This is a genomic window from Okeania sp. SIO2C2 (assembly GCF_010692625.1).
Taxonomy (GTDB): domain Bacteria; phylum Cyanobacteriota; class Cyanobacteriia; order Cyanobacteriales; family Microcoleaceae; genus Okeania; species Okeania hirsuta.
Map to the genome: position 1 here is coordinate 115,344 of NZ_JAAHGM010000003.1, position 198,345 is coordinate 313,688.

The 198,345-nt window shown below is 36.4% G+C and carries 158 protein-coding genes and 12 pseudogenes (1 of these 170 cut by a window edge); 76 read left to right on the forward strand and 94 right to left on the reverse strand.

Annotated elements, in window-relative coordinates:
* On the reverse strand, positions 1–212 hold the beginning of the coding sequence (locus tag F6K18_RS02730; RefSeq protein WP_287518425.1) for a TIGR00297 family protein. Its footprint begins 643 nt before the window's first position; only the first 212 of its 855 coding nucleotides appear in the window; it begins with the start codon at positions 210–212; its stop codon lies beyond the left edge, outside the window.
* Between the two features lie 468 nt (positions 213–680).
* Between F6K18_RS02730 and F6K18_RS02735 the strand changes: the two genes are divergently transcribed.
* Positions 681–1,118: a VOC family protein gene (locus F6K18_RS02735; protein WP_287518428.1), complete on the forward strand. Its 438-nt coding sequence runs from the start codon at positions 681–683 to the stop codon at positions 1,116–1,118.
* Between the two features lie 195 nt (positions 1,119–1,313).
* Here F6K18_RS02735 and F6K18_RS02740 read toward each other — a convergent pair whose 3' ends face one another.
* Positions 1,314–1,658: an IS200/IS605 family accessory protein TnpB-related protein gene (locus tag F6K18_RS02740; protein WP_353735003.1), complete on the reverse strand. Its 345-nt coding sequence runs from the start codon at positions 1,656–1,658 to the stop codon at positions 1,314–1,316.
* A 6-nt stretch (positions 1,659–1,664) separates the two neighbouring features.
* Positions 1,665–1,862 carry a transposase gene (locus tag F6K18_RS36365; RefSeq protein WP_353734990.1) on the reverse strand — a complete coding sequence of 66 codons (198 nt, stop codon included), beginning with the start codon at positions 1,860–1,862 and terminating at the stop codon, positions 1,665–1,667.
* 391 nt (positions 1,863–2,253) lie between these two features.
* Here F6K18_RS36365 and F6K18_RS02745 point away from each other — a divergent pair, with 391 nt between their 5' ends.
* Entirely contained in the window at positions 2,254–2,673 is a 420-nt protein-coding gene (locus F6K18_RS02745) for a Uma2 family endonuclease (protein WP_353734991.1), read from the forward strand.
* Positions 2,674–2,775: 102 nt separating this feature from the next.
* On the opposite strand, the gene F6K18_RS02750 is transcribed toward F6K18_RS02745, so the two are convergent.
* Entirely contained in the window at positions 2,776–3,405 is a 630-nt protein-coding gene (locus tag F6K18_RS02750) for a triacylglycerol lipase (RefSeq protein WP_287518431.1), read from the reverse strand.
* A 533-nt stretch (positions 3,406–3,938) separates the two neighbouring features.
* On the opposite strand from F6K18_RS02750, the gene F6K18_RS02755 reads away from it, so the two are divergent.
* The gene (locus F6K18_RS02755; protein WP_287279000.1) at positions 3,939–4,370 is read left to right on the forward strand and encodes a hypothetical protein; all 432 of its coding nucleotides are present in this window, start codon (positions 3,939–3,941) and stop codon (positions 4,368–4,370) included.
* A gap of 71 nt (positions 4,371–4,441) precedes the next feature.
* Here the strand turns inward: F6K18_RS02755 and F6K18_RS02760 are convergent, their stop codons facing one another.
* Complete coding sequence (locus F6K18_RS02760; protein WP_287518434.1) at positions 4,442–5,551, reverse strand: tetratricopeptide repeat protein; 1,110 nt, start codon at positions 5,549–5,551, stop codon at positions 4,442–4,444.
* A 196-nt stretch (positions 5,552–5,747) separates the two neighbouring features.
* Between F6K18_RS02760 and F6K18_RS02765 the strand changes: the two genes are divergently transcribed.
* Positions 5,748–7,022: a transposase gene (locus tag F6K18_RS02765; protein WP_287518436.1), complete on the forward strand. Its 1,275-nt coding sequence runs from the start codon at positions 5,748–5,750 to the stop codon at positions 7,020–7,022.
* 801 nt (positions 7,023–7,823) lie between these two features.
* On the opposite strand, the gene F6K18_RS02770 is transcribed toward F6K18_RS02765, so the two are convergent.
* Together F6K18_RS02770 and sir are read right to left on the reverse strand one after the other, a co-directional pair.
* Entirely contained in the window at positions 7,824–8,582 is a 759-nt protein-coding gene (locus tag F6K18_RS02770; protein WP_287518748.1) for a 16S rRNA (uracil(1498)-N(3))-methyltransferase, read from the reverse strand.
* 1,852 nt (positions 8,583–10,434) lie between these two features.
* Positions 10,435–12,219, reverse strand: a pseudogene (gene sir, locus F6K18_RS02775) (sulfite reductase, ferredoxin dependent); the annotation flags it as partial.
* 341 nt (positions 12,220–12,560) lie between these two features.
* Between sir and F6K18_RS02780 the strand changes: the two are divergent.
* Complete coding sequence (locus F6K18_RS02780; RefSeq protein WP_287518438.1) at positions 12,561–12,818, forward strand: chlororespiratory reduction protein 7; 258 nt, start codon at positions 12,561–12,563, stop codon at positions 12,816–12,818.
* 1,371 nt (positions 12,819–14,189) lie between these two features.
* On the opposite strand, the gene F6K18_RS02785 is transcribed toward F6K18_RS02780, so the two are convergent.
* The 3 genes from F6K18_RS02785 to F6K18_RS02795 form a co-directional block, all read right to left on the reverse strand.
* Complete coding sequence (locus tag F6K18_RS02785; protein WP_287518453.1) at positions 14,190–14,357, reverse strand: hypothetical protein; 168 nt, start codon at positions 14,355–14,357, stop codon at positions 14,190–14,192.
* A 25-nt stretch (positions 14,358–14,382) separates the two neighbouring features.
* Complete coding sequence (locus F6K18_RS02790; RefSeq protein ID WP_287518455.1) at positions 14,383–14,934, reverse strand: DUF2854 domain-containing protein; 552 nt, start codon at positions 14,932–14,934, stop codon at positions 14,383–14,385.
* A gap of 390 nt (positions 14,935–15,324) precedes the next feature.
* Positions 15,325–15,588 carry a hypothetical protein gene (locus F6K18_RS02795; RefSeq protein WP_287518457.1) on the reverse strand — a complete coding sequence of 88 codons (264 nt, stop codon included), beginning with the start codon at positions 15,586–15,588 and terminating at the stop codon, positions 15,325–15,327.
* A gap of 121 nt (positions 15,589–15,709) precedes the next feature.
* Between F6K18_RS02795 and F6K18_RS02800 the strand changes: the two genes are divergently transcribed.
* Positions 15,710–15,880 carry a hypothetical protein gene (locus F6K18_RS02800; RefSeq protein WP_192901129.1) on the forward strand — a complete coding sequence of 57 codons (171 nt, stop codon included), beginning with the start codon at positions 15,710–15,712 and terminating at the stop codon, positions 15,878–15,880.
* A 783-nt stretch (positions 15,881–16,663) separates the two neighbouring features.
* Here the strand turns inward: F6K18_RS02800 and F6K18_RS02805 are convergent.
* Entirely contained in the window at positions 16,664–16,879 is a 216-nt protein-coding gene (locus tag F6K18_RS02805; protein ID WP_287278996.1) for a hypothetical protein, read from the reverse strand.
* 649 nt (positions 16,880–17,528) lie between these two features.
* Between F6K18_RS02805 and F6K18_RS02810 the strand changes: the two genes are divergently transcribed.
* The 4 genes and pseudogenes from F6K18_RS02810 to F6K18_RS02820 all read left to right on the forward strand — a co-directional run.
* Positions 17,529–19,730, forward strand: a complete 2,202-nt coding sequence (locus F6K18_RS02810) for a response regulator (protein WP_287518459.1) — start codon at positions 17,529–17,531, stop codon at positions 19,728–19,730.
* Positions 19,731–20,507: 777 nt separating this feature from the next.
* On the forward strand, positions 20,508–20,597 hold the full coding sequence (locus F6K18_RS36370; protein WP_353735004.1) for a helix-turn-helix domain-containing protein: 90 nt from the start codon (positions 20,508–20,510) through the stop codon (positions 20,595–20,597).
* 97 nt (positions 20,598–20,694) lie between these two features.
* The gene (locus F6K18_RS02815) at positions 20,695–21,165 is read left to right on the forward strand and encodes a transposase (protein ID WP_287518461.1); all 471 of its coding nucleotides are present in this window, start codon (positions 20,695–20,697) and stop codon (positions 21,163–21,165) included.
* A 620-nt stretch (positions 21,166–21,785) separates the two neighbouring features.
* Positions 21,786–21,926, forward strand: a pseudogene (locus F6K18_RS02820) (IS630 transposase-related protein); the annotation flags it as partial.
* Here F6K18_RS02820 and F6K18_RS02825 read toward each other — a convergent pair.
* A pseudogene (locus F6K18_RS02825) lies at positions 21,925–22,098 on the reverse strand (IS4 family transposase); the annotation flags it as partial. The pseudogenes F6K18_RS02820 and F6K18_RS02825 sit on opposite strands and share 2 nt — an antisense overlap.
* Positions 22,099–22,230: 132 nt before the next feature.
* Here F6K18_RS02825 and F6K18_RS02830 point away from each other — a divergent pair.
* Positions 22,231–22,827: a hypothetical protein gene (locus F6K18_RS02830; RefSeq protein ID WP_287518463.1), complete on the forward strand. Its 597-nt coding sequence runs from the start codon at positions 22,231–22,233 to the stop codon at positions 22,825–22,827.
* Positions 22,828–23,276: 449 nt separating this feature from the next.
* Entirely contained in the window at positions 23,277–23,882 is a 606-nt protein-coding gene (locus F6K18_RS02835; protein ID WP_287518465.1) for a Uma2 family endonuclease, read from the forward strand.
* A 211-nt stretch (positions 23,883–24,093) separates the two neighbouring features.
* Here F6K18_RS02835 and F6K18_RS02840 read toward each other — a convergent pair whose 3' ends face one another.
* The 5 genes and pseudogenes from F6K18_RS02840 to F6K18_RS02860 form a co-directional block, all read right to left on the reverse strand.
* Positions 24,094–25,323, reverse strand: coding sequence for a bifunctional sterol desaturase/short chain dehydrogenase (locus F6K18_RS02840; RefSeq protein WP_287518466.1), 1,230 nt, complete (start codon positions 25,321–25,323; stop codon positions 24,094–24,096).
* A gap of 897 nt (positions 25,324–26,220) precedes the next feature.
* The gene (mrdA, locus tag F6K18_RS02845; RefSeq protein WP_287518468.1) at positions 26,221–28,014 is read right to left on the reverse strand and encodes a penicillin-binding protein 2; all 1,794 of its coding nucleotides are present in this window, start codon (positions 28,012–28,014) and stop codon (positions 26,221–26,223) included.
* Between the two features lie 493 nt (positions 28,015–28,507).
* Positions 28,508–29,511, reverse strand: a pseudogene (locus F6K18_RS02850) (IS5 family transposase).
* Positions 29,512–30,256: 745 nt separating this feature from the next.
* Entirely contained in the window at positions 30,257–30,943 is a 687-nt protein-coding gene (locus F6K18_RS02855) for an N-acetylmannosamine-6-phosphate 2-epimerase (protein ID WP_287518470.1), read from the reverse strand.
* A 655-nt stretch (positions 30,944–31,598) separates the two neighbouring features.
* Positions 31,599–34,133 (reverse strand): GAF domain-containing hybrid sensor histidine kinase/response regulator, encoded by a 2,535-nt coding sequence (locus tag F6K18_RS02860; protein WP_287518472.1) that lies wholly within the window; start codon positions 34,131–34,133, stop codon positions 31,599–31,601.
* 152 nt (positions 34,134–34,285) lie between these two features.
* Between F6K18_RS02860 and F6K18_RS02865 the strand changes: the two genes are divergently transcribed.
* The 7 genes from F6K18_RS02865 (at position 34,286) to F6K18_RS02895 (ending at position 40,520) form a co-directional block, all read left to right on the forward strand.
* Complete coding sequence (locus F6K18_RS02865; protein WP_287518474.1) at positions 34,286–34,852, forward strand: hypothetical protein; 567 nt, start codon at positions 34,286–34,288, stop codon at positions 34,850–34,852.
* Between the two features lie 744 nt (positions 34,853–35,596).
* Complete coding sequence (locus F6K18_RS02870) at positions 35,597–36,496, forward strand: sulfotransferase (RefSeq protein WP_287518475.1); 900 nt, start codon at positions 35,597–35,599, stop codon at positions 36,494–36,496.
* An 849-nt stretch (positions 36,497–37,345) separates the two neighbouring features.
* A complete protein-coding gene (locus F6K18_RS02875; RefSeq protein WP_287518477.1) occupies positions 37,346–38,353 on the forward strand; it encodes a COR domain-containing protein in 1,008 nt (335 codons plus the stop codon).
* A 123-nt stretch (positions 38,354–38,476) separates the two neighbouring features.
* On the forward strand, positions 38,477–39,136 hold the full coding sequence (locus F6K18_RS02880; RefSeq protein ID WP_287518479.1) for a hypothetical protein: 660 nt from the start codon (positions 38,477–38,479) through the stop codon (positions 39,134–39,136).
* A 21-nt stretch (positions 39,137–39,157) separates the two neighbouring features.
* Positions 39,158–39,325 carry a hypothetical protein gene (locus F6K18_RS02885; RefSeq protein WP_287518480.1) on the forward strand — a complete coding sequence of 56 codons (168 nt, stop codon included), beginning with the start codon at positions 39,158–39,160 and terminating at the stop codon, positions 39,323–39,325.
* Positions 39,326–39,713: 388 nt separating this feature from the next.
* Positions 39,714–39,866: a hypothetical protein gene (locus F6K18_RS02890; protein WP_287518481.1), complete on the forward strand. Its 153-nt coding sequence runs from the start codon at positions 39,714–39,716 to the stop codon at positions 39,864–39,866.
* A 486-nt stretch (positions 39,867–40,352) separates the two neighbouring features.
* Positions 40,353–40,520, forward strand: coding sequence for a hypothetical protein (locus F6K18_RS02895; RefSeq protein WP_287518484.1), 168 nt, complete (start codon positions 40,353–40,355; stop codon positions 40,518–40,520).
* Between the two features lie 498 nt (positions 40,521–41,018).
* On the opposite strand, the gene F6K18_RS02900 is transcribed toward F6K18_RS02895, so the two are convergent.
* Positions 41,019–43,169, reverse strand: coding sequence for a heavy metal translocating P-type ATPase (locus F6K18_RS02900; protein ID WP_287518486.1), 2,151 nt, complete (start codon positions 43,167–43,169; stop codon positions 41,019–41,021).
* A gap of 1,092 nt (positions 43,170–44,261) precedes the next feature.
* Here F6K18_RS02900 and F6K18_RS02905 point away from each other — a divergent pair.
* Positions 44,262–44,441, forward strand: a complete 180-nt coding sequence (locus tag F6K18_RS02905) for a hypothetical protein (protein ID WP_287518487.1) — start codon at positions 44,262–44,264, stop codon at positions 44,439–44,441.
* A 167-nt stretch (positions 44,442–44,608) separates the two neighbouring features.
* On the opposite strand, the gene F6K18_RS02910 is transcribed toward F6K18_RS02905, so the two are convergent.
* Both F6K18_RS02910 and F6K18_RS02915 read right to left on the reverse strand, forming a co-directional pair.
* Positions 44,609–45,040 (reverse strand): NUDIX domain-containing protein, encoded by a 432-nt coding sequence (locus F6K18_RS02910; protein ID WP_287518488.1) that lies wholly within the window; start codon positions 45,038–45,040, stop codon positions 44,609–44,611.
* Positions 45,041–46,192: 1,152 nt separating this feature from the next.
* Positions 46,193–46,855: an ureidoglycolate lyase gene (locus F6K18_RS02915; protein WP_124145749.1), complete on the reverse strand. Its 663-nt coding sequence runs from the start codon at positions 46,853–46,855 to the stop codon at positions 46,193–46,195.
* 1,035 nt (positions 46,856–47,890) lie between these two features.
* Here F6K18_RS02915 and F6K18_RS02920 point away from each other — a divergent pair.
* The 5 genes from F6K18_RS02920 to F6K18_RS02940 all read left to right on the forward strand — a co-directional run bounded on the left by F6K18_RS02920 (position 47,891) and on the right by F6K18_RS02940 (position 56,739).
* The gene (locus F6K18_RS02920; RefSeq protein ID WP_287518489.1) at positions 47,891–51,685 is read left to right on the forward strand and encodes a tetratricopeptide repeat protein; all 3,795 of its coding nucleotides are present in this window, start codon (positions 47,891–47,893) and stop codon (positions 51,683–51,685) included.
* An 11-nt stretch (positions 51,686–51,696) separates the two neighbouring features.
* The gene (locus tag F6K18_RS02925; RefSeq protein ID WP_287518490.1) at positions 51,697–52,431 is read left to right on the forward strand and encodes a CatB-related O-acetyltransferase; all 735 of its coding nucleotides are present in this window, start codon (positions 51,697–51,699) and stop codon (positions 52,429–52,431) included.
* Positions 52,432–53,211, forward strand: coding sequence for a sulfotransferase family 2 domain-containing protein (locus F6K18_RS02930; RefSeq protein ID WP_287518492.1), 780 nt, complete (start codon positions 52,432–52,434; stop codon positions 53,209–53,211).
* Positions 53,212–53,576: 365 nt separating this feature from the next.
* Complete coding sequence (locus tag F6K18_RS02935) at positions 53,577–54,182, forward strand: acyltransferase (protein WP_287518494.1); 606 nt, start codon at positions 53,577–53,579, stop codon at positions 54,180–54,182.
* A gap of 79 nt (positions 54,183–54,261) precedes the next feature.
* The gene (locus F6K18_RS02940) at positions 54,262–56,739 is read left to right on the forward strand and encodes a glycosyltransferase (protein WP_287518496.1); all 2,478 of its coding nucleotides are present in this window, start codon (positions 54,262–54,264) and stop codon (positions 56,737–56,739) included.
* Positions 56,740–56,834: 95 nt separating this feature from the next.
* Here the strand turns inward: F6K18_RS02940 and F6K18_RS02945 are convergent, their stop codons facing one another.
* The 3 genes and pseudogenes from F6K18_RS02945 to F6K18_RS02955 form a co-directional block, all read right to left on the reverse strand.
* A complete protein-coding gene (locus tag F6K18_RS02945; protein WP_287518498.1) occupies positions 56,835–59,159 on the reverse strand; it encodes an Ig-like domain-containing protein in 2,325 nt (774 codons plus the stop codon).
* 564 nt (positions 59,160–59,723) lie between these two features.
* Positions 59,724–60,230, reverse strand: a pseudogene (locus tag F6K18_RS02950) (DUF4347 domain-containing protein).
* A 202-nt stretch (positions 60,231–60,432) separates the two neighbouring features.
* A complete protein-coding gene (locus F6K18_RS02955; RefSeq protein ID WP_287518500.1) occupies positions 60,433–60,642 on the reverse strand; it encodes a hypothetical protein in 210 nt (69 codons plus the stop codon).
* 138 nt (positions 60,643–60,780) lie between these two features.
* On the opposite strand from F6K18_RS02955, the gene F6K18_RS02960 reads away from it, so the two are divergent.
* The 3 genes from F6K18_RS02960 to F6K18_RS02970 all read left to right on the forward strand — a co-directional run bounded on the left by F6K18_RS02960 (position 60,781) and on the right by F6K18_RS02970 (position 62,562).
* Complete coding sequence (locus F6K18_RS02960; protein ID WP_287518750.1) at positions 60,781–61,743, forward strand: aldo/keto reductase; 963 nt, start codon at positions 60,781–60,783, stop codon at positions 61,741–61,743.
* The gene (locus F6K18_RS02965) at positions 61,740–61,868 is read left to right on the forward strand and encodes a hypothetical protein (protein WP_287518502.1); all 129 of its coding nucleotides are present in this window, start codon (positions 61,740–61,742) and stop codon (positions 61,866–61,868) included. The genes F6K18_RS02960 and F6K18_RS02965 overlap by 4 nt, the downstream gene beginning before the upstream one ends.
* A gap of 148 nt (positions 61,869–62,016) precedes the next feature.
* Positions 62,017–62,562, forward strand: a complete 546-nt coding sequence (locus tag F6K18_RS02970) for a C1 family peptidase (protein WP_287518504.1) — start codon at positions 62,017–62,019, stop codon at positions 62,560–62,562.
* A gap of 471 nt (positions 62,563–63,033) precedes the next feature.
* On the opposite strand, the gene sigC is transcribed toward F6K18_RS02970, so the two are convergent.
* The 3 genes from sigC to F6K18_RS02985 form a co-directional block, all read right to left on the reverse strand.
* On the reverse strand, positions 63,034–64,284 hold the full coding sequence (gene sigC, locus F6K18_RS02975; protein WP_287518753.1) for an RNA polymerase sigma factor SigC: 1,251 nt from the start codon (positions 64,282–64,284) through the stop codon (positions 63,034–63,036).
* A gap of 639 nt (positions 64,285–64,923) precedes the next feature.
* Positions 64,924–65,808 (reverse strand): lipoyl synthase, encoded by an 885-nt coding sequence (gene lipA / locus F6K18_RS02980; RefSeq protein ID WP_287518506.1) that lies wholly within the window; start codon positions 65,806–65,808, stop codon positions 64,924–64,926.
* Positions 65,809–66,987: 1,179 nt separating this feature from the next.
* Positions 66,988–68,355: an NCS2 family permease gene (locus tag F6K18_RS02985; protein ID WP_287518507.1), complete on the reverse strand. Its 1,368-nt coding sequence runs from the start codon at positions 68,353–68,355 to the stop codon at positions 66,988–66,990.
* Positions 68,356–69,214: 859 nt separating this feature from the next.
* Between F6K18_RS02985 and F6K18_RS02990 the strand changes: the two genes are divergently transcribed.
* Positions 69,215–70,171, forward strand: a complete 957-nt coding sequence (locus F6K18_RS02990; protein ID WP_287518509.1) for a DMT family transporter — start codon at positions 69,215–69,217, stop codon at positions 70,169–70,171.
* A 545-nt stretch (positions 70,172–70,716) separates the two neighbouring features.
* Here the strand turns inward: F6K18_RS02990 and F6K18_RS02995 are convergent.
* From F6K18_RS02995 to dapF, 7 genes are all read right to left on the reverse strand, one after another.
* Complete coding sequence (locus F6K18_RS02995; RefSeq protein WP_287518511.1) at positions 70,717–70,968, reverse strand: hypothetical protein; 252 nt, start codon at positions 70,966–70,968, stop codon at positions 70,717–70,719.
* Entirely contained in the window at positions 70,949–71,377 is a 429-nt protein-coding gene (locus tag F6K18_RS03000) for a hypothetical protein (protein ID WP_287518513.1), read from the reverse strand. Before F6K18_RS03000 ends, F6K18_RS02995 begins: the two co-directional genes overlap by 20 nt.
* Complete coding sequence (locus tag F6K18_RS03005) at positions 71,378–71,923, reverse strand: hypothetical protein (RefSeq protein ID WP_287518516.1); 546 nt, start codon at positions 71,921–71,923, stop codon at positions 71,378–71,380.
* A 432-nt stretch (positions 71,924–72,355) separates the two neighbouring features.
* Positions 72,356–73,492, reverse strand: a complete 1,137-nt coding sequence (locus tag F6K18_RS03010) for a cupin domain-containing protein (protein WP_287518518.1) — start codon at positions 73,490–73,492, stop codon at positions 72,356–72,358.
* Positions 73,493–73,682: 190 nt separating this feature from the next.
* Positions 73,683–73,853: a hypothetical protein gene (locus tag F6K18_RS03015; RefSeq protein ID WP_287518520.1), complete on the reverse strand. Its 171-nt coding sequence runs from the start codon at positions 73,851–73,853 to the stop codon at positions 73,683–73,685.
* Between the two features lie 328 nt (positions 73,854–74,181).
* Positions 74,182–75,327: a hypothetical protein gene (locus tag F6K18_RS03020; protein WP_287518522.1), complete on the reverse strand. Its 1,146-nt coding sequence runs from the start codon at positions 75,325–75,327 to the stop codon at positions 74,182–74,184.
* Between the two features lie 437 nt (positions 75,328–75,764).
* On the reverse strand, positions 75,765–76,619 hold the full coding sequence (gene dapF, locus F6K18_RS03025; RefSeq protein WP_287518524.1) for a diaminopimelate epimerase: 855 nt from the start codon (positions 76,617–76,619) through the stop codon (positions 75,765–75,767).
* 76 nt (positions 76,620–76,695) lie between these two features.
* Between dapF and F6K18_RS03030 the strand changes: the two genes are divergently transcribed.
* Positions 76,696–76,908 (forward strand): RNA-binding protein hfq, encoded by a 213-nt coding sequence (locus F6K18_RS03030; protein ID WP_287518525.1) that lies wholly within the window; start codon positions 76,696–76,698, stop codon positions 76,906–76,908.
* Positions 76,909–77,284: 376 nt separating this feature from the next.
* Here F6K18_RS03030 and F6K18_RS36375 read toward each other — a convergent pair whose 3' ends face one another.
* The 7 genes and pseudogenes from F6K18_RS36375 to F6K18_RS36405 form a co-directional block, all read right to left on the reverse strand.
* Complete coding sequence (locus F6K18_RS36375) at positions 77,285–77,419, reverse strand: hypothetical protein (RefSeq protein ID WP_353734993.1); 135 nt, start codon at positions 77,417–77,419, stop codon at positions 77,285–77,287.
* 24 nt (positions 77,420–77,443) lie between these two features.
* Positions 77,444–77,533: a hypothetical protein gene (locus tag F6K18_RS36380; RefSeq protein ID WP_353735005.1), complete on the reverse strand. Its 90-nt coding sequence runs from the start codon at positions 77,531–77,533 to the stop codon at positions 77,444–77,446.
* Between the two features lie 226 nt (positions 77,534–77,759).
* Positions 77,760–78,457 (reverse strand): annotated as a pseudogene (locus tag F6K18_RS36385) (NAD-binding protein).
* A gap of 227 nt (positions 78,458–78,684) precedes the next feature.
* Positions 78,685–78,855, reverse strand: a complete 171-nt coding sequence (locus tag F6K18_RS37225; protein WP_375341290.1) for a cation:proton antiporter — start codon at positions 78,853–78,855, stop codon at positions 78,685–78,687.
* Between the two features lie 24 nt (positions 78,856–78,879).
* On the reverse strand, positions 78,880–79,077 hold the full coding sequence (locus tag F6K18_RS36395; protein WP_353734994.1) for a hypothetical protein: 198 nt from the start codon (positions 79,075–79,077) through the stop codon (positions 78,880–78,882).
* 36 nt (positions 79,078–79,113) lie between these two features.
* Complete coding sequence (locus F6K18_RS36400) at positions 79,114–79,308, reverse strand: cation:proton antiporter (RefSeq protein ID WP_353734995.1); 195 nt, start codon at positions 79,306–79,308, stop codon at positions 79,114–79,116.
* Positions 79,309–79,381: 73 nt separating this feature from the next.
* Positions 79,382–79,453, reverse strand: a pseudogene (locus F6K18_RS36405) (hypothetical protein); the annotation flags it as partial.
* Between F6K18_RS36405 and F6K18_RS36410 the strand changes: the two are divergent.
* From F6K18_RS36410 to F6K18_RS03045, 3 genes are all read left to right on the forward strand, one after another.
* Positions 79,422–79,586, forward strand: coding sequence for a hypothetical protein (locus F6K18_RS36410; RefSeq protein ID WP_353734996.1), 165 nt, complete (start codon positions 79,422–79,424; stop codon positions 79,584–79,586). The pseudogene F6K18_RS36405 and the gene F6K18_RS36410 overlap by 32 nt on opposite strands.
* Positions 79,587–80,364: 778 nt before the next feature.
* A complete protein-coding gene (locus F6K18_RS03040; protein ID WP_287518527.1) occupies positions 80,365–81,240 on the forward strand; it encodes a M23 family metallopeptidase in 876 nt (291 codons plus the stop codon).
* A gap of 190 nt (positions 81,241–81,430) precedes the next feature.
* On the forward strand, positions 81,431–81,952 hold the full coding sequence (locus F6K18_RS03045; RefSeq protein ID WP_287518528.1) for a late competence development ComFB family protein: 522 nt from the start codon (positions 81,431–81,433) through the stop codon (positions 81,950–81,952).
* Positions 81,953–82,345: 393 nt separating this feature from the next.
* Here the strand turns inward: F6K18_RS03045 and psb29 are convergent, their stop codons facing one another.
* Positions 82,346–83,068 (reverse strand): photosystem II biogenesis protein Psp29, encoded by a 723-nt coding sequence (psb29, locus tag F6K18_RS03050; RefSeq protein ID WP_287518530.1) that lies wholly within the window; start codon positions 83,066–83,068, stop codon positions 82,346–82,348.
* 1,156 nt (positions 83,069–84,224) lie between these two features.
* Here psb29 and F6K18_RS03055 point away from each other — a divergent pair.
* Positions 84,225–84,899, forward strand: a complete 675-nt coding sequence (locus tag F6K18_RS03055; protein ID WP_287518533.1) for a chromophore lyase CpcT/CpeT — start codon at positions 84,225–84,227, stop codon at positions 84,897–84,899.
* Positions 84,900–85,532: 633 nt separating this feature from the next.
* Here F6K18_RS03055 and F6K18_RS03060 read toward each other — a convergent pair.
* Both F6K18_RS03060 and hemF read right to left on the reverse strand, forming a co-directional pair.
* The gene (locus F6K18_RS03060; RefSeq protein ID WP_124145730.1) at positions 85,533–85,907 is read right to left on the reverse strand and encodes an STAS domain-containing protein; all 375 of its coding nucleotides are present in this window, start codon (positions 85,905–85,907) and stop codon (positions 85,533–85,535) included.
* Positions 85,908–85,975: 68 nt separating this feature from the next.
* Complete coding sequence (gene hemF / locus F6K18_RS03065) at positions 85,976–87,010, reverse strand: oxygen-dependent coproporphyrinogen oxidase (protein ID WP_287518537.1); 1,035 nt, start codon at positions 87,008–87,010, stop codon at positions 85,976–85,978.
* A 503-nt stretch (positions 87,011–87,513) separates the two neighbouring features.
* Between hemF and F6K18_RS03070 the strand changes: the two genes are divergently transcribed.
* From F6K18_RS03070 to F6K18_RS03115, 10 genes are all read left to right on the forward strand, one after another.
* Positions 87,514–88,584 carry an Mrp/NBP35 family ATP-binding protein gene (locus tag F6K18_RS03070; protein ID WP_287518540.1) on the forward strand — a complete coding sequence of 357 codons (1,071 nt, stop codon included), beginning with the start codon at positions 87,514–87,516 and terminating at the stop codon, positions 88,582–88,584.
* 88 nt (positions 88,585–88,672) lie between these two features.
* Positions 88,673–88,867, forward strand: coding sequence for an NAD(P)H dehydrogenase subunit NdhS (locus tag F6K18_RS03075; RefSeq protein ID WP_124145727.1), 195 nt, complete (start codon positions 88,673–88,675; stop codon positions 88,865–88,867).
* An 867-nt stretch (positions 88,868–89,734) separates the two neighbouring features.
* Positions 89,735–90,400 carry an HAS-barrel domain-containing protein gene (locus F6K18_RS03080; protein ID WP_287518542.1) on the forward strand — a complete coding sequence of 222 codons (666 nt, stop codon included), beginning with the start codon at positions 89,735–89,737 and terminating at the stop codon, positions 90,398–90,400.
* Positions 90,401–90,752: 352 nt separating this feature from the next.
* Complete coding sequence (locus tag F6K18_RS03085; RefSeq protein WP_287518545.1) at positions 90,753–92,150, forward strand: glycosyltransferase family 39 protein; 1,398 nt, start codon at positions 90,753–90,755, stop codon at positions 92,148–92,150.
* A 331-nt stretch (positions 92,151–92,481) separates the two neighbouring features.
* Positions 92,482–93,303, forward strand: coding sequence for a 30S ribosomal protein S2 (rpsB, locus tag F6K18_RS03090; RefSeq protein ID WP_124145725.1), 822 nt, complete (start codon positions 92,482–92,484; stop codon positions 93,301–93,303).
* A gap of 344 nt (positions 93,304–93,647) precedes the next feature.
* Positions 93,648–94,307, forward strand: coding sequence for a translation elongation factor Ts (tsf, locus tag F6K18_RS03095; protein ID WP_287518547.1), 660 nt, complete (start codon positions 93,648–93,650; stop codon positions 94,305–94,307).
* A gap of 92 nt (positions 94,308–94,399) precedes the next feature.
* Complete coding sequence (locus F6K18_RS03100; RefSeq protein WP_287518549.1) at positions 94,400–95,392, forward strand: hypothetical protein; 993 nt, start codon at positions 94,400–94,402, stop codon at positions 95,390–95,392.
* A gap of 1,331 nt (positions 95,393–96,723) precedes the next feature.
* Positions 96,724–96,846, forward strand: coding sequence for a hypothetical protein (locus tag F6K18_RS03105; protein ID WP_287518552.1), 123 nt, complete (start codon positions 96,724–96,726; stop codon positions 96,844–96,846).
* A gap of 375 nt (positions 96,847–97,221) precedes the next feature.
* Complete coding sequence (recG, locus tag F6K18_RS03110) at positions 97,222–99,714, forward strand: ATP-dependent DNA helicase RecG (protein ID WP_287518554.1); 2,493 nt, start codon at positions 97,222–97,224, stop codon at positions 99,712–99,714.
* Positions 99,715–99,769: 55 nt separating this feature from the next.
* Positions 99,770–100,024, forward strand: coding sequence for a hypothetical protein (locus F6K18_RS03115; protein ID WP_287518555.1), 255 nt, complete (start codon positions 99,770–99,772; stop codon positions 100,022–100,024).
* A 1,813-nt stretch (positions 100,025–101,837) separates the two neighbouring features.
* Here the strand turns inward: F6K18_RS03115 and F6K18_RS03120 are convergent.
* From F6K18_RS03120 to F6K18_RS03130, 3 genes are all read right to left on the reverse strand, one after another.
* Positions 101,838–102,404, reverse strand: coding sequence for a Uma2 family endonuclease (locus tag F6K18_RS03120; protein ID WP_192901147.1), 567 nt, complete (start codon positions 102,402–102,404; stop codon positions 101,838–101,840).
* 519 nt (positions 102,405–102,923) lie between these two features.
* Positions 102,924–103,205, reverse strand: a complete 282-nt coding sequence (locus tag F6K18_RS03125) for a DUF2470 domain-containing protein (RefSeq protein WP_287518557.1) — start codon at positions 103,203–103,205, stop codon at positions 102,924–102,926.
* A 335-nt stretch (positions 103,206–103,540) separates the two neighbouring features.
* Positions 103,541–104,560 (reverse strand): aldo/keto reductase, encoded by a 1,020-nt coding sequence (locus F6K18_RS03130; protein WP_287518559.1) that lies wholly within the window; start codon positions 104,558–104,560, stop codon positions 103,541–103,543.
* Positions 104,561–105,013: 453 nt separating this feature from the next.
* Here F6K18_RS03130 and F6K18_RS03135 point away from each other — a divergent pair, with 453 nt between their 5' ends.
* On the forward strand, positions 105,014–105,223 hold the full coding sequence (locus F6K18_RS03135) for an EAL domain-containing protein (protein WP_353734997.1): 210 nt from the start codon (positions 105,014–105,016) through the stop codon (positions 105,221–105,223).
* A gap of 360 nt (positions 105,224–105,583) precedes the next feature.
* On the opposite strand, the gene F6K18_RS03140 is transcribed toward F6K18_RS03135, so the two are convergent.
* A complete protein-coding gene (locus tag F6K18_RS03140; RefSeq protein ID WP_287518561.1) occupies positions 105,584–106,732 on the reverse strand; it encodes a J domain-containing protein in 1,149 nt (382 codons plus the stop codon).
* Between the two features lie 406 nt (positions 106,733–107,138).
* Here F6K18_RS03140 and F6K18_RS36415 point away from each other — a divergent pair, with 406 nt between their 5' ends.
* The 6 genes and pseudogenes from F6K18_RS36415 to F6K18_RS03165 all read left to right on the forward strand — a co-directional run.
* Entirely contained in the window at positions 107,139–107,243 is a 105-nt protein-coding gene (locus F6K18_RS36415) for a helix-turn-helix domain-containing protein (RefSeq protein ID WP_161564595.1), read from the forward strand.
* 772 nt (positions 107,244–108,015) lie between these two features.
* On the forward strand, positions 108,016–111,156 hold the full coding sequence (locus tag F6K18_RS03145) for a DNA polymerase I (protein WP_287518563.1): 3,141 nt from the start codon (positions 108,016–108,018) through the stop codon (positions 111,154–111,156).
* A gap of 515 nt (positions 111,157–111,671) precedes the next feature.
* Positions 111,672–112,193 (forward strand): hypothetical protein, encoded by a 522-nt coding sequence (locus tag F6K18_RS03150; protein ID WP_124145714.1) that lies wholly within the window; start codon positions 111,672–111,674, stop codon positions 112,191–112,193.
* A gap of 1,037 nt (positions 112,194–113,230) precedes the next feature.
* Positions 113,231–114,775 carry an ATP-binding protein gene (locus F6K18_RS03155; protein WP_287518566.1) on the forward strand — a complete coding sequence of 515 codons (1,545 nt, stop codon included), beginning with the start codon at positions 113,231–113,233 and terminating at the stop codon, positions 114,773–114,775.
* A gap of 562 nt (positions 114,776–115,337) precedes the next feature.
* Positions 115,338–117,950 carry an ATP-dependent chaperone ClpB gene (gene clpB, locus F6K18_RS03160; RefSeq protein ID WP_287518567.1) on the forward strand — a complete coding sequence of 871 codons (2,613 nt, stop codon included), beginning with the start codon at positions 115,338–115,340 and terminating at the stop codon, positions 117,948–117,950.
* Positions 117,951–117,985: 35 nt separating this feature from the next.
* Positions 117,986–118,297: pseudogene (locus tag F6K18_RS03165) on the forward strand (RNA-guided endonuclease InsQ/TnpB family protein); the annotation flags it as partial.
* A 411-nt stretch (positions 118,298–118,708) separates the two neighbouring features.
* Here the strand turns inward: F6K18_RS03165 and F6K18_RS03170 are convergent.
* Complete coding sequence (locus F6K18_RS03170; protein ID WP_287518763.1) at positions 118,709–118,867, reverse strand: hypothetical protein; 159 nt, start codon at positions 118,865–118,867, stop codon at positions 118,709–118,711.
* A 200-nt stretch (positions 118,868–119,067) separates the two neighbouring features.
* Here F6K18_RS03170 and F6K18_RS03180 point away from each other — a divergent pair, with 200 nt between their 5' ends.
* Positions 119,068–119,361: a zinc ribbon domain-containing protein gene (locus F6K18_RS03180; RefSeq protein WP_375341291.1), complete on the forward strand. Its 294-nt coding sequence runs from the start codon at positions 119,068–119,070 to the stop codon at positions 119,359–119,361.
* 83 nt (positions 119,362–119,444) lie between these two features.
* Here the strand turns inward: F6K18_RS03180 and F6K18_RS03185 are convergent, their stop codons facing one another.
* A complete protein-coding gene (locus F6K18_RS03185) occupies positions 119,445–120,749 on the reverse strand; it encodes a serine hydrolase (protein WP_287518570.1) in 1,305 nt (434 codons plus the stop codon).
* A gap of 329 nt (positions 120,750–121,078) precedes the next feature.
* Between F6K18_RS03185 and F6K18_RS03190 the strand changes: the two genes are divergently transcribed.
* The 3 genes and pseudogenes from F6K18_RS03190 (at position 121,079) to rlmN (ending at position 123,110) form a co-directional block, all read left to right on the forward strand.
* Positions 121,079–121,429, forward strand: a complete 351-nt coding sequence (locus F6K18_RS03190; RefSeq protein ID WP_287518573.1) for a hypothetical protein — start codon at positions 121,079–121,081, stop codon at positions 121,427–121,429.
* A gap of 318 nt (positions 121,430–121,747) precedes the next feature.
* Positions 121,748–121,843, forward strand: a pseudogene (locus tag F6K18_RS36420) (helix-turn-helix domain-containing protein); the annotation flags it as partial.
* Positions 121,844–122,069: 226 nt separating this feature from the next.
* On the forward strand, positions 122,070–123,110 hold the full coding sequence (gene rlmN, locus F6K18_RS03195) for a 23S rRNA (adenine(2503)-C(2))-methyltransferase RlmN (protein WP_287518575.1): 1,041 nt from the start codon (positions 122,070–122,072) through the stop codon (positions 123,108–123,110).
* Positions 123,111–123,953: 843 nt separating this feature from the next.
* On the opposite strand, the gene F6K18_RS03200 is transcribed toward rlmN, so the two are convergent.
* Together F6K18_RS03200 and F6K18_RS03205 are read right to left on the reverse strand one after the other, a co-directional pair.
* The gene (locus F6K18_RS03200) at positions 123,954–124,526 is read right to left on the reverse strand and encodes a HEAT repeat domain-containing protein (RefSeq protein ID WP_287518578.1); all 573 of its coding nucleotides are present in this window, start codon (positions 124,524–124,526) and stop codon (positions 123,954–123,956) included.
* Positions 124,448–125,077: a hypothetical protein gene (locus F6K18_RS03205; RefSeq protein WP_287518581.1), complete on the reverse strand. Its 630-nt coding sequence runs from the start codon at positions 125,075–125,077 to the stop codon at positions 124,448–124,450. The genes F6K18_RS03200 and F6K18_RS03205 overlap by 79 nt, the downstream gene beginning before the upstream one ends.
* A 63-nt stretch (positions 125,078–125,140) precedes the next feature.
* On the opposite strand from F6K18_RS03205, the pseudogene F6K18_RS37230 reads away from it, so the two are divergent.
* Positions 125,141–125,245, forward strand: a pseudogene (locus F6K18_RS37230) (transposase); the annotation flags it as partial.
* Positions 125,246–125,413: 168 nt separating this feature from the next.
* Here F6K18_RS37230 and F6K18_RS03215 read toward each other — a convergent pair.
* From F6K18_RS03215 to F6K18_RS03235, 5 genes and pseudogenes are all read right to left on the reverse strand, one after another.
* On the reverse strand, positions 125,414–126,670 hold the full coding sequence (locus F6K18_RS03215) for a response regulator (protein WP_353734998.1): 1,257 nt from the start codon (positions 126,668–126,670) through the stop codon (positions 125,414–125,416).
* Positions 126,660–127,271: pseudogene (locus F6K18_RS03220) on the reverse strand (adenosine deaminase); the annotation flags it as partial. The gene F6K18_RS03215 and the pseudogene F6K18_RS03220, both read right to left, overlap by 11 nt.
* Before the next feature lie 841 nt (positions 127,272–128,112).
* The gene (locus F6K18_RS03225) at positions 128,113–129,141 is read right to left on the reverse strand and encodes an alpha/beta hydrolase (RefSeq protein ID WP_287518583.1); all 1,029 of its coding nucleotides are present in this window, start codon (positions 129,139–129,141) and stop codon (positions 128,113–128,115) included.
* Between the two features lie 218 nt (positions 129,142–129,359).
* Positions 129,360–129,902: a hypothetical protein gene (locus F6K18_RS03230; RefSeq protein ID WP_287518585.1), complete on the reverse strand. Its 543-nt coding sequence runs from the start codon at positions 129,900–129,902 to the stop codon at positions 129,360–129,362.
* Positions 129,903–130,144: 242 nt separating this feature from the next.
* Positions 130,145–130,279 (reverse strand): hypothetical protein, encoded by a 135-nt coding sequence (locus tag F6K18_RS03235; RefSeq protein WP_287518586.1) that lies wholly within the window; start codon positions 130,277–130,279, stop codon positions 130,145–130,147.
* A 454-nt stretch (positions 130,280–130,733) separates the two neighbouring features.
* Between F6K18_RS03235 and F6K18_RS03240 the strand changes: the two genes are divergently transcribed.
* The 3 genes from F6K18_RS03240 (at position 130,734) to F6K18_RS03250 (ending at position 134,310) form a co-directional block, all read left to right on the forward strand.
* Positions 130,734–132,068: an adenylosuccinate synthase gene (locus F6K18_RS03240; RefSeq protein ID WP_287518589.1), complete on the forward strand. Its 1,335-nt coding sequence runs from the start codon at positions 130,734–130,736 to the stop codon at positions 132,066–132,068.
* 1,361 nt (positions 132,069–133,429) lie between these two features.
* Positions 133,430–134,026, forward strand: a complete 597-nt coding sequence (locus F6K18_RS03245; RefSeq protein WP_287518592.1) for a 50S ribosomal protein L25/general stress protein Ctc — start codon at positions 133,430–133,432, stop codon at positions 134,024–134,026.
* A 158-nt stretch (positions 134,027–134,184) separates the two neighbouring features.
* Positions 134,185–134,310 carry a hypothetical protein gene (locus F6K18_RS03250; RefSeq protein WP_287518594.1) on the forward strand — a complete coding sequence of 42 codons (126 nt, stop codon included), beginning with the start codon at positions 134,185–134,187 and terminating at the stop codon, positions 134,308–134,310.
* A 226-nt stretch (positions 134,311–134,536) separates the two neighbouring features.
* Here the strand turns inward: F6K18_RS03250 and gyrB are convergent, their stop codons facing one another.
* Positions 134,537–137,785 carry a DNA topoisomerase (ATP-hydrolyzing) subunit B gene (gyrB, locus tag F6K18_RS03255; RefSeq protein WP_287518596.1) on the reverse strand — a complete coding sequence of 1,083 codons (3,249 nt, stop codon included), beginning with the start codon at positions 137,783–137,785 and terminating at the stop codon, positions 134,537–134,539.
* A 347-nt stretch (positions 137,786–138,132) separates the two neighbouring features.
* On the opposite strand from gyrB, the gene miaA reads away from it, so the two are divergent.
* Positions 138,133–139,074 carry a tRNA (adenosine(37)-N6)-dimethylallyltransferase MiaA gene (gene miaA / locus F6K18_RS03260; RefSeq protein ID WP_287518599.1) on the forward strand — a complete coding sequence of 314 codons (942 nt, stop codon included), beginning with the start codon at positions 138,133–138,135 and terminating at the stop codon, positions 139,072–139,074.
* A 140-nt stretch (positions 139,075–139,214) separates the two neighbouring features.
* On the opposite strand, the gene F6K18_RS03265 is transcribed toward miaA, so the two are convergent.
* On the reverse strand, positions 139,215–139,349 hold the full coding sequence (locus F6K18_RS03265; RefSeq protein WP_287518600.1) for a hypothetical protein: 135 nt from the start codon (positions 139,347–139,349) through the stop codon (positions 139,215–139,217).
* A gap of 15 nt (positions 139,350–139,364) precedes the next feature.
* On the opposite strand from F6K18_RS03265, the gene F6K18_RS03270 reads away from it, so the two are divergent.
* Both F6K18_RS03270 and F6K18_RS03275 read left to right on the forward strand, forming a co-directional pair.
* Entirely contained in the window at positions 139,365–140,783 is a 1,419-nt protein-coding gene (locus tag F6K18_RS03270) for an aldehyde dehydrogenase family protein (RefSeq protein ID WP_287518601.1), read from the forward strand.
* Positions 140,783–141,163, forward strand: a complete 381-nt coding sequence (locus tag F6K18_RS03275; RefSeq protein WP_287518602.1) for a DUF2784 family protein — start codon at positions 140,783–140,785, stop codon at positions 141,161–141,163. The genes F6K18_RS03270 and F6K18_RS03275 overlap by 1 nt, the downstream gene beginning before the upstream one ends.
* Before the next feature lie 877 nt (positions 141,164–142,040).
* Here the strand turns inward: F6K18_RS03275 and F6K18_RS03280 are convergent.
* Together F6K18_RS03280 and F6K18_RS03285 are read right to left on the reverse strand one after the other, a co-directional pair.
* Positions 142,041–143,084 (reverse strand): nitrilase-related carbon-nitrogen hydrolase, encoded by a 1,044-nt coding sequence (locus F6K18_RS03280; RefSeq protein WP_287518603.1) that lies wholly within the window; start codon positions 143,082–143,084, stop codon positions 142,041–142,043.
* A 584-nt stretch (positions 143,085–143,668) separates the two neighbouring features.
* A complete protein-coding gene (locus F6K18_RS03285; protein WP_124145392.1) occupies positions 143,669–143,857 on the reverse strand; it encodes a hypothetical protein in 189 nt (62 codons plus the stop codon).
* An 826-nt stretch (positions 143,858–144,683) separates the two neighbouring features.
* Between F6K18_RS03285 and F6K18_RS03290 the strand changes: the two genes are divergently transcribed.
* The 3 genes from F6K18_RS03290 (at position 144,684) to F6K18_RS03300 (ending at position 149,197) form a co-directional block, all read left to right on the forward strand.
* The gene (locus F6K18_RS03290; protein ID WP_287518606.1) at positions 144,684–147,065 is read left to right on the forward strand and encodes a CBS domain-containing protein; all 2,382 of its coding nucleotides are present in this window, start codon (positions 144,684–144,686) and stop codon (positions 147,063–147,065) included.
* 108 nt (positions 147,066–147,173) lie between these two features.
* The gene (locus F6K18_RS03295) at positions 147,174–148,361 is read left to right on the forward strand and encodes a DUF4336 domain-containing protein (protein ID WP_287518608.1); all 1,188 of its coding nucleotides are present in this window, start codon (positions 147,174–147,176) and stop codon (positions 148,359–148,361) included.
* Positions 148,362–148,453: 92 nt separating this feature from the next.
* A complete protein-coding gene (locus tag F6K18_RS03300; protein ID WP_287518610.1) occupies positions 148,454–149,197 on the forward strand; it encodes a response regulator transcription factor in 744 nt (247 codons plus the stop codon).
* A gap of 353 nt (positions 149,198–149,550) precedes the next feature.
* On the opposite strand, the gene F6K18_RS03305 is transcribed toward F6K18_RS03300, so the two are convergent.
* From F6K18_RS03305 to psb35, 3 genes are all read right to left on the reverse strand, one after another.
* A complete protein-coding gene (locus tag F6K18_RS03305; RefSeq protein ID WP_287518612.1) occupies positions 149,551–149,742 on the reverse strand; it encodes a CsbD family protein in 192 nt (63 codons plus the stop codon).
* 393 nt (positions 149,743–150,135) lie between these two features.
* Positions 150,136–150,480: a hypothetical protein gene (locus F6K18_RS03310; RefSeq protein WP_287518614.1), complete on the reverse strand. Its 345-nt coding sequence runs from the start codon at positions 150,478–150,480 to the stop codon at positions 150,136–150,138.
* A gap of 90 nt (positions 150,481–150,570) precedes the next feature.
* Positions 150,571–150,762, reverse strand: coding sequence for a photosystem II assembly protein Psb35 (psb35, locus tag F6K18_RS03315; protein WP_287518616.1), 192 nt, complete (start codon positions 150,760–150,762; stop codon positions 150,571–150,573).
* A 479-nt stretch (positions 150,763–151,241) separates the two neighbouring features.
* Here psb35 and F6K18_RS03320 point away from each other — a divergent pair, with 479 nt between their 5' ends.
* Entirely contained in the window at positions 151,242–151,577 is a 336-nt protein-coding gene (locus F6K18_RS03320; RefSeq protein ID WP_287518618.1) for a mechanosensitive ion channel family protein, read from the forward strand.
* Positions 151,578–151,701: 124 nt separating this feature from the next.
* Here F6K18_RS03320 and F6K18_RS03325 read toward each other — a convergent pair whose 3' ends face one another.
* The 7 genes from F6K18_RS03325 to F6K18_RS03355 form a co-directional block, all read right to left on the reverse strand.
* Positions 151,702–153,099, reverse strand: a complete 1,398-nt coding sequence (locus tag F6K18_RS03325) for an alpha-amylase family glycosyl hydrolase (RefSeq protein WP_287518621.1) — start codon at positions 153,097–153,099, stop codon at positions 151,702–151,704.
* Between the two features lie 300 nt (positions 153,100–153,399).
* The gene (locus F6K18_RS03330) at positions 153,400–153,843 is read right to left on the reverse strand and encodes a phosphatidylserine decarboxylase (RefSeq protein ID WP_287518623.1); all 444 of its coding nucleotides are present in this window, start codon (positions 153,841–153,843) and stop codon (positions 153,400–153,402) included.
* Complete coding sequence (locus F6K18_RS03335; RefSeq protein ID WP_287518625.1) at positions 153,844–154,986, reverse strand: hypothetical protein; 1,143 nt, start codon at positions 154,984–154,986, stop codon at positions 153,844–153,846.
* Between the two features lie 214 nt (positions 154,987–155,200).
* Positions 155,201–155,773, reverse strand: a complete 573-nt coding sequence (locus F6K18_RS03340; RefSeq protein WP_287518758.1) for a phosphatidylserine decarboxylase — start codon at positions 155,771–155,773, stop codon at positions 155,201–155,203.
* Positions 155,774–155,934: 161 nt separating this feature from the next.
* Complete coding sequence (locus F6K18_RS03345) at positions 155,935–157,527, reverse strand: AGE family epimerase/isomerase (protein ID WP_287518627.1); 1,593 nt, start codon at positions 157,525–157,527, stop codon at positions 155,935–155,937.
* A 524-nt stretch (positions 157,528–158,051) separates the two neighbouring features.
* Positions 158,052–159,557 (reverse strand): amidohydrolase, encoded by a 1,506-nt coding sequence (locus tag F6K18_RS03350; RefSeq protein WP_287518629.1) that lies wholly within the window; start codon positions 159,555–159,557, stop codon positions 158,052–158,054.
* A 112-nt stretch (positions 159,558–159,669) separates the two neighbouring features.
* Entirely contained in the window at positions 159,670–160,980 is a 1,311-nt protein-coding gene (locus F6K18_RS03355) for a bifunctional metallophosphatase/5'-nucleotidase (RefSeq protein ID WP_287518760.1), read from the reverse strand.
* Positions 160,981–161,128: 148 nt separating this feature from the next.
* On the opposite strand from F6K18_RS03355, the gene F6K18_RS03360 reads away from it, so the two are divergent.
* The 3 genes from F6K18_RS03360 (at position 161,129) to F6K18_RS03370 (ending at position 161,848) form a co-directional block, all read left to right on the forward strand.
* On the forward strand, positions 161,129–161,287 hold the full coding sequence (locus F6K18_RS03360) for a hypothetical protein (protein WP_287518631.1): 159 nt from the start codon (positions 161,129–161,131) through the stop codon (positions 161,285–161,287).
* Between the two features lie 32 nt (positions 161,288–161,319).
* The gene (locus F6K18_RS03365; RefSeq protein WP_287518633.1) at positions 161,320–161,565 is read left to right on the forward strand and encodes a hypothetical protein; all 246 of its coding nucleotides are present in this window, start codon (positions 161,320–161,322) and stop codon (positions 161,563–161,565) included.
* Between the two features lie 76 nt (positions 161,566–161,641).
* The gene (locus F6K18_RS03370) at positions 161,642–161,848 is read left to right on the forward strand and encodes a hypothetical protein (RefSeq protein ID WP_287518636.1); all 207 of its coding nucleotides are present in this window, start codon (positions 161,642–161,644) and stop codon (positions 161,846–161,848) included.
* A gap of 684 nt (positions 161,849–162,532) precedes the next feature.
* Here the strand turns inward: F6K18_RS03370 and F6K18_RS03375 are convergent.
* From F6K18_RS03375 to F6K18_RS03390, 4 genes are all read right to left on the reverse strand, one after another.
* Positions 162,533–162,874: a XisI protein gene (locus tag F6K18_RS03375; protein WP_287518638.1), complete on the reverse strand. Its 342-nt coding sequence runs from the start codon at positions 162,872–162,874 to the stop codon at positions 162,533–162,535.
* The gene (locus tag F6K18_RS03380; RefSeq protein WP_287518639.1) at positions 162,862–163,278 is read right to left on the reverse strand and encodes a XisH family protein; all 417 of its coding nucleotides are present in this window, start codon (positions 163,276–163,278) and stop codon (positions 162,862–162,864) included. Before F6K18_RS03380 ends, F6K18_RS03375 begins: the two co-directional genes overlap by 13 nt.
* Before the next feature lie 145 nt (positions 163,279–163,423).
* On the reverse strand, positions 163,424–163,591 hold the full coding sequence (locus tag F6K18_RS03385) for a hypothetical protein (RefSeq protein WP_287518642.1): 168 nt from the start codon (positions 163,589–163,591) through the stop codon (positions 163,424–163,426).
* Between the two features lie 117 nt (positions 163,592–163,708).
* Positions 163,709–165,940, reverse strand: coding sequence for a DUF3604 domain-containing protein (locus F6K18_RS03390; protein WP_287518644.1), 2,232 nt, complete (start codon positions 165,938–165,940; stop codon positions 163,709–163,711).
* A 61-nt stretch (positions 165,941–166,001) separates the two neighbouring features.
* Here F6K18_RS03390 and F6K18_RS03395 point away from each other — a divergent pair, with 61 nt between their 5' ends.
* Complete coding sequence (locus tag F6K18_RS03395; protein WP_287518647.1) at positions 166,002–166,130, forward strand: hypothetical protein; 129 nt, start codon at positions 166,002–166,004, stop codon at positions 166,128–166,130.
* A 14-nt stretch (positions 166,131–166,144) separates the two neighbouring features.
* Here the strand turns inward: F6K18_RS03395 and F6K18_RS03400 are convergent, their stop codons facing one another.
* The 8 genes from F6K18_RS03400 to F6K18_RS03430 form a co-directional block, all read right to left on the reverse strand.
* The gene (locus tag F6K18_RS03400; RefSeq protein WP_287518650.1) at positions 166,145–168,685 is read right to left on the reverse strand and encodes a DUF3604 domain-containing protein; all 2,541 of its coding nucleotides are present in this window, start codon (positions 168,683–168,685) and stop codon (positions 166,145–166,147) included.
* A 22-nt stretch (positions 168,686–168,707) separates the two neighbouring features.
* Entirely contained in the window at positions 168,708–168,917 is a 210-nt protein-coding gene (locus F6K18_RS03405) for a hypothetical protein (protein ID WP_287518653.1), read from the reverse strand.
* Positions 168,918–168,973: 56 nt separating this feature from the next.
* Complete coding sequence (locus F6K18_RS03410; RefSeq protein WP_287518655.1) at positions 168,974–171,415, reverse strand: DUF3604 domain-containing protein; 2,442 nt, start codon at positions 171,413–171,415, stop codon at positions 168,974–168,976.
* Between the two features lie 402 nt (positions 171,416–171,817).
* Positions 171,818–172,084, reverse strand: coding sequence for a DUF3604 domain-containing protein (locus F6K18_RS36425; protein WP_353735006.1), 267 nt, complete (start codon positions 172,082–172,084; stop codon positions 171,818–171,820).
* Entirely contained in the window at positions 171,993–172,691 is a 699-nt protein-coding gene (locus F6K18_RS03415) for a DUF3604 domain-containing protein (protein WP_287518657.1), read from the reverse strand. Before F6K18_RS03415 ends, F6K18_RS36425 begins: the two co-directional genes overlap by 92 nt.
* Before the next feature lie 234 nt (positions 172,692–172,925).
* Positions 172,926–173,954: a HupE/UreJ family protein gene (locus F6K18_RS03420; protein WP_287518659.1), complete on the reverse strand. Its 1,029-nt coding sequence runs from the start codon at positions 173,952–173,954 to the stop codon at positions 172,926–172,928.
* Complete coding sequence (locus F6K18_RS03425; protein WP_287518661.1) at positions 173,951–174,901, reverse strand: peptidylprolyl isomerase; 951 nt, start codon at positions 174,899–174,901, stop codon at positions 173,951–173,953. The genes F6K18_RS03420 and F6K18_RS03425 overlap by 4 nt, the downstream gene beginning before the upstream one ends.
* A 176-nt stretch (positions 174,902–175,077) precedes the next feature.
* Positions 175,078–176,088: a cation diffusion facilitator family transporter gene (locus F6K18_RS03430; RefSeq protein ID WP_287518663.1), complete on the reverse strand. Its 1,011-nt coding sequence runs from the start codon at positions 176,086–176,088 to the stop codon at positions 175,078–175,080.
* Between F6K18_RS03430 and F6K18_RS03435 the strand changes: the two genes are divergently transcribed.
* Positions 175,993–176,184, forward strand: a complete 192-nt coding sequence (locus F6K18_RS03435; protein ID WP_287518766.1) for a hypothetical protein — start codon at positions 175,993–175,995, stop codon at positions 176,182–176,184. The genes F6K18_RS03430 and F6K18_RS03435 overlap by 96 nt on opposite strands.
* Positions 176,185–177,690: 1,506 nt before the next feature.
* On the opposite strand, the gene F6K18_RS03440 is transcribed toward F6K18_RS03435, so the two are convergent.
* The 4 genes from F6K18_RS03440 to F6K18_RS03455 all read right to left on the reverse strand — a co-directional run bounded on the left by F6K18_RS03440 (position 177,691) and on the right by F6K18_RS03455 (position 184,355).
* Positions 177,691–179,664: a pyridoxal-dependent decarboxylase gene (locus F6K18_RS03440; protein WP_287518666.1), complete on the reverse strand. Its 1,974-nt coding sequence runs from the start codon at positions 179,662–179,664 to the stop codon at positions 177,691–177,693.
* Between the two features lie 553 nt (positions 179,665–180,217).
* Positions 180,218–181,537, reverse strand: coding sequence for an McrB family protein (locus F6K18_RS03445; RefSeq protein WP_287518668.1), 1,320 nt, complete (start codon positions 181,535–181,537; stop codon positions 180,218–180,220).
* A 252-nt stretch (positions 181,538–181,789) separates the two neighbouring features.
* Positions 181,790–182,230, reverse strand: a complete 441-nt coding sequence (locus F6K18_RS03450) for an ASCH domain-containing protein (protein ID WP_287518669.1) — start codon at positions 182,228–182,230, stop codon at positions 181,790–181,792.
* Between the two features lie 22 nt (positions 182,231–182,252).
* Positions 182,253–184,355, reverse strand: a complete 2,103-nt coding sequence (locus F6K18_RS03455; RefSeq protein ID WP_287518670.1) for a GNAT family N-acetyltransferase — start codon at positions 184,353–184,355, stop codon at positions 182,253–182,255.
* Between the two features lie 141 nt (positions 184,356–184,496).
* On the opposite strand from F6K18_RS03455, the gene F6K18_RS03460 reads away from it, so the two are divergent.
* Positions 184,497–184,889 (forward strand): DNA adenine methylase, encoded by a 393-nt coding sequence (locus F6K18_RS03460; protein WP_287518672.1) that lies wholly within the window; start codon positions 184,497–184,499, stop codon positions 184,887–184,889.
* Between the two features lie 14 nt (positions 184,890–184,903).
* Positions 184,904–185,269: a DNA adenine methylase gene (locus F6K18_RS03465; RefSeq protein ID WP_287518674.1), complete on the forward strand. Its 366-nt coding sequence runs from the start codon at positions 184,904–184,906 to the stop codon at positions 185,267–185,269.
* Positions 185,270–185,372: 103 nt separating this feature from the next.
* On the opposite strand, the gene F6K18_RS03470 is transcribed toward F6K18_RS03465, so the two are convergent.
* Positions 185,373–186,923, reverse strand: a complete 1,551-nt coding sequence (locus tag F6K18_RS03470; RefSeq protein WP_287518675.1) for a class I SAM-dependent methyltransferase — start codon at positions 186,921–186,923, stop codon at positions 185,373–185,375.
* Entirely contained in the window at positions 186,924–187,886 is a 963-nt protein-coding gene (locus F6K18_RS03475; protein WP_287518676.1) for a XamI family restriction endonuclease, read from the reverse strand. It lies immediately after the preceding gene.
* 205 nt (positions 187,887–188,091) lie between these two features.
* On the opposite strand from F6K18_RS03475, the gene F6K18_RS03480 reads away from it, so the two are divergent.
* On the forward strand, positions 188,092–189,003 hold the full coding sequence (locus F6K18_RS03480) for a DNA adenine methylase (protein ID WP_287518678.1): 912 nt from the start codon (positions 188,092–188,094) through the stop codon (positions 189,001–189,003).
* Positions 188,931–189,989 (forward strand): restriction endonuclease, SacI family, encoded by a 1,059-nt coding sequence (locus F6K18_RS03485; RefSeq protein WP_287518680.1) that lies wholly within the window; start codon positions 188,931–188,933, stop codon positions 189,987–189,989. The genes F6K18_RS03480 and F6K18_RS03485 overlap by 73 nt, the downstream gene beginning before the upstream one ends.
* Positions 189,990–190,127: 138 nt before the next feature.
* Here the strand turns inward: F6K18_RS03485 and F6K18_RS03490 are convergent, their stop codons facing one another.
* Positions 190,128–190,355, reverse strand: coding sequence for a DUF4926 domain-containing protein (locus F6K18_RS03490; protein ID WP_287518683.1), 228 nt, complete (start codon positions 190,353–190,355; stop codon positions 190,128–190,130).
* Between the two features lie 23 nt (positions 190,356–190,378).
* Entirely contained in the window at positions 190,379–191,230 is an 852-nt protein-coding gene (locus F6K18_RS03495) for an NYN domain-containing protein (protein WP_287518686.1), read from the reverse strand.
* Between the two features lie 237 nt (positions 191,231–191,467).
* Here F6K18_RS03495 and ileS point away from each other — a divergent pair, with 237 nt between their 5' ends.
* Entirely contained in the window at positions 191,468–194,923 is a 3,456-nt protein-coding gene (ileS, locus tag F6K18_RS03500) for an isoleucine--tRNA ligase (protein ID WP_287518689.1), read from the forward strand.
* Between the two features lie 90 nt (positions 194,924–195,013).
* Here the strand turns inward: ileS and F6K18_RS03505 are convergent, their stop codons facing one another.
* The 4 genes and pseudogenes from F6K18_RS03505 to F6K18_RS03520 all read right to left on the reverse strand — a co-directional run.
* A complete protein-coding gene (locus tag F6K18_RS03505) occupies positions 195,014–195,355 on the reverse strand; it encodes a XisI protein (protein WP_287518691.1) in 342 nt (113 codons plus the stop codon).
* 77 nt (positions 195,356–195,432) lie between these two features.
* Positions 195,433–195,774 carry a XisI protein gene (locus F6K18_RS03510; protein WP_287518693.1) on the reverse strand — a complete coding sequence of 114 codons (342 nt, stop codon included), beginning with the start codon at positions 195,772–195,774 and terminating at the stop codon, positions 195,433–195,435.
* Positions 195,762–196,175: pseudogene (locus F6K18_RS03515) on the reverse strand (element excision factor XisH family protein). Before F6K18_RS03515 ends, F6K18_RS03510 begins: the two are co-directional and overlap by 13 nt.
* Positions 196,176–196,191: 16 nt before the next feature.
* The coding region (locus F6K18_RS03520; protein ID WP_287518696.1) for a CHAT domain-containing protein at positions 196,192–198,345 on the reverse strand (2,154 nt) is incomplete at its 5' end.

Consider the following 198,345-nt stretch of genomic DNA (forward strand, 5'->3'; position numbering starts at 1 on the left):
GTAACACCGGAGCCTACTAAAAAATAAAAGGCCACCACTAGATATCCAGGCCAACCCAAACTACCCCAAATTATTACTCCTAATATCCAAGCATGAAGTATTCCTGCTGGGGTTAACAATTTTTTAGGGGCAAAATAAACGAGACTGAGTAAGATAGTATTTAAGCTGATAGCTATTAGCCAAGGATTTATAGAATTAATTGCAGAAAACATATAGCAATATGATTTAAGTTATGGGATTATTGGAAACTTTTAGGGAACACTTAACTGGGAACAGAGAATAAGAAAAAAACGTATCAGATAAATATGATAACTACTATATTCTATCCTTTTAAGGAACATCTCTATTCTCATAACTGAATTCCTGATTTCTGTAGTATCTACTCATTAGAAACATCTGTTGCAATTTTAACTTGAAGAAAGAAGAGTATGGAAAAAGGGCAAGGGTCATTTCAGTTATCACTTATCAGTACCTGTCCAATAAGGAGGCTTTAAATCTGGAATATTCTCTTTTTTTATACACTTAAAAAGGGATGTTTTAGACAACAATTTATCGGTAAAACATCCGGAAGTCCTTGAATAAACTCAAATCCACAACGGAATGTTTCTTATTCTTTTTTGTTGAAATTTTATCAGATGTTTTTGGTCAAAAATATATTTGTCTATTATTAGGAATTAAACATGAACCAAGTTCTTTTTCACTTAGCTTTTCCCGTTAATAATATTGCTCAAACAAAAGATTTCTATGCTGATGGTTTGGGTTGTGAAGTTGGTCGAGAATCTCCAAATTCTGTGATTTTAAATCTTTACGGTAATCAAATAGTTGCTCATGTTGCTAAAGAAACTTTAGAACCGCAAAAAGGAATTTATCCAAGACATTTTGGTTTAGTTTTTACTCTAGAAAGTGACTGGGAAGCTTTATTGGAACGTGCCGAAAAAAATAATTTGAAATTTTATCAGCAACCTAAGCGAAGGTTTACAAATTCTCCTTTGGAGCATCGTACTTTTTTCTTGGAAGACCCGTTTCATAATTTGCTAGAGTTCAAATATTATTGTCATTCAGAAGCAATTTTTGGCTGCAATGAACATCAAAAAGTTGGCGATGCTGTAGCAGTTTAAATTAGTCTAGTTGTTAGATGTGGGAAAGTTATCAAAAATAGACTTATCTAACTTATCTAATAGTTCATAAAAATATAGTCAAATATGACATATCTTTATTTTGCAGGTGTTACCCTAACTGGGTGAACTACAACACCACGCCAGTTGCTTCAAGTCGGGGAACCCGCCCAACGCACTGGCTTCTCTATCCCATAGTCAAAGACAAAAGGGAGCTGCTTTTTTCATGATTTTCAAAGAACCATTAAAATCAGCATTAATTAATCCTTTGCTGGCGGTGCAATACAAACCTCTTTTTACTCTTTTTCCTGAGAAGGTGACATGATTTTTCTGACCTTTGTTGTAAACTGGAATCAAATCATTATCTATAAAACTTGCTTTTGACGTATAAGATTCTTCTGTAATAATTATATTGATCCCTACAATCTTGGCTTTATAAGATAACATTTCGATTAACCTGTTATAGGGAACAGATACAAAATTTTGATTATTTCTTTTACCTAAATTTATCTTCTGTTTCCAGTATTCATTGTGCCCTATTATTAATGTTCATATTTTCTGATTAATCAGGGTATTAATAATCAAACGAAATGATTTATGAAGATAATCATTAATTGTGAATTCTCTTTTATTGCAAAGCTTTTTCAGCCTCTTACTTGATTTATTTTCCTGTAGTTGAGATTGTAGGAATCTTTGAACTTTATTATAGTATTGATTTATAGATTTTAACGGTCTGCCATTTATCACTCTTGGGTTTGATTCCGACTTTATTAAAAGTTAATTTAGCTAAATTGTTTAATCCTATATCAATACTGGCACAACGTTTTTTTCTAGCTCGTATTGTTTTTCAGTCGCTTCATAAATCACCTCTATTACATAATGGTTAAGTTTAGGGACTAAAGGAACCTGTTTAATTTGTGAAGTAGGTACTAAAGTTTTTAGATAAATTCCAGTTTTACTTGGATTAATAATTTCTTGCTAATGAATAATTACTTCTAAGTGGAGAAGGAGACTTTAAGAAAGCGGTTAGCACTCAGCAGTCAGCAAGATTATTTTCTAAAGTGAACGAAGGGGATTTTAATCCCTCCTAATTCTTCATGTTCCACCCTTACTGAATGGAGAAGTACGACGGTATTATGTGCTTTGGCAAGAATATATTTGCCCTCTCATTGTATTAGAATTTGTTTCTGGAGATGGTACTGAAGAAAGAGACAAAACTCCACCAGTAATATCGGATTTTCAAGAGCATAAAAAAACAGGTAAGTTTTGGGTTTATGAACAAAGGATTAGAATTCCATTTTACGGCATTTATGAAGTTAAAAAATATGCTGTAGAATTATATAGTTTGACTTCTAATGATTATGAATTTGTAGAGGCTAATGAACGGAGTCATTTTTCTATTCCACAGTTAGGTATTGAGTTAGGAATTTGCCATGGGAGGTATAATCAAGGTAATTTATTATTGACTGGTGAAGAACTTGCTCAACAAGAATATCAACGTGCTGAGAGATTAGCAGAAAAATTATGTCAAATAGGAATAAATCTAGACCAAGAATAAAAATAAGAAATATACAAATTATTTGGAGCGATCGCTTGCTTTTTATCTCGAAATATAGTGAATCAGCAAATATATCTTTTCAGCAATTCCTTGGGACTAAAATTAACGGATAAAATTGAGATTTAGTTTTGACTTTGGATCTACTTTTAATTCCTCAACAATTAGTTTCAAAACTTTTTCATCTGATACCATCCAAGCATGAAGTAAAACATTTATTTTGATGTCTTTACCCACTGGTATTTGAGAACTTCTAGCAGGCAAAATCATCGCATCATAAGGAGTCCAAATAGAGGTAAAATTTATCTGCTCTAATAAAGCAATATCCTGGTTTAAATCTTCCAGAAAATCACTTTTCGGACGCATCTGAGTCGGTGCTGCTAAATTTAAAGCATAGCCTGTTAATGTGCCGTTGTGTGGAGAAGAAATAGTAATAAAACGTTCTACTCTCTCTATACCACCTAATCTTTGAACATAATAACGACTGACTATTCCTCCCATACTAAAACCTATTAAATCAAAGGGTTGGTTAGGAGGAAATATTTTATCTACATAATTCGCTACTTGTTCAGCTAATTTATCTAAACCTAAAATACCGTAATTAGGAACTAAGTTCAGAGAATATACTTCCCATCCTAATTTTTTTAGGTATCGAGACATTTTATCGAATATTCTCATGGTGTCAAAAATTCCATGGACTAATAATACCGGATTAGGTTTATTTAAACTTTTCATATTCCTGATTTATCGTGCTGATCTTATTCTAAATTCTAGAGTGGAGCGATCGCTATTCTTTTGTTGAGTAGGACAATCTTTTTACTGGTATAGCAGAAGGAAGAAGGAAGAAGGAAAAATATTGTGTTGTCTGAGTTTTAAGCTTTTGATATGTCCGCACCCTTTCTTTCGACTGCTATAGCACTACAAGAATTGGTTAAGACATTTTTGAATCCTGTTCGGGACGTTTCCGCAGGAAAAAACCTTTTACAGCTTGCTATTTCCTGTTCCCTATTCCCAATTCAAGTAGCGCTATATATAAACTTTTTTGGTAATTTTTCGCCAGAATTCCAGAATTATGAGATATATATAAACAATTACAAATTTTTTTGCTTCTGATTTTCTCCAATTGCCAATTTTACGATGCACCTCTTCTGGTTAATGTAAAGTTTTATAAATAAATATAGACAAAACTTACGCTTGCTTTTAATTTAAACATATCAAGAATTTAACTGTAAAATTGTTTACAGAAAATTATTTAGGAGATAAAGATAATGTTAGCTTTTATCGGAGGATTGTTCGCCGGGGTATTTGGTATCCTGGGGAATCTGCTGGGAAAGAAGTCTGATTATTTATTAGAATTTAAGGACGATCAAGGCACTAATGAATCCAAGGAAGAATCAACTCAAGGGAGTGTAGCAGCACCAGAACCTACTACAAAAAAAGAAACTAAACCTGCTAGTCCTGAAATTCCAAAACCTGAAACTCCAAAAATTGCTAAAAAAGCTGAAGCTGAAAATGGCACTCCTGCAGTGGCAACACCACAACCTCCTGTAACCAATGTTAAAGTTTCCCAGGAACCAGAAGAGTTACTATTATTTGCTCCTAACTTTTTAATGCCAAAACCTACAGCAAAACGTCGTCGTCCTGGTCCTAGTATGGATATGTTTCGTGGTATGGCTAAGGACTTGAATCTGCCAAGATAGTATTCAGTAAGGAAGTAAAAAATAAAGGGGTAAAAAATTAGCTTTTAACTTTTATTTGCTATGTTAAGCCCCTAATTTTTTAAGAATACTAAGGTACTATATAAATGAAAAGCTGGGTCCCACATTGTTTCTATTTTACGCGATATATCAATGTGATACTTGAGACGACTTAATAGTTGAGTGTAATCTCGACTTGTGACTTCTCCAAAAGGAGTAAAATCAGACCAAGTTTTGATATTACCTAGTTTTTGGTTGATCATATTTACTAACTCATTCCATTTAGTTCTATTAGTAGTTTGTAATTTTGATGGGGATTTTTTCGGATTGTTAGTAAAATGAGTAGTTCCTTTTTGATATTGATAGTTTTGGTCACAAAATCTAATAATACTACGGCGATTAGGAAGATGTAAATCTAATATATTGGCATAATCTTGAGTCATTTGTTTATGACGGATTTTTTCGGAACGTCGCCTAGGATCGTAATCCATAGCATTCATAAAAATAGGTAATAATCCCTCAACTTTATCTACTACTTCCGACCACTTAAAATTTAAACTTCCCATTTTATCTTGTTCATTTAGACAAACAATACTTGCCTCAGAAGAAGAAATAGATTGAAAATATTGAACTCTAAATATATTTATTTTCTCAATATCTGATATTTTTGCCCAAAATACAGGAATGCCTGCTTTGATCATTTCTTCACCATAAATTTTTAGTTCCCCAATAGCTCCAAGACGATAAATTCGCCAACCTCTACTTTGTAATTGCATTCTAGCTGTATAAGGATCAATTTTCATAATTCTAGCTAGATTTTTAGCAGCTTCCTGTTGATTTTCTTTACTAATAGCTTCAATAATAAGTAATCCTGGTTCAGTATTTTTAGGGTCAGATTTAGCAGTGGCGATCGCTTGTTGTTGACGTTTTTTCTCTATAGTTTCTATTCTTTGTAAACCTTGACGTGCTTGCGCAACTACTTGTGGATTTGTTGCATCTTTCAGCAGTTTTCTATAGAATTTTTCTGCTGATTCTAATTTATTTATTTTTTCATACCACCGCCCAATATAAAGTTGCACCCAAAGATTTTGAGGATGTTCTTTTTGTAATTTTTTTAGTAATTTGCCTGCCTGTTGATAGTTTTTTTGTTCTAGTAAAGTAGCAACTTCTTTTATTTCTTTCATATATAATATTCCTATTTAAGCTGCCAGAAAATATCTCGGAAAAAGCCAAGAACAGGTCATCATAAACTTTCGGTAAGTGGGAAACCACCGTCTTTTAAGCGGTGGATGGAAACGACTCAAAGGGTTTTAACCTGTAGTCACGTTGACATCTCTAGGAGTTTTCGCGATCATATCTATGATACAGCGAAAAATAATTATGTATCTTACCCAAAAGAACAAAATTAGAAACCTGTCTAGCCAGGAGTTTAAAGCCTTAAAGCAATTGTGCAGATTATCTAAAAATATGTACAACGTAGGGCTTTATTCTGTACGACAGTTCTATTTTTCTGAAGGCAGATACCTGAGATATGAATCAAACTACCATTACTGCAAAGATAACGAAAACTACCAACTACTTCAAACTGATATTGCACAGCAAACTTTAAAAGTGGTAGATAGGTCTTTTAAGTCATTTTTCAACTTTTACCAGAAAGCTCAGGAAAGTCTATATCCTTGGGAACAAATACCAATACCTAGATACCTCAAAAAATCAGGATATTTTCCTTTAATCATACCTCGAATTAAGGTAATAAATGGGTATTTTAATATCCCAATGTCAAGAAAATTTAAAGCTGAATATGGTGCTGTTAAAATTCCATTTCCTCAAAGATTAGTAGGTAAAAACTTGAAGGAAGTTAGAATAATTCCTAGATATGATGCTAGATTTTTTGAAGTGGAATTTATTACTGAAGTTGAACCACAGAAAGTAGTAAAATCTGACAATGCACTAGCAATAGACCTGGGGTTAAATAATCTAGCAACTTGTGTATCAAATATTGGGTCATCGTTTATTTTAGACGGTAGAAAACTGAAATCAATGAACCAGTGGTACAACAAGGAAAATTCTAGATTGCAGTCATTAAAGGATAAACAAGGCATCAAAGGTTTAACCAAAAAGCAAATTAGCATTACAGTAAATCGGAACAATAAAATTAGAGATTACCTGAATAAAGCAGCTAGATATCTAATCAACTGGTGTAGAGAAAACAAGATATTTACTATTGTTGTAGGTGTAAATCACCGAATAAAACAAAGTATCAATCTAGGTAAAAAAAACAACCAAAAGTTTGTGCAAATACCACACAACATTTTTAGATTTAAACTAAAAGCTATGTGTGATAGGTATGGGTTAATTTACACTGAACTTGAGGAGTCTTATACTTCCAAGGCTAGTTTTTTAGACAGAGATAAAATACCTGTTTACAATGCCGATAATCCTAATGAATATAGTTTTAGTGGCCAACGAATTCAACGTGGTTTGTATAAAACTAAGCAAGGAAAATTGATAAATGCTGACTGTAATGGTGCTGCAAATATTGGAGTCAAAAGTAACCTGAATGGGTTTACCCCAGACAGACTAGAGGCATCTTTGGCTATGCCATTAAGGGTAAAATTTGACGGACTTTCCTCACGTCAAATTTATTCGCCTTAAGAATCCACGCGACTTTAGTCCGTGGAGTGTCAAAATTAAACATCTATAGAAAATATACTTCCTGTTTTTTCTTCTGAAAAGCTTTATCTGTAAAGCTTTTTAAGGTTTAATAATTGCAGTCCTTACGCATTAACGCTATTAGTAGGGTGTGTCAGACTTAGCCTAACAGACCAACACACTATATATACTGCCTTTGCATAAGTCCTGAATTGGTAAAAAAAATAACTCATAAATTAAAATTATAGAATATTACTCAATACATTTGGAATTTAAACTCAATTTTCCCAAAAAAGTTCAAATGAGCTATTTAGGGCGAAAAATGGGGGTAATTTGAGTGCGATCAGGGTTTTCTTGGCCATTTATTCAAAGTCTTGATACATAAGAATTACAGAGTGGTTGCTTGTGAAGAAATTTTCGTGTATTTTTGAGGTAAGTTGCTCGCTCTGCGTTGGTGCTTATTAAAATGAAAAAAAGTTCGTTAGTCAGTATAAGTGCGTTCGCGTAGCGGAACGGAGTTCTATCGCGCTAGCGTAACGTAGTTTTATCGCGTAGCGGAACCATCTTGCTCCCATGGCAGGCATCCCTTGTTTTCGTATACCATGGGAGGAGAACTACCCATTTTTCTACCTGCTGGTGCGCGTTCCCTCTCCTGGTCAGCGTTCCACAAGCGAACTGTCGTCGTCGCAGGGTCCCATTCGCTTTTTCCTCTATTGTCAGTCCTAAATTTCGTGACTTCTGAGTCAGTCTTCCTGACTTAAGTAGCTAAAAGTACATACCGCTGACTCATATTCCATCAGGCTTCTATACTTTTCTTTTCTCCAATACAGCAGCAACTAGAGACAATGCAACTAAAGGAGCTGTAACTGCTCTGAGAATACGTTTACCCAAAGAAACTGCTTGAAAACCTGTGGCGATCGCTGCTTCTATTTCCACATTAGTCCAACCTCCTTCCGGACCTGTAATTATTACTATTGATTTTGGCAGTTGATTATCTAATAAATTCTCAAGTAAAGAAGAGTAGTTATTACGAGCGACACATATATATTTGTAATAATTAGATAAAGTTTGACCATCGAATAATGATAAAGCTGCCGAATATTCCATAGTTTCTCTGATTATTGGAACTATTTGACGCTCTGATTGTTCAGCAGCTTCACGGGCAATTTTTTGCCACCTTTGCAACTTTTGCGGACTAGGTTTTAGTAAAGTTCTAGAACTTATAACTGGCAAAATATGAGTAACTCCTAATTCTGTACTTTGCCTAACAATTTCATCAAAATTATTTCCTTTGGGTAAGGCAGAAATTAGAATCAGGTCTATTGGTAGTTCATTTTGAATAAAAATTTCTTTCTCTAAAATTGCATTGATTGTACTTTTTTTAGAGGTTTCTGTTTCAAGTTTCGCTAACCAGGAATTACCTTGACCATTCATTACAATAAATTGGTCTCCTTCCCCTAGTCGCAACACTCGACTTAAGTAATGCTGTTGTTCAGGATTTAGATATACTTTCTGTCGCTCAATTTGGTGGGGGGCGATCGCTAATCTTTGCAAATTAGCCATATCTAGAAAAAAATTTAATTGTTCAAACTTGGTTATTCTTACATTAGACATCTCTATAAAAGAGGGAGTAGGCGGAAATAATTAATGATTTATGTACAATAATTAATTTGATTTTTGATTATTGGAGATGTCTATTAGACTTCTGCTATTGAAGAAGGCAGAAGGCAGAAGGCAGAAGGGAAAATTGTTTGGGGTTAGAATCCCAAACAATTTTAAGCACCGTGTAGACGGTGGGGTATTAAACCCATAAGGGAAAAGATAATTAATCTCAAACCTTTGTCATATCATGTCCGGTTGAATACTTATAAATAAGGGAGTAGGGAGTAGGGATAATTAGGAGATTTGCTCTGTGTAAGAAGATAGGTTTTTTTATTGCTTATTATCCGGACTTGACATAATACTTGAGCAAAAACTTAGTTTCAACCAGATGTCTATTATTAAATCTAAGCTGATTTATCAACAGGACTTAAGCACGAGGTACGAAAAACTAGGATTTGAGATTGCTATCCGTTCCGGACTGCTGCGCAAACCCTGTCGGTTGTATTGCGTAATTCCTAATCAAGTAAATTTTCAGAAGCTGAGTTAGTTACCAGACAATGCCAATAAACATCTCCAGAAAAAGTTCTGAAACCCTCATGCTACTGTGCCAAAATCGGTATTTTTGAATAGTTCTAACTATCGAGTTATGTGACTGGGTAGTAAATTTATTACAGCTAATTGAAATTGATATTTCAGATTCACTACCACATCATATTTTTAACCTACTATCAAGTTATATGACTGGGTAGTAAATTCATTACAGCTAATTGAAATTGATATTTCAGATTCACTACCACATCATAATTTTCAGCCTAGAAATACTGAAAAACTGTTTAGGTGGGAGGGGTTTTTCATCTACCTCGAATTTTGAATTAGAGGACAATTACTACCCCTTATCTCCCACAACTTTTCAATTTCTTGGAGTGAAATAATCTATTAACTATTCTTGCTTAAAATTAGTTTCATCAGCAGCAGATAAGCTTTCGTTATTCCTAATTTTCTCCAGGTATTCTGCAATTGCTTCAGTTGCTAATTGAACTACTGGTTTACCCTGACGCTTTGACTCTTCTTTTAGTTTGGTATAGATTTCATCTCTAACGCTAACCCGATGTCGCATTTTACTGGTATCTTTTGGCTTCTCTGGAAGAGCTGTTTGACCAGCTTCTGGAGAAAAATTAGAAGGAGTGGATTGACTAACCTCTTGACCAAAACTAGAAGGGGTTGGTTGAACAGCTTCTGGAGAAAAATTAGAAGAGGGTGGTTGACCAGCTTCTGGAGAAAAATTAGAAGAGGGTGGTTGACCAGCTTCTGGAGAAAAATTAGAAGAGGGTGGTTGACCAGCTTCTGGAGAAAAATTAGAAGAGGGTGGTTGACCAGCTTCTGGAGAAAAATTAGAAGGAGTGGATTGACTAACCTCTTGACCAAAACTAGAAGCGGTTGGTTGACCAGTTTCTGGAGAAAAATTAGAAGGGGTGGGTTGACTAACCTCTTGACCAAAACTAGAAGGGGTGGATTGACTAGCTTCTTCACCCACAGCAGGAAATGGTGTTGTAGTAGTATTTGCCACTTCGCCAGATACAGAAGTATTTACTGACTGGGTTTCACTTACTGTTGATGTAGTTACTGGCGGAGTACTATCAAAATTAACGGGTGAATTTACTGGATTATTAATCAGATTCGTTTCCTGATTATTTTCTTGATTTGTAGTTACCCCTTCTTCTTGAGGTTTAGTTTCTGGAGTTGCTTCAGTAACATTAGTAACTACTGGAGTATTATTTTCAGAGTTGGTTGAGGTCAACATTGAATTGTTAATATCTGTATTCATTGAGAAACTAGATTGATAGTTGGTTACGAACTGACGGATGGCTTCAATACCAACACGATTGCAGAAATCGCCGAAACTCTCATCTGGTTGGCGTTGTTGTTTGAAATAGATAAATATCAATTCCAACTCAGCTTCCAGATTATTGATATGTAATTTGTCAACATAAGTTTTTGCCAGTCGTGTTTGATTGGGTGAACCCCCTAACCAAATCTGATAAGCATCAGGAGCACTACCGACAAATCCTAATTCGGCCATATAGGGTCTAGCACAACCATTGGGACATCCTGTCATTCTAATCACAGGATGCTCCTGTTCTAGTCCCACCTTGTCCAACAATAACCGAATTTGTCCCAGTATACCAGGTAAGGCCCTTTCTGATTCGACAATTGCTAGTCCACAAGTTGGCAAAGCTGGACAGGCCATGCTGTAGCGTACTAAGGGGTCAATATCTTTTTCTTTCCTGACACCATGTTGAGCCAGAATTTGTTCTATTGCTTGTTGCTGCTGTGGTTGAATTTCATAGAGAATTATGTTGTGATTCGGTGTTAACAACATAGGTAGTTGAAACAACTCAACAATTTTCCGCAGTGCTGTTTTTAGCTGAAATGATTCTTCATCTTTAACACGACCATTTTCTACAGAAATTCCTAAAAATAGCTTGCCATCTCCTTGTTGATGCCATCCCAGAAAGTCCAAATATTTCCATTCTGGTAAAGGTTTAAAGGGGGCAATGGATTTACCAAAGTATTCTTCTAACTTGGCCTTAAATTTTTCTAATCCCCAGTCATGGAGTAAGTATTTCATTCTGGCATGGCGACGGTTGCTGCGATCGCCATAATCTCTCTGAGTTGCGACTATAGCCTTGATTAATTCATAAATATCTTCCTTGGCCACATATCCGATTTCTTTGGCCAAGCAAGGGAAGGTTTCTTCTTTTCGATGAGTTCTACCTAAACCCCCTCCTGCTAAAACATTAAACCCTTCTAGTTCTCCTGCTTCATTGGTAATTACAACGAGGCTAACATCTTGAGTGTATAGGTCTACGGAGTTATCTCCTGGTACTGTTACAGCACACTTAAATTTTCTTGGCATATAGTGAGTACCGTAAATAGGTTCTTCACTATTAGTAAATGTTGTACCATTACTATTAAGTTGTCTAGCAGCTTTTACTTCAGGATGTTCTTCTGCGCTAATTACTTTTTCCCCGTCTAGCCAAATTTCATAATATGCACCTGTCTGTGGTGTTAATAAATCTGCTATTTTATTCGCATATTCTTTTGCATATTCATATTCGCGACGGTTTTTATATGGAGCTGGAGGAGACATTACATTTCTATTAAGATCCCCACAAGCTCCTAAAGTCGATCCCATACTATTTATAATAGATGATATAACCGTTTTCAGATTTTTCTTTAAGATGCCATGCAACTGAAAACCTTGTCTGGTTGTTACACGAAGTGTACCATTACCATATTCATTAGATAAACGATTTAAGGTGAGAAAAAGTTGTGGCGGAATAAAGCCACCTGGATTTCTAGTGCGAAGCATCATTTGATAATCTTTTTCTTGCCCTTTCACTCTATTATCCCGGTTATCTTGTTGGTAAGAACCGTGAAATTTGAGTATTTGAATAGCTTCTTCAGTAAAGTGTGTTGTATCTTCCAGCAGTTGAGTTGCTAGGGGTTCCCGTAAAAAGTTACTATTTTCTTTTATACCTTCTACCTTAGAAGGTTTTTGCTCTTTGTGTGCTAAATTTTGAGATGGAGTTATCATTTTAAAGTTGCTAATAGCTACTATTTGAATAGAGTTACTGTATTAAATATTCCTTTAATCTCATAATTAGGAATGTTGTTTGCTTAATTTTATTTATTGATAATTCACTATATGTTTATTTTTACTAATCTTTTTATTTTTAGCATTTATAATAATTTACCATTAATTTACAAGTAACTCATTAGTCTTTTATTATACTCTCATATAACCGTATTTTGTCAACCTTATAATGATTCCTTGTGTCACTTATATTTTTTTCGCCTTGAAAACATACGGTATTTGATTTTTCTTGATTATAGAATTTTCAGTATTAGTCACACTCAACTATTTTCGTTCTAAAAATGCCTAATTCACTTATGTACCAAGAAGAAAACTACGTCGTCTTAGAACCAAATAAACCTGAGCAGTTGATGACAGGTTTAGAAATACTAGAAAAATTGCGGCTTATTCTAGCTCAACAACAACATGATTTACCTAGAGATTTACAAAAGTTATCTTCTCTAGATGCTCAAGCTCAACAACTAAGAGATACCTATTGTGAATATGAATTAAGCAATGGTAATTTTATACAATGGTATGTGGTGCGTTTGGAAAAGTAAGTTCCTACCATAAGATGTTTATTCATTTCTAATATATCCACCCCCCAGCTAAGAGCTGATTTATCAAGTAAATATTAAGAGGCTAAATTCCTTGCTATATTTAGGCTTGGCGAGTTTTTATCCAGTAAATCCCAAATTATTAAAAGCTAGGTAGTATAAGACTTTTCCAACGGAGATGCTGCGCAAACAGCTAAGTTGACAAATCAGCTCTAAGGGAATTTTTTCAATAACATTTTCTCTTTCGTGTAGCGGAACAAAGTTTTATCAGTTATCAGTTAATGTTTTTAACCGGTTTGTAATTGACTCCCACTATTTATTTAAAAGTTAATAGTTATAAGTTTCCAACTCCAATAGACAATTTTTTTGCTAATTAAACAGATTTAATCTTAAGTGTTTGAGGTGGATTAGGATAGGGAGTATCGGGTATGCGGAACAAAGTTTTATCAGTTATCAGTTAATGTTTTTAACCGGTTTGTAATTGACTCCCACTATTTATTTAAAAGTTAACAGTTATAAGTTTCCAACTCCAATAGACAATTTTTTTGCTAATTAAACAGATTTAATCTTAAGTGTTTGAGGTGGATTAGGATAGGGAGTATCGGGTATAAGGATATGACTTCTTTTAGCTAAAATTTGAGAGATACAGTTTCAATGCTGAACTACTTGCTAATAACTGAAAACTTTTGCCTAATAACTATTTAACTAACCCATTATCAACCCGTTCACTGTTAATTGATTCAAAAGCAGGTCTTTATTTGTGAGTTTTATGCAAGCTGATTAATTTTGCTACTTTTGACGACTTTTAAAAGAATATTTTCTTCATCAACTTGCCGATGCAACTATCTAAAAGATTACTTTTTGAAAATACTTCTACACCAGAAAATAAAGTTAATATTTTCTACAAAATATCAATTGATTTTTGATTAAATATTAAAGATTATATATTTATAGCGGTTTTCATTAACATAGAATATAGCTGTTAGGTCTGTAACTTATTCAACTTAAAACATACTTATATTTTGTCTGTAGTCTACCTTTGTGAAAACCGCTATAATAATTGGCAGTGCTGCAACCGTAATAGTGGGACTTACACAAAATAGAGCTATAAAATAGTCTCAAATATATACAGGTAGAGAGTTTTACGTCAAAAAGGTATAATTCTTTCACAAGCACGGGTTCCAGGCATTTTTCGGCCATTGACGTAGTTCCCTTATGCAGACGACTCTTAGGCATTTTTTTGCCAGAAAATGTGTAAGTACCAATAGTATTGATTGAACTGGGGACAAATTACCTAATTATATTAGCTAGCTGTGATTACCTCAGATCCAATTAAAAGAAAGCGGTTGATGGATGGCGTTTTGCTCCGCAACATCATATAAAGCGGAGCAACTCTGTAACTCTTCGGGTCTCCTCGCCATATCCCATTGACCAAGAGAAAGGATATATTTCGGTTTCTTTCCTACTCACAGTTTTTTCCACTCCCCATCGACTCATCGACCCATCGACCCATCGACCCATCTCCCTATCTCCTTCTACCATTACTATGTACAACTACCTGATAATTTTATACTTCTGGAGTAGTTATCAGAACTAAGTCAATCTTTCCTTCTGTAGGTTGATTTACCTCTGCTTTGATATTTGGTCCAAAAAAACTGGATAGTTTATCTTGTTTCTGAAGCCAAGTATCTAACGGAATTGACGGAGAAGAAAATTCCAGCACTAAGGCATAATTATCATTAATATCTATTTCCCTTAATCCCTTAAGTATTGGTGTTTCTTCATCTGTGGGACTTAAACCTAAGAGATTAAGAGATTCTTCCAAATGTACTTTTTGGCCATATCTATACCGAGTCACATCTTTGCGTAATTGATTTTGGATGGGAGTAGCTTGTTTTTCTCTGAGAGTTACAATTTCTTTGGTAGTTGGTTGTGTAAAAGTTACTGGTTCAAGTTCAGCAGCTTTGAGAGCAAGTCCTCCTAGAAGCAGCGGGATTCCGTAGAAGAATCCTGCTAAATTAAGTGTGGGATGATTGGTAAAGTAAGCTGCTGTTCCAATCACAGAAATAATTCCACCTACAATTAATCCTACTGTTGCTAATGAAGTTTTACCTAGCATATCTTTAAAAAGAGAAAATATTATAATATATAGATAGTCAGTTTCTTGCTTTTATAAATTCTGTAACTAGAATTTTAGTATTGCTAAGTGTATCTTACCCTCATTATGACTTCGAGGTCAACTATTATTTTAGTTATTTTATACTTCTTTTAAAGTCGGGAACACCAAACAAGGAATAGAGGTATAAAAAATATTTAAGATTAACTTCTGTAATGAGGTATATTCTAGTAATTTTCAATATTGAATAAATGATTTAAGTTTCAATCTATATTTACTTATTGATTGATGTCTCCAAAAATCTACTTGAAAGAGTGAAAAATTCAGGGGTATGGAGATATATTAAATACTAAGTCAATTATCTAACTTTGCCTAGATACTCTTCAGTATATATTAATGAAGAAAAGGTGGACTACGATCATTTTTTTGTTTATTTTTAACTGTATCAGCCATAAATTTTTTCAAAGCTTTATCTCTATTTTTCATAAAAGCTGCCCAAAATCCAGGCTGAAATTCATCCATTGTTTTTGCTAGTGCCCAAACATCTATTGCTAAAATATTGTACAATCTTTCATCCTCTTTTTTGAGGGAATCAATTTGCTTTAACATTGCTTTATCAACTGTCTTAGCTTCCTTTTCTGGATCTAAATTAGACATTTTTAGTATCTAGTATCTATGATAATTCCTTTTCAATAACCAGAGATTGTTGAGATTTATAGATCTAACTATTGAGTTAAACTAAAATATCGTATTAACAAGAGTATATCAGGAATTTCAAATGGACTCACAGATAATCAAAGCAAGAGTGGCTAATATTGAGAGCAAGCGAGAATCTCTAGTTAAACTGCTAGAAAAACCAGATTTGGGTACACTCAGAATTGATATTAATCAAGCTCTAGAAGAGATTGATGACTTGATTGATGAATTAAAGCGAACTTTTCCAGATTGAGAGAAAAATTAGTATTCTTCAATTCATTGGTGAAAGATAGATTGACAAACAATGAAGTTAAGAAAAATAGTTTAAATTTGCCTGATTTTTATGCTTAGAAAATACAGCAGCAGATTTATAGTTCACTTTGAAAGTTAGTATGTAATACAAAATCCGGTTTACTAAATTAGAGTTATAACTTTTTCCAGATTGGCTGTTGCTTATCTCCATGAATAATCTATTTCATTAATGGATAATGGATAATTGATAATTGATAATTACCTCTGGTTAAAACCGCTCTTGATTGAATATAAGGAAATATTATTTCTTTTCTTGGTCGAGGGATGGCGAGGAGACCTCACCATCCCACCCTTCGGGAAGCTGCGCTAACGACCGTTTTTTTCCCCTTAAAAGGGGAGGCTTCAAGGCGCGAATTATTAATTATTAATTATTAATTATTAATTATTCGGTAAACCGGATATATAGCAATCCTAAATCATCTATAAAAAATCAAAAAAACATATCAAAAGTCGGAAACTCTTATCCTTTTCTTTTGGGTTTAATACCCCGCTGTCTACAAGGTTTTTACAATTGGTTGGAGTTTGAGTCTCCATCCACTTCTTTCTTCTTCAACCTTGTTTTCGGATATATTCTTTCCTTTTTGGCAGATATTTTCACACAATCTAATACCAATTTGGAAAAATAATATTACTAATTAATTTGGGAAGTAGGGACAAATAGCCATTGGTCCCTACTTGATCATTGAATATATGGTTTAAATGCAAAACAGCTGATAATTTTTCATTATTTTACACCAAAAACTTCATCTTCAATACCAACCCACCACTCTCCTAAATTCATTAAATCTTGATGAATATCAGCTAATTTTTTAGTATATTCTTCAGGAGAAAGTTCTACAGGACGCTCTTTCAATTTTTGAATCCGAAGTTGTATCAATAGCCAAGGCTTAGAAATGCTGTTAGTTGTTTCTATATATTTGGCAAGGTCTTGGCTATCCATAAGTACTATTTTGGTTTTGTAAATTTACTCAGTATTTGTATAGTATTTTAACAGTAAAGTTAAAGGTTGAAATTTGATGTTAGTGGTCATGGCAGCGACAAGTTAGTTTTGTATTTTATTTAATAGTTATAAGTAGGTATGTCTAATTAAAGTTAAAAAAATTGTAGGGGCGAGTTTAACCGAAAGCTTTGACTTAAGCACGATCGAGTTCTAAAAATCCGCCCTCTAATATTACGTTTATTTATGCTCACCTACTTATTTAAAATAATTTTTCAACAAAATACTAACAAGTTGATTAGCGTTAAGTAGGTCGGCATTAAAATTTATCATTATAATCAGACGAAGGGCAGGAGTCAGAATGTAGAAGGGGAAAAGTTTTTGAAAGACTTGACTTTTGATTACATACTGATGATTTTTCGTGTCTATCTACTTAGTACAAATGAGTATTTAATCAAACTTTCTCTACTTATATATTATTAATATTTATTTCAACAATAGATCGACAAAATTATTTGAGTGTGCTGAAGATCACACACACAATCTAATTGCTATCACTCTTCAATAGTAGAAGATTTTGTTTCTTTATGTAAAGAAACTTAAACTTGCCTGTTTGTCCAATTAAAAATGGAAAAAATAATAAGTCATAAAAATGGAGAATTTTGAAATAGATTTACAGAGGTTAAAGGAAGAGCAAGAACTTATCCTTAACCAAATAGATAATGCTATTGCCCTATTTAATAAATCCCATCACTTAATTTTATTTAATCAAAAACTAGCTGAAATTTGGGGACTATTGCCAGAGTGGCTTGCTCTAAAGCCTCATTGTGATACTATATTTGCCGAAATAGTTGCTCAAGGTTATTGGTCAACAAAACAATGTCAACAGCTCAAAGACTGTCTACTCAACACAGAAACAGAAAGTCTATTCCTAGATATAGAACAAGCTAACCATATTTTTCTTAATGTGGACTGCACTCTCACATCAGATGGGGGACATCTGTTCACTTTTCGAGATGTGACTGCCCATCAAAAGTCCCAAAATACCCTTAATGCTGAATTGAGGAGATTAAGATTTCTCTTGGGTCTCAACGAACGACTGCAATACTCAGACAGCTTAAGAGAAATTGCCCAATTTGCTCTGAATTATTTGGTAGAGGTAATGAATGCTGCTTTTGGAGATGTCAAAGTTATTAGCGGAGAAGGAGAAAATCGTCAAGCAGAGCCAATATCTAATCAAATTACTTCTCAATTTGTCGCTACTTATGGTGAACCTGCAGTAATAGAAATGGAAGGTTTGTTGAAACAGGGCATTCCTTATGGCCAAGGACTTTTGTGGCAAGTAGTTGAAAGTGGTAAACCTATGTATGTTGAAGATTATGCTTCTCACCCTCAAGCTATACCAGGATTTTGTAATCCCGCTATTGGTCAATTAGGAATTTTTCCCATTCCTGCCACAGATGGGACAATTATTGGTGTTTTAACTCTAGAATCTCGTAATCTACAAAAACTACAAGAAGCTCCTCAAAAAGATATGTTATTTGCAGCTTGTCGCACTCTAGGAGTGGCCATAGAAAGGGCACAGTCTCAAGAACATCTACGGCAAATTAATGAGGAATTAGAGCGTTCTTCTCAGTTAAAGTCAGAGTTTCTAGCTTCTATGTCCCATGAGTTGAGAACTCCACTTAATAGTATTTTAGGGTTTTCTGATTTACTACAGCGACAAACATCTGGGCAGTTAAGCGATCGCCAACTTCATCAAGTTCGACTAATACAAAAAAGTGGTCAGCATTTACTACAGTTAATTAATGATATTCTTGATTTATCCAAAATTGAAGCTGGAAAAACAGAGCTAAATTTAGAGTCAGTAAATATTCACGAACTTTGTACTGACTGTTTGAAAATGATTCAGCCACGAGCTGATAAAAAAAGGTTAGCTTTATCTCTAGAATTAGATTATCGTTTATCTAAAGTTTTTCTAGACCAACGTCGTGTAAGACAAATAATTATTAATTTATTGTCTAATGCTGTTAAGTTTACACCAGAGGTAGGGCAAGTTAAACTTAGCGGACGTTTAGCTTATGGTAGTCAAATTCAAGGTGATTATCGACCTGATTATTCTCCGATTAATCCTAGCACTCCTTATTTATGTTTAGAGGTAAAAGATTCTGGAATTGGTATTCCTGAAGATAGATGGAAATTTTTATTTAGTCCTTTCCAGCAGGTTGATTCTTCTTTATCTAGGAGACATGAAGGTACGGGTTTGGGTTTGGTTTTGACTAAAAAATTGGCTGAATTACATGGGGGTACTGTTTCTTTAAGTTCTCAGGTTAGTAGAGGTAGTGTTTTTCGTGTTTGGTTGCCATTAACAGAGATGCAACAGGAGTTAATTGTTAATTTTGAAGCTGAAGAAAGTTCTCAAGTCTTTTCTGGAAAAATTGCTGAAAAAAGACGAGAATCTGAAAAAAATTATCGAATTTTGATTGTTGAAGATCAACCTTATAACCAACTTTTAATTTCTGAAGTATTGGAGTTGGAGGGCTATACTGTTGAGTTGATTAGTGATGGTAAAACTATGTTGAATACAATTAATTCTTCTCTAGTTACTCCTCCAAATTTACCTAATTTAATTTTGATGGATATTCAGTTGCCAGAAGTTGATGGGTTAGAATTAATTAGAAGAATAAAAGCTCATCCGACATGGCAGTCTGTACCAGTAATTGCTGTAACTGCTATGGCAATGAGTGGCGATCGAGAAGTATGCATTAATGCTGGTGCATCAGCTTATCTTAGTAAGCCTTTGAATATTGAAAAGATGATTACTACTGTTAAATCTTTACTAAGTAGTCATTAAAGATTCAATAAAGATAAGGGAATTTTTATCAAAATAATTGGGTCTAAAACCCCGCCTTTTAAGGCCAAATATTTTTGGATATTTGCTCAAAATTCCTGTTATAACAATAACTTCTGACTTTGTTCAATAGTAGTTCAATTTAATTTGTGAAAAAAATATCTGGGAATTTAGGGATATGGAAACATGGTTCAACAATTAATAATTAATAATTAATAATTAACAATTACTTCTCCTTGAAAAGAAGAGGATTAATGCGGAGGGTGAAAATTTTTTCTTCTCTTGGTCTATTGGATATTGCTAGGAGACCCGCTGTTGACAGATCCACTACCTCTTACAGAGGAGCTTTCCTATGGTCATGCTGCACAAACGCTAACGCTAATGCCATCCCACCCTACGGGAAACTCCGAAGATCGACCACTTTTTTCTCCTTTAAAGGAGAGGCTTTAAACCTTAATTATTCGGTAAGAGTTTGAAGTTTTTTATTTATTCTTACAGTGTTTTTTATTTAAGTAGACTACAAAATTATTTTTGGTTAGGGAGTAAGGAGTAGGAGAATGCTTTGGTTTATGTGAAAACCCCTACAATTTGGTCTTAAAATATTTATCTATCAAGTTGGTAGAAAACCCGCAGGATAATTTTCAATTTGACTCCTGGATAAATGCCAACTACAACTAACAAATCAATCATGGTATAATAATAGTATAAAATACTGCTACGCAGTTAAGTTTTAGGGTTAGCAATAGGTAGAAAAAATTGAAATAAAGATAGAAATATAGGATATATCCTAATCATATTCAAATAACTAAATTAAATCAACTATTTTGCTGTTGCCGATATGTTTGGAAACAGTCATTAGCTATATTGTAATCAACTTTATGCTAATCATCAAAAGAAACCTAATTATGTTGACTGAACCAAACAATTCATAACTCAAGCTTAACAAGAATTAGTTTGCTTAAAAGATGTGGCTTTTACTTCATTGCAGCAGTCTCTCAAAGATTTAGACCAAGCATATAAGAACTTTTTTGATAGTTGTACTGGTAAACGCAAAGGTATTAAAGTTAAACCTGCTAAATTCAAAAGTAGAAAGTATAGACAATCTGCTAGGTTTGTAGGAGCTAATTACAAAGTTGGTCAAGATAAAATCTATCTACCAAAAGTAGGTAAAATTCAAATAGTTTGGTTAAGACCATTGCCTGTAACTCCTAAATCAGTAACTATAATCAAAGATAGTGCCGACCGTTATTTGACTAGTTTTGTTGTAGAAATTAATCCTGAATCATTGCCTAAAACTAATAATTTTATTGGCGTTGACTTAGGTGTTAGTAAATTTGCAACTTTGAGCAATGGAGAAAAGATTAATGCCTCAAAACAACTCAAGAAAAATCTCAAAAAGTTATCTAATACCAAATTAATAAATATTTGCTACAAATAGCTAGGATATTTCTTAGGAGTCAACCCACCCCTAACCCCTCCTGGGAGGGTAACTCAGTCGGACCGAGTCACAAGTCACACGGGAATAGCTTCAATACCATTTTTCAGGTCGGGAATCATTCTTTTCTCTTGGTGCGCTACCAGGTGCGACTGTCGTCGTCGCGGGGTCGCACCGCTCTCTTGGTCGATTGGATATGGCGAGGAGACCCGAAGAGTGCAGACCCGCTCCGCTGTTAGCGTTTGCGGTAGCATTCCGGAACGGAAAGCTTTGCGGTAGCGAACGCCATCCCACCCTTCGGGAAGCTGCGCTAACGACCGCTTTGTCAAAGGAGATATCCTGCATTTATCTTTTTATTCCTCTTACTATTCGTAACATTCTTTTTTCACGCTTGGTATAATCTCATGTCCGGATAATTAGTAATAAAAAAACTTTCTCCTTTTTCTCATTTTTCTCCTGTTCTTCCTCTTCCTTCTTCTTTCTTCCCTCCTGACTCGGTCCTCCTGACTCCTCCGTCCTGATTTATTTTATAACTGTTCAACCGGACATGATATATAGTCATTCTGAATAAGAGTGGTACAGTATAAAGAGTCAAATATAAACCAGAATAAATAATTTCAAGAATGTCTTACAGTGTAGATTTACGAACAAGAGTCATTGAGTATATTGAAAACGGAGGAAGTATTTTATCGGCCACCAGAATCTATAAAGTGGGACGTTCTACAATATATCGGTGGCTAGCAAGAGTGGATTTAAAACCGACTTGTAATGGGACTGAGTTTCTACCTCTCCTCCACACACGATCGCTAATTCAGCCAGGTTTACTGTTTTGGCTCGAAACAGGGCTATGAAGAACATGGCAACGAAGGACAGTCTTGCCCCATGCCATCCCAGATGGGGTCGCAATTTGGCTCGAAGTTGGTTAATCTGTTCCATGAGGGTTTGTTGAAGTTGTGGTAATTTCCATCAAATCCTCTCTCTCACCCTTTTGACAACTTTTGTCCTGTACTGAGCTAATACGGATGCTACCGGACATTATATTAAATATAAGAAAATATTAAAATTATTATGGTTATAAAAAAATCAGATTACGAAGCATTACTAGCAGAATATAGTAATTCACAAGCAACAATTGCACTACTTAAACAACATAGACCATACTTAGAAATGCTTCCCAGTATGCGTCGTCCAGAAGATAGTTTAATAGTTATTCCTCTACCTATTATTCGTTTACGAAAACATGGTAATGAGTCAGGAAAAACTGTTAATTTGCCTTGCGATCTAGGAATTTTTATGTGCGACCCTGAGTGGAAGGTTAAGACAGGAGCAGAAATTTTTATTTTTATTTATAGACCCCAGGAAGACTTTTCCGATCTACTTAGTCGTTGGCGACAAACTCAGATTTTATTAGATAAGGAATATGAATGGGTAATGCCTCAAGGTTATAAACACATTTATTCTCAAGAAGCTGAGGAAATTTATCCTTTATTTGTTTTATTTTCAGAGACTCCAGAAAGGATTAAAAGAGGATTGATAGGAGCAGCTTTACCTTTCGTTGTACAGCCAACTTTTGATTCGATAGAAATGGAAGTTGAGGAGTCGAATATTGAAATACAGACAATGTTATCTCAGATGGATGATGGGATTAATGATGGTTTATTATAATTGATAAAGAAGTCAATATTATCAGGAAAGGCAGAAGGCAGGAGGCAGAAGGCAGAAGGGAATTCTGACTCCAATGAAATTGGCTATAAGTAGTGGACTGACACACCTTAAATGGTGCATTAGATTCAATTCAAAAGTCAAAAGTCATGCATTCAAAAGTCAGAATTTTCAAGTTAAAAGCTAATGCACAGTTTTAGCTGTGTCAGTCTAGTAGGTAAGTATAGAAAATCCTAGCTATATTAAGATTTGTATACTAACTCCAAGCTCCTCCAAACAGTTGAATTCAGAGGTTCTTTACATTTTGTTACATAGCGACAAATTTTAACGCCTATTTACTTAACCTAACCTCAGTTATTACTTGCATAAGTTCAAAAGCTGATTGCTGTTTGCGCAGCATTCCGTAGGAAATGCTAATAGCTGAATGCTTACTTAAACGCAAATAGTCAACTATGGACACAATAACAAAACAAAGATTAACTTTTGACCAATTTATAGAGAATTATCCTGATAATGGTAAGTCTTATGAATTGGTGAATGGAGAAATTGTGGAAATGAGGGCGACAAGGAACCATGATGATGTGGCAGACTTGATCGCTGATTTTTTTAAAGAAGAAATTAAACGTCTGAATCTAAATTATGTGGTGAAAAATACGGCAGTAATTAAAACTTTAACTGTAGATAAAATTGAACAAGGAAGAAAACCTGATGTAAGTGTAATTAATCGGGATGTTTGGCGTGCTAACCGTGCTACTTATGCTGCTTTAGACGAACCAATTCAATTAGCTGTAGAAGTAGTTTCTACTAATTGGGAAGATGATTATGTTGATAAATTTGAGGAATATCAAAGTTTGGGAATTTTAGAGTATTGGATTGTTTATTATTTAGCTATTGGTGGGAGAAAATATTTGGGAAAGCCGAAATTTCCGAGTGTATTTGTTTATATTTTAAATCAAGAAAGTCAATATAACATGACTCAGTTTAGAAGTAATGAAAAAATTGTGTCTTTGACTTTTCCAGAATTGTCTTTAACAGCAGAAGAAATTTTAAATGCTTAGTAAGCATTCAGCCGTCAGCTATCAGCTATCAGCTATTGCTTCTTTTTAGTTCTAGATAAAGGCTTTACTAATTGAGTGAGAATTAAATTTTACTATAAAAGCTGGCTTTAAAGTCTATATATTAAAATCTCCTCATAAGAATGGAAGGCTTTGGAGACCAAAACCCTACATTTTACAGAATAGTTTGAAGACTAAACCCCCCCTACTAAATTTATTTACAAGTAAATAATTTAAAGTAAGTAGAAACTAAAAATTCTTTGATAGGAATTGCTACAAAAGTTAAAGGATTAATTGTGACAATAATTGTTCTAACATCTGCTTTTGCTAATTTTACTATCTGTTTTGCCACCCAATCCGCAGACATAATTCCAATGGGATTAAGATTACTTTTAAACGGACCTAATATTAATTTCCGAATGACACAGGGAGCATCTAATCTTCGTAAGGTAACTAAATCTCCAAGGGTTCTTTTTGTGAGTTCATATAGAGGACTAAAAGCTGGAGAAACTTCTGCTTCTGATGTGTTAACCCAGACTTCTTTACAGGCAATATCAGAATTTGTTCTCACAGTTTTGAGGAAGATTTCTAACATTCGCCAACTAGAAAAAGCATTAATTTCATAAGATTTAGCGATCGCTTCTGCTGTCTTTTCCCCATGTACATTAATACCGTGATTTAAGACTAAAATATCTACTTTTTCAAATAAATCTGCTAAATTATTTTCTTGACTTACCTGCCAATTTATGGTATTAATTTCTAAGTCTTTACCATCTATATTCAAGGTAATAGTTTGATTCCCAGAAGTAAGGGCAATGACTTTTGCACCTGCTTTGTGAAGATGTTGGAGGAGCGATCGCCCCAAACTGCCAGAAGCACCTGTAACAGCAATAGTTTTACCTTTGAGAGAAAGTGCTGTACCCATAAGTTTATCTACCAGACTCAGAGTGCCACAAAAATAAGCATTTTGATTATCGAAGTGGTGTCGCCAATGATAAGGACGGTTGACAAACCAATTAGTAGGAGGCTCTGAGAATGCACCGGGAAGATGATTTAGGTCTGTAAGTTGGTCAGCATGAGGAATACCAGTAGCACGAGCGATCGCCGGAAAAAAGAAGCTTAAAGTATAAACAACACCTGCTAAATTAGCCCAATGATAAGAAGGTATCCAAACAAAAGTTAGTGCCCAGAGTAACAGACTAAAAGTCAACATTACTAGAGATTCTGGCACATCGTGATACCAGGTAGCTTTTTGATAAATTTCCGTACTGACAGGAGTCAAGTCTGGACGGAAAACACGATGATGCCAACCGTGCCATTTATACAAAGGTGACCAAACATGAGAAACCACATGATAAGTATCTCGCACCAGCTCCACAAACAATATAGAACAGAGAACCCAACAAATGTTAGCTATCCAAGGGTTAACCAGATAAAACTCCATAAACCTCACTACCAAATATTTTATACGAATATACTTTAAACTAACATTAGAAGTATTGATTTTTTGACAAGAAGTCTAAATTTATATCATGTCCGGTTGAATACTCATAAATAAACGACGGAGGAGTCAGCACTCAGGTAGGGAAACCGTCGGATTAGTGATGTACAGAACTCAGGAGGGAAGAAAGAAGAAGGAAGAATGAGGAAGTTTTTTTCATCACTATAGCACTACGTCTTTTGGTTAAGACAATAATTTAGTTGTAAGGGAACAGGAAATAGGGAACAGGGAATAGGGAATATAGGAATGTCCTAACATATTTGCGTAGTACTATAATTATCCGGACATGAAATTATACCAAATTCAAAACTGATATATAGTATGATTTTTGAGAAATAGTATAGCAGTCGAAGCAAAGGGCGCGGACAGTTCAACAGTTTAAAACTCAGACAAGGTAACACTTTTCCTTATTCTTACTTTCTTGTGCTATATCAGTTATCATAAAAATTCGTTCCCTAGCACTACCAGAGAACGAAAAATTATTATTAAGTAATTCAGTAGAGATATAGCAATAGACAGATAGGTGAGGACTTATGCTGATGACGATCTAAATCAGGAGAAATGTTTTTCCCGCTGTTCCCAGATCCGGTGTTCCCTGCTATATATTTATATCATGTCCGGATAATAGTGGCATAGAACTATGTTCCGCTTACGCTAGCGAAAAACCTTCTTCCTTCTAGCCTTTTGTTCCCTTCTGCCTTCAGCATAACTGCCTTCCTTCGTACAAAGTGTAAGCATTCAACCAGACATGATATTATAGCAGTCGAAGGAAAGAGCGCGGACAGTTCAAAAGCTGAAAACTCAGACAAGGTAACACTTTTCCTTCTTCCTTCTGCTATACTATTTTCCTTTATTGGCAAAATAAGTATTGAAAATTGCTTTTGCAATTGGAGCCGCACCCACCGAACCGTAACCACCCTCCTCAACTGCAATTGCTACAGCGATTTCAGGATGATAAGCAGGTGCAAACCCAATATACATCGCGTTATCTGCCTGTCCTGGAAGTTCCACAGTGCCAGTCTTACCCCCAGATAGTGGGATAGTACCATCATTCAAACTCCAGCCAGTACCCTTCCTCACAACATCAATTAATCCTTCGCGCACTGTATTAATAGTTGAAGGTTTCAGACCAATTTTGACTGATTTAGTAGCTGCAGTACCAGTTTGAGATGCCAATAAATGAGGCTTTACTCGATACCCACCATTAGCGATCGTGCTGACCATCACTGATGATTCTAAGGGGGTTACCAATACCAAACCTTGACCTATACCCATAGTCACAATATCAGCAGTATGCCAAGGTTCTCCATAAATCTCTTCTTTTTGTTTAGGAGTGGGGATTTGGCCATGATTACCATCTATACCCAATAGTTTTAAGTCAATACTGCCACCAATACCTAACTCTCGCCCCCATTTAGAAATTAATTCCGGGCCAATATTCACAGCCATTTGATAGAAAAATGTATTGCTACTGTAAGCTAAAGCATCCCTAAAACCAATTAACCCATAACCTCCACTGTGTTCGTTAAAAGTAATGCCACCAATAGTGACAGCATTATAAGTTCTCACTCTAGAGTTAGGAGAATACTTACCAGACTGGAGTGCTGCAACAGAAGCAACTGTTTTGAAAGTACTTCCTGGCGGATAACCCTGGAGCGCACGATTGAAAAAGGGCTTACTTGCACCTTGCAGACGTTGCCATTCTGAGGTTGTCATCTTACCAGTAAATAGACTAGGGTCAAATGTAGGTCCGCTTGCCATTGCTAAGATTTCCCCTGTTTTGGGATTGATGGCAACTGCCGCACCCCGACGGTTTCCTAGTGCTTTTTCTGCTGCTTTTTGAATATCGATATCTAAGGTTAATTTGACTGATTTGCCTGATGTCGGATTTTTGGCTCCCAGTTCCTGGATTTTGTTACCTTTAGCGTCAACTTCAATCAAACGATTACCCCAAACTCCCTCCAACGTAGAGTTTGCGGAACTTTCTATCCCCATTTTACCAACAATCATTCCCATTGGGTATTTGGGGTTAGATATCAATTCTTCTTTGGTTGCTTCGCCAGTATATCCAATCAAATGAGCTGCTAAACTGCCATTAGGATAGTAGCGAATATTTTCAGTACGCACTTCTAGTCCTCGTGTTTCACCAGTTTTTTCTGCTAATGCTATGAAGGTAGTGGGATCGAGATTAGAAAATATTCTAACTCCTAGGGGTGAATCATAGCCAAATTCTTCTAATTTGTTGATAATATCGCTAGCGGAAATGTCTAAAATTGAACTTAATTCGGTTGCAACTTCTGACCACTCTGCAGCTGAGTATTCTTGAGGCCACAAATATAGGGAGCGAGACAGCTGGTTACCCGCTAATATTTTACCTTTGCGGTCATAAATTGTACCACGACTCGCTGCCACTGGAACTAGACGAATGCGGTTGTTTTCTGCACGTTCGCGGTTATACTCTCCCTGAACTAATTGTAGTTGTACTACACGATAAGCATTGATACCAATTAAGCTAGTGATCAGTAGCATCATTGTGAATGCTTGCACCAAGCGACTACGTTTCGAGACAATTTGTTGCCCAGCACTTCTGACAAGGTGAGGAGATTTAGAATATAAACCAATATCTTGAGTCATTATAATTGCATAAGTGTTTCATCTTGTTGATTTTTCTTTACACCCTGCTTTTTGTCCGGAATATTAACCACTTTTAGTAGTAGATGTAGTAGTAGATGTACCTTTAAAAAATTGTGGTTAATTATTTGTTCAATTATATCTTTTCGGGTTATAGTTCGTTGTATATTTCACTACATTTTACCATGAGTTAAAAATGAATAGTTATAGCAGTAGCCATTACTAAATTTGACATATCAAAAGCTTAAAACTCAAACAACGCAACATTTTCCTTACTTATTTCTTCCTTCTGCTATACAAAAAAGTTAGAGGAAACACAGCAGAAGGAATCAAAGATATTTTTACTCTGCTAAAGAGTTGAGAGTAACTATGGCTCTTGGAGGAGAAAGCAATATTAGATTTGGATAGCATCAGTATTAGGCTTTGTTGCATGAAAGTTGCGATTCGCTCCGCGATCCGTTCCGGAATCACAAATTACTCCCACAAGAGGGGGAGACTAGATGTCTACTTGATAACTTTCGAGTTTACCATTATGTATCATGGGGTTAAGTATAGTGCATTGAATGAATAACTCCACCGCTTGGTTGTTAAATAATCCTCTTCTCAACTTTCCTCCAAATAAAGCTTTGAGTCTAAACATTGTAGTTTCTGAAGCGAGAACGCCTGTGGTAGCCACTTTCACCTTTCCACTTCTTTCGCCCACAGATACCAATGCGTCTAAGGTTTTCATCTCTAGGATGGGGAGTACCTCTACAGTTGCCATGCTGCCAAATCACCGCATTTTTTCGTGGCGGAATTGTGATTTTAGCTCCTTTGTGACTAGCTTTTTCATAGCACTTGCACTTGTCGTATGCTCCATCACCCGAAACTTGTACTATTTCATCTTCAACTCCATCAAGCAAGTCAGAGAATACTTGGTCATCACTAACATCGTTGGTTGTTACTACAGTAGCAATTATTTCTCCTGTCGCTTTCCTTCGGAATGCTGCGCAAACATTTACCCCTAGATGTAGTTTACGCAATTTTACAGGTTTACCTACACCGTCAATCCTGGTCTTCCATTCCCCTTCACCATATACTTTGACTCTCGTAGAATCTACTACGCTCGTGAGTCCCTTCTGCCTTTGGTATCACTGGTATAGTAATGTTTAACTTCCTGATCAGACGAGATACAGTGCTATGGTCTGGTACAGGTAAGTCTAGTTCCATCAAACTAAATATAGATTCGACAAATCCTTCTGTTTGTCGTCCTGCTAATCCAAACAAGCTACTCACAGAGACCATTAATTCAATAGCTACATTACTATAACTATTCGATGCTCCCCTAGGTCTTGTTTTCTGTTGGTTTACCCACTGCTCTATTACTTCAGGACTGAGCCAAAATGTCAGACTCCCTCTGTGCTTTAGGGAAGGATCATATTCAGACCAGTTGCTTACCCGGTACTTGGAATTAGACTTGGAGTTACTCAGATCTACTTCGGTGTAGGTTTTTCGTGTCATGCACTGCTATTTTTACTGAAAAATTGTGGGTATGCGCCTCCCCTTTTAAGGGGATAATAAAGAAAAATTTTCATTATTAGTCAATCCTCTTCTTTTCAAGGAGAGGTAATTATTAATTATTCATTATTCATTATTAATTGTTGAACCTATTTCCTTCCTTTGTGCAACAAAGCCTCAGTATTATTAAATATTGAGGAAGAAGAGTCAATATTTTCAGGGCTTTCGGAACGGAAAGTCCTTACTAATAATAATAAAAGAAACTATATCATTCCGATTAAACAGAATTTGATATAAGACTCTACAAAAAAGTCATTCTCTTCTCCAGTTTGATTCTTTTTTCCCGTTCTTTGCTATATCTTTCACCCCTTGCTATTATCAATTTTTTTCCTCTTCTAGAAACCCTTGTAACTTACTATACACGGAGTAATATCAAATCCGGTTGAATACTTATTATATAGTTAGGGGAGATGATCCGATTTAATATTGGGGTTTGCACATTATGGAATGATATTGCCAAAAATTAGTTTAGATTTTGAGTAAAAAACCTAATATTAATCATTTTAGCAATTCTCAAATCCAAAATATTGTTCATCAAAAATATAAAATAATTTGTCACTGTGCAACGCCCTTTCTTCTTCTTTATTCTTTCTTTCCTCCTGAATTATGACTCATCCGTTATTTATTTATAAATATTCAACCGGACATGATATAAAAGCGCATTAAATAATTAGCGTATTTAGCTAATTTAAGAAATCATCTCCATTTTGTAAGCTTTGACTTTACTATCAATTCCTGTAATATCTGTCCCGACAACTACAGCATTAGCTCCTAAATTCATAGCTTTTTTTGCCATTGTGGGAGAAGCAATACCTCCTTCACAAATTGCTGGCACTTCTAAGTTTTTTACTATCTGTTTTAACAGCTCAAAACCAGGAGGAGATTTTGTGATTGTTTGCTCAGTATAACCATACAGAGTAGTGGCAACAAAATCCGCACCTTCTTCTACAGCTAGTTGTGCTGCTTCTATAGTATCTACATCGGCCATTACTGGTTTTCCTAATTCATTATGAATACGAGTAATTAATGTTGCTAAAGTTTCTCCTCCCGGACGTTTTCTGGCAGTAGCATCAACAGCAATAATATCTGCTCCTGCTTTGGCGATCGCTTCTGCATCTGAAAATTGGGGCGTAATATAAACTTCAAATCCTGGTATTTGTTGCTTCCACAAACCAATAATTGGTTGAGTAATTCTCTGTCGCACTGCTCGAATATGGGATGGTGTATCTATTCTCACTGCTGAAGCTCCCTGATTTATAGATGCTTGTGCCATAGCTGCAATAACTTCTGGATGATTTAAAGGGGAATCAGTGGGAGCTTGACAAGAAATGATTAAACCTTGTGGTAATGATAGATCGGAGTATTTATTAGTCATGGTTAAATAATTATTTTGTATAGATGTTAGAGCTGATTTATAAATTATAAGTAGAGATAAATTCATGTAGCCAGTATCAGGAATTATACCAATTTTATATGAGGCTGTACAGAATTAGGTCTTAGGTGTTAGGTGTTAGACTTTATATCAAGTCCGGATAATTAGTAATAAAAAACTTTCTGATCCTCTTTCTTTTTATTCTCTCTTGACTCCTCCGTCGTTATTTATAATTATTCAACCGGATATAATATTAGGTTTTAGGTGTTATACCAATTTTATGTGAAGCTGCACAGAATTATAAAATTTATTAACTTGTATGTCCCGATCTACAATCAACTCTGATTAAAATATTATTCTATACAACTTCATATTAATTTGATATTATAGGGATTTTCACATATATAGACTATAGTGGCTAAAGCATTTTTCTGCTCCCCACTCCTTAAGCAAAAATAATTTCGTAGTCTACTTAAATGAAAAGTGCTGTAAGCTCCACAAATAAAATATGATTATACCATTTTAAAAGTAATAGTAATGAGATATTTGAAAGTTTCAAATAACTATGAAAACAACAAAAGTTACTAAATACTTGAAACTTACTTATAGAAATTACCATACTGGTCAGGTATATTACCAATTACCTATGACTGAATTCTTATTTGGTCAGCAAGTCTATCATTTTACTCAATAAATATTCGATATTAATTGGTTTAGTCAAACATTCATCTGCACCAACAGTATAACAATATTCCATATCTATTTGTTGATCAAAAGTAGTTAATGCCAGAATTTTTGGATTTTCACTACTATTTGTTGTGCGTAACTGCTGGATAATTTCTACACCATCCATTCCTGGTAATTGCATATCTACAATTACAGCAAGAGGTTGCAACAAAATAGTTTGCTCCACTGCTGTAGAACCTTCTATTATCCATATAACTTTTAATCCTGCTGCTGTCAAAATATCACAAATTACTGTGGCAACATCTTCTTCTTGCTCAATCAACACTACGCTACCTTGCAAGGATAAAATCTTAGGTGAATTTTCTTCTTTTTGTTTTAATTCTTCATTTTTTAATGTTAGGGGTTGTGCTGGTAATTTCACTGTAAAAGTAGAGCCAAAATCAATAGCAGATTCTACTTCAACAATTCCACCATGAAGTTCTACTAATTGTTTTGTTAAAGCCAGACCTAAACCCGTACCACTTTGCTGACGATTATAAGGAGAATCTAGTTGTTGAAATTTCTTAAATAATAATGGTTTTTGCTCTTCAGAAATTCCTATACCGGTATCTTCTACTTGAAAAATTGCTGTATTTTTGTCTCTGATAACTTTAAGTATGACACTCCCCCCACTAGGAGTAAATTTAATTCCATTACTGAGAAGATTAAAGAGAATTTGTTTAACTCGCCTTTGGTCGGCAGTAAATAGATCTAGTTGTGGATTTATTGTTTGCTCTAAAGTTAATTTTACTTCGTTTTTTTCTGCTTTTTCTCTAAAAGTTTGCCAAAGTTCATAACTTAATTTAGAGAGAGAAAAATCACCAATATTTAAAACTGCTTTGCCAGCTTCTACTTGAGATAAATCAAGAATATCATTGATTAATTCTAGGAGATGTTCGCCACTATCATGGATTATTTGTAAATAATCTCTTTGCTTTTGTATTGGGATTGTTTTAGCTCCTCTATTTCCATAAGACCAGCGTAAAAGAGTTGAAGAAATACCAATAACACAAGTGAGAGGAGTGCGTAATTCATGGCTCATTGTGGCCAAAAATTCACTCTTAGTACGATTAGCTGATTCTGCTGCTTGTAGAGCATCATAAAGGTCTTGAGTCCGCCTAGCTACTTGCTTTTCTAAAGTTTGTTTTTGCTTTTGCAATTCTTCATATAATTGAGCTTGGTAAATAGCGATCGCTAAGTGTTCTGCTATTTCTTTGAGAAATCTTTTTTCATTATCTTGCCACTCTCGAATCGAACAGTGATGGGCAATTAATAATCCCCATAATTGTCGATTGACTATAATTGATACTACTAATTTAGCTTTGACTTGATGTTGTTGCATCAATTCTACTAAACAAGGAAATTTACCATAAACTACTTCTGTATCAGCTATAGCACGAACAAATGTTTTACTATATTTCACAATCGAGTTATGAGGAGGAAAAAAGCAGTTTTCTCCTTCACTTAAACCTAATACTGAAGATTTTTTTTCGGATGCTAATGCTTCATATTTAACAGTACCTTTTCTTTGATTGTCTGTTGTAATATTATTTGTTTTATTTGTTAAAGATAAGGAATAATTAAATTGATAAATTAATAATCTATCAACTTTCATCAATTTTTGAACCTGCTCTACAGTCGTTGATAAAATTTCTGGTAGTTCTAAACTTTGACGAATTTGAGTTGTGACTTGATTCAGAAGTATCTCTTGTTCTAGCTGTTGGTTTAGAGCTTGCTCAATAGGTTTACATACTAATGGATATTGTTGATTATTCAGTATTGAATCCGGTCCTGATAATCCATAAATACCAACTATTGAATCATTTATTGATAGTAAATTTGATGTCTGAGAATAAGATTTTTTTTTCTTGATTGTTTGACTACTTTTTTGCTCTAAAATAGAATCTATATTTTCATTAGAAGTCAATAATTTTAGTAATTTCAAGGTAAATTCATCCTGGAGATTTGGATTATTGACTTTCAGGTTATTTATTTGAGATTTAATTTGAGAGATGAGCGCTGAGTTACTATTATCTTCTTCTATAATATTAAAAATCTGGTATACAAAAAGTGTGATTGTCTCTGGGTCAAAAGTTAAACCTACATTAAATTTGAAATTTCCCACATTTTCCCTTGAAAAAGGAAAGGTAAAAGAGTTAGATTGTAAATTATGATCTTTTTGTCGGTCTTCTGTCTTCTGACTTTGATTATCTGATGACTCCTTGACTTTTGTGCCCCACAAAAGTCCATTAAACTCCTCTGAAATAACTACTGTAAATTTTAGGTCTGGGAATTTATGAGATTGAGTGGTGGCAAGTATATCTTCCGTAATTAATATAGTCTTCAAACCTTGAGTTGTTTGTTGCAATAGCTGACTTAAAAGCTCAAGGGTATTTAAAGGTAAAATTAAGTTTGGTTTTGCAGGTGGAAACTGGGCATCCCCGGTGATTTTGGATAAAATGGCCATAAGAATATTCCGGACCAGGACAAAGAGTATTGCTTATGTAATTATTAAGCTTTTTTTTATATTTTAGATTATTTAATCTAACTGTAAATTTATCCAAGTTAACATATTCTCATAGCATATTTTTTCATACTGCTTATTCTTCATTATTTTCAATGACCAACCTAGTTCAGCTTACACTCTATTCCACTGTTGGAAACTTACCCTTCCACGATTTTCAAGTTAATACTACTACTTTAGTAAAAAAAGTAGCAGAAAAATTTCGACAACAACCAGAATTACCAGGAGTTATCATTACTAAAAGTACAAAAATGTTGGGTATGATTTCACAAGTCAGATTCTTAGAGTATATGAAATCACCAGGAAATAAAGACTTTTCTTCTAGGCAACCTGTTAGCGAATTGTTGGATTTTCTTAGCACTCCTCCTTTAGTTCTTTCTGAAAATTTTCAAATTAATGCTGCAGTACTAACTGCCCTAAATAGACCAAAAAATTATATTTACGAACCAATAATTATAGTGTTGTCGAATGGCAATTTAAGATTGATAGATTTACATGATTTACTATTAGCACAATCGGAAATTTTAGTAAAAGCGTATAAAATGATTCAAGATAAAACGGAGAAATCTCAATCAGAAATTTCCGAATTATTTCCTCAATACGAGGATAATAATGATGAACCTACTGGTTTGCTGTTAGATTCAAAATCTCTGATCGAATAAATTAAAAACAAACTCAAACAGTGAGATAATAAGTCAAACTAACTGATAAAAAAAAAGCTGATTTTTGATCTATTATTTCAATATTGTCTAATTGTTTCCAACAAATTTCTTAGGCGGTAGATGGTAGGTGTAAATTCAAGTGAAAACACTGGAAAGGGAGCAGAAATTTGGGATATTCCTTCAATATCGCTTCAATAGAACATTTTTATGATACTTAATCATCCGGATATGGTATATAAAACAAATTTAATCTGTGTTCAACATTTAGTATTGTAATCCTTAAAGCGGTTGTGTATATAATATCTGGAAATTAGGAAAAAGGGAAGATTTAACTAGAAACAGCGGTGAGTTTTTTATAAATTATGCACGGATTGATATAATATTCAGATTATTTACAATAGTCTATCAATGCAGTAAACTAAACCAAGATATCAGCTATTTTGCATTTAAACCATATATCTAAAATTTGTGCCAAAAGGAACTCTTAACAGTGGTACGACCCCGCATCTGTAGCAGACGCAAGGGAATGGGTGCTCCTGTGAAGGATATAGAATTTAAATTATTCTTACCTTAATCAGGAATGAAGAGTTACTAATTCATCAGAATGTGTGGAAGATAGCTCTGAATAAATTATAATTTAAGCATCATAGTAAACTATACTCTAAACTCCGAATTAGTAGTCTGATACCTTTAATAATAAATGTCTATATCTATATCTATAAGTTTAAATTTAGGAGAAATACAATGAAGTTACCAACTTTTCTAATAATAGGAGTACAGAAGGCAGGAACTACATCCGTCTATGGATATTTAAAGGAACATCCCCAGGTGTATATGAGTCCCATTAAGGAAACAAATTTTTTCGCTACAGATTGGGAAAACAATACAGAAAAAAAACCAGATACAGGAACAAGAAAAAGAATTAATAGCTGGGAAAGATACTGTGAACTATTTATGAATGTAAAAGATGAGATTGCTATAGGAGAAGCTTCTCCTAACTATCTTGTTAACTATAAAACTTCATCGGAAATGATTCAACGTTATGTTCCTGACGTGAAAATGATTGCTATATTGAGAAATCCTGTAGACAGAGCTTATTCTGATTATTTAATGCACCTTCGCGATGGGATAAATGTGGGAAAAGTTCGTTCTCTAAGCGAACAAGTTAAATTTCGTGCAGATAGTTCTTCAACAATCAAGAAAGGATTATATTATTCTCCTATCAAACATTATTTTGATAGTTTCGACCGGGAAAAATTAAAAATTATTCTCCATGATGATTTAACTAAAGATTCTTTAAAGGTTATGCAAGAGATTTATAGATTTATTGGAGTAGATGATACATTTAACCCTGATACTTCAAAGCGTAGTCAAAGTGCAGCTGTACCTAAGAATCAAACGTTGAATAATTTATTGCAAACAAAAAATCCAATTAGGACAGCTATTTCATCAACGCTCAAAATATTAATGCCTTTAGAAACGCGGCAGAAATTACGCTCTGGTATAATTAAGTTAAATTCAGCAGGAAAAGAACTCAAACCTCTTTCTTCAGAAGAGCGTCAACTATTAACTGAATTCTACCGTGAAGATATTCTCAAGTTACAAGATTTGATTGACAGGGATCTTTCATCTTGGTTGGAATAGCGCTGCGCGCAGGTAACAGGCAACAGGGAGAATAAAAAGCTGATAACATAAGACTTTTAGCTATTGGACAATTCTTGCAATTTGTAAATATGCCAGCGCACATTGCTATATAGCAGGGAATAGGGAATAGGATGAAAACTATAACGTCTTAGTTTTTCTGCTGTTGTAGATTCTGTGGCGGTGAAAAATCAGGTACTAAAAACTATAACGTCTTAGTTTTGCCATCTATCTATTAGATGTTGTAGATGTTGTTGCCTCTAGAAATCAGGCGCTAAAAACTATAACGTCTTAGTTTTTCCATCTAGTCAGTAGGTTGTTGCCCCGAGAAATCAGGCGCTAAAAACTACAACGTCTTAGTTTTGCCATCTCGTCGGCTTTGTTGCCCCTAGAAATCAGACACTCAGAACTACAACGTTTTAGTTTTTCCATCTATCTATTAGATTTTGCTGCCTCTAGAAATCAGGCACTCAAAACTATAACGTCTTAGTTTTTCGATCTAGTCGGCTTTGTTGCCTCTAGAAATCAGACACTCAAAACTACAACGTCTTAGTTTTTCCATCTATCTATTAAGATGTAGATGTTGTTGCCTCTAGAAACCAGGTACTCAAAACTACAACGTCTTAGTTTTTCGATCTAGTCAGTAGGTTGTTGCCTCTAGAAATCAGACACTCAAAACTACAACGTCTTAGTTTTTCGATCTAGTCAGTAGGTTGTTGCCCCTAGAAATCAGGCACTAAAACTATAACGTCTTAGTTTTTTAATCTACTTATTATTATATGATTTTTACTAAAATTGTATTCTAGCACGTTACTGAAGTACTGAAAAAAAATCTAGCTAAAAGACATAGGAGTGGAAATTACACATATAGATCTAGATAATTTTTTGTGTCTTTTTTCAGAAATCTTCTTCCCTGTTGCCTGTTGCCCTATATGGAATTTTCCCACAACAAATCAACATGACTTTCAGATGAATATTTGGGATTTTGGCGGACAAGAAATTTATCATGCTACTCACCAATTTTTTCTGACTAAACGCTCCCTATATATTCTTGTGGCAGATACTCGTAAAGAAGATACAGATTTTTATTATTGGCTGAATATAGCAGAATTGTTGAGCGATAATAGTCCTTTATTAATTATCAAAAATGAGAAACAAGAATGTAAACGGGAAATTAATCAGAGAGCATTGCAAGGTCAATTTTCTAATATCAAAGAAATCTTAGCTACTAATCTGGCAACTAACCGAGGTTTAGAAGAAATTCAAACAGATATCCAACATTACATTAGTAATTTACCTCATATTGGCAGTGCCCTTCCTAAGACTTGGAAAAAAGTTCGTGAAGTATTAGAAACAGATAGTCGCAACTATATTAGTTTGACAGAATATTTATCCATTTGTGAAGAGAATGGCTTTAAGAAACGAGAGGATAAATTACAATTAAGTGGCTACTTACATGACTTAGGAGTTTGTCTTCATTTTCAAGATGACCCACTGTTAAATAAAACAGTTATTCTCAAACCAGAATGGGGAACAGCAGCAGTTTATAAAGCACTAGATAATCGGCAAGTTTATGATAATTTTGGCAAATTTACCAAGGATGATTTAACCAAGATTTGGCATGAATATAAATATGTAGATATGCACGATGAACTACTGCAATTAATGATTAAATTTAAACTCTGCTATAAAATTCCTGGTACTTCTCAAACCTATATTGCACCTCAACTTTTAACAGAAGCTCAACCAGAATATAACTGGGATGAAAGTAATAATCTGATATTACGTTACACTTACGAATTTATGCCTAAAGGAATAATTACTCAGTTTATTGTGGCGATGCACAAGGATATTGAGTAGCAAAAATATGTTTGGAAAAGTAGAGTTATTCTCAAGAAAAATCAAACCAGAGCAGAAGTAATTGAATATTATGGCAAGAGAGAAATAAAAATTAGGATTTATGGGCAACAAAAACGGGATTTGATGACTATTGTGACTCACGAATTAGATAAAATTCATAGTTCTTATAATAATCGACTCAAATATAATAAATTAATTCCATGTAATTGTGCAGCTTGTAATAATAGTCAGAATCCTCACTTCTACAAATTTGATAAATTAAATGAATGGAAAAGTAATGGCAGACAAAAAACTAACTGCGATAATTATCCCTATTATGAAGTTGATATCCGAAGTTTGATTGATGATGTAATAGATAGTGGTATGAGTAGGGAATTTTTCCAAGTTAGCTATCCTAGAAACTATACAATAAATAATAGCAGTGGTTCAGTAATACATATTAATGATAATCAGATTATTGGCAGTCAAACTATGACTCAAAAATTTGTCAATGACCAAAGTAGGAAAATTGAAAATCAAGGTGGAAATGTTTCGGGGAATGTGTTGGGTGATGAGAGTAATATCGCAGCTAAAGTCACAGGAAATTCTCCTCAACCAGAAAAACAGGAACCCAAAAAAATTTTATTTTTAGAAGCTGAAAAAATTCTCAACGACCAAAGCAGGAAAATTGAAAATCAAGGTGGAAATATTACGGGTAATGTATTGGGCGATCGGAGTAATATCACAGTTAAAGTCACAGGAAATTCTCCTCAACCAGAAAAACAGGAACCCAAAAAATTTTGATTTTTAGATTTCTTGACTTGGATGCAGAATGGGCAAATTCTTTACTACTTAGGTTCTGCTATTCTTGGAATTATTTTGCTGATTATTTATCCCAGATTATTTCCATCCGGGTTTCCTAAATTGGTAGAGAAAATTCAAGATATATTTCCAGCTCCACAAGTAGAAAAAGAATTCGATAAAAATCGGTAATATTATGTCTAATACCAATTTGATAAGTATTTGCTACAAATAACTAGGTGATTTCTTAGGAGTCAACCCACCCTTAATCCCTCCCAGGAGGGGAAGTCAGGAGGAGTGATTCACAATGAATGGCCTTGATACTATTTATTAGGTCATAATTTATCTTTTTAGTCCAAGGGGTATCTTGTACACTTGTCTTTTAACTACCCTGATTATTCGTAACATTCTTTTTCCAAATTGGTATAATTACAGCGTTTTTCAGATTAATAAATCACATAGTTCAGTAGTAGACTATTTCATCTAAAATAGTGCATTAGAGGAGTAGGGGAGTAGGGGAGTAGGAGAGTAGGGGAGAAAGATTTTTGTTGGGTTTTGTCCCTCAACCCAACCTACATCTATGACTCAAAAAATTGTTAATGACCAAAGTAGGAAAATTGAAAATCAAGGTGGAAATGTTTCGGGGAATGTGTTGGGTGATGAGAGTAATATCGCGGCTAAAGTCACAGGAAATTCTCCTCAACTAGAAAAAGATAAACTCAAGAAATTTTGATTTTTAGAGGCTGAAAAAATTCTCAACGACCAGAGTCGGAAAATTGAAAGTCAAGATGGAAATCTGATGGGTAATGTATTGGGTGATAAGAGTAATATCACAGCTAAAGTCACAGGAAATTCTCCTCAACCAGAAAAAGATAAACTCAAGAAATTTTGATTTTTAGAGGCTGAAAAAATTCTCAATGACCAAAGTCAGAAAATTGAAAATCTGATGGGGAATATATTGGGTTATCAGAGTCATATCGCGGCTAAAGTCACAGGAAATTCTCCTCAACCAGAAAAAGATAAACTCAAGAAATTTTGATTTTTAGAGGCTGAAAAAATTCTCAACGACCAAAGTCGGAAAATTGAAAGTCAAGATGGAAATATGATGGGAAATGTATTGGGTGATCGGAGTAATATCGCAGCTAAAGTCACAGGAAATTCTCCTCAACCAGAAAAAGATAAACTCAAGAAATTTTGATTTTTAGATTTCTTGACTTGGATGCAGAATGGGCAAATTCTTTACTACTTAGGTTCTGCTATTCTTGGAGTTATTTTGCTGATTATTTATCCTAAGTTATTTCCATCTGGGTTTCCTAAATTGGTAGAAAAAATTCAAGATATATTTCCAGTTCCGCAAGTAGAAAAAGAATTCGATAAAAAGCAGTAATATTATGTCTGATTACCGAATAATTAATAATTCAATAATTCAATAATTCAGGTTTAAAGCTTCCCCTTGAAAGGGGAAAAAAATAAATTTTTTCCTTTTATTCAATCCTATCCTTTTTAGGGAGAGGTAATTATCAATTATCCATTATCAATTATCAAAAGCGTTTTTCAGGTTCATCAATTTGAAAAGTACTGTAAGGGTAGGTTAAGTTGAGGAACGTAGCGCCAGCTTATATCAAATCCGGTAGCATTAGTATAATTAAATAGGGCTTGCTGAATAAATATGAAAGTATTGACTGATATTGGTTTTAGCATTTTAGAGTTGAAAAAAAGTACCAGCTTTTCGGTGGAAAAATTTCAAAAAGCTATTATTTTGGGATGATTATGGCAGAAAAAATGAGGATTATTTTTGGCAAGATAATCACAAATTTCATTAATGTCTTTAATTGCATCCTCAGAAAATTGATACTTTGCCAATCGAAAGTTAGATTTTTAACTTTTAACTTTTAACTTTTGAATTTTGACTTTTGACTTTTGCATTTATAACTTCTCTTACTTTTGACTTTTGACTTTTGACTTTTGCATTTATAACTTCTCTTACTTTTGACTTTTGACTTTTGACTTTTGCATTTATAACTTCTCTTACTTTTGACTTTTGACTTTTGACTTTTGCATTTATAACTTCTCTTACTTTTGACTTTTGACTTTTGACTTTTGCATTCATAGATGCTCGACTAGAATTAAAAATAGCAATTAACGCCACACCAACATCTGCAAATACCGCTTCCCAAATATTTGCCAACCCTGCTATTCCCAACAAAATAAACAACCCCTTTACTCCTATGGCAAAACCAATATTTTGCCAAACAATGCGACGCGTTTTCCTGCCAATTTGTATTGCTTCAGCAACCTTAGAAGGAGCATCGGTCATAATTACAACATCCGCAGTTTCAATTGCAGCATCCGAACCAATGCTACCCATTGCCATACCAACATCAGCACGAGCAATAACCGGAGCATCATTAATTCCATCACCAACAAAAGCAACTTTCCTATTATTCCGATATAGTAATTTTTCAATGGCATTAACTTTATCTTCTGGTAATAATTCAGCTTCATAACTATCTAAACCTAAATTTTCTGCCACCCGTTGAGCAACTGTTTGATTATCTCCCGTTAACATTACAGTTTTTTCCACACCCAAATTTTTCAAAGATTTAATTGCCCGAGCAGCATCTAATTTAATCTGGTCAGATATTACGATATAACCAACATATTTACTATCAACTGCTAAATGAACTGCAGTATCTCCAATATCACAAATATCGTGCTGAATATCTTCTAAATGTAACAGGCGATCGCCTCCCGCAATAACTGTTTTATTACCAACTTTTGCCTTAATTCCACACCCGGCAATTTCTTGATATTCTGAAACATCAGAATTATCAATTTTCCTAGAATTATATTTATAAACTGCTTGAGCAATAGGATGGTTTGATAAAGATTCAACCTTAGCTGCTACTTCGATTAAATATGGTTTAGTCAAGCCATTTTTTGTCACAATATCTGTCACTTGAAGTTTACCTTCTGTCAAAGTTCCAGTTTTATCAAAAACCACAGTTTTAATCCTAGCTAAATCATCTAAAAATGTAGAACCTTTAACTAATATTCCTCGTTTTGCCGCTCCACCAACTCCCCCAAAATAACCCAAAGGAATGCTAATTACTAATCCACAAGGACAGGAAACTACTAATACAATTAAAGCTCTATTTATCCAATCTGCATAAGTAGCATCAGAGATAAATAGAGGAGGCAGAAGAGCGATCGCTAAAGAAATAAAGACAACTATTGGGGTATAGTACCTGGCAAAAGTTGTCATAAATCTTTCAGTTTTAGATTTTTTAGTTTTGGCAGTTTCAACTAACTCTAGAATTCTGGAAATTGAAGATTCAGAAAATGGTTTAGTAACGTAAATAGTTAATACTCCCGTTTGGCTAACCATGCCTGCTAATATTGTTTGCCCAACTGTAAAATTTCTAGGTATTGATTCTCCAGTTAAAGCAGAAGTATCAACTTGGGAATTTCCAGAAATAATTTCACCATCTAAGGGGATTTTTTCTCCTGGTTTAACAACTATCTCACTACCAACTGCTACTGTTTCAGGAGAGACTTTTTGTAGAGAATCGTCAATTTTTAAATTTGCATAATCTGGACGAATTTCTAATAATGATTTGATAGAACTACGGGAACATTTTACAGAATATTCCTGGAATGTTTCGCCAATTTGATAAAACAACATAACTGCCACTGCTTCCGGCAATTTATGAATAGCGATCGCTGCTAATGTAGCTACAGTCATTAAAAGATTTTCATCAAATATTCTACCTTTCAAAATATTTTTTCCAGCGCTGGTCAGTACAGTCCAACCACTATATATATAGATAGGAATAAACACTATATATTGTCCTATTCCATAGGCACTATTTTGTAATTGTTTATAGAAAATTAAACCTAAAATATAGATGATAATAACTGGAAGTAGAGGTAAAATTTCCTGTTTTAAACTTGACTCTTGAATAGGTTGATTAGTATCAGTATGGTTTTCTTCATGGTGACAGCTACAACAATGAGAATGATTATGATTACTCATTTTTATTCTGCTCCTCAAGCAACACAATTTTTATTGTCAACATTATAATCAATTAAATTCAAAATTAACGTATATATTATTTCTATTTAATATCTTAGATCGTGTTTCTTTAAATAACCACTTCGGAAAAATTTAGGGAGTAGGGAGTAGGGAGCAAGAGGAAATTTGTTTACTCACTATGACAAACAGAAAAAATATTCTCTCTCCAGAGAAGAACATTTTTATTATGGCTAATTAATGATGCTTGATATTATAAATAAGGACCGAGTAGTTAGGTAGGAGAACCGTCGGATTGGCGACCTACAGTCAGGAGGGAAGAAGAAGGAAGTTTTTTATTGCCAATTAAACAAATATAATATTCAACTAAAATTAATAGAAAAAAATTATAGAAAACAGGAAGGAAGAGTGAAAAATCCAAAAATGCTCGAAAAGATTGTTATATCATGTCCGGATGATTAAGTATAATAAAAATATTTTCCTCTCAATGTTTAAGAAATATCCCAAATTTCCACTCCGTTTCAAGTCTTCCCTCTTGAATTTACACCTAACACCTACAACCTATAACCTACAACCTACAAACTGTATAATCACTAATTAAGCGGACATGATATTAGTAGTTTACAAGTAGTGATTTCCCCCAAAATAAACATAGTTTATAAGCAACTAAAAAAAATATTGACCTACTCCAATTCTATATAATGTTTACAATATAAGTAACTTAGTATTAAAAAATGTGTAATTAATTTTGTGTACCTGCTTAAATACTATTCCAATATAATTCCAATATATAGCAATTCTCAAAAAGCGTAAGGTAAAAAATTCGTTTGTTTTAGGGAACAGGGAATAGGGAATAGGATAGAAAAAAGATAGGTGTACCTCATTAGTCTGAGAAACGCTATATGATAATATCATGTCCGTACTATATCGTTTGTGTAAACCCAAGAGTAAATATTTACAGGAAATTTAAGTTTTTTTCTTGCTCAATAGTCTTCCTTCCTCTTCCCTCTTCCGTTTACCGAATAATTAAGGTAAAAATCCTCTCATAAACAAGGAGAAACAAGCGGTCGTTAGCGCAGCTTCCCGTAGGGTGGGATGGCGATCTTCGGAGCGGGTCTGCAAGAACGGGTCTCCTCGCCATATCCAATCGACCAAGAGAGAAAAAATTTTCCGGCGTTGCTGAAGCACGTGTATGGTATTAATTTTAATTCTTTAGGAGTCAGGAGTCAGTCCTCAGGAGTCAGGAAGGAAGAAAGAATAAGAAACCCCGAGTAAAAGGAGAAAGTTTTTTGCTCGCCCTCTTATCCGGACAAGATATCATACCTCAAATCAGCAACGCCAATTTTCCTTTTATTCAATCCTCTTCCTTTTAGGGAGAGGTAATTATCAATTATCAATTATCCATTATCCATTATTGAACCTCTTCCCTCTTCCTTTCAAATTTACACCAAACCTGCTGCTTGTAATGCTGCCCAAACTCTATTTGAACACATCTGCGGTGTCAGAGTCGCGATCGCCAACCACTGAATACCCAAAGGTCCTACTTCTGGATCGTCACTACTAAGATTAGTTGGTTTCGGTTCCACCCTACACTGATAGATAATATTTAAACTATGAAGTACCTTCCCCTCCCCTTGAGGAAAAAAATTCTCTGCTATTGTTAGCAGTCGCTCTACTTGAAAATCAGTAATTCCTGTTTCTTCTCTAATTTCCCGCGCTAGTCCCTCCATCAGGGTCTCTTGTGGTTGCAGTCCCCCTCCTGGTAAGTCCCAACAATTAGGTTCTGGGTCTGTCATTTGATGCAACAACAAAACTTGATTGTCTGCGACGAATAACCCCAATACTGCTACTCTCAATCTTACTTCTGTTTGCATTTATTTTAATTAAAATTAACTCAACCTCTTTCAGATATTAAGTTGAAGTCTAGTTATTTAGCAATTGTATTTGAGCTGATAAAAATGCGATCGCTCTAGTCACATAGAACTCATTTGAGATTTATTTAAAAAGAGATGGAGAGTTAGGGAGATGGGGAGTATTTTTCCACCTTTTTCCTTTATGCTTTCCCCTGATCTCCTGACTCGGTCCTCAGTCCTCCTGACTCCTAGTCAAAAAACGCCGGTCCCAGACATTGATACCATTTGAGATGTATATTCATTTTTAGTTGGACAATATGTAATCTTAAAGACTTTCACAAAAAAGTTTTCAGATATTTTAAATATTAATAAACTTATTACTAAGTAGTTATACTTGGATTTATCTCATTTATCTATATTAAAAACAATAATTATACTCTTTTCTCTGAGATTAAAAGTTCATCAGAACTGCTCAACAACTTTTAGGCCAGATACAACCTCTGAAAAAACATCATCAAGAATCCTCATAGCTGAATATATAAGATCGAATTCTCTACATCAACATTCAAATATATAACTTTTTTTTATGATTTATATTTTTATAGTCTTTATTTGGTTATATTTTAGATATTTGTAGAAAAACTTTAGCGGTCTGTTTCTCAAAAAAATGATTTATGTTAGGATTAGTATATGGTATTAATTACCAATAAAAATTGGAAATGTATACTAGGGCGCATTTTGTTAAGAGACAGGCAATAAATGGTTGATGGCATCGGATTAACCCAACTGGTAGTTCCAGGTTTCACCCTATTGAGGTACTAAATTAGGAGATGTCATGATCTTGAAAACAATAATAAGAGTATTAGAGAGAAAAAAATTACAGCTAGGGGGTATCCATAATGATAGACTTTGATGGGTTTTACATTTTACTAACAGCTACAGTTTATTTGGGATTAATTTACTTAGCATTGAGCTGGATTCCAAATAGAATTAAGAAACTTGGCTAGAGATTAGAGGGTTATCAGATAGGGGATCGAGGTAAAAACTTTATTCTAATAAATATGATTATTGGAGCGATCGCCTATTAACCCCACCTTTTTCAAGCAAAATATTTTCATTAGTCTGACCGATAATATTAAGAAAAGTAACTAAGTCAAAATACTTATTATAAAATTAATTATCTAATTTTTTTAAGGGTACAGAAAGAAACAAACCAAACTCTTGAGCAATATTACAACTAACTCTGGCATGAACCTTGCCTTGGCAATCATAAAAACTAGCTTCTGAAGTTAGTGGAAAAATTCCTTCGTGCCAAATATTAGGATGTATATATAGTCCCCGAGTGCCATCAAAATAAAAAGCTTTAAAATCTTCTGGTTTCACATCATCACCAGGTAAAGCTAAAGGTACAACAAATGGCGAACTATTCAGAGGGAAAAATAATTGCCCACTGTCTGGATGATAATTTGTATGCCATAACAAAACACAAGAACGATCTAATTTTTCCTGGGGAATTTTTTGAGCTTCCCCAGGATTTTTTGACCAACCAAATAAATATTGATCGTTCACCGCTTGATTTCTACCATACAAAAAATCTCCTTCCCACCACACATCAAAATTACCTGCAGTAGTACCACCTTGATTACCTGTATCTACATCTATCGAACGCCAACCTTGAGCAGGCCAAGTAACAATTTCAATGGGAAAATTTCGATAATCATCTACCAGTTGTCCATAACCTTTGAGTGACTCAGGTGTAGCGATGACAATTGGCAGTTTGTACCAAGGCAGTTCCAGGGGTACATCAGGAGAAAGATAATCAATTGGTTGTATCATTGGTTAAAAATATTACAGCGCTTTTATATGAGACTAAAATGCCTCTATCATTGACTTAGCAGAGTTCTGTCAACTAGATAATTGTGTTTCAACAAACAGCCATTTCTACATTTGCTTCCCGTTGTCTTTTGCAAATCTCTTAACAGTTTTGTTCTGATTCTAGTATAACTATCTTTTTTGAATTTGGTATAATTAATCCTATCTAACTACTGTTCGATCATCCTACCTATGGCAAAATACAGCATTTTGCAGAACTATTAGGTTAAATAGTAAGAATATTAAATGAATGGAGAAAGTTTTTAACAATTTATCCAAGAAGAATTAGGTCTCAAATGATCGCCTGGAGCGGTAGTAGATTAGTTCTCTCTCGCATATTTACAGTTCAAACCCTCTAAAATAAGCCTGAATCAACCACCCATATAAAAATTGGGCGTTGCTGAATAAATGTATGATTTTACAGGAAGACCGAGGACTGAGTCAGGAGGACCGAGTCACCACAGTAGGTAGAAACAAGTTTTTCGGTGATTAAATTAGGAAGAAATAGGTATAATTTGCAGTATTGTTTTGGCTGAAAATTTACCACTAGTTGAATTTCATACCTCAAATCAGCAACGCCAAAAATTGTAAATAAGTGTATCTATCTCCCTATTGACCAGAATTTAATCCCATCAAGCATCTACGTTAGGAACTAAAAGCATTTATCCGCAGATTTGTTCCCATAAACTTTGAAGCAGTAACCAAGTTGTCAGAATTATACCATGTCCGGATGATTAAGTATAATAAAAATGTTCTATTGAAGTTATCTGGAAGGAAGATCCCAAATTTGTGCTCGGTTTCCAGTGTTAGAGCTTGAATTTACACCTACGACCTACCACCTAAGAACTTTAGTATAACTAATTAAACGAAGATGATATTAGGTATTCAGTTGTGTTCCTTTGAGCAAATAAAATTTTTTTTACTCACTTTTGTTACTGTACTGATTATCTCTGCAAATAGCTGTATTACTGATGTATATATATCAGACAGGAGTAGGTAATGGAGGAAACTTCAAAAAAAATTGTCTCGCCCACTAAACAGCAAAAAATGAATGTTAAACAGGCAAAAATTTATTTCAGCTTAGGTAAAGCTTTAGCAAAAAAGAGAGAATGGAAAGAGGCGATCACTGCTTATCGTCAAGCAATTGAAAGAGAACAAAATTTTGCAGATGCTTACCACTTTTTAGGTGATGCTTTGGTAGAAACAGGAGATCAAACAGAAGCAATAAATGTTTATAAAAAAGCAGTTGAAATCAACCCAGAATTGTGGGAAGTATATCATAAACTAGGGAATTTGTTGCCAGAAATAGGAGAGTTAGAAGAGGCGATTATTAATTATCATAAATCTATAGAATTAAAGTCAGATTTTTGTTGGTCTTATAATAACTTGGGAGATGTTTTAGTTAAGTTAGAAAAGTGGGAAGAGGCGGTTAGTGCTTATCGTCGAGCAATAGAATTAAATCCTGACTTTGCTTGGACTTATGATAATTTAGGGGATGTATTGGTAAAGTTGGGGAATTGGGAAGAGGCGATCGCTACTTATCGTCAATTCATGGAAATTCAACCTAATTTTTCCTCGACTTTAGGGGAAAAATTAAATCAAGCATTGCATCAGCAAGTTAAAGGAAGATTAGAGCAAGCATTAAGTTGTTATCGACAAGCGATTGAGAAAGACCCGACAGATGTAGAAAGTTATCAAAAGGCATTAGAAATTAAGCCTGATGATGCTGAATTGTATATAGGTTTAGGAAATGCTTGGTATGATAAGAGGGAGTATCAAAAAGCTTTTGATGCTTATCAAAAGGCACTTCAAATTCAACCTAATTTAGTTAAAATAGAGGAAAATGCAATTGTATTTGCAGCTTGCCAACAAGCACTAAAAATACATTCAGGTGTTTTGAAGATAGAGGTAGAGAATTCAAAATTAAGTCATACTGAAAAAACTACAGAAAACTGGCAAAAATACAGAAATTTAGCTCAAGAAAAAATCGCAACTGAGAACCAAGAAGAAACAGTGGCTATTGATGAAAAACTTATTAGTTTAATTTATGAAGAATGTATAGGAAATTGTATTAAAGGTTGGATATTTAAACAGCAAGGTTCAACCAAAATATTAACAATAAATCTATACATTGATCGTCGAAAAATCAGCAAAATTATTTGTAATGATTATAATAAATCGAAAATCAATGATCTAGAAAAAAGTAAATATGGTTTTGAATTTACTATACCTGATGAATATTTGGATGGAAAAGAGCATAAGTTAGAAATAAAAAGTTTAGATAATCAACAAATAATATCCCAGAGAAATTTTAGTTTGCACATCAAGGGAAATATTGATTTTGCCGATCATACACGAATAGAAGGTTGGATAGTTGATATTAACTCACCTCAGAATAGTTTAGAACTAGATATTTATCTTAATGGCTTAAAGTATCAGTCAATTGTAGCCAATTTACAAAGAGATGATGTAGGAGAAATTTTTGATTTTTCTAAATTGGGCTTTTTTGTGAATTTATCTGAGGAAAGGTTGCAAGGCAGTGAAATAGTATTGACTTTAAAAGATTCTTATTTGCCAATCCTTAATACTCCCATTATGGTAATTTCACAAGAAGCAAAAACTCACACCATTTCACTATTGAACCAAAAAGTATCGGGATTTGATTTCTTAACAGATGGTGAAAAACAATGGCTCACTAAAGTCGTATTTCCGAATTTAAAGAATTTCACACGACATCAACAAGAAAATGAACAACAATTATTTAATGCCAAAACATATCACCAATTATCATTGTGGCGATCGGTAAAACAAGAGGCTCCATTAAATGTTATTGTCCCAGTATATAGAAATTTAAAAGTAACGCAACAATGTTTAGAAAGGGTAATTAAATCTCAGCGAAACCGTCCATATAAAATCACAGTAATTAATGACTGTAGTCCTGAACCAGAAATTCATACTTATTTAGATGAATTAGCTAATTCAGGTCAAATAAAATTGATTAAAAACGCTGAAAATGAAGGTTTTGTCAGGTCTGTTAATAATGGCATGATGTCCGATACAAACTCAGATGTTGTTTTGCTCAACTCAGATGCTTATGTAACAGATTATTGGCTAGACTATTTACGAGAAGCAGTCTATAAAGAGGATAGAATTGCTACATGTACACCTTTTAGCAATAATGCAACAATTTTTAGCTATCCTATTAATTGTCAAGAAACTGAAGATATACCTAAAGATTTGACTTTAGAAGAATTAGCTCAAATATGTCGGCAAGTTAATCAAAATGTGACGATTGAAGTTCCTTCAGGTCATGGTTTTTGTTTGTACATTCGCCGTGATGCTTTGAGAGAAGTTGGTTATTTTGATGCTGAAACATGGGGAAAAGGTTATGGAGAAGAAGTAGACTGGTGTCAACGCGCTCTAGATTTAGGTTGGCGACATATTGCAGCAACAGGAGTATTTATTCAGCACGTTGGCAGTCAATCTTTTGTTGGTGATAAGATTAATTTAATCAATCGTAGTATGAAATTAATTGCTGAAAAATATCCTGAATATGATTTAGTTATTCAAGAATTTATTAAATCAGATCCTTTTGCTACTGCACGGAGAAATATTGATTTAGAAAGGTTAAAACGTTGTGGCAATAGCTTGATTTTAATGATTAATCATAACTTAGGAGGTGGAACTGAAACACATTTGCAAGATTTAGTTTTTCTTTTAGAATCAGAAAATATAATTAGTCTAATTCTTAAGCCTGATTCTGAATCAAAAGATTGGGTGGAATTAACTTATCCAAAGTTAGATTTATTAGCAAGATATAATCTGAATAATGAGGCGAAAACTTTAATTCAAGATTTACAAAATTTAGGAGTATTTCATGTTCATATTCACCATACAATAGGTTTTTCTAAAAATTTTCTTGATAAATTATTGAAAGGGTTAGCTCTTAGCTATGACATTACTCTCCATGATTATGCCTCAATTTGTCCTAGAGTGACTCTGAGTCAGAAGGAAGGTAAATATTGTCAAGAACCACCTGTTAAAGTATGTGAATTATGTATTGAGGAACATGGTGCCCATAACAATCTACAAAAATTATATGAAGAAATAGACAGTATGGAAATCTGGCGTTCCAACTCAGAAAATTTATTAAAAACAGCCAGAAAAATCTTTGTTCCCAGCCAATATCTGGCTACAAGAATGAGCAAATATTTTCCTGAATTAGAGTTCACATTAAGATATCATCCTGAAGTAAGGCAAAGTGTTACTTTACGCTCTCAAAATGATGATAAATCAATTGTTAGAATAGGTTTGATCGGTGGTATATCAGAAATCAAAGGTCTAAATACTCTTTATAATTGTGCCAGTTATGCTGATAAAATTAAGCAGAACATTGAATTTATTGTCATTGGTACAACGGCAAAGAATAGTTTATTTGAAAAATTGTCAAATGTTATTATTTATGGATCTTATAAACCAGAAGAACTAAATGAGTTAATTAGTAAAAGTAAATTAGATTTTGCTGCCTTCTTTAGTACATGGCCAGAAACTTATTGCTATACTCTTAGTGAAGCATTAGAAAATGGTTTATATCCTTTTGCTTTTGATATAGGAGCAGTAGGTGAAAGGGTTCGCAAGCTAGGAGTAGGTTATTTAATTGAGCCAAATGTTAATGTTGCTTCTTTGGTTGAGGCATTATATAGTTTTGCTAGTCAATGTCGTGAGCAAGAAGATACTGTTAATATTGGCAACTATTATTCACAGTCATTCTTGAATAGTTATTATTTGTTCTAAAATAGATATTTATGAAAATTGAAATTACCAAAAAGTTAAAAACTAAACTTAGAGAATATGGAGTAGAAATATTACGTCCAAATACTTTTTTGTTGCCAAATTCCTGTTGGTTTGAACCTCCTTGTAGTGTGAAGTTTGCCAGTATTGAATACTCATTAGATTTAGGTGCTTTTAGTTATCAAGTTAGTGGTTTTTCCTTTGCTACTAGAATAGGTAGATATACATCCATAGGTGAAGATGTACAAATAGGAAGACAGGATCATCCCACTACATGGTTAAGCACAAGTCCCTTCCAATATCTACCAGAAAAATTGTTTGATGTAGGTCATTCTTTTGACGAGTCAACATCATATCATCAATATATTTCTCATTTTGTTGGAAAAGTTCCTGGAACTAAAGTTAAAATAACTAACATAGGTAATGATGTTTGGATAGGTCATGGAGCCTATGTTCGTGCTGGTGTTACTATAGGTAATGGTGCAATTGTTGCCGCTAGAGCTGTTGTTGTTAAAGATGTTCCAGCTTATGCTGTAGTTGCTGGTAACCCTGCTGTTGTGAAAAAATATAGGGTAGATGAAGAATTAATTCCTCGTTTGGAAGCTTTGCAGTGGTGGAATTTTTCTCCTTGGCAATTGGGAAAAATAGATTTTCAAGATATTAATAAAGCAGTTGAGCAAGTTGAAGAGTTAAAAAAGTATCAGGAAGCATACCAAACCAATAAAGTTTTTTTAGGGACTTTTAGATAGATGAAAATAATTTTTTTGCATATACCAAAAACTGCTGGTCAATCAGTCCATCAATTATTAATTAATTTTTTGGGAAAAGATAAAGTTTGTCCTGCTAGGGTAAACAATCAATTATTATCTTACTCAAAGCAAGAAATGGATAAATACCAAGCATTTTCAGGACATTTTGATTGGTGTATTTTTGATAACTTACCAGGTCCTAAGTTTACTTTTACTGTTTTAAGAGAACCTCGTGAGCGTATTTTGTCTTTTTATTTCTATCTGAGAAAAGAGGCGAATAAACTTAGTCAAGAAGAGTTAGAAGTAAGTGAAAAACAAGGTCTAAAGGCGGCTTTTACCCTTTCCCCTTATGATTATTTTGTAAATCCAAAAACATCTATTAGAAATTTTATAGATGATCATTATGATAACTTTTATACTTATTATTTTGCAGGTAGAAGTTATAATGGGCGTTCTAAATTAAAAAATCTTATCTTTGCTAAGACATTGAAAGATACAGAAGATGTTCTTAAATTAGCGTTAGAAAATATTTCCACTTTAGATAAAGTATATCATATTAATGATTGGCAAGATAGACTTGAAAAAGATTTATCAGAAATTACGTCTACAAAAAGTTTGAATTATCAAAATTACTTAGTTAATCAAAATAAAACTATAGAAGGTAAAGATAGACTAGAAAAATTGAAAGAGCTAGGAGCAGATAAAAATGTTATTCAACAAATAGAACAATTTTGTAAATTGGATAATTTACTTTATAAAAATTTTTTTCCTCTACATTAATGACGTCAAAAGGTATAGCAATCCTATTTTATTCGTGGCAAAAATTTGACTGCTTTTTAGGCAACAGGCAACAGGCCACAGGCCACAGGCCACAGGCAAGAGTTTCAACTTTTTTATTTACTTTCTCAACCCCAACCTCCCAGGAATACATCAAAAAATTGGGGATGCTCTACAACAACAAGCAAAATATGAAATCTAAATTTGTCAAAGATAAAATGCTCTTTAATTAGGAGTTAAGAAATCACCAAAGCCAGAAAAGTTATAATTGTAGCATAACTTTGGAGAAATGATATGAGATGTTGATGATGACTACTTAATATGTTGTTTGAAGCGTGAATTTGTAAGTTTTAGGAAAAGGCAACAAAATGATAGAGGTCTTAAACAAAGGACTTAGTAATAAAATATTGATTGATAGCGAAGTGGAATTAAATTCAAATGCTCAAATTATAATTTGTGGAAATAACAATTATTTAGAGATATGTAAAAATGTGAAAATCAATAAATCTATAGTTGAAATTAATGGTAATAAGTCTTCTATCATAATCAGAAAAAATTGTATTCTTGGAGGGGAATTCAGATGTTTAAATGATTCTACATCTATTAGCATAGGGGAAAATACAACTATGATGAGAGTTAGAATATTCTTACATGAATCTGGAAAAATAAGTATAGGAGATGATTGTATGTTTTCAGGTGATATTTATATGAATGTAAGTGATGTACATAGTATTCTAGATTTAGAATCTGGCAAAAGAATTAATCCACCTGAAAATATAGAAATAGGTAGTCATGTATGTATTTGTCAAGGCTGTACAATTTTAAAAGGAGTAACAATTGGTAGTAACTCTGTAATCGGAGCTAAATCCTTAGTTTCAAACAATGTTCCCCAAAACACTATAGTAGCAGGAGTTCCAGCAAAGATAGTGAAGGAAAATATAACTTGGGATAGAAAGCGATTACCATTCAATTAGTCTTGATTATTAGTTAAGTAAACCCTTGCAGTTCAAGAAATAACAAAAATTTTTTGCCATTATAATACCTAGCTATGCTATGAAATTTGAACCTACTTCTGCTGAATCTTATGATCAACTGGGAGAAACTCTCGCGAAAAAAGAACAATGGTCAGAAGCGATCGCCTCTTACCAAAACGCTCTCGAACTCAACCCCAACCTTCCAGGAATACATCAAAAAATCGGGGATGCTCTACAACAACAAGCAAAAGTAGAAAAAGCTAATCTGCTTAACTATTACAAACAGAAAATTCAACAAAACCCAGACGATCTACAAAGGTATTATCAAGCGTTAGAAATTTCTCCCAATGATGCCGAAATTTACCTGGGTTTAGGAAAAGCTTTTGCCAGAAAAGGATTCTTTGACCACTCTCAACTCGCCTATCAAAAAGTTCTCCAACTGCAACCAAACCATCCCTTAGCAGAAAGTTTTCAATCTGTTCCCTCCACCTTAATATCCCTATCCCCATCTCTCCCCCAAACTCCCAAACTAGACCAAGCAAAACAAACTCTTGATACTCTTAATCAAATCACTCTTGATAGTTTCCTCAATACCAACTCTCAACTAAATTTTCCCCTGGTTGAAAATCCAGAAATCAGCATCATTATTATTCTCTATAACCGAGCAGAAGTTACCTTAAGTTGCTTATACTCCCTTTTGAGAAACCCCTTTCAATCTTTTGAACTGATATTAGTTGATAACAACTCCACTGATACCACCCGTCAACTGCTACAACAGATAAACGGGGCAAAGATTATCCTCAATCATCAAAATCTGCACTATCTCCTGGGATGTAACCAAGGTAGCAAAATTGCCCAAGGAAACTATCTGCTATTTTTGAATAATGATGCTCAAATTCTCGGCAATAGCATCCCCTCCGCTCTCGACACAATTAAATCCTCAAATGATATTGGTGCAGTAGGTGGAAAACTCATCCTTCCCGATGGCACCCTCCAAGAAGCAGGAAGTATTATTTGGCAAGATGGAACTTGCTTAGGATATGGACGCGGAAACTCACCCAATTTACCAGAATATCAATTTAAACGTACTGTTGATTATTGTTCCGCAGCTTTTTTCTTAACTCGACGGGATTTATTTGTACAGTTAGGAGGGTTTGATGAAGATTATCAACCAGCTTATTTTGAGGAAACTGACTATTCTGTGCGACTGCAAAAATTAGGGAAAAAAATTATTTATGACCCGAATGTAAATATTCTCCATTATGAGTTTGCTAGTTCCAGTAATACAGGTTCCAGCAAACAGGCGATCGCTCTGATGGAAAAAAATCAAAAGATATTTCAACAAAAACACAAAGACTGGTTTTCGTCTCAATATTCTACTGAACTGAAGAATTTAATATTTGCTCGAACTCAAGCTAGAGAAAAACCAAAACGCATATTATTTATTGATGATAGAATTCCTCATCCTTGGTTAGGTTCGGGTTATACCCGCAGTCATTCTATTCTCTGTAGTCTTGTTAAATTAGGCTATTTTGTCACCCTTTATCCAGGAGACCTCAGTCATCTCGAAGATTGGTCAACTATTTATTGTAATATTCCCCAAACTGTTGAAGTTATGCGGGGATATGGGTTAATTATGTTAGAAGATTTTTTAAAAGAACGCAAAGGATATTATGATTTAGTTTTGATTAGTCGTCCCCATAATATTAAACATTTAAACTCTATTTTAGCTAAAGAAAATATTCTCAAATCAGCCAAAATTATTTATGATGCTGAAGCAATATTTAGTATTCGAGACTATGAATATAAACGTTTAAATCAAATTACTTTTACGGAAATAGAACGTCAAACAGCCATTAAAGAAGAAATTAAGCTAGCAAAAAATAGCCATCATATTATTACTGTTTCCTCCCAAGAACAACAACAGTTTATTGCACAAGGTTATACTAATGTCAGTTTATTAGGTCATTCTCTATCAATTAATCCTACTCCTAAAACTTTTGCAGAAAGAAAAAATTTACTGTTTGTTGGTTCAATATATGAAAAAGAATCTCCTAATGCTGACTCTATTTTATGGCTAACTTCGGAAATATTTCCGATGATTCAAGAGCAACTTGGTTTAACAGTGGAATTGATAATTATTGGGAATAATACTGTAGAAGAAATTGAACAAAAAGTAAATAATTTAAACAATCAATCAATCAAAATTTTAGGAAAAGTAGATGATTTAACACCATTTTATAATCAGGCGAGATTATTTGTAGCTCCCACTCGATATGCAGCAGGAATTCCTCATAAAGTACATGAAGCAGCAGCTTATGGTTTACCTATTGTGACTACATCTTTAATTGCTCAACAGTTAGGATGGAAAAATGAAACAGAATTATTAGTTGGTGATAATAATGTAGATTTTGCTCAACAATGTATCAAACTTTATCAAGATTCAGCTTTGTGGAATAAACTTAGAAAAAATGCCATGGCGCGAGTTGAAACTGAATGTTCTCCCGAATTTTTTTCAGAAACTTTAAAGTCTATCTTAAAATCTTTGGAAAATTAGATACGGGTAACTATTGGTCAATAGTTTTCAGCTAAAAAGGGATATCCATGAGCTTAATTAAAGTCAAAAGATATCCCTTTTTATATCAAATTAGACTACACTACAGTGTCTGAAAAAACTCCTATCAAGTATTCATCTTCTGCATTTCCTAACCCATAAACTAAATATCGATCTGGTGTGCCATCAGTATCATAATTCATCAAGAATTTATCGTCACGTCGCAAGGCAATTTCATCTATACCATCGCCATCCCAGTCACCTGAGAGATATTGGTCTTCTCCTGCACCAGTGCCATAAGGTAGATAGCGGTCTGTTGTACCATCACTGTCATCATCTAAGAACATTACGTTTCCACGCCGCAAAGCAATTTCATCTATGCCATCGCCATCCCAGTCACCTGAGAGATATTGGTCTTCTCCTGCACCAGTGCCATAAGGTAGATAGCGGTCTGTTGTACCATCACTGTCATCATCTAAGAACATTACGTTTCCACGCCGCAAAGCAATTTCATCTATGCCATCGCCATCCCAGTCACCTGAGAGATATTGGTCTTCTCCTGCACCAGTGCCATACAATAAGGTATCGTCTATCGTACCATCACTGTCGTTATCGAAGTGAATCGCATTTCCACGACGTACAGCAATTTCATCAGTACCATCACCATCCCAATCACCCACTAAATATTGGTCTTCTTCTGCACCGCTTCCATATATTAGGGTGCGGTCTGTTGTACCATCACTGTCATCATCAATAAGGATTTGATTTCCTCGTCGTATAGCTATAGTTTCTCCTGCGGTGGTAAAGTTCCAAGTATTTGTGTCAGAAATTCCTTGGTAATCATTTTCTGATGTATCTTGAAATGCACCTGAACTAATTTCTACATAATATTCAGTTAATGGATCGAGATTAGAGCTAGGATCAATAGTTACAGTATTAGCATTAATCTCAACTTGTGCTGAAGTAACATTAATGGTTTCAAAAACTTGGTCATTGAAAGCTTGTTTGATAACAATATCGCCATTAGTGCCTTTAACAATATCCTCATCAAATTGAATCTCTAAATTTGCCCCGACAGCAATGCTTGTCGCATCATCAGCAGGAGTGAAGGTAGTAACACTAGGAGCAGTAGTATCACTAGGAGCAGTAATATTTCCCCGATAAACCCCCAATCCATCAAAAGTATCTGTAGCAAGACCATACCACTCAGTTGATGGATCGAAAGCATCTGTTTCGTTAGTATCTCCACTGTTAATACTAGGTTTGCGACGCAAAGTGTTATTCTGAGTTGATACATTTCCACTACCCCACTCAGTACCAGGATCGGTTCCAACTTGTCCAATAACATCAAGAACAGTACCAGACTTTTTCAATACAATGGCATCATCACCATTAAAAAAGGTAGACGCGCTTGTTTGGTCTGCTTGTGCTAAAATGGTTGCATCAGCATCAACGTCAGCTAACACAAATACATCACCGCTAGCTACTGTTCCTGATAAATCAATACTCGTGCCAGGAGTTGTATTGCCATTACTGTAAAACTCTAGAGTATAGTCAGTTAAATCTATCGCGCTTCCCGTACCGTTATATAGCTCGATCGCTTTATTGTTGCTGCTACCTTCTACATATTCTGAGATAAATAAATCTGTGGGAGTTGCACTGGGATTTGTAACACTAATTTCAGATAATTCAACTATTGAGCGAGCATCGTCTGTTCGATCGCTTAAACTAATCTGGCTAGAATTGTCATAAGGCTGTAAACCAGAAGCATTAACCGCAGAATAATCTCGTAAATCGCCATCTAGTATTAGTTCGCCATCAGCAAATAGATAATATTTATTATCCTGACCTGATACTTCTAGATCGTAGTTGACTTGAGTAGTAGTAACAAAATCAACGACCTCAGCTTGGATGAGGGAATTAAAGCTAGCTGCATCTGCATTGGGGTCTATACCTTGTGCCCAAATCTGGTCTTCTTCAAAGCTAATTTCGATCGCTTCTGATGTATCTTCGCTAACCACACTGACACTGAAACCTGCCCGATCGTTTTTACCATCCCCATCTATATCTTCATTAGTATTTTGTTCATCTATTACTTGAAGAGTGAAGCTCAGGGTGTAGCCATTATCAGCATTGAGTTTAGGAAAATCATTTCTAACTTCAGAGAAACCAAACCCTACTAATGAGTAATTACTGTAACCTGCTGTATTATCGTTATTACTACCATCGGTCTGATTTGCTCCGCCGCCTGTAGTATTCAGAATTGTACCTGTATTTGTACCATTGACAAATTGTTCTGCATCACCAGACGAAAAAGGATTAGAAGCTAACCTCTTATCAAAATCAAACCAAGCACCATTAGTAGTTGCTTGACTATCATCTGGGGTAACAGTAGTGTTGTCGTACAGAATTGTTTTAGACATAAGTTTTTGTGAAGTTGTTTCAATAGTTAACTGGTAATTGCCACCCTCAACATAATTATAACTGTTTGTACCACTACCTTCAATAGTAGGATCGTAACTACTATTTCCAGAATCACTAATACCTAGATAGAATGTACCAGCATTTTCGGCAGTAAACTGACCGTATTCAGAGCCATCTGGTTCCCAGTTAAGTTGAGTACCATCAGCATCAAAAAGTTGTACTTGAGTGTCAGCAATGAAAGTATCAGATTCATCTCGCCTTTCTGGTAAGTTAAACCTGACTGTATCTCCAGGTTATAGTTCAAATTTGAACAAATCTACATCTAACTTTTGGAGAATGTTTGTATGATCATCTAATACCAAATTGATAAATGTTTGCTACAAATAGCTCGGGTATTTCTTAGAAGTCAACCCACCCCTAAACCAACCCACCCCTGCCCTTCCCAGGAAGGAAACTCAGTCGGACCGAGTCACACGGGAATGGTTTCAATACCAGTTTTTAGGTCATAAATTCTCTTTTCTGTCAAAGGGACATCTCCTGCACCTGCCTTTTAATCACACTTATTATTCGTAACATTCTTTTTTCATGCATGGTATAACTTCCAACTCCCAGTCACCACCCAAAGCAACATTACCAGTTGGCCTTGCCGAAGCAGCAATATTTGCACCTGTGAGTTGATGCAACTTTTCTAAAAATTCTGCACCAGCATCTCCTGCAGCTACATTACAACCATAAAGCAATATATTAGTAACTGACCAATTTTCTAACTCTTGAGCATAATCATTGTTTATAGTATTAATACTTAATTGACTATTGCCCAAATATAAACATCCCGGCACACCATGAGAAACTATATGAACAGTTTTTACTCCCTGGTTGCGAATTAAAGTTTATGTGATTTGTTTGATACTGTCGCGATATGTATCCAGGGTCACAATTTTAATCTTGGGATTTGTTCCACGAACAAGAATCTGATAGTCTTCTACAGTGGGATCTATAAATACAATAGATTTAGTGGCGATCGCGACAGTGGACTGAAAGTCTATCGCTCCTAATAATTTTGAAACCATATAATTTCTTACCTTTAAATATTTGTCTAACTGAAAATTTAATACTTATATATTAATCCTAACTTTTTTTAGCTTTTTATTGTTATAGTTACAAGTTGTTTGGGGTACTTTTTATTTTTTCAGTCAAATTGCTTTCGTGAATTTACTGAGGCTTATTTTAAAGAAATTGTAAAGTTTCAGTAATTACTTGAAAATTGTCTTTCTATATCAATAAATATACTGCAATCGGCAAAAATATATCTATACAAAAATATTTAGTCAAACCAAGTTTCTCAACAAGTAAAATTATGTAGTTAATTTTCTCTATAAAATATATAACCCATAGTATCCCAAATTCAATTTTAGTTCTTGACTTATTTAGTTCTTGACTTACAGCGGTTTTCATTTCGGCACAGTATGGGCGAATGGCCATATAGCCTGACGGCATGGGCTTCGCCTAACGCCCCTACAGGGTGTTAGTTATGACGATGTGGTTCATCAATCAGCAAAAGCGCTGTAATGCACAATCTGTTATAGCTATAATTAGACTCGGAATAATTAGGAGACAATGATGGAGAAGCGAACATTAGGTAACTCTGAAATTGAAATTACCCCAATCATTATGGGTACATGGCAAGCTGGAAAACGAGGATGGGCAGATATTGAAGATTCTGAAACTATCAAAGGAATAAGAGCGGCTGTTGATGCAGGTATCACCACAATTGATACTGCTGAAATTTATGGAGATGGTTACTCAGAAAGAATAGTTGCTCAAGCATTGGCAGATGTACGAGAACAAGTAATTTTAGCGACCAAAGTTTTTCCAAATCATCTCAAATATAACCAAGTAATAGAAGCTTGCGATCGCTCCCTCAAAAACCTGAAAACTGATTATATTGACCTCTATCAAATTCACTGGCCGTCTGGTGCATTTAATAGTGAAATTGTACCAATTGAAGAAACAATGAATGCTCTTAATAAACTTAAAAAAGAGGGTAAAATTCGAGCAATTGGTGTGTCTAATTTTTCTCGCGAACAAATAGCAGAAGCAGCTCAATATGGTCAGATTGATAGTACCCAACCACCCTATTCTTTATTCTGGCGAAAAATAGAAAAAGAAGAAATGCCTTACTGTGTTGAAAATAATATTTCTATTATTGCTTATTCTTCATTAGCACAGGGATTATTAACAGGTAAATTCGGACCAGACCACAAATTTGCTGAAGGGGATATTCGTGCTAAAAATAGACTATTTTATATCAAAGAAAACTACGAACGAGTGCAAACCGCTTTAGAAAAACTGCGTCCTATTGCAGAAAGTAAGCAGTGCAGTCTCGCTCAACTAGCGATCGCCTGGTTAATTGCTCAACCTCAGACAAACGCTATAGTTGGAGCAAGGAATGCCGAACAAGCTACTGCTAATGCGAAAGCTGGAGATGTTAAATTATCTGAGGATGAGCTAGCAGAAATTGATGCGATCGGACGAATAGTCACAGATACTTTAGACGATCGCCCTGTCATGTGGGATTTTTGAAGCAGGTTGTAGGCGATAGGAGATGGGGAGGGTGGGGAGTGTGGGAACCCACCCCTACTGCTACCAGGAGGGGAATATCGAGAAAGATTTGGCAATGGCGTATCGGTTGGAATATTTGTTTATAGTGAACCCGAGCTGATTTGATATCGCCCCTACACCAAACAGAAAATTGCCTCTAAGAGCTGAAAAAATTATATTAGGTTACGCAGTACAACCCAATACAGTTCAGTTAAGGATTTTTTGTCCAGTTCTGTAATCTGAAGAACTACTCTGATGGTTCTATACTTGATGAATTATGGTTCACAACAGCACGTTCTCAGTTGTAGTGGTGGGGGAACCTGCAAAGGTGGTTGGTACGGACCTGTGTTTAATTTTATGGTTGAACAAGGTAATTTACCAGAAAGAATTTTTCGCTATCAAGCAACAGATGCTGTCTGTCGTTTCCAGCGTAATACTCCCTTGAAAGCGGCAACTTGGGAATATGTGCGTAACGACGGCGGTATTCCTTCTGTGTCTCAGATGAAACAAGCTTTATGTAAACATGGTCCGGTTGTTTCTGCTGTATATATGACTGATGTTTTTCATGCCTACAAGGGTGGAGTATATAACGAGAACGCCTATGGAACTCCTAATCATGCTGTGACTATTATTGGTTGGGATGATGAAAAACTTGCTTGGTTAGTGAAAAATTCTTGGGGTACTGACTGGGGTGAAGATGGTTATATGTGGATCGCTGATCATACTAATCGTATTGGTTATGGTGCAGCTTGGGTTGATGCGAGAAAATACCCTTTGCCAAGAAGGGCATTGCTGAATTAAGGTATGAAAGTAGGTTTATAGGGAACAGGGAACACTTAACTGGGAACAGGGAAAAGTTAATATTAACAAGTAGTTCAAACCATCCAAAATAAAAAATCCCAAATACAAAATTATCAAATCATACCCATAATCAGCAACGCCCCAAGAAGAAATGCGAGAAATTAGTGATAGCAAAGAATATTGTGAAATTCAATGAAATACAAACCATCATGCTACAGTTATTTGACAAAAGCTGAAAGTTGAGCCTGAGAGTAATATAGCAATTTTATCTGAAATACAAGTAATTATGGGTGTTGCTGAAGCGCGTGTATGATATTAACCTTAATTATTTAGGAGTCAGGAGTCAGGAGTCAGGAGGGAAGAAAGAAGAAGAAAGAGTAGTAGAAGGAGAAAGTTTTTTGTTGACGCTCTTATCCGTTAGCGTAGCTCCCCCAGAGGGGGAACAGGACATCATATTTATTTCTTCTTTACTTAAGTCAAAGACTCTAAGTAATCCTGCACCTGACTACGACGCTTGGGTTGGCGCAGTTTCTGTAGAGCTTTTGCTTCAATTTGACGGACTCGTTCCCGAGATAGTTTCAAAGAACGACCAATTTCTGATAAAGAGTAAGGATTACCATCTCCTAAACCATAACGCATTGAAATGACCGACTTTTCTCTTTGAGTTAAATCTTCTAGTAGTCCTTTTAATGCTTGTACTAAAGATTCTCGCATCAACATTTCTTCTGGAGAAGCATCTTCAGTTTCTAGGAGTTCTCCTAACTCAGTATCCTTATCACTACCTACTTTAGTTTCCAGAGAAATTGAACGTGGAACTTTCAGTAACACTTCTCTTACTTGAGCTGGTGTCATTTTTAGTTCTTGGGCAATGTCCTCAAGTTTTGCTATACGTCCTTTTTCTTGAGAAATTTTTCGTTGTGCTTTTTTAATTTTGTTTAACTTTTCGGTAATATGGACAGGTAAGCGAATTGTACGACTTTGAGTAGCGATCGCTCTTGTAATTCCTTGACGAATCCACCAGTAAGCATAAGTGCTGAATCGATACCCCCGTCTTGGGTCAAATTTTTCAACTGCCCTTTCTAAACCCAAAGTTCCTTCTTGGATTAAATCTAAAAGCTCTAGACCACGATTCTGGTACTTTTTCGCTACTGACACTACTAAACGCAAGTTAGCATTAATCATGTGGTCTTTTGCTTTAATACCATCACTTTGAGCTTGCTCCAGTTCTTTGACAGTTAAACCTGCTAATTCTGCCCAACGAAGTTTTCCGGCAGTCAGAGCAGGTTTTAGTTCTACTACAGGTATATCTGCTGCTTTTGCCCACCGTTCTAAAGATGGCCTATGTCCTAACTGAGCTGTCAGACGATTACGAATCTCAATCAACTGAACATAAAACTGAATTACGCCTTCTTCTTCTTTAGCTGATTCATTGAGTAACTCCCATAACTCTACATAGCGCTTGACTTTTTGAGCTTCAGAGACTTCTTGATCTCTTTCTAGTAAGTCAACTCGACCAATTTCTTGGAGATACAAACGTACTAAATCAGTTGTGCTACGATTAGTGCTTTTTTGAGCATTCTCTGTTTCTCCATCTTCCATTTCTAATTCATTGGTTTCTGGTTTATCAATGATTTGCTCTATATCTTCAGAAATATTAGTCTGTAAATTATTGTCTTGCAGTTTTTCTTCAGATTCTTCAGTGTAACGATAAGTAGCTGACATAGCGATCATCTCAGTTGCTCCAAGTGACAAAAGGCTGTACTTAGTGGACAGTCTATGGATAAAATGCCTTATTCTGAGGAATATTGGCATTTGCTCTAGATTTTGTTTCCTGATGAGTATTGACAATTATAGACTGAATGAACTTAGGCAATCGCTTATATTAAATATTACGTTAAATATATTAGCGATGACCTTAAGAGTACATTTGCCTGTGTGTTTTTGCTCCAGGTAACTTTTCTAGGCTTGATTTTTAGTATACGGAGACTTCTGCTATAGAAAGGTGACTATAGTCAGAAGTTATATTAATGTTCATCACTATTACTGGTTGTTTCCGATCACTTCGGGAAGTTTCTGACTTTGGAAGTTAAATTCTTATAGATCGTTATTTTGATTTTTTGCTGGTTACACTTTACTCTTGACTCAGCTTAATTTTTATAAAGCTTGTAACTTAATTTATGTGTAGTGTACTCAATATAGTTACTAATCAATTTCTAGCTATTAAGTTAGTTCAGACACAATAATAGGTGATCGGTATCACATTTTAGCAGTGATCATTTTTGCTATCAGGGGTGATGGGTGATGTACTTTAGAAGTGATTATAGCTTTCCTGAATAGCAAAAATGAGGCAAAATCTAAAGTCTACTCCTTACTTTTAGCCTTTGGATGATTTTTCATTAATTCTTTTACCTGTTCAGCATGATATGAGCTACGAGTCAAGGGGGAAGCAACAACTTGTAAAAAACCCAATGAATAGCCTATTTCTCTCCATCGATCAAACTGTTCTGGCTTGACAAAACTAGATACTGGTAGGTGTTTGGGACTTGGTTGCAAGTATTGTCCAATAGTTAAAATGTCGCAGTCAACACTCCGTAAGTCCTCCATTACTGTTTGGACTTCTGCTTCAGTTTCTCCCAGACCCACCATAATACCAGATTTTGTGTATACTTCTGGGGCAAATTCTCGCGATCGCCTGAAGAGTTCTAATGTACGATGATAGTCACCTTGAGGGCGAACTCTACGATACAGTCGCTTAACAGTTTCAGTATTATGATTAAGTACTTCTGGCTTTGTTTGAAGAATTATTTCCAGACCTTGCCAATTACCACACAAGTCTGGTATTAGGACTTCTATACTTGTTTGAGGTGAAGTTTCTCTAACTTGGGAAATACATTTGGCAAATTGAGTAGCGCCCCCATCTTTCAAGTCATCTCTATTAACAGAGGTAATAACTACATGATTGAGCTTTAATCTTTTTACTGCTTCTGCAAGTCGCTCTGGTTCAGTGGGGTCTAAAGGCTGAGGCTTTTTCTCAAAATCTATATCGCAGTAGGGACAAGCACGGGTACAAGCAGGTCCCATAATTAGGAAAGTTGCTGTACCAGCATTAAAACACTCACCTATATTTGGACAGGAAGCCTCTTCGCAGACCGTATTGAGATTCAAGTCTCGCAAAATTTCCTTGACATTACCAACTCTTTGCCATTGAGGGGCTTTTACTCGTAACCAGTTCGGCTTAACTACCACTTCTTTAATCTACTGTAATTTTTACCTTAAGTTTAGTTTAACAAATGTAGCATAATAGCCACAAGAGGTTTAAGTAAATTTTTCGGTAAATTCCTGAGTTTAGGAAGTCGCAAAATATTTACAATTAGGGAATAGGGAATAGGGAATAGGGAAGAAACGAATACATAAGAATTGAGATAACTGCTATATTCTATGCTTTAAAGGAACACCTCAATTCTCACATCTGATTCCTGATTGCTATATAATCTCCTCTATATCTTAAATCATAATTTATAGACTAACAAAAATATTTATTAAAAATTACAACAGTTTCCGAAGTTATAATGTTAATTATTCTTGCTTTTTACTTCTCCCCTACTCCCCCACTCCCCTACTCCCCTGCTCAACAAAATGTAGAAAAGTTTTTGAGAAATGGTATAATTACTTCTAAGGTTTAGTCTGGGGACTTTGCCAGTAACTTTTATTCAAACTCAATTTCAAAGGTTGCTTTTATCTTCCTCAAAATTAATAGCTGATAGCTAATAGCTGACTGCTGAATGCTTACATAATTAGGGCTTGCTGATTAAATCTAAAAGCATTGACATATAAAGACAAGTGCCTTTTTGGGGCCTTTAAAAAGTGCAAAATCTTCAGCTCTTTATGCTCATGCACAGAGCGTATTTTAGGCTCATAGTTGGGCAGAAAAATCATTCTGACAATTGTTACCGAATAATTAAGGTAAAAATCCTCTCCTTTCCAGGAGAAACAAGAAAAATTTTTCCTTTGAGTCAATCAATTCCGTTTTCAAGGAGAGGTAATTATTAATAATTAATTAGGGCTTGCTGATTAAATCTAAAAGCATTGACAGATATTAGTTTTAGGCAATTTATGTCTGGAAAAAGTATGAGCTTTTCAGCAAGCGATTGTTACAAAAGTGAGCATTGTTGGGTAGCTATAACAGAAAAATCACTCTTACTATTGTTTTGGCCACTGACTCTGTAATTCCCATTTATTCTACGTCCTAACTACTGCCTACTGCCTACAAAGAGCAAAAAGACTTTCCATACGCAAACCCTAATAATTAATAATTAATTATTAATTATTAATTATTAATTATTAATTGTTGAATCCTACCTCCTCGCTCATTCCCATTTATCCTATCTCCTACCCCTACTAAAAGACTTTTTCGGCAAACCCTAATTATTTTCCGACGAGTACAAACTTTAAGATAAATATGATTGCTAATAGCCACATAGTAAAAGTGGTTTCATGTACTTTTCCTTGGAATGTTTTGAGGAGAGGATAAATAATTAAACCTATAGCTAATCCATGAGCAATTGAGTAACTTAAAGGCATGATTATAATTGTTAGAAATGCTGAAATAGATTCGGCTGGATCTTCCCAATTAATATTACGAACACTACTCATCATTAATACTCCTACAATTAATAATGCTGGTGCAGTTGCAAAGGAAGGGATTGCTGATAATAGGGGAATAAAAAATATAGATAAAATGAATAAAATTGCCGTAATAACTGCTGTGAATCCACTGCGTCCTCCTTCGGAAATGCCTGAAGCAGATTCAATATAAGTTGTGACTGTGGAAGTACCCATTACTGCTCCAAATGTTGTGCCGACGGCATCTGCCATAAATGCTTTGTTTAAGTTAAATGATTTTCCTGTTTGATTAAAATAACCTGTTTTTATTCCTAATCCTGTTAAAGTTCCTACTGTGTCAAATAAATCTACAAATATTAAAACAAAAATCATGGTGATTAGCTCCCAGATGTTAGTTTTTATTATGCTTTCTAAACCAATAAATGCTTGACCAAATAAGTGTTTTGGCAACTGAGGAAAGCTAGCAATTCCTTGAGGTAAAGGTGAAATTCCTAATATCCAACTTAGTAATGCAGTTGCTAAAATTCCCCATAATAATGCTCCAGTAATCCTGCGAGCTATGAATCCAGAAGTAATAATAATTCCAGCGATGGCTACTAATGTTTCTGGTTGATTTAGATTCCCTAAAGTTGTAGTTGTAGTTTCATCATAGACAATAATTTTGGTGTTTATTAGAGCTATATAAGCAATAAATAAGCCAATACCAACTGTTGTAGCTTGTTTAATACATTCAGGAATAGCATTAACTATTTGATTGCGAATTTTACTAATAGTTAAACAAATAAAAATTAAGCCTTCTATCAACACAGCCGCCAAGGCAATTTGCCAAGAAATTCCTAACTTCAACACTACTGAAAAAGCAAAATAAGCGTTTAACCCCATGCCTGGTGCTAAGGCAAATGGATAATTACCGTATATTCCCATAATTAGAGTAGCTAATGCTGCTGATATTGCTGTAGCAATTACTAATTCTCCAAATAAATCGCCGGAGCTCTGCAAAAAAATTGCTTTAGATAATATGTCAGGATTTACTACTAAAATATATGCCATTGTCACAAAGGTAGTTATTCCTGCTACTGTCTCTGTGCGAAAGTTAGTTTTGAGCTGGTTAAATTGAAAAAATTTAGCAATAATTACTAATTTATTTAACTGGCCATTTTCTGGAGTCATGTTGCTACCTAACAATTGAGAATTTGGCTAGAGAACATATCTTTATTTGTATCTTTTGTCAAGTAAAAAAAGTTTTTTTCTACAATTCTAAATACCGTTTCTATTAACTGAGAATACTTTAATAGATAACTGTTTCAGTCTTTTGCAAAAAGTATTATACATACACTATATTTAGCAATATTTAGCAATTTTTGATTGATTTTTGCAAAAATACATAAATATTCGCTTCATGATCATTACTTTTTCAAATTTTATCCTTCATCATCAAAAAAATTGATTTTGTTAAAACCATGCTGTATAATTATTTATATATTTCTAATTTATTTAGAATTGTTGCAGCAATTTTTTGTCGATAGATTCTAGGCATTAGTAAGCCTTCGTTAACGAAGTCAGAAGTCAGATATGGGAGCTATCAGATTGGTAAAGTCCAGAAGTTATTTTTGTAAGGGGGATTGTGATCAACCTTCTAAAAAAAATTTCGCCTTAAAAGGCAGGGTTTTAGACCAAATTATTTTGATAAATCAGTAATTTTTTTTGATTTTTTTCACATTCCTTGCTATGGGAATTGTTTTTGAAAATTCATATATCAAAAAAAATCTTGAATTATAGGTTGTTTTAAGAAGGCTTATGCAAAATAAGATTTTTCTGTAATTTCTATCTAACACATCAGCGTTGCAGAGCAAAGGAATTTTAAACTTATAGTTATAGGGTGCATCACAGATTCTTAAGTCCTATTTGATTTTCATAGCTAAACATTTAAAATGACTAAAGAACTAAAACCTTTTTAGTGTCTCTACAAAATAGGACTAATATGTAAGTTTTTTTTCTGGCTTATACAAAATTTAAAGGTAAATTTAACATGACAAGTCAACTGGAATTACTACCCCAAAATTCAGCAAAAAAATCTACAACTTTCTCTTTAATAGCATTATTAATAGGATTATTAGCTGTATCCTTAGCCGCAATTTTTATTCGATTAAGCGAACGAGAATTAGGACCTGCTAGCACAGTATTAGATCGTTTTATTATCTCTGGTTTTGTCTTGTGTTTTTGGAGTAATTTCCAAGCTCAAAAAAATCAATCATCAACTAATAAAAATGAACAATATTCAACTTATACATTTAGTGAGTGGATTTTGTTATTAGCTGGTGGTTTTACTTTTGCTCCTAGTTTACTTCTTTGGGCATGGTCTTTAACCCAAACTAATGTGGCGAATTCAACAATACTTCATAATATGATTCCCATCTTTACTGCTCTGGGAGGATGGATATTTTTAAGTCTTCGTTTTGACCGTAGATTTTTAATAGGAATGGGAATAGCTATAGTAGGAGCAATTACCATTGGAGCAAATGATATACAAGTAGATTTAGAACATTTTACTGGCGACTTAGCAGCATTTGCATCTGCAATTTTATTTGGTGCTTACTACTTATTAATTGAAAAACTTCGCTCCAAATTTTCTGCAACAACTATCTTATTATGGACTTGTATAAGTGGTAGTTTATTTACTCTTCCTATTGCTTTATTCACGGAAGATCATATTTTACCTTTTTCTTGGGAAGGATGGTTATCAATTATTGGTTTAGCAGTAATTGCCCAAGTTTTAGGTCATGGGTTTGTTACTTATAGTCTCAAAACTTTTTCCTCTGGTTTTGTTGCTTTATGCTTTTTATTGGAACCTGTAATTACTGCTTTAATTGCTTGGGGATTATTCTCGGAACAACTTACTATAATTAGTTGGATAGGATTTTCTATCGTATTATTAGGATTATATTTAGCTCAATCAAGTCCTTCAATTCAGAAAGCTAGTAATTGAAATAGCGGTCAGCGTTCAGCTATTAGCTATCAGCTTCTCAAGGTTTATAATAAAGGATTAAAACTCCTATTAACACGCACCACTATATTTGAAAAATTAGTGGGGTGAGAGACCTAAACTCCTGGATTTTTAGCTGATAGCTAAATGCTGTTTGCGGACTATTCCATAAGGAAAAGCTAATAGATAGTTAACAGATATCTGGTGAAAAATAACGTAGGGATGTTCCATTGAACATCCCTACAAAGGTTGAAGAAAAAGTTGATTTATTTGGTATTTGTGGAGATTTATAGTACATACATACTAATCCGTGCAAGATTTGTGAGAAAAACTGTAGGGGTTTGATCTCCAAACCCAAGCTAAAATCGGATTTGGTAACCAAACCCCTAGGACAAAATGTTACAACCTATTTAAGATTGCTACAGCATATTCCAAGTATATGAAGTACAAATATTAATTATAAAACCTTTGTAGCACAGACATCTTGCCTATGATAGCTGTACCAAACCCTATCTGGAAATCCGCTGTAAATCAATAAATTTGTGATTTTAACTAATTAAATTAATCCCACTGTTAAATAAATCTTCAATAGTTTGTTTATCTCTAATAATGACTCCTAGTTCATCTCTATATGTTAAATTGGGGTCTGCTCTAAATGATAAAAAGTTAAACCTGGTTACGATGGCAAATTTATCATCACAAATAATTTGTTTACGATGACTATTTTCAGTTTTGTCAAAGAGGAGATTTTTGTAATTTGCCTTTAAATTCTCTAATTGTTTAATAGACTTTATCATCATTTTGAGAATTTGAGCCTTTAATTCCATAGATTATATAAACTTTTACTTTTCGTCTGAGGGTAGCTTCTAAATTTGATAAAAATTCTTCGTCTACTAGATTTACTTTAATCCAAGGTGAAACTATCATTAATCTATTTTTTGCTTCTGTTAAAGCTTTAAGTAAATATTCACGAATTTGATAAGTATGAACTACCTCTGAAATTCTAGTTTTATTTTGAACTTGCTTGAGTTCTTTCTGAAGCTTTTGTTTTTCTTGTTTGACTGAATTATTTTTAGTTTCTACAAAATTATCAGGGTAATCAATAGAGTCAATTTTTGTAGTTAACTTTTCTACAGTTTGAATATCATCATCTTGAATATTAGGAATAACTTTGTTGACCGAATCTTGAGGTGGTTTCTCTTCTTCCATTTATTGAAAAATTGGCTCAAGTATTTTTTTTCCTTCAGCATACAATTTTTCTATAGTCTTCCGATATTCTGGTTGAATAAAACCTCTAGAAAAAATCTCATATTCAATTTCGCGATCGCTAGGATTACTTTTATACAAAACCAGCAAAACTTCATGCCATTCAGGATATACTTTTTCTATGTTATTAACTTGTACTAATTCTATGGGATTAGGATTATTGGGATCGGAATTTTGTAAAAGTTTTTCAATATCTTGGTAGTAATCAACTAAATCCTCTATATGACCTTTCCTTGGTTTTTTGATAATTTTATTTATCGCACTATTTTTATGAATTTTACTGTCAAAAATTTTCAGAGAAAAGGAGTTGGTTAATTTTCCATTTAGAGCGTCTAGATAAAAAGTCTGAGTTTCAGAAATAGGAGCTAAAATTGTTTGTTGTGCTAAAACATTCAAACCTGCTGCTGTTAACTTTAAGTTTTCTTCTTTTTTGACTAAATCTCGGGAAATTAATTCTGATAATACCTTTTCTATTTGAGAACTTTCCATACCAAGAAAACTCGAAAAACAAATAGGTAGATAAAATCAAACATAAATTTACTGTAGGGGTTTGCTAACTAAATCCCTTAACATTTATTTTTCCTACAATAACCTTATTTATGACTAAAGAAATACAGCGCTGTTCAGATTGATCAACCATATATTCACAACCAAAAGACTTTAGGGACGTTCCATGGAATGTCCCTACATTAGTCAAGAGAGACTGCAAAAAAAGTTAATTCTGACCCTAATCTTCAATTAATATAGTGTTTCTCAAACTTGTGAGGTATACCAAAAACATCCCATGTTCAGCGCGATCGCTTAAATTTAATAGCTGCTACTCCCTCGTAGGTCTGAGAAACGCTATATACTCAATTCTCTCCTTGTTAAATCAACGATACCAGTAATAGTTGCTTGCTTATCTGCCTAAGCTTTTTTCTTCTAGGGTTTTAGTGTAGAGTAAACTGAGAAACGGGAACCTATTTTCTTCTTAATCTCAGACATAGGGGGACAACCAGGATTTGATACATCAGGAGCTTCTCCACTACAAGCTTCAACAACCTGGACAATCTCAGGACCTTGATCTACTGAACTATAGGTTTGCTCAGGAGCTTCTGAAACTCTTTGCGCTGTATAATATACAGGCTCACTTTCTTTATCATCAGTAACAAGAATAGGACCAAGAACCCCTAGCGGTGTCCCACCAACAACATTTTGTAACGTAATAGTTAGCAATTTATCTTCTGTGAGAGCTTGTCCTTCTCCAAAGAAAAGGACACATTCAAAAGGTTCAGTTCCTACATTACGCAAATAATGTTGACTCGCTTCAGGGAAATGGAAAATTTCTCCTGGTTTGACGAAAAATTCTTCTACTCTTGGTTCGCTAAAAAATCCCCTTTTTTTTCCACCTTTAGGTAGAGTATTACCAGGAACAATAATTCCAACTTGTCCTAGACCTCCATAACAGTAACCAGTTTCAGTATATTTTAAGTGCCAGTGAGGGGCACGAATAGAATTAGGTTTAATGATAAGTTGACCAATAGCTGAACCTCGCAAAACAGGAAACTCTGTTCCTCCTATCGCTGTTAAACTGCCTAATTTTTTATATTCTTCTCTTTTTTGATCATAAGCATAGTAATCTTTAGCCACAACAAAATGTGCATTGTTTTTTAAATTGTCTGCTTGATCCTTCTTCTTGTATCCAGATAGTAATTCTAGTGGAGCAGGTTCAGGTTCAAGATCACATTCTGTCAAGTCTTTGAAAAGAAGTCCTGCACTAATATTAGTATCAGGGGTGCTAAAGAATAAGTCCCAATTATCCTGTATTGGGTAAGTTTCCTCAAACAAATCTTTTTCAAACTCAGAGTCTTTGAAACTAAACTTTACTTGAGCAGTTTTCCCATAGCACAGATCATTTACATCTACCTGTTCAGGTGTCCGATCCACTTTGTAAGTAGTATTTGGATCTAAAATGATAGAATTCTCTGTAGTTAAAGGGGTATCAGTAAGTGTTGATGCTGTAGCTAATTGAGTTTGAGAATAGTTTGGGTTTCCCAAAATCAATAGCATTCCAAACATAGCTAAAAAGATAATCTTAAGCAACGAACTCATTAGTCTTTTGAAACTTGACATTAGGAGTATATTAGTTGTTAAGTTCTAGGATTGTTAGGATATTTCTCTTGAAATAGAAAGTATCGAAGCTAATAGTATCTCCAAGTTTCAGATAAGTCAATCATATTCAAGAGAATAGAGGTATCATTGAGTAAAGTTACCCATAAATTACCCTACCCAATTTTTCATTCCACTCTTTATTTAACTTCTGTAGATTGATGAAATTATGATAATTTTCTTGATTATCGCCCAGAAGACTTTCTAATAATTTTGACTCTCTATCTATCCAAATTGAAATTATTGACTTTTCTTTAACACCTAATAACAAAACAAATTTCTAGGTGGTGCTGCATTTTAATGATAGGGAATTTTTATTATTTTAGTTATGTTTCCTGATAGAAACATCTTGCTCCCTTGCTAGAAATTATTCATCCCTATTTACCATTATTTCTAAATATCTTTGAAGCGATCGCCACCCTATCATCCTAATCTAAATAACCTTTAAATTACCGTTAAATCAAGGTTTAAAGCCTCTCCTTAGCTGGACTACTACCTGTCGTCCTACAGGTATAAAAAAATCAAAAAATTTCCTTTTAAACAATCCTTATATTAAAGAAGAAGTAATTATTAATTATTAATTATTAATTGTTAACAATTCAACCTTGATTAACTTCTTCAATAATCCAATGAAAAGTTTCTATTACTTGTTGTAATGCTGCATCATCTTGTAATGTGGATAAACGTAGACTAGGCGCTCTAAATTCTTCTAAATTTTCTGGTAGAGCTAGACCGATCGAACTAAGTTTAGCTCTTAATTCCAACCATTTAGTGTTGTTATTAAATGGAGGTTGACCACTATATTTATTCGAGTAAATTTCTAGATGACCTGAAATATCAATACTAAATAACTCTAGACTCTTTTTTCCAGGTTGATTAACTATTGTAGTAAAACCACCATAAACATCTCCTGTCCCCCATTGAATTGAGGCTATGGGTTCTTGTTTTTTTGCCCATTCATGAATTTTTCTGAGTATTGCTGCCTCATCAGCACCCCATCTAGTTTGAAATTCTTGAAAGAAAGATACTTCGTCCCACCTTCTTCTTTCACGGGTTGTGCTTGATTTTTTCAGTTGTGCTTCAGTTGTTTGACCAATTACTCTTGGAACTAAAGTTCTTAAACCCTCTTGACTAACATACTGTTTAATTTCTAAAGCCAAAACTTCTACTGGGTCTATCTGCTCGTTCAGAAACTCTACTACTCTCCGTAGTTCTGCCGGAATATTATCTGCCACAAATACTAAACGAATTTTATTTGCTTGTAAATTGGTTTTAACTTTTTGCCAAAACTTTTCTTCGTCAGCATCTAAACCCAGAAATTTTTCAAATACTTGTTCTGGATCGCGACCATGTTCCCGACAGTTGACTTCAAACTGAGCAATAATTGACTCTAGAGGCCAATAAACCCCTACATTAGCAGCATAATCAATCATTTGACCTACTACTTTTTGACGAATTTCTGCTTTGTCAGTACCTTTAACTATTACTAATGTCGGAATGGCTTCTTGGTCAAGAAATAAATGAGATAACGCCCATTGTTGTGTGATATCTTCCTCTGTTGATATTGCTATTTCCCGTGATATTAATAACCATCTTCTGGGAGTAGCTCTGTCTATATCATCTCCTGCAAGTAAATTAGGATAAGTTTCTATAAATTCTTGTAGTTGATCTTCAGACTCATAAGCTTGTTCTGTCATTTCCACAAGTTGATCGTTGTCACGAATTAAGTAAATACCTCCGCCCATGAATATACCTCTATTTTTAAGTCAAAATTCCCAGTCAAAATTAAAATAACTTTTCAATAAACATTAAAAGTTATTTTAAGTATTGAAAATAGCACAGTTGATTTTTTTATACTATCTAATTTTTCTTTATAACTGTCTTGAAAATGTAAATTTTGATATTTATACCAGAAGGAAAAAAGAGGAAAAAAGAAGAAAAAAGAAGGAAGAAGTAAAAATTACCCTGCCTGAGTTTTGAGCTGTCGATCTGTCCTCACCTTTCCTTCTAGTGCTATAATAGGAAACACGTAACAGCTCATCTGTCAAGAGTGGGAAAAGTATTTCTCTGTCTTACGGTTCATCATCAACATAAGTCAAACACCAACTCCTTCCTTGCTATATAAAACTAATTTTTAAATTGTCAAAAAATTAATTTTCAACAATTGCCAATATCTACATTTTTATGAATTCATTATTGATTCATTAATGACTCCTGTAAATACTTTTTCTGCTAGTCCAGTCATATAAACTTTTTGGTCTGTGGTTGACCATTCAATCTCCAAGCAACCTCCAGGTAGTTCAACTGTAACTTTGTTATCGCTTCTTTGAGTTAAAACCCCTGCCACTACTGACGCACAGGCACCCGTACCACAAGCTAATGTTGCACCAGCACCTCTTTCCCATACTCGCATTTTCACATAATTTTGCCGAATAACTTGAATAAATTCCGTATTCGTGCGTTCTGGAAATACTGAGTGATGCTCAAATTGAGGACCGACTATTTCTAGAGCTATATCAGCAACATTCTCTACAAAAGTTATACAGTGTGGGTTCCCCATATTGACACAGGTAACAGACCAAGATTTTCCTGTCACTTCTAAAGTTTGATTGACAATTTTCTCATCAGCATTACCTAGAGTTGTAGGTATTTCCGATGCCAATAGTTTTGGCTGTCCCATATCAACTGTAATTTGACCATCTGCTCGTAATTCGGGAACTATCAGACCTGCCCCAGTATGGATATTATATTTAGTCTTGTTATTATTTTCTAATTCTGCTATAAACTTGGCCAAACATCTAATTCCATTACCACACATTTCTGGCTCAGAACCATCAGAATTGAAAATCCGCATGGTATAATCTACTTGCCCCTCTCCAGGCAGGGCAAAAATTACACCATCTGCACCAATACCAAAATTGCGATCGCACAATTTTATCGCCTGTTCTGGTGTTACTATAGGTTGCGGGAGGTGGCGATTATCAATCAAAATAAAATCGTTGCCTAGACCATGATACTTGGTGAATGATACTGTCATTATAATGCTCCAGCAATTAAGTTGAAATTTACTTTTAAATAAAAATTTGACGCGGGAAATATATTGAATAATTATTATGTCTGACTTTGATACCAGTTTACCCAGTGTTCGCCAGATTCAAACTTATATCACAGATAAGAAAGAAGTAGAGCTAAAACTAATTACCAACGACCTCCATGTGGGAAAAGTTTTCTGGCAAGACCCAAATTGTATTTGTCTCTTAGACCAGTATGATTTACCAATTCTAATTTGGCGACAAGCTATTGTTTATCTCAAACCAAAAAACTAATCCTAATTTTTTCATCAAAGTTCTTCTACCTTTTTATTTTAAGTTACAGCACTTTTTAAGATGGTGAGGTAAAGTTCAACATTAATCTCTCTTTCCTACTCCCTACTCCCTACTCCCTGAACTACTAATCCTAATTTTTTCATCAAATTTCTTCTACCTTTTTATTTTAAGTTACAGCACTTTTTAAGATGGTGAGGTAAAGTTCAACATTAATCCCTCTTTCCTACTTCCTACTTCCTACTCCCTGAACCACTACTTTCCAGAATAAATTTTTTACCTCCGGAAAGTTTGAAACTGCTGTAATCAAAAATAGAAAATTCCAAAATGATGTAATTACAAAATTTGTGGCAAAGTCAAATATGGCAAATAACTATTGCTAAATTTCTGTAGTTTCACTAACTGCTGTAGTTAACTTCTGTTTTTTAGGATATTTCTGAGTCTGGGGAATTTTCAGTTGCCTTACTTGACTTAGTTCATGGAAACCACCACATATCAACAACCGATCGCCCACTTGTAACTTAGTATTTCCTTGAGGTCATCGGATAAATTTCCCTTCTCGTCGAATTGCTTGAACTTCTACCCCATATTGACGACGTAAATTTACCTGAGATATTTTTTTACCCAGATAAGGACTAGACTAACCTAAAATTAACCATTGACAAGAGGTACTTTCTTTTGGCACAGCAATTTTCCCTTTAGCCAACTTATCGAAACTCTCTAATTCTGTAGGTTCTCCTACTAACAAAAGTCGATCGCCAATATCTAATATTGCCTGACCTTGTGGATAATCAATTTCCTCTCCCTCTTATCTACGGATAGCTATTAAGCTGACCCCTGTCAACTGTCTTAAATTAGTTTCCTCTAAACTCATCCCAGTCAGAGTAGAATTTTCTGGTAGGGAGTACCATCTGCTGTTCATATCCTGAATTGCTGCTTTTAACTCGCGGAATTGAAGGCCGTAATGCTTGATAATGACTTTGACGAATTTCTTTAATTTCCTTTTGAATATCTTTTGCTGGTATCCCCATCCCCACTAGCAAATGGTGAGAAAGTTCCAAACTAGCTTCAAAATTTGGTTCGACTACCTCCCTAGCTCCAAGTTGATAAAGTAATTCAATATCTTTATATCTATTAGCTTTGACCACAACATCCAAGTCTGGGGCAAATTCTAGAGACCGCTTCAGGCAAATTCTCGTACTCATAGCATCTGGTATAGCGATCGCCATTGCCATTTCTCTGTCTACACCTGCTGCTTCTAAAACCTGTAAGTAATTCCTTTTTCTCGTAACTTTTGAGCTACTCTTTCAGATTGGTCAATTACCAGATAAGGGACATTATATTTTTCTAGTTGTTGTGCCAAGTTACGGCCTACCTGTCCATAACCACAGATAATAACATGATTCTGTAGAGGTAAATCTACTGCTATAGCTGTAGAAGGTTCCGCAGTTTGGTAAAGATATTTTTGTAACCAGGGAAAAGTCTCAGCCCAATTTAACAATTGTGGGACGATTTTCAGGACAAAAGGTGTAATTACTAAAGTTACAGCCATTGTACCTAATATTAATAAGTATACCCGACGTAATAAGTATACCCGACGAGAAACTAATCCTAATGTTTGTCCCGCACTAGCAAGCACAAAGGAAAATTATCCTATTTGAGCTAAACCCAAACCAGTCAGAATTGCTGTTTTCAGAGAATAACCAAAAATTCTGACAATGGGAGTGACAATCAAAAATTTTCCCACTAGAACTAAAAATACCAAACCCAGAATTATTTCTAAATGACTCCATAAAAAAATGGGTCGATTAACATCCCGATCGCTACAAAAAAGAGAGCTGCAAAAATATCTCGGATTGGCTCAACATAAGTTAAGGTTTGGTCAGCATACTCTACTTCAGATATCATCAGACCCGCCACAAAAGCACCCATCTCAATCGAAAAACCCAAGTGTTCAGTGAGGAGAGCTATTCCTCAACATAGGGCCACTACTCCCAATAAAAATAATTCTCGACTCTCAGTTTTTGCTAGAAATCTGAGTAAATATGGTATAATTCCTGTTCCTGCTGCTATTGCACCCAGGGCAAATAGACCTATTTCCAGAAGCGATCGCCCCACTGTAATACCAATAATTTCTGGTGGCTGATTTAAAGCAGGTAAAACCGCTAACATTAGTCCCAAGGCTAAGTCTTGGACTACTAAAATTCCCTACATTACTTGGCCGTGTGATGTAGAAGCTTCGTTGCGCTCCATCAAGCATTTCAATACAACCGCCGTTGATGATAGGGATAAAATTGCTCCTAAAAATATTCCTTGGGGAGGAGAAGATACCCATCCCACACCTAAAGATACTAATGTTGTGATGAAAATAGTCAGGGCAATTTGTAGTCCACCTCCACCCAAACTTATAGCTTGAACTTTTTTTCAATTCTCCTAAAGAGAATTCCACTCCCAGAGCGAATAGTAAAAAAGCCACCCCTAGTTGAGCTAATGTTTCTACTTGAATAAGTTCTTTAATGAGACCAAATCCTGCTTGTCTCGCAATCATCCCACCTAGTAGATACCCTAATAACACTGGTTGTCGTAGCAGTTATGCCAGTAGTCCTCCTGTGGCTGCGGCTGTCAGAACTAATACTAAGTCTATGATTAATCGGAAGTCTTCTTGCACAGATTTTTATTAAGTATGACAATATTGTAAAGATATATTAACTTCAAGATATAATATTTAATGTTTGATTGGTTATGTCTTAAAATCCTGATTAAAAAATAATAAATTTTTGAAATCTTATCATTTTAGTGTTAAAATTACTAGCTTTATTAATTAATAATCAAATAATTTGATAATTTAGCTTTAAAAATTAGACGTTGATAAATGAGTCTATAATTTTTATATTTTTTATATCTTATATTGAATTAGGTTTATAGCTTTCAGCCATCTATTCATACCAAAAATCAGCAAAACTAAAAATTAATTATCAAATCTAGGCTTCCTTTGATGGTAAGTTTTAGGTGTAGAAAACACTCCCTGTGCAATTGGGTAGAAAACTCTTCCGTCACTCATTGTTTCTGCGGTTGCTTGGGTTTAAGTACCCTAAAAATTTAATCTAATACCAAGGGTGATAAATTTTTGCTACAAATAGCTAGGCTATTTCTTAGGAGTCAGCAGGACCGATTCAGGCAGGGGAGACGTCGGATTGGGGACTTACAGAATGAATGACTTCCATACCATTTTTTAGGTTAAAACTTATCTTTTTAATCAAAGGGCTCTTGTAACATCTTTTTATCACCCCCAATTATTCGTAACATTCTTTTTTAAAATGGGTATAATACCTAAAACCTACGACCTAAAACCTTCTTTAAATAGATTTCTCCTGAGATGATAGGATATTTTTAATTTGAACCTGCAAATATAATAATTTAGTGTTTAATTAATCGCAAAAATTTTAACTACAAAAACTCATGTTTTGGTCTATCAAAATTAAACAGTTTATCCCTAGCTTAATTTTAGCTATAGTGACAACAATACTGGTAATAGCTAGCCCTGGATTCAGCCAAACTGTACAAATAACTCCTACTAACCCACAACTTGGAGATACTTTATCAGTTGTAATTCAAAAATCTATTGGCGGAGCAACTCCTACAGTTAATATGGATGGAAAAACTTATCCATTTTTTTCAATTGGACAAAATAAGTTGAGGGCATTATTACCAACTACTCCTTTAGACCGACCAGGTACACGACAACTTCAAATTACCACTGAAGCAGGTGTGCAGAATGTAAATGTAAATCTGCAAAGTCGCTCCTTTCCCACTCAATCTATTTGGTTGCCTCCTGGCAAAGATTCTCTCAAAGGAACAGACTTAGAATTTGACAGAGTGGGAGCATTTAAAAAACTTGTCACTCCAGAGAAATTTTGGAATGGTCCATTTATTCGACCTAACCAAGGTCCTGTAAGTACAATTTATGGGGTGCGACGGTATTATAATGGAGAGTTTGCTGAGAACTATTATCATCGTGGGGTAGATTATGCAGATTATAATGGCTCTCCCGTAGTAGCTCCTGCTGCTGGTCGTGTCGCTCTAGTGGGATTAGAATCTCAGGGTTTTGAAATTCATGGTAATACTGTGGGTATCGATCATGGTCAAGGGGTAACGAGCATTTTTATCCATTTGAGTCGTATCAATGTTCAAGAAGGCGATTTTGTCAAAGCTGGCCAGTTAATCGGTGCTGTCGGATCTACGGGGGCATCTACAGGTCCTCATCTACATTGGGGACTATATGTATCTGGTCAATCGGTCGATCCTGTTCCTTGGCGATACGAAGGTATTGAATAAGACTTTTCTAATTAACACATCAAGACTCAGAAATTTTTTTCCACCGACTTACTTATATGTGATTTTTAAGTTATTCTCTGAAAAGTAAGATGATAGTTGATCTTGACTTTGATTAACTTATAATTTTAATCTGATAAATATGTAGAAACCTTATTTTAAAATAATTTTCAGTAAACTTAGAATAAAACTTATGAGTATAGAAAAAATTGTTGAACAAGCTTTACAAGATGGTTATTTAACACCTTCTATGGAAGCAGAGGTAGGATTAATTTGTAACACGGCTTCTGAATTATCAATTGAGGAATATATGGCTCTTGACCGTTTAATGGGAGCTTTATTAACAGGAGAAGTTGTTGTTTTACCTCGTAAACAATTTATTAATGTTATGGAAGAACTAGTGCTGTCTGAGGCGATCGCACGAGTGACAGAGATTGAGGCCACTAGCGACAAAACCCTTGATGTGGGCGATATTTCAGCTTATGCTTTAAATAGACTTCCTCCTTTATATGCTACTACAGAGGAGGGCGCTCAGTTTCAAAGGTCTAAAGCTAAAGATGAACTTCAAAATCTAATTTCTCAGCAGATAAATGAAGCTATTGGTCAAAATATAGATAGACAACCAATTAATCCTACACCTTTTGGTAGTTATCCTGATGTTGGTTCACAACTTAGTGAATTACTTAAATCTTATGCTCCACATTATGAACAATAATCTGATTTATAATTAAATTATCCTGACTAGATAGGTACATTAAACTTGTTTGTTCTAAGAACAAAAAAATTATATAAACAAAAAAAATTATTTATATTAGTAATTATGTATTCTAAATTATTATTTGCTAGGTAAATATGTAGTTTTTTTACATCAAAAATTGACAATTCTATATCATTATTTGTTTTGTTTATGAACAAAGTGGACTAAATTTTAGAAATACCACCTATGAAATAATTGGAGTAGAGATGTTTTCAAGCATCTTCTACTCAACAAATAAAATTAAAATAATAGCAAGGAGAATATTTTGTATATCAGTACATAGTATCTTAGAAAATGAAAATACAGTCAAAATACTAAATATTCAATAATTCAATCTTTAGGTATTTATTATTAATTACTATTTTTTGAAGTATTACTAGGAGAAGTAGGTATATTTCCTTCTTCTAAGCTACGACGTTTATCTCTTTTTTTTCTCGCTGCCATCAGAGAATCTTCCATAGCATTACGAGCTTGAATTATTCTCTCTAAATTGCTACGATACATTTCGATATCTTTTAATGATTTTTCTTCTGGCAAGTTTAAAGCCTGGGAAATTTTCTTGAGAGCTTCTGTACGCTGCGGTTGTTCCTTAACTAACTCTGTATCTGCTATTTCTAGTAAAGTGAATAAACCTATAGCAAATAAGCGATTATACTTAAATTTATAACCATCTGAAATAGCTCTTAAATTATCTTGCAAATGTTGAGCATCATCTCTATCTGCTGATAAGCAAATCCACGATATCATATCCTGTCCAGACATTTGGCTCGCTAAATCTTCTAATCCTTTAGCATCTGCACGGTATTTATCTGAGTCCTCTTCTTGTGCTTGAATCAGAGCATTAAAAATAGAAATTTTGTCCTGTTCAGGAGAGTATCCCTCCATAAAACGGTCAAAAGCTGTAACTATACCCAAAGCATAAAATGGATTATAGCTATAATCAGCATTGACGGAAATCAGGTGCATTTCCACTAACAGCTCTTCAACAACTCGATTGTATATGGAGTTAATTGGACGGGTGTGAGAATTATAAAAAGCTTTCTTAGTATCTGAGACAGTACGAATATTATTCACCTAGTGTTCTAATTCTATAATCCCATCCCTGTCAGATGTTGATTTCCTACTAGGCCAGCTTGAAAGCACATAGTACTGGAAAAGCAGGGTGGGTTTGACTTTATGAAATACCTACAGTAATAACTAAAATTTGACATATTCTCCGGCGGTCAGGCGCGGAGATTCTCCTGAAACCGCGATTCTTGGTTTGCTGACGCAAGGCTACGCCAACAATGAGTCCACTTAAATCAGATACCTTGCGATACCTAATCCAGAGATAGTTCTCTCCCCAAGCGTTTGCTCTATTTCAAGACCCTGTGGACTTATGCCCTACGGTACAGTTCAAACCTTAAAAAACTTTGGTTATTTGGTACTTGTTGCTTAGAGCTTTTCCATGTACAAGCATTACTGTACAAAACTCCATAACTCTAGTTTTCAAGGTTAAATCAGCTACTGATTTAAGTAGCTAGGCTTTTAGAGTGGTTAGATACCTTTCCACTTTTTATAGAATAACACAAATTCGCCCTGAAAGTAGGAGGCTTTAAACCAAATTTTTCGGTAAAAAATAAAATTAAAATAGTTAACTTAGTTATTACTGGTTTAATTGATCGTGACTGTATGGCACAGTTGAATATTCTATCAATTTAAAGGCCAAGTACGAATTATTTTAATCTTCTCGAAAACTACTACACAAATATTAGGCCAACTACCTTGTCTTTCCTATTAGTCCTATTAGTAATTGTGGTGACACAACCTGGTATAAACAAGGTAATTGTTTTCCATCACAAATTTGGTTGTAGCATATTGTGTATATATAGACTATATATATTTTATAACTTTGCTACAGTCAATGCTTTAAAAGTTGTCGCTTCCAACCTTTAAATTATGATCATTTAGTTAAAAATAGCACAAGTAAGGATTAAACATAAAACTATAATTAATTTTCTTTGATTTTAAAGTTGAAAATAGCCTTCAGCCTTCAAGATTACGGAATACTCTAAAACAATTGCAACTTAGAGTATATTTTACCAAGCCTCCATAGCAATTTCAGTAGATAGTTTTTACTTACTGTTCATTTTATGTTTCACAAAATGCTAACCACTACATAGCTAGAAGCTATTTAAATTAATACTTGAGGTAATCTGTATAATTATTTTAATCAAAATCAAAAATCAATATGAACTTTTCTCCAGAGTTAATATCTTTAGCTAGATATCTTGCTGGCGAATTTGATAATTCTACCCAGGCGATCGCAGATCCCGCATGGTATGTTCAGCTTCGACTATGGCACAGACCTGTCCCTATTACTCTGTTTCCAGAACCTAGGATTGCTTTATTTGCTGAGCAAGCAAATATTCTCAAATTAAACCAACCATATCGGCCTAGAATTATGCAACTTCGACAATTATCAGATAGTCCCACATCCTCAGATAGTTCCACATTCTCAGATAGTTCCACATCCTCAGATAGTCCTACATCCTTACAAATTCAGTACTATTTACCAAAAGATGTGCCTTCTATTCTCGGGTCGGGGAAAAACCCAGACATTCTTAAACAGCTTAAACCTCGCCAACTGGAGTTTTTAACTGGTTGTACTCTAGAAGTGATCAATCACAACCATGGCCAAGATCATGAATATTTTCAAGCTATTCTACCTCCTGATGCAGTTTGTGGCTTTACCTATCAAAGTCAATATTACCAAGTTGAACTAGGTTTTGAAGTTAACGCTCAAGAGTTTCTTAGTTATGACAAAGGTATAGATCCGCAAACAGGTAAAGGTACCTGGGGGGCTTTATTGGGGCCATATAAATTTATGAAAAGTCGTAGCTTTAGTTCAGAACTGATGTTATAAGTAGTGCAGTAATATTCTAATTTCTCAAAAAAGGCCACCAGTTTTTAATGATTGGCAGCCATTCAGATTATTAAGCTTAACTCTGAGTTCAACTTAAATATATATTTAACCAAATAACAAATTCATACCCACTGAATTTGCATTAATTGCAAGTAAGGTAGACCATAAGGCAAAAATAATACATTCTAAATAAGTGCAATTAAAATTCTGATTGGGGATTTTGAACTGATGCCAAGCTAGAACAAATTAATATCTGCATTTAGTCATCAACAAATAGTCAGTTTCTACAAAAACTATGATAACTTTTACTGACACCAATTCTAGAAGATTCAGTGGATTTACCATAAAACTTTTTGTTAAACAAAGTTGTCAGCCTTTAATCCAAGGAAAATTCACCAATAGTTCTACATAATAATGGTAAATAGGATTGAAAAACCCAATGTACCCTTACTAAAATAATGACAATTTATGATGACTAATTGACAATCATCTTGTCAGCTATATACTTTTACTGTATTGTGACTGGTCTTGGTAATCCCATTTCAATCGAATTTTAATTTATTAAAGAAGTACTCTGCTGGACAGTTTGTTTAGATATAAAGTTGATTAAGTTCTGCTTAAACTCAACACTGTTTAAGCTCTATTCCCTTCACGGACATCACGATAATCAAGAGCTTCTTGTTCTGTTTCAAAAATCTCAAACACAGAATCCATCATAGTTACTTCAAATACCAGTTTGGCTTCTGGATGAACACTACAAATTCGGAAACTACCCTTAACTTTGTCAGCATCTCGCATGCCTGCTACCAAAGATGTAAGTCCAGAACTATCAATAAAGTTAACCTGACCTAAATTGACCACTACATGACGACTTAGTTTGGAGATACATTCCTGCAACTTGAGGCGAAACTGCCAAGCTGTTGTGATATCCAAGCGTCCAGTTGGTGCTAGGACGATTACTGTTGTGCCGTCCTGAGTTGTGTGGGTTTTTTGCTCAATATGAATCACTGACCCTTCCCTCGGGATGATATTAGTTATGGTGGTTGCCCATCTGACTGTAGTTTAACTCAGAGTAATTAATGATTTGGTTTCCAGTTAGCCCAATCTTGAGGTTTTAAGAATACTTCATATAGTTTAGCTTCTGGTGTATTGGGTTCTGGACTGTAGCCATATTCCCAACGGACTAAAGGTGGTAAAGACATCAAGATTGACTCTGTACGGCCATTGGTTTGCAAACCAAAAATTGTACCTCTGTCATACACTAAATTAAATTCAACATAACGGCCACGTCGGTATAGCTGAAAGTTGCGTTCCCGATCACCATATTCCATGGGTTGCCGTCGCTCTACTATTGTTTTATATGCTGGTAAGAATGATCTACCACAATTTTGTACGAATGTAAATAAAGATTCCCAGCTACGAGATTCAGGCACTCCTAACTGCTGACTATAGATTGCTGCTGGTCCTTGACTATCTGGCCCTTTGTATAATTCTCCTTGACCATCTTGATAATCAAAGAAGATACCTCCTACACCTCGCATTTCTTGACGATGCTTTAAGTAAAAATACTCGTCACACCATCTTTTAAATACAGGATAATACTCTTTATGGCTTTTGTCACAGGCTGCTTTAATAGTTTGATGAAAGTGATGTGCGTCTTCAGCATAAGGATAGTAAGGTGTTAAATCTATACCTCCACCAAACCACCATACAGGTCCTGCTTCAAAATAGCGATAATTAAGATGCACTGTTGGCACATAAGGATTTTTAGGGTGCAGCACCATTGAAGTCCCTGTAGCATAAAAACCATGACCTTCGGCTTCTGGTCTTTGTGCTAGTATACTTGGTGGTAGTTTTTCTCCCCAGACTTCTGAAAAATTAACTCCTCCCTGTTCAAAAACCGCACCGTCTCTAATTACACGAGATCTTCCTCCACCACCACCTGGACGTTCCCAACGGTCTTCTTTGAATTTGCCTATTCCATCTAGTTGCTCCAGTCCTTGACAAATTTCATCTTGTATATCCTGCATAAATTTACTGACTCGACCTTGGGTACTACCCAGTGATAGAGATAGAGGTGTTGTTTTTTGAGTTTCAGTGGAAGCTGTCATAGGTACAATATGTGTTTCAAATTGGCTAAAAATTATATGTATCTTTCCAGACTTTTCATCCTACCATGCTATCGATCGTCTAGTAAAATTTTCCTGTTTTTTCCAGTTTTTTTTGAGTAAATCAACCTATCTTGTCATCAGAAGATGTCAAATACTCAACTATAATTCTTAATTATTTAATTACTCTTGCCTATTGATTTACATCTAAACTATATGATTATGATACGGCAGACGATAAATTATTGATGGCTTAAAAAAGATTTTGTAGCTAGTTATTATTGATTCTTTTACTAATTACTAAATTTAATTTTTTATCTCATTGGCAATCATTTCTCTAGACGACCTAAATTACATTAATTCTTAGGTTAAGATTCATTACTTTTATTAAAATATCAAATTAATAATTAATTTAATTATTAGTAATTAAGTGAAGAAAATATTTAACATTATCTTGCAAATAGCAGATATAATTTAAGAAAAATTTAATTTTTGAAGGATATTATATGTCAACCATACCTGATACTCAATCTATTTTAGATGTTTTACGGCCAGTGCAAGACCCAGAACTGCAAAAGAGTTTGGTAGAACTAAATATGATTCGCAATATTAAAGTTATAGATGGACAAGTTAAGTTCACCTTAGTATTGACAACTCCAGCTTGTCCATTACGAGAATTTATTGTAGAAGACTGTCAAAAGGCTGTTAAGAAACTTCCTGGAGTGGAGGAAGTGATAGTAGATGTTACAGCAGAGACTCCTCAGCAGAAAACTATACCCGATCGCCAAGGTATTGATGGAGTGAAAAATATTATTGCTGTTTCTAGTGGTAAAGGTGGAGTGGGTAAAAGCACAGTAGCAGTGAATGTAGCTGTGGCATTAGCTCAAATGGGCGCTAAAGTGGGTTTGATTGATGCTGATATTTATGGCCCTAACGACCCAACGATGTTAGGTCTAGCAGATGCTAAAGTTATGGTACAAGCAGGACAGTCTGGAGAAGTCCTGGAACCAGCTTTTAATCATGGAGTAAAGTTGGTTTCTATGGCTTTTTTAATTGATAAAGATCAACCTGTAATTTGGCGTGGTCCAATGTTGAATGGAATTATCCGACAATTTTTGTACCAAGTGCAATGGGGTGATTTAGATTATTTATTGGTAGACTTGCCTCCTGGTACTGGGGATGCTCAATTAACATTAGCTCAAGCTGTCCCTATGTCTGGAGTGGTAATTGTGACAACACCTCAAACAGTGGCATTATTAGACTCTCGCAAAGGTCTAAAAATGTTTCAGCAGTTGGGGGTTTCTGTATTAGGAATAGTTGAAAATATGAGTTATTTTGTCCCTCCAGATATGCCAGAGAAAAAGTATGACATTTTTGGTTCTGGTGGTGGTAAAAGAACAGCAGAGGAACTAGGTGTACCACTACTTGGAGGTGTTCCTTTGGAAATGCCTGTTAGAGAAGGTGGAGATGCTGGAGTACCTATTGTAGTTGGCGCTCCCAACTCTAGTTCTGCTCAAGAACTCAAAGCGATCGCTCAAAAAATTGCTGGTAGAGTTTCTGTTGTAGCTTTGGCATAAAATAAGATTTATAGATGCCAAAAATATTACAATGGAAAAGCCTTCATTTTCCTAAAATTAAGAAAATTTTTGATAGGAGTAGAAAACAATGATTTTACCTGGTGTAGCAGTTAAAGTTAAAAATATTAGTGATACTTATTATGGATTTCAAGGACAAGTTCAACGAGTAAGTGACGGTAAAGCTGCTGTATTATTTGAAGGTGGAAATTGGGATAAGTTAGTAACATTTAGGCTCTCAGAATTAGAGTTAGTAGATGCAACGGCAGGTCGCAAGAAAAAATAATTTAGCTAGTAAATACTAGATTTTTTTCATTACTGAACAATTCAGGTTTAAAGTCTTTTATTTGCAAGAATAAATCAAGAGCAAAACAAATTATATAACTTGAAGGAGAGGTAATTATTAATTGTAGAAAAACATCAAGAATGGTATGATATTTTGGATGAAATCTTAATTATTTACCACCTACAACCTTCTTCAATACTTTGGGATAAGTTAGTAACATTTAGACTCTCATAATTAGAGTTACAGCACTTTTCATATTGATGAATTACATCGCCACAATCAAAATCCTGTAGGGAAGTTCCATGGAATGTCACTACAGTGACCGAAATGAAAACCGCTGTAGTAGATGCAACGGCAGGTGGCAAGAAAAAATAATTGGCGTTGCTTAAATGTAATGATAATTAGACATCTACTCCACCCATAGGCAGTAGGCAGCTTTGCTGTAGGTAGTAGGGAACCCACCCGCGGGCCCCGACCGTGGAGGGTAAAGAATTGATAATTTCTTTGGGATATAGATATTGATTTTTGATTCTTGGAGATGTCTATTAGCTGAAGGTAAAATTGAAAAACTGATGTTTTGCGCCCAAAGTTAATCTCAAAATCATTACCACTCAGCAACGCCAAATAATTTAGTTAGTAAATACTAAGTTGTTTTTCATTACTGAATAATTCAGGTTTAAAGTCTTTTATTTCCTGTGGAAATCAAGAAAAAAATCCTGTTTTCCAATTCTATAAATTTTAAGGAGAGGTAATTATTAATTGTAGAAAAACATCAAGAATGGTATGAGTTTTTGGGTGAAATATTAATCATCTACCACCTAAAACCTACAAGTTACCACCTACAACCTACCACCTTCTTATATACTTATGCGTCTTCCTTTACCCCAATTTGCTAATACAAATCGTCAGAACAATTACATAGCTGAAGTAATAGAAACAGCAACAACAGAATTTTTGGCTCAATGTTTAGAACCAGATGAGCTAGATTTTCCGATGATGCCTGCTTTTGGTACTTGGGTAAAATCGGAGGATGAACAATCAGGAAATCAGATTTATGGAGTGGTTTATTATGCAACTACCTTGCCTATTGATTCAGTACATAGAGCAAGAGCTTTAGGGATATCTTTAGCTCAGTTACGGGAACAACAACCACAAATTTTTGCTATGTTGAAGACAGAATTTAGGGTAGCAATAGTAGGTTTTAAGTCTCAAGAAGAATTAAATGGTTCTACAGCAGAAAATGGCAGAATTTACCAATATCTTCCACCCCGTCCACCTCAAATTCATCAAGCAGTTTATTTATGTGAATCAGAAGAAATAATTAGATTTAGTGAAAAGTTAGATTTTTTGCGGACTTTATTACAGTTAGTTAATGCTCCTGTTGATGCTTTAGTAGCTGCTACTATTAGAGAAATTTATCAACTGAGAAAAGCCGACCGTAATTGGTTAGTTCAGGCAGGTAGAAATATGAGTGTTTTATTGAGAGATGATTATGACCGCTTAAAAATAATATTAGGGCAAATACATCCTTAAAATCTGGTTTATCCAGTAAATAATTAAGGGGCTGGATTATTGGCAATACAAGGTTTTTTTCAGCAATTAAAAATTAACAATTCCCTGTTATTAAAAGGGAGAGGATTAACACAATTGGAAGAAAATATTTTTTCCCTATGATTGGAGGCTTGAAAAATGAATAATTAATAATTATTAATTATTATAGCAGTTATATTTAGGGGAATTCTAACTTAATTAAAGGCGAGGTTAAATAAGGGTTTGAGCTAAGTTTACGAATTAAATTTATAACTCAAAAATGATGATTAAATAAAAAGTATTTTACATATTTTTGTTTCTACTGTATCTAGTATTAGCAATTATAATAGTTCCTATGATTGTTCCCTTAAAGGAGGAATTTCAACTCAATTTTGATGAAGGACTTCAATTAATGAGGGCTTCACTTTATATGCAAGGCTACTCACCGCAGACAGAAATTTGGAGCGATCAGCCTTTCTTTTTCCCAGCCCTGCTTTCATTATGGTTTAGTATAGTTGGAAAATCTGTTTTTTCAGCACGCCTTTTGACTGTAACTTTTTCAGCATTACTAATATGGTTTTTCTTTGAAACTATTCGTATTTCTTTAGGAATTTTCCCCGCTCTTATTGGAGCAATATCATTGGCTGCTTCATCAGGGTTTATCAGATTTAGTAGTGCTGTTATGATCGGAATTCCTTCATTATCTTTAGCGGTAATTTCTATCTACTTTTTATTTATTTACAAAAAGAGTAAACAAAAATATTTATTGATTATTTCCGGTGTTCTTTTTGCATTGTCTTTAAAAATTAAATTTTTTACAGTTTTTTTAATCCCAATTATTTTACTTGTTCTATTTGATGTCAATAAAATTAATTTTGAATCAAATCAGAAGCCAAGAAGTAAATTGATGTACCCTTTACTACTTTGGATAATAAGTTTAGTTGTTATTTTCTTGATTGTTTCATTATTATTTAATGAGTTAAGCTATCAACAGCTTTTTGGTACTCATTTTGGAGAAGAAATTCAAGCTGCATTTACCATGAAAAATGGTTTTGAAAAGCTAAGTAAAGTCATCATCAATAAAGATTACTATCTATTTTCTTTAGCTATTTTCGGTATATTAGTAGTTTTTGTGAGGCATAGATGGGAAGGTATATTTCCAGTTGCATGGCTAGGAACAGGAACATTGCTTATTTTAAATCATAGACCAGTATGGCCACATCATTATTGTCTCATTGCTATTCCTATGGCTTGGTTGGCCGCTTATGCATCTGTTCCATTCTTTGACCTTTTTCAGCAACGAGAATTTAGATTAGGAAATTATTTTTGGGCAAGTATTTCATTGATTTTAATGATATTTGCATTATTAACATTAAAACCTAAAGTTTCAAAAGATATTCCTAGTCTTCAAAAAAACTATGAACCACAATTTGCAGTTATAAATCGTCTAATAGAGCATAAAAATTCAACAAAATGGCTATTTACAGATGTTCCAATTTATGGTTTTTATGCAGATTTACTTGTTCCTCCGGAAATTGCGGTGTTCTCTACTAAGCGCATAAAGACAGGCCAACTGACTCAAGATGAAGTATATGAATTACTTGTAAAATATCGCCCTGAACAAATTTTAATCGGTAGATTTAAGGGTTTTATATATACATCTAGTGATGTTGACTCATATATAAACAAATTCTATTCAAAAAGCAATGATATTTCTGCTGTCGATCACTATATTTTAAAGTCTTTAAAATAACCTATTTTTTGGACATTGCTGAATGGTAATGATTTTTAAATTAAGTATCAATGCAAAACATAAGTTTTTCAATTTTACCTTCAGTTGCTTACCATTACATTTCAGCAACGCCCTTTTTTGAAGGTTGTATGATCTTGGTCAATCAACAAATTTGCCAAGCAACCATTAAGTTTTTTCAGATTGGTATATTAGTAGTATTAGTAAGAATTTATATGATAAGCTAGAAAAGTTGTCTAAAATCGCACATCTGGGTAGTCGGGTGTTCTACAGATTAAGAATCTATGAGAATGCACCTGGATGGAGGATTAAACCCGAATAGGAGATTATAATTATGCCAGTTGTTAGTTTGGCTCAATTGTTAGAGTCAGGAGTCCACTTTGGGCATCAGACCCGTCGCTGGAATCCAAGAATGTCCCAGTATATTTTTACAGAGCGTAACGGCGTTCATATTATTGACCTTGTTCAAACAGCTCAATTAATGGAAGAAGCTTACGACTATATTAGAACTGCCTCTGAACAAGGAAAAAAATTCTTATTTGTTGGTACGAAGCGTCAAGCTGCTGGTATTATCGCTCAAGAGGCCAGTAGATGTGGAGCTTATTATATTAACCAACGTTGGTTAGGTGGGATGCTCACTAACTGGACTACTATTAAAACTCGGGTAGAAAGACTCAAAGACCTAGAGCGTCGTGAAGCAAATGGGGCACTAGATTTACTCCCGAAAAAAGAAGCTTCGGTTCTCCGTCGTGAAATGGCTAAATTACAAAAATATCTGGGGGGCATTAAAAATATGCGTCGCTTGCCAGATGGAGTTGTCATGGTAGACCAGCGACGAGAGTATAATGCTGTTCAAGAATGTCAGAAGTTGGATATTCCTATAGTTTCTTTGTTGGATACGAATTGTGACCCGACTCAAGTTGATATTCCAATTCCAGCTAATGATGATGCTATCCGCTCAATCAAACTTATAGTGGGTAAGTTGGCTGATGCTATCTATGAAGGTCGTCATGGTCAACTAGAAACTCTGGATCAAGAAGATTATGATAGCTATGAAGAATATGAAGAAGATTATGATTATGATGGAGCGGAAGAAGAATTTAATGTAAGTGATGATCAGGAAGAGTCATCAGCAGAAAATAATGAAGAAGAATAAAAAATTCTAGGTAAGCATTCAGCCGTCAGTTATTAGCTATCAGCTATTAATTTTGAGTATGCGTAAAAGCAACCTTTAAAATTGAAAAATAATAAAAAGTTACTGCCATGAGTCCCTGGACAAAACCTTAGAAGTAATGAATAATTACTAATTGCTGATAGCTGACTGCTGATAGCTGAATGCTTATAATTCTAGTAATATTGTTGAGTAGTAGAGGTGGGGTTTTTAGGGATAATAGACAGTGTAAATTATTTCTAAAAAGCCTACTTTAAATTAAGGCACTAAAGTAGGATTAATTCCTAAATATTAAAATTGTAGTCAAGTTAAATTGAGGAATAAAAAATATGGTGGAAATATCTGCAAAGTTAGTTCAAGAATTGCGTAAAGCAACAGGCGCAGGCATGATGGACTGCAAAAAAGCTCTCGCGCAAAATAATGGCGATATTACTAAAGCTACAGAATGGCTAAGACAAAAAGGTATTGCTTCTGCAGGAAAACTTGAGGGTAAAGTAGCAGCAGAAGGACTGGTTGAAAGTTATATTCATACAGGTAGCAGAATTGGCGTTTTAGTAGAAGTAAATTGTCAGACAGATTTTGTTGCCCGGAATGAAGCATTCAAACATTTAGTGAAAAGTATTGCTATGCAAATAGCAGCTTGTCCACAGGTAGAATATATTTCAGTTGATGAGATTCCTACGGAATTTGTGGAGAGTGAAAAATCTATAGAAATGGGTAGAGAAGACCTTAGTAAAAAGCCGGAAAATATTAGGGAAAAAATAGTTCAGGGAAGAATAGAAAAGCGAGTCAAAGAATTATCATTAATGGATCAACCTTATATTAAAGACCAAAATATCACAGTGGCAGAGTTGGTTAAGGAAACTAGCGCTCAGTTAGGTGAAAAAGTACAAGTACGTCGTTTTACACGATTTGTTTTGGGAGAGGGTATTGAGAAAAAAGAGGATAATTTTGCTGAAGAAGTAGCAGCACAAATGGCAAAGGAATAATTGATAAATAATCATGATTAAAAATTAGAAATAGCAGAGATAATCTGTTTATTTTTAATTTTTAATTGTTGATAGATAGAAAATAATTCACTATGGTGGGAGCAGCAAGGCAAGTAGAGGAAAAATTGAAAGAAATAGAAGTAGCGATCGCTGAAATTGCCAAAGAATTTTATGGTACTTATGAAGGTTATTTCAAAGTATTAGGTCAAGGGATACGCCAACAATTAATTTTTGCTAGTTATCATATATGTACTCAAGGATATCCAGAAGCTTTTCTTAATTTATCATTTTCTCAGCGACAAAAAATGCAGTCAGAGTTGCGAGAAATAGCAAAACTTCCAGTTAGAGAATTAGAAGAATTATTAGAACAAATTCCAGAAGAGCAGCAAAATTCAGATGAGACTTCAGCACCAGAATTAATGATGAGTATTTTGAGTGAAGGAGATGGAGAGCAGCAAGAAGTAATACCCCCATTAAAAGACCAAAAGACAAATATAGAGTTTGATTCTGCTGTATTATTTCCAACTCAAACATCCGATCTTGAAGAGCAAAAAATGGCAGATCGGATAGAGGAAAATTTGAATAAAATTGAAACAGAAGAAATAGAAAATTCTCCAGAAAGTATTATTGATAAATTAGAGAATTTAGATACATTAATATCTTGGCAAGAGAATATAGAAAAGCAAATACCTGAAATCCTCAAAAAGGTTTCTGACCTGGCAAACTCCATCCTGCAAAATGCAGAAATACTGCCAAATAAAATACCGAAAAAAGTTTTAGAAGCTGCGACAAAAATGGAATCAGGTGATACTCCTTTGGGTGGAAAACCTAATTTATTAAATTTATTAATTGAAGCAGAAGAACCAGAAGAGGGAAAAAAACCTAGAGTTACTAAAGTTATGGCAGTAAATCTTAGGTTATCTGAAATAGAATTTACTGATATTAATGTTAGTGCCTGGCGTAATAAAATTCGTAACCTTTTAGGAAGACTTAATCAACTGCAACGAGAATATCGTAAAAAACAACGCGAACGAGCTGTAATAGAAGCTGAGTCAGCATGGCGTTCTAGTTGGTATGAAGAATAATTGGTGTTGCTGAAGCACGTGTATGATATTCATCTTCATTACTTAGGAGTCAGGAGTCAGGAGTCGGGAGTCAGGAGTCGGGAGGGAAGAAAAAAGAAGTAAAAAGGAGTAGAAGAACGAAAGTTTTTTGGTCGCTTCAGTGGAAAGGAGTTCTATAAAGAATTTTTTTTTCCTTGATTTAATTAAGCTTTAAACCGTATTACTTAGGAGTCAGGAGTCAGGACGGAAGAAAGAAGAAGTAAAGAGGAGTAGAAGGACGAAGGTTTTTTGGTCGCTTCAGTGGAATGAAGTTCTATAAAGAACTTTTTTATCCTTGATTTCATTAAGCTTTAAACCTTAGTTATTCGATAAAATTTGTGGTAAATATAGTAGTCGCTATTACTGTATTTGATATATCAAAAGCTTAAAATTCAGACAATGCAATATTTTTCTTTTCTAGATAACTAATCGCCTAGATAAGTAATTTCTGCTATACATTAAGATTATATGGGCTAAAAATTTTCACACTAAAGTAATTCGAGGAGAGAATTTATGCTAATTATCATGAATTAATTCTACAAAAAGGTAATTGGAAAATCATGCCTAAAAGGAGTTTTTTTCTTAATTTTTTCTTGCTTATTCATTAATTTGGTAGATAACTAATTTTATGTGAGGTGGCACATAATTAGGTATTAGGTGTTATACCATTTTGAAAAAAGAATGTTACGAATAATAAGCATGATTAAAAGACTTTAAAGGAGATGTCCCTTGGAGAAAAAAGAGAATTTCCTAGGTCAAAAATGGTATTGAAGCCATTCATTCTGACTTCTGACTCCTGAGGACTGACTCCTAAGAAATATTCTAGCTATTTGTAGCAAAAATTTATCACCCTTGGTATTAGATATTAGACATCTCCAATAATAAAAAACCAAATTAATTATTGTAGATAAATCATCAATTCTTTTCCCCCTACTCTCTACTCCCTACTCCCTCTTTTCCGGAGAGGTCTATTGGTTGTTATACGAATTTTATGTGAAATGGCACAGAATTATGAAATTTATTAACTTGTCTATCTCAATCTACAGTCAACTCTGATTAAAATATTATTCTACAGCGTATTTCATATTAGTAAGGTACACCAGTCGCGGGCAAGATGCTCACACGATAAACACTTTACCATTCTTATGTGTACCTCATTTATCTGCAATCTGCTGTATATATTATAGGTAGATAAATGGATTTCCTCCAAAGAAAGCAAAATAAAAGAAGTCAAAAAACTGAATGCTGATATTTATTTAAGTGTGAATTTCTATAAATGAGCGACTAAGAAAATATTACAGAAACAATATGCTATGAATAACGAAAGAGAAAATATCGACTGGGAAAGACTACAAAAAGCTTTGTCAGTAGAAGTACAATATGGATTTCAAAATATCCAGAGAAAACAATATATATTTAATGAATTTATTAATTAATATAGATAAATGGATTTCCTCCAAAGAAAGCAAAATAAAAGAAGTCAAAAAACTGAATGCTGATATTTATTTAAGTGTGAATTTCTATAAATGAGCGACTAAGAAAATATTATAGAAACAATATGCTATGAATAACGAAAGAGAAAATATCGACTGGGAAAGACTACAAAAAGCTTTGTCAGTAGAAGTACAATATGGATTTCAAAATATCCAGGGAAAACAATATATATTTAATGAATAAATTCATTAAATATATAAATGGATTTCCTCAAAGAAAGCAAAATAAAAGAAGTCAAAAAACTGAATGCTGATATTTATTTAAGTGTGAATTTATATAAATGAGCGACTAAGAAAATATTACAGAAATAATATGTCATGAATAATGAAAGAGAAAATATCGACTGGGAAAGACTACAAAAAGCTTTGTCAGTAGAAGTACAATATGGATTTCAAAATATCCAGGGAAAACAATATATATTTAATGACTTTTTAAGTATCAGTTTGAGCAAGTCACCAATAATATTAAAAGGTTATCAAAATCAATTTCAGGAGATATCTAATCAATTTGTCAGCTATCCAGAAATGACCAGAGAAGAGCGACAAAAATTACTAGAAACAACTAAATTTTTTTTACAAAAAATGCAATATATTTCTGAAGGTGTAAAACCAGAAGAAACAATAAAAAAAGAGAGAGTTAAATCAGAAGAAAAAAGTCAAAAAACACTAAAAAGCAACTCCGTTACTTCTCAAAAATACAGCGATAAACTTGATGTAGAACAACCATTAACAGAAGTCAAAGATATTAGCAAAAGAAACAGCGATCGCCTAGGAATATTAGGATTATATACAGTTAGAGAATTACTTTATTATTACCCAAGAGACCATATAGATTATGCTCGTCAAGTAAATATTCGTGACTTAGAACCTGGAGAAACTGTCACAATAATTGGCAAAGTTAAACGATTCAATTGTTTTTCTAGCCCTAAAAATAAGAAATTAACTATTCTCGAACTTACTCTCACAGATGCTACAGGTCAAATTAAAATAAGTCGCTTTTTTGCCGGACCTAGATTTAGTAATAAAGGTTGGCAAATGCAGCAGAAAAAAATCTATCCAGTCGGTGCAACAGTAGCTGCTTCAGGTTTAGTTAAAGAAAACAAATATGGAAAAAATTTAGATAACCCAGAAATAGAAGTTCTTGATAGTGAAGGGGGTAAAATTGAATCAATGAAAGTTGGTCGTTTAGTACCAGTTTATCCCTTAACAGATGGAGTAGGAGCAGATGTTGTTAGAAGAGCAATATTTACAGTTTTACCAACAGCAGAACAATTATCAGATACATTGCCTGAAGCATTACTAAATCAATATCAATTAATAGATTTAAAAAACGCTATTAAAAATATTCACTTTCCTATAGATCGAGATTGTTTAGCAGCAGCACGTCGTCGCTTAGTTTTTGATGAATTTTTCTACCTACAATTAGGATTATTAAAACGTCGGCAACTGCAAAAAAAAATAGAAACAGGAATAGCTTTACCAACTACAGGAAAATTAATTGAGCAATTCTATAAATTACTTCCATTTGCGTTAACTAATGCTCAAAAAAGAGTAGTTAATGAAATACTAAATGACCTACAAAAACCTGAATCAATGAAAAGATTAGTACAAGGAGATGTAGGAGCAGGAAAAACTGTAGTAGCAGTTGTGGCGATGTTAGCAGCAATTCAAGCTGGTTATCAAGCAGCTTTAATGGCACCAACAGAAGTATTAGCAGAACAACATTATAAAAAATTAGTTGCTTGGTTTAATCTCTTACATTTACCAGTTGAACTATTAACTGGTTCGACAAAGGTAGCAAAACGCCGAGAAATTCACTCTCAACTTGAGACTGGAGAATTACCTGTATTAGTCGGTACTCATGCTCTAATTCAAGAAGCAGTAATTTTTCACAAATTAGGTTTAGTAGTAATAGATGAACAACATAGATTTGGCGTTCAACAAAGAGCAAAATTACAACAAAAAGGTGAATCTCCACACTTTTTGGCAATGACAGCTACTCCTATTCCTAGAACTTTAGCTTTGACATTACATGGAGATTTGGATGTTAGTCAAATAGACGAATTGCCTCCAGGAAGGCAACCAATTCAAACAACTACTTTGACTGGAAGACAACGCAAGAAAGCTTACGATTTAATCCGCAGAGAAATAGTTCAAGGTAGACAAGTTTATATTGTTTTACCTTTAGTTGAAGAGTCAGAAAAATTGGATGTAAAATCCGCAGTCGAAGAACATCAAAAGTTAGCAGAAAAAGTTTTCCCAGAATTTCAAATAGGTTTACTTCATGGCAGAATGACCAGTGTAGAAAAAGACCAAGCAATTAGTGCATTTCGGGATAATCAAACTCAGATTTTAGTATCTACAACTGTGGTGGAAGTGGGGGTAGATGTGCCGAATGCCACAGTAATGTTGATTGAAAATGCAGAAAGGTTTGGTTTATCTCAGTTACATCAGTTGCGGGGAAGAGTGGGTCGTGGCGTCCATAAGTCTTATTGTTTGTTGATGAGGGGTGCGGGTTCTACTGATGCTGTCGAAAGGTTGCAGGTTTTAGAGCAGTCTCAGGATGGATTTTTTATTGCGGAAATGGATATGCGTTTGCGCGGGCCCGGTCAGGTTTTGGGAACGAAGCAGTCTGGGTTGCCGGATTTTGCTTTGGCGAGTTTGGTTGAGGACCAGGAGGTTTTGGAATTGGCGCGGGGTGCTGCTTTTCGCGTGATGGAGAAGGATGAAAGTTTGAATAGTTGGCCTCTGTTGAGGAGGGAGTTGGAATGGCGGTATCAGAAAATGATGGGAGGGTCGATTTTAAATTGATTTTTAATATTTATAATAGATTAATCCTAGAATTTTCAGGAGGTATTATAGAGATATGCAAAGATGTCCAAAATGTAATTCTGAAAAGTTAATGCACAATGTCAGGATAATTGATAGGGGGCACAATGGCAGCATAACACCTTTAGAAGTTGAAGTATTCACAAAACCAGACGCTATATTTTTTAAAGGGTCACATAGAGAGGCTCTAGAGGCAACTATTTGTGGAAAATGTGGCCATACAGAATTGACAGTAACGAATCCAGATAAGCTATATCAAGCTTATCTTGAATCTCAAAGGAACTCAATCTAGATCATAATTTTGTGTTAGACAAACAAACAGGAGTGTGTCAGTCCAGTAGGGTGCGTTAATGAAATGTAACGCTCTATTTTAGCAGTATGGGAAGGTCCAGTAGAAGTAACGCGCCATTTGAGAAGATTATTATGTACTTAAATGAGTACAAAATCTTTCAGAAGTTGTCAGTTTTCCGAGTTCAGGTGGGTTTCGGTGCGTTACGCTTCGCTAACACACTTGAATCTCAAAGGAACTCAATCTAGATCATAATTTTGTGTTAGACAAACAAACAGGAGTGTGTCAGTCCAGTAGGGTGCGTTAATGAAATGTAACGCTCCATTTTAGCAGTATGGGAAGGTCCAGTAGAAGTAACGCGCCATTTGAGAAGATTATTATGTACTTAAATGAGTAGAAAATCTTTCAGAAGTTGTCAGTTTTCCGAGTTCAGGTGGGTTTCGGTGCGTTACGCTTCGCTAACACACCCTACCTTTCCTACCTTTCCTTCTCTAGATGTTGAGCGATCACTCCTGACAGACAAACAGAAACTAATTATTAATTCAAAATCAAAAATTTATTCATCACTATTTTTTCATACGCAATAGTAGAGTCTCAAAAGTCACCGAAAAACTCAGTTGAGACCAACTGACTTTTCCCTCTCTAGATATGGAGCGATCGCTCCTGACAAACAAACAGGAGTTAATTGATTAATTTAAAATCAAAAATTTATTTACTACTATTTTTCTATACGCAATAGTAGAATCTCCAGCGCTCCTGACAAACAAACAGAAGCTAATTATTAATTCAAAATCAAAAATTTATTCATCACTATTTTTCTATACGCAATAGTAGAGTCTCAAAAGTCACCGAAAAACTCAGTTGAGACCAACTGACTTTTCCCTCTCTAGATATGGAGCGATCGCTCCTGACAAACAAACAGGAGTTAATTGATTAATTTAAAATCAAAAATTTATTTACTACTATTTTTCTATACGCAATAGTAGAATCTCCAGCGCTCCTGACAAACAAACAGAAGCTAATTATTAATTCAAAATCAAAAATTTATTCATCACTATTTTTCTATACGCAATAGTAGAGTCTCAAAAGTATGGAAATAGTTAACTAGGAGCAACCTACCTTTCTTTCTTTAGATGTTGAGCGATCGCTCCTGACAGACAAACAGAAACTAATTATTAATTCAAAATCAAAAATTTATTCATCACTATTTTTTCATACGCAATAGTAGAGTCTCAAAAGTATGGAAATAGTTAACTAGGAGCAACCTACCTTTCTTTCTTTAGATGTTGAGCGATCGCTCCAGACAAACAAACAAGAACTAATTATCAATTCAAAATCAAAAATTTATTCATCACTATTACTACGCAATAGTAGACCTTCAAAAGTCTGGAAATACTTAACTAGGAGCAACCTACCTTTCCTTCTCCAGATGTTGAGCGATCGCTCCAGAAAAACAAACAGAAACTAATTATTAATTCAAAATCAAAAATTTATTCATCACTATTTTTCTATACGCAATAGTAGAATCTCAAAAGTCTGGAAATACTCAACTCAGACCAACCGACTTTCCCTTCTCTAGATGTTGAGTGATCGCTCTAGACAGACAAACAGAAACTAATTATTAATTCAAAATCAAAAATTTATTTACTACTATTTTTCCATAGGCAATAGTAGAATCTCAAAAGTCTGGAAATAGTTAACTAGGAGCAACCTACTTTTCCTTCTCTGGATGTTGAGCGATCGCTCCAGACAAATCAAAACAGAGAAATAGGCTGTAATTTAAAGATTTATAGATGATAGGAAATTTATTTTGCGACTACTTGTATAACCAACTAAATAAATCTGCAATAGATAATTGCCAATCTGTTAATAAATTGAGAACTGGTAAATTATCAGAATTATACCTAATTTCTGGTTGTTGGTTAGGTTGAAAAATCACTACAGATTCATCTTCAGAATCTATTAACCAACCTAACTGAGTACCATTATTGAGACAGAAAAGAATTTTATTAATTAATTGATTAGAACTTTGGTCTGGCGAGAGAATTTCTATTACCCAATCTGGTGCTATTTCAAATCTATTTTCAATTCTACCATTTGCTTTTGTGGGAATACGTTGCCATGCAAAAACTGAAATATCTGGAACTATGGAACGTCCGTTAAAAGTACATCTTAATTCTGGGAATGCCATTACTAACTTTTGTGGTTCACCTGCTTGATTAATAGCTGACGATAGACAAATTTGAATTCTACTATGTTCTCCTTGTGGCATTGGTTTTTGATAAATTTGATTGTTAAAATATTCACTTGCTGGTTTTGTTTCTGGCAATTGTAAAAACTCTTCGAGAGTAACTTGTTGGGGTGAATTAACAGTAGTTAACATAATTATTTTGCCTCAATTTAAGCTTAACTATTTAAGGAAGAGGGAAGAGGGAAGAAGTAATAAGGGGTAAATATTGAAAAAAAGGGGTAGACGATAGAAATAACTAGGGTTTGCTGAATAAAGTCTGTTGGTGGGGGTAGGAGACAGGAGACAGGAGACAGGAGACAGGAGAAATGGGGATGAGCGAGGAGGTAGTAGTAAAAATTGTCCCTTGATTTTTCTGCCATAATCATCCCAAAATACTAGCATGCATGAGCTTTTTAGACCGAAAAGCTTGCACTTTTTCAAGACAAAAAAAGGCAGCAAACCAATATCAGTCAATGCTTTGATATTTAATCAGCAAGCCCTAACTATCTAAAATGAACTATAGTCGCTATTTTTTAGCATATCCGATCGATATCTACCTTTTTGTAGTATTCTCTTGTTTAATTGGTATAATTCACTAGAAAATAAAAGACGAATACCTATAATAGCGAATCCAATTTTAGCGATAATTATTACTATATTTGCGCTCAAGTCTCATTCTTGAACACGAGGTTGTTTCAACATATCAATAAGAGTATGATGAGCATCTTCAGCATCCTTTAAAGTATGGTCAAATTCAATCCTTATCGGTAAACTTTCCCCACTAACTTCAGCAGTTAAGTTCATACCTTGAGCATCAATAGAAAGCATCTTTGCTGCTGTAGCATTGGCAGAACTACCAAATTTTTGAGCATATAAAAGTACCGCATCTTGATGGTCTTCATTCATATGGGAACAAATGCGAGCACTAATTTCTGAAGTAAATGAATTAGTCATATTTTCAAATCCTTTTATGAGTATTATTTTTAAATATAAAAAAAGCTCAAAAACTTAATCTTAAAAAACTAGGTAAGAGAACTATAGATTGAGCTATAAACATCTAGAAAAATCTTAAGATCAACCATATTCCCAGATGAAAGTAAAATGCATAAGGTACGAAAAATTAGGATTTGAGATTGCTTTCCGTTCCGGACTGCTACGCAAACCCTGTCGGTCGCAATGACGGAGATACATTGTACTGCATAAGTCCTAATAATTTTATTCTAACTTCTGAGTGCTTAGTTAATTTTCTGCCTCCTGTCTCATGTATTTTGACTTATGTTTCATGACTCCTATCTTCGATATTCATCACCACAGTCACCAATAATTTTAAACAAATTCCGTGACTCCCTACTTAAATTATCAATTTGCTGATAATCTTCTACATCTAAATTGAAATGAAACACCCGAGAATTATCTTGCAAATTTTCTGAAATACTCAGCGTTGCTCCGACAATAGCACCTGCCACAGAAGGCTGTTCTAAAATATAGCGAACTGCCACATTTGAAATACTAACTTTGTGTTGATCAGCAATTTTTTTTAGCAGATTTAATAATTTTTGAAATAAACTCCAACCACCCCAAGTATCAACCATCTTTTTATACTTTTTCAAACTAACAGTATTGAGGTCTTTTGGATGAGGTTCTGAAGAATCTAAATATTTTTCTGAGAGCAAACCACCGCATAATGTACCATAAGCCAAAAGCTGAATATTATGCTCTTGGCAAAACTGTACCATTTCTATCAAAGGACGACGATCTACTAGAGAAAATTGAACTTGATTAGAGACTATCTTAATTCCACTTTCAATAATAATTTTCAAATGTTCAGTATCAAAATTAGTTAAAGCCAAATGCTTAATTTTTCCCTCCGACTGAAGCTCCGACATATAATTAAGAGCATCCAAATAACTTTTATTTTGATATTCCCACCAGTGAAATTGAACTAAGTCTAAAGCTTCCACATTCATCCTTTTGCGAGAAATATCAATATTTTGCTCAACTAACTTTTTAGTCATTTTAGTTGGTCTTGGCACCCACTTAGTAAAAGCTTGTAAGTTAGATAAAGCCTCTTTTCCTCTAGTAGCTATTAGTTGTCGTCTAAATTCTCCAATAAAGTCCTCTGCTGGGCCATAATGGTCTGCTAAATCCCAAGTAGTGAAACCTGCATCCATATAGTCAAACATACTTTGGATAGCAGTTTTGGGGTCTATACGTCCGTGAATACCTGATACCTGCCACATTCCGTTCAAAATGCGACAGATATTTAAATTATCAGTCAATTTTAATCTGCTTGATTCAGGTAGTTTCATTGCCTATTTTTACTTATTGTTATAGCTTTGGATTTACCAGTTATTTTAGAATAATACAATTAGTCATAATCTTTACAGACTTTTTACAGTTTTGAACTTTGATGGGTTATACAGTTATTGATATTGTTTCTTCGGCAGAATAAGCAATTTTAATAGCAGTAGAAAAACGACCTAATTTAATATTAATGGATGTGATGTTATAGCAATGTGCGCTAGCATATTTACAAATTACAAGAACTGTCCAATAGCTAAAAGCCTTATATTATCGGTTTTTTATTCCCCCTTCCGGAGCTGTTGCCTTCCGGAGCTGTTGCCTGCGCACAGCGGTATACAAGAAAAAATGGATGGGATAACAGCAGCAGAACAAATTCATTTAAGCTCCCAAATACCAATAATCTTCTTAAGAGCTTATACCATAGCAAGACAGAAGCAATTACAATTGCCATTATTCAAATGGCTCATAATTTAAACTTAAAAGTAGTTGCTGAAGGAGTAGAAACTCAAGTAGTTGCTGAAGGAGTAGAAACTCAATCCGAATTAGACTTTATTCGTAAATATGACTGTGACGAAATTCAAGGCTATTTCTTCAGTGCTCCATTACCCACATCCAAGTTTGAAAATTTATTAAAAACTAATCAACTATCAAAATTCCCTAGCATTTAAAGACAAAGAAGAAAGAAGAAGGAAGAAGGAAGGAGGAAGGAGGAATAAGGAAGAAGAAATCATAGAAATATGTGGTTTTTAGGATGAGAGACCAGCTCATTATTAAAGAGTAATACCATGCATGAAAAAAGAGTTACGAATAATCAGCACCATAGCGCATAGTTTCATATAAAGTCTATTTGACGAAAAAGATAATTTACAACATTAAAAATGGCATTAAATCTATTCATTCAGAATTGCTGAATTCAGAATTGCTGAATTATTACGAAATACCCTAGATATTTGTAGCAAACATTTATCAATTTGGTATAAAATCACCAGAAAGTAGAAGGGAAAGAGCAAAGCTGAAGAAGTCATAAATCACACTATAATTGTGGAAAGCCACCAGCCAAAACCTAAGCCTAATCCAGAAATAATAGCTAAAATCAAAAAAGTAGAAAATCCATTAAACAACTCTATCAACTTTTCTCCCGCAACCATTTGAGCAACTACTCCTGCCACAATACCAATAGCTACCCATAACCCAACAATAATATTAGGCCCAGCACTAGCCAAAGCGATCGCCACAGGTTTAGACCGAGTAGAATTCCAAGCTGCAGACCAAGCTCCAACCCAAGCTCCCACAATAAACCCAAGCATACTGCCAACACCAGTACCAGTCTTCAAACCAATCACAGCATCTACTATTGTCCCAAAAATAAATCCAGCAGCAGCCCAAATAATAGAACCAACAATCACCAATAATACATTTTCAGCCCCATTACCAGCCAAAAATCCCCCCAAAGCAATTACTCCATCAATAGTCACCACAGCAGCAACTGTCCTGGCCTTAGGTTCAGTGCCAGCAATTAACCCTAGACTACATCCAACCATGGCCCATGCCAAAGCAGTGATTATACCTCCCACAGAATTTCCAGCTATCCAACCTGCTCCCCCTCCAGCACCCAATAAAGCGATCGCCCAACATCTTTGAGAACCCGTTCCTTCAATTGCCAAAACAGTCATTCCCATCCATGCCACGCCCTCAACCACGGCCCAACTCCAGACAGGAGCTTTGTAAATAACTAATACCCAGGCAGTCAAAGCATAAAATAGGAAAGTGGCAATTAAACTACCCCAAGGAATACTGGAAGTTGCTGAATGTGGTTGATGAGTGTGGACAGAGAACTGTTGAAAATGATTATTAGCGTTAGAATTTTCTGGCCTTTGAGGAGAGGGGGAAGGTTGAGGAGAAGGTGGACGACGAGGTGATGAGTATTGTGTTTGACTGGGAGTTTTTCGTTTCGGAATAGTTTGTGGTTGAGAATCATTCAAAAAATACCGTAATTTTCCGTAAGCTTCATTAATCTCTTTGAGACGAATAGTAGCTCTTGCTTGGAGACGAGTATTTTGGGCAAAGCGGTCTGGGTGCCAGACAAAGGCTAAATCTCGGTAAGCTTGTTTCACTTGATCTAGAGAGGCACCAGGCTCAAGTTCTAAAATTTTATAGTATTGATTTATCTCATCCACATTAGAAAAATAATCAGTAATTAGGACAATTAGGAATTTAGTGGTGTGACGTTATCGAAAGCCTTATTTTTTGAGGTTGGTATTATATGACAGGGAAAAGGCCGCCGAGAAGAGTGGGAAAAACATTTCCTCTTTGATTCATCATTACTCTATGTAGTAACCAACTCAATATTTGATACATGAAACAAAACTCATAGACAATTAGTTCCATTTTGACTTTAAAGTAAGAAAAATGCCATATTACTCTTATGAGTCTATCTGAAAATGTTGCAATTCATCTCCCATTATCATCTTCGATTTAGCGGGAGATGAATTGCAACCAGAAAATATATTCATTGCCACACGTGAAAGATTTGTCTTTGTGTTATAATTGCACCTTTAAATTCAGAAAAAAATAAACGGATACTTGATTACTCTAACTTACCAATACAAGCTTAAACCGACTAAACATCAAGAAGTAGAAATTAATCAGATTCTTGATGTTTGCAAAAGCGTGTATAATTCGCACTAAGAGAGCGGAAAAACTGGCTAAGTTCAAAAAAATCACCAATTAATAGTTGTTCAATTGTTGCTGAATATATTATTTCTGGTGATGCAGCTTATCCTAATTATAATCATCAAGCAAAAAACTTAACAATAGCGAAGAAAACTAAGACTAACTTTAATTTAGTAAATGCCCAAGTTTTACAACAAACTTTAAAGACTTTAGATCGAGCTTTTTCTGATATGAAATCTCAAGGAAAAAGTTATCCAAGGTTTAAGAAAAAACTGAGAAGTTTTATTTTTCCAGCAATGCTGAAAAATTGCTTAGGCAATATATAGAGTTAAACTGCCTCAGGTAGGTTGGATGTAAGATTAAACAAAGTAGGCCATATCCAGATTTTTTTCAAGCTAAACAAGCTAGGATAGTCAAAACAGTTAGTGGTTATTATTTGATGATTAGTTTTACTTCATCAGAGTTAGTATCAGAGAATCCAGTAGGCAAAAAGTGGTTAGGAATAGACGCAGATATACAGATTTTTGTAGCTACTTCAACTGGAAAGTTAATCAAATCTCCTAAGTTTTTATTAAGTAAACTGCGGTAGGGGCAAATGGGCATTCGCCCCGACAATTGCTGCAAAGAAGGCTTAAGAAAAAAAATAAGGGGTCAAATAATTGGTTAAAACTTCTAGAAATAAATTTTTAACAATAAAAGCATTAAAACAACGTAATTTAGATTTATCTTATTAGCTAGTATAAACTACCCGCTAAAATAAAGAGATATCTCAAAATATCAATATCAAATGTCTGCAAACTTTCCCACTGCCGTTTTGATTGACGGCCATTCTCTAGCCTTTCGTTCCTACTATGCTTTTGGCAAAAGTCGTAGTGGGGGCTTAAAAACTTCTACAGGCATTCCCACCAGTGTTTGTTTTGGTTTTCTGAAGTCTTTGTTGGAAGTTATGGAGACTCAAAAACCAGAATATTTAGCGATCGCTTTTGATTTAGGAAAACCTACGTTTCGCCACGAAGCTGACAAAAACTATAAAGCAGATCGAGCAGAAGCGCCTGAAGATTTAATTGTTGATGTGGAAAATTTGCAAGAGATTTTAGGTGCTTTTAATATACCTATAATTACTGCTGCTGGTTATGAAGCGGATGATGTATTAGGAGCTTTAGCGCAAAAAGCTAGTACTGCTGGTTTTCGGGTAAAAATTCTTTCGGGCGACCAAGATTTATTTCAATTAATAGATGTGGAAAAAGGTATTAGTGTTTTACATTTAGCAGCAGGTAAAGGTAGCACTCCTCTAGAGTTTGGTCCTGAAGAAGTTAAGGAAAAATTGGGTATTTTACCGACTCAAGTTGTTGATTATAAAGCTCTTTGTGGAGATGCTTCTGATAATATTTCTGGTGTTAGGGGTATTGGGAAAAAGACGGCTGTTAAGTTGTTGAATGAATATGGTTCTTTAGCAGAAATTTATAGTTCTCTGAATAAAATTAAAGGAGCAAATCAGAAAAAACTTGAAGAGGGAAAAGCTGAGGCAGAACATTCTCAGTTTATGGCAAGAATTGAAGTAAATGTTCCAATAGATATTGAGATGGAAGATTTGCAGCTCAAAAAAATCTCTCGCTCAGAAATTGAGCCTATTTTGCAAAAGTTTGAATTACAACATTTCTTAAATCAAATCCCTTATTTAGAACAACAGTTTAGTGGGTTGGCGGGAATTGAAGCTTTGGCAGAAGAGTCGGAAAATAAACAAGAAGAAAAATCAGACAATATTTTGGTTGAGGAAGAGAATGATGATTGGTTTTTTAGTGCAGAAGATACAAAGGCAGCTCAACAACAAATAACAATAAAATCAGAAATAAAACCTCAAATTATTGATACTCCAGAAAAGTTAAATCAGTTAGTAAATATTTTAAAAGAACAGAAAAATTATGAGACTCCCGTGGCATGGGATACGGAAACTACATCTTTAGAACCACGAGATGCAGAGTTGGTTGGTATTGGTTGTTGTTGGGGAAAAAATATAGAAGATATTGCCTATATTCCCACCGGACATAAAGTAGGAAAAAATCTAGATAAAGGAAAAGTATTGGAGGCTTTAAAGCCAATTTTAGAAAGTTATGATTATCCGAAAGTATTTCAAAATGCCAAATTTGATAGATTAGTTTTTCGCTGTCAAGGAATTAAATTAGCTGGAGTTGTTTTTGACACAATGTTGGCAAGTTATGTATTAAATCCTGGAGCAAAACATAGTCTGGAAGAAATATATATTAGACATCTGAGAACTGCTGGAATAAATTTAAAAAGTTATGATGACGTAGTCTCTAAAAATCAAACTATTGCTGACTTAGATATTCTCAAAGTTACTCACTATTGTGGAACTCAAGTTTTTGTAACATTTCAGTTAGTAGAAAAATTAAGAGCTGAATTAGAAAAAGCGGATAAAAATAAACCTTCAGAAAAATCTTTGCTCAAATTATTAGTAGATATAGAACAGCCATTAGAATCTGTTTTAGCAGAAATGGAATATCTGGGAATTAGCATTGATATTGAATATCTCAAGAAATTCTCAGTCCAACTGAAAAAAGATTTAGAAGTAATTGAAAAAAGAGCTTTTGACACTGTAGATAGTCGAATTTTACAGGAATATCTCATAACAGAAATTCAAAATATAGAAGCTGACTCATTCACTAATCAACAAGAATTAAAAAAAGCAATATCTAGCCCCATACTAAAAGCATATATTACCAAATTATCAAAAGAGCAAAGACAAAACTCAGAAGAAATTGAAAATCAAATCAATCTAGCAGAAACAAGTGACTTTTTAAACCTTAACTCACCATCTCAATTAAGCGAACTACTATTTAATATACTCAATCAAAATCAGAAAAAATCTCGGAAAATTAAGACTGGTTACTCTACAGATGTAGTTGTCTTAGAAAAATTACAAGAAGAAAGTCAACATCATCCCATCATTGATGAAATCTTAAATCACCGAACCTTATACAAACTATTTTCTACCTATGTCGAAGCCATACCAAAATTAGTTCGTACAGATACTCAGAGAGTTCATACAAATTTCAATCAAACTCAAACAGATACAGGACGTTTATCTTCTTCCGAACCAAACTTACAAAATATTCCCATTGGTACAGAATTTTCTCGGCAAATTCGTCAGGCATTTATCCCCAAAAAAGATTGGTTATTAGTCGCCGCAGATTATTCACAAATTGAATTAAGAATATTAGCTCACTTGAGTCAAGAACCAGTATTAATAGAAGCTTATCAAAATAATCAAGATGTACATACAGTCACAGCCAAACTATTATTTGAAAAAGCAGAAATTACATCAGATGAACGTCGTGTTGGTAAAACAATAAACTTTGGCGTAATCTATGGCATGGGGGCGCAAAAATTAGCAAGGTCTGTCGGAATAAGCGTCAAAGAAAGTAAACAATTTTTAGACAGATATAAACAAAAATATTCTCAAGTATTTGAGTATTTAGGGAAGTTAAAAAAAGAAGCGATCGCTCAAGGTTATGTAGAAACAATATTAGGTCGTCGGCGTTATTTTGAATTTGAATCTAAAACTATCCGAGATTTAAAAGGCAGGGAAGCAAAAGAAATTAACCTAGATGAATTTAAACGTTTAAGTCAAAATGATGCTCAACTTTTAAGAGCAGCAGCTAACTCGCCTATTCAAGGTTCAAGTGCAGATATTATTAAAATTGCCATGATAAAATTCCATGAAATATTGGCAAATTATCAGGCAAAATTATTATTACAAGTCCATGATGAATTAGTATTTGAAGTTCCATCATTAGAGTGGGAAGAATTGGAGCAGGTAATTAAATCCACAATGGAAAATGCCATAGATTTAAAAGTACCACTCATAGTAGATATTCATGCAGGAAAAAATTGGATGGAGACCAAATAATACCAGTAGGGGAGTGGAAGAGTAGGGGAGTAGGGGAGTAGGGGAGAAATAAACAATGGCTTTACATAATTTTCTTGGGCGATGCTGATTGATAATGATTTTTAGATTAACATTTCAGCAACGCCTTTTTTTTAGTAGGGGAGTAGGGAGTTGCATGCAATGTCCGTAAAGAGAAATAAACATAATCATAATTAATACGCTTCTAGGGTGCTAATTATCAAAAAGACGATCCTGTTTGTGTTAATTAATTAATAATTGAAGTGCTACCTAAGAGACTCTTTGTAAAAGGAATAGATATCTCCAAAAAAATCAAAAATAAAATCAATTATTATCGCTAAATTATCAATTATTTCTCTCTGTTCCCTACTCCCTACTCCCTACTCCCTACTCCCTAAATTATCAATTATTTCTCCCTGTTCCCTGTTCCCTGTTCCCTATAAAAAGTTTTTATTGTGCAAGAGATATGTTAAACTCCTGACTGTAGTTTACTAAGAATCTTTATTTGAGTAAATCTAATGGATACCAAAAAATTAGTTTTAGGTGGAGTTAGTTTGGTATTAGGCAGTGCAATTGTTGCAACTGCTGCCAGTGTTGAACTTAGTGTTGAACAAGAACAAGTAATATGTAAACTTAAAGAGACTGTAGAACAACAAGAAAGAGCTGGCAAAAAACTGGTTTTCTGGCCACTAATTGGAAAAGTGAAAGAAAGAGTAGAAGTTCCTTTTACAGCCAAATTATCTTCTAATACCTCCTACAGTATTTTAGGGGTATGTGATGATAATTGTAATGACTTAAATTTAACCCTTAAAAATCAAAAGGGTGAGAAAATAGCGAATGATAAAAAACAGGATGGAATACCAGTAATCTCTTTTACTCCCACGGAAAACAGTAATTATCGGATTACTGCACGACCAGACAAATGTTCAACTGAAAAATGTGAATTTGGTATGGTTTTATTTGTTCCTAAAAGTGTTGATTTAGATGTGGCCTCTGAGCTTCCAGATGAGTTATATCTATTTAAGTTGTGCCAAGAATAAGCAATAAATTAGTACAGGTAATTCAGTTAAGTTAGTATTCTCAGAAAAATTTTGAAAAATAATATAGTTATACGAACAATTAATATTTTTTGTTTGACCAATACTCAGACAGTGAAAAATGCAATAACATTTCTCAAAGTGAAATACAAGTTGTTAAACAAAATTAGAAACAAGCTTTATTTGTTAAATTGTATAGAAATATGTGAGAAATAAGCCTGGATAGTTAATCTAACTAAAATTTTACTGTCAAAAAAATTTTTATTGAATGGGGATTGGACTTAATCTCTATTGATCATCTAATTTAAACAAAAAAACTAGTATTAATACTACATCTGGTTTGGATAGGTTATATCATGTCCGGTTGAATACTTATAAATAAACAACGGAGTCCTCAGGTAGGGGAGCTGTCGGATTGGCGACTTACAGGAGTCAGGAGAGAAGAAAGAAGAAGAAAGAAGAAAGAGGAGAAAGTTTTTTTGATCACTAATTATCCGGACATGATATTACTCATCAGATTAGAAAACAGAGAAAAATTATAAATCTGTTTGATCGACTGGAATTAGTATAATATTGACTTAACGCTTAGGAACTGCTGAAAAAATAAAATTAAAAGAAAATAATATTTTAGATGTAGTTACCAATATTCTAATCCTATGCTCAGTAGTAATCTAAGGATAAAGAATTTATACTAATCCCGATCAATTAAAGTATTAGTAGTATTGCAAAAAAAAATATATTATGGTATCTAGGAAAAACTTCACTGTACATAACTAATCCTCGGAAGTAATGAAATAATTCTGACTAACAAGGCCGTTATGAATATTAGATTAAAATAAAATATACTATATGATTATGGCCAAGGAATACCAGTAGAGATGTCTTTAACTTCTACATCAAAAAAAAAGTCTATGATCCGAGAGAAAACCGGATCAAAAAATCTTTCTAGTAACATAGGAATCAGAAAAAAAATATGTTTTGGCTATATATTACCAATAAGCATTGCGACTTTAGGAATACTTACAGGGCGGATATTTGAGTTGAATAATCAACATCAAATTAGAGGACAAATAGAGGAAGCTCAAGAACAAGTAGATTTGCTTACAAAACTCACAACAAAAGCATTGAAGATCAACATAATTCAAAAAGAGCGGCCAAAATTCCTTAATGACCGGAAAGTTTTAGAAGCAAAAATATCCCAAGAATTATCAAGTATTTATGAGGTTAATACTATTTTTAAACAACTTCAATTAATACCAGAAACCGGAGATGAAAGTATAGAGAAAAAATATTATATTCCGCTTCAAGAATTTATTCAGAGTTATCTGAATCCTTTGACAGTATATCTTCAAGAATTGGAAAATTCAGTTCAAGAAATTAAACAGATTCCTCCTAAAACAACAATAGAAGTAGAGAGTTCGTCATCAGCATCACTTAGTAAAATTAATAATAGTGAATTAGCAATAAAACTAGAAAAATTATCGCAAGATTCAGAGAATTTAACTACACTATTTAATCAGAGAGTAGAACAAGGATTTAGAGATTATCAAAAAACAGAAGCATTAGGAATTAAAATATTAATAGGTAGCCTACTGCTATCGATAATTATTGCAGTAATGATGGCTATCTATACCAGCAGATCCATTGTAACTCCCCTCAAAGATATAATCAAAGTTGCCCAACAAGTGACAGAAGAAGCTAACTTTGAACTCCAACTTCCTGTCACTACAGAAGATGAAATAGGACAATTAACCTTATCTCTAAATGAATTAATTGATAAGGTGGCAAAATACACAGAACAACTCCAGGAAGCTAAACTGAAAGCAGAAGCAGCAAACCGTTCTAAAAGTGCTTTTTTAGCTACTATGAGCCATGAACTTCGTACACCTTTAAATGCTATTATTGGATATAGTGAAATTCTTTATGAGGAAGCTGAAGACGCAGGATATCAAGATTTTATGCAGGATCTAGATAGAATTAAGATTGCAGGTAAACACCTTCTAGAAATGATTAGTGATATCTTAGACATTTCCAAAATTGAAGCAGGTCAAGTAACACTTTATTTAGAAAGTATTGAAGTTGAAAAGTTAGTTCAAGATGTAGTTGGTACAGCGAAAAATCTCACAGAAAAAAACCGTAATACCTTCAAATTACTTTTAGGAGAAAATTTAGGTACAATGTATGCGGATATGCCAAAAGTGAGACAAGTACTGATAAATTTATTGGGTAATGCAGCTAAATTTACAGAAGATGGTTTGATTACTCTGAGTGTGGAAAGAGTAAATAATAAGAAGTTGAAAAATTATCAAAATCAAAATTTACAGTCCTTTAATAGTTCAAATGGTTACATAGTTTTTCGGGTGATAGATACTGGTATTGGTATGACAGAAGACCAGTTAAAGCATATATTTCAACCTTTTACTCAAGCAGATGCTTCTACAACTCGTCGGTATGGTGGTACTGGTTTAGGGTTGGCAATATGTCAACGTTTATGTGAAAGGATGGGGGCAAGAATTTACGTTAAAAGTAAATCAGAGGAAGGTTCTACATTTACTGTTTGGTTTCCAGAAAGAGTAATGATCTGATTGGTATTTGACTCTGGTAAATATTCTAGGATGAAATACAAACAGTTAAGTTTAATCAAAGTAATACTCAAGGTTGAATACCCTATAATAAAAAACGGTTTTTTCTACTAAAATTTTGGGGTTGCACATTATGGAATGATATTGCCAAAAATTAGTTTAGACTTTGACTAAAAAAAACCTAATATCAATCATTCTAGCAATTGATTAATCCAAAATTCTGTTCATCAAAAATCTAAAATCATTCGTCACTATGCAACGCGAGTTTTTCAATGCAAGAAATACCTTTCTCAATCTCAACTGAAATGACTATATATAAAATAATGAGAGCAAAGGTTGATATAGCAAAGTACCTCAGAAAAAGATTGTTAAGTCACTGTTTGTTTTCCAGAAAGAGTACGGTATTAAATTTCAATACTCTAGGATAAAAAAAATTAGTTAAATTTCATTAAAGTAACACCCAAGGGTGAATACCCTATAATAAAAAACGGTTTTTTCTACTAAAAATTCTGCAACAAAGCCAGTTAAAATTAAAGAAAAACAGACTAAAGAAAAACAAAAAAATATGCAACTAAATAATCCTAACCAATTTACAGAAAAAACTTGGGAAGCTATATCCCGTACCCCTGAAATCGCTAAAACCTCTCAACAACAACAAATCGAAACCGAACACTTAATGAAAGCCTTGTTAGAAGAAAATGGACTCGCAACCAGTCTATTTAACAAAGCAGGAATCTCAAGTTCTAAAGTACAAGAATACACAGACACATTTATTAGTCGTCAACCCAAAGTTAAAAATACACCCAACAATATCTACTTAGGTCGTAGTCTAGACTCCTTATCAGACAATGCCGAAAAATATCGTCAAGAATATGGAGACGAATATATTTCCGTCGAACATTTCATGCTTGCTTATCTCAAAGACAATCGCTTTGGTAAAAATCTCTATCAAGAATTTAAACTAGATGAAGCCAAACTTAAAGAAGCTATTTCCCAAGTTAGAGGCAACCAAAAAGTAACAGACAAAAACCCAGAAGGTAAATACGAAGCTCTGGAAAAATATGGTCGCGACCTGACAGAATTTGCTCGCGAAGGTAAACTCGACCCCGTTATTGGACGGGATGATGAAATTCGACGCACTATTCAAATACTCAGTCGTCGCACCAAAAACAACCCAGTATTAATAGGTGAACCTGGAGTCGGCAAAACAGCGATCGCCGAAGGTCTCGCCCAACGTATTATTGCCGGAGATGTTCCTCAGTCTCTGAAAGACCGTCAGTTAATTGCCCTAGACATGGGTGCTTTAATTGCTGGTGCTAAGTTTAGGGGCGAATTTGAAGAGCGTCTGAAAGCTGTTCTCAAAGAAGTCACAGACTCAGACGGTAAAGTTATCTTATTTATAGATGAGATTCACACAGTTGTTGGAGCAGGGGCAACCCAAGGTGCTATGGATGCAGGCAATCTCCTCAAACCAATGTTAGCTAGAGGAGAACTCCGCTGTATTGGAGCAACAACTCTCGATGAGTATCGTAAATACATTGAAAAAGATGCTGCCTTAGAACGTCGCTTCCAACAAGTTTATGTAGACCAACCCAGTGTAGGAGATACCATCTCAATTTTACGGGGTCTCAAGGAACGTTATGAAGTACATCACGGCGTGAAAATCTCCGATAGTTCCCTCGTCGCTGCTGCTACTCTGTCCACTCGCTATATTAGCGATCGCTTTCTACCAGACAAAGCGATAGATCTTGTAGACGAAGCTGCAGCTAAACTGAAAATGGAAATTACCTCCAAACCAGAAGAACTTGACGAAATTGACCGCAAGATCCTGCAACTAGAAATGGAGAAGTTATCACTGCAAAAAGAAAGTGATGCTGCTTCCAAAGAAAGGTTAGAGAGACTAGAAAAAGATTTAGCAAACTTGAAAGAAGGGCAACGCACCCTAAATGCTCAGTGGGAATCAGAAAAAGGCATCATTGGTAAAATTCAGACCCTCAAGGAAGAGATGGATAAAGTCAATATTGAGATTCAGCAAGCAGAGCGAAATTATGACCTCAACCGTGCTGCTGAGTTGAAATACGGTAATCTGATTAATCTACAAAAACAAGTAGAAGAAGCAGAAACTAAACTCGAAGCAACTCAAACCAGTGGTCAAACTTTGTTGCGGGAAGAGGTGACAGAAGCAGATATTGCTGAAATTATTTCTAAGTGGACTGGTATTCCCATCAGTAAGTTGGTGGAGTCAGAAAAAGAGAAGCTGCTACACCTCGAAGAAGAATTACATCAGCGAGTTATTGGTCAGGATGAGGCAGTAACTGCTGTTGCTGATGCTATTCAGCGATCGCGTGCAGGTTTAGCAGACCCCAACCGTCCAGTGGCGAGTTTTATTTTCCTCGGTCCTACTGGTGTTGGTAAAACAGAATTAGGAAAAGCATTGGCAGCATATTTATTTGACACTGCAGATGCGATGGTACGCATTGATATGTCTGAGTATATGGAAAAACATTCTGTGTCTCGTTTAATAGGGGCACCTCCTGGATATGTTGGCTATGATGAAGGGGGTCAATTAACTGAAGTTATTCGTCGTCGTCCATATACAGTTATTTTGTTTGATGAAATTGAAAAGGCACACCCAGATGTGTTTAATATTATGCTGCAAATATTAGATGATGGGCGAGTGACTGATTCTCAAGGTCACACAGTTGACTTTAAGAATAGCGTAATTATTATGACGAGTAATATTGGTTCTCAGTATATTTTAGATGTCACTGACGATCATGAGCAAGTACAGAGTCGAGTCATGGAAGCGTTGCGTGCTGCTTTCCGTCCAGAGTTTCTCAACCGTATTGATGAAACTATTATTTTTCAAGGGTTGCAGAAAGAGCAGCTGCGGAAAATTGTGCAATTACAAATTGTACGTCTAGAGAAACGGTTAGCTGAACGAAAAATTTCACTGAAGCTTGCTGATGCTGCTGTTGACTTTTTAGCAGAAGTTGGCTATGACCCTGTATATGGTGCTCGTCCATTAAAGCGGGCAATTCAGCGAGAGTTAGAAACGCAAATTGCTAAGGGTATTTTGCGTAGTGAATTTAATGATGGTGACACTATTTTTGTGGATGTTGAAAATGAGCGACTTTCATTTCAACGGTTGCCATTGGAGTTGGTGACAGCTAAATAGAAGACTGTGGGGAGAGGGGGAGAGCTTTGACTTATGTCATAGAAGATTTAAACGTTAGTGGAATGTTAGCTAACCGTAAACTAGCTAAATCCATAGCAGACCAGGGCTTTTATGAGTTCAGGCGTCAACTAGAATATAAAACACAGTGGTACGGTTCTGAGTTAGCAATAGTTGATAGGTTTTTTCCATCATCAAAGACTTGTTCTAACTGTGGTCATGTTCAAGATCTGCCCTTAAATTTAAGGACTTATGACTGCCCTGAATGTGGCTTGTCAATAGACAGAGATTTAAACGCCAGTATTAATTTGAGAGATGCGGTTGGTTCGACCGTGAATGCCTGTGGATGAGTAACCGCCGACGGCCTCAGTAGAAGCAGGAAGTAAACATCAGATTGTCACGTTATGTGACGGTTTGTATCAGTTTTATAGAGCAGGCTTACAGGGGTTGTTTTTAACATTCTGGTTGTGACAAGACAAGGAAGACAAGGAGATAAGATTGAGAATCTTTAGCAAAGATTTGTTAGCCCTGTTTTGTTTTACGGTTATCCCAGTATTCTTTGAGACAGGCATCATCGGGAGAATTTGTTCCTTGTATCTGATTATGCCCAACTTACCTGTTTTGGGTAGCTTGACTGAGCTAATCAGTTGTTCTAATCCATGTAAACCTATATTGGTGAGCAATGGACTAATTGCTCCTCCTTGGGGGGTTCCTTCATGTGTTGGGTTGTATATTCCTTTGTCAATGTATCCTGCCTTCAATCACTGCTTGATTGTTTTCCTAGCTGGATGTGTTCCAACTAAGTTGGGGATGGTTTCGTGGCTTACATTATCAAAGAATCCTTTGATGTCAGCATCTAGAACCCATGTGTCTGTACCTTGCTTGAGCTTTAGAAAGCATTGAGCTATGGATCGTGACAACTTCTACCAACTCTAAAACCGTAAGAGTTAGCTTCAAATTTGCTTTTCCACTCAGGTTCTAATGAGTTTTTAACTATTGTTTCAAGCACTCTGTTTCCTATGGTAGGGATTCCGAGTGGCTGCTTCTTACCGTTGGCTTTTGGAATGTACACTATAGGGTTTTCCCTGTTGTATCGGTTAAAGTTCACGAAGTAGTTAGGATGGCTACCTTTTCTGCATCTTGGCTTGGGTTTGTTGGAAACGAGGGGTATATTTCGGCAAGGTTGACTACAGAATATACAAGTCAAATTTGTCCGAATTGTGGAATATATACAGGTAAAAAAGACCTATCTGAACGTACTCATAAATGCCGTGAATGTCACTACGAAATCAACTGTGATGTGGCAGCAGCAAAAGTAATTTGTCATCAAGGTGTCACTGCGGTCGGGCAGACCGTGGTTCAACAAATTGACGCTCGTTGGCCTACTGTCGGGAGTTGGAAACAATCTAGATAAGTGCCACTTAAGCATTAAACCTAAATCGTGAGGTTTGGGAATCCCTCGTTATAATCGAGCGATTTAACGAGGGAGGATGTCAACTAGAGCAAACCATCATTATCCATTAGATATTTTGCCACCTTATTAATAGAGGTACGAATTTGGGGATCGCGTCCGCCACGACTATCAATTACAGTAATTACATACACTTCACCATTAATACTTAATCCTAAAGTAGTACCCAGAGCGCGAGAATTTTCTCCCGTCTTTTCACCAAGCCACTTAACTTCTGGCAATTCTTCTAGGGCAGCATATCCCAATAACCTATCCTTCTGACGGGCTAAGGCTTCTATCAATACATCAGAATTTGGATACTCATAATTATATATTGAAACCATCATGTCTGTCAGTTCGTTGCTAGTCAGGGTATTGCGACCTTTACCAGGATTTTTGGGCATGATCCGGTTACCCATCAGTTTGTAGTTGACACTCATCACTTTGTAGCCATCGTCTTTGAGGACTTTATTAATATAAGGTTGTCCTAAATAATCAATAAGTTGATTTGTGGCAATATTGCTACTGTGGTCAATCATTTGCCCAACTAAAGTTTTGAGGGGATAGGGTTTTCTTGCCCTAATTTCTGAGGCATCTTCGGTAAAGTTTCCCCTACTCACATATATAGGAGTATCTAAACTGATATTTTCTTTGGATACTTTCTGCATTGTTGCTACAGCAATTGGAACTTTAATTAAACTAGCAGGACTAGCGGGTGGTTTATTCCCGTTTAGGTCTAAACATTCTCGCCGGAGGTTACAAATAGCTATCGTTGCTCTGCTAGATAGACCACTGTCTTTACGAATTTTCTCTAAAAAGTTTGATTTGGTTAGATTTAATTGATAAGAAGAATCATCTAGACTACGCTTGTATTCCTCGATCTTTTTAGTAGTTTTTTTTGCTATAAATGAATCGGTGGGAATTGCTTCTAAATTATAAATAGCTTGTTGCCAGAGGTGTTTTTCTGTTTCTCTAGTTTTGACAGTTGCATTTGGCGATCCTCCTACTTCTGATGCTTGATTACCAAGGGCTAATGCTTGATTCCAGTTATCATTTGCTCGTTGTTCAATTAATATTTGAACTTCAATTTCTTGTAATTTTTGTAGTAAGTTTTGTTGCTTTTCTAATACACTGTTATTCTGATCAGAAAAGAATAATGGCTTTCTGGGAGTAGGTAGAGATTCTAATTTCGCAACTGTGCGATCGCGCAGCTCATAGAGTTCTTGTAAAGACTGAGTATAAGATTCTTCTGCCCAGGAAATCTCTATACTCCCAATTGAAATTATAGTAATACTAGCTATTGTTGTTAAAGTGCTAGTCAGAATATATCTGATTTTTAGTCTTCCGTGCATTGAATTTGCCCCACACAAATAAATAATTTTCTGCTGACCAATAAAAATACAATCTTTTAATCTTTACTGTATCAACTTGTCTAACTGAATACAAATATATAGTCTTTTTTATTATATTTTAGTGGTTTTGTCAACTCCTATTAATCTTTTAACAAAGTAAGCAGCAGAAAAGAGATAATAGAGTTGTTGGGAAATAACTTAGGTTAGGAAAAAATTAAAATGAAAATTTGATATATTTGCTTAGTAATTTAATTATTTATGCTGCTATTAGGTATAAGTTCCAGCCATCCAGTTGCTGTTAGCATTAATTTGTCATCAAAATCATAATTGTGATTACGGTAAATCTGACTGACAACTCAATAACGTTTGATACCCTTGATTCGCATTTTCACATACCACCCTTGATTGGCTCAATTTCCGATTTTCCGACACTATTAAAATCCGATATCTGGGTTGATTGGGTTCCAGGGCAATCATACGACGTTGGGAAATTTGGGTCTCAACAATCTCATCTTACTCCATTAAATTTATCCGATCAGGATAGAGGAGTTTCTGATGGTGCGGAAGATACTTTTTCTTGTGTTGATGATGTTGTTTTACAGCTAACAGCTAATACATTAAAAAAAATATCGCTAAAAGCATGGAGGAAATTTTTAAAATGGGCAACTTGCTACAGATGACAGAAACTCAGAAAAGATTATTCTGATTCATGATTATTCACCGAAAAATTGGGTTTGAAGCCTTGCCCTGATAGGACTACTTTTTAACTTGTTTTTATTTGATAAATATACTATCATAACTGTATATGGCATTTCCCAAGAAGTGTGAGGTACAAAATTCCTTTGTTTTAGGGTACACAGAATAGGGAATAGAATAGAAACCAAGATAGATGTACCTCATTAGTCTGAGAAACGCTATAGTTTAGATTAAAATTATCAAAGCTAGATTTAAGTATCGCATTTATCCAACACCAAAAAAAATACCAATGAGCAAGGCTATTTGTTTGTGTGCGTGTGGTTTGGAACTATGATCTAGCTTGTTGTCAAAACAAGTATAAATTAGGATTGAATCAACAGATTAATTCTGAACTATAAAAGCTGTTTATTACTCAACCAAAAAAGACAGAAAAGAGGGAATGGTTATCAAAACTTTCTATTGTCCTATGACAACAATCATTGAATGATTTAAACCGCCGTTCGTATTTTTAACCCTTAATTAGACCTACCTATTTAGGCGACTTTTATAGTTTATAGTATAGTTGAAGAAGCCTAAAAGTATTCAACCGCTTATTTATACAAATAAATTAATTACTAAACTGAAATGACTCAATCCTTAGTTACTCCTACCCAAACTCCTCTCTTAGGTTTATCCTTGCCTGAGTTAACAGAGTGGGTACAACAGCAAGGACAACCTGCTTATCGAGGCAAACAACTATATCAATGGATATATCAAAAAGGGGCTAAGTCTCTGGCAGATATCACTGTATTTTCCAAACAATGGCGCGAGGAGATTAAGCATTTTCCCATAGGTCGCTCTGCCATACATTACCGCTCTGTTGCTCCAGACAAAACAGTTAAATATCTGCTACAACTATCAGACGGTAATATTATTGAAACGGTAGGTATTCCTAGCCATAAACGTCTAACTGTATGTGTGTCTTCTCAGGTGGGTTGTCCAATGGCCTGTGATTTCTGTGCTACTGGTAAAGGAGGTTTTACCCGCAACCTAGAAGCACACGAAATTATCGACCAAGTGCTGACTGTGCAAGAAGATTTTGAGCGACGAGTTAGCCATATTGTGTTTATGGGAATGGGGGAACCGTTGCTGAATACTAAAAATGTTTTGGCTGCAGTTAGGTCTCTGAATCAAGATGTGGGTATTGGACAACGTTGTATAACTATCTCAACTGTGGGGATTCGCGATCGCATTCGTCAATTAGCCGAACATAAATTGCAAGTGACTCTCGCTGTTAGTCTTCATGCTTCTAATCAAAGATTGCGGGAACATCTGATTCCCAGTGCTAAATCTTATCCTTTAGGAGATTTGATAGCAGATTGTCGTGAATATGTCAACCTCACAAAGCGAAGAATTAGTTTTGAGTATGTGATGTTAACAGGTTTTAATGATTTACCAGACCATGCTAAAGAATTAGCTAAACATCTGCGGGGGTTTCAGTGTCATGTTAATTTAATTCCCTATAATCCTATTAGTGAAGTTGACTATCAAAGACCAACAGGAGAAGAGATCAACGCTTTTGTTAATGCTCTCGAAGAAAAACATATTGCAGTTAGCGTTCGTTATTCCCGTGGTTTAGAAGCTGATGCCGCTTGTGGGCAGTTACGGGCGTCGCGGGTTAGTTAGTGTTGTGGAGTTCACGAAGTCAGAAGTTAACCCACCCCTAACCCCTCCCAGGAGGGGAAGTAGAGGAGAGTAGGTAGGTTGGGTTAAGGGACAGCGCAAGCCAACAAAAGGGAAAAATCTGAGCAAAAAATATAGACAGAGGTACTGATAACTGATAACTGAGTAGGTAGGTTGGGTTAAGGGACAGCGCAAGCCAACAAAAGGGAAAAATCTGAGCAAAAAATGTAGACAGAGGTACTGATAACTGATAACTGATAACTGATAACTGATAACTGAGTAGGTAGGTTGGGTTAAGCGGCAGCGCAAGCCAACAAAAGGGAAAAATCTGAGCAAAAAATATAGACAGAGGTACTGATAACTGATAACTGATAACTGAGTAGGTAGGTTGGGTTAAGCGGCAGCGCAAGCCAACAAAAGGGAAAAATCTGAGCAAAAAATGTAGACAGAGGTACTGATAACTGATAACTGAGTAGGTAGGTTGGGTTAAGCGGCAGCGCAAGCCAACAAAAGGGAAAAATCTGAGCAAAAAATGTAGACAGAGGCACTGATAACTGATAACTGATAACTGAAATAGCGTGGACTAATTCTCTAATTGCTGCAATTTCTTTTTTGCCCACTCCCGCAGTACTGCCCAAGTCCATTAGGGTGCGTTAACGAAGCCTTACTAATGTTGGGCTTCGTCCCTCAACCCAACCTACACTTATTGCACCATTTTAACTGTGTCAGTCCAGTAGGGTGCGTTAACGTTTGCGCAGCATTCCGCACCGAAAGTGTAACGCACCGCCAAATCTACAATGTTTCGGTGGGTTACGCTGACGCTAACCCACCCTACTGTTGCTCTCACTAATTCTCTAATCGTCGCAATTTCTTTTTTGCCCACTCCCTCACTTGTTCGTCTGGGTCATTTTCTGCTCTGTCTTGTAATAGTGGGAGGGTTTGCGGATGGTTTGGGTAATGTTTGACTATTTCTTCTAGTGCAATTTGTCGAGGGTTGTCTTCCCAGTTTTTTTCACGTTGAAAGGGGTCATTGACAGCAGTGTGATAAAAAAATTCAAAAATTCCGGGTTCATGTTTCCAACCAGCAGCTATTTGTTCTACAGTTTCACATCGCACATAGGAACTATTATCAGACTCTACCCTTTGTTTGAGTAATTCTAAAATTCCGGGTTCATGTTTCCAACCAGTAGCAATTTGTCGTACCACTTCAAGTCGCACATTCCAATTTTTATCAGACTCTACCCTTTGTTTGAGTAATTCAAAAATTCCGGGTTCATGTTTCCAAACAGTAGCAATTTGTCGTACCGCTTCAAGTCGCACATTCCAATTTTTATCAGACTCTACCCTTTGTTTGAGTAATTCAAAAATTCCGGGTTCATGTTTCCAAACAGTAGCAATTTGTCGTACTCCCAAGCACAAAAATATTCCAAAAAAGTTCGATGCACAAAAGCATAATATTCAGCCCCAACAAAACACAAAACAAAATTCCGACTCCGTAACTGTTCCATCAACGCTCTAGCCACAGTTCTCACATCATTAATATCTATACTTTTGAGATATTCTCTAATAATCCTTTCTAAATCATTTTCCTGAATCAAATTACCAGCCAAACCTTCTTTATTTCCCTGCATAAAAAAAGCTATCCGACGCAATATTTCCTGCTTATCTTTATAGTCAATAGCAACTTGTTCAATTTTCGCATCCATTAATTTTCCTTCCACATCCCACTGCTGTAATAAAACCCGCGAAGCTTGATTATAAAGTTCGGCTCTATCTCTCGGCAATTCTTGATTTCGATTTAGAACAGCCATCATCGTTAACAACAGTGGATTTTCTGCCAACTCTTTAATAGCTGAATAATCCTTAATTGCTCGTTTTAACCTTTCCCTTTTTCTCTCTCTTTCCCCCTCATCGATATAAGTCAAATTATGCCAACGTTGAATAAAATCCTCAATTTGTTCCGCTGACAAATTCCAAAAAGTTGTCAAACAATCAGAAGATGGATTGATGAGATTTGAGGATATTTTGATCACCGGACAACCCAAGGAACAGTAGAAGGAATTAATCAAAAAATCAAGTTAATTAAAAGGAGAGGTTATCGGTTAACTAACTTTGACAACTTTAGAAGAAGAACTTGACAGTCGTTGGCATTTTTGCTAGTAATTTTTCATATTTAGTCTAGAAGAGCCATTATTAATTATTAATTGTTAATTATTAATTGTTGAACTATCTTATTCAAATTTCCTTATCTCTAAAAATTCTTTAAACTTTTCAACCGAACATAATATTACTCAGTCAATCACTTTTCAGATATGTTTTAATTTGTGGAAGTTTTCTAGAATTGCAGCGAGTTCATGTAGTTGTACAGGTTTACTTAGATAGTCATTCATACCTGCTTTGAGACAGTTTTCTCGGTCTTCTTTCATTGCATTTGCTGTCATAGCAATAATCCAAGGTTGGCAAGTAGATGCAGTATTTTTAAATTGTTGACGGATATGATGGGTCGCTTCTAGACCATCCATTTCAGGCATTTGTATATCCATAAGAATGATGTCGTAGAATTGGTTTTTGGCTGCTTCTACTGCTGCTAAACCGTTTTTTGCTATTTCTATAGTATATCCTAAGCGATGCAACATCTTCTTCGCAATAATTTGATTGACAGGATTATCTTCTGCTAAGAGAATGCGCACAATAGATTGTTTTATAGTCTGGGAATTATTAGATTTTTGAGAAGTAATTAATGATGAATTTGAGTTTACTGGTTGCGGTAATTCTTTAGCTAGAGGCAAGTCTAAATCTACCCAGAAAATACTACCAATTCCTGGTTTGCTGGTTACTTTTAATGAACCTCCCATTGTCTCTACTATTTTATTGCTAATTGCTAGTCCTAATCCTGTTCCTTCAACTTTATTTCGATTACTTCCTACTTGTTCAAATGGTAGGAAAATTTTTTCTAAATCATTAGGATGAATACCTTTACCTGTGTCTTCTATTTGAAAACGAATTTTTTGTTGTTTTTCTGATTTTGAATCATTTTCTCCCATAGAACCTACTTTAAAATTAACCCCTCCTCGAACGGTAAATTTAATGGCATTTCCTAATAAGTTAATTAGTACCTGTCTTAATCTTTTTTCATCTACTATAACTCTAGGAGGTAATTTTTTAGTAACTTCATAGTTCAAATAAATTTTCTTTTCTTGGGCACGAATCCTAAAGATTTCAACTATTCCATGCAGAAATTTGGGGAAATCTAATTCTTCTGGTAAAAATTCTAGTTTGCCAGCTTCTATTTTAGAGATGTCGAGAATGTCACTAATGAGTGTGAGTAAATGAGAACCAGATTGATAAATAATCTCAACTTCTTGTTGTTCTTGAGATGTAAAATTTGGTGAATTTTGCAGAAGTTGGGCTATACCTAATATTCCATTTAAAGGAGTCCGTAATTCATGGCTCATGTTTGCTAAAAATTCACTTTTTGCTTTATTAGCAGTATCAGCAGCTACTTTTGCTTCCATTAATTCAGCAGTACGTTCTTTGACTCTAATTTCTAATGGGAGTTTCATAAATATGTCCAGTAGTTTTTACCCCCTGGGAGCGCGCATATTTATATAGTTTAATAAACTCATCTATACGTTCGCCATAATGATTATCTCCACCAGCTAAATCTATAGCACATACATATTCTGGCATTTGCACTGCTAAATCTACAATTGCTTGATTCACTTCAGAGGGTAACCTAGTATGCATACATAGAATTTGGCTAGTAACAATAGGGTATTCATTTTGTTTACTTGCCTTACCTACAGTCGTAACTATTTCTGACATTAAATCTATACGTTCAGACTGAGATAAATGGTCTGGAGTTCTCAAGTAAGGTGTATAACGTAACTCTAAATAAGCTAAATTTTCAAATGTATAAGCACCTCGAATTAAGCGATAAATAAAGTAAGGCAATGTCTCAATAGTTTGAACCTGTTCTACTAATGTATGTAGTTCTAAATATTCATCTAATGTGTTTCTTGGTTTGGTATAAAATTCTTCAAATTGTTGATATTCGGGAAAACGGTTTGCTAGCTCCTCGTTTTGGCGTTGGAAATATCTCCATAAAACTCTAGGAACTACCGAACCTCCTAAATGTCGATGTAATTCTGCGTGTAAAGCCATAAAAATATAAATTTATCCTTAATATTTTAGTCTGAGAGAAATATGATGAAAATTTGAGAATGTTACCGAAATCAATCTTTCACCTTTTACTTGAGTTATTTCTAGATTATACCCTCCTTTCTGGTAAATATTTGAGATTATACTTTAGAGTGAATGGGGAACTAGAGCGATGGCTATACAGATAGGTATATATAAGTTAAATTATTTAAAAAAAACAAAATTTTGATGCTTCTAATATTGTTAGGATTACAGTTTACTATGGTGTTGACATTAGGCAAATTTTTTAGTGTTGATTAATAATATCATTTTAAGGCAAGAATAAGAAAAGTATAGCCCTACGCGCAAGTCAAAAGTTAAAAGTTAAAAGTAATCTCTGACTAAATTTCCTGGTTTAGCAATGTCCTAACCTAAATGCGTAGTGCTATAGTAAGGTTGGCAAACTTTATGTATTTATATTGATGGTAAATACAGTAGATTAGAGATTCATGTTTTACAATAGACATCTCCTGAAAATAAATTTGCTCTTTTTTTACTATAAACTAGACTTGTAAAATTTACTCAAAACATCATTTTCCCTACCTTTTCAGTCAAAATATCTTCCCTGTTCCCTGTTCCCTATTCCTTGTTCCCTACTTTTACAAAAAGTCTATATCTTTTTCGGAGATGTCTAATTGATGGAATGAATATTTAATAAATATTGTTTGTCTGTTCCCTATTCCCTATCTCCTCTACTACTTGCTCCCTCCTCCCACCATAAATATATGTATTTCCAAAAAATAGGAAACTGCTGTAAGTGTAATATTTGCCCATATTAACCATAAACTTTTTCACAGATATCTAACTATAATCTCGGAATACTTTCGAGGAAAAATTCTACACTATTTTGCCATAATTTTTTATCCACAGTGACAAGTAATTGATGTCCAGCGTTAGGAAAAATTACAAGTTGCTTATCACCCTTAAAGTTTTGAAATAATTCATTAATCTCTGCCATTTCTATCCATTTATCATCCTCTCCTTGGAGTAATAAAATTGCACATTTAACTTGTTTAGCATAAGTAACTGGATTATGAGTAAAACCATTAAACCCGTGCTGAACACTCCCCCAAAATACTAACATTTCTGCTAAAGGAAATGAGGGAATATTTACTGCTTTTATTCTGCTCTTCACTGCATCTAAAAATCGCACAAATGGCAATTCTAAAATAATTCCGTCAGGTGCAATTTTTTCTTCTGCTATAGCTTTAAGAATAGCGACACTTCCCATGGAAATTCCATAAAGTATAATTGGCTGTTTAATGTTCAAATTTTTGACATAATTAAAGGCGATCGCTACATCTTTTCCTTCCCGAAAACCCATAGTTGTTGTGTTGCCAGTTGAACCCCCCACTCCTCGAAAATCTACTAATAATGAGTCGTAATTTAAGGTATGAAAAACTTTTGCTGGCGCTAATAGTTGTTTTCCTTTGCTACCTGCTAAACCAGGAAATAATAAAACTGTTCCATTTGCTGGAGAATAGGAGGCAGGAATTAACCAAGTTTCTAATGATTCAGTTTGATTAATAGAAATACTGTGTCTTTTGTATTCAAGACCAATATCTGTAGGTAATTTAGAATTAGTAGGTCTGGGAATCCCTAAGCCAATTTTTCCTGGTTGGGTAAAGTGAGTTAGAGTATAAACACTAATATAAGTAATTATGTTGAGGCTAATTAAAACTATAGCAATGGCACGAATTATCTTTTTTTTTCGACCGATTTTTAATAGGAAATAAGCAATTATACCAGCACCTAGGAAAGCAATTATGGGAATTAAAGGAAGTTGCCAAATATTGATAAACCTAAGCGGTAAATATATTGTGAGTATTTCCATAATTTTTACTTCCTATTTTAGAGTCGAATTTTTCCACATTCTTGGTTTAGAGATACAGCGCTACGCACAAGTCAAAAAGCAAAATTAATCTATAACTGAGCTTTTTCCTGTGCAAATTATGTTTGCGGATAATTTGCCAATGTCCGCACCTTAAATGGGTAGTGCTATATCTAATATTTTTCAGCGCCTAAAAAATAACTTCAGTTTCAAGAACTTCATTAATTTTCAGCTTCTAGGTCTGGTAAATTTTCCAGAACCGCAAACTGACCGCCATCTCCAAAACCTGCTTGACTACCATTAGCGTTATAGAATAGCTCACCAGTTATACTATCGTAAACAATTATCGCGTCAGAAGTGGCAGCATTATCGGTGACAGAAGCAAATTCATTGTCAATACTAAACCCATCTCCAGGATTACTGAAAATTCCTGTAAATATCCTTTGAGCAAGAATAATTGTATCTTGATCGGGAACAAAATCTGTAATTGTATCCACACCAAGAGCATTAAAACCAATTTCTGCTCCAGTATCAAAGATAAAAAAGTCTTTACTTGCATTACCAGTAAGAGTATCATTCCCCCTACCACCATTAAAGCGATCGCGACCTTGACCAATTAATACATCATTACCATCTCCACCAAAGAGATGGTCAAAACCACGACGACCTTCTAGGGTATCATCACCACCCGATCCAAATATTTTTTCGCTACGCCTAGTACCAATGAGTCTTTCAGATTCTGTAGTACCAATTATTCGTTCCATGATAATTAACCTTCATTAGGGTTAAGTTAATTTTGTTTGATACTTCCATTTTCAACTATTTTTATCAAAATCAGGAACTATAGAAATGATTTTTTACTTGTTTGGAGAAGGCAGAAAGTTTATTTGCCATATCATTTTTCCTAAATTATTTTGATTAGTCCAAGTCATTAATTGATAGATTAAATTAGGATTAATTTTTCCTGTATTACTGTCAGTAAGTGATATAATTTAATTATCTATTATTAAAATATTATTAAATCCTTTGGACCGCCACATAGTTGCCAAAATTGTTCTTCTGTAAGATCGAGTTTTAATTCTAATACTGGTGGTAAATATATAGCATTTTTGGGGGTGCAAATTATAGAATGATGCTGCAAAAAATTGCCTTGGACTTTGACTAAAAAAAACTATTAACTAATCATTTTAGTAATTCCCCAATTCCAAATTCAGGCATCCAAAATCTAGAATCATTCGTCACTGTGCAACGCCATTAATTTGATTTTGGATTTTTGGAGAGTTCTAAAGGCTATTTTTAACTGGATAGATATTAATAATTAAGCGATCGCGACCTTTTACAGCATATTTAGGGCCAATGAGGTCCAAGGTAAATGGTGAAAATATTGCAGTGCGGGCATCTTGCCCGCTTCGGGGTGTACTTCATAACTTCGGTAACCGCTGCAATACCTCAAAATATAAAAAGCTTGCTTGCTCCGTATATACAAATTTTGCTTTTTCTGGATAATTGTAACAAAAATCAACAAAAATCAATTGACATAATTGTTAGTTGATGCAACAATAGCAAATTGTGTTAACTATCCGTAGAGGAGACCCTTGGCTAACGTAATAGTGATAGGTGCCCAGTGGGGCGATGAAGGAAAAGGAAAAATTACTGATTTGTTGAGCAAGTCAGCAGATGTGGTAGTACGTTACCAGGGGGGAGTAAATGCTGGCCATACTGTTGTTGTTGACGGTCAAACATTTAAACTACACTTAATTCCTTCCGGTATTCTTTATCCTGATACTGACTGTATAATTGGTTCTGGAACAGTGATCGATCCCAAGGTTCTGATTGAAGAATTAGACCAGGTTGAAGCTTTAGGAATTTCCACATCGAATTTGATGATTTCTCAAGCTGCTCATGTGACAATGCCTTACCACAGACTAATAGACCGGGCATCGGAGGAACGTAGAGGCAGTCAAAAAATAGGAACTACAGGAAGAGGTATTGGTCCAACTTATGCTGATAAGTCTGAGCGTACTGGGATTCGGATAATTGATTTGATGAGTCCAGATAGATTAAGAGAACAGATAAATTGGACAGTTAACTATAAGAATGTAATTTTAGAAAAGCTTTATAATCTATCTCCTTTAGACCCAGATGAGGTAGTAAAAGAATATCTAGAGTATGCAGAGCGTCTCAGACCTAATGTTATAGACGCGTCTTTAAAAATCTACAATGCAATTCAGCACAGACGCAATATTTTATTTGAAGGGGCACAAGGTACTCTCTTGGATTTAGACCATGGTACTTATCCTTATGTTACTTCCTCAAATCCAGTGGCAGGAGGTGCTTGTGTGGGTACGGGAGTAGGGCCAACAATGATTGACCGAGTAATTGGGGTGGCGAAGGCCTATACTACTAGGGTGGGAGAAGGACCATTTCCCACGGAAGCTAAAGATGATATAGGGACATTGCTACGCGATCGCGGTGCAGAATTTGGGACAACAACTGGTCGTGAACGTCGGTGTGGATGGTTTGATGGGGTAATTGGACGTTATGCAGTCCGAATTAATGGTATGGATTGTATGGCAATTACTAAATTGGATGTATTGGATGAGTTGCCAGAGATTAAAGTATGTGTAGCTTATGACATGGAGGGTGAGCGTTGTGAAGATTTTCCCAGTAGTTCTTTGCAGCTAGCTAAATGTGAACCTATTTATGAAACTTTACCTGGTTGGCAAAAGCCAACTATAGATTGTAGAAGTCTTGAAGATTTACCCAAGCAAGCTTTGGATTATTTACGGTTTTTGGCAGAGCTAATGAATGTACCTATTGCTATTGTGTCTTTAGGAGCTAGTCGTGAACAGACTATTGTAGTTGAAGACCCAATTCACGGGCCAAAGCGAGCACTCTTAGGTTCCCATGGTACTACGATTATTTCTTAATCGATCAAATTTGATTTTGATGTGATTTGGCTATAAATTATAAATGATAATTGTTTTTAATGTGGATGGTTATAAAGAAATCTCAAACTAATAATTTACAGTTTAAGGAAGGAGAAAAAAATTGTTTAACTCCCATTCTTTCTCAAAAATTATTTTTTATTTGACTTTACCGACCTACTCAAATAATAAACTGCTGGCAAAAGTAAAAGTTAAATATTAATTTATTGCGTTTTTTTGGGGTTGCATAGTTGCGGGATGATGATTAAATTTGCTGAAACTCAAACTTTTGATCAATAAGGGCAAATTTTTGGGCAAATATCAAAATCATCCCTTAATAATGCAACGCCGTTTTTTTAATACCTCTTCTATTTCTGTTATTCCTCTGGATACTAACTTCTGCCAAAAGCATAATTATCTTTTCTGTGGCGGGTTATACCCCACTGTCTAAACGGTGCTTAAAATGGCTTGGGGTTTGAATCAATCAGCAATTTTCCCTTCTGCCTTCTGCCTTCTTCAAAGATATTTTATCGCAGTTGAAGCAAAGGTTAGGACAGCTAAAGAATCTAAAACTTAGACCAGGTAAGATTTTTACTTCTGCCTTCTACAATAAAAGATTTGGTAATCCTGTCGCCGTAATGGTACCTTGAGGCAAGCAAAACTTAGAACGGGAGCAAGATCCTCCCACTGGTTATACCATTACAATGCACCACTACCGAAGTTTGGTAAAAAATCCAGAAATAGATAAAAAATTGAAAATCTGATTCCTCGATCCTAAGAGATTTTTTATTATGATAAGCTGTAAAACTAGAATGTCTAAAAGTTCTTTTACAGCGCTTTTCCTTATTGCCGTTTATTTCTTCTTCCTTGCCTCAAAAATGTAATTATAGTAGTTTAACTTAAAAATGAGACGTTTTTTCGTCTGAAACTCCCTCATAGCAAGAAAGCTTTGTTTCAATCTAAAGTTAAATGACTATAAATGTAATTATCTGTTCAGGTTTGAGATTGTCAGTCCGATTGAATACTGATAAATAAGGGAGTAGGGAAAATAGATAAATTTGTTGTTGAAGTGAGAAGAATGTTTTTTCCAAATAGCTATTAGACATCTGGTGAAAATAAACTTACCCTTTATTTAACATCAGCTAGAGTTGTAAAAGTCAGTTCCCTAAATCATTTTTCGTACCTTTTTCCTACAAATCTATTCCCTGTTGCTTTCCGGAGCTTTTGCCTGTTGCCTGCTATGTGCAAAAAGTCTATATCTTTTTCACGCCTATGTCTATTAAACAAACATTATATTAATTGTCAATGTCATGTATCCAAAACTTTGGTATAATTAGTAAGCAAACTAAGCGAAAAAAGTCAAGATGGAAGTTACAGTAGAATGTCAAAAAAGACCTGAAGGTAGCAAAACCAAAGCTCTAAGACGAGAAGGATTAATTCCTGCAGTATTATATGGTCATCAAGGTACAGAATCAGTTCCATTAACAATTGAAGTTAAAAAAGCACAAAAGTTGTTAAAAGATACCTCTATTAACAATACTATTATCGATCTTCAAGTTCCTGATATTTCTTGGAGTGGCAAAACTATTCTTCGGGAAGTTCAATCTCATCCCTATAAACCTTTAATTCTTCACCTAAGTTTTTTCTCCGTAGCTGCTCATGGAAGTTTAGATGTAGAAGTACCTATACATTTTGTTGGCGATCCAGTAGGAGTTAAGGTAGATGGTGGAATTTTAGACCAGGTTGTTACAGAATTAGCAATCAGATGTAAACCAGATAAAATTCCTGAAACATTGGATATAGATATCTCAGGTCTTAAGTTAGGAGAGTCTCTTCAGCTAAGTCAAATTACTTTACCAGAAGGAGTAGAAGCGGCAGGAGAAGCAGACCTAGTGTTAGCGCGTGTAATGGCTCCTGTGGGAGCGTCATCTACAGAGTCGGAGGGTGAAGCAGCAGAATAAAGTAGAGATTTCATAGTATCAGTTGATATTATTATCTCTTCTTTTGTGGGTTTAATACCCCACTGTCAACGGGGGTGTTGAAAATTGTATGGGATGATAAGACACTCAATGGCGTGTAGAAGACTATCCATGAGCAATTATACCAAATTGATAAATGTTTGCTACAAATAGCTAGGGTATTTCTGAGAAATCAACCCACCCCTAGCCCCTCCCCCTCTCAGGAGGGGAACTCAGGAGGAGCGAGTAACACGGGAATGGTTTCAATACCAGTTTTTAGGTTATAAATTCTCTTTTCTGTCAAAGGGACATCTCCTGCACTTGTCTTTTAATCACACTTATTATTCGTAACATTTTTTTTTCAAAATGGTATTAGACCTTCTGACCTCTGCCTTCTGCCTTCTGCCTTCTGCCTTCTTCAAGACATAGGTGTGAAAAAAAATGTAGAGACATTTCTATGAAACGTCTCTACGAGAATTGCTCAAAAAGAACCTTTGTCATCCCTATTTTTTACTAAATATCCAGGTCAGTAATATTCAATTTTGGTCCATAAGTTTCAATAAACTCACGCCTGGGAGCAACCCGATCGCCCATCAATACCGTAAATATCCGATCCGCTTCCGCAGCATCTTCAATTTCTACTTGCTTCAAAGTCCGAGTTTCTGGATTCATTGTCGTATCCCAAAGTTGTCCTGGCATCATTTCACCGAGACCTTTAAACCGTTGGATAGTATAGTTAGCATTAGCAGGAAACTCATTTTGAACGAGTTGGTTGAGTTCGCGATCGCTATAACAATAGTAATGATTCCTACCACGCTCCACCTTATACAAAGGAGGGCAAGCAATATATACATAACCCTGATCAACCAACGCCCGTTTATATCGGTAGAAAAATGTTAATAACAACGTGCGGATGTGGGCACCATCAACATCTGCGTCAGTCATAATAATGACCTTATGATAGCGTAGTTGAGCAACATCAAACTCATCACCTTTGATGCCCAAACCTAAAGCTGTAATCATTGATTGAATTTCATTATTTTTGTAGATTCTAGCATCGTCCGTTTTTTCAATGTTGATAATTTTACCCCGCAACGGTAATATCGCTTGGAAACGGCGATCGCGACCTTGTTTGGCACTATTATGCACAAAAACTCCACTAGCTAAGGCGAAATTATGAGTATTAGGAACTTCAATGTCGTAAACATCCCGTCGCTCTTCCAGAGGTTCGATAGAAACAACCCGATGATTATAGTTACGAATAGCATCCCGCGCCAAAAATTCGTCTCCTCCAAAATAGCGATCGCAGAAAGTCTCAAACTTCAACATCGACTTATCCTTCTCGCGACGACGATAAATATCATACAATTCCAAATCTATGAAACGAGAACTCTGATAAACCTTATGCAACGCCTCAAGAGTCTTGCGATAGTAAGTTTTATTTAACGCCTCGCGACGCTTGGCACGAAATTCAGGAGTCCACTGTTCCTTAGTTTTTTGCCGTCGCCACTCCAACAAATCTTCATCTTGCCATTGCTGTTTTGCTACTTCAGAAGCTGTCTCCCGTGCTTCTGGGTTATTAGCAAAATAATCCCGCACTTGTTCTGCTCGAGCTTCACAGTTGTCAGCTTTACTCCAATATTCCTGCTGTGCTTTCATTAACTGTTCGCGATTTTGTTCACGATACTCTTCATTGCTATCATAAAACTCGCGCCATTTCTGAACCATAAAAGCTTTATACTCATCAACTTCCCACTGTGCTTTAGCTTGTTGTGATAAAATTTCTCGCGTCTCAGGTTCCTGCATTCGTTCGCTCATCATTGCCCGAAATTCATCAGTTGTATGAGCTTGACGACTTTTTTCTTTGACATCAGGACGATGCAATGTGAATTCAAGATGTTCCCTGTGTAATGCTAAGTGTTCCTCTGCTGGAAGTCGCTGAATATTGGTAGGATTATTATTGAGTTTATTAAAATCAACATGATGACGATGGTTGCCATCTCCTGACTTATATACTCCTGCATTCAAATTATAAAAGTCTGCCAACAAATGGGTATAAATCCACTTTTCTTTTTTAGGGTTCCAAACCATTTCATAACCATCTAATCCCTGACCAGTTTTTGTCTTTTGAGATAACTTTCGATACAGAGGCATCAAAGCATCATTTGGTGTTAATAAAGCTGCTGGTTTATAACTACCATCTCTGAGCATAAAAGGATGGTCTGGAGTACAAATGATAGTTTCATCATTATCCAAAGTTATCTTAATAACTGTGGCATTTTTCTTGGTCATCCTAGCATTAATTATCCTTTCAATTGCCACATATCCACTCTCATTAATTGTGTAACAAAAATGTTCTTTACCCTCAGCTTGTTCGGCGACTATTTCTGCAAAACTAATATTACGTCCATCAGCCAAATAAATCTTTTGTTGACTAAAGAAACAACCCCCGGCACTGTCCCCTTCTACGAGGTATATCTCGGATTCTTCAGGGTTTTTCGTACTGCAATCGGCTAGTTTTCCTGGTAATGGAGAAGATTCTAAAACTGATTTTCTCCTAACTAAATCCCTCGCTCGACGAGCTGCTTCTGCTGCTTTAAAAGCTTGAATAGCCTTCTCCAAAACTGCATCAGCAATTTGAGGATTAAAGTCTAAATATTCAGTTAAAACTTCTCCTACCAAAGAGTCAACAATACCTCTAACTTCAGTATTGCCCAACTTAGTCTTTGTTTGACCTTCAAATTCTGGTTCAGGAACCTTTACAGAAATAACCGCCGTTAAACCTTCCCGGACATTTTCACCACCTAAATTAGAATCACTTTCTTTGAGTTTATTCCGCTTACGAGCAATACCATTCATAGTTCTGGTTAAAACAGTTTTTAACCCTTCCAAATGAGTACCGCCATCAATAGTCCGAATATTATTGGCAAAACCAAGAACATTATCACTAAAAGCATCCACACACCATTGCAAAGCAACTTCTACTTGTACATCATTCTTTTCCCCTTGTACAAAAATGACCTCTTCGTGCAAAGGTTGCTTTTCCCGGTTCATGTAGATAACATATTCCTTAATCCCACCCTCATAACAATAAGATTCAACTCGTGGTTCATCACTTTTGATTAATTCTAGGCGGTGGTCTGTTATCGTAATCTTGACACCTGCATTCAAATATGCTAGTTCTCGCAGACGACCAACAACAGTATTGTAGTCAAATTCTATACCTGTAGTAAAAATTTGTTCATCGGGGAGAAAGTGTACTGATGTACCCGTGCGCTTTTCTTTATTAGACTTAGACTTCAGGTTACCAGTAGGTTTGCCACGCTCATAACCTTGGATATGTGTCTTTTTATCCCGCCAAACCGTTACCTCTACCCACTCTGACAGAGCGTTGACCACAGAAACCCCTACTCCATGTAATCCTCCAGAAACTTTATAACCACCACCACCAAATTTACCTCCTGCATGGAGAACAGTCATAACTGTTTCTAAAGCTGACTTACCTGTTTTAGAATGGGTATCTACCGGAATTCCCCGGCCATCATCTGTAATTTTAACAGAACCATCTTCATTCAGATCGACTTCGATGTGGGTGCAATAACCAGCTAGCGCCTCATCGATAGAGTTATCAACAACTTCGTAGATTAGATGATGGAGTCCACGAGGCCCTGTGGTACCAATGTACATTCCTGGTCGCTTGCGTACTGCTTCGAGACCTTCGAGAACTTGTATTTGTTCAGCGCCATAATCGCTGCTGGCCATAGCAATATCCCTCCTAATAATGGCTTTAATCCCAACTTTTGTCAAAAAATGATAAAGTTCTACTAAATTATAACATAAAAGCCTTAAAAGCGACTCTAGGCTATTTTGAATAGAAATTTATTTAGGGGATATACCCAGCATATAAGTCAAAAGTCAATAATCAGGAGTCAGAAGTTATAGCAGAAGAAAGAAGGAAGAAGGAAGAAGGAAGAAGGAAGAAGGAAAAGTATTACGTTGTCTGAGTTTTAAGCTTTTGATCTGTCCTAACCTTTGCTTTGACTGCTATATATTATGCTTGGTTGAATACTTAAATAATGGGAAAGATGAGGAAGAAGTAGTGAAGTGCCATGAAACTTTCTATCAATGGAAATGTTATTTATCTGAAGATAATGTTAATTACTATTTGTGGGCCTACTGCTACGGGTAAATCTGGATTAGCTTTGGGTTTAGGCCAGAGATTAGGAGCGGCGATTATCAGCGCAGATTCTCGTCAAGTGTATAAATATTTTAACATTGGAACGGCAAAACCAACTACAACAGAACGGGAATTAGTACCTCATTACTTAGTAGATATTTGTGAACCCACGGAGATTTTGACTCTAGCAGAATATCAGGAACAGGCACAAGATTTAATTAGTAAAACTGATTTGGCATCTCCGAGTTTATTAGTGGGGGGTACGGGTCTATATATTAAGGCAATAGTTAAGGGTTTAAAGATTCCTAGAGTTGGGCCTAATGAAAAATTGCGATCGCAATTAGCAGATTTAGGCCAAAAGCAATGTTACGAGATGTTACAACAAGTTGATGGGATTGCTGCTGATAAAATCCATCCTAATGATGCAGTACGAACATTGCGAGCATTGGAAGTTTTTTATGTGAGTGGGAAACCCATTTCTCAACAGCAGGGAGAAAACCCACCAAATTATCCAATTTTGCAAATAGGGTTAGATTGTGATGTGGAAGTTTTGGAAAGTCGTATTCGTCATCGGACAAATAAAATGGTGGAAGTTGGGTTAGCGGAGGAAGTCAAATTTTTGTGTGAAAAATATGGTGCGGAGTTGTTATTGTTAGATACATTAGGTTATGCAGAAATGAAACAATATTTGGCAGGAGATATTAGTTTAACTGAAGCGATAGATGCAACAGTTTTACATACTCGTCAGTTTGCCAAGCGACAACGAACTTGGTTTCGAGCATACCCAGAAATTGAATGGTTTGATGCAGCAGCACCAGGTTTATTAGATAAAGTTTGGGAGCGAGTGGAGGAGTTTATATCATGTAGGGACTAGGGGGTGGAGGAGTAGGGGAGATTGAATATTGAAGTAGTTATAGAATTATAAACATATACTGTATAACCGAATTCTATATCAGAGATTCTGCTGTTCCTTGTCGATTAAATTGACGATTTAGGGTGCGGAATATGCACCTTTTATATATCCGACACTTTACCATTCATAATTTGTACCTCATTTACCTTAAATCTGCCGTCAATCTCCCCTACTCCCCCAACTATATAATAAGTATTCAACCAAATTTGATATAATCCCCAACTAAAATGTCCCAAACCCCCTGATTTAATATGGTCAATCAAATTAAAATTCGTAACCCGCGCACTGGTATAAATGATTATTTCATTACCCAACCAACTGTAGAACAAATTGCTACTAAATGTCTTAATTTACGATCTGCTCAAATTGAGTGGGAAAAGTGTGGAATAGAACAACGTATTCAGGCAATACAACAATGGAAAGAAACTATATTTTCTCATCGGGAAAAACTAATACAGGCATTAGTAAATGATACAGGTAGACTAATAGAATCAAGACTAGAAATTGACTCTGTGACTAATAGTATAGATAGATGGTGTAAGTTAGCACCGCAACTCTTATCAACTGAGTCAACCAAAACTACAACAATTCAATTTATTCAACTACAAAATCAATTTTCACCTTATCAGTTAGTTGGTATTATTAGTCCCTGGAATTTTCCTTTATTACTTTCTTTAATCGATGCAATTCCAGCTTTAATTGCTGGTTGTGCTGTGGCAATTAAACCAAGTGAAATTACTCCAAGATTTATCCAACCTCTGTTAGACACTATTGCTAAGATTCCCTTGTTGTGTGATGTTTTTACTTATATTGAAGGAGCTGGAGAAACTGGCGCAGCTTTAATAGAATATGTAGATTTTATTTGTTTTACTGGTAGTGTTGCCACAGGTAAAAAAGTTGCCGAAGCAGCAGCAAAAAGATTTATTCCAGCTTGTTTAGAATTGGGAGGTAAAGACCCGGCAATAGTGTTAGCTTCAGCAGATTTAGAGTTAGCAACATCGGCACTTTTATGGGCTTCAGTTGTTAATGCGGGGCAGTCATGTTTATCAATTGAACGTATTTATGCGGCCGAATCAATTTTGATAGAATTTATTACTAAACTTACCGAAAAAGCTAAAGGTCTGAAATTAGCTTATCCCAATGTTGAATCTGGAGAAATCGGACCAATTATTTCCACAAAACAAGCTGAGATTATTAGAGAACATTTACAAGATGCTGTGGCTAAAGGTGCGGTTATTCATTGTGGAGGGAATGTCGAAAATTTAGATGGTAGTTTCTGGTGTTTACCCACAGTTTTAAATCATGTAAATCATAGTATGAAAATAATGACTGAGGAAACTTTTGGACCAATAATACCTGTGATGTCTTTTACTACTGTTGAAGAGGCGGTAAAATTAGCAAATGATACAATTTATGGATTAAGTGCTGCTGTTTTTGCTGGTTCTGAAGATGAAGCTTTAGCAGTTGCTAGTCAGATAAATGCTGGAGGTATTAGTATTAATGATGCGGGTTTAACAGCATTTATCAATGAAGGAGAAAAAAATTCTTTTAAGTTTTCCGGTTTAGGTGCTTCTCGAATGGGAGTTGATGGTATGAAAAGATTTATGCGGAAAAAAGCGATTTTAAGTAAAGTAAATTCTGTAATTAACCCTTGGTGGTTTAAAAGTTGATGAATGAATTATCTCTGGATAAAAAATTAATTGTTTTTTTGCTCAAAATATTACATACTTATGTCTTGATTTTCACCTTGACTGGATGGCTATTACCTAATAAATTGTTATTGATTTATTTAGTTTGGATACCAGTAATGGTGATTCAATGGCAACTAAATCAAGGAACTTGTATATTGACAAATCTGGAAAATTATCTATTAGGTGAAACTAACAAACAAAAGTCAGAACAACAGGGTCAATTTGTCAAATCTTTGTTTTTAAATTTATGTGGTTTTGTACCAGCAGATAATTTTTTAAAATATTTGATTTATTGCACAATTTTTTCCTGTTGGAGTATTGCAGGTTATAAATTTTATCTGTATTATTATGGCTATTGAAGAAGGTGATAAGTTTTAGGTTTTAGGTGATACTGATATAGCAATTCCCATATTGGTGAGGTACAAAATTCGTTTGTTTTAGGGAGTAGGGAGTAGCTAGGGACGTTGCATGCAACGTCTCTACAGAGTAGTAATTCGGGAAACAGGGGATAGCGGTGAGACCCCGCGGGGTGCGACAGACGCATCTGGTAGCGCACCAAGAGAAGAAAAGAAGAAAAACAACTGTATCTCAATAATTTGAGAAACGCTATATCATGTCTGCTTGAAAATTTATAAATAAGGGAGTAGGGAGTAGGGAGTGAGGAAATTTGCTGGTGGTTAATTGTAATGATTGTCTATTGTATAGCGCTGTGCGCAGGCAACAGGCAATAGGCAACAGCTCATCTGGAGGAATAAATTGCTGATCATATAAGATTTTTAGCTATTGGACACCTCCTGTAATTTGTAAATATGCCAGCGCACATTGCTATAATTATTTTGGTCAAAGACAAAAGCAGTGGGAGCATCTTGCTCCCATGAAGCGGCACTGTTCATCCCCATCTACCATTACGTGAGTAGAACTACCGTTTTTTGAACGCTAATTATCCGAACATGATATTATTATTTTTTCGGCGATAATATCATGGGAAGAAGGTGATAAGTGGTAGTTAAAAAAAACCATCCTCTAGCTTCAATCATAAGGTGAGGTTCCATATTTTCTCTTCTTCCTTCTTCCTTCTTATATCATGTCCGCTGGGGCGCGTTTGTGTAAAATCAAGGGTGAATATCTACAGGAAATTTACGTTTTTTCAAGCTTTTAAGCCTTCTTCCCTCTTCCTTCTTCCTTCTTTCTTACCTTCACACTTACAATACCGATGCTACTGGACATGATATTACCTCATATAATACCTTCTTTTCTCAACTTTTCAATAGTTGCACGTTGAGTTTCAATAAAATGTTTTCGCTCAACTACTCCACCATCCATAGTATTAGCAGGATAAGCATAAAACTGACGATAACTTTCTGCATAAATATCCCACCGTTGCCTTGCTAATAAATTTTTCATTCCTACTTGACAGCGATAGTTGCGGAGACCCATAATATCAATTTCACCATAGGCGGCCATGCTTTCCCCTGCACCCGTTTCCGCTAATATTAAACCTCGATAGTCGATAATTTTAGAACCCCCATCAACGGAAGCTTCAGGAATGGGAGTATTGGCAATACCTGCAGTATTAGCAGATATCACATACATCATATTTTCCACAGCACGAGAAACTTTCGCTGCTTCTTTTGGCGATCGCGCTTGCCCATAAACTTCTGAAGTAGGATGCAGTAAAATTTCTGCCCCACGCATTGCCAAACATCGGGTCACTTCTGGAAATAAAATTTCATCGGAGGCAACGGCAGCAAAATTACCGATCGCTGTTTTGGCAATGGGAAATACTCCCTCTAAACCATAACAGTCGAGATATTTATCCCATACATCATGGGGAGTAGGAGCAAACATGGAGTTAAGACGGCGATAGCGCAATACGATATTGCCACTGGGGTCAATGAGAAAGCAGCTTTGAAAATATAATTTGGGAAAGTTGGGGTCAACTTCATAAGCATTGCCCCCTAGAAAAATATCATTTTTTTGAGCAATCTCTCCTAGGCGATCGTAGATGGGGTCAGTCATTTCTAAACACGCTTTATTTGCCCAACTTGTCAAAGACTCGGCCATCGGAAAACCTGTGAGAAAATATTCTGGCAGTAAAACTAATTTACAGTTTAGGCCAATAAAAGCTTTACTAGCAGCTATTTGTTTGGCTAGGTGATTGATGGTTTCTTGAATCAGCGATCGCGCAGATTCCCGATCGTTGGCCTGATTTACTGCTTTAGCCTGGACTTGAAGGGCCAAAGCCTGGAAAGGGGTAACTTGATGGATAGCTTCTATCATATTTTGCTATAGTCATCCTCGGCATGGGTGTGTAGAAAATCTCTGGGAAATTTTGAAGAAGTATTCAGTAGTCAATGAGTGACTGAGAATGGGGTTGTGATTAGACTTGGAGGAAAGCTGTAGATATTAAAAGATAAAACAGTAACAAAGAAGAAGAAATCATTTATATGATACCAATGTTGCCTGACAATTTAAATTGGCGTTGGTAAATTTAGCTATGATTTTCGTGCTTAGGGAATAGGAAATAGGTAGGGACTTTGAATACAAAGTCCCTACAGATTATTTCGTTTACGGGTTGTTCGGGAGCAAGTAATGAAAGGGGTATTCATAATTCTTATGTTGATTACAGTTAGTCCAAATATCTTAATTCATAGTTTGATTCACCAACACCTTTAAATTTATTGTCAAGGGCTAAAAGATTAGTTCTGTAGCTTTCATCAATGAGAAATTATATTACTTGGGTAATTCCAATATTCTCAAAGTAAGGGGCGTAATATTATGCGCCCCAGAAAAAATAACTGTAGTTAAAGTGTTAGGAGTAATGCACTCCAAGGCTTTCTCGGTGGATGATAAACTCTATAACATTAAGAAGGTTGGTCTTGATTAATCTGGCGTTCAATAGTTTGAATGGCCGCATTAAGTCCAGCTAATCTAGTTTCTAGATCATCTCGCATCCACTTGAGAAATTTCAGTTTATTTTCCTGATGGACTTTACGAGACTCTGGTTGAAAAAAGTCCCAGCCACAGCAGGGTTTAGCAAAGAATGGAAACATAGGTAATACTCTCAACTCATCTTTACTTAATATTTTGAAACAAAAACTCTAAAAATGGCAGATTATATTCTCATTTATTTCTTAAATATCAAAAGTGAAGGCCATGGTAGTCAGCAAAAATCTTGAGAAGTCCGTACTTCAAAAAGTAGAGCATTATATTAGACTTGTCGCTTTATAACTTAAAAATTCCCCAAAAACCTTGTTATGTAATGATTGTAGCTATTGGATGGCAAAAATGCTGGGAATTATTGCTCTGTCTAGGTTAGAGTGATTTTTTCCCTTTATTTAGCGACAACTCTATTATTTATGTAAATATATTAGACTTGTCGCTTTATAAACTAAAAAATTGTAGAAACCCCCCTATGTAAAGCTTGTAGTTATTTATAGATCAAAAGAGTCAAAATAATTACCCTGTCTAGGTTTTGGAGATTTTTTCTATCTATTTAGCGACAACTCTATTATATAACCTCCTTGGGTCTCTTTCTATAAAATGCAAGTAAGTATCCAATCGAACTTAATATCAGTAGTGCTCGCGATCGCTTCCTTACTTAGTTTCATACATTAATCACCACTATTGTTAACAGTAATCAGTTTCACAACATTCTGATTTTTTTCAAAGTAGATCGAGTTTACTCAACTCAAACTAAACCTAATTTTAGGACTTTCAAATATTGATCCAAACTTGATTTGATGCTAAAATTTATACTGTAATTTTTAGGCAATAATTACGGTTCTAATAGAATTACTTATTAAATATAAAAAACTCTAGATTTGCCTGAAAAATCTTAAATAATATTTTGCATTTATTTATAAAGGAGATATGATTATGGTTGCTCAATCTTGTATCTATTCATCACCTCTACAAAAAGCAATAGACCGTTATCCACTAACTGTAACACCCGAAACTCCTCTGGTAGACGTACTAAAACAAATGAGTATGTTACAAAGAAGTTGTGAAATACCTGTCAATACACTGACAAATGGAAAAATTCATGAATCACCATTATCAAAACAGGCAAAAGCTACAAGTGTTTTAATTGTAGAACAAAAATATGTTGAAGAAGATCAAAAATATAATGCACAATCTTCTTTTCTATTAGGAATATTTACTGTCAGCGATCTTGTTAAACTAATTGCGACTGGTAAAGTTGGTAATCTAAGCAATTTATCAGAAAATGTCAAGATAAAAGAAGTCATGTCATCTAATTTTGTGACTCTAAAAGAATCAGACGATCAAGATTTATTTACTGCTTTATTTCTGTTTCGCCAACATAAAATTAGTCATCTACCAGTGCTAGATAGTATGGGTCAAATAGTTGGCGTTGTGACACCAGAAAGAATTCGTCAAGTACTGCAACCTTCTAATATTCTCAGCTCAAGAAGGGTAAATGAAGTAAAAAATGATTCTTTTACAGTCACAACTCCAGAAACGACATCATTGTTGGAGGTTAGTAAATTGATGTCTGATCAACAAGTAAATAGTGTAATCGTAACACAGAATAAAAAAAATCAAACACAAAGGACTGAAATTGACAAACCTGTTGGCATAATCACTACAGATGATATTGCACAAGGCTATTATATAAATATGAGTTTGGCAACAACACCTGTAAAAAAGGTAATGAAAACGCCATTAAATTGTTTGAAACAAACAGATTCTCTCTGGGATGCTCATAAAAAAATGTTGCATGAACAGGTAGAAATATTGATAGTATGTGGTAAACAAGGAGAGTTTCTGGGAACAGTTAATCAGACTAGTTTACTGCAAGTATTAGACCCGACAGTAATGTTTGGGTTAGTCAGAAAATTACGAAAAGATGTTAATCAACTGCAAGCAGAAAAATTTGAACTATTACGCACTATAAATGCACAATTAGAAAAAGAAGTGCAGGCACGAACGGCGGAAATACAAGCACAGTTAGAACGCGATCACCTCCTGGCAAAAATAGCTCTTCGGATTCATCAATCTCTAGATATAGATGAAATTATTAATGCTGTAGTGACAGAAGTTAAGCAATTCCTCAAAACAGATCGAGTAGTGTTATTTCAGGTAGAAACTGCAAAAGTCGCTAAAATAGTTGCTGAGTCAGTAGAAAAAAACTGCAACTCCTGGATGGGAGAAACAATTTCATCTGAATGCTTAATGTCAAATTTAAACATGAATCAAAATACTATTCAGGCAGTTTCTGATATTACTCAAACAGATTCAAGTACAGAAAAAATTACTGAGTTGAAGGAAAAACAGGTAAAAGCTTGGTTAATAGTACCAATTTCCCAAGATGGACAACTATGGGGACTGATGTGTACCCAGGAAGGTTCGGGAATTCGAGAGTGGCAACAATCTGAAATTGATTTGTTGAAGCAGCTAGCAACTCAGTTAGCGATCGGTATTCAACAAGCTCAACTTTATCAACAAGTACAAACTCTGAACACAGATTTAGAAAAACAAGTTCAAGACCGCACAGCAGAATTGCAACAAAAAGTGCGAGAACTACAGCAACTTAATATTCTCAAAGATGATTTTTTAAGCACTGTTTCTCATGAGTTAAGAACACCTCTATCGAACATGAAAATGGCTATTCATATGTTGAAAGTCTTTCCTGTATCAGAACGCGGTAAAGAATATTTAAATATTTTAGATACAGAGTGTAAAAGAGAAATTAAGTTAATTACCGATTTGTTAGATTTACAGCGCTTAGAAGGTGGCACTGAATTGATCCCTATAGATACAATAGATTTAGCAAGTTGGCTTCCCACTATGATCGATCCTTTTAAATCTAGAGTTAGAGAACGGGAACAAACTCTAAAAGTTAAATGTTCTAAAAAACTACCTAAAATTATATCTAATAATCATAGTTTAAGCAGAATTTTAGCAGAACTCCTGAATAATGCTTGTAAGTATACCCAGAATGGTGGCGAAATTAAGTTTTCCGTTGAATCTAACCAGAAAAAAAGTAGCAAAAAAAACCTTAAAGAAGTACCTTCTACAATCAAATTTATGATTAGTAACCCATCAGAAATTCCCGAATCTGAGTTACCTAAAATATTTAATAAATTTTATCGAGTGCCTAATGCCGATCCTTGGAAACAAGGGGGGACAGGTTTAGGTTTAGCTCTAGTAAAAAAATTGGTAGAGCAGCTAAATGGCAATATACTTGTCACTAGCAGTAATGGTTGGACAACTTTTACAGTAGAACTACCAACGTAAAGAAATTGCATCAAATTCTCATTTCCGAAATTTAATTTTGGCTAGCCCACTTCCTTATTTCTTCTTAATACTATAAAGTAATAACTGTAGTAAATAACTGCATTAAAAGTGCATTCAGGGAAACAAAGACAACAGAATATTTCTCACTCTCAGGATTGGTCATGGCCTCTATGGCCTATTTTACCTTTATATCCTTATGGACAAAGACGAACATTACGAAAGGAGATTGTCAAAGATACAATCTGGACTTTTGACCAACTTCAGGGTATTTTCTATGTTACTGTACCAATTCGGATGACAGTGGTAAGAATGCTCGGAGGCGGTTTATTTGTTTATGCTCCCATAGCACCAACCCGGGAATGTGTGCGCCTTGTCAATGAATTGGTAGAAAAATATGGAGAAGTTCGCTACATTATTTTACCAACTATTTCTGGCTTAGAACATAAAGTATATGTGGGACCCTTTGCGAGAAAATTTCCCACGGCGGAAGTTTTTGTTACGCCCAACCAATGGAGTTTTCCTCTAAATTTACCCCTGAGTTGGTTGGGTTTACCAAGAAACCGTACCTACCTACTCCCTGTGAATAGTGGAGATGCACCTTTTGCAGCAGAATTTGACTACGCAACTCTCGGACCCCTTGATATTGGTTTCAAACCTTTTGCAGAAGTAGTATTCTGGCATAGTCCATCCCAAACTTTACTGGCGGTTGATACTGTTTTATCTGTACCTGCTGAACCGCCGGAGATTTTGAATTTAGATCCCTATCCGTTATTATTTCATGCCAAAGATGACGTGTTTGATGTGGTAGAGGATACTCCCACAAATAGACGTGTAGGGTGGCAAAAAATATGTTTGTTTGGATTATATTTTCAGGTGGATGCTTTAGATGTAGTTCCTACTGGGGAAATTTTTAAGAATGTTAGGAAAGCAAGCGATCGCTCGAAGCGTGCATATTTTGGTCTCCTACCGTGGCGGTGGAAGTCTGACTGGCAACGTTCTTTTACACAATTACGACAGGATGGGCGGTTGTTAGTAGCACCTATATTGCAAACTCTGATTTTAAATCGCGATCCACAGCAGGTGATGGAGTGGGTTGAGAAGGTGGCAAGTTGGAATTTTCGGCAGATTATTCCCTGTCATTTTGATGCACCTATTCAGGCAAATGAGTATGATTTTAGGCAAGCGTTTAGTTTTTTAGAAAAGGATAGTAGCGGATATTTACCAGAGACAGATTTAAAATTCTTGAGACAATTAGATGATAAGCTTAAAAAAATAGGGGCTTTACGTCAAAGCTGAAGAGCATTTTCTTATTTTCCCTATATATAAAATAAATCAAAACTGATTTATAAACAACCGTACAAGTTTATCTTAAGCAAAAGGGAATTACGATGAACATAATCAGAGTTGTTTTGATTGAAAAGCATGACTTAAGTCGTACTGGGTTGGTAGCTGCGTTGCAGATGTCTGAAGGTATCAAAGTAGTTGGAGATGCAGCTTCTGGTCAAGAAGGTTTAAAAGTTGTGCAGGCAACTCAGCCAGATGTAGCAATAGTTGCTCTTAATCTACCTGATATGGATGGAGTTGAACTAACTCAGAAGTTGAAAGAAATAGATGGCGATCAGAAACAATTAAATGGCGATCGGGAATATAAACAAACAAAAGTGTTAGTTTTAACAACAAAAGACAGTGAAGACACCGTAATAGCTGCTTTTTCTGCTGGTGCAGATTCATATGCTCTCAAGGATGTCAGTTTTAGTAATTTACTTCAGGCTATTGAGGTTACTAATGAAGGTAATAATTGGATCGACCCGGCGATCGCTAGTGTAGTAATTAAGCAAGCTCAGGAAACTTCCGATGATAATTCTCCAATTCCTCAAGCACTAATAAAACTAAATGAAATGGACTGTGCGCCGGGAGGAGATGGAATAATTCATATAGATCCTCTAACAGAACGAGAATTAGAAGTATTACAGCTAATAGTTTCTGGATGTAGCAATGCTCAAATTGCTGAGAAGCTTTATATAACTACCGGAACTGTCAAAACCCATGTCCGTAGTATTTTAAATAAGCTATGTGCTAATGACCGTACTCAAGCAGCAGTCCGTGCTTTGCGTTCCGGTTTAGTTAGTTAAGCTCGATCAATTAATTTCCCATTAATAGTTATGCTTTCTATCTGCATTAGTCAAAGATGTCAGGGTGGTTGAATAGCTTGAATAAAAATCAGGACTTACGCAAACCAACCAAGAAACCGGGTTTATTGCCCTAATTATTGTTGTTTAAGCCATGAAGTTTCGCGTTATAATCCGGTTTCTCTGTAAGTCCTGAAAATATTTTTTATTCAATCTTTTGCTATTAAAAATTAACCCCAACTAATTCTTGACTTATCCTATCTTGAAAAATAGTTTATTAATTCAAGGAAAAGTATTCAATATATTTTCCTTGGATTTTTATCAAACATTAATTATACTAAAATTATTGAGAAAATTTAGTCAGTCTGGTCAATTTTTTTCTTAGCTTCTTCTTTAGCATTTTCTACAATGTGTTCTGCTCTAGCTTCATTTTGTTTAACTTGTCCTTCAGCCTTATATTGTGGATTACCAGTAATTTCTCCGAGTATTTCTTGAGCTTTACCTTCAATGTTTTTAACAGTTGCTTTTACTCTTTCTTCGGTAGTCATAGAAGTAATTTATCCCATCTTTTCTTGAGCTTTACCTATCATTTCTTGAGTTTTATCTTCAGCATTTTTAACAGTTGTACTCAATCTATTTTCGGTTTCAGTAGTCATAGGTATTAACCTCAAAAGTTTTTTATCTACATTTATATACTAATAATAATTTTTTAAACTTTCTTCTATCGAAAGGAATATCTTGATATATTTTATGATTATGCAATTTGATAGATATGATTTTAGCTCAAATCATATTAAGCTCGGTAATTCAGTAATATGGGTATAATTTTTGATTTTGCCTCTATCAACAAAAAAGCCTAGCATTATTAGCTAGGCCAGTAATTTTTATGTCACTTATGAATACTTGATGATATGCGCAGCTCAACTAATTATAATTGATAACTAAATTATACCTGTTCCTTTACCACGATTATCTTCAGACATAGTTAACTTTCCATCTTCATTAGTCTGATTTATTTCTTTCATAGTTTTAACACGTTCTAGTCTTTGTTCTTCTTCTTGCTGCCTTAAGTCTCCTGGTTCATTGACATACATTTCAGGTTCAATTGCAAAATTATTTAACCTACCTTCTGTATCAACAGTACAACCTGATGTAGTATTATTTTCTTCTGCTTCTGCTTCAGGAGTGTTCATAAAGTTTTCTCCCTCTCTTTCCATCCTATCTGCTACATCTGTAGGAATGATATTAGCATCGTAGTTAGGACTTATATTTGTTTGATTTGTCATTACTTAACCTCCAAATAAATTTCTATTGAACTTAAAAAAATGTTTTATCGGTCGCTCGACTAAAGCAGATATTATTCAGTATTTTATTTTTTATGAATCAACTTTAGGAACAACATCAGGACGTTCTTTGTTTTCCCAACCAGGGGGACGCTTAGAGTTGTACCAGGCAATAGAACCCATTGTTACTGCAGCAACGAACCCTATTACTAATACTGCTGTTGCAGCAAAAGGAAAATGAGGTACTTTTGTAGTAGCTTCTATAGCAACTTCTAATAAATACATAGTATTAGAATGCTCCTTAATTCAAAATTTGAACTTACTACAGTCATAGTAAATTAAAAAAATATAAATTCACATCTATCAAAAGGTTGAATTGGCAGTAAAGCTTGGATAATTTTAGAGAGATAAACAAAGAATTAATAACAGTTGCGATAAAGATTGAGTTGCCAGAATTCACAACTCATATAGGAGAGATAAGAATTGAATACGACAGAAAAATCAAGAGTTAGGGTAGATTTTTATAGGCTTGGTTTACCCTATTTCCTGTCTCTTTTTCACGCTCTTTTTAATTTGGGATAGAATGAATAATTAAGATCCAATAAAAACAACTTTTTTGATTTGCTGGGTCTGTATAGGATCTATATCTTGAGATAGATGACTTATTTCAGTGTCAGAAGTAAGATACATTCTATAATAAATATATTTTTTACCTGAATTATTAAAATTAAATAAAGCCCCCTATTAAACTTTCATATAACTATTTGGCTGGGTATCAAGTTCCTCATTTTCCTGAAAATGGTTCTTGGTATGAATGGAATGGAAACTACGATATTGAATCGGGAGATGAAAATATTCAGAGCAATTTGCCAGAATATAATGATAGTTCAATAGACTTTATTGTGCGGTATTGGACTAAGGCAGAACAGAAAGAAGTACGCCGAACTCAAACTCACGCAATTATTGCTATTAAGAAAGTTTTTGATCGGGTAGATATTAATATTCCTTATCCAATTCGGACTGTTTATTTCTACAATCAGGATAAGTATAATGATTATCTTCCTACAGATAATGAGAAAAACATGAAGGCTTCCTTGTAAAGCAATGTTGATGATTATAATTTTGTGGGAGAGGAGGCGATCGCCATCAAATATGAATAAATTCATTGTACGGCGATCGCTATCCTCACCAATATTAATCTGGTATGGTCATCAAAGAGACAACTTAAGCCTCATTTTTGACAAAGAACAATGCGGTACGGGGACCGATTTCAATTCCACCGCGATTAGGGGAACCCCATTTGTTAATGTACTTTTGACCGTCACCACCGTAGTCTACACACATTTCAAAGTCGTACTGTAGCTCATTGTAACAACCAACTCCTAAACCAGGCATTTTAGCAGCACTAACATCAAATGTTTCGCCAGCTTTATTAATAATGGTTAAACCTTTATCTCCACGCTCAATAAAGAGTAAATTAGGACTGTCTGCACTTTCAGCAATTTCGTTACCATTGCGATAGTATTGAGATTCTCCCATCATTTTTTCGTGGAATTGGGTACCAGCAACAATTGTAGGTTCAAAAGCATCAAAAGTTAAAATCAATGGCGTTCCTTCTTTTCTCCCTAAAACGTAAGCTGTTGCTAAAACTAAATCGTTCTTGTCAAATTTCCAATTATCAAACTGTCCTATTGCCCAAGTGTCGTGGTTACGAGCAAAGGTGACCGCATTTTCTCCAGGTACAGCACGCTGAGTATCTGCTGGATTAATTAAAGAGCGTAAGTCTCCCCCGTAAGTAAAAGCACTTTTCAAGGTATTGACCAATTGAAAATCCGTTACTTTGGGAAACACTGGAATATATTTCATGCTCTCGTCAAAGTTGCGCCCGATAGCTTCACCATAGAAAAACTTATCTTCAGGGATAACTTCGACTATCTTCTCCAAATCTTCAACAGAAATGTGTTTGACAGCATCAAAGCGGAAACCATCTACTCCAAGAGCAATCAGTTTTTGCATATACTCATGCTGTTTCTGTTGCACATAAGGTAAGTCAGTCCTTAAATCTGGTAATCCTTCCTTGTCATTTGGACTGCATAACCAATCATTTTCAACTTCGTAGGAATTATTATAGTTGGCAATACATTTTGCCTCGTGGAAATATTCTTTTTTTGGGTAGAGCGGATATGCTTCGGGAAAAGGTGCAACATCTTTATAAAAACGATAATTAGCCATGTGATTAAAGACCACATCAGCAATAACTTTAATTCCCCGTTCGTGAGCAGCGTCAATCAAATTTTTTAAATCTTGCTCATTTCCTAGATTTCCGTCTAGAACATAATCAAATGGCTGATACTGAATGTACCAGTATTTATCTGAAGTGCAGGCATCATCTTCCCGTGAGGGTGTTTTATTGGGAGGCGAAATTTGAATATAGTTATATCCTGCTGCTTGAACTTCAGGCAGTTTTGCTGTAACATTGGCAAAACATTCATCGAAAGCGTGGTAGATAACATCTGCTTTAGCAGGAGTAGGATTGGAGGTCAGTCCAATAATTACTGCCAGCAAGCAGGTACAAACCCACGTTATGAGAAAACTGAAAGCTAAACGATTTTTTGTGTCCATAAATACGATTCCTGTTTCTACTTTATAGGTAATATCATGTTCCGATAATAAGTGATAAAAAAGTTTTTGTTTGTAGTAGATATTTAGCCCATTAAATATCTATCTTTTTGCTCAATCCCTACTACGAGCTCTAATTATAACTATTCAACCGGACATGATATAACAAGTTGTCTGAATTTAAGGCTATCTATAATTAGACATCTCTAGAAAATAAATAAGCATTTGTAACCTATTGCAAAGGACAGCAATAGAGTTATCAAATATATTAGCTGGATTTTGTAGATTTAGAGAACTAATTTTTTATTTTGCTAAATAAGCAATTCGATTCAAGAAACGATTCAACCTTGTTCTTGTTAACTTGACTTCTGATTCTGATTCGCCAATCAATAATCCAATTTGCTGACCTTGCATAATATTTAATGAAGGAAAGCGGTCTTTTTCAAACAAAAGGATATTTAACGAACCACCATATTTAAAACAACCTATGCGATCGCCTTTTTTCACTTCAACAGAGCTGCTAGCATCCGTAATATTCTTGAATGGTTCTTCAAATATCACTGAAGCAATGGTATTCAATCCTACAGGGATCATACCAACACAACCATAATTGGCTGTTTCGATCGCCAAATATCCCCGCCGAAAATGTTCAAAGACGCTGTAGCTATATCCATAACCAACATTATCATCGTTCAACAAACCCGGAAAATTATTGATGGGGTTAGGGGTGGGTCCCCATCTCCCCATCTAAAGGGAAGCAAGCCGTTGGAACAGTTCGGTGTAGAAGGATATTTGTTTCCTGATGTTTAGTGCATCTGGCATACACACAATATCAAGGTGATCGGTGCTGTTGACCATCTGATAGAACCACTTACCCGGTGTAAACTGTTCCTTCTGTTCTTCGATGGTTCCACCGATTGGGTGGTTACCGCTTATGCGTGGATACATTTGACTGTAGGCAGAAACTAAGCCATCATTAGACCACCAGTCTGATGAGTTGAATCCCTCATAGAAAGGTTTGTCGAACACCTTGCTTCCTTGATACATGGCAGGGGGAATCATAAATGGATTCATCAGCGCCTCGGGAACTTCGTATTTGGTTAGAACCCCAGGGCGGGTCTGTTCAGTAACATAGTTAAAATAGAAGGTATCAGGATAGGTCTTGCAGAACTCGTTCTGTTCAAGGGCTGCTTGAATTGTGAGGCAGTATGCGGCGTTGCTTTTGCCACGAAACATTGGGGAAGTTGCAATACGCTTGATAAATGACGGTAGAGTTTCGCCAGGCTGGACAGCCAAGCCCCAGTGATCTAGGTCGAAATCGTATACGCGGTCGAACAAATCTCCAGTGATACTCACAGTGAATTCAAGCATCTTAAGTAGAACACTTAAGATAGACTTCTCAGGGATCAAACCAGTTTCTTCGTCGCAACCGAAAAAGTAGGTAGCGGTAGAACCATTGAGCACCCCTGAAATGCCAGAAATTGATTTGACCCAGTCCGCGTTTGACCCCCACCCGAAGTAGTCTATGGTGAGGAGTTGCTGTAGCATCCAACTCGTTGGTGCCCCCATGCTGTGTCCGACCAAGTGTACTGGCTGCTCTTCAGACCATTCTGGGTGGAACGCTGCATTGTTGTCATAGGTTCGTCCAAAACGCTCATGCCCCATTTCCTTAGCGCGGGCTTCGCCATAGTCAACTGTGCCCCCTTTGATCTGAAAGGCAAGCTCGCAAGCACGCTCATGGGTGCTGCTGAGTGGTCCCACGGCTGCTACATGTCGGGATAGTGGGGATTTCACAGTTGGCGCAAAGCCCCAGTATGGGAATCCTCCAACCTCAGCTGGTCCCCATCCGAATAAACCGTGACATAGTATGACAGGAAAATTATTAGCCATATTGTTTTACCTCACTTTATTATTTGCTGCTTGATTGATTCATTAGAGTTATCAAATAGATTAGCTGGATTTTGTAGATTTAGAGAACTAATATCATGTCCGGATAATTAGTGATGAAAAAAACCAAAACTGTCACTTGCAGTACAAATCTTTTTATTCTCCCTACTCCCTACTCCCTTATTTATAACTGTTCAACCGGACATGATATAATTTCTTATTTTGCTAAATAAGCAATTCGATTCAAGAAACGATTCAACCTTGTTCTCGTTAACTTGACTTCTGATTCGGACTCGCCCATCAATAATCCAATTTGCTGACCTTGCATAATATTTAATGAGGGAAAGCGGTCTTTTTCAAACAAAAGAATATTTAACGAACCACCATATTTAAAACAACCTATGCGATCGCCTTTTTTCACTTCAACAGAGCTGCTAGCATCCGTAATATTCTTGAATGGTTCCTCAAATATCACTGAAGCAATGGTATTCAATCCTACAGGGATCATGCCAACACAACCATAATTGGCTGTTTCGATTACTAAATATCCCCGCCGAAAATGTTCAAAGACGCTGTAGCTATATCCATAACCAACATTATCATCGTTCAACAACCCCGGAAAATTATTGATGCCGAAATATTCTCCAGCTACATCTTCATTAGATTCTACAACCTTGCCAGATACAGGTGCATGGTAGTAGTGATAAGTATCAGGCATGAGAATACAAGAAACAGCAGTTCCTCCCAGGAAGCGATCGGCATAACTGGAATTATTCAACAGCTCTTTCACATTCAAAAATAAGGTATTTTCGTCATTGCGACCGACAGGGTTTGCGGAGCAGTCCGGAACGGAAAGCAATCTTAAATCCCAGTTTTTCGTACCTCATGGGTAAGTTCTGTACAAAAAAGATATAGTTGCTCAATTAACAACTATATCTTCAAGCTCAATATTTACCGAACGTCAACTAATGTGACCATTTGTTGAGTTGAACCTCGAACTGGGCGAATCTTTCTCCCATTGCGCTTCAGAGGTTCGATCATGGATTGAACCTTAGCTGCAAACAGGTAGGGACGAATTTGAGTATTCTCAGGAATTTCCTCAAAAGCAAAATACAAAGTGACAGGTAGGTTGTGAATTGCTTGACCAGTAATATAACCAACCAGATCGTGCTCAAAGCTGTGGAAAGCATTTTTCCAGGAGTGTTGCTTAGGCATACTCAAGTCAGGAAGATTATTCTTAGCACTTACCCAGTGCCAAGTACCACCATGTTCGTGGTCTATCATATACTTAAACCAATAAGCATAGGTGGTAGGCAAGTATTTAGCATAGGAAGGATCGCGTAAACTGAAGGTAGCAGCAGTTTGATCCAACTCAGCTAAAATCCACCATTCTTTATCAGTTTCTAACTGACCATATTGATTGATTCGACGACCCCAAGTTCCATCTTCTAGGAAAGCTTCTTCAAAAATTAAAGGTACTTTTTCCTGAGCAAAAGCAGTCAGTTCGTAATGTCCAGTTAATTTACCGATTTCATAGATCAACCATAAGGTTTTAATGGAGTGACCAAAATCTGTATGATCTGTTCCTAACCTTTGTTTGCTTGGATCGGTAATTGCTCCAAAGAAAATATTGTTGTCTGGTGTATAAAACTGCTCGCTCATAATTGTAGCTAGATGCACCAAGTCATCTTCCCATTGGGAGCGCAGGGGTTTGCCATGAAACATTTCAGGCAATGTGGGAGTGAGCAACAACATATAACCATAAACTTGGTCAAGTTGAGCTACTAATTCCCGTTGATCCTTACTAACTTTTTGTTCGTTACCATATTCATCAACGTAATCTACATAATCCTCATGTGCCCACGCAAGTAAATCCCATTCTGCATCGTAATAGGTATCAAAGATATAGTCTTTGAGAGCAACGATATCTTCTAATACATCGGGGTCACGGGTAAGATAGTAGTAAAATCCTAGACCAGCAACAGCATAAGCCATATCTTGACTGATCCGGCGAGCTTCACTCGGTAGGCCAACTCCATCTTCAAAGTAAGTGTAAGCACCACCTTCTGGAGCTAAACCATATTCGCGTAAATAATCTACTCCATCTTTAGCCCATTGCAGGTATTGGCTCTTTCCTGTGAGATGGTAAGCAACACCATAGGCAAATATTTGTCTTGATTTAGCCCTGATGTACTCTCGATCGAGCTTGACGATACCCGAATCAGCATTTTCAAGTTCTGGACAGGGATTTCTCCAACTGTACAAAGACCCGTCATTGCATCGATAAGTCGGGTAATTGCCAACGGGATCGCCCAGTGCTTCGTCCATTGTCCAAAATGGGAGCAAGTCTTCTTCTAAATGTTGAAGCCAACGTTCGCCTGTGGGAACATCGGCAATAATTCCATCAATGTTATCAACAGGATATTGATGAGCTGAGGACACTAATGCTAAAGCTGGTTGAACGCTGGATACAAACAGAAGTGTAAAACTCAGCAATACGCTTGCTGCCATCTTAAATAGACGATGGCGAGTGAGGTTGAACATAAGAACTATTGTCTGCTTTAAAGGTGAACAATTCAACTTTCTTGAAGGCCATAGCAATCAAATAATATTCATTAGACATCTCCATAAAAGAGGCAGTAGGCAGTAGGCAGTAGGCAGTAGGAAGAAAGAATTGATAATTTATGTGTGAGAATTGATTTTATTTGGGATTTTTGGAGATGCCCATTAATTGCTTGCACTTATTGCCTTTACTCAAAATACTATCACGTCTTTTGTTCTTGTCAACAATTTATTTTTTATTAAAAATCAGAGATTTTAGTTGACAAATAATCACCAATAGCTTATATATGAAACAACTATTCTGAAGGAGATGTAGGAATTTAAGAGGACGGCGATCGCCTTAAAACTAAATGATTCAGAATTGTGCTTGATCGCTCTCCTTAACAAGATTAATTAATCAGTTACAGCTGATAGCATAGTAAAGAAGTTAGGGACTTGTGCAAAAATAATATATCGCAGTATGTCAAATAACTGGTATATTATTAAGCCACAAGTCCCTTAGTTAGCTATTGATTAAACGTTGCCAGGGTCATTACTGAAACAATTTTTGCTCCCAGGGGAATTGCGTCCAAATCTACCTGAAATTCAGGGTTATGGTTTGCGAATGGGACAGACTTTCCTTCGGCTATTGCTGCCTCGAATAAAGCGGGGTCAGCTATACCAATAAAAGCAAAATCTACTTCAATTTCATCGTTGTCACCTTTGAGCAAGTGAACATCTTCAGAACCTGTTGATGGGGGCATATCTGAAATTAGCCAATCTTCTCCTCCCAGAAGCTCCTCCAAATGAGGATTGATTTTCTCTACAAGCTCTTCGTCATTTACTAGAGGCGTGCTTTCACCCCCATATTCTATCTCGGGGAAAAGGTCTTCGCGCAGACCGTAGGCATAAGCGATCGACTCATTAATCCGTTTAATACCTGCGATCATTGTATCTTTTACTTCCTCGCTAAACCAGCGCAAGTTGATTCTGAGTAATGAAGTTTCAGGAATGACATTAGGGTCGATACCTGCTTGTACTGAGCCAACCGTGATTACAGCTGCCTCCAGGGGACTGATAGCACGAGAAACAATGGCCTGATACTCCATAATAGCTGCTGCCGTCATCACGATCGGGTCTTTAGCTAATTCAGGAGTAGAACCATGGCCACCAATACCTTTAAAGGTAACATCGAACTGGTTAGTACCAGCCATACGAGTACCTGGTAGGTTAGCAACGTAGCCTGTCGGGCCGGGGGCAGTGTGTGCTGCTAAGAGAAACTGTGGGACAGGAACGTCATAGCCACCCTCGTCCTCGGGTTCGTAAAGTCCATCATCAATCATCGCCTGGGCTCCTTCAATTAGTTCTTCAGCAGGTTGTGCAACCAAAACGAGAGTCCCGCTCCAGTAAGACTCCATATCTTTCATTAATTTCGCTAAACCCAGCATCCATGTGGTATGGGCATCGTGACCGCAGGCGTGCATGACACCTGGAACTTCACTGGCATAATCAAGATCTGTCTCTTCCTCAACAGCATTGGCATCCATGTCAGCCCGGAACATAACAGTCGGTCCTTCACCATTCTCTAAAATCCCGACTACGCCTGTTTCAGCAATGTCTTTTTTGACCTCATAGCCCAATTCTTCAAGCTCGGCAGCAACTATTGCTGCCGTCTGTTCTTCCTCAAACCCGAGTTCTGGATGTCGGTGAATGTCTTTAAATGTCTCAATGAGTTCATCGCTATACTCATCTACTAATTCAATAACTTTACCTATATATGCAGGTTTCTCTCCTGGTTGGCTAGTAGCAGGGGACATCCGAACGCCTATCTGTCCTGCCCAGGATGGAGATGTGCTAGCCAACGCAACCGCAATAGTAGCGACAATTGCCACCATTACAGTGGATAGCCATGGCTTGAGTCTCGTTAGCATTCTGCCTGTAGCATCTGCTATGTAGTTATCTAGTTGGGTTTTGTCCATAATCAAAAGTCTCCAGAAAAAAAGCAATCTATTTAATATACGTTTCAAAGTCATAAATTAGACCTCATCAAAAACAGCTATCCAAGCCTTACAATTTTATTAGAGTAACATGAGTTTGATTCATTTGTCTTGTTTGCTTGTTTTGGGTTATACGATCGCGTAGCGTCTATTGAGCAATCACTGTATCTTCCCGGAACGCCAGGTTCTGAATCCGCTCGTCTGAGTCAGGTCCTCCATCCGCTTGGTTAAAGGCGCTGTCTGCTGTGGGAAAAACTTGATGGAAGTATTCCGCGAGTGAGTCCTGCTCAGTGCCGAAAGGAGAGAAGTCAGCAACGCCATCGAAAGGTTCTGCTATTGCTTCATCTCTCACCCCGTTTTTGTTGAGGTCTTCTTCCGGTTCAAAATCTCCATCGCCATCGCTATCTGGCTCGCCCAAGAGATCAACACGGTCGAACAAAACTGGATCGGCATTCAAAAATTTGGGGAAAGGATAGCTGTCACCACCGTCAGCAAGATAGCTAAGGGTAGTCGCCCGGAAGGTGCGACTGGGGTCGCCAACCAGTTCGCCATTTTCAGCAACAACATCAGATTCGCCATCACCAGAGACTACTAAAGAGATAACGCGATCGCCAGCATGACGTTCTGGATCGAAGCTAAACTTCAGACCCCCTACTTGGGGAAACTGGCCAGGTGTTGCACCGGGAGCTGTCCCTGCAACCCCATGTTCGAGTGTCTGTAAGAGTTGTTCTGCTGTGAGCGTTATTAGGGTGATTCCATTGTTGAACCGGAGAGAGTTATTAATATCGAGTTGGGAAACCTCTCCCTCTACTTTCCCTGCCTCCGGATTTGCTTCTGGGGGTAACAGTTCAAAGTCATTGGGGTCAGTGCTGCCACTTGCTGCATTGATGATGCCAATGTTAGAACGGATGCCACCTCCATTTTTCAAAGCTATCCGCGTTGTAGCATCCACCGTTTTAGCGTATGCCAAGTCCGCATCGGCAGTCAAATTTCCCAGATTCGTTTCTTCAGTGCGGACATAGGATCGATCGCCTCGTAGGAAAACCGTCGTGTTGCCAAAAATATTGCCATCTTGGGTAGCAATGACTCCATGGAGAGTATCAATGATTTCCACGATTTCCGGCTCTGGCGTGCCACCAGTGGCTGCAACCCCCTCTTCGTCTGCAGCATAAGCTCCACTGATGCTAGGGTCGATGCTACTGGGTATGAGTATACCTTCGGCATCGAAGTCAATCACCAGGCGACCGACATAAGTATAGTTAGCTTTCGTGTTAACTACAGCGATCGGGTTTCCGTCCGCATCAGTTTTGAGAATAGGATAAGGACCAGCGCTGGTATCTCCAGTGCGGAGGCGGTCTGTTTCATCAGATAGCAACCTATGGGAACCGCCAGCAACGAGGATATCCACATCTCGGAGGCGGGGTGCGAGTTCATCGCGCTCGATATTCAACTGTTGCATATGGGACAAAAGAATCACTTTGTTGATGCCCGTTGCTGTCAACTCGTCTACAGCAGCCTGAATATTAGCAGCCAGTGCATCGTAGTCAGTGTCATTTTCAGGGAGTACGATCACCTCACCTGTGGAGGCGATAGCAGGTAACAATGGTGTGCTTGCACCAACGATGCCGATTTCTTCGCCACCAACAGTCGCGATCGCTGTTCCTGCTACTTCTCCTGCTGCCAGCGTGCTAATTTCTTGTCCGTTTTCCGTCACCCGGTCTGCCAAGTCGGGGTCTGTACCAAAATTTAAGTTGGCGCTCAGATAAGGAAACAATGCCCCACGATATTCCCCAGAAGGTTGAATGATATCGCTCACTTCCTTGGTACCGAGATCGAAATCGTGGTTGCCAAAAGTGGAGGCTTGAAGGCCCAGTTGGTTAAGGATTTCGATATCAGCGTGGCCGATGCCCGCTTTACCCACAGGGGTGTCACTCATGCTGGGGTCGCCACTCGCAAACAGGAACGGACTGGGAATGTAGTTATCTCCAGAGGAAAGGAAAAGGGTATTGGGATAGTCGTCTTTGAGAGCATTGAGGACGGCTGAAAAACGAGGCGCGTCCTCCAGGGCTTCCAGGCCAGCTTCAAAGTCGGAAGCGTGGAGTAGTTGTAGAGTAAAGGTTGTGGCATCCGAATCAGTAGCGGTGCTGGTAGCAGCAGGTTCGGATTTGCCAAACCAGCCAAACCCTTTGAATAGGTCTGATAGGCTCCATGCTGTTGCCGGTGGAACAGCGACACTCAAAAAGAAAGCAGTGGCGATCGCAATAACCACTACATTCTGCCACAGATACTTCCAAATACGATTCAAAATCATTAAGAAAAACCTCTAAATAACAACTTTGTTGCCTTCGCATAGCGAGCAGTAAGTTTATCATATCATGTCCGCTTGAATATTTATACTGTGGTGGAAGGAATGCAGAGGGTAGAAGGCAGGAGTCAGAAGGGTTTTTTCTTATTGTGACTTACAGTGGTTTTCCTACACGGTAGACCACAGTAGGGACGTTCCATGGAACGTTCCTACTGTGGTTTTGCTCGTGAAGATGTGGTTCATCTACTTGAAAAGCGCTGTAATTATATACAGGCTCGGATGCTACCGGAAATGGTCAGAACTTACACAAAAAAGGAAATTATACACCATTTGTAGCGGGAAACGGCCCTTATTTGTAAGGGCAAACGGCCGTTTGCTTCTACTAGATGTGGTGGTTCTGCGTAAGTCCTGATGGTATCGCCTCTGGTTAGGAAGCGTTCAGCTCCGCTGGTGCCGGAGGCAATCGCTCACTTACTGGACTTACACCCAATCAATGGGTCTTGACATTACCAACCCATTGTGATCTGCCAGGATCATATCGCTTTGAGTAGTGCCGTGAACGCCCTAAAAATCTAGGTTGGGTTGAGGTAGGAAACCCAACAAAAATCTTGGTAATATTGGGTTTTTCCGTTGGAAATGCTCCGCAAACGTGTCCTCAACCCAACCTACGAATAATGGACTATTATGAGATGCCATGAGCATAAATTTAAACAATAGCAAACTCAGTTAATTTACGAGTTTCTGGATCGTGGAAAGCTAAAACAATATCCTCTTTTGGTACATTTTTACTTAATAATTCATTAGCCATTCCTTCCTCAGTCCAATCTTCCTCAATATAAATCTTCTCATTTTTAATCCGAATATAAACAGAAATTGCTTGAATTCTTTTCTCATTTTTCCAGCCGATATTAAACCAAAGATATTGACTTCTTTGGTCATCAAACATTAATATTTCATCTATATCTGGATCGGGAATCTGTGCTGATATTGTTTGATAATTAGTTAAGATTTGTTTGATAATATTTTGATAATTAATTAGCTTATCCATTTAATAATTTCCTCTTTTTTCAGGTCAATCACTAATAGTAAAACTTGATATTTTTGGAGAATTAATTGAATTGCATTTTGTGTAAAAAACTTTTCATAAATTTTGTGACCAACTGCTAAATAAACTTTATAACTCGGATGGGTAAGAGAAAGAAATGTTTGATAAATTAAATATTGTCCTAATGCTGTTTCAAATTCACGCATCGGAGAACGACTCAGGAAACTTTTAATTTCAATCACAATTTGTTGCCCTTCTCTTGTTGCAGAAATTGTTTTTTCGCCAGCTAGATCGGCAACTAATTTAACTTCTTCATATTTAATAGGATAAGGATCAAAAGTAATTATCCAACCATCTTTAATTAAAGCATTTTTGACAGCTTGATGATAAGTATCTTTTGCTGGCATTATTTTCTTTCAATATTAACATCAATAATCATACCTAGTTTTAGTGTCATGTTTCTCAAAAATCTACACACGCAGTCTCGGTTAATTCTTGTAATATAGACAACAGTTAAAAAAAACAGTGAAGTCGTAGGTTTATGCCTTCTAGTTAAGAAGCGATCGGCTCCGCTGGTGCTGGAAGCGATCGCTCACTTACTGGACTTACACTCAACCAGTGGGTTTGGAAACTACCAAGCCATTGTGATCTGCCAGGATCATATCGCTTTGAGTAGTGCCGTAACCGCCCTAAAAATGTAGGTTGGGTTTCCTTCGTCAACCCAACAAAAATCTTGGTAATGTTGGGTTTTTCCGTTGGAAATGCTCCGCAAACGTGTCCTCAACCAAACCTACGAATAATGGACTATTGTCAGATACCAGGGTAGATTTACTTCATCTACTTAGTTGAATAACGTTTCTCAACCTGCTGAATAATTATATCCCAAAAATCTTCTTGAGCCACATCTTCAATAGGTTGGGCAGACAAGGGTGGGGGTTCAATCTCCTTTTCGGGAAATTCAACAGGCAGAGTTGGGAGTTCAAGTGTTTTAGCTGGAGAATACCAAATAGGAGAGGTATACGCCCGTTCCTGTAATGTAAGGGGAATCTGATCACAAACGATGTCTATTTCCGGATCTGCTTCCGCAGCGACACAAGCGGCATCCCAGTCATCGCCATAAAACGCTTTGTCGTAGTCAGTCCAACGAGGAGTTGGAACTTCCAACACCCGCGCGTAATAGAACGCCCGTTGGGTCGGATCGAACTCGGTGTCAGTCCAGACTTTTTCCAGGTAGGCTGTACCGCTGGTGGTGTCCCAGGTTGCCGTTTCGGTGTCCACCGTGTTTTCAATCGCGGGAACCTGGCCCTCGGCATCAGGAGTCCGATCGCCAGACCAAGCCACGTCGTAGACCTTCTCTTCGGTAGTGCCGTCAGCATTGAGCCAGCCTTTGATGATTTGAATCCGGTCTAGATTCGCCCCATAGGAATCGGAATCTTTCATCGCTGCCACCATAAACGTTGGAGACGGAGCCGGTGGTGCTGGAAAAATCGCGGGAACCGGAGGTGCTGGAGGTAAATCGCTACCCATAGGAACTCCCTTGTCGTAGCCCTCTTCAGCCAGATCCTCTAGATCGGAGTTAGTGAAGTTCCAACCGCCAAAGAAGCGAACTCTCATGCGCGGTCCGGTGGTGCCATACACTTCTCGCCGTTCCATCGCATCGAATAGAGCCTTACGGGTATTTTCGGTAGCCCAAACTCCCATAAAGCCAGACGCTCCATAGTTCCATCCAAAACGACCGAGACCATGATTCTCTGCTGCCCGTTCAGCACTGGGAGCTTCACTGACGAACTTACCCATGTAGCTATTCTCTTCGACTGCCGACACAGCAATATGAGAATCTGATGCACCCGCTAGACCAAATTTGAAGGGGTTAGCACCCAGGCTGTCTTCTAGTCTGAGACCATTTTTCAGAGCCGGACGAGCATATTCATGCTCAAACATCTTCTTGCGGGCTTCGGGATCAGTTTCAGGGGGTTTGGGGAAACTCAGATCCAGGTTGCCAATATCCCAACCTGCAACCTCAAAATCAGCAAAATCATCATCAGGAGATATTTCTGGATGAGTCTCACTGGTACCTTTAATCTGGGTAACTTCATAAATGGGTTCCCAAAGCTGTCGCTGTTTGGCATAGTCTTCAGTTAAGGGATTACCATTATGATCGATTTCCGCAAACATCAGACCGTTGCTGAGATTGCCATTGTGAGGAATCGCTAGTACATCCCCACCTGTTTTATCCTCATAAGCTTGCATCCAATCCCAAAGATATTCTGGATTAGTGCTTTGGTCTGTGGTGTAGGGGACCAGTTGCTTGGCTTTGTCCCCATTATCGCGGTAGATGATGTTGCGGTGTAAGTTGTTGCCACCCAACAGCGAAGTCCACTCATAACCAATCACTGCGGTAAAATTACCCGGATCGTTATAAGCTTCTGCTGCATCAATGATTTCCTGCCAGAAAGTTTGGAATTCTTCGGCAGAGGGAAACATACATAAGGGGAAGTTTCCTTGGGCAAAGCTTGCAATAATTTCTGATGAAGCTTGACTTGCCTCATCTCCACCAGCGACAACCATCTCATGCCAGGTATTGACCTGCTCTTGATCGGAACCACAATCTGTGGGAAGATTATACAAAAACTGCCCAAAAGCTCCTAGTCCGTCTGAGTGATCGGTAACAACCAAAAAATCTAAGGGACGAGAAAGCTTGACAGGTTGTCCTGCATCAATCGTCACTTCATTGCCTTTAGCAAATTCATAGGACTCTGCGGGTGTCAAACGAGTTCCATCGGCTCCTGCATCAAAGGAATAAATGGTATGCAGGTGGGTATCGCCCCAAAGGACATCTTGAGGATGCTTCACATAGGGAGAGTAGCACTTCGCATTGGGGTCAGGGTCAAAGCGGCAATCTACTTCAGGCACAGAGTGTGAGGTTTCTTTCCGAAATATAAAGTCGTATTCTCCAGGGATCGAGGGAGTTGCCAGGGCGCTGTTGGCACCGAAGAATATGCTACCAACGAAGAGGAGAGTACAAAGTCCGGCCAAAAGCCGTTGGACTTGCGAAATCGTTCGATTCATTTTGATTAACTCAATCGGAATTGTCTTTTGTGGGATTTTTGAACTTGGGACAAGGTGTCCGTTGGTTCAGTTTGTTTTTGGCGATCGCCTCTGGTTAGAAAGCGTTCAGCTCCGCTGGTGCCGGAGGCGATCGCTCACTCGCTGGACTTACACTCAATCAATGGGTCTGGAAAATACCAAACCATTGTGAGATGCCAGGTAAATTTACTTCATTTGCTTGATTGAATAATGTTTCTCAACCTGCTGAATGATTAGGTCCCAAAAATCTTCAGAACTCAGCTTTTCGGAAGGTTTGGGACGCTGAGTTAACCTCTCAATTTCTTGCTCAAGGTCTGTCAACTCATAGTTAACATAGCCAATTTCGTCATTACGAGCTGCCAGAATTTTCCCATTCTGAACAAAGAGCTGGGCGACAAACTCGCTGTCATCTTTGAGGTTGAAGCTGAGTTGATCGTCTGCGATCTCGTATTTCATCGGAGCTGCCGCTTCCAGTTCGTGGCTGTGCATCGGCACGTAGTTAGCTGACTGGGCTAGATACCAGGTACCTTGCTGGGAACGCAAACCTACGGGCTGGAAGAAACCCATAAACTCCTCACCCGTGATGCGGTTGGCAATCTGAAAATCATTACCAGAAATCAGGTCTTTAATCTCCTGGGTAGTCAGGGGTTGAATCCCCGCAGCTTCCAGTTTCTCAACAGTCAGAGCATTAGCTTCACCTGCTGCCAAGTCCTCATCGCTGGGGGTATACCAGATGGGTGAACTCCAGGCCCGGTCTTGAACTTCCGTTGCTACAACCGAGTTGGGGACGATACCCAGTTCTGCAGCATCGTAGGTAGAATAGCGAGGGGTGGGAATTTCCAGTGCCCGTAGGTAGTAAAACGCTCGTGCCGTGGGGTCGAAATCAGGATCGGTCCACACTTCAGAGAGTTCGGCTTCACCGATGGTATTTTCGTAGGTAGCATTGCCCACATCCACTGTACTTTCAAGGGGAGGCAGTTTGTGGGTTTCGGGATCGGAGGTGCGATCATCCGAGCCTACCACATCGTAGATTTTCTCGTAGGTTAGTCCGTGCTTTGTCCACCCCTTAACTACCTGAATCCGATCCAGGTTAGCTCCGTCAGCGTCTTTCATCGCCCAGACCATAAACTTCGGTGCTTCACTCGCTCGCTCTTTCAAATCCTGACCCATCGGTACGCCCTCAGTGTAGCCAATGTCAACAGCATCCGCTTTCGTATTGAAATTGTCGGGGAAGTTCCAACCGCCGAAAAAGCGCACCTTCAGGCGGCTACCGCTGGTAGCGAAGGCTTCCTTCCGCTTCAGGGCATCGAAAATGGAGCCGCGGGTGTTCTCTTCAGCCCAAACGCCTGTGATTGCACCGGGGTTGAGGTAAGGCAAAGACTCCCAACCAGGAATTTCGCTAAACTGCCGTAGTTCTGGCGTGGCATCGGTAAAGCCGTGGGAACCGAGATAGTCGTCTTCGTAAGTATCGCCAGGAGAGCCGTTATGGTTGTCCGTCGCGCCAATGATACCGTATTTGAACGGGTTTGCTCCCAGGTCTTCCTCATGACGCAGACCATTCTTCAGGGCTTCGCGCACGTAGCCATAGCGACCGCGTGTGCGCTCTGTAGTTTGCATCAATTCAAAATTAGCAAACTCGTCCTCGGGAGCATAAGCGGGCAGGGTTTCCGAGTTGCCCTTGATTTGCATGATTTCAACTAATGGCTCGTATTTGGCTCGCTTTTCCGCCCATGCTTGAGTGATGGGACTATCGTCATACACGGGTCCATCAGGCATGGTCTCGTCACCATCATCGTCGCAATCACAGGGATCGTCGGCACTCTCAATACCAGTAAACCGTTCCGGCATGAACATCATATTGGCGCTAACGTTACCGTTGTGGGGAATCGCCAGGACTGTTGCCCCATTTGCTTCGTACTGTTCGAGTTCGTCCCACAGCACCTCAGGGGATTGGCTGTCAAAGAGGCTAAAGGGTACCTCGGGCAGCACGTTGATGGGGTTGCCGCTTTCGTCCAGAACTAACTCATCGTTTTCGTCCCGGAGGTACTTGTCGCGGAAAATCACGTTCCGGTGTAGGTTGGCACCGCCAGGAGCTGAGGACCATTCAAAGGCGTGCAGGGTCGTGAAAGTGCCCGGTTCGTAGTAGTCTTCCGTGGCCTGTTGAATGTTCTTCCAGGCATTAGCTCGGGCGATATCTGCCTCGGGGCCGCTGCCATAGTTAGTGCGTTCCGGCTGATTTGGGTTGCGCGCAGATCCCTGCATGACTTTGACGAAAACCAAGGCTCCCAGAGTTTCCGACTGGGGCTTGTTCCGAATGGCAATCGCCAGGGGGTGGTAGTATTTCTTGCCATATTCGGGATCTTTATTGATCGCCATCTCTACCTCAGCCATGAATTCGGCATGGTCGGTGACAGCGGCAAAGTCCAGTTCTTTTTTGAGTTTGTGGAGGGGGATACCGAGGCTTTCGTCGCAGGTTTGCGGACCACCGGGTACGATGTTGCAGCCACCGCTGGCAAATTCGTAGGCGGCGTTGGGGTCGTTGCGCATGAGACCCACATAGGCGTCAAGAGAATAGGTGGTGTGGGTGTGTAGGTCACCGAAGTAAGGGTAGCGCTGGGGTGCTACCTCCTCTGCTAGGGCGGGTGGTATCCACAGGGAAATGGAGAGCAGGATGCCGCTCAGGGCGATCGCCGTCCATTTCTTCAGGAATTTCATTTTTTGGAACATTGGTAAATAGCCTCCTTAAGGCTTAGGTTTTGGGATGCCATCGCCAAGCGAGCCGTAGGCTTATCGCCTGAGACGATCGCACCGTGCAACGTTTTCGAGATTTGATTTGGAAAACATCTCGGCAAAACGCTGTAGGGTGCGTTCGCATTTTTCTTGTTTGCTTGTCTTCGGTTGGGCGATCGCCTCCAGTCAAGAAGCGATCGTGCCCGTTGCTGGACTTACACTCAGTCAATGGGTCTGGAAACCACTAAGCCATTGTGAGATAGGCCCGATCAGAGATTTACTTCATCATTTGGTTGAATAATGTTTCTCAACCTTCTGAATGATTCGGTTCCAAAATTCTTTGTGATTCACATTTTCATCCTCACAAACATCTTCTGTCACAGATACTGACTCTGGACAGCATGGTTCATCGAACACATCAATCAACACATCGACTTGATAGTTGACGTAGCCAACTTCATCGTCCCGTGCCGCCACAATTTGGCCATTGCGATCGAAAAGCTCTGCTACAAACTCACTGCCGTCTTCAAGGTTGAAGCCGATCTGATTGCCAGCGATCTCATACTTCCCAGCGTTTAAGAGCTTCTCACCGATATGCACGGCAGCATATTGCGCCTCAGTGCTGCCAATGGGTAACCAGCGGCCATTTTGATGGATGTCAATAGGACCATAGAAGTTAGCAAATACTTCACCCGTGTTCGGGTTCGCGATCTTGACGAGATTGCTGGCAAACAACTCGATCGTTTCAGCCTCAGTCAGGGGTACTAAACTCGGATCGCTCACGGTCAAAGCATCAGCCTCTCCCTGCTCGAGCTGTTCTGGGCTGGGAGTATACCAAATGGGTGAACTCCAAGCCCGCTCCTGAATTGACAAGGGAACACCGAACTCGTCAAAGGTAGCCCGATCCTCATCAGTTACAGAAGGATCGACGTAATCATAGGCAGAATACCGGGGAGCAGGAACTTCTAATGCCCGCAGATAATAAAAGGATCGAGCCGTTGGATCGAAGTCTGGATCTTCCCAAACCGTCATCAGCTCGTCTTTGCCACTGTTGGGGTCAAAGGTAACCTTGCCCGCCTCAACATCAACATTGACTGTATTCTCAATGGGGGGCACTTTACCAGTATCGGGATCTTTTGGGCGATCGCCTGCCCAAACTACATCATAGATATTCTCATAGGTCAAGCCATGCTTAGTCCAGCCTTTTACCACTTGGATGCGATCGATATCAACCCCTTTTTCATCTGCATCTCGCATTGCCATTACCAAAAACTTGGGGGCTTTGTCTGTTGGGGCATTGATTATATCTTCACCCATTAAATCTCCGCCCATTGGCACTCCTGTCATATAAGCATAGTCAATTGCATACGTTTGCTCGTGTAGATCGTCTGGAAAGTCCCAGCCACCAAAAAATCTTACTTTGGTGCGGGTGCCACTGGTACCAAAGACTTCTTTGCGCTGTAGAGCCTCAAAAATAGACTCACGGTTATTTGCTTCTGCCCAAACCCCAGTTAATCCCCCTGGGGTGAAATAAGGGAAAGGCTCCCAACCAGGAGGAATGTTTGTTAACCGTAGTGCCGGGGTGTTATCGCTAAAACCGTGGGAGCCAATGAAGTCGTATTCCTCTGTGTCACCAGGGGAACCGTTATGGTTATCAGTCGCTGCAATAATGCCATATTTGAAGGGGTTCGTTCCCAAACTAGCTTCGTGGCGCAGCCCATTTTTGAGGGCTTCCCGCAAATAACCATAGGAGCCTAAGTTACCCTCACCCTCTGGGAAAAGTTCAAAATCTGCAAACTCATCATCAGGAGCATAGCGGGGAGTAGTCTCTGAACCTCCTTTGGTTTGAATAATTTCTACAAGGGGTTCGTATTTAGCACGCAATTCTGCCCAAGCGGGGTCAATGTCTTCGCCTTCAAACGTCTTTGGTGCAAACATCCGGTTGGCGCTGACATTGCTATTATGGGGAATAGCTAAAACTGTGGTTCCAAGGTTCTGCTCGTATCCACTGAGTATGTCCCACAAATCTTCAGGGGCTTGGGAATCAAAGATGCTGAAGGGTTCTTCCGGCAGATTCGTATCTTTAAAAATGACGTTGCGATGTAGATTGGCAGCACTAGGAGCAGAACTCCATTCAAAGGCGTGAAGTGTGGTAAAAACTCCCTCTTCGTAGTTGTTTTCTGTAGTATCTTGCAGCTTTTTCCATGCGCTTTTTCGAGCATCAGCTGCGCAAGCAGTGGAGCCATATTTAGTCCGTTCCGGCAGCTCTTCCGAGAAAGTTGTTCCTAAGACAAGGTTAATATATGCCAAGAGGGAAAGTGTCTCAGATTTAGGTTCATTCCGGATCGCCTTAGCTAGGGGATGATTGTAACAAGGATTATCCGGATCGAGAGCCATCTCGACTTCACCTATAAATTCAGAATGATCGGTGATTGCCGCAAAATCTAATGCCTCGCTCAACTTATTGGTTTGGTCTGGTTCACCATTAAGTACCGGAAGTCGGTCTCCTTTCGCAAATCGATAGGCATCATCGGGGGTATTTGCCGATAGCATGAGGTAAGCATCCAAAGAGTATGACGTATGGATGTGTAGATCGCCAAAAAGGGCTTTGCGCTGGGGCGGAGCCTCTTGTGCTAGGGCTGGAGGTATCCACAAGTAAACGGAAAGCAGGATGCCACTGAGGGCGATCGCCGTCCATTTCTTAAAAAGTTTCATTTTTTTGAACATTAATAGGCTCCTTTTAGGCTAAGTTTTGAGAGGCGATCGCCTCTGGTTAGGAAGCGATCGCTCTATTGCTGGACTTACACTCAACCAGTGGGTTTGAAAACTACCAAACTATTGTGAGATGCCAGGATTGATTTAAGCTTGTACGCATCTAACTTGCTAGTTTTGACTGACGCACCAGACGCACCAGACGCACCAGACGCACCAGACGCGGAGAGGGTTATGGGACTCGTTTCTCTGTTTTTAGTGACCGTCCTAAAAATGTAGGTTGGGTTGAGGTCGGAAACCCAACAAAAATCTTGGCAATGTTGGGTTTTTCCGTTGGAAATGCTCCGCAAACGTTCCTCAACCCAACCTACGAATAATGCACTATTGTCAGATGCTAGAATTATAGATTTATTTCATCTACTTAGTTGAATAATGTTTCTCAACCTGCTGAATGATTGTTTGCCAAAAATCTTCCTGACTCAGATTTTCGACAACTTGGGAAGGCAGGGGTTTGGGTTCTATCGCCACCGTAGCTGGAGAATACCAGATGGGAGAGGTATATGCCCGCTCCTGTAAGGTTAGAGGAATATCATCACAAGCCGTTGGATCTTCTGCCTTGGCTTCTGCACACCACTCGTCGCCGAAAAACGCCTTGTCGTAGTCCGTCCAGCGCGGTGTTGGAATCTCCTGCTTGCTGCCAGGCGGTGCGAAACTCCTCGTCTGATTGGGGGTAAATCGTCTCGGGCATTTCCCCCTCGGCAAAGGTCTTTGTCAAATCTATCATCGTGTCTGCGACTACGTCAGGGTCGTCGCTGTTGACTCCTTCGTGCCACTCGTTCACCTTGGGATCTTCGAGAATCTCGGGCGGTTCGCCGGTGATGATTTGTTGGATGCCTCCCAAATAGTCAGAGTGATCGGAGACTACCAGAAAATCTAAGGGTCGTGACAGCTTGATCTTTTGTCCGATTTCGTTATAGACTTCTTCTCCGCGTGCAAAAAGGAAGGAGTCTTCGGGGGTCAGCCGCGTCCCTCCTGCTCCGGCATCGAAGGATAAAACCGTGTGCAGGTGGGTGTCGCCCCAGAATACCTGTTGGGGAAACTCCCGCCCGCCTGAATAGGGGGAGTAGCCGTAGTCCGAGGTGACGGGAGCGGGTGTGCCGAGGTTATCGTATTCGCCGGGAGGTAATCCCGCTAAAGCACTACAGGACATATAGAAGGTACTTGCTGTAAATAAGCAAATACACAGCCCTGTGAGAAACAGTTTGCGCATTCGCAAAAACATTCGATTCATTTTGATTAACTCAATCGGAATTGTTTTTTGTTTGATTGTTGAACCTCGGACTAGATGTCCATAGGTTCAGTTTGTTTTTGGCGATCGCAACCGCGAACCCTAGACTTATTGCCTCTGGTTAGGAAGCGTTCAGCTCTGCTGGTGCCGGAGGCAATCGCTCACTTGCTGGACTTACACTCAGTCAATACAGTGTTGATATTGCCAACCTTGTCATTGTGAGATGCCAGGATTGATTTACCCCCAAAACGCCACAACTCGCTGAATACACCAGAAGGATGCCATCGTCCCAATACTATATGTCGGCATCCATCCCAACCAGCGCGGATAGTTCTCGGAACCCAAACGTTTCAGACTCTCCATCACCGCAACAACCGCCAACACAAAAGCCAGTTGCCCTAGTTCCACCCCAACATTAAAAAACAACAACGCCGGAGGAATATCTTGCGGTGGCAACCCAACTTCAGTCAATGCACCCGCAAACCCAAAGCCATGCAACAATCCAAACGTCAGAGCCACCAACCAAGGATATTTTTCAGTCAGACCCGGTTTGCCCATCCGACTGTGAGCTAGTTCCGACGCCAAAAACAAAATACTCAAAGCAATCACCGCTTCCACAGGAGCTTGAGGCACATTCACAAACCCCAAAGTCGCCGCCCCCAGAGTAACACTGTGAGCCAGAGTAAAAGCAGTTATCGTCTTCACCAAACGCCAAGAGGGACCGACAATTAACACCAGCCCCAACACAAACAACAAATGGTCAATACCGCTAAAAATATGCTCTACACCCAATTTCAGATAAGTCTGCCCCACAGCAAACACCGTCGTTTTTTCTGGAATCACAAAAGTTTCCTGCCCAGTCGGCAACATAGTAGTTTGGGAGTGTCCATCGGCCCATTCCACTCGCAACAGCACTTCCACAAAGTTATTAATCAATCCAGGAAACGTAATAGTTGATTGAGCCAATCCTTTTTCACCACAATCTAATGTCCACCTGGAAACAGAAGTGGCGATCGCTCCCGGAGTAATGGCTACAGAACAGTGTTTAGGAAAAACGGGGCGAATGGCGATGGGAGGCCCATACCCATCATCCCCAGAACCGAAAGCTGGAGGTGTTTTCCAAAGTGCGTCAATTTGACCAGAAGGTTGTTCTCGTAATTCCAGGTAGGCAGTTTGAAAGCCATGAGCAATAGCCGGAGTGGGAGAAAATCCCAGAGTTATACCCACCAGGAGAATCAGACAAAGCCAACGTCCTATCCAGTTCATGCGTTGCCCTCCTGAAGTTCTTGGTTTACAGCCTCCTGGTCAATAGAGACCGTATAGCGATCGCGCAATTTTTGATAGAACAGTTCATCCTGCTTTTGCTTCTTGTCTCTGAGGTAGTCCAGACGGACATTTTTTCTCACCTCTGCCAAGGTTGCGGGATGACCTGGTTCAATGTCAGTCACGTTAACCAAATGACTGCCATAAGCTGAATGAAAAGGGCCTTGCCAACCCTTTTGTGTCACCTCGGCCATCTCCCGAGCCAAAGTTCCCCCAAAAGTATTGTTGAGAGTTTTAGCTGAAGCTAGGGTATAGGTTGTCGGTAACATGGAGCGATCGCCTCTAGGTTGAGTCTGCTTGGTATTATTCTGTAGCTGAGTCAGGATATTTTGGGCATCTGTATCGGTGTTATCCCCATGCAGTTCTTGGCTGAAATAGACTTGCTTAAAGCTAAACCTTCCAGGGATAGTATAGCGATTTGCATTACTTTCTAAATATCCTTGCAACTCTTCATCCGATGGTTCTTTGATGCCTGCCACATCTTGGACTAGGAACTGCATCTTTTGAATTAGCCGTCGCCGGACAATGATGTCCTTGTTATCTAAGCCCAAGGCCAGAGCTTCCTGATACAAGACCTCATCGTGAACATAGTTATCCACTAATTTTTGTAACTGTTGCGCAGTAGGTTTTCTGCCCCACTGCAACTTCCAGGTTGCTTGCAAGGACTCAATTACAGGGGTAGAGACTTCAATTTGTTTGGTGGAAGTAGATGTTATCGAAGGACTACCAACCCAAAAATACAGCCCAAAGAGTAGGGCACCCAAAACTAGGAAGTGTAACAATGGTTCTCGCAAAATGCGAATAAGGAGTTTGGGTTTATTATTGTCTTGAATTGATATTTCAGACGTTAGGGTTTCTTGATTTATGGGTTTTTCTGCTGTTTTTTGCATGAGCGGTTACACATTGAAATTGCTTTTTTGCATTTGTTGAAAAGCTGAACGCTTATTTTGACTTTTACAGCAGTTTCCGAAGTTATAAGGTACAGGGATTAATAATTGAATGTTTGCAGTGCGGGCATCTTGCCCGCGACGAGTGTACCTCATTAAAGTAGAATCTGCTGTAACTGTTAACTTTTGAGTTGTGAATCAGGTATGCCTCGAACTACAATCAAGCCGATATACGCTAGGTGTGCTTTTAGTTGCTCCTCAACAGTATTAGTAATCTCTTGGCTTTCCTGAAGAGATAAAGTAGGTGGTAACATGATGTCCATTTCCACATGGAGGCGATGTCCTAGCCAGCGAGTCCGCAGGTTAGCTATCCGCTCTGGAATCACCAACTCTTCAACTTCAGGCACATGACTGACAGCATGGTTGAGGGATTCAAGGATCTCTGGTTCCACGCCATCCAGCAAGCGACTAAAAATGGTCTGTCCTGACTCCCAGACAATTTTCAGTAATACTAAGGTTATGACTAAACCCATCACTGGATCGGCCCAGGGATAGCCAAGCCAAACACCTACAGCACTGAGTAACACTGCTAGACTGACCAGACCATCAGCCAAAGCATGATACCCATCAGCAATTAGGGCAGCACTGTTAATTTCGCGACCGACTCGAATGCGAAAAACGGCCACAATTTCGTTGCCGATGAAGCCGACAATAGCAGCGATCGCCAGTGCCCCCAAATGATGTAAAGGTTGAGGATGGTAAAATCGTTCCACAGACTCATAGGCGGTAATCATGGCACTCAATAAGACAATGGCCACAATCATCACCCCGGCCAAGTCTTCCAAACGAGCAAAACCATAGGAAAATCTGGGGGTTGGCTTACGTCGTGAGACGAGAAACGCCACACCCAAAGGTACGGCAGTCATGGCATCCCCGATGTTGTGGATTAGATCGGCAAGGAGAGCGATACTGCCAGAGAGCCAAAACACCACTGCCTGTAAGACAGCAGTGATTAGTAAACCGACCAGTGACCATTTCACAGCCCATATTCCCCGCTCCGAGCTAGCGATTTCGGGATCTATAATCCCGTGGGCATGGTTATGACCATCATGGTGGTGATGATGATGGTGGTGTTCTACTTCGGGTTTAGTGGCATCATCAGTTGGGATAAAGGGAAAAATTTGCGTCATAGTAGTTGTCAAGACAGAACATTTATCATTTCAGTGATGAGTAAGCGATCGCTGAAACTATTTCAAAGGTTTGTTTTGAAGCTAAGGAATATCTAGTGCAGGATGGCGGAAATAACTGACGAGTTACAAATTCCTAAAAGCCTTACCAATCAAAAATGATTGACTTTTGACTTTTAACTTCCGCGTAGCTGCACTAGGTATCAATAGTGGAGTTTTTTGAGCCAGATAAGTAGGTAGGTCTAATTAAACGTTAAAAAAATTGGGCGTTGCTGATTCTGGGTATGATGCAAGCCCCCCTAACCCCCCCAAATTGGGGGGAATAAAACTCTAAAAGTCCCCCAAAATTGGGGGATGCGCGGGGGCTTGACCAGAACCAAACAATCGCGCATTTATACTTCAATGGGGAATAAAACTCTAAAAGTCCCCCAAAATTGGGGGATGCGCGGGGGCTTGACCAGAACCAAACAATCGCGCATTTATACTTCAATTCAGCAACGCCAAAAATTGTAGGGGCAGGTTGAACCGAAAGCCTTGAATACACTCAATCTAGTTATCAAAATAATTGGGTTGCGCAACCCCGCATTTTAAGGCGAAATATTTTTGGATCGAAGCTCAAATCCCCTACTTCTCCTCCCAGGAGGGGAGGGGTTAGGGGTGGGTTAACTTCTGTACATCGCCAATTCGACGGCTCCCCTATCTGACTTCTGACTTCGTTAACAAAACCCGCCCCCTAATATTGCGTTTATTCATGCTCACCTACTTAGATCAGAAAATTGTGAGTTGATAATTCACTAAATGTTAGTAAGCAAATTATCTTTTTTCTAAGATTTTTCAATGACTTCAAACATTTTTGATTTTACTCACAAATCTAAAAAAAATCAACCATTTCCAACTTTAATTTATATTAAAAATTAACAGATAAAAAACTCAACCTTATAATTATATCATCCTTAAAATACTTTTATAGCTTAAAAGCTCTTGGTGCTACGAGAATGATAATCATTATTATTTTAGTTTAACTGACTATAAAATATTAAAAATTTCAATTTTAGTTAATGCAGAATTATACTAAATCCGGTTTATAGAGTATTCTTTTGGGGAGATGATTAGAGAGGATTTTGAAAAAGGTAATGCATGATAACGAAGTCAGAAGTCAGAAGTTAACCCACCCCTAACCCCTCCCAGGAGGCAGGGTCTATTTATTGTCACTAGAGAAAAATTGATGGGGAGATGGGGGGATGGGGAGATGGGGGGATGGGGAGATGGGGAGATTCTTAGATATTTGCACAATTAAATGTATTTCATATCCATATAAATATTCTCTGACGACAATGAATTAGCCCTGCTCCCAGGAGGGGAGGGGAAATCGGGGATTTGAGAAAAGCTCCAAAAATATTGCGCCTTAAAAGGCGGGGTTGCGCGACCCATATTATTTTGATAACCGGACATGATATTAGATAAAAAAAAACCCCAGATAGGTTTTACTACCTGGAGTTTTTCATTTTTGAAATGGAGAGAGCGATCGCCACACTATACCGCTAGGCGAAACTCAAAAGTAAATTGAGAACGATTCCCACTATCAAAATTTAACTTTGATTACGATTAACAATCACACTTTTTGTCCTGGCGACGCTTCCAGAGTCGCTTCAACGCTTTGCGAGACTGACGTCCAATGCCAGAGAGAAGATTATCTGAAGTTGAACCACCTGCACCTTCTTCATCAGAAGCACATTCGAGAGGTTTAATATTCGAGAAGTCAGAATAAGGAAGAGGACAATTTCCAGCATCATCCTTGGGTTCGGGAACTGTACCTGCTTCAATCGCATCCCGCGCCACCAATACCAACCGGATTAGTTCGTCCATTACTTCCGGAGTAATATTGACATTCATCGGATAAGCTTTCACCGCATAGATGAAACCCGGTTCTATTTCCTCATCGTCATAATCTGTAGGCCGGAAACCACTGGTATAGCTGATGTAAGGTGCATAAGCTCCCTCATGCAACTGACCGTCCCGATGCCACTGCCACAGCATATCGGCTATATCTTGCTGCAATTTATTATTTGCGTCCAATTCTTCCTTAGCCGCCGGATCGTTCAGTTCTTTTTCATATTGAGCTTTGGCATCCACTCCCTTTTTGTAAACCCGGAACAGAGTCACGAAACCTGAATCTGGTGTGTTGACACAAACTACAGTTGGTTCATTAGCAATAACCTCATGGCGCAGGTAATGTTGGATTTCCAGAATACCTCCCAGAACCGAGCGGAATCCTTCATAACCCATGTATTTGAGGGTTGCCCAGGCTGCCATTGAATAGGAACCGGAGCGGGACACTTCCAGGGTGTAGAGACCAGGGTTGTAGCAGGTACGGGCCTGAAGATAGGCTGAACCGGGACGACTGAGAAGTTCTTGGAATTTATGCAGGCTGCGAACCATAACCACGCTACAATTATAGGTTGACCAACCAGTCTTGTGAAAATCACAGCCAATGGCATCAGCGTGGACAATTTTGCTAATAGCCTCGTAGTTTTTCTTAATATTAGCCAAAACTGCTGGTGCAAAACCCAAGGGATTTTCTACAAAGTCATATCCTTTGAACATCAGCCAAGACCAGCCAATCACTGCATCAGCGTAAATTAGGGGTCGTCCTACTCCGTCAGGATGTTTTTCTAGGGGATAGAGTTCATCTACCAATTCCCTTACTTTGTCAATGGGGTCTACCGCAAAAGCATCTGTTGTACCCATCGTGCAGACAATGGCAGCGATGGGCGTACCAGAGGAATGGAGGACTCGCACCACTTCTTCTAGGTGGTCAAAATCCATGGCATTCGTGACATCATCGGTGTCAATTTCGATGTAGTTCTCCATACCCAGACCAGTCCAGTCTGTGGAATTCTGTTTGCAGTAGTGGCCTTGTTGAGACACCAACACTTTGGCATCAGTGCGAATGCCGTTACAACGGGAATTCATGCCCAAACAACTGGTCAGGGCGTATTTGATGCCATAAAAATAGCACCCAGAACCTCCAAAGGTGAACAGACCACCTGCTTCATCAGTTGGCCAACCAATCAAATCGGCTAAGATCGCAGAGGTCTCCATCTCAGTCTTTTCTACATCCCAGGCATATTCCCCCTCAATAATATTGGGGCTGAAAACCTGAGTCATCATGGCAGAAATAATTGCAGCAGTGTTAGCCGGAGGAATAACATTGGGCATTACCAGGGGATGATTCCAGTTGGGCATTCCCCGAAATAGTTCTGCTGCCTCCTCAAGCACATCTTCCACGGAAGCCATTTTTTCTCCCAGACGCGCTTCGGTCACTCTGCCATAATGGGGACCAGTAGGATCGTTTCCTAAATAACCCGGTGTACCTGTAGGGGAAGTAGACTGGGGTGGTTTGAGTCGGTCTAGATAACGAATGGCTTGGTGAACCATGTCCGCAAAGGGGTCTGAGGCTCCTGTGCAATAGTAAGTGGGGAAAGCGCTGCGCATCTCGGCGCGTAAATTAGCCCAACGGGGTGCATCGGGTTGGGTACTACCATCTTTATTCCAAAACGCAGAAAATTTGGAAACCATTATTTTACTCCTAATATTGTCAAGGATTGAAATCGAAAATCTATGCTAGAGCAATCCTGATATGAATCGAATCAATTCATATTGATTAATAGACTTGTCGCTTTATAACTATAAAAAACTGCTAAACCCTTATCATGTAAGGATTTTAGCAATTTCCAGTGCAAAACGTCTGGAATTACTACTGTGTCTTAATTTGAGCGATTTTTTCTATCTATTTAGCGACAACTCTAATATATAGTGAATTGTTTCCCTAAAATTTTCCTAAAGGAAAATTTTATTTTTGTACTTTTGCCAAAAATCTATTCCACCATTTTAGCTGTGTCACACCAGGGCCAGTAGTGGACTGTTTCATCTAAAATGGTGCATTAGAATAGCCAGTCAAAAGTTACTCTTGCTAAGACAAGCGATATAGCTGCCGCACTTGCTCCGCCAACGCAAAAAACAGACAACCAAAAACAAGCGATCGTTAAAAACAGACAGCCAAAAATAGACGTTCTGGACGCTCCACAACTAAAATAGTGGAATAGAATAGCCAGCAATATGAGGACAATAATTATGGGAAGAATTCTCCACTATTAGCAAGGGGAATTTTAGCATCGCGGTATTCCAGGAGATACATAAGTTCCCCGAAAACTTGGGAAAGGTTAGCGCGGTTAATTTCATCTATTATGAGTACGCAGGTATCTTGACAAAGTGCTGCTTTTTGACAAAATTTCAGGAAGCGACCCGGAACAACAGGATAGGTGAGTTTACCATCTTCGCTTTGCGGTCGGATACCTTGAATAAAGTCTTCGTAGGTGTAAGCAGGATGAAATTGAATGAGTTCCCAGAAACCGTCATCTCCACTGGTTAAATGTTGAGCAAGTTTTTGAGCGAGGAAAGTTTTACCTGTACCGGGTGGACCTTGGAAAATGGCTTGTTTTTTGCGGTCGATAGCGCGTATCCATTGTGTGAGTTGTGTTTCCGTGATGTTGGTTTCTTGGGAACATTGAGTTAAAGTGTATTTTGGTTGTAAATTAGACCTCTCCAAAAATACCGATTTTGGAATGGCAAGATAAGGGTTTGATAACCTTTTATGGAAATGTCTATTAGTTGCAGTGAAATTTATTTTTTCATCTTGATGAGTTTCATAAATATTGCCTGTACTGTTTATATTTTCACTAGGAAAATTGTATTTTTTCACATCTACTAACCAATGACAAAACATATCAAACAAATCATCATCTCGCATCGCAGGTATATTGTGTTTCTGCATTTCTTCAGCCAACTCTAAAATTAGATTACGACCAGTGAGATTAATATATGGGTATTCAGTTAGCTTTTCAGTATATTTTGTGTTACTTAAATAATTAATTACTTTTCTCGTCCTATCATTAATTAAAATAAAATCATCCGGCTTTAGTGCATTCAGAATAGGTGTCATTTTTCCTGCTTGAAATCCTCCAGAATTTGGTGATTTAGAAAAATTTTTACAAGCTAATAAAAATTTCTGATAATCTGTAATACAGTAATTTACAAAATTATAAATTTCTCTAGCAATAACAGACCAATATTCTTGCTTTTCCCAACCTTGATTTGTAGACCATTGAAACCATTCAGTTAAATCAATATTGTTTGATTCAGTAATGTGAGTCCATGCACCCCTTTGTCGATTTCTGGGAGTATTAGTATGAGGTAAAAGTTTGAATCTAACCGATTCAGTGATGTCTTCCCCTGCCTTAACAGCAGCAGTTATTTCTGCAAAATTCCGGCGACCTTGTTGACGTTGTTTTTCATAAGAAGCTCTATGATTTAATCCTTCTGAGCTATAGGGATATGAGTCAGCAAATTCCTGAAAAAGTTGAATAAATAAAGTTAGTTGTTTAATTGCCATACACAGTTATTTTTATTTTTTAATTAGGGCTTGCTGATTAATTCTCAAAGTATTGATAAATATAAGGTATTAGTCTTTTTGGGGTTCAAAAAAGTGCCAGCTTTTCGGTGCCTGTGAGCTGCAAAAAGCTAGTATTTTGGGCTGACTATGGTAGAACAATCTTGGGACAAAACGCCCGCTCCTACCTCCTAGTTCATTCCTCTAACTCCTGTCTCCTACCCCTACTAAAAGACTTTTGAGCGCAAACCCTAATTATTCAAAATCATAATCTACTAATCTCTTAAGAATTTCCCATTCATCGGGTTTTAAATAACGATAACTTTGGGGTGGTCTAAAATTATTCAATTCTTCCCTTAATTTTTCTAATTCGACTGGTTTTTTAAAGGTCTTGCTTTTTTGGAAAAATATTCCTATGCCAAACTTTACTCCTGAATAATAATCATAAAATTCTTCATGGGTAATTCCTGCTTTACCCTCTACTTCTTCCCAAAGGCAAGGAATGTTTTCTTTAATAATTTTTTTGACTTTAAAGTAACCAACTACGGCTTTTTTAGGAGATGAAACATAAACTATAACTAAATCATCTTTCTCTAGATCGGGAAAAACACGACGTAATTCAACTTTTTTTGTTTTCTGGTAGAAAATTTGATCAGCATATTCTGGCTTTATAGATAAAAGAACTGTATTTGACATACTTTTAGAATCCTTTTTACTGTTAGATTGCTTTCTCGTATATTTGGGCAAATTCATCTGGTGTTATTTTAAATAATCCTTGAACAGTTGTACGCTTTTTTAGTATATCCTGAAGCTGTTTTAAAGTGAGATTATTAGTGAACATTTGAGTATCACTAAATCGAATAGCCATTATATCTTCATTAGGCTTATTCTTGGTGATTTGTATTAAATATTCTAATTTATATACACCTAGATTACGAAATTGTCTATATAATTTTTCTGGTTTGTCTACTATAACTTCATCTAATCGAGAACAAGCTTTAATTACTTTTGTTGTTCCGTATGGAAAAGATTCATCATTGCTGACATACCATATAATTCTACCAATTACACCAGGTTTTAAACCTCCCTTAGAACGATAAAATACAAGTTCACGTTTAAGTGCCAACTCAGTTTTAGAGCCAAATAACCAATTATTAGCTAACTCTTCATCAAATAAATCTTTTGCCCAAAATGCTTTAATAGGAATAATCCATGTAGGAAGATTAGCATCAATTATTTTTGCAGGCCATAAGTATTTCTCTAAATTAAAATATAATTCTTTTTGCTCATGCTCATTTTCTACCTTTTTCTGAAGAAGTTGAGAGATTTGATGACAAAATTTATATTCTTTTCCTAAGCTAACGGCTAAATTTTCTAAATATTGTGATAGTTGATTTACTGTTTTAGCTACAGCCATATTAGCTCTTAAGTAAGTATTATTAAATTCTACAAAAGTTCCATCTTGATGAATATTTCTAATAACTGCTTCTGGCAAAAATGGATCTGTTATCTTAGTAAAATTTCTTTCTTCTCTGGCAGAAATTGATATAGATTGAAAAACTAAATGATTGGCAAGAGTGGCAGTTATAGAAGTATCTACAACTCTCATTAATGGAATTTCTAACTCATATTTTTTACGTCTATCATAAACAAATAAGGCTAAAGGTTGTTTTTCTCCTTCAAAAACAAAAAAACAATCAAATTTATCTGTCTCTGCAATAAAGCGAAGTATTTTTTGTTGAAACTCAGCCTTAGTTTCACCCAATTTATCAGCTCTAAAATATTCATTTAAAAGCTTTTCTTGCCCTAGAGTAACGCGGGATTTTTTTAGTAGAGTACCTGCTAGACGGACAGGTTGATATTCTGTTCGCCTGCGGATTTCATCCACTTGAATAATCAAATCTCTAGGATGAATAATAGAGACATTAAACTGTTCATAAAATTCATCCTCTATATCTAAGAGACTGCTATTATCAGTTACAAAAATGTAAACATCTGATGTAATAGCTTTATCTATATAGCGAATATCCGACTCACTAATATTAATTTTTTTTTGTTCAAATAAATTTTTAATAGACTGAATTTTTGAGGAATATCTTTTATTTGCCGATAAAATAGTAAAGAGTTTTTTCGCTAGATTGGTGAAGTGCTTTCTATCATCCTTATTATCAAAAAAAACATTTATTTTATTAAATATTTCATCTGTCAAACATAACTGTAAGTCAGGGTCTAACCAATCAGCAAGTAAGGATTGAGCATCTTTATTATTATTGTCACTATAATAAAAATCAAAGAAAATTTGTGAGTCTATAGCAACATATAATTTATACTCACGTTGACGAGTAGCAGCATTAGAAAACAAATTTGAATGATAGTGATCGAACCACCAATACGCGTTCATTTTTCCAGGAGTTTTTGCTGGTTTATCGTACTGAAAAACAAAACCTAACTTAGACCAGAAATTACTTAAATTAAAATCACGACGACAAGTTAAACCAATACCACTATATTTTTGTTGAGTAATTTCAACTAAATAACCAAATAATTTTTTAGCTACTCCTTTACCTTGATAAGAATGAGCAATACATAAATGAATAATACCAACTCGGTTATATGAAGTTGCTACTCTATATAATAAATACCCAACGCAACTTTTATTAGAGTCAATAGCTACAATTATTTGGCGACATTTTGCATAATTATTAAAAGCTTTTCTAGGGAGAAAACCTAGAGTTTCTCTATTAGTATCACCCAATTCAATAACAGCTTGCAAATGGGGATAATTTTCGTCAATTTCTATAATTTTTATTTGTTCTGTCATTTTTGATCCTTGTTTAAATCACTTAACTAGACTTAGGTATTCAATCAATACAATCATAGACAGCATAATATTTGTAGCAATGAATTTTTTATTATACTATAGAACCAATTGTTTAATAATAATTAAAGTCCAACTAAAATAATGAGTAAGTTAATAGCTTTTGGATGGTATGGAGGAAAATTTAATCATCTTGATTGGTTACTGCCACTGTTGCCAGAAACACAACATTACTGTGAACCTTTTGGTGGTTCGGCAGCAGTTTTATTGAATAGAAAACCGTCTGCGGTAGAAACCTATAACGATCTGGATGGAGAAGTTGTTAACTTTTTTAGAATGTTAAGGGACTCTCAAGAAGAACTAATTCAAGCGATCGCTCTTACTCCCTTTTCTAGAGAAGAATTTAAAATAGCGCTGACACCACCTACAGAACAAATTTCTGATTTAGAACCTGCCCGCCGTTTTTTTGTCCGAGCGCGACAAGTCAGAACAGGATTAGCTCAAACTGCGAGTGTAGGACGTTGCATTGTAAGCTAACAACCAGAGCAGGAATGGCAGGTGCTGTTTCCCGTTGGTTAGGTAGTGTAGAGGGATTATCGGAAATTGTGCAAAGGTTATTGCGGGTGCAAATTGAACATTCTCCAGCTATTGAAGTTATCAAACGTTTTGATAGTCAAGAAACACTTTTTTATTGCGATCCACCCTATCCCCACGACTCGCGGACGGATACAAAAGCTTACGGGTCTGAAATGACTGATGACGAACACAAAAAATTAGCTGAAGTGTTGCATAGTATTCAAGGTAAAGTTGCCATTTCTGGATATCATTGTCAATTATTTGATACCCTTTATCAAGATTGGTATTGTATTGATGCTCCAGCAAAAAAAGCTCATTCGACTAACACTCGTACCGACTGAAATAAAACCGGGTTGAAGTTTTGTGGGTAAATTATCAATTATCAGAACAGGAGGTTAAGTGTCAGAACCCTAACCTCTAACTATCAAGCTAAAGAAATTTAGCCTAACTTTTGAAACTTGGTATAATCTCAATAATTTTATCTGCTGGAACATTACCAAGCTCTCTAGGTTCTAACTTATGTAAACCACCCCCATAAACTCGGCCTTCACTTATCAATATATCTAACGAAATTTGATTCAAAATCTGCCAAACGTTCCTGAGTATATCCGGGTTTTTCTTAAAAATATCCTCTAGCTCAAATTTCGGATACAAAATCAAATAAACATTTGTCGCTGTTGCCTGAGAATGATTCAAAATAAATCTAAATGGTGTTCTTTTTAAGCTATCTTGACGCCCCATATAAGTACAAACTAACGCTGATGATTTACGATGTTCCTGTTGATACCATAGTCGCCTATGTTTACACAAATAACGATTACTAATTCCTTTTTTGATTCCCATCTGAAGATACTGCCAAAGTGAGGGATATTGAAATTGAATTTCATTCTTTGATAAATCGCATGAAAGTAGAAATAACTGACGTTCTAAAATAGGATTACCTAAAGCATCAGCTTCAATTTCATCAACTGAAAAATATCGCGGACTAGGTAAAATAGGAGTTAAAAATTCTGGAGGAAGTTGATATTTGGATATTTGTTCTGGCGTTAAAATAAAAAAATCGTTAGCCCCAGTTGCTAAACCACGTTTGATTGTAAATAATTCTGATAATTTGACTCCCTGAATATCAATTTTTATACTGCTATCTAATTTATAAATATTTGTCCATTTATTAACATTTTTTAGTGCTTCAACAGATATCAATTGAGTTTTTTTTTGCTTAGTTAAGCTACCACTATATGTAAACTCAATTTGATGATTATCTGATGGAATTTTCTTTCTAAACCAAACTACTGAAGAAGAGACAAGAGCATTTTTAAACTGCATATCTTTTGGCTCAAAGGAATGAACTCGTAATAATGTTACTTGATTTAATAAATAATCTCTAATTTGCTGTCCATAATTCACATCCATAAAACCACTAGGAATTAACCATGCAGCCAAACAATTTTTAGTCATCCAGCCATGAGATATAAGTAAAAAATGACAATAAATTCCTGCTAATTTACTGAGCTTTATTCCAGTTATCTTTTTTGTTAAATTTTGCAATCTTAGCTTTTCATCTTTAGTTAAATGATGATGTCTGATATAGGGAGGATTACAGATTATTAAATTAGCTTTAGCTGCATCTAATTCTGGTGGACTACAAGTTGTAAAATCAGCAACATTTAATTTTAATCTTGTTTGACTCCAAAGCTGCCTCGCTTCTTGACCACAGTGAGAATCTATTTCATATCCAATAGCTTCATCAATATCTGATATAGGAAATAAGTTTAATAGCGCAGAATAAAAAGCACCTGTTCCAAAAGCAGGATCGAGAAAGCGAATTTTTTGTTTAGGTAAAAGCTTTATACAATATTGAAGGATATCTTTTGCTAGTTCTGTTGGTGTAGCAAACTGACCAAGTTGATTTTTTTCAGCTTGAGTTTTAGTGGCATCAAGTTTGTTTTGTAAGTTGATTCTGGCTAATTCTTGAGTTTGATTTACTATCATCATCTACACTCCAAATAATTCTAAATCATCTATGCTATGTTCCCATACCCAGTCTATACCTTCGGCAGCTTCATAGCCTAAATATCCACTATCAAAGTAGCCACATAAAAATAAAATAAAATTGACACTTTTGCCGTAAGTATTTCTTAGTTGATTAATTTTAATAGCTTCCTCTTTCCGTCTTTTATTTGTATTTGTATAATCGCCTGCTGACTTCGCTTCAATTAATAGTGGTAACTCACCAACTTGAGAATTAAACGGCATAATCATAGTATCAATAGGGATATTAATCTGTTTGCTACCTTTAGATTGTTTTACTGATATATTCATCCGAAATGAAAAACTGCCTGGATTGAGCTGATCAAACTGTAAACCACTGCCAGTTTCAATATAAGAATAACCTCTTTTTTCTAACCAATTTCTTATAGTAGAAAGTTGCCTTTGTTCTTGAGCATTACGAATAATAGGGTCAGCTAAATTACCACATAAGCGATCGGCAACAATTGTCGCAGCTCTACTAATTTCTATATCGGTTGGTTGTCTAGCACTTTTGAGCCAAGGAAAGATATCTTTATCTAGCAATCTAATAATAATTAGACAAATTTTATCAAGTTCAGAATTAATTTCTTCTGGATTCATTCGTGGCGGTATTCGTAGTTTTTCTTCCATATTCTTAACAAGGTTAGGTCGTACATTAGCAAGTCCAATGAGTCGATAGCGAGCAATAGGTGGCGCTGTTGCCATCCGTAATATAGGCAAGATAAATGGGTGCTGATACAGTATCTCCCGTGAGATATTTGTGAAATTAGCTGTCAAAATTAATGTGGACTCAACCTGTTGAGTGCTACTAAGACGAGTTTCTTTGTATGTTATCGGGGCAAACTCAAGAAACCAATTATTGTAGAAATCTACTGACTGAGCAATATCTTTTTTCCACAGATGGGGTTTATCTGCATTTACTGGCATTATTAAAACTTTTAAGCTCCTCAAATAATAATTTGAACTACAAGCGGAATGTAGGTTGAAACAATCTATCAATAGGCAACAGCTAACAAAGTAGGGACGTTCCTACAGGGTTATCATATTTTTACCGTTAATATTGTCATCTCTAACTTCATTTATTATACTATAGAACTAACTGTTTAATAATAACTAAAATCTAACTTAAAGAATGAGTAAGTTAATAGCTTTTGGATGGTATGGAGGAAAGTTTAATCATCTTGATTGGTTACTGCCACTGTTACCAAAAACACAACATTACTGTGAACCTTTTGGTGGTTCGGCAGCAGTTTTATTGAATAGAAAACCCTCTGCTGTGGAAACCTATAACGATCTAGATGGAGAAGTTGTTAACTTTTTTAGAATGTTACGAGACTCTCAAGAAGAACTAATTCAAGCGATCGCTCTTACTCCTTTTTCTAGAGAAGAATTTAAAATAGCCTTGACACCACCTACAGAAAAAATTTCTGACTTAGAACGCGCTCGTCGTTTTTTTGTCCGAGCAAGACAAGTTAGAACGGGATTAGCTCAAACTGCGAGTGTAGGAAGGTGGGCACATTGTAAACTCACAACCAGAGCAGGAATGGCAGGTGCTGTTTCTCGTTGGTTAGGTAGTGTAGAGGGTTTATCGGAAATTGTGCAAAGGTTGCTGCGGGTGCAAATTGAAAATTCTCCAGCTATTGAAGTTATCAAACGTTTCGATAGCGAGGAAACACTTTTTTATTGCGATCCACCTTATCCACACGACTCGCGGACGGATAAAAAAGCTTATGGGTATGAAATGACTGATGACGAACATAGAAAATTAGCTGAAGTGTTGCATAGTGTTCAAAGCAAAGTTGCGATTTCTGGGTATCATTGTCAATTATTTGATACGCTTTATCAAGATTGGTATTGTATTGATGCTCCAGCAAAAAAAGCTCATTCGACTAACACTCGTACCGACGGAAAAAAACAAAACCGGGTTGAAGTTTTGTGGTTAAATTATCAAATATCAGAACAGGAGATTAAATGTCAGAACCACAAGAAATCCTTGAAACCATCTATCGACGGGCAACAACTAACATTACCTGGTCTTTTGTAGATGACAACGAAATGAGTCAGCAAGTAGAGTATATTGCGCGAAATCTCAAAAACCGTGCAGGAGTAAGATTGCTGATGTCCTGCTTACTGGCAAAAATTCATAAACCAGAACTAGATGTGAGAAAACCTTACACAGAGATAGGTAGCAATGATGCTTTTTCAGGGCGTACTTATGATGAGCAATATATTACTCCCTTTATCAGTAAGTATGACTTGCCTTGTAATAATACAACAGCTTTTCTCACACCTGCTCTACGAAACCGTAACAATACTCTGACAAAAGACTTTAATCTTGTTGGTCGTCCACCACAACTTTATCGTGCTATTCTCAATTTATTGGATGATGTTTATAATGACCGTGTTTTACCTTTTGACCTTCTAACAGAAACTGTTCGTTGGTTGATTATTCTGAGAAATGAAAGACAGCAACGCCTAGAATCATTGATTCAAACACTAAATACTACTAGAGATGATACACTCTTACTTTCTTGTGAAGATATAGTTAATCTAATCGAAAAACATTTGAGTTTAAAAGGAACAAGTCGTCTTCCAGTCTTAATAGTAGCTGCTGCATATAAAGTAGCTGAAAAATACCTAAAAGAAAGGATACTTTCTCTTCATTCTCATAATGCTGCGGATATTCAAACAGGTGCATTAGGAGATGTAGAAATTACCTTAATTGATAATGATGAGGTGATAACTTGTTATGAAATAAAAAATAAATCTGTTACTAATAATGACATAGATAGAGCATTACAAAAGTTATCTTTAACTAATAAAAAAATAGATAACTATATCTTTATTACTACTGAAAAAATTAATCCACAAGTTCAAGAATATGCCGGATCTCTATACTTAAATACTGGAGGAATAGAATTTGTTATTCTGGATTGTATTTCATTTATTAGACATTTTCTCCATTTATTTTATAGGTTAAGAAATAACTTTTTAGAAGTGTATCAAGAACTAATTCTAGCAGAACCATAAAGTTCAGTTAGTCAACCAGTGAAAGAAGCTTTTTTAGCAATGCGTCAAGCTGTTGAAGTTGGTATGGAGGATTGCTAATTTATATTGATAGAATGCTCAAATAAATTTATTTGAGCATTTTTTATGACTGCAATATAATTAAATCATAGCTCTAGAAACAGGAGCAAAATACAACACCATAAACTGTTCTGGTTCCAAACCCAATGACTCATAAGTGCGCCCACTAGGGTAGTAAAACTCAACCTCAAATGCTTTTCCACCAGCCAAAATTTCTACTATTGTACCCACCTGTCCGCGATATAAATTTACTTCGAGTAAGTCTTCTGTAAGAGCTACTACATCTAATAGTTTGATTGTTTCATTCATATTTTTACCTTCAATAATTATAGCTATAAATTCATGCAATCCCACTCAATTTCTTTTCCATACTTTAAGCAGTAATAAATTTCTGGTCTCTCTTCAAAATCTGAACTTATTCTTAAAGGATAACCATCTTCTCTATTCTCAAAAAAGAGAATAAACTCATTATCTTTTTGAAATAATTCTGCCTTGTAACCTTTTACTTTTACTTTTCCCTGCTTAAGTAAGTGAGCATCATTACTAGGTCTTTGTCGATCAACTTTAGGTATTGGATACTTATTTCTCAATTCTTGGGATGACCAACTATAGTAATTATCAAATGATAAGGGTATATAATTATCAGCAGCATATCTAAATTCTGAGGAAGTTGAACGAGGATCGGAAGCTATTTTTACATACATTCCCATATTAACTAGACTTTCAACAACTGGTTTAAAATCTCGATCGCCAGCAATTAAAACTGCATTGGTCATGTTATTACGAATCGTGTGATTCATCATATCTACTGTTAATAAAACATCCACTTCTTTTTGACGTTTATTGTTTGGAGTACCTACTAAACTTCCTAACTTAACGTGATATCCTTCCAGAGAACGGATTTGATTAAAATCATCCTTTTGTTTAGATTTACGAGCTTCAAAATCTTCATCTTTCTCATTTTTATTCTGAATTTCATCAAGGCAGTCATAATAGAAAACTTTTTTAGCTTTAAAATGGCTTTTGATTGCAGCAAAGTTAATATTTCTCAAATCTACAACCTCATTGTTGAACCATTTAGAAGTGGCTTTTTCGTACTTGTCTCTCAAATAACCTCCATCTATAAATAAATAGATTATTTCAGGCGGTTGATTACTTATTATTTGTCTTGCTGTAATTGGCATTTTTTACAATCAATCTAATTTTACACTTCAATTTGTAATTTTTATACTACAATAAATCAAAGATACCTGCTAATGTTGACCAAATTCTTTTGTTGATAGATCGACTCTTTTAACAAAATTAAGATAAACAGGCACTTATGCAGATAAGATTAAACACAACCAATACCCTAGATAATGGATGATACAAAGAAATAAGTCTAAAATTCTCAATATACTAACAAAAAAATCTAAAATCCAATGGTTGAAGCAAAATCCTATAAAGACACCGTAAACTTGCCCCAAACCAACTTTAATATGAGGGCAAACTCAGTCACTCGCGAACCTGAACTACAAAAGTTTTGGGCAGAATCACAAATCTACGAACGTCTCTCCGAGACCAACCCAGGGGAAATATTTACCCTACATGATGGCCCGCCTTATGCAAATGGCAACCTCCATATTGGCCATGCTATGAATAAAATTCTTAAAGATATTATTAACCGCTATCAAATACTCCAAGGGCGAAAAGTACGTTATGTTCCTGGTTGGGATTGCCACGGTTTACCCATTGAATTAAAAGTTATTCAAAATCTTAAATCAGCAGAAAGGGGAAAACTCACACCTATAGAATTACGTCAAAAAGCTAGAGATTTTGCTCTGGAAACTGTAGATAAACAACGGCAGTCGTTCAAACGTTATGGAGTTTGGGGAGACTGGGAACATCCTTACATGACTCTGACTCCAGAATATGAAGCTGCTCAAATTGGGGTATTTGGCAAAATGGTTTTGAAAGGCTACATTTATCGTGGTCTTAAACCTGTACATTGGAGTCCGAGTTCTAAGACTGCTCTTGCAGAAGCTGAACTGGAATATCCTGAAGGTCACACATCTCAAAGTATCTATGCTGCTTTTAAAATTACGAAACTAGCAAAAGCGGTTCAAAAATCTCTCGCACCTTATCTGGAAAAACTTTGGGTTGCTATCTGGACGACAACACCTTGGACTATTCCTGGTAATTTGGCAGTCAGCGTTAACCCAGACCTTGACTATGCTGTGGTTAAACCCGATGCTGACTATGCAATGGGAGAAGACAAATTATTTATAGTTGCAGCAGAAGCGGTGGAACGTTTGTCGGCAACTTTGGGTACAACTTTAACACCTGTAGCGACAGTCAAAGGTCAAGACTTGGAAAATTGTACTTACCAACATCCACTGTTTGACCGGGAAAGTAATATTGTTATTGGTGGCGACTACGTTACTACCGACTCAGGTACAGGTTTAGTTCACACTGCTCCCGGTCATGGTCAGGAAGACTATATTGTAGGGCAACGTTATAGTTTGCCAATTTTGTCCCCTGTGGATGGCAATGGGAAATTTACTGCTGAAGCAGGAGACTTTGAGGGGTTAAATGTATTAAAAGAGGGAAATGTTGCCATTATCGAAGCACTGCAAAATGTTAACTCTCTCCTGAAAGAAGAACCCTACGAACACAAATATCCTTATGACTGGCGAACTAAAAAACCAACTATTTTCCGAGCTACCGAACAATGGTTTGCTTCTGTAGAGGGTTTCCGCAATGAAGCTTTGAAGGCGATCGCTGATGTGCAGTGGATACCTGCTCAAGGAGAAAACCGTATTACTCCTATGGTGAGCGATCGCTCTGACTGGTGTATTTCTCGACAAAGAAGTTGGGGGGTTCCTATTCCGGTATTTTATGATGAAAAGACTGGGGAACCTTTGCTGACTGAGGAGACTATTGCTCATGTACAAAAAATTGTTGCTGAAAAAGGTTCTGATGCTTGGTGGGAAATGTCGGTGGCGGAACTTTTACCAGAAAAATATCGCCCAGATGCTGATAAATACCAGAAAGGTACGGATACGATGGATGTGTGGTTTGACTCTGGTTCATCTTGGGCAGCAGTTGCTCAACAAAGGGATGGGTTAAAGTATCCAGTTGATATCTATTTGGAGGGTTCCGACCAACATCGCGGTTGGTTTCAGTCAAGTTTGCTGACCAGTATTGCTACCAATGGTGTTGCACCATATAAAACTGTTTTGACTCACGGTTTTGTGCTTGACGAGAATGGTCGCAAGATGAGTAAGTCTCTGGGGAATGTGGTAGACCCGTCAATAGTTATCGAAGGCGGTAAAAATCAAAAACAAGAACCTGCTTATGGTGCAGACATTTTACGTTTGTGGGTTTCCTCTGTAGATTATTCTTCCGATGTACCCCTTGGTAAAAATATTCTCAAACAAATAGCAGATATTTATCGCAAAATTAGAAACACAGCGCGGTTTTTGTTAGGGAATATCCATGATTTCGATCCGGCAAAAGATGCTGTTGCTTATGAAGAAATGCCAGAGTTAGACCGTTATATGTTGCACCGGATGACAGAGGTGTTTGCCGAAGTCAAGGATGGTTTTGATAAATTTCAATATTTCCGCTTTTTCCAAACAATTCAAAATTTCTGTGTGGTTGACTTATCTAATTTTTATTTAGATATTGCTAAAGACAGACTTTATATTAGTGCGACCGATGCTTACAGACGGCGTAGTTGTCAGACTGTTTTAGCTGTAGCTGTAGAAAACTTGGCAAAAGCGATCGCTCCTGTTTTACCTCACATGGCAGAAGATATTTGGCAAAATATTCCTTATCCTACTCCCTACAAGTCTGTATTTGAGTCTGGGTGGGTAAAAATGGAGGAAAAATGGCATAACCCAGAATTGGCTAAGTTATGGGAAGAGTTACGAAAAACTCGTACTGAAGTTAACAAAGTTTTGGAAAAAGCACGGGCTGAAAAAGCCATTGGTGCGCCCCTAGAAGCAAAGGTATTGTTGTATGTAAAAGATGCTGACTTACGGGAGCAAATACAAGGTTTTAACCCGATTGCTAAAGCAGAAAAAAGTCAGTCAGAATTTCTGGAAGCAAAAATAGAAATTGAACCAGAAAAAACAGAAAATACAACTCTTAATCATCCGCCAAAAACTACTGCTAATTTTGCTAAAGATCGGGAACTTTTATCAGAATTATTCGCTTTTTTGAGTAAACTATTTAGTGGATATCAAAAAGTTTTAGTGGCAGTATTTTTTATCATTATATTACTGTTGTTAATCCGAGTAACATTAACAGTATTAACAACAATTCACCAACTACCTGTAGTAAATTCCATCATGGAATTAGTTGGAATTATATACACAATTCGCTTTGTGACTGGCGACCTATTATTTGCTAAAAATCGGCAAAAGTTGTCTGAGAAAATTAAATTGACGACAGAAGATATATTTGGCAAAGATATTTTATTACCCAAACGGAAAACATCAACAGATAATACGGTTAAACAGTCAGCAACTTTAGTCTCACCAGAAGGAGCTTATGTTCCTCCCCAAAAAGTAGATTTTACCCCAGTAACACAAGTAGTAGAAGCAGAAACTTTACCTAAGCAAGCTAATAATATTAAAGCCAAAATAGCTGGTAATGGAGTTGATGAATTACGTTATCTGTTTATTACTTCCCAAGTAGAATTATTAGAGTCTGCAGAAGCTTTAAGTAACCTTGAATATAAATCTATTTCAGACTCTTTAGGAATAGGAGTAGTCAAAGCTGATGGAGAGAAATGCGACCGCTGTTGGAATTATTCTACTCATGTGGGTGTTTCTTCAGAAGACCCCACTATTTGTGAACGTTGTGTTGCTGCTTTAGCAGGAGAGTTTTAACAAAAAGCAATTAGCAGTCAGCTATCAGCTATTAGTAAGGTGCGTTAATGAAATGTAACGCACCGTCTATACTAAATAAAATCCTATAATTTAAACAACAGCAAAATCAGTTAACTTACGATTTTCAGGATCGTGGAAAGCTAAAACAATATCTTCTTTCGGTACATTTTCCCTTAATAACTCATTAGCAATACCTTCCTCCGTCCAATCTTCCTCAATATAAATCTTCTCATTTTTAATCCGAATATAAACAGAAATTGCTTGAATTCGTCTATAATTTTTCCAGCCAATATTAAACCAAAGATATTGACTTCTTTGGTCATCAAACATTAATACCTCATCTATATCAGGATCGGGAAGTTGTGCTGATATTCTTTGATAATTAGTTAGGATTTGTTTGATGATATTTTGATAATTAATTAGCTTATCCATTTAATAATTTCCTCTTTTTTAATGTCAATTACTATAGGAATTGATAACGTTACTATATATTTGACAAAACAAATCCTTTAAACAACAGCAAAATCAGTTAACTTACGAGTTTCAGGATCGTGGAAAGCTAAAACAATATCTTCTTTCGGTACATTTTCCCTTAATAACTCATTAGCAATACCTTCCTCCGTCCAATCTTCCTCAATATAAATCTTCTCATTTTTAATCCGAATATGAACTTGAATATTTCTGATTTTTTTCTTTCCTTCCCAACCCATAAACAGCCAAAAATATTGATCATGTATCTCATCAAAAACAAGACAACTTTCTCGGTCTAAATTGGTTGAACCTAAAACCCATTCGTGATATTCAGTTAATATATTTTTAATATAATTACGATATTTTTCTAATTTATCCATTTGGTGATTTCCTCCCGATCAATATCAACAATAATCAAAAGTAATTGATTGATTTTAGTAATATCTTGAATTGAATCTCTTTGAAAAAAGTTTTCGTAAACACTGTCTTTAATTGCTAGGTAAATTTGATACTCTGGTTGAGTAAGATTGATTAAATTTCGATATAAAATATATTGTCCTAAAGCCGTTTCAAAATCTCTCATGGGTGAGGGACTTAAAAAGCTTTTAATTTCGACAACAATTTTATCTCCTTTTTTCAGCAGCAATAGGTTTTTCTACTGCTAAATCAGCAAAAATTCAGCATCTTTGTATTTGATTACATAAGGGTCTGCTAAAATTATCCAACCATCTTTAATTAAAGCATTTTTGACAGCTTGATGATAAGTATCTTTTGCTGGCATTATTTCCTTCCTCCTTCTAATTGCCAATTAAAATCAAAGGCGACCAATAAAACGGATGAATATTCTCCCTAACATAACCTAACTTTGCCCGCCGCAACGCCTCAACCTTCGTCATTCCTTCCTTCACATTCTCATAAAAATTCACCATAATATCCTTTGTTATCCCATCCTCCGCATTCCATAAACTGGCAATAACCGCATCAGCACCCGCACGCTCAAATAAATAGGCAACTCCTGCTATTTCTTCACCGTTGGAGTCTGCTTTCATCGCAGTTTGGCAAGCACTCAATACAATTAAGTCTGTATTTTCTAATCCTAAAAGTGCAGCATCGGCAATATTAAAAGTTTCTCTGTTGGCAAACAGAATAGTATTTTCCTCTAAACCGACGCCAGGGCAACCCTCTTTTTGAAAGCAACCGTGGGTAGCGAGATGCACTAAGGGAAAACCGGAAGATTCTGTTTTGAAACTGGCGAGGGTTGCTTTTTCCCGAATTAAGTGTTTGCCTGATAACTTTTCTACGATACTTTTGGCTTCTATTTCTGCACCGGGGAGGTTTATCTTTGTAGGAGTGGGATTGCCAAATGCTAATACTTTTAAGGGTTTAGTCTTTTTTTCCTCCTGTTTTCTGGTGCCAGAGATGCGGGTGAGGTAGTGGATGGGATATTTTTCAAGTAAATATTCGTCTGTTTGATGATCAAATAGGGTTTCAAAGGGAATATAACGCAATTTCCCTGTGGCGATCATAGCTAGTCGTTTTGGCGAATAAGCTGTTATTTCTGCTTCCATCGGGCGAATCAGATAGTCATAGAGTTTTTCTTGGTTAATGTCGTAGTCGTCAGCATTGGGGTTTTCTAGTTGGGCGCGATATTCGGTGAGGAGGCGATCGAATTCTTCGGCATCGATGGGTATTTTTTTGACTATGGTGGGTTTGTCTCTGGTGACAAGGAATATGGCAATGCTATCGGGAACATTTGTAATACCAGTTAAAAGAGCAGGTTGAATAACAACGGTATCCGGTGGAATATTAGCTTTGAGTTTGTCGATGTTTTCGGGTTTGAATTCAAAAAGCTCGGCAACTTCTGGGTATTTGTTGGTAATGTCGGCAGCGAGTTGATTGGTTTCTGCTTGTAACTGGTTAATTTGTTGGGAAAGTTGGGGACTCCATTCATCTTTTATTTTGCCATAGAGAATTTGTAACTGTTGATTTTTTTGTTGCCATTGGTTAATCAGTTTTTGAGTTTCTGGGTTTTTGACTTTAGCATCAATAAGGCGAGTGTAGTCAGCGAGGTCGAAAGTAGTAGCTAGGTTATACCATTTCCAGGCAGCGTCAGGTTTGTTTTGGTTGATGAGAAGATTGATAAGGGCGATCGCTCGGCCTTCATTATCTTCTAAAAAAGCCTTGCGGTTTTCTTTTTGTAAACCAGCACGCATTTCTAGGGTAATTTCTACTGACCTTTCCCAGTGGTTTATAGCTTTCTCTGGTTGGTTGCTATCTTGGTAAACTGCAGCAATATTACTGAGAGTAGTAGCTTCTAGTAAGCGATCACCCACTTTTTGGCTGATGGGTAAAGCTTGTTCGTAGTATTCCAATGCTTTTTGAGGTTGACTTGTACTGTGGTAAACTAGACCAATATTATTGAGAGCATAAGCTTCTCCTGAGCGATTACCCACTTCTTGCATGATGGGTAATGCTTTCTGGTAATATTCTAATGCCTTTTGTGGTTGACCTATATTGCGGTAAAGTTCACCAATATTATTGAGAGTAGTAGCTTCTCCTGAGCGATTGCCTACTTCTTGCATGACGGGTAAAGCTTGCTCGTAGTATTCCAATGCTTTTTGAGGTTGACTTGTACTGTGGTAAACTAGACCAATATTATTGAGAGCATAAGCTTCTCCTGAGCGATTACCCACTTCTTGCATGACGGGTAATGCTTTCTGGTAATATTCTAATGCCTTTTGTGGTTGACCTATATTGCGGTAAAGTTCACCAATATTATTGAGAGTAGTAGCTTCTCCTGAGCGATTGCCTACTTCTTGCATGACGGGTAAAGCTTGCTCGTAGTATTCCAATGCTTTTTGAGGTTGACTTGTACTGTGGTAAACTAGACCAATATTATTGAGAGCATAAGCTTCTCCTGAGCGATTACCCACTTCTTGCATGACGGGTAA

Coding starts and splice junctions, on each gene's coding strand:
- F6K18_RS02735 (WP_287518428.1), top strand. CDS start 681: ATGAACCAAGTTCTTTTTCACTTAGCTTTTCCCGTTAATAATATTGCT.
- F6K18_RS02750 (WP_287518431.1), bottom strand. CDS start 3,405: ATGAAAAGTTTAAATAAACCTAATCCGGTATTATTAGTCCATGGAATT.
- F6K18_RS02755 (WP_287279000.1), top strand. CDS start 3,939: ATGTTAGCTTTTATCGGAGGATTGTTCGCCGGGGTATTTGGTATCCTG.
- F6K18_RS02760 (WP_287518434.1), bottom strand. CDS start 5,551: ATGAAAGAAATAAAAGAAGTTGCTACTTTACTAGAACAAAAAAACTAT.
- F6K18_RS02765 (WP_287518436.1), top strand. CDS start 5,748: ATGTATCTTACCCAAAAGAACAAAATTAGAAACCTGTCTAGCCAGGAG.
- F6K18_RS02770 (WP_287518748.1), bottom strand. CDS start 8,582: ATGGCTAATTTGCAAAGATTAGCGATCGCCCCCCACCAAATTGAGCGA.
- F6K18_RS02780 (WP_287518438.1), top strand. CDS start 12,561: ATGCCTAATTCACTTATGTACCAAGAAGAAAACTACGTCGTCTTAGAA.
- F6K18_RS02785 (WP_287518453.1), bottom strand. CDS start 14,357: ATGGTAGAAGGAGATAGGGAGATGGGTCGATGGGTCGATGGGTCGATG.
- F6K18_RS02790 (WP_287518455.1), bottom strand. CDS start 14,934: ATGCTAGGTAAAACTTCATTAGCAACAGTAGGATTAATTGTAGGTGGA.
- F6K18_RS02795 (WP_287518457.1), bottom strand. CDS start 15,588: ATGTCTAATTTAGATCCAGAAAAGGAAGCTAAGACAGTTGATAAAGCA.
- F6K18_RS02800 (WP_192901129.1), top strand. CDS start 15,710: ATGGACTCACAGATAATCAAAGCAAGAGTGGCTAATATTGAGAGCAAG.
- F6K18_RS02805 (WP_287278996.1), bottom strand. CDS start 16,879: ATGGATAGCCAAGACCTTGCCAAATATATAGAAACAACTAACAGCATT.
- F6K18_RS02810 (WP_287518459.1), top strand. CDS start 17,529: ATGGAGAATTTTGAAATAGATTTACAGAGGTTAAAGGAAGAGCAAGAA.
- F6K18_RS02830 (WP_287518463.1), top strand. CDS start 22,231: ATGGTTATAAAAAAATCAGATTACGAAGCATTACTAGCAGAATATAGT.
- F6K18_RS02835 (WP_287518465.1), top strand. CDS start 23,277: ATGGACACAATAACAAAACAAAGATTAACTTTTGACCAATTTATAGAG.
- F6K18_RS02840 (WP_287518466.1), bottom strand. CDS start 25,323: ATGGAGTTTTATCTGGTTAACCCTTGGATAGCTAACATTTGTTGGGTT.
- mrdA (WP_287518468.1), bottom strand. CDS start 28,014: ATGACTCAAGATATTGGTTTATATTCTAAATCTCCTCACCTTGTCAGA.
- F6K18_RS02855 (WP_287518470.1), bottom strand. CDS start 30,943: ATGACTAATAAATACTCCGATCTATCATTACCACAAGGTTTAATCATT.
- F6K18_RS02860 (WP_287518472.1), bottom strand. CDS start 34,133: ATGGCCATTTTATCCAAAATCACCGGGGATGCCCAGTTTCCACCTGCA.
- F6K18_RS02865 (WP_287518474.1), top strand. CDS start 34,286: ATGACCAACCTAGTTCAGCTTACACTCTATTCCACTGTTGGAAACTTA.
- F6K18_RS02870 (WP_287518475.1), top strand. CDS start 35,597: ATGAAGTTACCAACTTTTCTAATAATAGGAGTACAGAAGGCAGGAACT.
- F6K18_RS02880 (WP_287518479.1), top strand. CDS start 38,477: ATGACTATTGTGACTCACGAATTAGATAAAATTCATAGTTCTTATAAT.
- F6K18_RS02885 (WP_287518480.1), top strand. CDS start 39,158: ATGCAGAATGGGCAAATTCTTTACTACTTAGGTTCTGCTATTCTTGGA.
- F6K18_RS02890 (WP_287518481.1), top strand. CDS start 39,714: ATGACTCAAAAAATTGTTAATGACCAAAGTAGGAAAATTGAAAATCAA.
- F6K18_RS02895 (WP_287518484.1), top strand. CDS start 40,353: ATGCAGAATGGGCAAATTCTTTACTACTTAGGTTCTGCTATTCTTGGA.
- F6K18_RS02900 (WP_287518486.1), bottom strand. CDS start 43,169: ATGAGTAATCATAATCATTCTCATTGTTGTAGCTGTCACCATGAAGAA.
- F6K18_RS02905 (WP_287518487.1), top strand. CDS start 44,262: ATGGCGATCTTCGGAGCGGGTCTGCAAGAACGGGTCTCCTCGCCATAT.
- F6K18_RS02910 (WP_287518488.1), bottom strand. CDS start 45,040: ATGCAAACAGAAGTAAGATTGAGAGTAGCAGTATTGGGGTTATTCGTC.
- F6K18_RS02915 (WP_124145749.1), bottom strand. CDS start 46,855: ATGATACAACCAATTGATTATCTTTCTCCTGATGTACCCCTGGAACTG.
- F6K18_RS02920 (WP_287518489.1), top strand. CDS start 47,891: ATGGAGGAAACTTCAAAAAAAATTGTCTCGCCCACTAAACAGCAAAAA.
- F6K18_RS02925 (WP_287518490.1), top strand. CDS start 51,697: ATGAAAATTGAAATTACCAAAAAGTTAAAAACTAAACTTAGAGAATAT.
- F6K18_RS02930 (WP_287518492.1), top strand. CDS start 52,432: ATGAAAATAATTTTTTTGCATATACCAAAAACTGCTGGTCAATCAGTC.
- F6K18_RS02935 (WP_287518494.1), top strand. CDS start 53,577: ATGATAGAGGTCTTAAACAAAGGACTTAGTAATAAAATATTGATTGAT.
- F6K18_RS02940 (WP_287518496.1), top strand. CDS start 54,262: ATGAAATTTGAACCTACTTCTGCTGAATCTTATGATCAACTGGGAGAA.
- F6K18_RS02945 (WP_287518498.1), bottom strand. CDS start 59,159: ATGTCTAAAACAATTCTGTACGACAACACTACTGTTACCCCAGATGAT.
- F6K18_RS02955 (WP_287518500.1), bottom strand. CDS start 60,642: ATGGCCATTCGCCCATACTGTGCCGAAATGAAAACCGCTGTAAGTCAA.
- F6K18_RS02960 (WP_287518750.1), top strand. CDS start 60,781: ATGGAGAAGCGAACATTAGGTAACTCTGAAATTGAAATTACCCCAATC.
- F6K18_RS02970 (WP_287518504.1), top strand. CDS start 62,017: ATGGTTCTATACTTGATGAATTATGGTTCACAACAGCACGTTCTCAGT.
- sigC (WP_287518753.1), bottom strand. CDS start 64,284: ATGTCAGCTACTTATCGTTACACTGAAGAATCTGAAGAAAAACTGCAA.
- F6K18_RS02985 (WP_287518507.1), bottom strand. CDS start 68,355: ATGACTCCAGAAAATGGCCAGTTAAATAAATTAGTAATTATTGCTAAA.
- F6K18_RS02990 (WP_287518509.1), top strand. CDS start 69,215: ATGACAAGTCAACTGGAATTACTACCCCAAAATTCAGCAAAAAAATCT.
- F6K18_RS02995 (WP_287518511.1), bottom strand. CDS start 70,968: ATGATGATAAAGTCTATTAAACAATTAGAGAATTTAAAGGCAAATTAC.
- F6K18_RS03000 (WP_287518513.1), bottom strand. CDS start 71,377: ATGGAAGAAGAGAAACCACCTCAAGATTCGGTCAACAAAGTTATTCCT.
- F6K18_RS03005 (WP_287518516.1), bottom strand. CDS start 71,923: ATGGAAAGTTCTCAAATAGAAAAGGTATTATCAGAATTAATTTCCCGA.
- F6K18_RS03010 (WP_287518518.1), bottom strand. CDS start 73,492: ATGTTTGGAATGCTATTGATTTTGGGAAACCCAAACTATTCTCAAACT.
- F6K18_RS03020 (WP_287518522.1), bottom strand. CDS start 75,327: ATGGGCGGAGGTATTTACTTAATTCGTGACAACGATCAACTTGTGGAA.
- dapF (WP_287518524.1), bottom strand. CDS start 76,619: ATGACAGTATCATTCACCAAGTATCATGGTCTAGGCAACGATTTTATT.
- F6K18_RS03030 (WP_287518525.1), top strand. CDS start 76,696: ATGTCTGACTTTGATACCAGTTTACCCAGTGTTCGCCAGATTCAAACT.
- F6K18_RS36395 (WP_353734994.1), bottom strand. CDS start 79,077: ATGTTAGCGGTTTTACCTGCTTTAAATCAGCCACCAGAAATTATTGGT.
- F6K18_RS36410 (WP_353734996.1), top strand. CDS start 79,422: ATGAGACCAAATCCTGCTTGTCTCGCAATCATCCCACCTAGTAGATAC.
- F6K18_RS03040 (WP_287518527.1), top strand. CDS start 80,365: ATGTTTTGGTCTATCAAAATTAAACAGTTTATCCCTAGCTTAATTTTA.
- F6K18_RS03045 (WP_287518528.1), top strand. CDS start 81,431: ATGAGTATAGAAAAAATTGTTGAACAAGCTTTACAAGATGGTTATTTA.
- F6K18_RS03055 (WP_287518533.1), top strand. CDS start 84,225: ATGAACTTTTCTCCAGAGTTAATATCTTTAGCTAGATATCTTGCTGGC.
- hemF (WP_287518537.1), bottom strand. CDS start 87,010: ATGACAGCTTCCACTGAAACTCAAAAAACAACACCTCTATCTCTATCA.
- F6K18_RS03070 (WP_287518540.1), top strand. CDS start 87,514: ATGTCAACCATACCTGATACTCAATCTATTTTAGATGTTTTACGGCCA.
- F6K18_RS03075 (WP_124145727.1), top strand. CDS start 88,673: ATGATTTTACCTGGTGTAGCAGTTAAAGTTAAAAATATTAGTGATACT.
- F6K18_RS03080 (WP_287518542.1), top strand. CDS start 89,735: ATGCGTCTTCCTTTACCCCAATTTGCTAATACAAATCGTCAGAACAAT.
- F6K18_RS03085 (WP_287518545.1), top strand. CDS start 90,753: ATGATTGTTCCCTTAAAGGAGGAATTTCAACTCAATTTTGATGAAGGA.
- rpsB (WP_124145725.1), top strand. CDS start 92,482: ATGCCAGTTGTTAGTTTGGCTCAATTGTTAGAGTCAGGAGTCCACTTT.
- tsf (WP_287518547.1), top strand. CDS start 93,648: ATGGTGGAAATATCTGCAAAGTTAGTTCAAGAATTGCGTAAAGCAACA.
- F6K18_RS03100 (WP_287518549.1), top strand. CDS start 94,400: ATGGTGGGAGCAGCAAGGCAAGTAGAGGAAAAATTGAAAGAAATAGAA.
- F6K18_RS03105 (WP_287518552.1), top strand. CDS start 96,724: ATGAATAACGAAAGAGAAAATATCGACTGGGAAAGACTACAAAAAGCT.
- recG (WP_287518554.1), top strand. CDS start 97,222: ATGAATAATGAAAGAGAAAATATCGACTGGGAAAGACTACAAAAAGCT.
- F6K18_RS03115 (WP_287518555.1), top strand. CDS start 99,770: ATGCAAAGATGTCCAAAATGTAATTCTGAAAAGTTAATGCACAATGTC.
- F6K18_RS03120 (WP_192901147.1), bottom strand. CDS start 102,404: ATGTTAACTACTGTTAATTCACCCCAACAAGTTACTCTCGAAGAGTTT.
- F6K18_RS03125 (WP_287518557.1), bottom strand. CDS start 103,205: ATGACTAATTCATTTACTTCAGAAATTAGTGCTCGCATTTGTTCCCAT.
- F6K18_RS03130 (WP_287518559.1), bottom strand. CDS start 104,560: ATGAAACTACCTGAATCAAGCAGATTAAAATTGACTGATAATTTAAAT.
- F6K18_RS03135 (WP_353734997.1), top strand. CDS start 105,014: ATGGCTCATAATTTAAACTTAAAAGTAGTTGCTGAAGGAGTAGAAACT.
- F6K18_RS03145 (WP_287518563.1), top strand. CDS start 108,016: ATGTCTGCAAACTTTCCCACTGCCGTTTTGATTGACGGCCATTCTCTA.
- F6K18_RS03150 (WP_124145714.1), top strand. CDS start 111,672: ATGGATACCAAAAAATTAGTTTTAGGTGGAGTTAGTTTGGTATTAGGC.
- clpB (WP_287518567.1), top strand. CDS start 115,338: ATGCAACTAAATAATCCTAACCAATTTACAGAAAAAACTTGGGAAGCT.
- F6K18_RS03180 (WP_375341291.1), top strand. CDS start 119,068: ATGGCTACCTTTTCTGCATCTTGGCTTGGGTTTGTTGGAAACGAGGGG.
- F6K18_RS03185 (WP_287518570.1), bottom strand. CDS start 120,749: ATGCACGGAAGACTAAAAATCAGATATATTCTGACTAGCACTTTAACA.
- rlmN (WP_287518575.1), top strand. CDS start 122,070: ATGACTCAATCCTTAGTTACTCCTACCCAAACTCCTCTCTTAGGTTTA.
- F6K18_RS03215 (WP_353734998.1), bottom strand. CDS start 126,670: ATGAAACTCCCATTAGAAATTAGAGTCAAAGAACGTACTGCTGAATTA.
- F6K18_RS03225 (WP_287518583.1), bottom strand. CDS start 129,141: ATGGAAATACTCACAATATATTTACCGCTTAGGTTTATCAATATTTGG.
- F6K18_RS03230 (WP_287518585.1), bottom strand. CDS start 129,902: ATGGAACGAATAATTGGTACTACAGAATCTGAAAGACTCATTGGTACT.
- F6K18_RS03245 (WP_287518592.1), top strand. CDS start 133,430: ATGGAAGTTACAGTAGAATGTCAAAAAAGACCTGAAGGTAGCAAAACC.
- gyrB (WP_287518596.1), bottom strand. CDS start 137,785: ATGGCCAGCAGCGATTATGGCGCTGAACAAATACAAGTTCTCGAAGGT.
- miaA (WP_287518599.1), top strand. CDS start 138,133: ATGAAACTTTCTATCAATGGAAATGTTATTTATCTGAAGATAATGTTA.
- F6K18_RS03270 (WP_287518601.1), top strand. CDS start 139,365: ATGGTCAATCAAATTAAAATTCGTAACCCGCGCACTGGTATAAATGAT.
- F6K18_RS03275 (WP_287518602.1), top strand. CDS start 140,783: ATGAATGAATTATCTCTGGATAAAAAATTAATTGTTTTTTTGCTCAAA.
- F6K18_RS03280 (WP_287518603.1), bottom strand. CDS start 143,084: ATGATAGAAGCTATCCATCAAGTTACCCCTTTCCAGGCTTTGGCCCTT.
- F6K18_RS03285 (WP_124145392.1), bottom strand. CDS start 143,857: ATGTTTCCATTCTTTGCTAAACCCTGCTGTGGCTGGGACTTTTTTCAA.
- F6K18_RS03290 (WP_287518606.1), top strand. CDS start 144,684: ATGGTTGCTCAATCTTGTATCTATTCATCACCTCTACAAAAAGCAATA.
- F6K18_RS03300 (WP_287518610.1), top strand. CDS start 148,454: ATGAACATAATCAGAGTTGTTTTGATTGAAAAGCATGACTTAAGTCGT.
- F6K18_RS03305 (WP_287518612.1), bottom strand. CDS start 149,742: ATGACTACCGAAGAAAGAGTAAAAGCAACTGTTAAAAACATTGAAGGT.
- F6K18_RS03310 (WP_287518614.1), bottom strand. CDS start 150,480: ATGACAAATCAAACAAATATAAGTCCTAACTACGATGCTAATATCATT.
- psb35 (WP_287518616.1), bottom strand. CDS start 150,762: ATGTATTTATTAGAAGTTGCTATAGAAGCTACTACAAAAGTACCTCAT.
- F6K18_RS03325 (WP_287518621.1), bottom strand. CDS start 153,099: ATGGACACAAAAAATCGTTTAGCTTTCAGTTTTCTCATAACGTGGGTT.
- F6K18_RS03330 (WP_287518623.1), bottom strand. CDS start 153,843: ATGGGGAGATGGGGACCCACCCCTAACCCCATCAATAATTTTCCGGGT.
- F6K18_RS03335 (WP_287518625.1), bottom strand. CDS start 154,986: ATGGCTAATAATTTTCCTGTCATACTATGTCACGGTTTATTCGGATGG.
- F6K18_RS03345 (WP_287518627.1), bottom strand. CDS start 157,527: ATGTTCAACCTCACTCGCCATCGTCTATTTAAGATGGCAGCAAGCGTA.
- F6K18_RS03350 (WP_287518629.1), bottom strand. CDS start 159,557: ATGACTTTGAAACGTATATTAAATAGATTGCTTTTTTTCTGGAGACTT.
- F6K18_RS03355 (WP_287518760.1), bottom strand. CDS start 160,980: ATGCAACAGTTGAATATCGAGCGCGATGAACTCGCACCCCGCCTCCGA.
- F6K18_RS03375 (WP_287518638.1), bottom strand. CDS start 162,874: ATGGATAAGCTAATTAATTATCAAAATATTATCAAACAAATCTTAACT.
- F6K18_RS03380 (WP_287518639.1), bottom strand. CDS start 163,278: ATGCCAGCAAAAGATACTTATCATCAAGCTGTCAAAAATGCTTTAATT.
- F6K18_RS03390 (WP_287518644.1), bottom strand. CDS start 165,940: ATGAATCGAACGATTTCGCAAGTCCAACGGCTTTTGGCCGGACTTTGT.
- F6K18_RS03400 (WP_287518650.1), bottom strand. CDS start 168,685: ATGTTCCAAAAAATGAAATTCCTGAAGAAATGGACGGCGATCGCCCTG.
- F6K18_RS03410 (WP_287518655.1), bottom strand. CDS start 171,415: ATGTTCAAAAAAATGAAACTTTTTAAGAAATGGACGGCGATCGCCCTC.
- F6K18_RS03415 (WP_287518657.1), bottom strand. CDS start 172,691: ATGAATCGAATGTTTTTGCGAATGCGCAAACTGTTTCTCACAGGGCTG.
- F6K18_RS03420 (WP_287518659.1), bottom strand. CDS start 173,954: ATGAACTGGATAGGACGTTGGCTTTGTCTGATTCTCCTGGTGGGTATA.
- F6K18_RS03425 (WP_287518661.1), bottom strand. CDS start 174,901: ATGCAAAAAACAGCAGAAAAACCCATAAATCAAGAAACCCTAACGTCT.
- F6K18_RS03435 (WP_287518766.1), top strand. CDS start 175,993: ATGGTTATGACCATCATGGTGGTGATGATGATGGTGGTGTTCTACTTC.
- F6K18_RS03430 (WP_287518663.1), bottom strand. CDS start 176,088: ATGACGCAAATTTTTCCCTTTATCCCAACTGATGATGCCACTAAACCC.
- F6K18_RS03440 (WP_287518666.1), bottom strand. CDS start 179,664: ATGGTTTCCAAATTTTCTGCGTTTTGGAATAAAGATGGTAGTACCCAA.
- F6K18_RS03445 (WP_287518668.1), bottom strand. CDS start 181,537: ATGGCAATTAAACAACTAACTTTATTTATTCAACTTTTTCAGGAATTT.
- F6K18_RS03450 (WP_287518669.1), bottom strand. CDS start 182,230: ATGTCAAATACAGTTCTTTTATCTATAAAGCCAGAATATGCTGATCAA.
- F6K18_RS03455 (WP_287518670.1), bottom strand. CDS start 184,355: ATGACAGAACAAATAAAAATTATAGAAATTGACGAAAATTATCCCCAT.
- F6K18_RS03460 (WP_287518672.1), top strand. CDS start 184,497: ATGAGTAAGTTAATAGCTTTTGGATGGTATGGAGGAAAATTTAATCAT.
- F6K18_RS03465 (WP_287518674.1), top strand. CDS start 184,904: ATGGCAGGTGCTGTTTCCCGTTGGTTAGGTAGTGTAGAGGGATTATCG.
- F6K18_RS03470 (WP_287518675.1), bottom strand. CDS start 186,923: ATGATGATAGTAAATCAAACTCAAGAATTAGCCAGAATCAACTTACAA.
- F6K18_RS03475 (WP_287518676.1), bottom strand. CDS start 187,886: ATGCCAGTAAATGCAGATAAACCCCATCTGTGGAAAAAAGATATTGCT.
- F6K18_RS03480 (WP_287518678.1), top strand. CDS start 188,092: ATGAGTAAGTTAATAGCTTTTGGATGGTATGGAGGAAAGTTTAATCAT.
- F6K18_RS03485 (WP_287518680.1), top strand. CDS start 188,931: ATGTCAGAACCACAAGAAATCCTTGAAACCATCTATCGACGGGCAACA.
- F6K18_RS03490 (WP_287518683.1), bottom strand. CDS start 190,355: ATGAATGAAACAATCAAACTATTAGATGTAGTAGCTCTTACAGAAGAC.
- F6K18_RS03495 (WP_287518686.1), bottom strand. CDS start 191,230: ATGCCAATTACAGCAAGACAAATAATAAGTAATCAACCGCCTGAAATA.
- ileS (WP_287518689.1), top strand. CDS start 191,468: ATGGTTGAAGCAAAATCCTATAAAGACACCGTAAACTTGCCCCAAACC.
- F6K18_RS03505 (WP_287518691.1), bottom strand. CDS start 195,355: ATGGATAAGCTAATTAATTATCAAAATATCATCAAACAAATCCTAACT.
- F6K18_RS03510 (WP_287518693.1), bottom strand. CDS start 195,774: ATGGATAAATTAGAAAAATATCGTAATTATATTAAAAATATATTAACT.